Annotated in this window: 189 protein-coding genes, 2 tRNA genes and 3 riboswitches; of the genes, 88 read left to right on the forward strand and 103 right to left on the reverse strand. The window is 60.6% G+C overall.

What is annotated here, in order from left to right; translation table 11 throughout:
• The first annotated feature begins 269 nt into the window (after positions 1-269).
• The 4 genes from lhpI to J2045_RS15425 all read left to right on the forward strand — a co-directional run bounded on the left by lhpI (position 270) and on the right by J2045_RS15425 (position 5,686).
• Positions 270-1,223, forward strand: coding sequence for a bifunctional Delta(1)-pyrroline-2-carboxylate/Delta(1)-piperideine-2-carboxylate reductase (gene lhpI / locus J2045_RS15410; RefSeq protein ID WP_307374319.1), 954 nt, complete (start codon positions 270-272; stop codon positions 1,221-1,223).
• Positions 1,220-3,691, forward strand: coding sequence for an ATP-dependent helicase HrpB (gene hrpB, locus J2045_RS15415; protein ID WP_307374321.1), 2,472 nt, complete (start codon positions 1,220-1,222; stop codon positions 3,689-3,691). The genes lhpI and hrpB overlap by 4 nt, the downstream gene beginning before the upstream one ends.
• Before the next feature lie 25 nt (positions 3,692-3,716).
• The gene (locus J2045_RS15420; protein ID WP_307374324.1) at positions 3,717-5,018 is read left to right on the forward strand and encodes an ActS/PrrB/RegB family redox-sensitive histidine kinase; all 1,302 of its coding nucleotides are present in this window, start codon (positions 3,717-3,719) and stop codon (positions 5,016-5,018) included.
• A 71-nt stretch (positions 5,019-5,089) separates the two neighbouring features.
• Positions 5,090-5,686 (forward strand): ActR/PrrA/RegA family redox response regulator transcription factor, encoded by a 597-nt coding sequence (locus J2045_RS15425; protein ID WP_307374327.1) that lies wholly within the window; start codon positions 5,090-5,092, stop codon positions 5,684-5,686.
• A 1-nt stretch (position 5,687) separates the two neighbouring features.
• Here J2045_RS15425 and J2045_RS15430 read toward each other — a convergent pair whose 3' ends face one another.
• Positions 5,688-6,170 carry an MmcB family DNA repair protein gene (locus tag J2045_RS15430; RefSeq protein WP_307374330.1) on the reverse strand — a complete coding sequence of 161 codons (483 nt, stop codon included), beginning with the start codon at positions 6,168-6,170 and terminating at the stop codon, positions 5,688-5,690.
• A gap of 176 nt (positions 6,171-6,346) precedes the next feature.
• Here J2045_RS15430 and J2045_RS15435 point away from each other — a divergent pair, with 176 nt between their 5' ends.
• The gene (locus tag J2045_RS15435; protein ID WP_307374332.1) at positions 6,347-7,012 is read left to right on the forward strand and encodes a L,D-transpeptidase; all 666 of its coding nucleotides are present in this window, start codon (positions 6,347-6,349) and stop codon (positions 7,010-7,012) included.
• An 82-nt stretch (positions 7,013-7,094) separates the two neighbouring features.
• Here J2045_RS15435 and J2045_RS15440 read toward each other — a convergent pair whose 3' ends face one another.
• The 6 genes from J2045_RS15440 to hslV form a co-directional block, all read right to left on the reverse strand.
• Positions 7,095-9,266 (reverse strand): malate synthase G, encoded by a 2,172-nt coding sequence (locus tag J2045_RS15440; protein ID WP_307374335.1) that lies wholly within the window; start codon positions 9,264-9,266, stop codon positions 7,095-7,097.
• A 103-nt stretch (positions 9,267-9,369) separates the two neighbouring features.
• Complete coding sequence (locus tag J2045_RS15445; protein ID WP_307374338.1) at positions 9,370-11,373, reverse strand: hydantoinase/oxoprolinase N-terminal domain-containing protein; 2,004 nt, start codon at positions 11,371-11,373, stop codon at positions 9,370-9,372.
• Between the two features lie 98 nt (positions 11,374-11,471).
• On the reverse strand, positions 11,472-12,875 hold the full coding sequence (locus J2045_RS15450) for a cytochrome P450 (protein WP_307374340.1): 1,404 nt from the start codon (positions 12,873-12,875) through the stop codon (positions 11,472-11,474).
• Positions 12,876-12,914: 39 nt separating this feature from the next.
• A complete protein-coding gene (locus J2045_RS15455; protein WP_307374633.1) occupies positions 12,915-13,799 on the reverse strand; it encodes a DUF1402 family protein in 885 nt (294 codons plus the stop codon).
• Between the two features lie 231 nt (positions 13,800-14,030).
• Positions 14,031-15,338, reverse strand: coding sequence for an ATP-dependent protease ATPase subunit HslU (gene hslU, locus J2045_RS15460; RefSeq protein ID WP_307374343.1), 1,308 nt, complete (start codon positions 15,336-15,338; stop codon positions 14,031-14,033).
• Between the two features lie 68 nt (positions 15,339-15,406).
• Complete coding sequence (hslV, locus tag J2045_RS15465; protein ID WP_307374346.1) at positions 15,407-15,934, reverse strand: ATP-dependent protease subunit HslV; 528 nt, start codon at positions 15,932-15,934, stop codon at positions 15,407-15,409.
• A gap of 200 nt (positions 15,935-16,134) precedes the next feature.
• Here hslV and hisB point away from each other — a divergent pair, with 200 nt between their 5' ends.
• From hisB to coaA, 6 genes are all read left to right on the forward strand, one after another.
• Positions 16,135-16,731, forward strand: a complete 597-nt coding sequence (hisB, locus tag J2045_RS15470; RefSeq protein ID WP_307374348.1) for an imidazoleglycerol-phosphate dehydratase HisB — start codon at positions 16,135-16,137, stop codon at positions 16,729-16,731.
• An 86-nt stretch (positions 16,732-16,817) separates the two neighbouring features.
• Positions 16,818-17,468 carry an imidazole glycerol phosphate synthase subunit HisH gene (hisH, locus tag J2045_RS15475; RefSeq protein ID WP_307374350.1) on the forward strand — a complete coding sequence of 217 codons (651 nt, stop codon included), beginning with the start codon at positions 16,818-16,820 and terminating at the stop codon, positions 17,466-17,468.
• A 17-nt stretch (positions 17,469-17,485) separates the two neighbouring features.
• Entirely contained in the window at positions 17,486-18,220 is a 735-nt protein-coding gene (gene hisA / locus J2045_RS15480) for a 1-(5-phosphoribosyl)-5-[(5-phosphoribosylamino)methylideneamino]imidazole-4-carboxamide isomerase (RefSeq protein WP_307374352.1), read from the forward strand.
• 10 nt (positions 18,221-18,230) lie between these two features.
• Positions 18,231-19,007 (forward strand): imidazole glycerol phosphate synthase subunit HisF, encoded by a 777-nt coding sequence (gene hisF, locus J2045_RS15485; RefSeq protein WP_307374353.1) that lies wholly within the window; start codon positions 18,231-18,233, stop codon positions 19,005-19,007.
• Positions 19,008-19,023: 16 nt separating this feature from the next.
• Complete coding sequence (locus J2045_RS15490; RefSeq protein ID WP_307374354.1) at positions 19,024-19,347, forward strand: phosphoribosyl-ATP diphosphatase; 324 nt, start codon at positions 19,024-19,026, stop codon at positions 19,345-19,347.
• Positions 19,344-20,339, forward strand: a complete 996-nt coding sequence (gene coaA / locus J2045_RS15495) for a type I pantothenate kinase (protein ID WP_307374355.1) — start codon at positions 19,344-19,346, stop codon at positions 20,337-20,339. The genes J2045_RS15490 and coaA overlap by 4 nt, the downstream gene beginning before the upstream one ends.
• Positions 20,340-20,354: 15 nt before the next feature.
• Here the strand turns inward: coaA and J2045_RS15500 are convergent, their stop codons facing one another.
• From J2045_RS15500 to J2045_RS15510, 3 genes are all read right to left on the reverse strand, one after another.
• On the reverse strand, positions 20,355-20,984 hold the full coding sequence (locus J2045_RS15500; RefSeq protein WP_307374356.1) for an alpha-ketoglutarate-dependent dioxygenase AlkB family protein: 630 nt from the start codon (positions 20,982-20,984) through the stop codon (positions 20,355-20,357).
• A gap of 2 nt (positions 20,985-20,986) precedes the next feature.
• Complete coding sequence (gene arfB, locus J2045_RS15505; RefSeq protein WP_307374357.1) at positions 20,987-21,421, reverse strand: alternative ribosome rescue aminoacyl-tRNA hydrolase ArfB; 435 nt, start codon at positions 21,419-21,421, stop codon at positions 20,987-20,989.
• A 115-nt stretch (positions 21,422-21,536) separates the two neighbouring features.
• Entirely contained in the window at positions 21,537-23,147 is a 1,611-nt protein-coding gene (locus J2045_RS15510; RefSeq protein ID WP_307374358.1) for a phosphoenolpyruvate carboxykinase, read from the reverse strand.
• A 340-nt stretch (positions 23,148-23,487) separates the two neighbouring features.
• Between J2045_RS15510 and J2045_RS15515 the strand changes: the two genes are divergently transcribed.
• The 12 genes from J2045_RS15515 (at position 23,488) to trxA (J2045_RS15570) (ending at position 41,063) form a co-directional block, all read left to right on the forward strand.
• Positions 23,488-24,213: a response regulator transcription factor gene (locus J2045_RS15515; protein WP_205911279.1), complete on the forward strand. Its 726-nt coding sequence runs from the start codon at positions 23,488-23,490 to the stop codon at positions 24,211-24,213.
• A gap of 95 nt (positions 24,214-24,308) precedes the next feature.
• On the forward strand, positions 24,309-26,063 hold the full coding sequence (locus tag J2045_RS15520) for a sensor histidine kinase (protein ID WP_370873151.1): 1,755 nt from the start codon (positions 24,309-24,311) through the stop codon (positions 26,061-26,063).
• Positions 26,060-26,521: an HPr kinase/phosphorylase gene (locus J2045_RS15525; RefSeq protein WP_307374360.1), complete on the forward strand. Its 462-nt coding sequence runs from the start codon at positions 26,060-26,062 to the stop codon at positions 26,519-26,521. The genes J2045_RS15520 and J2045_RS15525 overlap by 4 nt, the downstream gene beginning before the upstream one ends.
• Before the next feature lie 114 nt (positions 26,522-26,635).
• Entirely contained in the window at positions 26,636-27,037 is a 402-nt protein-coding gene (locus J2045_RS15530) for a PTS sugar transporter subunit IIA (RefSeq protein ID WP_166602033.1), read from the forward strand.
• Between the two features lie 4 nt (positions 27,038-27,041).
• Positions 27,042-27,320, forward strand: a complete 279-nt coding sequence (locus J2045_RS15535) for an HPr family phosphocarrier protein (RefSeq protein WP_166602032.1) — start codon at positions 27,042-27,044, stop codon at positions 27,318-27,320.
• A 160-nt stretch (positions 27,321-27,480) separates the two neighbouring features.
• Positions 27,481-28,878 (forward strand): adenosylhomocysteinase, encoded by a 1,398-nt coding sequence (ahcY, locus tag J2045_RS15540; protein ID WP_307374368.1) that lies wholly within the window; start codon positions 27,481-27,483, stop codon positions 28,876-28,878.
• A gap of 240 nt (positions 28,879-29,118) precedes the next feature.
• Positions 29,119-31,662 (forward strand): PAS domain-containing sensor histidine kinase, encoded by a 2,544-nt coding sequence (locus J2045_RS15545; RefSeq protein WP_307374371.1) that lies wholly within the window; start codon positions 29,119-29,121, stop codon positions 31,660-31,662.
• Positions 31,659-33,188 carry a tRNA (adenosine(37)-N6)-threonylcarbamoyltransferase complex ATPase subunit type 1 TsaE gene (gene tsaE, locus J2045_RS15550; RefSeq protein ID WP_307374373.1) on the forward strand — a complete coding sequence of 510 codons (1,530 nt, stop codon included), beginning with the start codon at positions 31,659-31,661 and terminating at the stop codon, positions 33,186-33,188. Before J2045_RS15545 ends, tsaE begins: the two co-directional genes overlap by 4 nt.
• A gap of 4 nt (positions 33,189-33,192) precedes the next feature.
• Positions 33,193-33,927 (forward strand): nucleotidyltransferase family protein, encoded by a 735-nt coding sequence (locus tag J2045_RS15555; protein ID WP_307374375.1) that lies wholly within the window; start codon positions 33,193-33,195, stop codon positions 33,925-33,927.
• A gap of 1 nt (position 33,928) precedes the next feature.
• Entirely contained in the window at positions 33,929-37,117 is a 3,189-nt protein-coding gene (gene addB / locus J2045_RS15560; protein WP_307374377.1) for a double-strand break repair protein AddB, read from the forward strand.
• Positions 37,110-40,667, forward strand: coding sequence for a double-strand break repair helicase AddA (gene addA, locus J2045_RS15565; RefSeq protein ID WP_307374379.1), 3,558 nt, complete (start codon positions 37,110-37,112; stop codon positions 40,665-40,667). Before addB ends, addA begins: the two co-directional genes overlap by 8 nt.
• Positions 40,668-40,742: 75 nt before the next feature.
• The gene (gene trxA, locus J2045_RS15570; protein ID WP_006724193.1) at positions 40,743-41,063 is read left to right on the forward strand and encodes a thioredoxin; all 321 of its coding nucleotides are present in this window, start codon (positions 40,743-40,745) and stop codon (positions 41,061-41,063) included.
• A 52-nt stretch (positions 41,064-41,115) separates the two neighbouring features.
• Here the strand turns inward: trxA (J2045_RS15570) and J2045_RS15575 are convergent, their stop codons facing one another.
• The 8 genes from J2045_RS15575 to J2045_RS15610 all read right to left on the reverse strand — a co-directional run bounded on the left by J2045_RS15575 (position 41,116) and on the right by J2045_RS15610 (position 48,965).
• Positions 41,116-42,456 (reverse strand): bifunctional folylpolyglutamate synthase/dihydrofolate synthase, encoded by a 1,341-nt coding sequence (locus tag J2045_RS15575; RefSeq protein WP_307374384.1) that lies wholly within the window; start codon positions 42,454-42,456, stop codon positions 41,116-41,118.
• Positions 42,457-42,497: 41 nt separating this feature from the next.
• Positions 42,498-43,406, reverse strand: a complete 909-nt coding sequence (gene accD, locus J2045_RS15580) for an acetyl-CoA carboxylase, carboxyltransferase subunit beta (protein WP_307374386.1) — start codon at positions 43,404-43,406, stop codon at positions 42,498-42,500.
• 38 nt (positions 43,407-43,444) lie between these two features.
• Complete coding sequence (gene trpA, locus J2045_RS15585) at positions 43,445-44,284, reverse strand: tryptophan synthase subunit alpha (protein WP_307374388.1); 840 nt, start codon at positions 44,282-44,284, stop codon at positions 43,445-43,447.
• A gap of 2 nt (positions 44,285-44,286) precedes the next feature.
• Positions 44,287-45,507, reverse strand: coding sequence for a tryptophan synthase subunit beta (gene trpB / locus J2045_RS15590; protein WP_307374391.1), 1,221 nt, complete (start codon positions 45,505-45,507; stop codon positions 44,287-44,289).
• A complete protein-coding gene (locus J2045_RS15595) occupies positions 45,504-46,178 on the reverse strand; it encodes a phosphoribosylanthranilate isomerase (protein WP_307374393.1) in 675 nt (224 codons plus the stop codon). Before J2045_RS15595 ends, trpB begins: the two co-directional genes overlap by 4 nt.
• A gap of 72 nt (positions 46,179-46,250) precedes the next feature.
• Positions 46,251-47,009 carry a M48 family metallopeptidase gene (locus J2045_RS15600; protein WP_307374395.1) on the reverse strand — a complete coding sequence of 253 codons (759 nt, stop codon included), beginning with the start codon at positions 47,007-47,009 and terminating at the stop codon, positions 46,251-46,253.
• 97 nt (positions 47,010-47,106) lie between these two features.
• On the reverse strand, positions 47,107-47,538 hold the full coding sequence (locus J2045_RS15605) for a DUF2852 domain-containing protein (protein WP_307374398.1): 432 nt from the start codon (positions 47,536-47,538) through the stop codon (positions 47,107-47,109).
• A 143-nt stretch (positions 47,539-47,681) separates the two neighbouring features.
• The gene (locus J2045_RS15610; protein WP_307374400.1) at positions 47,682-48,965 is read right to left on the reverse strand and encodes a polyhydroxyalkanoate depolymerase; all 1,284 of its coding nucleotides are present in this window, start codon (positions 48,963-48,965) and stop codon (positions 47,682-47,684) included.
• Positions 48,966-49,239: 274 nt separating this feature from the next.
• On the opposite strand from J2045_RS15610, the gene J2045_RS15615 reads away from it, so the two are divergent.
• Entirely contained in the window at positions 49,240-49,830 is a 591-nt protein-coding gene (locus tag J2045_RS15615) for a nitroreductase family protein (protein ID WP_307374402.1), read from the forward strand.
• A gap of 118 nt (positions 49,831-49,948) precedes the next feature.
• Here the strand turns inward: J2045_RS15615 and gyrB are convergent, their stop codons facing one another.
• From gyrB to J2045_RS15640, 5 genes are all read right to left on the reverse strand, one after another.
• Positions 49,949-52,384 (reverse strand): DNA topoisomerase (ATP-hydrolyzing) subunit B, encoded by a 2,436-nt coding sequence (gyrB, locus tag J2045_RS15620; RefSeq protein WP_307374404.1) that lies wholly within the window; start codon positions 52,382-52,384, stop codon positions 49,949-49,951.
• 141 nt (positions 52,385-52,525) lie between these two features.
• Positions 52,526-52,891, reverse strand: a complete 366-nt coding sequence (locus J2045_RS15625; protein ID WP_166602017.1) for a helix-turn-helix domain-containing protein — start codon at positions 52,889-52,891, stop codon at positions 52,526-52,528.
• Positions 52,888-53,445, reverse strand: a complete 558-nt coding sequence (locus J2045_RS15630; RefSeq protein ID WP_307374406.1) for a Smr/MutS family protein — start codon at positions 53,443-53,445, stop codon at positions 52,888-52,890. Before J2045_RS15630 ends, J2045_RS15625 begins: the two co-directional genes overlap by 4 nt.
• Positions 53,446-54,564 (reverse strand): murein transglycosylase A, encoded by a 1,119-nt coding sequence (gene mltA / locus J2045_RS15635; RefSeq protein WP_307374408.1) that lies wholly within the window; start codon positions 54,562-54,564, stop codon positions 53,446-53,448. It lies immediately after the preceding gene.
• Positions 54,561-55,256, reverse strand: a complete 696-nt coding sequence (locus J2045_RS15640; protein ID WP_307374410.1) for a Tim44/TimA family putative adaptor protein — start codon at positions 55,254-55,256, stop codon at positions 54,561-54,563. Before J2045_RS15640 ends, mltA begins: the two co-directional genes overlap by 4 nt.
• Before the next feature lie 148 nt (positions 55,257-55,404).
• Here J2045_RS15640 and J2045_RS15645 point away from each other — a divergent pair, with 148 nt between their 5' ends.
• A complete protein-coding gene (locus J2045_RS15645) occupies positions 55,405-55,893 on the forward strand; it encodes an FxsA family protein (RefSeq protein WP_307374412.1) in 489 nt (162 codons plus the stop codon).
• Positions 55,894-55,980: 87 nt separating this feature from the next.
• Positions 55,981-56,457, forward strand: a complete 477-nt coding sequence (gene secB / locus J2045_RS15650; protein WP_166602012.1) for a protein-export chaperone SecB — start codon at positions 55,981-55,983, stop codon at positions 56,455-56,457.
• Positions 56,458-56,509: 52 nt separating this feature from the next.
• Here the strand turns inward: secB and dnaQ are convergent, their stop codons facing one another.
• From dnaQ to J2045_RS15675, 5 genes are read right to left on the reverse strand one after another with little or no spacing between them, the layout of a single operon-like run.
• A complete protein-coding gene (dnaQ, locus tag J2045_RS15655; RefSeq protein ID WP_307374415.1) occupies positions 56,510-57,211 on the reverse strand; it encodes a DNA polymerase III subunit epsilon in 702 nt (233 codons plus the stop codon).
• Entirely contained in the window at positions 57,204-57,809 is a 606-nt protein-coding gene (coaE, locus tag J2045_RS15660; RefSeq protein ID WP_307374417.1) for a dephospho-CoA kinase, read from the reverse strand. Before coaE ends, dnaQ begins: the two co-directional genes overlap by 8 nt.
• Positions 57,806-58,666, reverse strand: a complete 861-nt coding sequence (locus J2045_RS15665; protein WP_307374420.1) for a shikimate dehydrogenase — start codon at positions 58,664-58,666, stop codon at positions 57,806-57,808. The genes coaE and J2045_RS15665 overlap by 4 nt, the downstream gene beginning before the upstream one ends.
• Positions 58,659-59,258, reverse strand: coding sequence for a Maf family nucleotide pyrophosphatase (locus tag J2045_RS15670; protein ID WP_307374635.1), 600 nt, complete (start codon positions 59,256-59,258; stop codon positions 58,659-58,661). The genes J2045_RS15665 and J2045_RS15670 overlap by 8 nt, the downstream gene beginning before the upstream one ends.
• Positions 59,259-59,291: 33 nt before the next feature.
• Entirely contained in the window at positions 59,292-60,113 is an 822-nt protein-coding gene (locus tag J2045_RS15675; RefSeq protein ID WP_307374422.1) for a pyruvate, water dikinase regulatory protein, read from the reverse strand.
• A 406-nt stretch (positions 60,114-60,519) separates the two neighbouring features.
• On the opposite strand from J2045_RS15675, the gene hemE reads away from it, so the two are divergent.
• The 8 genes from hemE to J2045_RS15715 all read left to right on the forward strand — a co-directional run bounded on the left by hemE (position 60,520) and on the right by J2045_RS15715 (position 69,171).
• Positions 60,520-61,551, forward strand: coding sequence for a uroporphyrinogen decarboxylase (gene hemE / locus J2045_RS15680; RefSeq protein WP_307374424.1), 1,032 nt, complete (start codon positions 60,520-60,522; stop codon positions 61,549-61,551).
• A 4-nt stretch (positions 61,552-61,555) separates the two neighbouring features.
• Positions 61,556-62,092: a protoporphyrinogen oxidase HemJ gene (hemJ, locus tag J2045_RS15685; RefSeq protein ID WP_307374427.1), complete on the forward strand. Its 537-nt coding sequence runs from the start codon at positions 61,556-61,558 to the stop codon at positions 62,090-62,092.
• 192 nt (positions 62,093-62,284) lie between these two features.
• A complete protein-coding gene (rho, locus tag J2045_RS15690; RefSeq protein WP_185808999.1) occupies positions 62,285-63,550 on the forward strand; it encodes a transcription termination factor Rho in 1,266 nt (421 codons plus the stop codon).
• 48 nt (positions 63,551-63,598) lie between these two features.
• Positions 63,599-64,927 (forward strand): tRNA uridine-5-carboxymethylaminomethyl(34) synthesis GTPase MnmE, encoded by a 1,329-nt coding sequence (gene mnmE / locus J2045_RS15695; protein WP_307374430.1) that lies wholly within the window; start codon positions 63,599-63,601, stop codon positions 64,925-64,927.
• A gap of 27 nt (positions 64,928-64,954) precedes the next feature.
• Positions 64,955-66,826 carry a tRNA uridine-5-carboxymethylaminomethyl(34) synthesis enzyme MnmG gene (mnmG, locus tag J2045_RS15700; protein WP_307374432.1) on the forward strand — a complete coding sequence of 624 codons (1,872 nt, stop codon included), beginning with the start codon at positions 64,955-64,957 and terminating at the stop codon, positions 66,824-66,826.
• A gap of 5 nt (positions 66,827-66,831) precedes the next feature.
• Positions 66,832-67,458, forward strand: coding sequence for a 16S rRNA (guanine(527)-N(7))-methyltransferase RsmG (gene rsmG, locus J2045_RS15705; protein WP_307374637.1), 627 nt, complete (start codon positions 66,832-66,834; stop codon positions 67,456-67,458).
• Positions 67,459-67,473: 15 nt separating this feature from the next.
• Complete coding sequence (locus J2045_RS15710; protein WP_307374434.1) at positions 67,474-68,268, forward strand: ParA family protein; 795 nt, start codon at positions 67,474-67,476, stop codon at positions 68,266-68,268.
• Between the two features lie 21 nt (positions 68,269-68,289).
• Positions 68,290-69,171, forward strand: a complete 882-nt coding sequence (locus J2045_RS15715) for a ParB/RepB/Spo0J family partition protein (RefSeq protein WP_307374438.1) — start codon at positions 68,290-68,292, stop codon at positions 69,169-69,171.
• Here the strand turns inward: J2045_RS15715 and holA are convergent.
• From holA to leuS, 3 genes are read right to left on the reverse strand one after another with little or no spacing between them, the layout of a single operon-like run.
• Positions 69,168-70,214: a DNA polymerase III subunit delta gene (holA, locus tag J2045_RS15720; protein ID WP_307374441.1), complete on the reverse strand. Its 1,047-nt coding sequence runs from the start codon at positions 70,212-70,214 to the stop codon at positions 69,168-69,170. The genes J2045_RS15715 and holA overlap by 4 nt on opposite strands.
• Positions 70,215-70,222: 8 nt before the next feature.
• Positions 70,223-70,738 (reverse strand): hypothetical protein, encoded by a 516-nt coding sequence (locus tag J2045_RS15725; RefSeq protein ID WP_307374442.1) that lies wholly within the window; start codon positions 70,736-70,738, stop codon positions 70,223-70,225.
• A complete protein-coding gene (gene leuS, locus J2045_RS15730) occupies positions 70,728-73,349 on the reverse strand; it encodes a leucine--tRNA ligase (protein ID WP_307374444.1) in 2,622 nt (873 codons plus the stop codon). Before leuS ends, J2045_RS15725 begins: the two co-directional genes overlap by 11 nt.
• 193 nt (positions 73,350-73,542) lie before the next feature.
• Here leuS and J2045_RS15735 point away from each other — a divergent pair, with 193 nt between their 5' ends.
• Entirely contained in the window at positions 73,543-74,202 is a 660-nt protein-coding gene (locus J2045_RS15735; RefSeq protein WP_307374446.1) for a YggS family pyridoxal phosphate-dependent enzyme, read from the forward strand.
• Positions 74,203-74,312: 110 nt separating this feature from the next.
• On the forward strand, positions 74,313-76,250 hold the full coding sequence (locus J2045_RS15740) for a propionyl-CoA synthetase (protein WP_307374448.1): 1,938 nt from the start codon (positions 74,313-74,315) through the stop codon (positions 76,248-76,250).
• A gap of 70 nt (positions 76,251-76,320) precedes the next feature.
• Here the strand turns inward: J2045_RS15740 and J2045_RS15745 are convergent, their stop codons facing one another.
• Positions 76,321-77,022: a DUF1013 domain-containing protein gene (locus tag J2045_RS15745; protein WP_102021187.1), complete on the reverse strand. Its 702-nt coding sequence runs from the start codon at positions 77,020-77,022 to the stop codon at positions 76,321-76,323.
• A gap of 233 nt (positions 77,023-77,255) precedes the next feature.
• On the opposite strand from J2045_RS15745, the gene acs reads away from it, so the two are divergent.
• Entirely contained in the window at positions 77,256-79,208 is a 1,953-nt protein-coding gene (gene acs / locus J2045_RS15750; RefSeq protein WP_307374451.1) for an acetate--CoA ligase, read from the forward strand.
• A 44-nt stretch (positions 79,209-79,252) separates the two neighbouring features.
• Here the strand turns inward: acs and J2045_RS15755 are convergent, their stop codons facing one another.
• The 3 genes from J2045_RS15755 to J2045_RS15765 form a co-directional block, all read right to left on the reverse strand.
• The gene (locus J2045_RS15755) at positions 79,253-79,522 is read right to left on the reverse strand and encodes an excalibur calcium-binding domain-containing protein (protein WP_307374453.1); all 270 of its coding nucleotides are present in this window, start codon (positions 79,520-79,522) and stop codon (positions 79,253-79,255) included.
• A gap of 63 nt (positions 79,523-79,585) precedes the next feature.
• Positions 79,586-80,077 (reverse strand): thermonuclease family protein, encoded by a 492-nt coding sequence (locus tag J2045_RS15760; RefSeq protein WP_307374455.1) that lies wholly within the window; start codon positions 80,075-80,077, stop codon positions 79,586-79,588.
• Between the two features lie 9 nt (positions 80,078-80,086).
• Entirely contained in the window at positions 80,087-80,293 is a 207-nt protein-coding gene (locus J2045_RS15765) for a DUF1674 domain-containing protein (protein ID WP_307374457.1), read from the reverse strand.
• 126 nt (positions 80,294-80,419) lie between these two features.
• Between J2045_RS15765 and htpX the strand changes: the two genes are divergently transcribed.
• From htpX to purH, 4 genes are all read left to right on the forward strand, one after another.
• Entirely contained in the window at positions 80,420-81,382 is a 963-nt protein-coding gene (gene htpX / locus J2045_RS15770; RefSeq protein WP_307374459.1) for a zinc metalloprotease HtpX, read from the forward strand.
• Positions 81,373-82,764, forward strand: a complete 1,392-nt coding sequence (locus J2045_RS15775) for an RsmB/NOP family class I SAM-dependent RNA methyltransferase (RefSeq protein ID WP_307374461.1) — start codon at positions 81,373-81,375, stop codon at positions 82,762-82,764. Before htpX ends, J2045_RS15775 begins: the two co-directional genes overlap by 10 nt.
• 193 nt (positions 82,765-82,957) lie before the next feature.
• Positions 82,958-84,634 carry a heparinase II/III family protein gene (locus J2045_RS15780; protein WP_307374463.1) on the forward strand — a complete coding sequence of 559 codons (1,677 nt, stop codon included), beginning with the start codon at positions 82,958-82,960 and terminating at the stop codon, positions 84,632-84,634.
• A 102-nt stretch (positions 84,635-84,736) separates the two neighbouring features.
• The gene (gene purH / locus J2045_RS15785) at positions 84,737-86,353 is read left to right on the forward strand and encodes a bifunctional phosphoribosylaminoimidazolecarboxamide formyltransferase/IMP cyclohydrolase (RefSeq protein WP_307374465.1); all 1,617 of its coding nucleotides are present in this window, start codon (positions 84,737-84,739) and stop codon (positions 86,351-86,353) included.
• A 75-nt stretch (positions 86,354-86,428) separates the two neighbouring features.
• Here the strand turns inward: purH and J2045_RS15790 are convergent, their stop codons facing one another.
• Together J2045_RS15790 and J2045_RS15795 are read right to left on the reverse strand one after the other, a co-directional pair.
• Entirely contained in the window at positions 86,429-87,748 is a 1,320-nt protein-coding gene (locus J2045_RS15790; RefSeq protein WP_307374639.1) for an MFS transporter, read from the reverse strand.
• 98 nt (positions 87,749-87,846) lie between these two features.
• Positions 87,847-92,634: an NAD-glutamate dehydrogenase gene (locus J2045_RS15795; protein ID WP_307374467.1), complete on the reverse strand. Its 4,788-nt coding sequence runs from the start codon at positions 92,632-92,634 to the stop codon at positions 87,847-87,849.
• Positions 92,635-92,821: 187 nt separating this feature from the next.
• Between J2045_RS15795 and pdxY the strand changes: the two genes are divergently transcribed.
• On the forward strand, positions 92,822-93,706 hold the full coding sequence (gene pdxY / locus J2045_RS15800) for a pyridoxal kinase PdxY (RefSeq protein WP_166601986.1): 885 nt from the start codon (positions 92,822-92,824) through the stop codon (positions 93,704-93,706).
• A 67-nt stretch (positions 93,707-93,773) separates the two neighbouring features.
• Complete coding sequence (locus tag J2045_RS15805) at positions 93,774-94,436, forward strand: carbonic anhydrase (RefSeq protein WP_307374470.1); 663 nt, start codon at positions 93,774-93,776, stop codon at positions 94,434-94,436.
• 66 nt (positions 94,437-94,502) lie between these two features.
• Here J2045_RS15805 and J2045_RS15810 read toward each other — a convergent pair whose 3' ends face one another.
• Together J2045_RS15810 and J2045_RS15815 are read right to left on the reverse strand one after the other, a co-directional pair.
• Positions 94,503-95,324: a lytic murein transglycosylase gene (locus tag J2045_RS15810; protein WP_307374472.1), complete on the reverse strand. Its 822-nt coding sequence runs from the start codon at positions 95,322-95,324 to the stop codon at positions 94,503-94,505.
• Between the two features lie 182 nt (positions 95,325-95,506).
• Positions 95,507-96,538, reverse strand: coding sequence for an aspartate-semialdehyde dehydrogenase (locus J2045_RS15815; protein ID WP_307374474.1), 1,032 nt, complete (start codon positions 96,536-96,538; stop codon positions 95,507-95,509).
• Between the two features lie 413 nt (positions 96,539-96,951).
• Here J2045_RS15815 and J2045_RS15820 point away from each other — a divergent pair, with 413 nt between their 5' ends.
• Entirely contained in the window at positions 96,952-97,503 is a 552-nt protein-coding gene (locus J2045_RS15820) for a GNAT family N-acetyltransferase (RefSeq protein ID WP_307374476.1), read from the forward strand.
• Positions 97,504-97,509: 6 nt separating this feature from the next.
• On the opposite strand, the gene J2045_RS15825 is transcribed toward J2045_RS15820, so the two are convergent.
• Together J2045_RS15825 and J2045_RS15830 are read right to left on the reverse strand one after the other, a co-directional pair.
• Positions 97,510-97,908: a DUF2794 domain-containing protein gene (locus J2045_RS15825; protein WP_166601981.1), complete on the reverse strand. Its 399-nt coding sequence runs from the start codon at positions 97,906-97,908 to the stop codon at positions 97,510-97,512.
• 104 nt (positions 97,909-98,012) lie between these two features.
• Positions 98,013-98,969 (reverse strand): LysR family transcriptional regulator, encoded by a 957-nt coding sequence (locus J2045_RS15830; RefSeq protein ID WP_307374479.1) that lies wholly within the window; start codon positions 98,967-98,969, stop codon positions 98,013-98,015.
• Between the two features lie 153 nt (positions 98,970-99,122).
• Here J2045_RS15830 and chvE point away from each other — a divergent pair, with 153 nt between their 5' ends.
• The 9 genes from chvE to J2045_RS15875 all read left to right on the forward strand — a co-directional run bounded on the left by chvE (position 99,123) and on the right by J2045_RS15875 (position 109,885).
• Positions 99,123-100,193 carry a multiple monosaccharide ABC transporter substrate-binding protein gene (gene chvE / locus J2045_RS15835; RefSeq protein WP_307374481.1) on the forward strand — a complete coding sequence of 357 codons (1,071 nt, stop codon included), beginning with the start codon at positions 99,123-99,125 and terminating at the stop codon, positions 100,191-100,193.
• Positions 100,194-100,313: 120 nt separating this feature from the next.
• Positions 100,314-101,849: a multiple monosaccharide ABC transporter ATP-binding protein gene (gene mmsA, locus J2045_RS15840; RefSeq protein ID WP_307374482.1), complete on the forward strand. Its 1,536-nt coding sequence runs from the start codon at positions 100,314-100,316 to the stop codon at positions 101,847-101,849.
• Positions 101,849-103,060, forward strand: a complete 1,212-nt coding sequence (gene mmsB, locus J2045_RS15845) for a multiple monosaccharide ABC transporter permease (protein ID WP_166601978.1) — start codon at positions 101,849-101,851, stop codon at positions 103,058-103,060. Before mmsA ends, mmsB begins: the two co-directional genes overlap by 1 nt.
• Positions 103,061-103,070: 10 nt before the next feature.
• Positions 103,071-104,036, forward strand: coding sequence for an AraD1 family protein (gene araD1 / locus J2045_RS15850; RefSeq protein ID WP_307374484.1), 966 nt, complete (start codon positions 103,071-103,073; stop codon positions 104,034-104,036).
• Positions 104,037-104,084: 48 nt separating this feature from the next.
• The gene (araD, locus tag J2045_RS15855; RefSeq protein WP_307374486.1) at positions 104,085-105,830 is read left to right on the forward strand and encodes an L-arabinonate dehydratase; all 1,746 of its coding nucleotides are present in this window, start codon (positions 104,085-104,087) and stop codon (positions 105,828-105,830) included.
• 11 nt (positions 105,831-105,841) lie between these two features.
• Entirely contained in the window at positions 105,842-106,771 is a 930-nt protein-coding gene (locus J2045_RS15860) for a Gfo/Idh/MocA family protein (protein WP_307374488.1), read from the forward strand.
• 21 nt (positions 106,772-106,792) lie between these two features.
• Positions 106,793-108,307, forward strand: coding sequence for an aldehyde dehydrogenase (NADP(+)) (locus J2045_RS15865; protein ID WP_307374489.1), 1,515 nt, complete (start codon positions 106,793-106,795; stop codon positions 108,305-108,307).
• A 9-nt stretch (positions 108,308-108,316) separates the two neighbouring features.
• The gene (locus J2045_RS15870) at positions 108,317-109,249 is read left to right on the forward strand and encodes a 2-dehydro-3-deoxygalactonokinase (protein WP_307374491.1); all 933 of its coding nucleotides are present in this window, start codon (positions 108,317-108,319) and stop codon (positions 109,247-109,249) included.
• A 3-nt stretch (positions 109,250-109,252) separates the two neighbouring features.
• Entirely contained in the window at positions 109,253-109,885 is a 633-nt protein-coding gene (locus J2045_RS15875) for a 2-dehydro-3-deoxy-6-phosphogalactonate aldolase (RefSeq protein ID WP_307374493.1), read from the forward strand.
• A 272-nt stretch (positions 109,886-110,157) separates the two neighbouring features.
• Here J2045_RS15875 and J2045_RS15880 read toward each other — a convergent pair whose 3' ends face one another.
• The gene (locus tag J2045_RS15880) at positions 110,158-110,871 is read right to left on the reverse strand and encodes a DUF1223 domain-containing protein (protein ID WP_307374641.1); all 714 of its coding nucleotides are present in this window, start codon (positions 110,869-110,871) and stop codon (positions 110,158-110,160) included.
• Between the two features lie 234 nt (positions 110,872-111,105).
• Positions 111,106-113,799, reverse strand: coding sequence for an aconitate hydratase AcnA (gene acnA, locus J2045_RS15885; RefSeq protein WP_307374495.1), 2,694 nt, complete (start codon positions 113,797-113,799; stop codon positions 111,106-111,108).
• Between the two features lie 273 nt (positions 113,800-114,072).
• On the opposite strand from acnA, the gene ccmA reads away from it, so the two are divergent.
• The 5 genes from ccmA to J2045_RS15910 are packed head-to-tail and all read left to right on the forward strand — an operon-like array spanning position 114,073 to position 116,963.
• Positions 114,073-114,720 (forward strand): heme ABC exporter ATP-binding protein CcmA, encoded by a 648-nt coding sequence (gene ccmA / locus J2045_RS15890; protein WP_307374643.1) that lies wholly within the window; start codon positions 114,073-114,075, stop codon positions 114,718-114,720.
• Positions 114,717-115,376 carry a heme exporter protein CcmB gene (gene ccmB / locus J2045_RS15895; protein WP_307374497.1) on the forward strand — a complete coding sequence of 220 codons (660 nt, stop codon included), beginning with the start codon at positions 114,717-114,719 and terminating at the stop codon, positions 115,374-115,376. The genes ccmA and ccmB overlap by 4 nt, the downstream gene beginning before the upstream one ends.
• Positions 115,377-115,435: 59 nt before the next feature.
• Positions 115,436-116,203, forward strand: coding sequence for a heme ABC transporter permease (locus J2045_RS15900; protein ID WP_307374499.1), 768 nt, complete (start codon positions 115,436-115,438; stop codon positions 116,201-116,203).
• A complete protein-coding gene (ccmD, locus tag J2045_RS15905; RefSeq protein WP_307374501.1) occupies positions 116,200-116,373 on the forward strand; it encodes a heme exporter protein CcmD in 174 nt (57 codons plus the stop codon). Before J2045_RS15900 ends, ccmD begins: the two co-directional genes overlap by 4 nt.
• Positions 116,373-116,963, forward strand: a complete 591-nt coding sequence (locus tag J2045_RS15910) for a DsbE family thiol:disulfide interchange protein (protein WP_307374645.1) — start codon at positions 116,373-116,375, stop codon at positions 116,961-116,963. Before ccmD ends, J2045_RS15910 begins: the two co-directional genes overlap by 1 nt.
• 10 nt (positions 116,964-116,973) lie before the next feature.
• Here the strand turns inward: J2045_RS15910 and J2045_RS15915 are convergent, their stop codons facing one another.
• The 11 genes from J2045_RS15915 to J2045_RS15965 all read right to left on the reverse strand — a co-directional run bounded on the left by J2045_RS15915 (position 116,974) and on the right by J2045_RS15965 (position 127,589).
• Positions 116,974-117,555 carry a DUF2585 domain-containing protein gene (locus J2045_RS15915; RefSeq protein ID WP_307374646.1) on the reverse strand — a complete coding sequence of 194 codons (582 nt, stop codon included), beginning with the start codon at positions 117,553-117,555 and terminating at the stop codon, positions 116,974-116,976.
• A 5-nt stretch (positions 117,556-117,560) separates the two neighbouring features.
• Positions 117,561-118,202, reverse strand: a complete 642-nt coding sequence (locus J2045_RS15920) for a septation protein A (RefSeq protein WP_298462941.1) — start codon at positions 118,200-118,202, stop codon at positions 117,561-117,563.
• Between the two features lie 27 nt (positions 118,203-118,229).
• Positions 118,230-119,546 carry a signal recognition particle-docking protein FtsY gene (gene ftsY / locus J2045_RS15925; protein WP_307374504.1) on the reverse strand — a complete coding sequence of 439 codons (1,317 nt, stop codon included), beginning with the start codon at positions 119,544-119,546 and terminating at the stop codon, positions 118,230-118,232.
• A gap of 19 nt (positions 119,547-119,565) precedes the next feature.
• Complete coding sequence (gene mtaB, locus J2045_RS15930; protein ID WP_370873147.1) at positions 119,566-120,858, reverse strand: tRNA (N(6)-L-threonylcarbamoyladenosine(37)-C(2))-methylthiotransferase MtaB; 1,293 nt, start codon at positions 120,856-120,858, stop codon at positions 119,566-119,568.
• Entirely contained in the window at positions 120,855-121,763 is a 909-nt protein-coding gene (dapF, locus tag J2045_RS15935; protein ID WP_307374506.1) for a diaminopimelate epimerase, read from the reverse strand. Before dapF ends, mtaB begins: the two co-directional genes overlap by 4 nt.
• 87 nt (positions 121,764-121,850) lie before the next feature.
• Complete coding sequence (locus J2045_RS15940; protein WP_307374508.1) at positions 121,851-122,456, reverse strand: thiamine phosphate synthase; 606 nt, start codon at positions 122,454-122,456, stop codon at positions 121,851-121,853.
• Entirely contained in the window at positions 122,453-123,229 is a 777-nt protein-coding gene (locus J2045_RS15945; protein WP_307374510.1) for a thiazole synthase, read from the reverse strand. Before J2045_RS15945 ends, J2045_RS15940 begins: the two co-directional genes overlap by 4 nt.
• Before the next feature lies 1 nt (position 123,230).
• Complete coding sequence (gene thiS / locus J2045_RS15950; RefSeq protein ID WP_307374511.1) at positions 123,231-123,428, reverse strand: sulfur carrier protein ThiS; 198 nt, start codon at positions 123,426-123,428, stop codon at positions 123,231-123,233.
• Positions 123,425-124,408: a glycine oxidase ThiO gene (thiO, locus tag J2045_RS15955; protein ID WP_307374513.1), complete on the reverse strand. Its 984-nt coding sequence runs from the start codon at positions 124,406-124,408 to the stop codon at positions 123,425-123,427. The genes thiS and thiO overlap by 4 nt, the downstream gene beginning before the upstream one ends.
• Positions 124,405-126,243: a phosphomethylpyrimidine synthase ThiC gene (thiC, locus tag J2045_RS15960; protein WP_307374515.1), complete on the reverse strand. Its 1,839-nt coding sequence runs from the start codon at positions 126,241-126,243 to the stop codon at positions 124,405-124,407. Before thiC ends, thiO begins: the two co-directional genes overlap by 4 nt.
• Before the next feature lie 92 nt (positions 126,244-126,335).
• Positions 126,336-126,456: riboswitch (TPP riboswitch) on the reverse strand.
• A gap of 47 nt (positions 126,457-126,503) precedes the next feature.
• On the reverse strand, positions 126,504-127,589 hold the full coding sequence (locus tag J2045_RS15965) for an MBL fold metallo-hydrolase (protein WP_307374518.1): 1,086 nt from the start codon (positions 127,587-127,589) through the stop codon (positions 126,504-126,506).
• Between the two features lie 307 nt (positions 127,590-127,896).
• Here J2045_RS15965 and ffh point away from each other — a divergent pair, with 307 nt between their 5' ends.
• From ffh to trmD, 5 genes are all read left to right on the forward strand, one after another.
• Complete coding sequence (gene ffh / locus J2045_RS15970; protein WP_307374520.1) at positions 127,897-129,468, forward strand: signal recognition particle protein; 1,572 nt, start codon at positions 127,897-127,899, stop codon at positions 129,466-129,468.
• A gap of 10 nt (positions 129,469-129,478) precedes the next feature.
• Positions 129,479-129,799, forward strand: a complete 321-nt coding sequence (locus tag J2045_RS15975; protein WP_307374522.1) for a chorismate mutase — start codon at positions 129,479-129,481, stop codon at positions 129,797-129,799.
• 67 nt (positions 129,800-129,866) lie between these two features.
• Entirely contained in the window at positions 129,867-130,241 is a 375-nt protein-coding gene (gene rpsP / locus J2045_RS15980) for a 30S ribosomal protein S16 (RefSeq protein WP_102021147.1), read from the forward strand.
• Positions 130,242-130,364: 123 nt separating this feature from the next.
• A complete protein-coding gene (gene rimM, locus J2045_RS15985; RefSeq protein ID WP_307374525.1) occupies positions 130,365-130,943 on the forward strand; it encodes a ribosome maturation factor RimM in 579 nt (192 codons plus the stop codon).
• A 7-nt stretch (positions 130,944-130,950) separates the two neighbouring features.
• Positions 130,951-131,643 carry a tRNA (guanosine(37)-N1)-methyltransferase TrmD gene (gene trmD / locus J2045_RS15990; protein ID WP_307374527.1) on the forward strand — a complete coding sequence of 231 codons (693 nt, stop codon included), beginning with the start codon at positions 130,951-130,953 and terminating at the stop codon, positions 131,641-131,643.
• Here trmD and J2045_RS15995 read toward each other — a convergent pair.
• The gene (locus J2045_RS15995; RefSeq protein ID WP_307374529.1) at positions 131,625-132,371 is read right to left on the reverse strand and encodes a sulfite exporter TauE/SafE family protein; all 747 of its coding nucleotides are present in this window, start codon (positions 132,369-132,371) and stop codon (positions 131,625-131,627) included. The genes trmD and J2045_RS15995 overlap by 19 nt on opposite strands.
• A gap of 277 nt (positions 132,372-132,648) precedes the next feature.
• Between J2045_RS15995 and rplS the strand changes: the two genes are divergently transcribed.
• Positions 132,649-133,179 carry a 50S ribosomal protein L19 gene (rplS, locus tag J2045_RS16000; RefSeq protein WP_307374531.1) on the forward strand — a complete coding sequence of 177 codons (531 nt, stop codon included), beginning with the start codon at positions 132,649-132,651 and terminating at the stop codon, positions 133,177-133,179.
• 66 nt (positions 133,180-133,245) lie between these two features.
• Here the strand turns inward: rplS and J2045_RS16005 are convergent, their stop codons facing one another.
• Together J2045_RS16005 and leuC are read right to left on the reverse strand one after the other, a co-directional pair.
• Positions 133,246-134,076: a DMT family transporter gene (locus J2045_RS16005; protein WP_307374533.1), complete on the reverse strand. Its 831-nt coding sequence runs from the start codon at positions 134,074-134,076 to the stop codon at positions 133,246-133,248.
• A gap of 185 nt (positions 134,077-134,261) precedes the next feature.
• A complete protein-coding gene (gene leuC, locus J2045_RS16010; protein ID WP_307374536.1) occupies positions 134,262-135,671 on the reverse strand; it encodes a 3-isopropylmalate dehydratase large subunit in 1,410 nt (469 codons plus the stop codon).
• Positions 135,672-136,001: 330 nt separating this feature from the next.
• Here leuC and ppk2 point away from each other — a divergent pair, with 330 nt between their 5' ends.
• A complete protein-coding gene (gene ppk2, locus J2045_RS16015) occupies positions 136,002-136,895 on the forward strand; it encodes a polyphosphate kinase 2 (protein WP_166601690.1) in 894 nt (297 codons plus the stop codon).
• 9 nt (positions 136,896-136,904) lie between these two features.
• On the opposite strand, the gene J2045_RS16020 is transcribed toward ppk2, so the two are convergent.
• Both J2045_RS16020 and J2045_RS16025 read right to left on the reverse strand, forming a co-directional pair.
• Positions 136,905-137,726, reverse strand: a complete 822-nt coding sequence (locus J2045_RS16020) for an amino acid ABC transporter permease (RefSeq protein ID WP_307374537.1) — start codon at positions 137,724-137,726, stop codon at positions 136,905-136,907.
• 37 nt (positions 137,727-137,763) lie between these two features.
• The gene (locus tag J2045_RS16025; protein ID WP_307374538.1) at positions 137,764-138,561 is read right to left on the reverse strand and encodes a basic amino acid ABC transporter substrate-binding protein; all 798 of its coding nucleotides are present in this window, start codon (positions 138,559-138,561) and stop codon (positions 137,764-137,766) included.
• 225 nt (positions 138,562-138,786) lie between these two features.
• On the opposite strand from J2045_RS16025, the gene J2045_RS16030 reads away from it, so the two are divergent.
• Positions 138,787-139,293, forward strand: coding sequence for a nuclear transport factor 2 family protein (locus J2045_RS16030; protein WP_307374539.1), 507 nt, complete (start codon positions 138,787-138,789; stop codon positions 139,291-139,293).
• 69 nt (positions 139,294-139,362) lie between these two features.
• Here J2045_RS16030 and J2045_RS16035 read toward each other — a convergent pair whose 3' ends face one another.
• Complete coding sequence (locus J2045_RS16035) at positions 139,363-140,193, reverse strand: aldo/keto reductase (RefSeq protein WP_307374541.1); 831 nt, start codon at positions 140,191-140,193, stop codon at positions 139,363-139,365.
• 153 nt (positions 140,194-140,346) lie between these two features.
• Entirely contained in the window at positions 140,347-140,904 is a 558-nt protein-coding gene (locus tag J2045_RS16040) for a L,D-transpeptidase family protein (protein WP_307374542.1), read from the reverse strand.
• Positions 140,905-141,029: 125 nt separating this feature from the next.
• On the opposite strand from J2045_RS16040, the gene J2045_RS16045 reads away from it, so the two are divergent.
• Complete coding sequence (locus J2045_RS16045) at positions 141,030-141,713, forward strand: response regulator transcription factor (RefSeq protein ID WP_102021136.1); 684 nt, start codon at positions 141,030-141,032, stop codon at positions 141,711-141,713.
• Between the two features lie 124 nt (positions 141,714-141,837).
• On the forward strand, positions 141,838-142,293 hold the full coding sequence (locus J2045_RS16050) for a cyclic nucleotide-binding domain-containing protein (protein WP_307374546.1): 456 nt from the start codon (positions 141,838-141,840) through the stop codon (positions 142,291-142,293).
• A 22-nt stretch (positions 142,294-142,315) separates the two neighbouring features.
• Here the strand turns inward: J2045_RS16050 and J2045_RS16055 are convergent, their stop codons facing one another.
• From J2045_RS16055 to tesB, 6 genes are all read right to left on the reverse strand, one after another.
• Positions 142,316-143,122, reverse strand: coding sequence for an exodeoxyribonuclease III (locus J2045_RS16055; protein ID WP_307374548.1), 807 nt, complete (start codon positions 143,120-143,122; stop codon positions 142,316-142,318).
• A 119-nt stretch (positions 143,123-143,241) separates the two neighbouring features.
• The gene (locus J2045_RS16060) at positions 143,242-143,895 is read right to left on the reverse strand and encodes an outer membrane lipoprotein carrier protein LolA (RefSeq protein ID WP_307374549.1); all 654 of its coding nucleotides are present in this window, start codon (positions 143,893-143,895) and stop codon (positions 143,242-143,244) included.
• Between the two features lie 122 nt (positions 143,896-144,017).
• Complete coding sequence (locus J2045_RS16065; protein WP_307374551.1) at positions 144,018-146,663, reverse strand: FtsK/SpoIIIE family DNA translocase; 2,646 nt, start codon at positions 146,661-146,663, stop codon at positions 144,018-144,020.
• 207 nt (positions 146,664-146,870) lie between these two features.
• Positions 146,871-148,304 carry an ammonium transporter gene (locus J2045_RS16070; protein WP_307374553.1) on the reverse strand — a complete coding sequence of 478 codons (1,434 nt, stop codon included), beginning with the start codon at positions 148,302-148,304 and terminating at the stop codon, positions 146,871-146,873.
• A gap of 27 nt (positions 148,305-148,331) precedes the next feature.
• Positions 148,332-148,682, reverse strand: coding sequence for a P-II family nitrogen regulator (locus tag J2045_RS16075; protein ID WP_076396987.1), 351 nt, complete (start codon positions 148,680-148,682; stop codon positions 148,332-148,334).
• A 215-nt stretch (positions 148,683-148,897) separates the two neighbouring features.
• A complete protein-coding gene (gene tesB / locus J2045_RS16080; RefSeq protein ID WP_307374555.1) occupies positions 148,898-149,782 on the reverse strand; it encodes an acyl-CoA thioesterase II in 885 nt (294 codons plus the stop codon).
• A gap of 53 nt (positions 149,783-149,835) precedes the next feature.
• On the opposite strand from tesB, the gene J2045_RS16085 reads away from it, so the two are divergent.
• Entirely contained in the window at positions 149,836-151,080 is a 1,245-nt protein-coding gene (locus J2045_RS16085) for a ubiquinone biosynthesis hydroxylase (protein WP_307374650.1), read from the forward strand.
• A gap of 48 nt (positions 151,081-151,128) precedes the next feature.
• On the opposite strand, the gene J2045_RS16090 is transcribed toward J2045_RS16085, so the two are convergent.
• The 4 genes from J2045_RS16090 to J2045_RS16105 form a co-directional block, all read right to left on the reverse strand.
• Complete coding sequence (locus J2045_RS16090; protein WP_307374556.1) at positions 151,129-151,326, reverse strand: Trm112 family protein; 198 nt, start codon at positions 151,324-151,326, stop codon at positions 151,129-151,131.
• Positions 151,327-151,330: 4 nt separating this feature from the next.
• Positions 151,331-152,008, reverse strand: coding sequence for an LON peptidase substrate-binding domain-containing protein (locus tag J2045_RS16095; RefSeq protein ID WP_307374558.1), 678 nt, complete (start codon positions 152,006-152,008; stop codon positions 151,331-151,333).
• Positions 152,009-152,095: 87 nt separating this feature from the next.
• Positions 152,096-153,073: a thioredoxin gene (trxA, locus tag J2045_RS16100; RefSeq protein WP_307374560.1), complete on the reverse strand. Its 978-nt coding sequence runs from the start codon at positions 153,071-153,073 to the stop codon at positions 152,096-152,098.
• A 66-nt stretch (positions 153,074-153,139) separates the two neighbouring features.
• On the reverse strand, positions 153,140-153,643 hold the full coding sequence (locus J2045_RS16105; protein ID WP_307374561.1) for a prolyl-tRNA synthetase associated domain-containing protein: 504 nt from the start codon (positions 153,641-153,643) through the stop codon (positions 153,140-153,142).
• A 274-nt stretch (positions 153,644-153,917) separates the two neighbouring features.
• Here J2045_RS16105 and J2045_RS16110 point away from each other — a divergent pair.
• Positions 153,918-153,992: transfer RNA gene (locus J2045_RS16110), tRNA-Gly, on the forward strand.
• Positions 153,993-154,100: 108 nt separating this feature from the next.
• Here J2045_RS16110 and J2045_RS16115 read toward each other — a convergent pair.
• From J2045_RS16115 to J2045_RS16135, 5 genes are all read right to left on the reverse strand, one after another.
• The gene (locus J2045_RS16115) at positions 154,101-155,111 is read right to left on the reverse strand and encodes an aldose epimerase family protein (RefSeq protein ID WP_307374563.1); all 1,011 of its coding nucleotides are present in this window, start codon (positions 155,109-155,111) and stop codon (positions 154,101-154,103) included.
• Between the two features lie 34 nt (positions 155,112-155,145).
• On the reverse strand, positions 155,146-156,330 hold the full coding sequence (locus tag J2045_RS16120) for a vWA domain-containing protein (protein ID WP_166601672.1): 1,185 nt from the start codon (positions 156,328-156,330) through the stop codon (positions 155,146-155,148).
• 101 nt (positions 156,331-156,431) lie between these two features.
• Positions 156,432-157,361, reverse strand: a complete 930-nt coding sequence (gene metA, locus J2045_RS16125) for a homoserine O-acetyltransferase MetA (protein WP_307374565.1) — start codon at positions 157,359-157,361, stop codon at positions 156,432-156,434.
• Between the two features lie 93 nt (positions 157,362-157,454).
• A riboswitch (SAM riboswitch) is annotated at positions 157,455-157,532 on the reverse strand.
• A gap of 54 nt (positions 157,533-157,586) precedes the next feature.
• Entirely contained in the window at positions 157,587-158,012 is a 426-nt protein-coding gene (locus tag J2045_RS16130; RefSeq protein WP_307374567.1) for an NUDIX hydrolase, read from the reverse strand.
• On the reverse strand, positions 158,012-158,851 hold the full coding sequence (locus J2045_RS16135) for an AAA family ATPase (RefSeq protein WP_307374569.1): 840 nt from the start codon (positions 158,849-158,851) through the stop codon (positions 158,012-158,014). The genes J2045_RS16130 and J2045_RS16135 overlap by 1 nt, the downstream gene beginning before the upstream one ends.
• Before the next feature lie 363 nt (positions 158,852-159,214).
• On the opposite strand from J2045_RS16135, the gene J2045_RS16140 reads away from it, so the two are divergent.
• The 3 genes from J2045_RS16140 (at position 159,215) to J2045_RS16150 (ending at position 162,211) form a co-directional block, all read left to right on the forward strand.
• Positions 159,215-159,496 carry a cold-shock protein gene (locus J2045_RS16140; protein ID WP_166601668.1) on the forward strand — a complete coding sequence of 94 codons (282 nt, stop codon included), beginning with the start codon at positions 159,215-159,217 and terminating at the stop codon, positions 159,494-159,496.
• A 224-nt stretch (positions 159,497-159,720) separates the two neighbouring features.
• Positions 159,721-160,374 (forward strand): thiamine diphosphokinase, encoded by a 654-nt coding sequence (locus J2045_RS16145; protein ID WP_307374571.1) that lies wholly within the window; start codon positions 159,721-159,723, stop codon positions 160,372-160,374.
• Between the two features lie 4 nt (positions 160,375-160,378).
• Positions 160,379-162,211 carry an ABC-F family ATP-binding cassette domain-containing protein gene (locus J2045_RS16150; protein ID WP_307374574.1) on the forward strand — a complete coding sequence of 611 codons (1,833 nt, stop codon included), beginning with the start codon at positions 160,379-160,381 and terminating at the stop codon, positions 162,209-162,211.
• A 19-nt stretch (positions 162,212-162,230) separates the two neighbouring features.
• On the opposite strand, the gene J2045_RS16155 is transcribed toward J2045_RS16150, so the two are convergent.
• Positions 162,231-164,009: an ABC transporter ATP-binding protein/permease gene (locus J2045_RS16155; RefSeq protein ID WP_307374576.1), complete on the reverse strand. Its 1,779-nt coding sequence runs from the start codon at positions 164,007-164,009 to the stop codon at positions 162,231-162,233.
• 125 nt (positions 164,010-164,134) lie between these two features.
• Positions 164,135-164,251, forward strand: a riboswitch (TPP riboswitch).
• 94 nt (positions 164,252-164,345) lie between these two features.
• Between J2045_RS16155 and thiB the strand changes: the two genes are divergently transcribed.
• From thiB to J2045_RS16185, 6 genes are all read left to right on the forward strand, one after another.
• Positions 164,346-165,317: a thiamine ABC transporter substrate binding subunit gene (thiB, locus tag J2045_RS16160; protein ID WP_307374653.1), complete on the forward strand. Its 972-nt coding sequence runs from the start codon at positions 164,346-164,348 to the stop codon at positions 165,315-165,317.
• Positions 165,318-165,323: 6 nt separating this feature from the next.
• Complete coding sequence (locus J2045_RS16165; RefSeq protein ID WP_307374577.1) at positions 165,324-166,982, forward strand: thiamine/thiamine pyrophosphate ABC transporter permease ThiP; 1,659 nt, start codon at positions 165,324-165,326, stop codon at positions 166,980-166,982.
• Positions 166,972-167,715: a thiamine ABC transporter ATP-binding protein gene (locus tag J2045_RS16170; RefSeq protein ID WP_307374579.1), complete on the forward strand. Its 744-nt coding sequence runs from the start codon at positions 166,972-166,974 to the stop codon at positions 167,713-167,715. The genes J2045_RS16165 and J2045_RS16170 overlap by 11 nt, the downstream gene beginning before the upstream one ends.
• A 227-nt stretch (positions 167,716-167,942) precedes the next feature.
• A complete protein-coding gene (locus tag J2045_RS16175; RefSeq protein WP_307374655.1) occupies positions 167,943-169,442 on the forward strand; it encodes a M48 family metalloprotease in 1,500 nt (499 codons plus the stop codon).
• Between the two features lie 124 nt (positions 169,443-169,566).
• Entirely contained in the window at positions 169,567-169,968 is a 402-nt protein-coding gene (locus J2045_RS16180) for a MarR family winged helix-turn-helix transcriptional regulator (RefSeq protein WP_307374581.1), read from the forward strand.
• The gene (locus J2045_RS16185) at positions 169,965-170,588 is read left to right on the forward strand and encodes a cysteine hydrolase family protein (RefSeq protein ID WP_307374583.1); all 624 of its coding nucleotides are present in this window, start codon (positions 169,965-169,967) and stop codon (positions 170,586-170,588) included. Before J2045_RS16180 ends, J2045_RS16185 begins: the two co-directional genes overlap by 4 nt.
• Positions 170,589-170,692: 104 nt before the next feature.
• Here J2045_RS16185 and J2045_RS16190 read toward each other — a convergent pair whose 3' ends face one another.
• On the reverse strand, positions 170,693-171,565 hold the full coding sequence (locus tag J2045_RS16190) for an RNA polymerase factor sigma-32 (RefSeq protein WP_307374585.1): 873 nt from the start codon (positions 171,563-171,565) through the stop codon (positions 170,693-170,695).
• 316 nt (positions 171,566-171,881) lie between these two features.
• On the reverse strand, positions 171,882-172,994 hold the full coding sequence (leuB, locus tag J2045_RS16195; RefSeq protein WP_166601659.1) for a 3-isopropylmalate dehydrogenase: 1,113 nt from the start codon (positions 172,992-172,994) through the stop codon (positions 171,882-171,884).
• A 175-nt stretch (positions 172,995-173,169) separates the two neighbouring features.
• On the opposite strand from leuB, the gene J2045_RS16200 reads away from it, so the two are divergent.
• On the forward strand, positions 173,170-174,108 hold the full coding sequence (locus tag J2045_RS16200) for a pyridoxal-phosphate dependent enzyme (RefSeq protein ID WP_307374588.1): 939 nt from the start codon (positions 173,170-173,172) through the stop codon (positions 174,106-174,108).
• 58 nt (positions 174,109-174,166) lie between these two features.
• Here the strand turns inward: J2045_RS16200 and leuD are convergent, their stop codons facing one another.
• Together leuD and J2045_RS16210 are read right to left on the reverse strand one after the other, a co-directional pair.
• Complete coding sequence (gene leuD / locus J2045_RS16205) at positions 174,167-174,772, reverse strand: 3-isopropylmalate dehydratase small subunit (protein ID WP_166601657.1); 606 nt, start codon at positions 174,770-174,772, stop codon at positions 174,167-174,169.
• Positions 174,773-174,942: 170 nt separating this feature from the next.
• Positions 174,943-175,173 (reverse strand): hypothetical protein, encoded by a 231-nt coding sequence (locus J2045_RS16210; RefSeq protein ID WP_307374590.1) that lies wholly within the window; start codon positions 175,171-175,173, stop codon positions 174,943-174,945.
• 111 nt (positions 175,174-175,284) lie between these two features.
• Here J2045_RS16210 and J2045_RS16215 point away from each other — a divergent pair, with 111 nt between their 5' ends.
• Positions 175,285-176,208, forward strand: a complete 924-nt coding sequence (locus tag J2045_RS16215) for an HpcH/HpaI aldolase/citrate lyase family protein (RefSeq protein ID WP_307374592.1) — start codon at positions 175,285-175,287, stop codon at positions 176,206-176,208.
• Complete coding sequence (locus tag J2045_RS16220) at positions 176,205-176,411, forward strand: DUF1737 domain-containing protein (RefSeq protein ID WP_307374594.1); 207 nt, start codon at positions 176,205-176,207, stop codon at positions 176,409-176,411. The genes J2045_RS16215 and J2045_RS16220 overlap by 4 nt, the downstream gene beginning before the upstream one ends.
• Before the next feature lie 149 nt (positions 176,412-176,560).
• Here the strand turns inward: J2045_RS16220 and bfr are convergent, their stop codons facing one another.
• The 5 genes from bfr to J2045_RS16245 all read right to left on the reverse strand — a co-directional run bounded on the left by bfr (position 176,561) and on the right by J2045_RS16245 (position 183,497).
• Positions 176,561-177,046, reverse strand: coding sequence for a bacterioferritin (gene bfr, locus J2045_RS16225; protein ID WP_166601653.1), 486 nt, complete (start codon positions 177,044-177,046; stop codon positions 176,561-176,563).
• A gap of 234 nt (positions 177,047-177,280) precedes the next feature.
• Positions 177,281-177,604, reverse strand: a complete 324-nt coding sequence (locus tag J2045_RS16230; RefSeq protein WP_166601708.1) for a (2Fe-2S)-binding protein — start codon at positions 177,602-177,604, stop codon at positions 177,281-177,283.
• A gap of 116 nt (positions 177,605-177,720) precedes the next feature.
• A complete protein-coding gene (locus tag J2045_RS16235; RefSeq protein ID WP_307374597.1) occupies positions 177,721-181,083 on the reverse strand; it encodes an error-prone DNA polymerase in 3,363 nt (1,120 codons plus the stop codon).
• 10 nt (positions 181,084-181,093) lie between these two features.
• A complete protein-coding gene (locus J2045_RS16240; RefSeq protein WP_307374657.1) occupies positions 181,094-182,674 on the reverse strand; it encodes a Y-family DNA polymerase in 1,581 nt (526 codons plus the stop codon).
• Positions 182,562-183,497 carry a hypothetical protein gene (locus J2045_RS16245; RefSeq protein ID WP_307374599.1) on the reverse strand — a complete coding sequence of 312 codons (936 nt, stop codon included), beginning with the start codon at positions 183,495-183,497 and terminating at the stop codon, positions 182,562-182,564. Before J2045_RS16245 ends, J2045_RS16240 begins: the two co-directional genes overlap by 113 nt.
• Positions 183,498-183,656: 159 nt before the next feature.
• On the opposite strand from J2045_RS16245, the gene J2045_RS16250 reads away from it, so the two are divergent.
• Positions 183,657-184,097, forward strand: a complete 441-nt coding sequence (locus J2045_RS16250) for a metallopeptidase family protein (RefSeq protein ID WP_307374601.1) — start codon at positions 183,657-183,659, stop codon at positions 184,095-184,097.
• Between the two features lie 113 nt (positions 184,098-184,210).
• Positions 184,211-184,960 carry an SDR family oxidoreductase gene (locus tag J2045_RS16255; RefSeq protein ID WP_307374604.1) on the forward strand — a complete coding sequence of 250 codons (750 nt, stop codon included), beginning with the start codon at positions 184,211-184,213 and terminating at the stop codon, positions 184,958-184,960.
• Between the two features lie 33 nt (positions 184,961-184,993).
• On the opposite strand, the gene ftrA is transcribed toward J2045_RS16255, so the two are convergent.
• Positions 184,994-186,061 carry a transcriptional regulator FtrA gene (gene ftrA, locus J2045_RS16260; protein ID WP_307374606.1) on the reverse strand — a complete coding sequence of 356 codons (1,068 nt, stop codon included), beginning with the start codon at positions 186,059-186,061 and terminating at the stop codon, positions 184,994-184,996.
• A 96-nt stretch (positions 186,062-186,157) separates the two neighbouring features.
• Here ftrA and J2045_RS16265 point away from each other — a divergent pair, with 96 nt between their 5' ends.
• Positions 186,158-186,556, forward strand: coding sequence for a rhodanese-like domain-containing protein (locus J2045_RS16265; RefSeq protein ID WP_307374608.1), 399 nt, complete (start codon positions 186,158-186,160; stop codon positions 186,554-186,556).
• Positions 186,557-186,574: 18 nt separating this feature from the next.
• On the opposite strand, the gene J2045_RS16270 is transcribed toward J2045_RS16265, so the two are convergent.
• From J2045_RS16270 to obgE, 10 genes are all read right to left on the reverse strand, one after another.
• Positions 186,575-187,108, reverse strand: a complete 534-nt coding sequence (locus tag J2045_RS16270; RefSeq protein WP_307374610.1) for an RNA pyrophosphohydrolase — start codon at positions 187,106-187,108, stop codon at positions 186,575-186,577.
• Positions 187,109-187,115: 7 nt separating this feature from the next.
• Positions 187,116-188,303, reverse strand: coding sequence for a divergent polysaccharide deacetylase family protein (locus tag J2045_RS16275; protein WP_307374612.1), 1,188 nt, complete (start codon positions 188,301-188,303; stop codon positions 187,116-187,118).
• 84 nt (positions 188,304-188,387) lie between these two features.
• On the reverse strand, positions 188,388-189,707 hold the full coding sequence (locus J2045_RS16280) for a S41 family peptidase (protein ID WP_166601644.1): 1,320 nt from the start codon (positions 189,705-189,707) through the stop codon (positions 188,388-188,390).
• Positions 189,697-191,109: a murein hydrolase activator EnvC family protein gene (locus tag J2045_RS16285; protein ID WP_307374659.1), complete on the reverse strand. Its 1,413-nt coding sequence runs from the start codon at positions 191,107-191,109 to the stop codon at positions 189,697-189,699. The genes J2045_RS16280 and J2045_RS16285 overlap by 11 nt, the downstream gene beginning before the upstream one ends.
• A 147-nt stretch (positions 191,110-191,256) precedes the next feature.
• Positions 191,257-191,739: a 23S rRNA (pseudouridine(1915)-N(3))-methyltransferase RlmH gene (rlmH, locus tag J2045_RS16290; protein WP_006724334.1), complete on the reverse strand. Its 483-nt coding sequence runs from the start codon at positions 191,737-191,739 to the stop codon at positions 191,257-191,259.
• Positions 191,740-191,842: 103 nt separating this feature from the next.
• Positions 191,843-192,253: a ribosome silencing factor gene (gene rsfS / locus J2045_RS16295; protein ID WP_245408013.1), complete on the reverse strand. Its 411-nt coding sequence runs from the start codon at positions 192,251-192,253 to the stop codon at positions 191,843-191,845.
• Between the two features lie 131 nt (positions 192,254-192,384).
• Positions 192,385-192,975: a nicotinate-nucleotide adenylyltransferase gene (locus J2045_RS16300; RefSeq protein ID WP_307374661.1), complete on the reverse strand. Its 591-nt coding sequence runs from the start codon at positions 192,973-192,975 to the stop codon at positions 192,385-192,387.
• 37 nt (positions 192,976-193,012) lie between these two features.
• On the reverse strand, positions 193,013-194,296 hold the full coding sequence (locus J2045_RS16305; protein WP_307374616.1) for a glutamate-5-semialdehyde dehydrogenase: 1,284 nt from the start codon (positions 194,294-194,296) through the stop codon (positions 193,013-193,015).
• Positions 194,289-195,464, reverse strand: a complete 1,176-nt coding sequence (proB, locus tag J2045_RS16310) for a glutamate 5-kinase (RefSeq protein WP_307374618.1) — start codon at positions 195,462-195,464, stop codon at positions 194,289-194,291. Before proB ends, J2045_RS16305 begins: the two co-directional genes overlap by 8 nt.
• Positions 195,464-196,552, reverse strand: coding sequence for a GTPase ObgE (obgE, locus tag J2045_RS16315; RefSeq protein WP_307374620.1), 1,089 nt, complete (start codon positions 196,550-196,552; stop codon positions 195,464-195,466). Before obgE ends, proB begins: the two co-directional genes overlap by 1 nt.
• An 87-nt stretch (positions 196,553-196,639) precedes the next feature.
• On the opposite strand from obgE, the gene J2045_RS16320 reads away from it, so the two are divergent.
• Positions 196,640-197,503, forward strand: coding sequence for an endonuclease/exonuclease/phosphatase family protein (locus tag J2045_RS16320; protein ID WP_307374622.1), 864 nt, complete (start codon positions 196,640-196,642; stop codon positions 197,501-197,503).
• A 33-nt stretch (positions 197,504-197,536) separates the two neighbouring features.
• Here the strand turns inward: J2045_RS16320 and J2045_RS16325 are convergent, their stop codons facing one another.
• The 4 genes from J2045_RS16325 to rplU all read right to left on the reverse strand — a co-directional run bounded on the left by J2045_RS16325 (position 197,537) and on the right by rplU (position 199,503).
• Positions 197,537-198,124, reverse strand: a complete 588-nt coding sequence (locus J2045_RS16325; protein ID WP_307374624.1) for a GNAT family N-acetyltransferase — start codon at positions 198,122-198,124, stop codon at positions 197,537-197,539.
• Positions 198,121-198,759: a GNAT family N-acetyltransferase gene (locus tag J2045_RS16330; RefSeq protein ID WP_102021091.1), complete on the reverse strand. Its 639-nt coding sequence runs from the start codon at positions 198,757-198,759 to the stop codon at positions 198,121-198,123. Before J2045_RS16330 ends, J2045_RS16325 begins: the two co-directional genes overlap by 4 nt.
• Positions 198,760-198,885: 126 nt before the next feature.
• The gene (gene rpmA / locus J2045_RS16335) at positions 198,886-199,155 is read right to left on the reverse strand and encodes a 50S ribosomal protein L27 (protein WP_102021090.1); all 270 of its coding nucleotides are present in this window, start codon (positions 199,153-199,155) and stop codon (positions 198,886-198,888) included.
• A gap of 33 nt (positions 199,156-199,188) precedes the next feature.
• Positions 199,189-199,503 carry a 50S ribosomal protein L21 gene (rplU, locus tag J2045_RS16340; RefSeq protein WP_076396955.1) on the reverse strand — a complete coding sequence of 105 codons (315 nt, stop codon included), beginning with the start codon at positions 199,501-199,503 and terminating at the stop codon, positions 199,189-199,191.
• Positions 199,504-199,778: 275 nt separating this feature from the next.
• Between rplU and J2045_RS16345 the strand changes: the two genes are divergently transcribed.
• Positions 199,779-199,868 (forward strand) — tRNA-Ser (locus J2045_RS16345).
• A 145-nt stretch (positions 199,869-200,013) separates the two neighbouring features.
• On the opposite strand, the gene J2045_RS16350 is transcribed toward J2045_RS16345, so the two are convergent.
• Together J2045_RS16350 and J2045_RS16355 are read right to left on the reverse strand one after the other, a co-directional pair.
• A complete protein-coding gene (locus J2045_RS16350) occupies positions 200,014-200,610 on the reverse strand; it encodes a PIN domain-containing protein (RefSeq protein ID WP_307374627.1) in 597 nt (198 codons plus the stop codon).
• The gene (locus tag J2045_RS16355; RefSeq protein ID WP_307374629.1) at positions 200,607-201,071 is read right to left on the reverse strand and encodes a helix-turn-helix domain-containing protein; all 465 of its coding nucleotides are present in this window, start codon (positions 201,069-201,071) and stop codon (positions 200,607-200,609) included. Before J2045_RS16355 ends, J2045_RS16350 begins: the two co-directional genes overlap by 4 nt.
• Positions 201,072-201,337: 266 nt before the next feature.
• On the opposite strand from J2045_RS16355, the gene J2045_RS16360 reads away from it, so the two are divergent.
• Positions 201,338-202,330: a site-specific integrase gene (locus tag J2045_RS16360; RefSeq protein ID WP_307374631.1), complete on the forward strand. Its 993-nt coding sequence runs from the start codon at positions 201,338-201,340 to the stop codon at positions 202,328-202,330.
• Positions 202,331-202,982 lie beyond the last annotated feature (652 nt).

The raw sequence follows: 202,982 nt of genomic DNA on the forward strand, positions 1-202,982 counted from the left end.
CCGCCTCTCGTTCGGTGAAGCGGCTTATACGGCCACTCCCGCAAACCGTCAACAGCCACTCTTCACAAAACTGAAAAAAATCGACAAGATGTTGATAATAAATAGTTTTTTCCTTTGCGCAGAGGCCATCGGTCGCAAACGACACCATTAGTGCGTGTCCGGACGCACGAGAGCGGCGGCCGTTTGCAGCCTTGTCACTTGCCCGCATTCGCTTGCAAGCCAGGCGCTCCTTGATAGTGTCGGACTGTCATCAAGGAGTGCCCTTCCGCATGCTTATTCTCGACCCAACCCAGACCAGACATTGCCTCGACTGGGACGCCCTCATCGGGGCTCTCGCCGCCATGTTCCAAGGCGGCTGCATCATGCCCGTGCGCCATCATCACACTGTCGGCGTTCCCGGAGAAGCGGATGCGACACTCCTGCTCATGCCGGCATGGCAGCCGGGCGAGTATATCGGGGTCAAGCTCGTCTCGGTCTTTCCGGACAATCACCTGCGCTCCCTGCCGGCAATCCATGGCAGCTATCTTCTGTCATCCGGGCGTACCGGAGAATTGCTGGCGCTGATCGATGGCGGGGAGCTGACGGCGCGGCGCACGGCGGCGGCGTCCGCGCTGGCTGCGCGTCATCTCGCCCGTGACGACGCGTCGACCTTGCTCGTGGTTGGCACCGGACGTCTCTCCATCAACCTGATCGAAGCGCACAGCCGCGTTCGGCCGATCAACAATGTCCTGATCTGGGGACGGGACAGGGACAAGGCCGTGCAGGCGGCTGAAGAGGCCAGCGCCCTCGGCTACCCGGTAAACGTCGCCGATGACCTTGAAGGCGCCGCCCGTCAGGCAGACATCATCTCCTGTGCCACCCTGTCGCGCACGCCGCTGATACGAGGGGCGTGGCTGAAGCCGGGCAGCCATCTCGATCTGATCGGCGCCTTTACCAAGGACATGCGTGAAAGCGACGACGAAGCCGTTCGGCGCGCGCGCGTCTTCGTCGACACGCGCGCGGGCGCCTTCGCGGAAGCCGGAGATATCCTGCAGCCGATCGCCTCGGGTGTCATTGGCGCGGACCATGTCGTGGCCGAACTGGCCGAACTGGTCAGCGGGGCCGCGGGACGGCGGAGCCGGGAAGAAGTCACCCTGTTCAAGTCTGTCGGCGCAGCGCTTGAAGATCTCGCGGGTGCCATTCTCGCCTATCAGACCGCCCATTCGGACGCGGCGGCTTCGTGACGCCCGTGCAGCTCCCACAATTGCCAATCGCCGAGCGCCTCCCGGCGCTTGCAGAGGCGCTTGAGATCAACAACTGCGCCGTCCTCTCCGCCCCCCCGGGCGCCGGCAAGACCACACTCGTTCCTCTCTATCTCCTCGATCAGACGTGGCGGGGAGACGGACGCATCCTTCTGCTCGAACCCAGACGACTTGCCGCGAGAGCCGCAGCATCCCGCATGGCGGACCTCCTGGGCGAAGCCGTGGGGAAGACAGTCGGCTATCGGATGCGGCTCGACAACCGCGTCAGCAGCGCGACACGCATCGAGGTGGTGACCGAAGGCGTCTTCGTGCGGATGATCCTCGGCGATCCCGAGCTAAAGGGCATCGCGGCGGTGCTCTTCGACGAGTTTCACGAACGCTCGCTGGATGCCGATCTCGGTCTTGCGCTTGCACTCGATGCGCAATCGGCTCTTCGGCCGGACATCAGGATCATCGTCATGTCGGCGACGCTCGACGTCGAGCGTATCGCGTCGTTGCTGTCCGGCCCACCAGTCATCGTCAGCGAGGGACGGAGTTTCCCTGTCGAGATCCGCCACCAGGATCGGCCAACTGACCAGCGGATCGAAGATGCCGTCACCGCGACCGTGCTACGGACGCTTGCAGAAGAAGAGGGCTCGGTGCTCGCTTTCCTGCCGGGACAGGCCGAGATCCGGCGTGTGGCGGAGCGCCTGCAGGAGAAAGTTGCCAGCAACATTCTGATTGCTCCTCTCTATGGCATGCTGAGCCAGCCGGAGCAGGATGCGGCGATCCGCCCTGCACCGCCGGGGACGCGAAAGGTGGTGCTGTCGACCTCGATCGCCGAAACCTCGATCACCATTGATGGAGTGCGCGTGGTAATCGACAGCGGATTGCAGCGGCTTCCGGTCTACGAAGCCTCGACGGGGATCACGCGGCTCGAGACCGTCCGCGTGTCGAGGGCATCTGCGGATCAGCGCGCCGGACGCGCCGGCAGGACGGAACCCGGAATGGCGATCCGGCTCTGGCATGCAGGCCAGACAGCAGCGCTCGCGGCCTTCACACCGCCCGAAATCCTGGCGAGCGACCTTTCCGGACTGGCGCTGGACATGGCTCACTGGGGCGTCGCAGATCCGCGCCAGCTGCTCTTGCTCGACATGCCACCCGACGTGGCGCTGAAGGAGGCACGGCAACTCCTTATCGGGCTCGGTGCGCTCGATGAGAATCTGCAGCTGACTGCCAAGGGGCGGCGGATGCGCGATTTCGGGCTGCCGCCGCGGCTTGCAGCCATGGTGCTCGGCGCCTCCGAGCACGGCGAAGCCAAGGCTGCCGCGGAACTGGCAGTCCTTCTGACCGAACAGGGGCTGGGCGGCAACAATCTTGATCTCGACGAACGGTTGCGACAGTTCCAGCGGGACAGGGGAGAACGGGCACGCAATGCCCGCAACCTGGCCCAGAGACTGGCTTCCGGTCTCTCAAGCCCAAACGGGGACACCGGTGGGTCGCCGGTCTCTGCCGGCGCCTTGCTGGTCCATGCCTTTCCGGACCGAGTGGCGCGGCAGCGTGGCGGGCGTGGACGTTTCGTGATGGCGAACGGACGAGGCGCGGAGATTGCAGCCACCGAGCGGCTGGCCGGTGGAGAGCTTCTGGTGATTGCCGACCTCACCGGCAAGGCGGCCCAAGCCCGCGTGCTTGCCGCAGCAGAAATCACCCGTGAGGACATCGAGCGTATTCTTCCAGGTGCAATCAGCACAGCTGACGAGAGCGGCTTCGATACGGGCAGTCGTCAGGTTCGTGCCCGGCGGACGACCCGGATGGGTGCGATTGTCTTCGACGAGCAGCCCTTGCCGAGGCCAAAAGGGGCAGAGGCCGCCCTTGCACTCGCGGAAGGCGTGCGCCTTCTCGGCTTGTCTGCCCTCCCCTTTTCCAAGGCGGCCGGCCAGCTGCGACAGAGGCTTGGTTTCCTCTACAGGAGCCTTGGGGATCCATGGCCGGATACCAGCGACGAAGGGCTCGCCGCGCGGCTCGACGACTGGTTCGTTCCGTTTCAGTCCGGTGTCACGAGCTTTCAGGAGATCACGGCGAGCAGTCTCCATGAGGGGCTGATGGCGCTCATGCCACCAGGATCGCAGCGGGACCTCGACAGACTGGTTCCGACCCATTTCATGGCGCCCACCGGCCAGGCCCATCCGATCCGCTATGACGGCGACGAGCCGGTATTGCAGATCCGGGTGCAGGAACTGTTCGGCTTGAAGACCCATCCGACGATCGGCGGCGGCAAATTGCCACTGTTGCTGGAGTTGACGTCGCCGGCGCATCGACCGATTCAGACGACGCGGGATCTTCCGGGCTTCTGGGGCGGGTCCTGGAAGGATGTACGCGCCGACATGCGGGGCCGCTATCCGAAGCATCCATGGCCGGAAGATCCTGCTTCGGCAGATCCGACGACGCGGGCGAAACCCCGCAGCACCTGACAGCAAGGCAAGGAAGGCGAAGACAATGACCATGGATCTGGCAGCCAAATTCGGTCCGAGCAGCCGGCGGCTGCGTCTGGAGACCTTGGTTAAGTTGCGCTGGGTGGCGGTCGCCGGCCAGTTGCTGACGATCCTGATCGTGGCGATGTGGTTCGAGTTTCCTCTGCCACTGATGACCTGCCTCGGCCTGATCGCGGCCCTGGCCGCTGCCAATTCTCTGCTCTCCGTTGCATTTCCACCGACCTATCGGCTGGAGCCGGCCGCTGCCTTTGCCGTCCTTTCCCTCGATCTGTTTCAGATGGGCGCTCTGCTCTTCATTACTGGAGGTCTGAACAATCCCTTCGCACCGTTGATCTGCATTCCCGTCATCATCTCGTTTGCGTCGCAGCCGAGCCGTCATTCGATCGCCCTGTTCGTGACAGCATTGGCCTTCATCACGTTTCTCGCCTTCACGCCCTATCCCCTGCCGTGGTTCGAAGGGCGCACACTTGAGGTTCACCCCCTGCTCCAGGTCGGCATGTGGAGCTCGATCGTCTCGATGATGGCGTTTGCCGCCTTCTATGCCTACCGCGTCTCCCAGGAGGCGAGCCTGCTTGCGGATGCACTGACGGCCACCGAGCTCATCCTGCAGCGGGAGAAACACCTGCACCAGCTAGATGGTCTTGCGGCTGCGGCTGCGCACGAACTCGGGACACCACTCGCGACCATCAGCGTCGTGGCGAAGGAAATGGAGCGGGACCTCGGCAATGATGAGCGTTACCGTGAGGACGTGCAGTTGCTGCGCAGCCAGAGCGAGCGGTGCCGGGATATTCTTCGCCGTCTGACATCGCTCGCTACGGAAGGGGAAGCCCATATGCGCGAGCTGCCCTTGTCGTCGATGATCGAAGAGGTCATCGCGCCGCATCGAGAACTCGGTGTGACCGTGGAACTCACGGAGCTCTCGGAGCGCGCACTCGAACCAGTCGGAACCCGCAACCCGGCGATCCTCTACGGGCTCGGGAACCTGCTCGAAAACGCCGTGGACTATGCCCGATCGAAAGTGACCGTCAGCGTCGAACACACGACAGTCGATGTGACGGTGACCATCGAGGATGACGGTGCCGGTTTCTCGGCCGGGGTCTTGCAAAGAATTGGCGAGCCCTATGTAACCAGTAGGCAGAACGATGCGCGCGCAGGCGGCCTCGGGCTTGGATTGTTCATTGCGAAAACGCTTCTCGAGAGATCGGGCGCCAGCCTCCGATTCGAGAATCGCAGTCCGGAAGGATCAGGTGCCCGTGTCGTGGTGAACTGGCCGCGCGAGTATATGGAATTGGACACGTCCTTATGACTTTACCTGTATGGGCTTCACCAGCATAAGGTCGGAACCGGACTTTCTCGAACAGTCTCAGGGAATAGAAGATGGTAGAAGCAGCATCACAGGTCGCGAAATCCGCCGGCAGCGTCCAGCGGGCGGGCGACCACGATCTCGGATCAGACCCGTCCCTGCTGATCGTCGATGACGATGCCCCCTTTCTCCGTCGCCTCGCCCGCGCGATGGAAAGCCGCGGATTTGTCGTCGAGCTCGCCGGCTCCGTGGCAGAAGGCATTGCCAAGGCCAAGGAGGCGCCACCGAGCTATGCCGTGGTCGATCTCAGGCTCGGCGATGGTACAGGCCTCGATGTGATCGAAGCGATCCGCGAGCGGCGAACCGATACACGCATCATCGTGCTGACCGGCTATGGCAACATCGCGACAGCCGTCACGGCGGTAAAGCTGGGCGCGCTCGACTATCTGGCGAAGCCGGCGGACGCGGACGATGTGTATCTTGCCCTGACCCAGAGACCTGGCGAGAAGGCGGAAATCCCCGAAAACCCGATGTCCGCAGACCGAATTCGATGGGAACATATCCAGCGCGTGTACGAGAGTTGCGAACGGAATGTCTCCGAGACCGCGCGGCGCCTCAACATGCATCGCCGAACACTGCAGCGAATCCTGGCAAAGCGGGCGCCGAAGTGATTCAGGTCCCGTGAACTTGGACCGCCCATTCGGCGGTCATCAACCTTTGTGCGGCGGCCCTCGAGAAATCAAGCGTCACCGCTTTGCGGGTCGCCGGCGCAAGGCGGTGTTCAGGGGCGTCACGGAGCAAGTGCCCCGAATAGCCGTCCGACAGAAGCAAACCGCAGTCCTCCGGAAAGATCTCCAGTGGAACGCCAGGGTGGGTCGCGAAGAAGAGCCGGTCGCAGTAGCGGCGATAATCCGGCCATTTCCGATCGACCCTGAAATCCTCGATCGAGGACTTGATCTCAACAATCCAGATCTCCCCTTTCTCGGACAGGGCAATCAGGTCTGCACGGCGACCGTTGGCGAGGGTCAGTTCGGGTAAAACTGCAAAGCGCATGTCCGACAAAAGAATCTGGACGCCACGACGAATCATCATCGCGCGATCAGACTGTCGCCCGTCGATTAACGGATTATTCACCGCGATGGACACTAAGGTCATGGAAAACTCCCGTCCGCACAACCGCGCCTGTTGCAAAAAAGCAATGCAGAGTCATTTTGCATCGCCGAAGACGTTCGGCTGTAGTGCGGCACTTGCGTTGCCGAGGTTAATTCAAAATAAACCATAATCAAGGATGGTCACGAGACCATCTTCCAGCCATCACCCATGAGCTCCCAATGCGCTTCCGCAATATATTGACCGCGCTCGGCCTGGTTATGTCCATCGGCCTCGCGGGCTGTACGACAACGACTGGTGAAAACGCCGAAGTGGCCGAGACCACCAAGGTACAGATCTTCAGCGATTCCTATGGAAAGACCACCGATGCAGGATATGCCCTGCCGGCGATCCCGATCCAGAAGGTCGACAAGAAGTTCCATCGACAGATTGTAGACTACGCGACCAAGGAAAAGCCGGGCACGATTGTCGTGAATACGCGCGAACGCTTCCTTTATTATGTTCTGCCACGCGGCAAGGCCGTTCGCTATGGCATCGGCGTCGGCAAGCAGGGATTTGCGTGGGAAGGCGAAGCCTACATTGCCTGGAAACAGGCTTGGCCGACATGGCACCCGCCGAAGGAAATGGCCGAGCGCAAGCCGGAAGTGGCCAAGTATGTCGAGAATGGCATGGGCCCCGGTCTTTCCAATCCGCTCGGCGCCCGCGCCATGTACCTCTTCAACGAGAAGGGGCAGGATACGTTGTTCCGTCTGCACGGTACGCCGGAGTGGGCTTCGATCGGAACGGCCGCATCATCCGGATGTATCCGCATGATGAACCAGGACGTGATTGACCTCTATAATCGCGTCAAACCAGGTCGCAACTCCAAGGTCGTCGTTCAGCAGTAAGCTGCCGAGATAGACAGTCAGAAAAAGACCCGCCGGAGTGATCCGGCGGGTCTTTTCAATTCATGCATCCTTTGGCGGACGATCAAGCGGCAGATTTCGCCTTGAGCTCGATGCGGCGACGGTGAAGCACCGGTTCCGTGTAACCGTTGGGCTGCTCCCTGCCCTTGAGGACCAGATCGAGAGCCGCCTGGAAGGCAACCGAGCCATCATAGTCCTTGGCCATCGGAAGGTAAGCCGCATCACCGGCATTCTGTCCGTCAACGACGACGGCCATCCGCTTCAGCGTTTCGACGACCAGCTCTTCCGTCACTATGCCATGGTGCAGCCAGTTGGCCATGTGCTGGGCGGAGATGCGCAAGGTCGCGCGGTCTTCCATGAGCCCGACATTGTTGATGTCCGGAACCTTGGAGCATCCGACACCCTGATCCACCCAACGCACGACATAGCCGAGGATGCCCTGCGCATTGTTGTCGAGCTCGCGCTGGATCTCCTCCGGCGTCCAGTTCGGTCGGGGTGCGACCGGTACGGAGAGGATGTCGGCGAGTTTCGCCCGCGGGCGGGATTTCAAGCCCTGCTGGACCTCGGCGACGTTCACGCTGTGATAGTGTGTGGCATGCAGGGTCGCGGCAGTCGGCGAGGGAACCCAGGCGGTGTTGGCACCGGCCTTTGGGTGCGCGATCTTCTGCTCGAGCATGGCCGCCATCAGGTCCGGCATGGCCCACATGCCCTTGCCGATCTGCGCGTGACCCGACAGGCCGCATTCCAAGCCGATATCGACGTTCCAGTTCTCGTAGGCGGCGATCCAGGCCGCCTGCTTCATGTCACCCTTCCGGATCATTGGTCCGGCTTCCATCGAAGTATGGATCTCGTCGCCAGTTCGATCGAGGAAGCCCGTATTGATGAACACGACGCGTTCGCGGGCGGCGCGGATGCATTCCTTGAGGTTGACCGTGGTGCGGCGCTCCTCGTCCATGATCCCCATCTTGATCGTATTGGGCCCCATGCCGACAAGCGCTTCGACGCGTGAAAAGATCTCGCAGGCGAAAGCGACCTCTTCCGGGCCATGCATCTTGGGCTTTACGACATACATGGAGCCGGCGCGGGAGTTCTTGCGGCGGCCGTTCGGGCCGATGTCGTGCAGTGCAATCAAGGCGGTGATGGCGGCATCCATGATGCCTTCCGGCACCTCGTGCCCATCCTTGTCGGTGATTGCGGGATTGGTCATGAGATGGCCGACATTGCGGATGAGCATCAGTGACCGCCCCGGCAATGTCACGTTGCTGCCATCAGGGCCAGTCAGCGACACATCCTCACTCAGGGCACGGGTAAAGGTTTTGCCGCCCTTCGAGACGTCCTCTGTCAGGTCACCCTTCATCAGGCCGAGCCAGTTGGAATAGACGACGACCTTGTCTTCGGCATCGACAGCGGCAACCGAATCCTCGCAGTCCATGATGGTGGTGAGCGCCGATTCCAGGCGGCAGTCATTGATGCCTGCGGGATCGCTCTTGCCGATGACACCCGCCTTGTCGACAAGGATTTCAACATGGAGGCCGTTCTTGTGCAGGAAGATGCTGGATGGGGCAGCACCTTCCCCGCGATATCCGGTAAACTGGGCCGGGTTCGAAAGGCCGGTGATACCACCATCGTCGAGGCGGACTGAGAGCCCGCCGTTTTCGACCGAGAGTGCCGTGACCTTTTCCCAGCCACCCGCCGCAAGTGGCACCGAGCGATCGAGGAAGCCGCGCACCCAGGCAATGACCTTGCCTCCACGAACAGGGTTGTAACCCCTCCCCTTCTCCGCGCCGTCGCTTTCGGGGATTGCATCCGTCCCGTAGAGGGCGTCGTACAGGGACCCCCAGCGGGCATTGGCTGCATTGAGGGCGTAGCGCGCGTTCATCACGGGGACGACGAGCTGCGGACCAGCAATGGTCGAGATTTCCGGGTCGACATCTGCCGTCGCGATCTTGAAATCGGGGCCTTCAGGCAGAAGATAGCCGATCTCGCGCAGGAAGGTCTCATAGGCGGTCATGTCCGAGGGAGCGCCATTCTTCCGGTACCAGGCGTCGATATCTGCCTGGAGGGCATCCCGCTTGGCGAGCAGCGCACGGTTCTTGGGCGCAAGTTCATGGATGATCTTCGACAGGCCAGCGAAGAAGACATCGGCCTCTACCTGCGTTCCCGGGATCGCCTGGTTCACGATGAAATCGTGCAGGCGCATGTCGATCGAAAGGCCATGGGTTTCAATAGATGTCATGACGTCACTCCTCGCACTGATGTCGCTCTGGGTTACAGCATCGCTGAAACGCATTAGCAGTCAATCTTGCATAAATACGAAATATTATTTCCAAAATAGAAAGTCAGCTTCGGGCCGTCCTCGGTCGACCCGTTGCCGTAGCGGTAATGCGCGCCTCCACGAGCTTCCTTCGCCCCTCGATCTCAGGAGCATCATGCACCTCCGTGACGAGGAGAACGAGATCGACAGCGCCACTCGCCTCGGCCCGTTGTCGTGCAAGTGCGCTCGCACGAAAACGGGCGACTTCCAGTGCCCTGTTCTCATCCGTGACGCGCTCACTGTCGCCACCTCCGGTGACTATGAAAAGGCATTCCTCTGGCGAACTGACAGTAACCGTCACGCTGCTTCGGACCTGGCCAACCACCGCACCAACGGCATTGGCCACGTCAGCATCCCTTGGCACGGCGAAGTCGGAAGCCAGCATCTCAGCGATCGCCGGGTAATAGACACCCGCCGAGGCGCCAAGTCCGATCAGCGGCCGATCGAGCGTCAGGTTGAAACGAGCTATGCCCACCTGGCGCTTGAGAGCACGATCGACCAGCACGGATCTGGCCGGATCAATGTCGGCGAGCCCATCTTCCGCCAGAGCCGCGGACAGAATGACTTCGGCAGACTGGCGCGTCAGGCGATCAACGATCAGTTGGGCGAGTAGCTCGGGCGTCGCGGCAATCGGCTGGCCCGACCCATCCTTCTGGCGGATCGCCAACATCATGCCGAGTGCTGCCGCCTGGCGGTCCCACTGGCCCTGACGTCCCAGGACATGCATTGCGTCCGATGGGGTCAGCCCGCAGATATGGACCAGGCCCCGGGCGACCAGACGATCGAGGGTTGCCTTCTGCTGGGTAAAGCTGATCAGCTGGTCGAGCGGCAGAGGTATGGCCCCGATCTTCTGGAAAAGGGCTGCTTCCTGTGGCTGGAGACCCGCCGCGAGATGATCCGGGACACCGGTGCGGACTGCGAAGCGCCCGTCGTGGCGTCCGAGATGCGGTGCGCGCAGTTGACGCTCGAGGACACTTGCTATCGCACTGCCATGCAGCGCGGCGGCCAGACTGAGCGGAACCAGGCGTCGAGGTCCCAGCAGGATCTTTGCCGCAAGGCCACGATCGTCGAAATGGACTTCCGAGTCACCGCCGAGGCCGAAGGTACGCATGGCGACCGCTTCCACCATGGTGCGGTAGCCGCCGACAACCGCTCCGTCCTGGTCCAGACGCGGCTGCCCCGCCTCCATGACGGCGACGTCCGTGGTTGTTCCGCCGATGTCGGAGACGACGGCATCATCCAGCCCTGTCAGATGCCGGGCGCCGACGAGGCTTGCCGCCGGACCAGACAGAATCGTCTCGATTGGTCGCAGGCGGGCCTCCGCGGCCGAAATCAAGGCGCCGTCGCCCCGAACCACCATTAGCGGCGCATGCACGCCCCGCTCCTGCAGGTATCGTTCCGCAGAACCGATCAGGCGGTCGATCATCGCAACAAGACGGGCATTCAGAAGCGTGGTCAGGGCACGGCGAGGGCCGCCAAGCTTGGAAGAAAGTTCATGGCTGCAGGTAACGGGCAGGCCAGAATGCTGGCGGATGATGTCGCGCGCACGCTGCTCGTGAGCCGGGTTGCGGACCGCGAAATAGCCGGCGATCGCGAAGGAAGAGACATTGGCCGCGAGCTCGGGCAGTGCCGCTTCCAGCGCCGCCTGGTCGAAAGGTGTCTCGTTGCCATGGACATCGTGTCCACCGGCGATGAAGAGGACCGGATCGTTGCCGAGCGCCTCGCCCAGGCCATCGCGCTTCAGATCTTCAGGGCCGAAACCGATCATGATCAGGCCGGCGCGGCCGCCCTGCCCTTCCACCAGCGCGTTCGTCGCAAGCGTCGTCGACAGCGAGACCAGGCCAATGGCCGAGGGATCGATCGTCGATTCGGACAGGACACTTTCGAGCGCGCCGGAGATACCGATCGACAGGTCGTGACGGGTGGTGAGCGACTTCGCTTTGGCGATGATCCCATGCGTCTCGCTGTAGATCACGGCGTCCGTATAGGTGCCGCCGGTATCGATGCCCAGCATGTAATCGGATGTCACGCAGTCTTCCCCATAATGCCCGCCGGTCTGGCGCCGCATCCCTTATGGCACAGGCCTTACTCCGATTTCCAGCGAGGGAGCGGCAGGAAGACGCCGCTTTACGGCTTGCGAGGGGTGACACGCATCGGAAGACCGCCAGCCGGCTGGGTGGTGAGCTTCTGCACGGGCCATGGTTTCGTTTGCGGCGTCGTTTCGAACCGATACTTCTGCATCAGAACGGCAAGCGCAATCACCGCTTCCTGCAGGGCAAAGGTCGCGCCAATGCAGACGCGCGGTCCAGCACCAAATGGCAGATACTGGAAACGGCCGATCTTTTCCCGCTCGCCGGGCAAGAAGCGTGAGGGATCGAAGATCCGCGGCTTGTCCCAGTAGAGTTCATGGCGATGGAGGGTCCAGGGCATGACCAGCACGGTGGTGCCCTTGGCGATTTCCACCACCTCGCCATTCGGGGCCGTGTAACGATCATCGGCAATCGCATCGCGGTTGATCGACGGGGCCGGTGGATAGAGCCGCATGGCTTCCTCGAAGGCCGCGCGCACATGCGGCATGCGGTCGAGCCATTCGACGGGATCGGCGCCCGAGGCAATCACCTCGTCGATCTCCCGCTCCATGGAATCCCGGACATCCGGACAATGCGCCACACAATAGAGCGTCCAGGCCAGCGCGCGGGCCGTGGTCTCGTGACCGGCGCCGATGAAGGTGAGGATATTGTCCTCGATTTCCTCCGAGGTCAGGCCTTCCGGTCCCTCGAGTTCCAACAGGAGGGTGAGGAAATCATCAGGCGCCTTTTCTCGCTCAGCCTGAATGATGGCTCGGCGATGGTCCATCGTCCGACGCACGAGTTCGCGAAACTTGCGCAGCACGCCGAGACCGCGAATGCGGGTCAGGCGCGGTATCCATTTTGGCGCGCGCAGCAGATCAAGCGGATCGATGCGGCCCATGCTGTGCAAGAGGTCATCAACATCCCTGGCGAAGTCACCCTGCTCGGAGATGATGCCACCGGAGAACAGGGTTTCGGAGAGGATCGCATAGGTGAGCTCCGTCATATCGACGGCTATATCGCGGACGGTGCCTTCTGCGCCCGCCTCATAACGTTCAAGAAAGAGTTCACTTTGTTCGCGCATCTGGCGGGCGAAGCCGCGGGCATGGCGGGGCGTAAAGACGGGCGCCATGGCCTTGCGCGAGCGTTTCCAGACGGGACCTTCGGCGGTCAGCAGCCCATCGCGCAGAATAGGTCTAAGGACAAGCTGTCGGATCTCCGACATCTCGTAATTCGCCGCATTGTCGACGAGCACGTGCCGGATCAGGCCGGGATCATTGGCGATGATGGTGGTCTGACCGAAGAAGCGGGTCACGATCCAAGGCCAAGTATAGGAAGGCTGCCCCCAGAGCTCGAGGGGATTGCGCAGGACTGTCCGGATGATTTCGAGGCGACTTGGCGGGACGGTGCGCGGCACCGGGGCTGGGGGCTCAAAGGTCGATCTTCGGAGACTGCCGTCCATGTCATGCTCCCTTTGGAGCGCAAAAGCCCCCTACAAGAGTTAGAGCAGGGACTCCAACTCTTCCAGCCGATCATTGATCAACCAGCCGTAATAGTTCTCTTCCGGCCAATTCGCCGCACCGCTCGCGCGTCTGGCGGCCAAGGCCCGCGCACGTTCCTGCGAATTGCCGATGTTGAACAGCGTTGCGGTAAGGCCCGGATTTCCGGAAATGTCGACATCGGCGATCTCCCGATAATCGTCGATCGACTTGCGGATCACGGCCGCCATGAAGGCGAGCGAGATATCCGGATCCATGATCGCCTTGTAAACGCCGGCCGCATCATTTTCATCGAGCTTGGGGTAACCCGACTTCTCGTACACGAGATCCGAGAGCATCAGCGCAGTCAGCGGATTGATCTGGCCCAGACCAAATGTCTGACCGGCATAGAAGGGCTGGAAGAAGACGGCGCTGAACCGGTTGTTGGGATAGGACACTCCCCCCACCGTTTCGCCGCGGAAACGGTTCTGCCAGACGTCTTCCCGGCACGTCCAGAGACGATAGGAATCCGAATAACCGTTGCATTCGGCAAACTCGGACCGGCCGACGAAATCAGCGATGCTCTCGTCCTTGTAACCAAAGCGGAAGCTGTTTCCGGCGTAGGAGGCCGCCTTTACATAATAGCTCTGCAGACTGTCATAGGCATCGACATTGTAGGTGTGCTCACCAACGATAGCCCCGACCATATGAATAGGCGCAATGCCATAAGCGGCTGCGGTCTTCTTGATCTTGCCGACGAGCGCCGAATCGGTGCGCAAAAGGTCTCGGACCTTCTCGTACTTCAGATCAAAGCTGGTCTTGCCGGCCTTAGTGCGCCGTACCGAAGCGCCGGGGATTGCCGGCTGTTCGACATTGCGATTTCCGGACGGCACCTTCGTGTCCGCCATAACCGTTTCGGGCACAAGCACAAGCAGCGTGACGGCGACGATAAGATTTCTGGCAATGTTCAGCACGATGGGCGTCCCCTGGACAATTTGTCCGTGAACGGATTGGCGACGCAGGACGACCGTCATCCGACAGGGGCACTCCTTACATAAGCCTCACCTGCATTGTCGATATGGGCCGCTTTCACTTTCCCGATATGCTGCGGGCGAAAGCGACCCATAGATGCACAAAGATCACAGGATATAGCGGCTCAAATCCGTGTTGGAGGCGAGATCACCGACATGTTCCTGAACGTAGGCCGAATCGATCATCACGGCAGAGCCGCTCCGATCGGGCGCATGGAACGAGATTTCGTCCAGAACTCGCTCCATGACAGTCTGCAGACGACGGGCACCGATATTCTCGACCGTCTCGTTGAGCTGGACCGCCACATCGGCAAGCGCATCGATCGCGTCCTCGGTGAAGTCGAGGTTGAGTTCCTCGGTCGCCATCAGCGCCTTGTACTGGCGGATCAAGCTCGCTTCGGTCTCCGTGAGGATGCGGCGGAAATCTTCCTTGGTCAGCGGCTTTAGCTCGACCCGGATCGGCAGGCGACCCTGGAGTTCCGGCAGCAGGTCCGAAGGCTTGGAGACATGAAAGGCGCCGGAAGCAATGAAGAGGATGTGGTCCGTCTTCACCGGTCCATACTTGGTCGCAACCGTCGTGCCTTCGACGAGTGGTAACAAGTCGCGCTGCACGCCTTCGCGCGAAACGCCGGCGCCCATTGCGCCCTCGCGGGCAGCGATCTTGTCGATTTCGTCCAGGAAGACGATGCCGTCGTTCTCGACCGACCGCAGCGCTTCGCGCTGGATCACTTCATTGTCGATCAGCTTGTCCGACTCGTCACGGATCAGGTCGTTGTACGATGCCTTGACCGTCGTCCTGACCTTCTTCGTGCGGTTGCCCATGGCCTTGCCGAACATTTCCGACAGGTTGAGGATGCCGATATTGGCACCCGGCATGCCGGGGACTTCGAAACCGGGCGCACCGGAACCACTGTCAGCGACCTCGATGTCGATTTCCTTGTCGTCCAGTTCACCACCGCGCAACTTCTTACGGAAGCTGTCGCGTGTGGCCGGCGATGCGGTTGCACCCACCAGAGCGTCGAGCACGCGTTCCTCGGCGAGCGCATGGGCCTTGGCCTGCACTTCCAGGCGCTTTTTCTCACGGACAAGCCCGATACCGATCTCGACCAGGTCGCGGATGATCTGCTCGACGTCACGGCCGACATAACCGACTTCGGTGAACTTGGTCGCCTCGACCTTGATGAAGGGCGCACCGGCGAGCTTGGCGAGGCGGCGGGAGATTTCCGTCTTGCCGACACCGGTTGGTCCGATCATCAGGATGTTCTTCGGCATGACTTCGTCGCGAAGGTCTTCCGAGAGCTGCTGGCGGCGCCAGCGGTTGCGCAGCGCAATCGCGACGGCACGCTTGGCGTCATGCTGGCCGATGATATGGCGGTCGAGCTCGGAAACGATCTCGCGCGGAGAAAAATTGGTCATTCAGCTTGCTCCTCACGATGCCGCGGAGCCGCGCATCGTCTCTTGGTGTGGAATACAATCGGCAGCCGTCAGTCGGCGTCGAGGGTTTCGACCACCATGTTGTTGTTGGTATAAACGCAGATCTCGCCGGCGATGGTCAGCGCACGTGTTGCGATATCCTCGGCAGAGCGATCGGTATCCATCAGTGCGCGGGCAGCCGCATAGGCATAGTTGCCGCCGGAGCCAATCGCGATTGTGCCGTGCTCGGGCTCAAGCACGTCACCATTGCCGGTGATTGCGAGCGTGATCGACTTGTCGGCGACCAGCATCATGGCTTCGAGATTGCGCAAATACTTGTCGGTGCGCCAGTCCTTGGCGAGCTCGACGGCGGCGCGCATCAGCTGGCCAGGATATTGCTCGAGCTTCTTTTCGAGACGATCGAGCAGCGTGAAGGCGTCGGCGGTCGCGCCGGCGAAGCCTGCGATCACATCGCCGCCCTTGCCGATGCGGCGGACCTTGCGGGCATTGCCCTTCATCACGGTCTGGCCGAGGCTGACCTGTCCGTCACCGGCCATCACCACCTTGCCGTCTTTGCGTACGGTAATAATCGTTGTCATCAGTCACCTGTCACCCGCCTTGCGGGCCTTGCGGAACGGGCTTTGGGGCCCGGGTTTGTCGGTTCCTATGTAAGTGGGCTTTCAACGATTGCAATCTGCGGCAAAAGCTCTGACGCCGCCTTGCGGCAGCGCAATGTAACTTCTGGATATTTCACCGCCCTGCTGTTATGGGAGGGCCGAGATCCTCATGGAGCAGCCAAATGGCAGAGCGTAAAGGCGAAGTTTCCCGCAAGACCAACGAAACCTCGGTCTCGGTTTCCGTCCATATCGACGGCACCGGCACGGGCAAAATTTCGACAGGCGTGGGCTTCTTCGACCATATGCTCGACCAGCTCTGCCGCCACTCGCTGATCGACATGGATATCAATGTGAAGGGCGACCTGCATATCGACGACCACCACACCGTCGAGGATACGGGTATTGCGCTCGGCCAGGCGATTTCCAAGGCGCTCGGCGATCGCAAGGGCATCACCCGCTATGCCTCGATCGATCTTGCCATGGACGAGACGATGACCAAGGCGGCAATCGACGTCTCCGGCCGTCCGTTCCTGGTCTGGAACGTCAATTTCAGCGCGCCGAAGATCGGCACCTTCGACACCGAACTGGTGCGCGAATTCTTCCAGGCTCTCGCGCAGAACGCCGGGATCACGCTGCATGTGCTGAACCATTACGGCGCGAACAACCATCATATCGCCGAGACCTGCTTCAAGGCGGTCGCGCGCGCGCTTCGCACGGCAACCGAAGTCGATCCGCGACAGGCAAATCGTATCCCCTCCACCAAGGGCACCCTGGTTTAAGGGGCATCTTCCCCACAGGGGAAACTGCCACCTTGCTCCGGTTCGGACGTTGAAGCCGAATCGTCGAGCAGAAAGGACTGGACAACATGCGTGTAGCTATCATCGATTACGGATCGGGCAATCTGCGCTCGGCAACCAAGGCCTTTGAACGGGCCGCCCGCGAGGCCGGCCTTAACGCCGAGATCGAACTCACCGACAAGGCGGACCGGGTCGCGACCGCCGACCGGATCGTTCTTCCGGGTGTCGGCGCCTATGCCGACTGCCGCAGCGGACTCGATGCGGTCCCCGGCATGCATGACGCCATCGCTGACATTGTCGAGAAGAAGGGACGCCCCTTTTTCGGCATCTGCGTCGGCATGCAGCTGATGTCGTCGCGTGGACTTGAGAAGACCGTCACCGATGGTTTCGGGTGGATCGAAGGCGATGTCGTCGAGATGACGCCGTCGGATCCTTCCCTCAAGATCCCGCAGATCGGCTGGAACACGCTGACGCTAAACCGTCCTCATCCGCTGTTTTCGGGTATTCCGACGGGACCGGACGGGCTGCACGCCTATTTCGTCCATTCCTATCATCTGGCTGCGCGCAAGCCCGAGGATGTGATCGCAACAACAGACTATGGTGGCGCGATGACGGCCTTTGTCGGGCGCGACAACATGGTGGGTGCGCAATTCCATCCCGAGAAGAGCCAGGCGCTCGGCCTGAAGCTCATCGCCAATTTCCTGACCTGGACGCCCTGACGGGCACGGATACTCCCATGATCCTTTTTCCCGCTATCGACCTCAAGGATGGCCAGTGCGTTCGCCTCAAGCTAGGCGATATGGACCAGGCCACCGTCTATAACCCCGATCCTGCCGCACAGGCGCGCGCCTTCGAAGACCAGGGCTTCGAATGGCTGCATGTCGTCGACTTGAACGGTGCCTTCGCCGGTGAAAGCGTCAACGGCGCTGCCGTCGATGCGATCCTGAAGGCGACGAAGAACCCGGTACAGCTTGGCGGCGGTATCCGCACGCTGGACCATATCGAGAGCTGGCTGTCGCGCGGGCTATCGCGCGTCATCCTCGGTACGGTTGCCGTCCGTGATCCCGCTCTCGTCATCGAAGCCTGCAAGCGCTTCCCCGGCAAGGTCGCCGTCGGCATCGACGCGAAGGGCGGCAAGGTTGCTGTCGAAGGCTGGGCGGAAGCCTCCGAACTCGGCGTGATCGAGCTCGCCCAGCGCTTTGAAGGCGCTGGTGTCGCCGCGATCATCTATACCGACATCGACCGCGACGGGATCCTGACCGGGATCAACTGGGCATCGACGCTGGAACTGGCCCAAGCCGTTTCGATACCCGTGATTGCGTCGGGCGGTCTTGCCTCGATCGAAGACATCAAGCGCATGCTTGAGCCGGATGCGAAGAAGCTTGAAGGTGCGATTTCCGGTCGCGCGCTTTATGATGGGCGTATCGACCCCGCAGAGGCGCTCGCCCTGATCAAGGCTGCGAGAGGCTGAGGACAAGACCATGACACTCAAGGCCCGCGTGATCCCCTGCCTCGACGTCAAGGACGGCCGCGTCGTCAAGGGCGTCAACTTCGTCGATCTCATCGATGCCGGTGACCCAGTCGAGGCGGCCAAGGCCTACGACGCTGCCGGCGCCGACGAGCTGTGCTTCCTTGACATCACCGCATCCTCGGACAATCGCGACACGATCTTCGACGTGGTCGCCCAGACGGCCGACCATTGTTTCATGCCGTTGACGGTCGGCGGTGGTGTTCGCGCCGTGGCCGATATCCGCAAACTGCTGCTGTGCGGCGCCGACAAGGTGTCGATCAATTCGGCAGCGGTGAAGAACCCCGATTTCGTCGCGGAAGCCGCCGACAAGTTCGGGAACCAGTGCATCGTCGTCTCGATCGATGCGAAGAAGGTTTCAGCCGTCGGCGAAACGGATCGCTGGGAGATCTTCACCCATGGCGGACGCCAGCCGACCGGCATCGATGCGGTCGAATTCGCGGTGAAGATGGTCGAACGCGGCGCCGGCGAACTGCTTGTGACTTCGATGGACCGCGACGGCACCAAGAGCGGCTATGACATCGGCCTCACCCGTACCATCGGCGACAGTGTCCGCGTACCCGTCATTGCCTCCGGCGGTGTCGGCAATCTCGATGATCTGGTCGCCGGAATCCGTGATGGGCATGCGACCGCGGTTCTCGCTGCCTCGATCTTCCACTTCGGCACCTATTCGATTGCAGAGGCCAAGGCCCATATGGCCGCAGCCGGCATCGCCATGCGTCTCGACTGACGCGGAAAGGCTTGTCATGAGCAATTTCACCCTGGCCGATCTGGAAGCCATTGTCGCGAGCCGTGCTCAGGCGGATCCGAGCCAGTCCTGGACGGCGAAACTCGTCGCAGGCGGGCAGACCAAGGCGGCCAAGAAGCTGGGCGAAGAGGCAATCGAGGCTGTCATGGCTGCGGTGAAAGACGACCGCGAAAACCTAATCTACGAGAGCGCGGACCTGCTCTATCATCTGATGGTCGTATTGAAAATTGCGGACATCCCTTTACAAACAGTGATGCAGGAACTTGAGCGTCGGACCGCTCAGACGGGCCTGAATGAGAAGGCCAGTCGGCAGGATCCATGACGATAGCTATGCGGGACCCCGAAACGCCAGACGTCCTCGACCATTTCCAGGCGAACGGCTATTCCCCCTACCTGTTCTTCGACAGCGAGGAATGGGCTCATTTCCGCGCCGATACGCCGCTGACACTGACGGCCGACGAAGTGCACCGGCTGCGCTCGATCGACGACCCGATCGATCTCGATGAAGTCAGGCGCATCTATCTTTCGTTGTCGCGCCTCCTGTCGTCGCATGTCGAGTCTTCGCAACTCTTGTTCGAGCAGCGCAACCGTTTTTTGAGCATGTCGGATGTCTTCAAGACCCCGTTCGTGATCGGCATTGCCGGCTCTGTGGCCGTCGGCAAGTCGACGACGGCGCGTATCCTGAAGGAACTGCTCGCCCGCTGGCCCTCGAGCCCCAAGGTCGATCTCGTGACGACCGACGGCTTCCTGTACCCGAATGCGCATCTGGTGAAGAACGGCATCCTGAACCGGAAGGGTTTCCCAGAAAGCTACGACATCGGCGCGCTTCTGCGCTTCCTGTCGGCGATCAAGGCGGGGCTGCCGAACGTCAAGGCGCCCAGCTATTCGCACCTGACCTATGACGTGTTGCCAAACGAGCACCGGGTGATCGACAGGCCTGATATCCTGATCTTCGAAGGGATCAATGTCTTGCAGTCGCGCAACCTGCCGGCCGACGGCAAGATTGTGCCGATGGTCTCGGACTTCTTCGACTTCTCGATCTATATCGACGCCGACGAGAACGCGATCCATCGCTGGTATGTCGATCGCTTCATGAAGCTACGGCAGACGGCGTTCCGTGATCCGAGCTCCTACTTCCATCGCTATGCGACGATCAGCGAGGACGAGGCCAAGGAGATCGCCGAAGGGCTCTGGGCGAATATCAACCTTAAGAATCTCAGGGAAAACATTCTGCCGACCCGCCCGCGTGCCGATCTGATCCTGCGCAAGGGTGATAATCACCTCGTTGAGACGGTGGCGCTCAGAAAATTGTAGGCGATAGATCGTCGGCTATGGATTGACGCGGCGGAGCGTCAGGTTGATGCGTCCGCCGGATTTCAAAAGGGTCGAGGTCCCGGGATAGATGCGGTCCACCCCGTGGAAGCACAAACGACCTTCGCCGCCGAGAAGGAAGACATCGCCGCTTTCCAGTTTCAGGGATTTGGTACGATCGGTCCGCGCCAACCCTCCGATCCTGAACAGGCAGGTATCTCCGAGAGAGATGGATAGCACAGGGGCCGAGAAGTCGGTTTCGTCGCGATCCTGGTGCAGGCCCATCTTAGCGTCATCGGTATAGAAATTGACGAGGCATGCTTCGGGATCTCTAGGATGGCCCGATAGCTCCCGCCAGAGATCGAGCAGTACTTCGGGGATATCGGGCCAGGGCTTGCCGGTGACCGGATGGGTCGGCTGATAGCGATAGCCGCGCTCCTTGTCGGTGACCCAGCCAAGCGGCCCGCAATTGGTCATGCGCACAGACATCGGACGGCCAGAGCCGGGCATCACGGGCACATAGAGCGGCGCCTCGGCCACCACGCCCCGGATTATTTCTACGAGGTTCTCCTGCTCCGCACGCGACAGGCGGCCCGGCAGATAGCGAAGACCGGATTGGAGGCTGATTTCGGCTGTCGCTGCGGCCATGGTCATTCTCCCATCGGCTTGCCGCGCATCTTCTTCACATCAGAGCGGCCGGACTTAGCCTTGAGGCGCCGTTCAATCGAGCCCTTGGTCGGCTTGGTCTTCTTGCGGGGCGGCGGCGGCGGCTTGGCGGCTTCGATCAGCAGCTCCTTGAGGCGCTCGCGCGCATCCTCGCGATTGCGATCCTGGCTGCGGAAGCGGCTCGCCTCAATCATCAGCACGCCTTCCTTCGACAGGCGCTTGCCGGCGAGCTTCGCGGCGTTCTGCTTGACTCGGTCGTTCAGCGATGGCGATCCCAGCAGGTTAAAGAAGAGCTGGACCGCGGTTGAGACCTTGTTGACGTTCTGCCCACCGGGGCCACCAGCCAGAACAAACTGCTCCGTCAGCTCCCAGCCGGCGATCGTGATGCGGTTGTTGATCTCGAGGGGTTCGCTTGCCATGTCGTCGGTCTCTTTCTCGGCTTCCATATCGGCCGCAAAGACTGCAAAGGCAAGCCGGAAGCAGAAGAGGCCCGGCAAACATGCCGAGCCTCTTCGTAGTCGTCAAATCAACACATCACTCGGCAGCGAGGCGAATGCCGGGGGCCGCGTCGCGTACCTTGCCGTCGACATGGGCTTCGAACTTGGCGAAGTTGTCGATGAACATGCCGACCAGCTTCTTGGCCTGGGCGTCGTAGGCGGCACCATCGGCCCAGGTCGAACGCGGATCGAGGATCTTCGTGTCGACGTCGGCGACAGCGACCGGAACGGCGAAGCCGAAGTTCGTATCGGTGCGCATGTCGACCTTCTTCAGCTCGCCGGTCAGAGCAGCCGTCAGAAGTGCGCGCGTTGCCTTGATCGGCATGCGGTTGCCGGTGCCGTAGGCGCCGCCGGTCCAGCCGGTATTGACCAGCCAGCAATCGACCTTGTGGCGGGCGATCAGATCACGCAGCAGGTTGCCGTATTCGGTCGGATGGCGTGGCATGAAAGGTGCGCCGAAGCAGGTCGAGAAGGTCGCTTCCGGTTCGGTCACGCCTTTTTCCGTGCCGGCGACCTTGGCTGTGTAGCCGGAGAGGAAGTGGTACATGGCCTGTTCCGGCGTCAGCTTGGCGATCGGCGGGAGCACACCGAAGGCATCCGCCGTCAGCATGATGATCGTCTTCGGATGCGGGGCGATACCGGTCTCCGATGCATTCGGAATGAAATGCAGCGGGTAGGCGCAACGGGTGTTTTCCGTTAGCGAACCATCGTTGAAGTCGGGAACGCGGGCCTCGTCGAGCACGACGTTTTCAAGCACTGTGCCGAAACGCTTGGTGGTGGCGAAAATTTCCGGTTCGGCTTCGGCAGAAAGACGGATGGTCTTGGCATAGCAGCCACCTTCGAAGTTGAAGATGCCGTTTTCGCCCCAACCGTGTTCGTCGTCGCCGATCAGGGTGCGATTCGGATCCGCCGACAGTGTGGTCTTGCCCGTGCCGGAAAGGCCGAAGAAGACTGCGGCGTCGCCATCGGGGCCGACATTGGCAGAGCAATGCATCGGCATGACGCCCTTCGACGGCAGCAGGTAGTTGAGGACGGTGAAGACCGACTTCTTCATCTCGCCGGCATAGGACGTGCCGCCGATCAGGACGATGCCCTTGGTCAGGTCGCAGGCGATGACAGTTTCGGTGCGGCAACCGTGGCGCGCCGGATCGGCGCGGAAGCTCGGCAGATCGATGATCGTCAGCTTGGCCACAAAACCTTCGAGGGCCGCGCGCTCAGGGCGGATCAGCAGATTGCGGATGAAGAGCGAATGCCAGGCGAATTCGGTCACGACGCGGGTCGGAAGCGCGTTGTCGGCATCGGCACCGCCGATCAGGTCCTGAACGAAGAGATCCTTGCCTGCAGCATGAGCCAGCATGTCCTGATGCAGCACGGCGAAATGCTCCGGCGACATCGGCTTGTTGTTGTCCCACCAGATCTGCCCGTCGGTCTTCGCATCGCGAACGACGAACTTGTCCTTGGCAGAGCGACCCGTGTGCTGGCCGGTCAGCGCACGCAATGCGCCGTCAGCCGTCAGTTCGGCCTCTCCCCGGCGGATGGCTTCCTCATAAAGGGCAGCCTCCAGGAGATTGTAGCGAACGCTGGCGGCCTTTCCCAAGCCGATTTCCGCGATCCCCGCAGCCGGGTTCCTCACGCCGAATTCCTCCATGGTGCGCCTTCCTCTCACATGGGCCTGAACCTTGAATGAGGGAAAACTAAACGGTGAAGGCTTGAAACGCAAGGTGTCTCGCCAAAAAATATAATGATATCAATTATTTAATCGATTTAAAACGGAAAATGACTATTTTAAATCGTTTAGTTCTGCTTCCATTCCGCCGTTCTCGCACACTGCTTGCGACAGAAATCTGCGGTTGAACCGCGAATGACGAAGCGCTCCCCTTCCCCTCTGCCACAATTTGTTCCACCTTTATCCCCATATCGCACTGCCATGGAACCAGAGCTGGGCTGGACGAACCAGGAGCAGCGCAACGATGACGGAGACGTACACTATGCAGACGATCGCCCTCGTGGATGACGACCGCAACATTCTGACTTCGGTTTCGATTGCACTCGAAGCAGAAGGCTACAAGGTCGAAACCTACACCGATGGCGCCTCGGCTCTCGACGGTCTTCTCGCCCGTCCGCCGCAGCTGGCCATCTTCGACATCAAGATGCCGCGTATGGACGGCATGGAGCTCCTGCGCCGCCTGCGTCAGAAATCCGACATTCCGGTGATCTTCCTTACCTCCAAGGACGAGGAGATCGACGAACTCTTTGGCCTGAAGATGGGCGCCGACGACTTTATCACCAAGCCGTTTTCGCAGCGCCTGCTGGTCGAGCGTGTAAAGGCGATCCTTCGTCGGTCGGCGAGCCGTGAAACGCTGGCGGCCGGTGGCGGCCCTGCCAAGGGAAGCGCAGAGCAACAGGCCCGCACGCTGGAGCGTGGCCAGCTCGTCATGGACCAGGAGCGTCATACCTGCACCTGGAAGGGCGATCCGGTGACACTGACCGTGACTGAATTCCTCATCCTGCAATCGCTGGCGCAGCGCCCCGGCGTTGTGAAGAGCCGTGATGCGCTGATGGATGCGGCCTATGACGAGCAGGTCTATGTCGACGACCGCACGATCGACAGCCACATCAAGCGGTTGCGCAAGAAGTTCAAGATGGTCGATACCGACTTCGACATGATTGAAACCCTTTACGGTGTGGGTTACCGGTTCCGCGAAGCAGCGTGAGATCCGGACTTCCCGGCGGCCGGTAGCGATGGCCCGTCGCACAGGAGAGAAGGGCGAAAGGCAGAGGTTTGAGTCAGCAGGTTGACCAGGGACAGATGGAGGAGCCGGAACCCGGCTCCGAACAGCGACGGCTGTTCTCCCATCCGTTCACCCTGATCCGCCGGATCTTTGGTCACGCGCTCTTCTCCAGCCTCACGCGCCGGATCGTCTTCTTCAACCTCGCGGCGCTGATCGTACTCGTCGGCGGGATCATGTATCTCAACCAGTTTCGCGAAGGCCTGATCGACGCCCGCGTCGAAAGCCTTCTGACCCAGGGGGAGATCATCGCGGCGGCTGTCTCCGCTTCTGCTTCTGTGGACACCAACTCGATCACCATCGACCCTGAGAAACTTCTCGAACTTCAGGCCGGGCAAAGCATCACTCCGGTCCCAAATGACGAGGACCTGGAATTTCCGATCAATCCGGAACGGGTCGCGCCGGTACTGCGCCGACTGATCTCGCCGACACGCATCCGGGCCCGCCTTTTCGACGCGGATGCCAATCTTCTGCTCGATTCGCGGCACCTCTATTCTCGTGGCCAGGTGCTGCGCTTCGACCTGCCTCCCGTGGACAATGACTCCTCCAGCTTCACGGACTGGATTACGCGGATGTTCAATACCATCCTCCAGCCCGGCAACCTGCCGATCTATCGTGAGGCGCCGGGTGGCGACGGCTCTATCTATCCGGAGGTGATGAACGCCCTGACCGGCGTGCGCGGTGCCGTGGTGCGGGTGACCGATCAAGGAGAGCTGATCGTGTCCGTCGCGGTGCCGGTGCAGCGGTCACGAGCGGTGCTCGGCGTCCTCCTGCTTTCCACACAAGCCGGTGATATCGACAAGATCGTGCATGCCGAGCGTCTGGCGATCCTGCGTGTGTTCGGGGTCGCCACGCTCGTCAACATCGTCGTTTCGCTGCTGCTCTCTTCAACCATCGCCAATCCCTTGCGCCGTCTGTCAGCGGCAGCCATCCGCGTCCGAAGAGGCGCAAAGGAGCGTGAGGAAATCCCAGATTTCTCGATCCGGCAGGACGAGATCGGCAATCTGTCTATCGCCTTGCGGGAAATGACCACCGCACTCTACGACCGCATTGACGCCATCGAGAGCTTCGCCGCAGACGTGAGCCACGAGCTCAAGAACCCTTTGACATCCCTTCGCTCGGCCGTGGAAACACTACCCCTTGCCAAGACCGACCAATCGCGGCAACGGCTGATGGATATCATCCAGCACGACGTCAGACGGCTGGACCGCCTGATCAGCGACATCTCCGACGCCTCACGCCTTGACGCCGAACTGGCACGCTCCGATGCGAAACCGGTCGATCTGCAGATTCTTCTCTCTAGCCTTGTCGATATCTCGCGCGAGATCCGAAGCGGCAAGAAGGCCGTGCAGATCGACTGCGTCGTCGATCAAAAGGCTGGGTCGAAACAGGGTTTCACCGTTCAGGGGCACGATCTGCGGCTCGGCCAGATCGTCACCAACCTGATCGAGAACGCTCGATCCTTCGTGCCCGAGGATGGTGGACGGATCGTCGTGAAGCTCACCCGAAACCGTAGTCGATGCCAGATCCAGGTTGAGGACAACGGGCCGGGCATTCAGGCAGAGACCATCGACCGCATCTTCGAACGTTTCTATACAGACCGTCCGGAAGGCGAAAGCTTCGGCCAGAATTCCGGGCTCGGCCTGTCCATCAGCCGTCAGATTGCCGAAGCTCACGGCGGCACGCTCCGCGCGGAGAACGTGATCGATCCGGCAAGTGGTCGGGTCAACGGCGCTCGCTTCGTGCTTTCACTGCCCGTCGAGATGGCATCGTGAAGGCGATCGAACACAATATTCACGCCACCGCAATTTCCGTCGGCGGAACCGGATTGGTGTTTGTGGGGCCATCGGGCAGCGGCAAGTCCGGACTTGCCTTCGATTGCCTTGCCGAAGCACGCCTGCTCGGACTCGCGGCCGGCCTTGTCGGAGACGATCGGCTTGTCATCTCTGCTGCGGATGGCAGGGTGGTCGCCCGGGGCCCGCTTCCGATACTGGGTATGATTGAGCTGCGATATAGTGGCATTGTTTCCATAGCGCATGTCTCGGAAGCCGAACTGAAATATGCAGTTCGCACGGTGGCTGCCAACGAAAGTGAGCGTCTTCCTGCGAATGATGAGCACCATACATTGGCGGACGGGATCGAACTTCCCTTGATTCGGGTCCCACCCTGGAGCCGTTTTCCCCTCAGTCTGATTCTCGCGCGAACTGGCCTCCTCGACCAGATCGGACGATAGAAACGCTGTTTTGGCTTGCGCTTCGCGTTCTGATCGACAAGATGGCGAGCCACTGATGGACGAACCGCCGATGGTGAGCTATCTGGCGAGTGTTGCGCTAAGGGGCAGTAGAGAATGATCGGACTTGTGCTTGTCACACATGGCAAGCTGGCTGAAGAGTTTCACCACGCGGTGGAGCATGTCGTAGGCCCACAGAAATTCATCGAGACCGTTTCGATCGGGCCCGAAGATGACATGGACCAGCGCCGGCAGGACATTCTCGATGCAGTGTTGCGCGCGGATGACGGCCATGGCGTTATCATCCTGACCGACATGTTTGGTGGAACGCCGTCCAATCTTGCAATCTCCGTCATGAACACCGGTCGCATCGAAGTCATCGCAGGTGTCAACCTGCCGATGCTGATCAAGCTCGCCGGCGTTCGGGGCGATAACAACATGGACCGTGCCCTCGTGGAGGCATCGGAAGCCGGCAGGAAGTATATCAACGTCGCAAGTCGCGTGTTGAGCGGGAAGTGAAGGCATGACGGACGTCATTTCCCGTGATCTCCTGATCATCAACAAACGTGGCCTGCATGCCCGTGCATCCGCAAAATTCGTGCAAACCGTGGGCGGATTCGATGCAGCTGTCAGCGTCTCGAAAGACGGAACCACCGTCGGCGGGACCTCGATCATGGGTCTGATGATGCTGGCCGCGAGCCCGGGTTGCTCGATCAGCGTCACTGCCACGGGAAAGCAGGCCGAAGACGTCATGCAGGCTCTGGTCTCGCTGGTCGCCGATCGTTTCGGTGAGGAGATGTAAAGCATCGCGACATAAAGACATAAAGACTTCTTTATGTCAGATTGCGTTATTTGCACTTCCCTGCTAGGAAGATGCGAGCCTCGCAGACAGATCTGCGGGAGAGCCAGCCATTCGTCCGTCCGGAAGGACAGGACGGGCCCTGATCCAGCCGGAGAAACCCATGAGCAAACATGACTACGTCATCGCCGATATCGGTCTTGCCGATTTCGGCCGCAAGGAAATCAGCATCGCGGAAACCGAAATGCCGGGCCTGATGTCCTGCCGCGAAGAGTTCGGGGCGACCAAGCCGCTCAAGGGCGCCCGGATTACCGGCTCGCTGCACATGACGATCCAGACCGCCGTCCTCATTGAGACACTGGTCGCTCTCGGCGCCGACGTGCGCTGGGCATCCTGCAACATCTTCTCAACCCAGGATCACGCCGCTGCCGCCATCGCTGCCGCCGGCATTCCTGTGTTTGCAGTCAAGGGCGAGTCTCTTACCGAATACTGGGACTACACCGACAAGATCTTCCAGTGGGCTGACGGTGGCCTGTCCAACATGATCCTCGACGACGGCGGCGACGCGACAATGTACATCCTGCTCGGCGCCCGCGCCGAGGCGGGTGAAGACGTTCTTTCCAATCCACAGTCGGAAGAAGAAGAAATCCTGGTCGCGCAGATCAAGAAGCGCCTTGCCGCCTCTCCGGGCTGGTTCACCAAGCAGCGCGATGCGATCAAGGGCGTCACCGAAGAAACCACCACCGGCGTTCACCGTCTCTATGAACTCGCCAAGAAGGGTCTCCTCCCCTTCCCGGCCATCAACGTCAACGACTCGGTCACCAAGTCGAAGTTCGACAACAAGTATGGCTGCAAGGAATCGCTCGTTGACGGCATTCGCCGCGGTACCGACGTGATGATGGCCGGCAAGGTTGCCGTCGTCTGCGGCTACGGCGACGTCGGCAAGGGTTCGGCGGCCTCGCTGCGTGGCGCCGGCGCCCGCGTCAAGGTGACGGAAGTTGACCCGATCTGCGCCCTCCAGGCCGCCATGGACGGCTTTGAAGTGGTCACGCTCGAAGACGTCGTCTCCTCGGCCGACATCTTCATCACCACCACCGGCAACAAGGACGTCATCCGCATCGAGCATATGCGCGAGATGAAGGACATGGCGATCGTCGGCAACATCGGCCACTTCGACAACGAGATCCAGGTCGCCTCCCTGAAGAACCTGCGTTGGACGAACATCAAGCCGCAGGTGGACATGATCGAGTTCCCGAAGGGCAACCGCATGATCCTGCTCTCGGAAGGCCGCCTGCTGAACCTCGGCAACGCAACCGGCCATCCGTCCTTCGTCATGTCGGCCTCGTTCACCAACCAGGTCCTCGGCCAGATCGAGCTCTTTGCGAAGAACGATGAATACAAGCCGGGCGTCTACGTCCTGCCGAAGCACCTCGACGAAAAGGTCGCCCGCCTGCACCTTGAAAAGCTCGGCGTGAAGCTGACGCAGCTTTCGGACGAACAGGCTGCCTATATCGGTGTCACGACACAGGGTCCTTTCAAGTCGGAACACTACCGCTATTAAAAAATAGCTGGATAATATCTACATCTAGTGGGCGGCGCCTTGACAAAGGCGCCGCTTTCTTTTTTGGGCCCCGGCCTTCCCGACCCTTTCCATCGGCGGTATTGTTTTGGGACTTGATTCGTGAACTGCACGAGCGGTCCGCGAATACGGATGTCTTGTCGACGATGCGGCACATAATAAGACGGAGACAGACCGAGAATGTCGGTACATCAACGCGCCCCGCGTCAGCGGGATTCGGCTATGACGGCCGGTGTTTCCACCCTCTGGCGGGCAAATCTGGATCTCAAGGCGAATATGCTCCGGAACACGGCGAGGCGCTCGGCCGTCACAGCCATGCGCCGGGTGCTGGCCTGCGGCTCCGCGCTGGCCGGGCTGATCGTTCCAGGCTACGCGTATGCGCAAGCTACCGGCGGGGCTGCGAGGAATTTCGACAGCGTTGACGTTGCGAGCTACGCCGTCTTGCTTGGAACAGTCTCTGCCGCATTGATCTTTGCGATCGTCCTGATGAGACAGCGAAACCGGCTGGATCTCGAGGTCCGCGAGCTTCGCTCCGCCTATTCCGATAGCCAGCAGAAGATTTCGCGCTACCAGACCCTGATCGCCGACAAGAACCGGCGCACGGTGATCTGGGATGGTCACAACGGAAGGGCGGAATTCCTCGGCCAGCTTCCCGTCGAAACAGGATCTCCGCAGCAGGACTCCGATTTTCTGGCATTTGGCCGCTGGCTCAAGCCGCATTCGGCTAGCGAAGTAGAACGGGCGATCGAAGGACTCAGACTGAACGCCAAATCCTTTGATCTGGTGGTGGAAACCCAGCGCGGGGAGGTTCTTGAGGTTCAGGGAAATCTCTATGGCGGTCGTGCCTATGCGCATTTCGTTGCGCTGGACAATCTGCGTGCAGAACTCGCCGAACTGAAGATCGAGCGCAATCGTCTGCGCAGCTCGATCGCGACGTTTGAATCCCTTCTCGATTCGATCGAGCAGCCGGTCTGGCAGCGCGATGGCGAAGGACGTCTGATCTGGGTGAACCAGGCCTATTGCGAAGCCGTGGAAGCAAGCTCGCCAGCGCAAGCCGTGCAGGAGAGCCGGGAAATTCTCGGCACCCTCACCCGCGAGAAAATCAAAGCATCTGCAACGCCGGAATCGCCCTACCATGATACCGTGTCGACTGCCGTGCGGGGAGCCCGTACCTTCTTCGACGTCGTCGACGTGCGCGGTCCTGCTGGCTCCTGCGGCATGGCGATCGACGTCTCGTCTGCCGAGACGCTCCGCGAGGAGCTGACACGAACCCTGAAGAGTCACGCAGACACGCTGGACCACCTCGCAACCCCCGTCGCGATTTTCGATGCGGACCGGAGACTACAGTTCTACAATCAGGCCTTCATGCAGCTCTGGGGCCTGGAGGCCCGTTTCCTCGAAAGCCGTCCCGATCACGCAGAACTGCTCGACCGGCTGCGTGCAGCACACAAGCTGCCGGAACAATTGAGCTGGAAGGCATGGAAGGACAATTGCCTCTCCGTCTATAGGGCGCTGGAAACCCAAACCGATCTTTGGCATCTGCCGAACGGCCAGACGCTGCGCGTGATTGCATCCGCACATCCGCAGGGTGGCGCGACATGGGTCTTCGAGAATCTGACGGAACAATTCAATCTGGAGACGCGCTACAACACGCTGGTCCAGGTCCAGGGGGAAACCATCGACCATCTTTCGGAAGGCGTGGCTGTCTTCGGGCCTGACGGCCGTATCCAGCTGTCGAATCCCGCTTTCCGGGCACTCTGGGGTATCACCGAGGCGCAGGCCGCAGTTGGTACGCATATCCGCCTGCTCGACGCGGCTTGTGCGCCCTCTTACGACAAGCCGGATGGCTGGAAGGCCTTCGGCAAGTTGATCACCAGCTTTGAGGACGAGCGTCCGTCCAGTCAGGGCACGCTTGAGCTCTATTCCGGTCTTGTTCTCGACTATGCGGTCACGCCGCTGCCGAATGCGCAGACCATGCTGACATTCGTCAACATGACCGATAGCGTTCGGGCGGAACGAGCCCTCAAGGAAAAGAACGAGGCACTCCAGAAGGCCGACGAGCTCAAGAACGATTTCGTCCAGCACGTTTCCTATGAACTTCGCTCACCATTGACCAACATCATCGGTTTCACCGATCTTCTCAAGACGCCGACGATCGGACCGCTCAATGAGCGTCAGGCCGAGTATATCGACCATATCTCAACATCGTCCTCCGTCCTTCTGACCATCGTCAATGACATCCTCGACCTGGCTACGGTCGATGCCGGCATCATGCAGCTGGACTATTCAGAGATCGACCTCAGCGATCTCCTGGATGACGTATCGATGCAGATGACCGATCGACTGCAGGAAGGTGGGGTCACGCTGGAGATCGCGGCGCCTGCGCAACTCGGCCATCTGGTCGCCGATCGGCAACGGTTGAAGCAGATTCTCATCAAGATCCTCACCAATGCCGTCAACTTCGCGCCCGAAGGTTCCGTCGTCTCGATGAAGTGCTGGCGCGAAGCGACCGACCTTGTGTTCTCGGTATCCGACAGTGGCTGCGGGATGAGCCCGGACCTCGTCTCCTCGGCCTTCGACCGCTTCTCGACGAGCGCCAAGGGCGGAAAGCGCAGCGGACCGGGTCTCGGATTGTCGATCGTTCAGAGCTTCGTCAACCTCCACCATGGGGACGTGAAGATCGACAGCGAGCCGGGGCGTGGAACCACGGTTCATTGCCGCATTCCCTCTGCCAGTCTACCGCAGATGATCGCCGCCGCCGAATGAGCGCAGAGCCGACCCCGCTTGCCATTGATCTCGCCGACGATCGCGCCACCGCGTTGTTCGGCGAGGATCTGCTTCTTGCCCTTGAGGTCGGCGATTGCGTCGCGCTCCACGGCGATCTTGGTGCGGGCAAGTCCACACTGAGCCGCGCCCTGATCCGGGCGTTGGCCGAGGATCCGGGACTCGAAGTCCCGAGCCCGACCTTCACGCTGGTCCAGACCTACGACCTCAAGATCCCCGTTGCGCATTTCGACCTCTATCGGCTTTCCGATGAAAGCGAGCTCGATGAACTGGGTCTTGAGGAGGCGCTGGCGGACGGCATCTGCCTGATCGAATGGCCAGTTAAAGCCGGCCGGGCACTGCCCAAGAACCGGATCGATATCCATTTCGCCTTCGCTGCCGATGGCGGACGGACCGTCACCCTGCATGCGCCCGAGGCCAAGCTTGCGCGGCTGCGGCGCGTCACCGAGATCCGCCGCTTTCTGGACGGCCATGGCCATCAGGGCGCCCGCAGACGCCATCTGACAGGTGACGCCTCGAACCGCGCCTATGAGCATGTCTATCCGGCCGATGGAAGCGCCCGCCTTGTCCTGATGGATGCGCCGAAGCGGCCGAACGGTCCGCCGATCCGCGATGGCAAGCCTTATTCGCAGCTCGTGCATCTGGCCGAGGATGTGCGGCCCTTCGTGGCCATCGGACAGGCACTGCGCCAGCGCGGCTTTGCTGCTCCCGAAGTCCTGGCACAGGATCTCGACGCAGGTCTGCTGCTTCTCGAAGATCTCGGTGAAGACGGCGTTCTCGACGGAGAGGGAAAGCCGATCGCCGATCGCTACCGCGCCAGTGCTGCCTGCCTCGCCGCCATTCATGATACGCCTTTCGATCGGGAGATCGGTATTCCGGGCGGGCATAAACACGTCATTCCCGATTTCGATCGTGCGGCGATGAAGTTCGAGGTGGAGCTGCTTCTCGACTGGCATCTGCCCTGGAAACGCAAGGGGCAACAGGCGACAGCGGAAGAGCGGGCAAGCTATCTAGCCATCTGGGACCAGCTGATCGACGAGCTGGCGGGGGCCGACACGTCCATCGTGATGCGTGACTTTCATTCGCCCAACATCATCTGGCGCGAAGACCGCGAAGGGCATGACCGGGTCGGCCTTATCGATTTCCAGGATGCGATGATCGGCCCCTCGGCCTATGATCTCGTTTCGCTGGTCCAGGATGCGCGGGTGACGATCGAGCGGCCGCTGATGGATCAGTTGATGGCCGACTATCTTTCGGCACGCGCCAGGAAAGCGGATTTCAACGAGGCCGCATTCCTGAAAAGCTGGGCGATCGTGTCGGCGCAGCGAGCCTGCAAGCTGAACGGGCTCTGGGTGCGGCTGAAGGATCGCGACGGCAAGCCGGGCTATATGCGCCATCTTCCCCGCACACTCTGGCACCTGAGTGTTGCTTTCGAACATCCCGTGCTCGCCCCCTTGCGGAACTGGTGCATAGAGGCTGGAATCGAGTTTCCCGAATCACCGGCCTGAGCAAATGATCATCAAGCAAGCCATGGTGCTCGCGGCCGGCCTCGGCACGCGGATGCGCCCCATCACAGAGACCACGCCGAAACCGCTGGTCCGCATCGGGGATAAACCGATGATCGACTACGTGCTCGACGCGCTCGTCAACGCCGGCGTCGAGACCGTTGTCGTCAACGTGCATCACCATGCCGACCAGATGGAGGCTCACCTCGTCACGGAGACGCGGGCCAAGATCCGCATTTCCGACGAGCGCGAGCGGTTGATGGATTCGGGCGGTGGACTCGCAAAGGGTCTCAAGCTGCTCGACCCGGACCAGCCGGCGCTCGTCATGAATGCCGATCTCTTCTGGGTCGGGGAACGCGATGATGAGCCGAACAATCTTGTCCGGCTGGCGCAAAAGTTCGATCCCTCCCGAATGGACATGGCGATGCTCTGCGTCGAGCAGGAACGGACCACGGGCCATAACGGCAAGAACGATTTCTCGATGACGGATGACGGCAGGCTGACCCGCTATGCCTCCGGCGCACCAAACCCGGTCGTCTATGCCGGGGCCTTAGCGCTGATGCCGCGTCTCTTCGATGACGCGTCGGACGGCCCCTTCAATCTCAACATCTATTTCGATCGCGCAATTGCCGCAGGCCGGCTGTTCGGCACAGATCTCCATGGACAGTGGCTGACCGTCGGCACACCCGACGCGATCGCGCCTGCCGAAGCCGTGGTCGCCCGCTACGGCGGGGGCCGTTGAGATGGTGAGCAAGGCGCCGCGTCTGCTGACGATCCCTCCGGGCCGGCCCTTTCTCAGGACGCTGACGGAAGCGCTGCTCGACGGTCGTCTCGCCGAGGGTTTTCGCTACGACCCCGCCGATCCGCTTTCTCTGGCAGGGGTGACCCTCCTCGTCCCGACCCGGCGCGCAGCCCGCGTGTTGCGGTCCGAATTCGTCGATCTGCTCGGCGGCCGCGCGGCAATCCTCCCCGATATTCGCACGCTGGGTGAAACCGACGACGACAGCGGCTTTTTCGACCTCGATGCGCCGCAGCTGATGGATCTCGCCCCGCCGGTGAGCGGGACCGTCATGCTTCTGGAACTCGCCCGGCTGATCCTGGCCTGGCGCAACCAGTTGCCGGAGATCGTCCGGTCGATCCATTCGGACACGCCGCTGGTCGCACCCGCGAGCCCCGCCGACGCCGTTTGGCTCGCCCGAGCGCTGGTCGAACTGATCGAAGCAGCGGAAACCGAAGGCTGCGACTGGAAGGATCTCGAAAAGCTGCAATCGGCAGATTTCGGCTCCTGGTGGCAACTGACGCTGGAGTTCCTGACGATCGCAACGGAGTTCTGGCCGGCACGGCTGCAGGAACTGGTGCGGTCGTCTCCGGCGCGCCACCGCGACGCGGTGCTCCGGGCCGAGGCCGAGCGCTTCCGCAGGCAAGGTTCAGCTGGCCCCGTCATCGTTGCGGGCTCCACCGGCTCGATCCCGGCAGCGGCCGAACTGATTGCCGCGATTGCGGAACTCGACCGGGGTGTCGTGGTGCTGCCCGGGCTCGATCTTGAAATGCCGGATGAGGACTGGGCGAAGCTCAACGATCGCGAGATCTCGGTGATCCGTCCGAGCCCTGCCGTGCGCGGGCATCCGCAATATGGTCTTGCCCATCTCTTGCGGCATATGAAACTCGAACGCGCTGACGTGCAGGTGCTCGAAACCTCCGATCCGGCGCTCCAGGACCGGGCAGAGTTTCTGTCGCGGGCCATGGCACCCGCCGAGGCAACCGATGCCTGGAAGGCCTGGCGGCAGGACATCGCCGATGACTGTGTTCTGGCTGCGTTTCGCGATGTGGCGCTCATCGAGACGGCCAATGAACGCGAAGAAGCAACGGCAATTGCGATTGCGCTGCGGCTGGGGCTCGAAGAGGCGTCAGACAATCCCGAAAGCCGGGTGGCGCTGATAACGCCCGACCGCGCGCTGGCGCGGCGTGTCATGTCCGAGCTCGCGCGGTTCGGGATCGAGGCGGATGATTCGGCGGGCACGCCGATGACCGGCACCCAGGCCGCCATGCTAACCCAAGTGGTGGCCGAGGCCTGCCTGCGTCCGGGTGACCCTGTGGCGATCGTCTCGCTCATCAAGCATCCGCTGGCACGGTTCGGCTTCACCGCCGAAGATATGCGCAAGGCTGCCGACGCGCTCGAACGCATCGCGCTGCGTGGGGGCCTGAAAAGCCTCGACCTCGCCGAGATGGAACCACTTTTTGCCGAAGGGCTCGAGGCGCATCTGGCCGACCGCCACAAGCCGCAATGGCGCATCTCGATTGCGGCTGAAGAGATCGAGCTTGCTCGTCTGCTGGCGAGCCGGGTCACCTCAGCGGTCGAACCGCTCGTCTCGTCGATCATCCGGTCGACCGACGGGCGCGTGCTGTCGCAGAAGCTGACTGTCAGCGATTGGGCAGAGCGCACGGGCCGCGTGCTGGAAGCCGTCACGGTCGACGAGCGCGGTGACCTTGCCGGTCTCTGGGGCGATGCAGCAGGTGAGGCTCTGGCGCGGCTTCTCGCCGAAGTGCTGGAGACGGACGGGCAGATCGAGGCCGACGGCCCGCAATGGGTGGACATCCTGACGGCGCTTATGGCCGGCCAGGCGGTCAAGCCGCGCGCCATGCGGCATCCGCGCGTCTTCATCTTCGGAACGCTGGAAGCGCGCCTGCAGAATGTCGACATGATGGTGATCGGCGGCATGAACGAGGGGAGTTGGCCGAGCCAGACCAAGAACAATCCCTTCCTGTCGCGTGTCATGAAGACCGAAGTCGGGCTTGAGCCGCCGGAGCGGCAGATCGGCCAGGTGGCGCATGACTTCCAGATGGCCTGTGGCACGCGGAAACTGATTTTCTCGCGCTCGCTGCGACAAGGATCTGCGCCGACGGTTGCATCGCGCTGGCTCCAGCGTCTGATGGCTCTTGGTGGGCCCGTGCTGGAAGAGGAGATGCGAAAGCGCGGCCAGATCTATCGGCGATATGCCGACCTGATCGACCAGGGCGAAAACCAGGCTCCGGCGCAGCGCCCCGCGCCACGACCGCGCGCCGAGATACAACCCCGCGCCTTCAGCTTTTCCGAGGTCGGGCGCTTCCGGCGGGACCCCTATTCCATCTATGCGCGGCGCATCCTGCGTCTCGATCCTGTTGATGCCTTCAACCAGGATCCGGGGGCGGCCGAACGCGGGACGCTCTATCACCGCATCGTCGAGCGTTTCATCCGGGAGGATCATGACCCGGCGCGGCTGGACGCGCTCGATATCCTGCACCGGATCACCGACGAGGAGTTCCTGACGGAAGCCCTCCCGCTGCACATCGACATCGTCTGGCGTCAGCGCTTCTACAGCGTCGCGTCGGCTTTCCTCACCTGGGAGCGGGAGCGCAGACCGGAGATCAAGCGGTCGCTGACGGAAGTCAGGGGCAATGTGCTGCTCCGGCCCGTCGATATCACCATCAGCGGCATCGCCGACCGGATCGACATCCGGGGCGGCGGCTTTGCCGACATCATCGACTACAAGACGGGGCTCAATCCGAGCGCCAATCAGGCGCGCAGCCTGCTCGACCCGCAATTGGCCCTCGAAGCGGCAGCCCTAATCCAAGGTGCCTTCAAGCCGACCGGGGACGTCAAGCCGCTCAACCTGGTTTACGTGCGCCTACGGCCCGGGGACAGGTTCTCGGCGGACCAGGTGAACAACGAGATGGCGACACGGGGCGACAAGAAGAAGTCTGCGCTTGAGCTTGCCACGCAGTCCGTGGACGAGCTCGGCCGCTTCGTTCAGGCGCTGCAGAGCGGCGAGCGGGGTTACGTCTCCCGTCTGATCCCGGCCGAACAGAACGCCTATGGCGGCGAATACGACCATCTGGCGCGTGTCGCGGAATGGTCGACGGCGGAAGCCGAGGAAGGAGGCGGCGATGAATGATCAGCGCTTTGCTCTGGACGAGCTGCCGACCGGCAGCGATCCCGCAGCCTGGCTCGGCTGGACGACGCTTGCCCAGTCGCGCGCATCTCATCCCGGCCAGTCGGCCTGGGTGTCGGCCAATGCCGGCTCCGGCAAGACGCATGTGCTGACGCAGCGGGTGATCCGGCTGCTGCTCGCCGGCGCTCGCCCTTCGTCCATTCTCTGCCTGACCTATACCAAGGCCGCAGCGTCCGAAATGTCGAACCGCGTCTTCGAGCGGCTGGCAGAATGGGCAACGCTGGATGACCGGGAACTGGCCAAGCGGATTGCGGCGATCGAACAGAAGGAGCCGGATCGGGCGACGGTTGCGGCTGCACGGCGGCTCTTTGCCAAGGCGCTTGAAACGCCGGGCGGCCTGAAGATCCAGACCATCCACGCCTTCTGCGAAGCGCTGCTGCACCAGTTTCCGCTGGAAGCGAATGTCGCCGGGCATTTCAACGTGCTCGACGATCGGGCCGCCGTCACGGTTCTTGCCGAAGCGCGGCGATCGCTGCTGACGGCCACATCGACGGAGAATGATGCGGCACTCGCCGAAGCCTTCTCGCAGGTCTTGAGCATTGCCGATGAAAGCGGGCTCGAAGGCTTGATTGCCGATACCGTGGCCAACCGCCATGCTGTCAGAGATTTCCGGCAGCGGGCGGAACGGGCGGGTGGCCTTGATGCGACCCTGCGGAAGGGCCTGGGCATCGGGCCGATGGAGAGTGAGACCAGCCGCGCCGAGGATTACTGGCCGCTGGGCGGACTGTCCGGTGGCAATTTCAGCCGCTACATCCAGCTTGCCCTCGAAAAGGGCGGCGAGAAAGTGCGGGCTGTCGCAGAAGTGCTGGAACGGGCGCTGGTGGAGGCGGATCCCCTGGAGCGCGCGAAGCTTCTGGACCAGGCTTTCCTGACGGCGCAGGAGGCGCCAAAGGCCGACAGTTCTCTGATTGCAGCCGCGATGACCAAGGTCGCGCCGGATCTCAAGGATGCCGTGATTGCAGCCCGCGACCATGTGGTCGCCATGCGGGACAGGCTGCGGATTTTCCGGATGTATGAGGCGACGCGGTCGGCACTGACGCTGGCCGTGCGTCTCGACACCGACTACGAGGAACTGAAGAAGCGGCGCTCGCAGCTCGATTTCGAGGATCTGATCGTGCGCACCGCCCGGCTTCTGACGCGGGACGATGTCGGTGCCTGGGTGCATTACAAGCTGGACCAGGGCATCGACCATATCCTCGTCGACGAAGCGCAGGACACGAGCCCGGTGCAATGGGATGTCATTCGGTCGCTACGGGAAGACTTCTTTACAGGCTTGAGCGCCCGGCCCGGGATCCGCACCTTCTTTGCGGTGGGAGACGAGAAGCAGTCGATCTATTCCTTCCAGGGCGCACGCCCCGAGCAGTTCTCGCAGGAAGCGCGCCAGACCGAGCGGGCGGTCACGGAAAGCGGGCAGAACTTTAACACGGTGCGTCTGCCGCTCTCCTTCCGCTCGACGCAATCGGTCCTTGCGGCCGTCGACCAGGTCTTCAGCCTGCCGGAAAACAGCCGGGGCCTCAGCGCCGACGGGGACCCCGTCATCCACCAGTCGAGCCGCATCGGACATCCGGGCACCGTCGATGCCTGGGAGATGATCGCTGCCGAAAAGCAGGAGAAAGACGAGGACTGGACCGCCCCCTTCGACGCGACGCCGGAAAGCGCTCCGTCTGCGATCCTCGCGCGACGCGTGGCGCATCAGATCAGCCAGATCGTCGGACGCGAAACGATCATCGAGAAGGGCAACAAGCGGCTGATCCGCCCGGGCGACATCCTTGTGCTCGTCCGTAAACGTGATGGCTTCGTCAATGCGCTGACCCGTGCGCTGAAACGCCCCTACAACATTCCGGTCGCAGGTGCAGACCGCCTGAAGCTGACAAGCCATATTGCCGTTCAGGACATGCTGGCGCTTGGGCGCTTCCTGCTGCTGCCGGGAGACGATCTGTCTCTTGCTTCGCTGTTGAAGAGCCCGCTCTTCAACCATAGCGAAGACGATTTGATGCAGCTTGCTGCCGAGCGACCGGAAGCGCAGAGTCTCTGGACGAGACTCACTGAGCAGGCGCAGACGGACGCTGCGTGGAAGAAGACCTACGACCGCCTCACCCTGTTTCTCGACCAGGCGCGAGACCACTCCGTCCATGATTTCTATGCCCGCGTGCTCAGCGTCCATGGTGGTCGAAGGGCCTATCTCGGCCGCCTCGGCTCCGAGGTCAGCGACATCATCGACGAGTTCCTGACCTTCGCGCTCGCTTTCGAGACCAGCGGCCTGCCCGGGCTGCAGTCCTTCGTTTCGACGCTCGAGATGGAAGCGCCGGAGGTCAAGCGCGAACAGGACAAGGAACGCAACGAAGTCCGCATCATGACGGTGCATGCCTCGAAGGGTCTCGAAGCGCCGATCGTGTTCCTGATCGATGGCGGCTCGAAGCCCTTCAATTCGAACCATGTGGCAAAACTCCGGATCATCGGGACGGCTGAAGGCATGCCCTTCCCGATCTGGGTCCCGTCGAAGTCACTTGGCAATTCTGTCGCCGCTGCCGACATGGATCGGCGCAAGGATCAGGCCGAGGAGGAATATCGCCGGCTGCTCTATGTCGCGATGACGCGCGCTGCCGACCGTCTGATCGTCGGTGGTTATCGCGGCGTGCAGGACACGGGTGAGATCTGGCACAAGATGATCGCGCGGGCGCTCAGTGCCGACGAAACGCGCTGCAAACAGGTTGAATTCACCGGGCCGGATGGCAGCTGGGCCGGATTGCGCTGGTCGTTGGGCGAGGCAGAGCATGATCTGCCGGTGACCGAAGAGAGCGCCGAAAGCGAGGACAGCCACGGCCTACCGGCTACGCTCTGGAAGCCGCTGCCGCCGCCGGTCAGCCTGCCAAGACCGCTCAGCCCATCGGGTGCCGGCAGCATCGTCATCGACGAAGACGAGGATGCGTTGACGGCCTCTGCGCTGTTCTCGACGGCGGAAAAGGCGGATCTCGCTCTGCAGCGCGGGCGACTGATCCATCGGATGCTGCAGAACCTTCCGGGCTTTCCGGAGTCTGACCGCCGTGCAGCAGCCGAACGTTATGCGGAACGTGCCGCCCGGTTCTGGCCGGCAGAGCAGCGCCAGCGTCTGGTCTCCACCGTCATGGCCGTGCTGGAAGACGAGGCGCTCCACCCGCTGTTCGATGCCGGCAGTCGTGCCGAAGTTTCGGTCATGGGCACGATGCCGCTGAAGGGCGAGTTGCGTGCCGTCTCCGGCCGGATTGACCGCATGGCCGTGCTTGCCGACCGGGTGATCATCGCTGACTACAAGACCAACCGGAATCCACCATTGGAGGCCGCGCAAGCCCCCCTCTCCCATCGGGTGCAGCTCGCCATCTACCGCGAGATCCTGCAGCCGCTCTACCCCGGCCAACAGGTGGAATGCTGGCTGATCTACACCGAAAACGGCAGCCTCATCCGGCTCGATGACAGCCTTCTTCAGCGCTCTCTTGCCGACCTCGAAACATCATGAGATACCGCATATTGAAATTGCTGCCGTGCGGCATCACATATCTAGTCAATTCCGTATCTATGAAGGGAGAGCCCCATGGCTACCGTTAAAGTCGACAAGTCCAATTTCCAGGCCGAGGTGCTCAACGCTTCCGAACCGGTTGTCGTGGATTTCTGGGCCGAATGGTGCGGCCCGTGCAAGATGATTGCACCGAGCCTCGAAGAAATCTCCAACGAGCTCGCCGGCAAGGTGAAGATCGCCAAGCTCAACATCGATGAAAACCCGGAACTGGCTGCCCAGTTCGGCGTTCGATCGATCCCGACGCTTGCCGTCTTCAAGGGTGGCGAAGTGGCCGACATCAAGGTGGGTGCTGCCCCGAAGACTGCGCTGTCCAGCTGGATCGCCGGCGCGGCATAAGCCTCCCGCCATTGATGACCAAAGAAAAAGCCCGGTTTTCGCCGGGCTTTTTTCATGTCGGGATGGTGCCGTTTTCGGCGAGCACATTGCCCGCAAGATAGAGCGAGCCGCCGATCATGATGCGCGGCGGAATGCCGCCTTCGCTGCGCTCACGGATGGCATCGAGCGCCTGACCCAGTGAGCCCATCGGAAGAGCTTTCAAACCGGCTTCTGCTGCGGACTGGGCGAGCGCCACCGGATCAAGGCCAACGTCCGAGCCTAGGATCGGGACGGTGTAGACATTGTGGGCGATATCGACGAAGGCGCGGAAGAAGCCGATCGGGTCCTTGGTGTTGATCATGCCGATGACCAGATGCAGCGGCCGTGCCTGACGTTCTTCCATGGCCGCCATGGCTTCGGCGATCACCTCGCCCGCACCCGGATTGTGCCCGCCGTCGAGCCAGATTTCCGCACCTTGAGGCGCACGCTCCACCAGCCGGCCTTCGGTCAGCCTTTGCAGGCGTCCCGGCCATTCGACCGACAGCATGGCCCTTTCGGCGATCTCTTCCGTCACCGTATAGCCGGCTGCCTTTACGGCCCGGATGGCCGTAGCAGCGTTTCCAATCTGGTGGCGGCCAGGAAGCCGCGGGAGCGGCAGGTCCATCAGACCGAATTCATCCTGATAGACGAGGCGACCGAATTCTTCGTAGGCGAGGAAATCCTGGGCGAAGACGGCGAGCGGACAGCCGAGGCGCTCGGCGGTGCTGATCAGCACATCCTTGGCGCTGTCGAACTCCTGATGACCGATGACCACGGGAACGCCGCGCTTCATGATCCCGGCCTTTTCGGCGGCGATCAGCTCGACCCGGTCGCCGAGATAGGCCTGGTGATCGAGCGAAATTGGCTGGACGATGCAGACAGCCGGCTTCTCGACGACATTGGTGGCGTCGAAGCGTCCGCCGAGACCGACCTCCAGCACGACGACGTCGGCAGGCTGCTCGGAAAAGAGGATGAAGGTCACCGCCGTCAGGATCTCGAAGACGGTGATCGGCTTGCCACCATTGGCCTCGGCAACGCGGCGCAGGGCATCGGCAAACAGATCATCCTCAACGATCTGACCAGGGCCACCTTTCACGCCGATGCGATAGCGCTCGTGCCAGCGCACCAGATGCGGCGAGGTGTGGACGTGGACCGACAGTCCCTGGGCTTCGAGAAGCGCGCGGCAGAAGGCGGTGGCAGAGCCCTTGCCGTTGGTGCCGGCCACATGGATGACCGGCGGCAGCTTCAGATGGGGATTGCCCAGAACCTCGAGGAGGCGCCGGATACGGTCGAGCGAGAGATCATAGCCCTTGGGGTGCAGCCCCATGAGCTTTTCGATCTCGGCATCGGCCTGGCTGACGATGGGGTCTGTCATGACACTCGTTCCGCGAGCGCGGCCTCAAGGGGAAGCAAGGCTCAGGCCGAAGCCTTGGCGACCGGCTTCGCCACGTTGGCCGGAACCGCCGTGTCGTTTGCAGGGCGCTTGGTCATGATCTTCAGGACGCGCGCCAGCGTGTCCGGAATGTCGTGACGCTTGACGACCATGTCGACCATGCCGTGTTCCAGCAGGTATTCCGATGTCTGGAAGCCTTCGGGAAGCTTTTCGCGGATCGTCTGTTCGATGACGCGCTTGCCGGCGAAGCAGATCTCGGCACCCGGCTCTGCAATATGGAGATCGCCCAGCATCGCATAGGACGCCGTGACGCCGCCCGTGGTCGGGTTTGTCAGGACGACGATATAGGGCTGACCGGCTTCCTTCAGCATGTCGACGGCAACCGTCGTGCGCGGCAGCTGCATGAGGGAAAGAATACCTTCCTGCATGCGGGCGCCACCCGAAGCCGGGAACATGACCAGCGGGCACTTTTCCTTGATGGCACGCTCGAAGGCCTTCACGATCGCTTCGCCGGCGGCAATGCCGAGCGAGCCGCCCATGAAGTTGAATTCATGCACGACGGCGACGAGCTTCAGGCCCTGTACCGTGCCGACGCCAGCGACGATCGTGTCTTCCTGCTCGGTCTTGAGACGGCTGTCCTTGAGACGATCGGTGTATTTCTTGGAATCACGGAACTTCAGCGGATCCTGCGCCACCTTCGGCTGCTGCAGGGCCTCGTATTGGCCACCGTCGAAGAGATCGGCCAGACGCGCCTTGGCGGGCATCTTCATGTGATAGCCGGAGGCCGGGATCACCCACTTGTTCTCTTCCAGGTCCTTGTGGAAGACCATCTCGCCCGTTTCCGGGCACTTGATCCAGAGGTTTTCCGGAACTTCGCGGCGACCCAGCATGGAATTGATGCGCGGGCGCACATAGTTGGTGATCCAGTTCACGCGGCTTACTCCTGATGTTTCGAGCCCATATGGGGTGCTTATTCCGCGGCAGCAAGGCGCGCAGAGCGCACGCCGCTTGCCAGTCCGCGCACCAGCGTGGCGACGGCCTGAACCGTATCCGCCGTCGCCTGACCATCGGCTGTGAGATTGGTTGCAACCTGATTGACGATCGCGGTCCCGACCACGACGCCATCGGCATTGGCGCCGATCAGGCGGGCGTGCTCGGCGGTCTTGACGCCGAAGCCGACGCAGATCGGCAGGTCCGTATGCGCCTTGATGCGCTGGACAGCGCCGGCAACACGCGAGGGATCCGGCAGCGACGAACCGGTGATGCCGTTCATCGAGACGTAATAGACGAAGCCCGAGGTGTTCTTGAGAACGGTGGGCAAACGCTTGTCGTCGGTCGTCGGGGTTGCCAGGCGGATGAAGTTGATATCGCGGCTACGGGCCGGGATGCAGAGTTCGTCATCCATTTCCGGCGGCAGGTCGACGACGATCAGGCCGTCGATGCCGGCTGCGAGTGCATCGTCAAGGAAACGCTCGACGCCATAGACGTAGATCGGGTTGTAGTAACCCATCATGACGATCGGCGTTTCGTTGTCCGTCTTGCGGAATTCGCGCGCCAGATCGAGCGTACGCACGAGGGTCTGGCCGGCCTTCAGGGCCCGCTGGCCGGCAAGCTGGATCGCCGGGCCGTCAGCCATCGGATCCGAAAAGGGCATGCCGAGCTCGATGACGTCGGCGCCGGCTTCCGGCAGGGCCTTCATGATCGCGAGCGACGTGTCGTAGTCCGGATCGCCACCCATGAAATAGGTGACGAGAGCCGGGCGGCCTTCTGCCTTCAGGGCAGCGAAACGTTGGTCCATACGCGCAGTCATGATCAGAGCCCCATACCGAGAATCTTGCCGACAGTGAAGATGTCCTTGTCGCCGCGGCCGCAGAGGTTCATCACGATGATCTGGTCCTTGTCCATCTTCGGCGCGCGCTTGATGACTTCGGCGAGCGCGTGGCTCGGCTCGAGCGCCGGGATGATGCCCTCGGTGCGCGTCAGCAGCTGGAAGGCTTCAAGCGCCTCGTCGTCCTTGATCGGCACGTATTCGACGCGGCCCATGTCCTTCAGCCACGAGTGCTCAGGACCGATGCCGGGATAGTCGAGGCCGGCGGAGATCGAATGACCTTCCTTGATCTGGCCGTCGCCATCCTGCAGCAGATAGGTGCGGTTGCCATGCAGGACGCCGGGCGTGCCCGCGGTCAGCGAGGCGCAATGCTCCTCGCCTTCGAGACCCTTGCCACCGGCTTCGACGCCAACGATCCGGACGCTCTCGTCATCCAGGAACGGATGGAAGAGGCCGATTGCGTTCGAACCACCACCGACAGCGGCGATCAGCATGTCCGGCAGGCGGCCTTCGGCGGCGAGCATCTGCTCGCGCGTCTCGCGGCCGATCACCGACTGGAAGTCGCGGACCATTTCCGGATAGGGATGCGGGCCAGCCGCCGTGCCGATCATGTAATAGGTGTCGTCGACATTGGTGACCCAGTCGCGCAACGCCTCGTTCATGGCATCCTTCAGCGTGCCGTGGCCAGCGGTGACCGGCTTCACTTCGGCACCGAGGAGCTTCATGCGGAAGACGTTCGGCGCCTGGCGCTCGACGTCGGTCGCGCCCATGTAGACGACGCAGGGGATGCCGAAACGGGCCGCGACCGTGGCCGAGGCGACACCGTGCTGTCCGGCGCCGGTTTCGGCGATGATGCGCGTCTTGCCCATGCGCTTGGCGAGCAGGATCTGGCCGAGGCAGTTGTTGATCTTGTGCGAACCGGTGTGGTTGAGCTCGTCACGCTTGAAGTAAATCTTCGCGCCACCGAGTTCTTCCGTCAGCCGCTCGGCGAAATAGAGCGGGCTCGGACGACCCGTATAGTGGGTGTTGAGATGCGCCAGTTCCGCCTGGAATTCCGGATCCGTCTTTGCCTTTTCCCATTCCGCCTGCAGGTCGAGGATCAGCGGCATCAGCGTTTCGGCGACGAAGCGACCGCCGAAGATGCCGAAACGGCCGTCCTCATCGGGGCCTTCACGGAAGGAATTGGGTTTCGGTGACTGGTTCACTTGACACTCCCTGAAACCGGCTGTGCTCGACTTGCCTCGGCAACGGCCGCAAAAAACTCGTCCATCATCTGCAGATCCTTGACACCCGTCGCGGATTCGACGCCAGAGGAAACGTCAATCGCCCGCGCTCCGGTTTCCCGCAGGGCCTCTGCGATGTTGGCCTTGTTGAGGCCTCCGGAAAGCATGTAATCGACGCTGTCGTCAAGCGAACGCAGCAGACGCCAATCGAAGGTCACGCCATTGCCGCCGGGCAAATCGGAGCCCACAGGCGGTTTGGCATCGAAAAGAAAACGATCGGCAATACCGATATAGGGCTCGATGCGCCTGAGGTCATCGGCATCCCGGATGGAAAATGCCTTCATGATCGGAAGACCGGTCACGGCCTTGACCGTCAGCAGGCGTTCCGGGCTCTCATGACCATGGAACTGCAGGATATCGGGGCGCATCAAGGCGATGATCTCGTCGAGATCGTCATTGTCGGCATCGACGGTCACCGCGACACTTTTCACCTGACCGCGTACGCGATCGGCGAGTGTGCCAGCGATGTCAGGCTCGATGTTTCGCGGGCTCTTTTCGAAGAAGATGAAGCCGATATGGCTCGCGCCGCAGGCAGCCGCACGATCGACCGCCTCCGGCGTCTTCAGTCCGCAGATCTTGATATCGGGTCTCATGGCAGCGAAGTCGCACGAAATCAAAAAAGAGTCGAGCCAATTTGCGACAAAGGCTGAATGGTCGCCGCTTGCTCAGTCGAAGTCGATGGCATGCAGGGCCGAGCCATGCCGCTTCAGCCAGGCCTTGGCCTCTTCCATCTCCGGGCAGAGCTTGCGGCAGAGTGCCCAGAAGTCCGGGCCATGGTTCATCTCACGTAGGTGCGCAACTTCGTGGGCGGCGAGATAGTCAATGACAAGCGGCGGCGCCATGACGATGCGCCAGGAGAAGCTGAGCTTGCCATCCCAGGAACAGGAACCCCAGCGGCTGCGGGTGTCCTTGAGGGTCATGCTCTTGACCGGCTTGCCGACATTTTTGGCATGAAGCGCGACCAGACGCTCCAGATCGCGGCGCGCTTCCTTCTTCAGGAAGTCGGCGACACGCCTCGGCAAATGATCTTCAAGACCGCTGACGCTCAACACATGGCCAATCTCGCTGTCGATCGACTGGGTGAGACCTCGCAATTGTCCGGTATGGACGATGCGATGCGGAATACCGCGCAGCAGGATCTCGCCCCCGTCCTCAATGCTGCCGGCCGTCTTCTGGCGCTTGAGCTTGGTGCTGAGCCAACCCTGATGCCGATCGAGAAAGTCGTCGATATCCCGTTCACGCAGTCCCGGTGGAATGGTCATCTTCAGGGCACGACCACCCGGCTCGATCCGGAGCGTGATGCGGGTCGCACGGCTGTTCTTGCGAATGGTCAGCGGAACCGACCGCCCATCCACGGCAACCGCGCGCTCCAGCTGGATCGCCGGGGCTCTCTGGGGTGTCAGCTTTTTCAGCAGGGGAAACATGATGCGTGTTCTAGCCGATTCGTGGTGTCAGCTTGCAACAAAAAAAGGCCGGCGCAGATACGCCGACCTCGATCTCGTCCAGAAAAGCTCCGGCTCTTCAGTTGCCGGTGAAGCCCTGGGCCGGACCACCCTCGCCTGCCGTCTTCATCTGCTGACGGTCACGCATGAAGCGGTCGAACTCTTCCTGGTCCTTTGCCCGGCGCAGTTCGCGGGCATAGGCATCGAAATCGGCGCGCATCTCGTCGAGACGGCGGCGCTCTTCGTCCAGACGCTCGAGTTCTGCCTTGCGCCAGTCGTCAAAGGCGACATTGCCGGTCGATGCTGATGCGCCGTAGTTGTTGGTGCGGCACCAAGCAAAGGCGCTGTCGGCCTTCTGGTTGGCTTCCCGCTTGAAGTTCTGGAACTTCTCGCCGAACAGGATGTAGGCAAGCATGGCCAGACCGAGCGGCCAGAAGACCACAAAGCCCAACACCATCAGGGCGACGGTTGCCGGAGTCCAATCCGGCCGAAGCAGTGCTGACTGGTTCATCATCGATAACCTCGTTCACTCGAAGGGCGGAATGCCCTCCGATGGTTTCGATGTGGGAAATGGGAGCCTGCCCTTCAAGAAAGAAGCTGACCCAATCGGAGAACCGACTGAATCCGCTTCTTAAATTCCGAATGACGAAAATGTCAGAGGGACTTGCCACCCTTGATGACGCGCTTGACGGGCGTCGTGGCCTTGGCCTTCTTGCCATGGGTCTGGGCAAACTGGATGATGCGCGGCGCGATTTCTCGGCGGAAGCGCGAGCCGTTGAAGACGCCATAGTGGCCTACATCCGGCTGCATGTAGTGCAGGCGCATGTGTTCCGGAATGTTCGTGCAGATGGTCTGCGCCGCCTTCGTCTGGCCGAGGCCGGAGATGTCATCGTTCTCCCCTTCCACGGTAAGCAGCGCAACGTTGCGGATCGCCGTCGTATCGACACGCTTCCCGCGATGCATCATTTCGCCCTTCGGCAGCGAATGCTTGATGAAGACCGTATCGACCGTCTGCAGGTAGAACTCCGCCGTAAGATCCATGACAGCCAGATATTCGTCATAGAAGTCACGGTGCTTTTCGGCAGAGTCCCCGTCATTCTTGACGAGATGCATATAGAAGTCCTTGTGGGCAATCATGTGCCGGTCAAGGTTCATCGACATGAAGCCGGAGAGTTGCAGGAAGCCGGGATAGACCTGACGCATGAAACCAGGCTGCGGCCACGGGACCTGCATGATGACGTTGTCTCGGAACCACGAAAGCGGCTTGTCCTGCGCCAGCTGATTGACAGCTGTCGGATTGATACGCGTGTCGATCGGACCACCCATCAAAGTCATGGATGCCGGTGCGCACGTATCTCCGTCTGCTTCCATGACGGCAACAGCGGCCAGGACCGGCACCGAGGGCTGACAGACGGCAACAACATGAGTGTCGGGTCCGAGATGATGAAGCATCTCGATGACATAATCGATGTAATCATCAAGGTCGAAATCGCCCTCGGTGACAGGCACCATCCGGGCATCGATCCAGTCGCTGATGTAGATGTCGGCGCTCGGCAGCAGGGCCTCCACGGTGCCCCGCAAGAGGGTGGCATAGTGGCCGGACATCGGTGCGACGATCAGGATCCGTGGGCCTTTGTCAGTGCCGACAGGGAGATGCCGCTTGAAATGGATGAGATCACAGAAGGGCTTGCGCCATACGATTTCTTCCTCGACCGTGACGCTTTCACCATCCACCATGGTCCTTGGAAGGCCAAAATCCGGCTTACCATAACGGCGCGTGACCCGCTCGAACACTTCAAAGCTGGCTGAGAGGGAGCGGCCGACGACAGTGTGCGACCAGGGATTCAGCGGGTTCTTCCAGGCGAGGTTCATGGCATCGGCGGTCGCCCGGAAGGGTGCCATGACTGCGTGATTGAGTTCGTAGAGCTGATAGAACATTGGTTCTGTACCTTTGCATCAGACCATCGGCGGCCCGCGTTCATTCGCTACACTAACAGACTTTGTGCATCGCAAAAGCCCGGATTTTCCCTTGAATCAGGGTCGAGGCCTTGCATCTAGGTAACGATGATCGAAAAGACTTAAGGTTCTGTCCTCGTGAATCGGTTAATCAAGACCACACTGTTCACCCCAATTTGCGGCCCCTACCCTTTCCGAAACTAGCGTTTTGTTGTTTGTTCCATTTGCCATCCCAAGACATCATTGAAGGACTGTCATGACAGCGAGCAACCATCGCCAATCCGAATACAACGTTGATCCCCTGTTCCTCGATCGTTGGTCTCCCCGCGCTTTCGACGGGACTGCCATGCCCAAGGAAGATCTGCTGACCATTCTCGACGCAGCACACTGGGCACCCTCAGCCTTCAACAACCAGCCATGGCGCTTCGTCTATGCCATGAAGGGTACCCCTGAGTTCGATCGACTGCTCAACATCCTGATCGAGTTCAACCAGGGTTGGGCCGGGAACGCCTCCGCCCTGGTCTTCGTATTCTCCGATACGCTTAGCCGCAGTTCTGATGGATCTGCACCGAAACCTTTCCGCAGCCACAGCTTCGATGCAGGCGCGGCCTGGGGTCTCATGTCGCTGCAGGCGATCAAGTCGGGCTACTTCGCCCACGCCATGACCGGGCTCGACATGGAGCGGGCCTTGACGGATCTGAAGGCGCCAGAGGGCTATCACATCAACGCGGCGATCGCGATCGGCAAGCTTGGCGACAAGGATGTTCTGCCCGAAGGCCTACGTGGACGGGAAACACCGAGCCCCCGCAAGCCGCTCGCCGAGGTGATCTTCGAAGGCGGTTTCTGATCGGCTTCGTTCATGGTTTCACGTGAATCACGTTAACCATGAGCGGCCACATCCACGCTCGATAAAAAAGGGCCGCTTCCCCGGAAGCGGCCCTTTTTTGATTTCGGTATCCTTCGTCTCAGATGTCCAGGTTGGCTACGCTGAGTGCGTTTTCCTGGATGAACTCGCGGCGCGGCTCGACTTCGTCGCCCATGAGGCGCGAAAACAGGCCGTCAGCATCGGTCGCATCATTGACCTTAACCTGAAGCAGCGAACGAACATTCGGGTCGAGCGTCGTTTCCCACAACTGCTCGGCGTTCATTTCACCCAAGCCTTTGTATCGCTGCATCGACAGACCCTTGCGGCCTGTGGCGAAGATGGAATCCAACAGAGCGCGCGGTCCCGACATCTCGTTGCGTCCATCCTTGCGAGTGAGGACCGGCGGTTCAGAATAGATCTCGCGGAGACGTGCGGACATCTGGTCCATGTGCCGTGCATCGGCAGAGCCAATCAGTGCCACGTCGACAGACGCCACTTCCTTGACGCCGCGGACCATGCGCTCGAAACGCAGACCACCTTCGTCGGTGACGAAGCCCTGCCAGCCGCGTTCTGTATCTTCGGCGATCATATCGAGCCGGCTTGCGACCAGCGATGCCGTTGCCTCCGCCTGCTGGCGATTGCCGGTCAGTTCCGGATTGAGCGCACCCGCAATAGCGGCCTGTTCGATGACGTTCCTGTTGTAACGCGAATGGAGGCCGTCGATCAGCGAGCGGAGACGCAGTGCATCCTGGATGACATCGCGCAAATCCTGTCCGGCACGGACTTCGCCATTCGCGAGCGCAAGCGTGGCTTCTTCAAGACCCATCGTGATGAGGTAGTCTTCCAGCGCCTTCTCATCCTTCAGATACTGGACCGACTTCCCGCGCGAGACCTTATAAAGCGGCGGCTGGGCGATATAGAGATGGCCGCGCTCGATAAGTTCGGGCATCTGGCGGAAGAAGAAGGTGAGCAGCAGTGTGCGAATATGCGCTCCGTCCACGTCAGCATCGGTCATGATGATGATCTTGTGGTAGCGCAGCTTGTCAGCGTTGAACTCATCCTTGCCGATCGAAGTGCCGAGCGCGGTGATCAGCGTGCCGATTTCCTGGCTCGACAGCATCTTGTCGAAGCGCGCGCGCTCCACGTTCAAGATCTTACCGCGCAGCGGCAGGATCGCCTGGTTTTCGCGGGAACGCCCCTGCTTTGCCGAACCACCTGCTGAGTCACCCTCGACGAGGAAGAGTTCGGATTTGGCCGGATCGCGCTCGGAGCAGTCTGCCAGCTTGCCCGGCAGCGAGGCAATGTCGAGTGCTCCCTTGCGGCGCGTCAGTTCGCGGGCTTTGCGCGCCGCTTCACGCGCCACGGCAGCCTCAACCACCTTGCCGACGAGGATCTTCGCCTCGGTCGGGTGCTCCTCGAACCAGGTGCTCAACGCCTCGTTGACGAGATTTTCAACAACTGGGCGCACTTCGGAAGAAACGAGCTTGTCCTTGGTCTGGGACGAGAACTTCGGATCAGGAACCTTGACCGACAAGACGGCTGTGAGGCCTTCACGGCAGTCTTCACCTTGCAGCGTCACCTTCTCCTTCTTGGTAATGCCGGAGCTATCGGCATAGGAGGTGACCTGACGCGTCAGCGCGCCGCGAAAACCCGCCATGTGGGTGCCGCCGTCGCGCTGTGGAATGTTGTTGGTAAAGCAGAGGACGTTCTCGTGGTAGCTGTCGTTCCACCACATGGCGACTTCGACAGTGATGCCGTCCTTCTCGCCCTTGATGGCGACCGGCTTGTCGACAAGAGGCTTCTTCGATCGATCGAGGTAACGGACGAAAGCTTCCAGACCACCGTCGTAGAGCATTTCTTCCTGCCGAATATCAGACTTGCGCTTGTCGGTCAGCAGAATGCGGACACCGGAATTCAGGAAGGCGAGTTCGCGCAGGCGATGCTCAAGCGTTCCATAGTCGAAATCGACCTTGGTGAAGGTCTCGGTGCTCGGCAGGAAGGTCACTTCGGTGCCGGACCTGCCCTCGTACTCGCCGATCACCTTCAGCGGGCCATCCGCCACGCCATGAGTGAAGCTGATTTCATGTAGCTTGCCATTGCGGCGGATTCGGAGGTTGAGCTTCACCGAAAGCGCGTTGACGACGGAGACGCCGACCCCATGCAGACCGCCGGAGACCTTGTAGGAGTTCTGGTCGAACTTTCCGCCCGCATGCAGCTGGGTCATGATGACTTCGGCGGCGGAGACGCCTTCGCCGGTGTGAATGTCCGTCGGAATGCCGCGGCCATTGTCGGTGACGGTGACCGAGCCATCGGCATTCAGTGTGACCGTGACGATGTCTGCATGGCCGGCCAGGGCTTCGTCGATCGCGTTGTCTACGACTTCATAGACCATGTGATGAAGGCCCGAACCATCATCGGTATCACCGATATACATGCCGGGGCGCTTGCGGACCGCGTCCAGTCCCTTCAGAACCTTGATCGAGTCCGCGCCATATTCGGCAGGACCATCATTTTCCGCGATCGGCAAGTCGGTCATTCAGCAATCTTTCCAGTCAATTCTCAAAGGCCCTGCTGATTCGAATCAGCAGCTTCAAGTGGCCCAACTATAGGGGTTTTGGCCTGAGTTCCAAAGGCGAGGGCGTCGTTTCTCGTGGATAGAGAGGGCTTTTCAACCCCATCACGGCCGTTTTTTGGCCGTATCCAGAATATCCTGCATGTCTCGTATCACATCCGGAGAGAGCTGGCGAATCAGCCTGGCCAGATCATTGGCAAAGGCAGTGTATTCGGGCTTCATTCCGGAGGTATCTACGACCACTCGGGGATCGGAGCGACCCGCGGTCGAGAAGAGCTCCTCGGCTTCATCCCAGATGATGTTGAAGTAGCCGGCAACGCGCTGGAGAAAATCGAAATTCGGAAGGCCGCGTTTCCCATGCTCAAGCGCCGAGAGATAGGCTGGCGACACTCCGATCGCGGCGGCCATCTCCTTTTGCGACACGCCTTTTCGCTCTCTTAACTGGCGCAGCGCGTCACCGAACGGTGTCATCGACGATCCTGCCCGCGGCGGGACAGCCGCACATACAGGGCGCCTTCGCCGCCATGATGGCGGGCGGCGGGCTCATAAGATGAAATGAGGAAACGAAATTCGGGCATCGCGAACCAAAGAGGGACTGCGCGCTTGAGCGCACCTTCGCTGCCGAGCGAACTTCCCTTTCCGGTGATGACGAGAACATGCCGCAAACCGCGTTCATGGGCGCGGATCATGAAATCAAGCAGCATGCCATGAGCCTCGCTCTGGATCAGACCATGAAGATCGATCCTGGCTTCGAGCGAAAGATGACCCCGAGACAGCTTACGCTTCACGGGGCGTTCGAGTGGATGATGCAGATGCGATGTCGGCTTGCGATCGGTTTCTGTCACGGTGGAATTAGGCAGCGCTGCGCGGTTGAGTGCAGGCACGGCACTTTCCTCGATCGCGGCTTCAAACTGGTCTTCAAAGCTCAGCAGTTCTTCCATGCGGCCAGGCATGGGGCGGGTCGAACGCGCGACCTTCCCCCACAGAATTCGATCTTCCGGATTGAGCTTTGGTCCACCCGACACTCAGACAAACCTCTCTGCCGCCTGCTTCGGGATGAGTATATAGAAATCTGCGGCGCACCGCACCGCACCAGCCAACTCACCTGCCTCTGGACCGGAGCCCGTGAAGATATCGCCGCGGGCCGGTCCGACGATTGCGGAACCCGTATCGAGCGCCAGCATGGTCCTCGAGAAGTCTCGGCCACCATCCATGTGCGTAAGCCCGGGGGCATGGATGAAGAAGGGAAAACCGAAAGTGTGGATCTGGCGATCCACCGCCAGAGAGCGTCCCGCTAGCAGCGGGACCTTGGCGGCAGCAATCGGTCCACGCGCCGGATCCTCGACCTCCGCTTCGCGGAAGAAGATGTAGGATCTGTTGTGCCAGAGGATTTCGTCGACACGCTCGACATGTTCGGCCAGCCAGGCTCGGATCGACTGCATCGAGATTTCAGCTTCTGGAATTTCCCCAAGGTCGATCAACAGACGGCCGATGCCGGAAAAGGCATGTCCTGCCTTGGCAGCATAGGTGATTCGTCGCCGGCGGCCGTCCGGAAAGCGCAGTCTTGCTGCGCCTTGGACATGAGCGAAGAAGACATCCACCCTGGAACGCGCCCAGGCGATCTCAAGGCCCCTCCCCTCCAGCCAACCCTCATCAATCTGCCGACGGTCCGGATAGGGACGAAGTCCGTCGCCGGACTGCATAGCAAACACATAGGAGGGATCGAGATCCGGTGGCCGATTGGTGGCATCCACATCAACAAGATCATCGGGACGTCGGTAAAACGGGTGGCAGTAAACCGAGTCCGGTCGATCGCTGACTTCGACCTCTGGCTCGTAGAAGGCCGTGACGAGCCCCAATTCCTTCCCGCCGAGCTCAATCCGAAAGGGTTTAGTCTCCTTTTCGAAGAAAGCTCGTGCCTCCGCTTCTTCCGGAGGCGCGGTGGTTCCAGCGCTGTCGAGCAACGGGATGAGGTCATCCGACGTAAGCCCGGCAGCGCCCATCTTGTAGGGCTTCGCGGATTGCAGGTGATTCCTGCAATCGTTCATGGCGACCCAAAGAACTCTCGGGTCATCAAGGTTCCAGCCCGGCAGATCCGCAAAGCGGACTGGTACAAGGCGGAAGTTGGAACTTGCCTCGCTCATTGTTCCGCTTCGGTTGCGATCAGCTTCCAGTTCGGATCACGCGAGCGGACGTCTCGGGCAAAGGTCCAGACGTCGTTGACTTCCGACACGGCCTCGGAGTCGCCATCGATCATCGCGCCCGACTTGTCAAAGGTGGCCGTGATCAGCTGGCTGACTATTCGAACAGTTACCTGCTCCTCGTTATCCCGCGCCGACGCCTGCGTTATGTCGGCCTTCTCGATTCCGACAAAGGTAGACTTCACGGTTTCACCCCGGCTTTCCCGATCAGCAATTGCACTCTCGAAACCGTCGAATACGTCGCGCGACAGAAGACCCTTGAGGGTTTTCCGATCGCCGTCGGCATAGGCCATGACGATCATCTCGTAAGCGATCTTGGCGCCGTTGAGAAATTCCTTCGGACTGAAGCTCGGATCATGACGCAGAAGCTCCCGTAGCTGGTCATTCAGTGCCGTGCCAGCAGGCGTGTAGGAATCGACCGCCGCAAAGCGTTCCTCGCCGGTCGCCTCGTCGCGGCGCGGCAAGGTCACAACCTTACCGTCATCACGAGCTGGACCCTTCAGGTCGCGTTGCGCAAAGGGATCAAAGGGGGGCTTTTCATGGCCCGTGCGGCGTCCGAGCACGCTGCGGAGTTGAAAGAATATCAGCACCGCCGCCACCAGGAAGAACAATGTAACGAAATCGCTAGATCCCATGAATACCGCCAGGCTTGATTGAATTTGGTTTTTCGATCTCCCATATAGTCACCAGCGCCCAATCATTCAAATGGCGTGACGCATTCTTTGCAGCGAGTGTGCGCCGGCTCTTGTGATATCGAGATCACAAAGGCGTTTGGAGTTACCCATGCGCCTTCCCCTGGTGCTCATTCTTATTGCACCGCTCCTCGAAATAGCGAGCTTCATCATTGTCGGACGTGCGATCGGCGTGCTTGCGACGCTTGGGCTCGTTGTACTGTCAGCCATAATTGGGCTGGCATTGCTGCGGTTCCAGGGTGCCGGTATTCTGCGTCGATTGCAGACGGAAGCTCAACGGGGCGTGGACCCGGGACAAGAGCTCGTGCATGCCGCACTTTTGGTCGTTGCGGCCTTCCTGTTGATCGTGCCGGGCTTCTTCGGCGATATCGTCGGTCTCCTGCTCTTCATCCCGTTCGTCCGCAATATGGCCTGGCGCCTGATCAAGCCCAGGATCGTCGCGCAGAGCGGTTTTTCTCATGGCGGTTTCCAGCCGAGACGGTCAGTTGACCCCGACGTGGTGGATCTCGACGACAACGAGTTCCGACGCGAGCCGAACCCAAATTCACCTTGGCGGGATCCTCGGATCAGTGACAGCTGACGCGGTCCGAACCGGGATCGCCCAGGGTTGTAAGGTCTTGGTTCAAATGTTAGATGGCCAGAGCAGTTCATTTCGAGGAAACGCCCTATGGCCGACAATAATCAGGGAACGACTTCTCCGTCCCTCAACATTCTTGCCCAGTACATCAAGGATTTTTCGTTCGAGAATCCGGGTGCACCGCGGTCTCTGCAGGCACGTGACAAGGCGCCGGCCATCAACATCAATGTCAATGTCAACGCCAACCCGCTCTCCGACACCGACTTCGATGTCGTGCTGGCACTGAATGCGGAAGCCAAGGACGGCGACAAGGTGGTCTTTGTCACCGAGCTCGTCTATGGCGGCGTCTTCCGCATTTCCGGCTTTCCGCAGGAGCATATGCTTCCTGTCCTCTTTATCGAATGCCCGCGGCTTCTCTTCCCGTTCGCTCGTCAGATCGTCGCTGACGCGACGCGCAATGGCGGCTTCCCTCCGCTGATGATCGATCCGATCGACTTCGCCCAGATGTTTGCCCAGCGAGTGGCCGAAGAACAGTCCCGCGCAAAGGGACAGTCGGCGCCCAACTAAGATCGACATCTCATGCCACTGATATGGAAAGGGCCCTTCGCGGGCCCTTTTTTCATGTGCTGTATTTTGACCAGATCGCCTTGCCGCGGAGACGCATAACAAGCTTTGCATGTTCGTCGGTCTCGAAAGCAGTCAGGCGCGGAGCGAGGGAACGCGGCCGGTCGTAGCTGATCTCGATCACGTCGCTGACGTCGTTGGTCTGTTTCCGCCTGGTTTCCACGGATGTCAGGCCAAGCGCGGCCTGCCGTCCGCCCAGCATCTCAATATAGACTTCCGCCAGAAGTTCAGAATCGAGCAAGGCGCCATGCTTTGTTCGATGCGAGTTGTCGATCCCGTATCGCCGGCAAAGAGCGTCAAGCGAATTGGGGCCCATCGGGTGCTTCCGACGCGCCAGCGCCAGGGTATCGATGACCATATCCGACGGCACCGGTGGCAGGTTGAGCCGATCGAATTCCGCGTTGATGAAGCCCATGTCGAAACTTGCGTTATGCGCAATCCACTTTGCACCGTCGAAGAATTCCTGGAGCTCGGCAACGATATCGGCGAAGCTCGGCTTGCCCTTCAGGAAGTCGTCGGTGATCCCGTGGACCGCCAACGCGTCGGGATGAACCTTTCGATCCCCCGGATTGATGTAGACGTGAAAAGTGCGACCGGTCGGGAAATGGTTGAGCAGCTCGATGCCGCCGATTTCAATGACACGATCCGCCTTGTTGTCGAGCCCAGTCGTTTCCGTATCGAAAATGATCTCACGCATGATCGCCTCGTGCCAACTTTGCTCGCAGTTCTTCCAGAATCGTTTTGACCTGCTCCCGGGCCATGTCAATCCCCTGCCCTGTGTCGATCACGTAGTCCGCCCGCGCCCGCTTGTCGGCATCAGGGACCTGCCTCGACAGGATCAAGTCGAGCTTCTCCTTCGTCATTCCCGGTCTGGCCATGACACGTTGTCTTTGGACCTGTTCTGCGCAACTGACGACGACCACCTTGTCGACACGCGCCTCTGCCCCAGTCTCGAAGAGTAGTGGGATATCCAGGACAACGATCGGCTCGCCGCGTTTATGATGACGGGCGAGGAAGTCTGCCTCGCATGCCCGGACCAGCGGGTGAACGATGGACTCCAGGCGCTTGAAGTTAGCCGGATTCTTCGCCAGATTCTCCGAAAGCCGTTGCCGATCGACAACGCCCTTGACGATCACTTCCGGAAAAACCGCCTGGATGGGCGCAACAGCTTGTCCACGATAGAGATCGTGGACCACCTGATCGGCATCATTCACCGGGATACCTTGCTCCGCGAACAGTCCAGATGTGGTCGATTTTCCCATTCCGATCGACCCGGTGAGTCCGATCACGATCATGCGTGCGCCTCGATGTCCATGAGGACGACGTCTCGCAACTCCTCCGTCACATCTGGCAATATGCCGAACCACTTCTGGAATCCGGGTGCTGCCTGGTGCAACAGCATCCCAAGTCCGTCGACCGTCGAGAGACCTGCTTTCTCGGCCTGAAGAAGAAATGGTGTTTTCAGAGGCACATAGACGATGTCAGTCACGAGCCCATCGCTGCGCATCCTATCGAAGCGGAGAGCCGGCGCTTCAGTACCATCCATGCCGAGCGAACTTGTGTTGACGAACAGGCCGGCGTCCACGAGCAGTGCGTCCAGCGCGTCGAGCCCATGAGCCTCAAGAGGCTTGCCGAACCGGTCCACCAATTCACGTGCCCGCTCCACCGTCCGGTTGACGACATGGATCTCGCTCAGTCCGCGATCGCGAAGAGCCTGCAGAATGGCCCGGCTGGCTCCCCCGGCACCCAAGACCACGGCTGATCCAAGGCGGTCCCATCCCGGCCGGCGTGAATCGAGGCTTGCGACGAAACCCAAGCCATCCGTATTGGTTGCATGCAGCAGACCGTCTTCCAACCAGAGTGTATTGGCGGCGCCGAGTTCCTCTGCGACGGGATCAACCCTATCGGCGAGGCGGCAAGCCGCCTCCTTGTGCGGTATCGTGACATTGCCACCGCAATAGAAGCTATCCGGCTGTTTCAATAGGTCGATGAAAGCCGCAAAGTCCTCGGGAGCGACGGAAACCTTCTGATAGGAGCCAGTCAGTCCATACTTCTCAAGCCAGCAACCGTGGATGAGAGGGGACCGCGAATGCCTGATCGGGTAGCCGGCGACAAAGGCGCGTGGGGCGATTGTTTCACGTGAATCACGCATGGTTAACACCGCATTGACGCAGAGCCGAAAGAAGAGGCAGCAAAGGCAGGCCGAGAATGGTGAAGTAGTCGCCGTCAATGGCATCGAAGAGCTGGATACCCTCTCCTTCAAGCTGGTAGCAACCGACACTGCTCAGGAGTGCCTCCCCATTGCGCTGGACGTACCCGGTCAGAAAAAGATCGGAGAATTGACGCATCTGCATTCCTGCCCGGTCCACATGTTTCCAGAGAACATCCCCGTTCCGCACCAGGCAAATGGCGCTATTGAGTGAGTGCTCTTGCCCACGCAATATCTCAAGCGTCCGTTTCGCGTCTTCAGGTGTTTGCGCCTTGTGGAAGATCCGACTACCAAGCGACATCGTCTGATCGCAACCGACAACCACCGCCTCCGGCATCCTGGCTGAAACCTCCCGGGCCTTGGCAATCGCCAAGTGCAAAGCGATGGACACCGGATCCCTCTGATCGGCAGGCATGCGTTCCTCGATCACCCGCTCGTCCACCGATGCTGGGACGACCTGAAACACCAACCCTGCATTTTCCATCAGCTTGCGGCGCACGGTGCTGCCCGACGCCAATATCAGTGGTGAAGCCATCATCGAAACCTTTGTCATGAAAGTGAACCCGGCTTAACGTGCCTTGGGACGAAGGGCAACGATCGCCGCAGCTGTCTCTTCTATGGAGCGGCGGGTGACGTCTATCACCGGCCAGTTGTTTCGTGCGCAGAGGGAGCGCGCGTATTTGAGCTCTTCCGTGATCGAAGCACGGTCGACATATTCACTCCGGTCGTATCCTGCGGTCGCACCCAGGACGCGATTTTCGCGCACTTGCGAAATCCGATCGGATGTTGCGATCAATCCGACGATCAGGGGGTGCGCGGCCTTGAGCAGAGCCTCGGGCAACGGGACACCCGGAACAATGGGAAGATTGGCGGTCTTTATGCCCCTGTTGGCGAGGTAAATGCTGGTGGGCGTCTTCGAGGTTCGGCTGATGCCGATGATGACTACGTCAGCATGATCGTAGTCTTCAGGCGCCTGGCCATCATCATGGTCCATTGTGAAGTTCAGCGCTTCGATCCGTGCAAAATACTCCGCGTTCAGCACATGCTGTGCACCGACTCGCCCGCGCGAGGGTGCGCCGAGATAGGTCTGAAACTTGTCGATGATCGGTGCGAGAACGTTGACGCATGGCAATCCGAGTTCGTGGCATCCCGTCTCGATCAGGGCCGCAAGATCCTGGTCAACGATGGTGTAGAGCACGATGCCCGGTTCCCGATCGATCGCGTCTATCAGTGCCTTGATCTGCTTTTTGCTGCGGATGAGGGGATAGACGTGTTCAATCGCGTTTGAACCACGGAACTGTGCTGCCGCAGCTCGGCCTGCAGAGATCAGAGTCTCTCCAGTCGAGTCAGAAATCAGATGGAGATGGAAGAAGTTTTTCCGGTTCTCCACGATCTTCTCCATGCCCTGTTGATTGTCCGGGATAAACAGACCTAACGGCGGGAGGTTGGCGACGGCAAGAGGAAAAGTGCCGATTTATCCACAATTGAACCCTGGTTGGGTCCGAATTTCGCTGCTCTGTGAATTGCGGTAATTCATGCAATCTCTTCCAAGAGGATCGACTCTTCATCCACAGACACTGTGGCAAGTGATGGCCCATTGAAACCATTGAAACAAATGATTAATTTCGACTTATCCCCATAATCCCATAAGCGTGAGCGGAGTCAGTGTTCGAGTGCGGTTGATGAGGCGCAGATTGGGAACAAGGTGTGGGGTTGCATTAATCCTTGATAGTCAGAGACTCTTAGAAATAGAAGAAGATTCAATATCTCTTTTCTTTATTGAAAGGGCTTGAGCCTTGAGCACGCCGAACCGTAAAGTCCTGAACGTTCTCAAGGGTGAGACGGTCACTCCGCCTCCAATCTGGCTGATGCGACAGGCAGGTCGCTATCTGCCGGAGTATCGGGAAACTCGGCAGAAGGCGGGCAGTTTTCTCGATCTCTGTTATTCGCCGGAGTTTGCGACAGAGGTGACGTTGCAGCCCATCAGGCGTTATGGCTTCGACGCAGCGATCCTGTTCTCCGACATTCTCGTGATACCCGACGCTCTGCACCGGAATGTCACGTTTACCGAAGGTCACGGACCCCAGATGGATCCGATCGACGAGGCTGGAATTCTGACCTTGTCAGACGCTGGCGTGATGGAACACCTGAAGCCGGTGTTCGAGACAGTCACTCGTCTGCGCAGGGAATTGCCTCAGGAGACGACGCTTCTCGGTTTCTGTGGGGCACCCTGGACCGTTGCGACTTACATGATTGCCGGCCATGGGACGCCTGATCAGGCTCCGGCCAGACTTTTCGCCTATCGACATCCGCAGGCGTTTCGAAGGCTTCTCGATGTTCTTGCCGATATTTCGGCTGAGTATCTCGTGGCGCAGATCGACGCTGGCGCTGATGCTGTCCAGATCTTCGACTCCTGGGCAGGTGTTCTCGGCGAGGCTGAGTTCGAAGCCTATGCAGTTGAGCCGGTACGGCGCATCATCGAATCGGTCAAGTCGCGTCGACCGCATGCCAGGGTCATCGCGTTTGCAAAGGGCGCTGGGATCTTGCTGAAGCAGTACCGCCGAAAGACAGGTGCTGACGCGATCGGTCTAGACTGGTCAGTGCCTCTGAGTTTTGCCGTGGAGCTGCAGAAGGATGGTCCGGTACAGGGCAATCTCGATCCGATGCGGGTTGTAGCAGGCGGTTCCGCCCTGAGTGAGGGAATTGATGCCATTCTCCAGGCACTTGGCCATGGTCCATTGATCTTCAATCTTGGACACGGAATCACGCCTCAGGCGAATCCTGCTCATGTGACGGATCTGGTCACCCAGGTGCGTAGTTTCCGGTGAGATGATGGAAAGACAAATTGACGTCAACCCGGGTGCCAGAGCAGCGCGGAAAGCGGCGATGGCCCTTGGCTTCTTTGCGGTGATCGGTGGCGGTATCATGCTTGCAGGACCCGACCAGGCATATCCCTGGATCAAGGCGCTGCATGTCATTGCCATCATTTCCTGGATGGCCGGCCTGCTCTACCTTCCGCGCCTTTTCATCTACCATTGTGATTGTGATCCGGCGTCGGAGCAGGCGCAGACCTTTGCCGTGATGGAGGCTCGGTTGATGCGCGTGATCATGAATCCGGCCATGGTGGTATCCTGGATCCTTGGGCTCTATCTCGCCTGGCAGGTGTTCGCCTTCCAGGGCGGATGGCTACACGCCAAGATCCTCGCAGTGGTCGTGCTGTCTGGCGTCCATGGATATTTCTCCAAGGCGGTCAAGGCGTTCGGGCGTGGGGATTACATCCGGACACCGCGCTACTGGCGAATGATGAACGAAGCGCCGACCTTGCTGATGATCGTGATCGTCGTGCTTGCCGTCGTGAAACCCTTTTAAGATTTTCGAGAGATCGCTTTATTTTCGCAAGCGAGGGCTTTTCGCTTGCGGTCGAATCCACGAGTCGCTATTTTCGCGCCACCTCCTCTATTGGCTTGCGTAATATTCAGTCATTTGCGGCCTTCGCGATCGTACCGAATTCCACCAGCTCGCCGCTCCCCTTCAAAATTCTATCTGACGTGGTCCCTCTTCATGGCTGAAATGAAGCTACAAGAACTCAAAAGCAAATCGCCGACCGATCTCCTGACCTTTGCCGAATCGCTCGAAGTCGAGAACGCGAGCACCATGCGCAAGCAGGAGCTGATGTTTGCGATCCTGAAGATGCTGGCGAGCCAGGACGTCGAGATCATCGGTGAGGGTGTCGTGGAAGTCCTGCAGGACGGCTTCGGTTTCCTGCGCTCTGCAAACGCGAATTATCTGCCAGGCCCGGACGATATCTATATTTCGCCCTCCCAGATTCGACGGTTCTCCTTGAAGACCGGAGACACGGTTGAGGGTCCGATTCGTGGTCCGAAGGAAGGCGAGCGCTATTTCGCGCTTCTGAAGGTCAACACGATCAATTTCGAGGATCCCGAGAAGATCCGTCACAAGGTTCATTTCGACAACCTGACGCCGCTCTATCCCAATGAGCGCTTCAAGATGGAACTCGATGTTCCCACGTCGAAAGATCTGTCTGCCCGTGTCATCGACTTGGTCGCACCACTCGGCAAGGGTCAGCGCGGACTGATCGTCGCGCCGCCGCGTACAGGTAAGACTGTACTCCTACAGAATATCGCCCATTCCATTACGGCAAATCACCCGGAATGTTATCTGATCGTGCTTCTGATTGACGAACGTCCTGAAGAAGTCACGGACATGCAGCGTTCCGTTCGTGGTGAAGTCGTATCGTCGACCTTCGACGAACCGGCTGTTCGTCACGTGCAGGTCGCCGAGATGGTGATCGAGAAGGCAAAGCGTCTGGTGGAACATGGCCGCGACGTGGTTATTCTGCTCGATTCGATCACGCGTCTCGGTCGTGCCTACAACACCGTTGTTCCCTCTTCGGGCAAGGTTCTGACCGGTGGTGTCGACGCCAATGCGCTGCAGCGTCCGAAACGCTTCTTTGGTGCCGCACGTAACATCGAAGAAGGTGGCTCGCTCACCATCATCGCGACAGCCTTGATCGATACGGGCAGCCGTATGGATGAAGTCATCTTCGAAGAGTTCAAGGGCACCGGCAACTCCGAAATCGTGCTGGACCGGAAGGTTGCGGATAAGCGCATCTTCCCGGCGATGGACATCCTGAAGTCCGGTACACGTAAGGAAGATTTGCTCGTGCCACGGCAGGACCTCCAGAAGATCTTCGTCCTGCGCCGCATTCTTGCTCCGATGGGCACCACGGATGCGATCGAATTCTTGATCGACAAACTGAAGCAAACCAAGAATAACGGCGATTTCTTCGACTCCATGAACACCTGACGGGTTCCGGCTGTGGCCGGGGCTCCTTAGGCAGCGCGGAGGAGCGATGTGACGAGTACTCCATCCGATACCATCTTTGCGCTTGCTTCGGGCGGCCTACCTTCAGGTGTTGCCGTTATCAGGATCAGCGGCCCTGTCTGCCGTGCCATTGTGGAAACGATGGCAGGCGGATTGCCACAAACACGTGTGGCTACCTTACGTTCTATCCGGTCCGTAGATGGACAGGTGCTCGACCAGGGACTTGTTTTGTTTTTTGCGGGCCCCCACTCCTTCACAGGTGAAGATTGTGCCGAGTTCCAGCTTCATGGAGGACGCGCTGTCGTCAATGCAGTTCTCCATTGCTTAGCCGGATTCCCTCAGTCACGGCTGGCGGAAGCTGGTGAATTCTCGAAACGTGCTTTCGCCAACGGCAAGATGGACCTCGTAGAGGTCGAAGGTCTTGCAGATCTTCTGGCGGCTGAAACGGAGATGCAGCGCCGGTTGGCCAGCGAGCAAGCTGGTGGTCGACTTTCCGCTGTCTACGAGGGTTGGAGGGAGAAGCTGATCGTGGCTCGTTCCATGCTCGAGGCGGAATTGGATTTCAGTGACGAAGGTGATATTCCCGGGTCCGTTTCCGATCGGGTTTGGGTTGGCGTCTCGGAACTGAAAGAAGAAGTCGATCGGGTACTTGATGACCTTCGGGCAGGCGAGATCATTCGTGATGGCTTCAAGGTGGCGCTCGCCGGGCGTCCGAATGTCGGCAAATCGAGCCTGATGAATGCGCTGGCCGGCCGTGATGTCGCTATAGTCACACCGATCGCCGGCACAACGCGTGATGTGGTGCATTGCGAACTGGACATCTGCGGATACAAGTTCGATCTCTACGATACAGCAGGCGTCCGTGAAACAGGCGACCTTGTCGAGCAAGAGGGTATCCGTCGCGCACTTCGCACGGTCGAGGGTGCCGACCTTGTCCTCGAGCTCATCGACCTCTCTCAGGCGCCGGACCAGGTGTCACAGCTCATTGGTCCAGCGACAAGGATAGGCACCAAAGTCGATCTCGTTGAACCGGAAGCGGCTTCCCTGCACGGTTGTGATTTTGTCGTGTCCACGGTGGATGAACGTGGGTTGGATGAGTTGAGAGATTACCTACTGGACTGCGTCAAGAAGCGTACTGACGTCAGTAGTCTTGCAATTCCAAGTCGTTTGAGGCATGCACAGCGCCTGCGCTCCGCTTCTGGTTTCCTCGGCTCTGCCCTTCAGGGTGAGTTCAAGCCTCTGGAATTACGCGCAGAGGACTTGCGCCTGGCATCTGTCGAGCTGGCGCGCGTCACGGGTCGTATCGATACCGAAATGCTTTTGGGCAAAATTTTCTCCGAATTCTGTGTCGGCAAGTGATTCACGTGAAACAGGGTGGATAGAAACATGTCTGGGACGTTTTTTGACGTCATCGTTGTTGGCGGTGGCCACGCAGGTACGGAAGCTGCCGCTGCTGCGGCCCGTATGGGCGCGCAAACCGCTCTTGTAACCCACCGTACAGACACTATCGGCGTGATGTCTTGCAACCCGGCGATTGGGGGCCTGGGTAAGGGGCATCTCGTTCGCGAGATCGATGCTCTCGATGGATTGATGGGCAGGGCGGCAGACGATGGTGGCATTCAGTTCCGTATGCTCAATCGCAAAAAGGGCCCAGCCGTCTGGGGTCCCCGCACACAAGCGGATCGGAACCTATACAAAAATGCCGTTCAACGGTACCTGAAAGATATACCCAACCTCAGCATCGTTGAAGGCGGTGTAACCGGTCTCATTCGAGTCGGTAGCGAAATTAATGGTATACGCCTCCAGGATGGTTCGCAGCTGATCGCGAGAGCCGTGGTTCTGACTACGGGTACGTTTCTAAACGGTCTCATCCATATTGGTGATCGGCAGATCCCTGCGGGACGGGTCGGCGAAGCCCCTGCCCTTGGTCTTAGCGGAGATCTTAGTGCCCTTGGACTGACTTTGGGGCGATTGAAGACGGGGACGCCTGCGCGCCTAGATCGCGGGAGTATCCGTTGGGACGCCTTGGAGAAGCAAGAAGCGGATGTTGATCCAATACCTTTCTCATTCATGACGGATCGGATCACCACGCCCCAGATTGCCTGCGCAATCACGCGGACGACCTCAAAGACCCACGAGATCATTCGAGAGAATATTCATCGTTCCGCCATGTATTCGGGGAAGATCGAAGGAGTGGGCCCACGTTACTGCCCCTCAATCGAGGACAAGATCAATCGTTTCGGTGACCGTGACGGGCATCAGATCTTTCTTGAGCCGGAAGGGTTGGATGACGACACAGTCTATCCAAATGGTATCTCCACGTCGCTTCCGGAGGAGGTTCAGGAAGCCTTCATACGATCGATCCCTGGCCTCGAAGACGTTCGCATCCTGCAAGCCGGTTATGCGATCGAATACGATTATGTTGATCCCCAGCAACTGGACTTGACGCTCAGCGTCAAGACGACGAGGGGACTGTACCTTGCCGGTCAAATCAATGGCACAACCGGATACGAGGAAGCTGGTGCGCAGGGGCTGGTCGCCGGTTTGAATGCAGCGCTCTTTGCCGCTGGCTCGGTGCCGACAGTCTTCAGCCGGACCGAGTCCTATATCGGGGTGATGATCGACGATCTGACGTCTCGCGGTGTCGCAGAACCCTATCGGATGTTCACCTCGCGCGCCGAGTATCGGTTGTCTCTCCGGGCCGATAACGCTGACATGAGATTGACTCCTCTTGGTATCAGGCTGGGGTGTGTTGGCTCTGAGCGTCGGGCCAAATTTCTTGATTATCAGCAGCAGCGCCTTGATCTGTTTGAGGCGCTGGGTAGCTTGGTTTGTTCGCCAAACGAAATGGCTGCTGCGGGAGTTTCGGTCAACCAGGACGGCCGTCGGAGGTCGGCGCGCGAGATCCTGGCTTATCCAGACGTTTCCTGGTCCGACGTTGTGAAGGTATGGCCTGATCTTGCGTCATGTGATGAGAAAATCTCCGATGCCGTTTCGATTGATTGCCTCTATGAGATCTACCTGGAACGGCAGAGTGCTGACATCCAGAGTGTTCGTGCAGAGGAAGAGCGTGCGATCCCCGTGGATTTCGACTATTCGTCGTTGTCCGGTTTATCCAACGAGTTGAAGGGGAAACTCAGCGCACTTCGGCCACACAATGTGGCGCAGGCATCGGGGATTGAGGGGATGACGCCGGCTGCCGTCGCGCTGCTGGTTGGTCACCTTCGTAAGACAACGAATTCGAGGTTGGCGTCTTGATGAGAATGCTCTCTACCACATCGCCTGGAATTACTGTTTCACGTGAAACGCAGGAACGACTAGAAAAATTCGCAAATCTGTTTCTGAAATGGTCGGCGAAGATAAATCTCGTCGCGCCATCGACAACGGAACAGCTATGGTCGCGCCACATCTCGGATTCATTACAACTCCGAAACATCTCACCCTTGCCTGGCCGCTGGATCGACCTCGGCAGTGGCGGCGGTTTTCCGGGGATAATCATGGCGATCGTCCTGGCAGAGACCGAGGATGGCTGGGTTGACCTTGTGGAGAGCAATCACAAAAAGTGCAGCTTCCTGCGTATGGCCATCACCGAGACTGGGGGACGAGGATCCGTTCATCCACTGCGGATCGAAGACGCCGCTAAAAATCTGCCGGCACCCGATTGCATATCCGCCCGCGCACTGGCGGAGCTCGATCTTCTGTTCGATTACGCCCGTCCATGGGCTGAGAAGAATGACAAGCTCAAAATGCTCTTCCATAAAGGGCGGGATTACCAAACAGAGATCGATAAAGCGCGTGGTCGCTGGGACTTCGATCTGATAAAACACCAAAGCGTGGTCGAGGAAGATTCCGTGATCCTGGAGATCACCTCGCTGACACGCAGGGTTTAACGCTTCGGGTGCCAAATGAGTCTCGAAAAGAACCGTATCATTACCATCGCCAATCAGAAGGGCGGTGTGGGAAAGACCACGACGGCCATCAATCTCGCTACAGCCCTTGCGGCGATCGGCGAGAAGGTGTTGATTGTCGATCTCGACCCCCAGGGTAATGCCAGCACCGGACTTGGTATTGATCGGCGCGATCGACATCTGTCGTCCTACGATGTCTTGATCGGCTCTCATTCGATCACCGAGACGGCGCTGGAAACTGCGGTACCGAACCTGTCCATCGTCCCCTCGACGATGGACCTGCTTGGGTTCGAAATGGAAATTTCACAACAGGCTGACCGGGTGTTCCGTCTGCGCAAGGCGCTCAATCTCGATGACGCGCGGGCCTACAGCTACGTGTTGTTGGACTGCCCCCCCTCCTTCAACCTTCTGACGATGAATGCGATGGCCGCCGCACATTCGGTTCTCGTACCGCTGCAGTGTGAATTTTTCGCGTTGGAGGGGCTCAGTCAGTTGCTCGAGACCATCAATCAGGTCCGGCAGACCGTCAATCCGACACTCGATATCCAAGGGATCGTCCTGACGATGTTTGACTCGCGCAACAATCTGGCGCAGCAGGTGGTAAGCGACGTTCGTGAACATCTCGGCGAGAAGGTTTACGCGACCCTCATACCACGGAATGTCCGAGTTTCTGAGGCGCCATCCTATGGTAAGCCGGCTATTCTTTATGATCTCAAATGCGCGGGTAGCCAGGCCTATCTGCAATTGGCCTCAGAGGTCATTCAGCGTGAACGGCAGCGAAAAGCAGCCTAATCTTCGTACAAGGGTGTGAGTATGAGCGAAGACGTATCGAAACGACGCCTCGGACGTGGTCTGGCGGCTTTGATCGGAGAGATGGATCAGCCCGTTCCGGCCGGGGAAGCGCGTTCGAGCGTCAATCCGGATCGTACTGTACCGATCGAGTTCGTTGCCCGCAGCCCGAAGAACCCGCGTCGCTATTTCGATGAGGCGGAGCTTCAGGATCTCGCTGGTTCAATTCGCCAGCACGGCATCGTGCAGCCGGTTGTGGTTCGAACAATCGGTGCTGATCGATATGAGATCATCGCCGGTGAACGGCGCTGGCGCGCTGCGCAACTGGCCGGCCTGGTGCAGATCCCTGTCATTGTCCGGGACGTCGATGATCGCACAGCGCTGGAACTGGCTATCGTTGAAAACGTGCAGCGAGCTGATCTCAATCCTCTTGAAGAGGCTCTGGGTTATGAGCAGCTGATCGCAGAGCACGGATATACACAGAATGACCTCGGTGAAATCATCGGGAAAAGCCGCAGCCATGTTGCCAACAGCCTGCGCCTGCTGAAGTTGCCGGACCCCGTTCGCGACATGCTGGCGGATGGCAGTCTTTCGGCTGGTCATGCCCGCGCCTTGGTCTCGACACCGGACCCTGTGACACTTGCTAAGACAATTGCGCAGAAGGGTCTGTCGGTTCGCGATGCCGAAAAGCTGGCGCAGAACCATATCAAGGCACAAAGTTCTCCTGCGCCTGCGGAAATCCGCGATGTAAAAGATTCAGATACGGTTGCCCTTGAGCGGAGCCTCTCCGACCGGCTCGGCCTGTCCGTATCCATAACACACAAAGGTGGCGGCGGTCAGCTGAGGATCAATTACAAGACCTTGGACCAGTTGGAAGAGATTTGCCGCCTGCTCGAGGCTCGTTAGGCACTGCGATTTCGCCGGGCGGACTGCAAGGTTGTTGCAAGCAGTGTTTGGATGGCAGTGTTGTCTTCCAGCGCTGCATTCTGGCGGGTTTGAAGGATCGCCGCATTCAGCCTCGCGGTCTCGCGCGCGATGTCCGAACTGTTCCAGTTCCGTAACGCTTTCTCGATGATGGGTTTGCGTTTGAAATGGATCCCACGCCCGAGCGTCTGCATGACCTGCCCCGCCTGTTGCTGTCGTTCCTCCATCTCCAGACGCATGGTTTCCAGAAGTTGCAGCTGCTTCATTGTTCCCTGGAGCACAAGGAAGACTGCCGTCTTGGATGCAATGACTTTCTGTATGGCATGGAGGAAGCCATCGGGATCACCACCCAGAACGGCATCCACGACTTCATCGGTAGAGACGGCACTGGCGTCGCCCACGATATCCAACACGTGCTGGTCATCGACCAGTTGATCCTTGAGGCAGTAGAGGATCAGCTTCTGTATCTCGTTGCGGGACGCGATTCGATCACCACCGATGGACTCCAGCAGCAGCTCTCGCGCCGCTGGCGTGATCCTCAAGTTGCTTGCGGCCATTTCTGCATCGATGAGGGCACTTAAAGCCCGGGCATCGTCCTGATAGCAGGGGATGCAGGCGATGCTGCGCTCGGATTCGGCGACCTTGCGGAGAGCGGAGCCCTTTTTCAGGTCGCCGGCCTCGATCAGCACATAGCTTCCTTCTGGTGCATGTGTCGCGAGATGGGATAGACCGTCGACCAGTTGTTTTTCATTGGCCGCGCCACGGATCCAGATCAGTTTCTCTCCACCGAACAAACCGAAGGCGTTCACCTCATCGATAAGGCGCCCAGGGTCTGCCTGGATATCGCCGATGTCCAGGCGGATCAGTGCAAAACCATCGCTGAGATCGACACCGGTCGTCTTTGCTATCTGCGCTGCACGTTCTGCCACGAGACCACGGTCTGGCCCGTAGATGACGAAGAGCCGATAATGTCGGGCAGACTTTTGAAGAAATCCTTCAAACTCGTGAGACTTGATCTCCGCCATGATCGCCTTCAGCGACCAAGCGCCATGGAAAGGTCCGCATAGATGAGTTCGGCCAATTCGCGTGCTGCACGATCCTCGGCGTCCCGTACGGCGCGCAGCTTTGCGAACTCCTGTCTTGGATAGTCGAACAATGCGACCGTCTGCCGACGTCCCGTTTTCAGCACGGTGTCGTCCGATATCCGCTTCAGCGTGTAGCTGCCGGTTGCAACGGCACGGCCGGAATTCGGCGTGTCCGCCCCCTTTTCCAGAAGCACGCCCGACACCGAACTGCTCACGGTGAGGTCAACCCGGTACTCCGGTGTCTTGGTTTCGTCTCCACCGCTTGTCAGGAAAATCAGGCGGTTACGGGTTTCCAGGCCGACGCGGTCAGTCGCCTCGGAATAGGCAATCGCCGCGAGCGCGCCGCGTGTCTCACCATTCGTGTCCTGATACAGGGGACGTGCCTGGCAACCTGCCAGAAGAAGCGCGGCTCCGATCAGAAGCGAGCGCCGAAGCACCGTGGATGGCTTGAGTTCAGAGGACAATATTCACGATCCTTAGCGGGACGACGATGATCTTCTTCGGAGCCTGGCCGTTGAGAGCGGCCTTCACGGCGTCGAGAGCCAAAACAGCTTCCTTTACGGCATTCTGGTCTGCGTCGCGTGCGATTGTCAATTCCGCACGCTTCTTGCCGTTGATCTGAACGGGCAAAACGACCTCGTTCTCTGCGACCAGTGTCTCCTCGAATTGCGGCCAGTCGGCCTTGGCAACGAGGCCGCCATTGCCCAGGACCGACCAGCATTCTTCCGCCAGATGCGGGGTCATGGGTGCAATCAGTTGGACAAGGATCTCAGCCGCATTGCGCACTGCTGCCACGTATGTTGCATCGCCCTGCCCGGCTGCAACATTTGCCAAAGGCCCTGCAAGACTGTTGACCAATTCGTAGATACGGGCAATCGCCTTGTTGAAGGCGAGCTTGTCGAGGTCCGCCTGAACAGCCTTCAAAGTCCTGTGAGCGATCTGGGAAACCGCGAGACCATCGCCCTCCTGAGCCGGAACCGGCTTCACAGACTTCAGCCTCTCCGCTGCTTCGGAAACCAGGCGCCAGACGCGCTGGACAAAGCGATGGGCGCCTTCGACACCGGATTCCGACCAGATGACGTCACGATCCGGAGGGGAGTCGGACAGCACGAAGAAGCGCGCTGTATCCGCGCCGTAGGAGCCGATGATGTCATCGGGATCGACGACATTCTTCTTAGACTTCGACATCTTCTCGATCGAGCCGATCCTGGCTTCCTGGCCATTGCTCAGGAGGAAAGCCCGACGGGCGCCGTCGGTCTCCTCGATCCTGAGATCGACAGGGGCAACCCATTCGCGCGTCAGACCTTCGCCGATGCTATAGGTCTCATGGACGACCATGCCCTGGGTGAACAGACCCTTGAAGGGCTCCTTCAGGTCAAGATGACCGGTTTCGCGCATGGCGCGCGTGAAGAAGCGCGAATAGAGAAGATGCAGGATCGCATGCTCGATGCCGCCGATATATTGGTCGACGGGCAGCCAGTGATTGGCAACGGCCGGATCCGTCGGATTGTCTTCCCAGGGTGCGGTGAAGCGGGCGAAATACCAGCTCGAGTCGACGAAGGTATCCATCGTATCCGTCTCGCGACGGGCGTCCTTGCCGCAGCACGGGCAGGCAACGTGGCGCCAGGTCGGATGACGGTCGAGCGGATTGCCCGGCTTGTCGAAGCTGACGTCGTCAGGCAGCTTCACCGGCAGATCCTTCTTCGGCACGGGCACGACGCCGCAATCGTCGCAGTGAATGACCGGGATCGGGCAGCCCCAATAGCGCTGGCGGGAAATGCCCCAGTCGCGCAGGCGGAAGTTGACCTTGCGTTCGCCTTGCGGCGCGCCATTCAGCTGTTCCGAGGACAGGCGCTTGGCCACTTCCTCAAAGGCTTCCGTCGTGGTCATGCCATCCAGGAAGCGCGAATTGATCATCACGCCGTCATCGGTAAACGCGGTATCGCCGATCTCAAAGGTTGCGGCGTCGCTGTCCTTCGGCATGACGACCGGAACCACCGGCAAGTCATACTTGCGGGCGAAATCCAGGTCGCGCTGGTCGCCGGAGGGGCAGCCGAAGATGGCGCCCGTGCCGTATTCCATCAGGACGAAGTTCGCGACATAGACCGGCAGTTCCCAGCTCGGATCGAGCGGGTGCTTCACACGGATACCGGTATCGATGCCCCTCTTCTCGGCGGTTTCGAGGGCCGCGAGCGACGTGCCGGCATGACGGCATTCCTGGCAGAAAGCGTCAACGGCTTCGTCACGGGCTGCCGCTTCTTTCGCCATCGGATGATTAGCGGCGATCGCTAAGAACGACGCACCGAACAGGGTATCGGGCCGCGTCGTGTAGACGGTCACCTCGCCGGCTTCGCTGCCGGACGCCACTTCCCAACGTACAGCCATGCCTTCAGAACGGCCGATCCAGTTCTTCTGCATCAGCCGAACCTTTTCCGGCCACTGGTCGAGCTCATCGAGCGCGTCGAGCAGATCCTGGCTGAAATCGGTGATCTTGAAGAACCACTGCGTCAGTTCGCGCTGTTCGACCAGTGCACCCGAGCGCCAGCCGCGACCGTCGATGACCTGCTCGTTGGCGAGCACCGTCATATCCTCGGGGTCCCAGTTGACCTTGGAGTTCTTGCGATAGACCAGGCCCTTTTCCAGGAAATCCAGGAAGAGGTGCTGCTGACGGTGGTAGTAGTCGACGTCACAGGTCGCAAATTCGCGCGACCAGTCGAGCGACAGGCCCATTGACTTCAGCTGACCACGCATGGTGGCAATGTTTTCATAGGTCCAGGCCTTGGGGTGGACCTTGTTTTTCATCGCGGCGTTCTCCGCCGGCATGCCGAAGGCGTCCCAGCCCATCGGGTGCAGAACGTTGTAGCCGCGGGCACGCTTGTAACGAGCCACAACGTCGCCCATCGCATAGTTGCGGACATGGCCCATATGGATGCGTCCCGACGGATAGGGGAACATCTCGAGGACGTAGTATTTCTCGCGCGGATCAGCATTGTCCGTCTCGAAGACTTTGTCTTCGGACCATTTCACCTGCCAACGGGGCTCGGCGTCGCGCGGATTGTAACGTTCGGTAGCCATGGATTGCATTTCCGGGAATAGCATCAAAAAGAGAGGGCCGACCTTCATCATGAAACCGGCCAAGCGTCAAGTTTTTGAGGCATTCGCGCGGGCTTTCCGCGCCTACGCTTGCCATCGTCTAAGGCTGCGATTAACCCCTTGCAGAAAGTTCTGGTGACGCCAGATATCGAGCAGATCAAAACGAGGGTTTGGCATGTCAGTTGAAGAGCGGCTTCAGGACGTTCGGGACAAAATCGCGAAGGCAGCTGAAGAAGCAGGTCGTGAGCCGGATTCGGTTTCGCTCGTTGCTGTGTCGAAAACCTTCGATGCAGAGCATATCAGGCCGACGATCGAAGCGGGACAGCGCGTGTTCGGTGAAAACCGGGTGCAGGAAGCGCAGGGCAAATGGCCAGCCTTGAAGGCCGAAACACCTACCATCGAATTGCATCTCATCGGCCCCCTTCAGTCGAACAAGGCCGCCGATGCCGTGGCGTTTTTTGATGTCGTCGAGACTGTCGATCGCGAGAAAATCGCGCATGCACTTGCAGAGGAAGTGAAACAGCAGGGGCGCAGCATTCGCTTCTACATTCAGGTCAACACGGGGCTTGAACCGCAGAAGGCCGGGATCGCGCCCGACGATGTGGCAGCGTTCGTCGCGCTCTGCCGGGATGAACTGGGAATGCAGATCGAGGGGCTCATGTGCATCCCGCCGGTCGATGAAAACCCGGGCCCGCATTTTGCATTGCTTGCAAAGCTTGCCGGCGAAAACGGTCTCGAGAAGTTGTCGATGGGCATGTCGGGTGATTTCGAGACCGCCATCGGCTTCGGGGCAACCAGTGTGCGTGTCGGTTCGGCGATTTTTGGCACACGTTAAGTCGCCTTAGACCTTCGGCATAGCGCTTTGGTCTCTCTTCCCTCCTCTCTTCGTCGATCCTAACATGACGGCAAAGGCGAAAGCCGAAGCGTTGTCATGGGAGGATCGACATGCGCGACAGTTATCAGGACATCTATGATTCCTGGAGGGCCAACCCGGAGGGCTTTTGGGGCGGCGTGGCGGAGGAGATCCATTGGTACAAAGCGCCGGAGGTCGTCTTCGATCCTTCACAAGGCAGCTACGGTCGCTGGTTTTCCGGTGGTGAGACCAATACCTGCTTCAACTGCATCGACCGCCACATTGAGACAGGACGCGGGGCGGAGACCGCGGTCATCTATGATAGTCCGATGACCGGGCAGACGGCCCGCTATAGCTATGATGACGTGTTGATCGAGGTCTCGGCGATTGCCGCCGTGCTGCGCAATCATGGCGTCGGCAAGGGTGATCGCGTCATCATCTATATGCCGATGATCCCCGAAGCCGTCTTCTCCATGCTCGCATGCGCGCGCATCGGTGCCGTGCATTCCGTGGTCTTTGGCGGATTTGCGGCGCACGAGCTTGCCACGCGTATCGATGATTCCGGGGCCAAGGTCGTGATCGGCGCGAGCTGCGGTCTGGAGCCGGGGCGTATCGTTCCCTACAAGCCACTGCTCGACCAGGCGATTGACATGGCCAAGGTCAAACCCGATTTCTGCCTTATCCTGCAGCGTGACCAATATCATGCGCCGTTGCGCTATGAGCACGGCGATGTGGATCTCGCCCAGGCGATCGAGCAGGAAAAGGTCAACGGGACCAAAGTCGATTGCGTGCCAGTGGCGGCAACCGATCCGCTCTATATCCTCTACACATCCGGGACGACGGGCCAACCCAAAGGCGTTGTGCGCGACAATGGCGGTCACATGGTCGCCCTCAACTGGACCATGAAGAATGTCTATGGCGTCAAGCCGGGTGAGGTCTTCTGGGCGGCATCGGATATCGGTTGGGTTGTCGGGCATTCCTACATCGTCTATGGCCCGCTGCTGGCTGGCAACGCGACAGTCATCTTCGAAGGCAAGCCCGTGGGTACACCGGACGCTGGCACCTTCTGGCGCGTGGTGAGCGATCATGACGTCAAAGTGCTGTTCACTGCTCCGACGGCATTCCGCGCGATCCGTCGCGACGATCCCGAAGGCGACCATGTCGCCCGCTATGACCTATCCGGGTTGCGCGCCCTGTTTCTTGCAGGCGAGCGGGCGGACCCGGAAACCCTGAAATGGGCGGAGCGGATCCTCAAAATTCCTGTTATCGATCATTGGTGGCAGACGGAGACCGGCTGGGCCATCGCCGCCAACCCGGCGGGTCTTGGACTGCTTCCCGTGAAACACGGATCACCGACCAAGGCTATGCCCGGCTATGCGCTCGATGTTCTCGATGATGCCGGCCATCCGGTGGCCCCTGGCACGCTCGGCAATATCGTTGCAAAGCTGCCCCTACCCCCGGGTTGCCTGGTTACCTTCTGGAATGCCGACGAACGTTTCCGGACCTCGTGCCTCGAAGAATTCCCCGGCTACTACAAGACGGCTGATGCCGGAGTGATCGACGAGGACGGTTATGTCTTCGTTATGGCCCGCACCGACGACATCATCAATTGCGCGGGCCACCGCCTCTCGACCGGCGGGATGGAAGAAGTCTGCGCCATGCATCCCGATGTGGCCGAATGCGCTGTCATCGGTATCGCCGACGACCTCAAGGGCCAGATCCCCTGCGGCTTCCTCGTGTTGAAGAAAAACGTCCACCGCGACCATGCCCTGATCTCCAAGGAAGTCGTTCAGCTGGTGCGGGACGAGATCGGCCCGGTGGCTGCCTTCAAGATGGTGTTGATGGTAGATCGTCTGCCGAAAACGCGTTCAGGCAAGATCCTGCGTGGCACCATGCAGAAGATCGCCGATGGTCTGCCCTGGAAGATGCCGGCGACCATCGACGATCCCGCGATCCTCGACGAGATCACCTCCGTCTTGCAAGCGCATGGTCAGGTTCCTGCCGTCGCGAAGACAGCTGTGATCGTGTGACCTGAATTCGAGACAATAAAAAACCCCGGCTGCCATGGGCGGCCGGGGCTGAATTCGTCGATCAGGCAGCTCAGTACTGATCGTCTTCGTCGTCGTTGCGACGGTCGGACTTCAGCGACTGGAGCTTGGCGAAGACGGCGTTTGCGTCAATTTCCTTCTCTTCCTCGCGCTCATAGCTGAAACCGACATTCTCGGTTTCGCTTGCAGACTGCAAGGTCGCGCCGAGTTCGGCAGCGGTCGGCAGCGGACGGCCCTTGGAGGCCTTTTCGACTTCCAGGTCGAGGTCGATCTGGCTGCAGAGGCCGAGCGTCACAGGATCCATTGGCGTCAGATTGGCAGAATTCCAGTGGGTGCGGTCACGGATCTGCTCGATCGTCGACTTGGTGGTGCCGACGAGACGGGAAATCTGGGCGTCCTTCAGTTCAGCATGGTTGCGAACCAGCCAGAGAATGGCATTCGGGCGATCCTGGCGCTTCGAAACCGGGGTGTAACGCGGGCCGCGGCGCTTCGAGTCCGGCACGCGAACCTTCGGCTCGGAGATCTTGAGCTTGTAGTTCACGTCCTTTTCGGCGCGGGCGATCTCGTCACGCGAGAGCTGGCCGGTCGCGATCGGGTCCAGACCCTTGATGCCCTGCGCTGCTTCGCCGTCCGCAATCGCCTTCACCTCAAGCGGGTGCAGTTTGCAGAACTGCGCGATCTGGTCGAATGACAGCGCGGTATTGTCGACGAGCCATACAGCGGTCGCCTTCGGCATGAGCAGTGTCTGGGCCATGGATACAATCCTTCTGAGGGTCCGCGCCGGTTGTCGCGAGCCGTGGGTTTAAACCACTATTTCCGGGAATTCGGCGTCCTTATAGCGATTATGTAACGAAATTGCAATTCGCGAAGTCACGAATGACCTTTGTCTAATTGCTGGCCATTTTTCACCTGCTATGAATGTCGGCGATAGGCCGGGGAGGACGGTCCTGGTCGCCAGTAGTGGCCCGTCAACATGAGGAGGAATTCATGTCAGCCAAAACCTATCCGGTGCTGAAATCGGCAAAAGTCCGCGCCCTTATCGACGATGACAAGTACCAGAAATGGTATCAGGAGAGCATCGAAGACCCAGAGAAGTTCTGGGGAAAGCATGGCAAGCGTATCGACTGGTTCAAGCCTTATACGAAGGTCAAGAACACCTCCTTCAAGGGCAAGGTCCCGGTGAAGTGGTTTGAGGATGGTCTGACTAACGTCTCCTACAACTGCATCGACCGTCACCTGAAGACGCATGGCGAACGCACCGCCATCATCTGGGAAGGTGACAATCCCTATATCGACAAGAAGATCACCTATAACGAGCTTTACGAGCATGTTTGCCGCATGGCGAACGTCCTGAAAAAGCACGGCGTCAAGAAGGGTGACCGCGTCACCATCTACATGCCGATGATTCCGGAAGCGACCTATGCGATGCTGGCTTGCGCCCGTATCGGCGCCATCCATTCGGTTGTTTTTGGAGGCTTCTCGCCGGAAGCGCTCGCCGGTCGTATCGTCGACTGTGAGTCGACCTTTGTGATCACTTGCGACGAAGGCGTGCGCGGCGGAAAGCCGGTGCCCCTCAAGGAAAACACTGACATCGCGATCGATATCGCCGCCAAGCAATATGTCATCGTCAACAAGGTTCTGGTCGTGCGCCGCACCGGCGGCAAGATCGGCTGGGCACCGGGCCGCGACATCTGGCATCACCAGGAAGTGCATACGGTCAAGGCCGAATGCCCGCCGGTGAAGATGAAGGCGGAAGATCCGCTGTTCATCCTCTACACCTCTGGCTCGACCGGCAAACCGAAGGGCGTCATGCACACGACGGGCGGCTATCTTGTCTATGCCTCGATGACGCATGAATATGTCTTCGACTATCACGATGGTGACATCTACTGGTGCACGGCCGATGTCGGCTGGGTCACCGGCCATTCCTACATCGTCTATGGCCCGCTTTCGAACTGCGCGACGACGCTGATGTTTGAAGGCGTTCCCAACTTCCCTGACCAGGGACGGTTCTGGGAAGTAATCGAGAAGCACAAGGTCAACATCTTCTACACGGCGCCGACAGCCATCCGCTCGCTGATGGGCGCCGGCGACGACTTCGTGAAGCGTTCGGACCGCTCGTCGCTGCGCCTTCTCGGTTCGGTCGGTGAGCCGATCAATCCGGAAGCGTGGGAATGGTATTACAACGTCGTCGGCGAGCAGAAGTCACCCGTCGTTGATACCTGGTGGCAGACGGAAACGGGTGGCATCATGATCACACCGCTGCCCGGTGCCACGGCCCTGAAGCCAGGTTCCGCGACCAAGCCATTTTTTGGTGTGAAGCCAGAACTGGTGGATAACGAAGGAAATGTCCTCGAAGGTGCCACCGACGGCAATCTCTGCATCACCGACAGTTGGCCAGGCCAGGCGCGTTCCGTTTACGGCGACCACGACCGCTACGTGCAGACCTACTTTTCGACTTATAAGGGCAAGTATTTCACCGGTGATGGCTGCCGCCGTGATGAAGATGGATACTACTGGATCACCGGGCGTGTCGACGACGTGCTCAACGTCTCGGGTCACCGTCTTGGGACTGCGGAAGTCGAATCGGCCCTCGTATCGCACCATCTCGTGTCCGAAGCTGCGGTGGTGGGTTATCCGCATTCCATCAAGGGGCAGGGCATATACTGCTACGTCACTCTGATGTCTGGCCACGAAGGCAATGATGCGCTCCGGGCCGATCTGGTGAAACATGTCCGTACGGAAATCGGACCAATCGCGACGCCGGACAAGATCCAGTTCGCACCAGGCCTTCCGAAGACACGCTCGGGCAAGATCATGCGCCGCATCCTGCGCAAGATCGCCGAAGATGATTTCGGCGCGCTGGGGGATACCTCAACACTGGCCGATCCCGCTGTTGTCGACGACCTGATCGCCAATCGCCAGAACAAGATCGCCTAAAATCAAAAGATTCCACCGGGAGCCAACCCAGGCTCCCGGTGCCCTCAACATCCAATGGAGCGGCGGATTTCATTCACCTGCTGCTGCGTGGAGCAGACATTCTCGCAGGGGATGCCGTCATTGTCGGCGTCGGCCATGCGGTAGCCGTTGCACCACAGGACGACTGCTTCCTCACAACTGGACACTTGTTTGCAGGTGCGTGCCGCCATCTGTGTTTCTGTTGCTTGCGCTGCAATTGTCTGGGCCTGAAACAATGCGGGCACCAAAAGCAGACAAAATACACAACGATTCAGGGCGTTTTGATCACGGGTCATGGGGTGAAAAGCAGCTCCGCACTTGGGCTGTCCAGAAACCGCTCTCAACCTGGAGACGTGTGTTCAGTCTGGGCAGACTGGACGCGCCTTCCGTTTCCCCTGGTAGGGCTCTGCAAGACCCCGCTGTAGCAGTTCTTCCGCCAGATCGGTGCCGTTCTCCGTCATCAGCGTCGCAACGACCCTGCCGAAATACTTGTCACCGCTGATGGCGGTCAGCGTGACGGTATGATGGTCCATCATCATTGCCAGAAGAGCTTGTTTTGCTTCCTGCGCCGACTGGCGGAAGGCGGCACAACTCGAATTGATTTCGGCCGAATCGATGCCTCGCAAGCGAACATAGGTGCGTATCCGCTGGTTCGGCCAAGGCTTGGCATCGACGAGAACCGTGTCTCCATCAATGACGCGAACGACATCGGCCTGCACGGGCCCAAACATATCGGCAGCCAGCGCTGGGACGGAAAACCCCAGAGATAAACTCAGCAATCCGATCTCAAGCAGCTTGTTCTGGAACATGGTAGGAACATATTCCACAAACAGGCGCCCATCAATAGGCAATTATTCCTTTCAGAAATCGATAGCGCGTCCCTTGATCTCCCAGTCACCAAACCGCGCGGGATCCGCGCCACCGCGCCCGCCGACTTCAGGTGGCATGTTGTGGCTTGTTTCCCGGCGTCGACGTTCTTCTGCCTCGGCAAGCGCTCGTTTTGCAGCCGGGCTCAATTCTCGCGGCTGTTCGCCAGGGGAGACTTCGGCTTCACGATCTTCTGACATTATATCGACCTCTGCTGGGACGGCATTTCATGTCCAAACATTGAAATTGGGATGCCCGCTTTTTAAATCAACATGCAGAAACGGCAATAGATCAGCCGTCTCGCCGTTGCCGGAGGAGCAAGACCCATGAATACCATGCGTACCGCAATGCTGCTCGCCTTCATGACTGCCCTTTTCATGGGCGTCGGCTTCATGATCGGCGGTCGTAGCGGCATGATGATCGCCTTCGTCATCGCGGCGGGCATGAACTTCTTCTCCTATTGGAATTCCGACAAGATGGTGCTTCGGGCCTATCGGGCCCAACAGGTCGATGAACGAACAGCGCCGGAGTTCTATGGAATGGTGCGAGACCTAGCCCGCAATGCAGGCCTGCCTATGCCCAAGGTCTATGTCTTCGACAGCCCGCAGCCGAATGCATTTGCCACTGGGCGTAATCCAGAGAATGCGGCTGTTGCCGCTTCGACAGGCCTGCTGCAGCGTTTGACGCCGGAGGAAGTCGCTGGTGTCATGGCGCATGAACTGGCGCATATCGAGAATCGCGACACCCTTACCATGACCATCACCGCGACCCTCGCCGGTGCGATTTCGATGCTGTCGAACTTCGCTTTCCTATTCTCGAGCGGTCGTGACAATCGCAACAATCCCTTTGGTTTCATCGGTGTGATCATCGCCATGATCGTGGCGCCACTTGCGGCCATGCTGGTCCAGATGGCGATCAGCCGGACACGCGAATACGCGGCTGACCGTCGTGGCGCCGAGATCTGTGGCCAGCCGCGCTGGCTGGCTTCTGCGCTTCAGAAGATCGCCGGCGATGCCGCGCAGATCGAGAACCAGGAAGCCGAGCGCAATCCTGCAACAGCACACATGTTCATCATCAATCCCTTGAATGGCCAGAGGATGGACAATCTCTTCTCGACGCATCCCAATACCCGGAACCGCATCGAGGCGCTTTTGGCGATGACCGATATCTCGGTCGGGGGATCGACGCCGCCGTCCCCCCCTGTTAAGGCAACGCGCATTGCGCGTTCCGTTCCGACCACGGGTTGGGGACGCGGCAAAGCCGAACCACCCAAGGGACCATGGTCTTGAACGACACACCGACTGGCAAGCCGAAGAAGAAGATAAGGGATGGCAACAAGGGGCATCGCGGACCCTCGTCTCGGCCGGTTTTGAAACCAGGACTGGAGGCCCGTCTCGCTGCGAGCCGACTTCTTGCTGCCGTCGTCGACCGTAAGACATCACTCGATGGAATGCTTGATCCCGAACATGGGAACCCGGCGTTCCTCGCGCTTAATGACGCTGACAGAGGTCTCGTCAAGGCGATCCTTCAGAGCGCCCTGCGCCACCTGCCGCGTATTGAAGCGATCATCGGCCAGTTGCTGGACACACCCTTGCCGGAGGGTGCCCGGTCTCTCCATCACCTGTTGGTCGTTGCTGCCGCGCAGATGCTTTATCTCGATGTTCCGGATCATTCGGCCGTGGATCTCGCAGTGGAGCAGGCTAGCAGTGACCCGCGGAGTCGGCGCTTTTCCAAGCTTGTAAATGCTGTCCTCAGGCGAATCGGGCGCGAGAAGGCATCACTTCTCACCGCCGTCGAAGAAATCCCCTGCATGCCGGACTGGTTCATGCGACGCCTTTCTGAGGTGTATGGTGAGGAGCATGCCTTGGCGATCGCAAGCTCGCAGCTCGCTCCACCGACAATCGACCTGACAGTCAAGCAGGATCCTGCTGCATGGGCGGAGAAGCTGGGTGGTCAGCTCATGCCCAATGGTACCGTCCGCCTGGATCGCTTCCGTGGCTCGGTGACCGCTCTCGATGGTTTCGATGACGGTTCCTGGTGGGTGCAGGATGTGGCCGCCGCCATCCCGGCCAAACTGTTTGGGGACCTGACTGGAAAACGCGTTGCTGATCTCTGCGCCGCACCCGGCGGCAAAACGGCTCAGTTGGTGCTTGCCGGCGGCAACGTCTTGGCCGTCGAGCAATCAGCGTCGCGGCTGAAGCGCCTCGAAGCCAACCTGGCGCGTCTGCGGTTGTCCGCCGAAACCCTTTGTGTAAACCTCCTTGAGATCAGCGATCGCGGCGTCTTCGATGCGATTCTGCTGGATGCTCCCTGCTCGTCCACCGGTACCACGCGCCGCCATCCCGACGTGCTTTGGACGAAGGACGCGGCTGACATCGCCAAGCTCGCGGCCTTGCAGGAGAAGCTCCTGCGTCATGCGGTGACCTTGCTCAAGCCCGGTGGTCGACTCGTGTTTTCCAACTGTTCCATCGATCCTTCCGAGGGCGAGAACCTGGTCGATCGTGTTCTCATGGATGATCGGAGCTTAAAACTTGAGCTGGTGCAGCCGGCCGACTGGCCGGGCCTCGAGGAGGCCATCACTGCCAGGGGCGAGTTTCGCACAACACCCGCCATGCTTGCTGAGCAGGGTGGTGTCGACGGCTTCTACGCCTGTGTCATTGCTAAAATTTAACTAATATCTGAATAAAGCTGTTGGGAAGTCTGCGCGGATGCCATCGGTGGCTCTGCGGGGGCCACGCCTGACGCTATGAGCTACAATTTCGCGCCGTCGGATGATCGGTGCCGGGAAGTCCGAATCTCCGGCTCGCAATCTGTCGGGATCACGGAAATAGCCGGATCATCATGATTCGGTGACAGGGACCAGTATGCGAATCAATGATCGTGGCAGATTGATTACGCTTCATGTTGCCGAAGGCTGGCGACGGTTGCGGCAGGCGGCTGCGATAGTGGCACCGGGTGTTCTCCAGCCAGGTCGTTTCCGGGTGAGCCGGGTGGTTGTTGCACCGACGGATCTGAGGGCGGTCGATTCCTTCGTGGCGGAGGAAATACTCAACGGTCGATACCCTCTTGCCGGTCGCATTCTCGATACCGAGGGCCAATCCCCGTTTGACAGGGAGCTCCCCTCCATGCAGTTCGCGCGGCGACTGCATGGCTTCGGCTGGTTGCGGCATATTCGCGCCGACAAGAGTGCCGCAGCCTGCAACAACGCGCGCTGGATCACGGACCAATGGATTGCCCTTCATGGGGGCCGCACGAGCGGTATCGCCTGGGACAATGAAGTCGTCTCCCGTCGTATCATCAGCTGGCTTTCGCATTCACCAGTGGTGCTCCAGGATGCAGATGCAGGCTTCTATCGTCGTTTCACAGGATCTCTCGGCCAGCAGGTGCGTTATCTTCAGCGACGCGTGGACTCGCTGCCCGACGGCCTGCCCCGACTGAAGGCACGGATTGCGATCGCCATGGCATCGATCGCTGCGGAAGCACGCCCCGCAGTCGTGCGTCGTGCGGGTCGGCTTCTCGACCGGGAGCTTGAGCGGCAGGTCCTGCCTGACGGCAGCCATGTCTCGCGTAACCCCCAGGCGTCAGTCGATCTGCTCTTCGATCTTTTGCCGCTGCGGCAGAGCTACATCAATCTCGGTCATGACGTGCCATCGAAGCTGATACCAGTCATTGATCGGATGTATCCCGCCGTGCGGTTCTTCCGGCATAGCAGCGGCGATCTTGCATTGTTCAACGGGTCCAGTTCATCACTGGCAACCGATCTGATGAGCGTTCTCCGATACGACGAAACGGCCGGCCAGCCTTTCAAAGCCTTGCCACATGGTGGCTATCAGAGGCTGTCCGGTGGCGATACGATCATTCTCGTCGATGCCGGCAAGCCGCTTTCAACGCGCCTTTCGGCGACTGCGCATGCGGGCTGCCTGTCGTTTGAACTGTCCTCGGGGCGCAATCGGTTCATCGTCAATAGTGGGTCGCCTCGGTTTGCAGGCGAGCGGCTCCGTCAGCTGGCGCGAACGACTGCTGCACATTCGACGGTGTGTATCGGCGACGTCTCTTCCGCCCAGATTGCACGATCCTCGCATCTCGGCCCGGTGATGCTGTCCGGTCCCTCGAAGATCGTGATCGACCGTCAGACGGGGCCGGATGGGAGTGATCGCCTGTCGGCACGTCACGACGGCTATGTCAGGCGTTTCGGTGTGATGCATGAACGCGAGATTCGCATCAACGAGCAGGGTACGAAGATTGCCGGACGTGACAGGCTCCTGTTGCCCGATGGGTTGCCGACACCGAACCTGCCCAATGCCGAGGTGATAGCGCGCTTTCACATTCATCCGTCTATTGCAGTGGAACGCGCCGATGATCGCCGGGTCCGGCTCGTCGCTCCCGATGGTGAAAGCTGGACCTTCTCAATACCGGTTGGTCAACTGATGCTCGGCGAGGACGTGTTCTTTGCAGATGTCTCGGGCATTCGGCCCTCGCAGCAGCTGGAAATCCAGTTCGACGGGCCGGAAATCCGCTGGTTTCTCGCTCATCACTCGTGAGACCTGCGATCTTGCGGTTTCATCAGGGATGAACCTGTGCTAGGCGGCGGCATCGCGCCCGCTGCCGCTTTTCCGGGCGCCTCGCCAGCTCGGAGTGAACCCATGGCCGTCGTATCCAAGAAGATTCCCGCCCCTGACCTCGTCCGCGTCCGCACCGCGCTTCTTTCGGTGTCCGACAAGTCCGGTATCGTCGAGTTCGCCCTGGCACTGCACCAACGCGGCGTACGCCTGCTGTCGACCGGCGGCACACACAAAACTCTGGCCGCGGCAGGCCTTCCGGTCATCGACGTTTCCGAAATCACAGGCTTTCCCGAGATCATGGATGGACGCGTCAAGACGTTGCATCCCCGCGTGCACGGTGGCCTTCTTTCTATCCGTGACGACGCTGACCATGTCGAGGCAATGAAACTCCATGGGATCGAGGCGATCGACCTCTCGGTCATCAACCTCTATCCGTTCGAGCAGGTGAGAGCTGCGGGGGGCGACTACCCGACCACGGTCGAGAACATCGATATTGGCGGCCCTGCCATGATCCGTGCCTCTGCCAAGAACCACGCCTATGTCGCCGTCGTTACCGATGCGGCGGATTATCCTGAGGTTGTTGCCGCTCTCGCTGACAACGACGGGCAAACGACATATGCGCTGCGTCAACGTCTGGCGGCCAAGGCCTATGCTCGGACCGCAGCCTATGACGCTGCCATTTCCAACTGGTTCGCCGAAGCGCTTGAGATTGACATTCCGTCCTACCGGGTTGTCGGGGGCACGCTGAAGGAGAAGATGCGCTACGGCGAGAACCCGCATCAGAGCGCAGGTTTCTACGTGACGGGTGACAATCGTCCGGGAGTTGCGACAGCCACCCTTCTGCAGGGCAAGCAGCTCTCCTACAACAACATCAACGATACCGATGCCGCCTTTGAGCTGGTGGCCGAGTTCCCGCCGGAAAATGGTCCGGCCTGCGCGATCATCAAGCACGCCAACCCCTGCGGCGTCGCGACCGGATCGAGCTTGGCCGCGGCCTACAGGCGAGCACTGGCCTGTGACAGCGTCTCGGCTTTCGGCGGCATCATTGCGCTCAATCAGCTGCTCGATGCCGAGACGGCCCAGGAAATCGTCAAGCTCTTCACCGAGGTGATCATTGCGCCGCAGGTGAGCGATGAAGCCAGGGCGATCATCGCTGCGAAACCCAATCTGCGTCTTCTGACGACGGGTGCCCTGCCCGATCCGCGTTCTGCCGGTATCATGGCCAAGACAGTTTCGGGCGGCCTGCTGGTGCAGAGCCGCGACAATGTCATGGTCGAGGATCTCGACCTCAAGGTCGTGACGAAGCGAGCTCCCACCGCGACGGAACTGGAGGACATGAAATTTGCGTTCAAGATCGCCAAGCATGTGAAGTCGAATGCGGTCATTTATGCGAAGGATGGTCAGACCGCAGGTATCGGCGCTGGCCAGATGAGCCGCGTCGATTCCGCTCGGATCGCTGCTCTGAAGGCTGAGGATGCGGCCAAGGCTCTGGGGCTTGCGGCCCCACTTACCAAGGGGGCCGCCGTGGCGTCGGAGGCATTCTATCCGTTCGCAGACGGTTTGCTGGCTGCTATTGCTGCCGGTGCAACGGCGGTCATTCAGCCAGGTGGCTCGATGCGGGATGACGAGGTTATCGCGGCTGCCGACGAGCATGGCGTTGCCATGGTCTTCACCGGTGTGCGCCACTTCCGCCACTGACCACTTCTATCCTCAAGGCAATGGCAAACGGCTGGCGGAGTAATCCGCCGGCCGTTTTCGTGGAGAGGCACCGGCTCAATCGTCTCTTGCGGGATAGGTCGTCCTCCACAGCAGCACCAGGCCACCAATGAGGAAGACAAGCAGTGTCGCCATTCCGGCACGTGCAGAGCCGGACCAAGCCGTGACAACCGAGAAGGAGAGTGTGGCGAGGAAGCTGGTGGCACGACCAGACAGAGAGTAGATCCCGAAATAGCGGCCTGCTTCGTGGAGTTCCACGCTGCGCGCCAGATAAGATCTCGATGACGCCTGGACCGGCCCGAAGGACATGCCGATCAACAGGCCATACAGGACATAGGCCTTCTCCGCTGGCGTTGCAAACAGGCCATCGGTGCCGGTGACCGGTAGCTGGATAAGCCCAAAGAGGGTGAAGTCGGTGCCGGTCGAGATGATGCCGAACGTCGCAACGATCAGCATGCTGAGACTCACCAGCACCACCACCTTCGAGCCAAGCGCTCTGTCCACGCGTCCCGCCACCAGGCAACCGAAGATCGCCACGACGTTCAGGATGATGCCGTAGATGCCGATCTCCATCGTCGACCATCCGAACATTGCAGCCGCAAACACGCCGCCCAACACGAGAAGGCCATTCACGCCATCCTGATAGACCATTCGGGCAATCAGAAAGCGCAGGATGTTCGTCCTGTGGCGGAGTTCGCGAAGAGTCGATCTGATCTCCCGCAATCCGGAGCGGATCGCGGAAGCCAATGGCTTGCCCTTTGCAGCGTCTGGCGTGAAGAGAAACATCGGAAGTATGAAGAGCAGATACCAGACGGCAGAGATCGGACCCGTGATCCTGGCGTCCTCGCCTGCAGCAGGATCCAGCCCGAAGAGCGGCTCCATGCCGATCAGTGTCTTGCCGGTCGATGGGTTGCCAGCGAGGAAAAGGACGACGAAGATCAGCACAATGATGCCGCCCATGTAGCCCATGCCCCATGCGATGTTGGAGACGCGGCCCACATCCTCCTGGCTGACCAGGCGCGGCATCATGGAATCGTTGAAGACGATCGAAAATTCGGCGGCCACACTGGCGAGGATCATCAACAGCATGATGAACGCGACAGATGATCCGGGCGCAGCCGTCCAGAGCATCGCCAGACATACAATCTTGATCAGGGCAAAGAAGGCGATCCAGGGTTTGCGGGCGCCGGATTCATCTGCAATCGACCCCAGGATGGGCGCTAGAATGGCGATCAGCACGCCCGAGATGGTTGCGGCATTGCTCCAGGCCGTCTGCGCGCTGACCGGGTCCTCGGTCATGCGCGATACAAAATACGGTCCGAAGATGAATGTCGTCACGACGGTGAAAAAGGGTTGTGCCGCCCAGTCGAAAAACATCCAGCCACGGACACCCCTGTCTATGGGACCGTGGCTGGACTTTGCATCTGTTCTTGTCGTCACGTGCACCCTCGCAGGCTTTCAGGCCCGGGACAGTGTCACCTCACGTGGTCTTGTGCAAGATCACCGAGCAGGCCGGCGGCCACCGCCAGTTTCGATATGCTTGGTTCACCGCTGTCGACAATGGACGCCAGTTCCTTGCCAATGCGATCCACGCGGGCCTTGTCCGTTGCCAGCCATGCCTGGACTGGCTCTGTTTCTTGACCGTGGCTCGTCAGAGCGGCGCAGACGATTTCTCGACGTGCCTGTCCTATGCGGTCGAGGCTGCGGGTCAGGGCTAGGCTGTCGTAGTGGTCGGAGGTTTGGATCCTGCCTGCATTGTCGATGAGTCGACCGATACGGAACGCTTCAGACACGGAGAAGAAACCGCGCATGGCATTGGCAAAATTCGAACTCGTTTTCTCGGCGATCTGCAGGATCTCCGGAAGAAGCTGCATGATCTGAAGGTTGACCACCTCCGACGCGAGGCCTGCCGGCACGCCCGCCTGCGTCAATGTCGCGATCTGATCGTCGTAATGGTCGCGCAGCAGGGAGGGCAGGGCCTTCCGGAAGACGGGCGTTGCCGTGGCAACGGCGGCATTCAGTTGCACCACTGCGTCGCTGATGCTGCCCTTGGCAAGGCCGGTGTCAATCAGGAGCCTGGTCATCTGCCTGTAGACCCCCGAAACCATGGCATATAGCTGGTTCTGCGTCTGGCCCGGGATCTTGGCGTCGAGCGCGTCGATCTTACCCCACAATACCGTCAGATCCAGTGCGTCCCGCGTTACGAGCGCGGCCTTTACCACCTCGTTGGCTGCTGCACCGGTTGCATCACAAACAGAGACGACAAATCCTGGACCGCCGCGGTTGATCGCATGGTTGGCGAGCACTGTGGCGACAATCTCTCGCCGCAGCCGATGTCCTGCGATATCCGTGGCAAATGTCTTGCGCATCGCCGCCGGGAAGTAGTTGAACAGCGTCGCTTCGCAATAGGGATCGTCGGGGAGATCAGACTCGATCAATTGATCGAAGAGAACGATCTTCGCGTAAGAGAGTAAAACGCCGATCTCTGGTCGCGTTAACGCTTTGCCAGAGACGTAGCGTTCCGCAACGGCAGCAGCATCAGGAAGCGTCTCTACCTTGCGATTGAGACGTCCCAAGCCTTCAAGGTAATCCATGAGCCGGCTCAGTTCCTCGCGATTGCCCGCCTCCTTACCTTCGGTCAACGATATCGCCAGCGACTGAAGATAGTTGTTGCGCAGCACCAGCTCTGCAACTTCATCTGTCATTTCCGCGAGCAGGACGTTCCGTTTCTCGCGAGGCAGGCGGCCCTCTTGCATCGCAGGGCTGAGCGCAATCTTGATGTTCACCTCCACGTCCGAGGAGTTCACGCCAGCCGAGTTGTCGATCGCGTCCGAATTGCACCGACCGCCGTTCAATGCATAGGCGATGCGGCCCTTCTGGGTGACGCCGAGATTGGCACCTTCACCGATTACCCGGGCACGGACATCAGTGGCATCAATGCGGATTGCGTCGTTGGCGCGGTCGCCGACCTCCGCATCGGTTTCGGACGCTGCCTTGATGTAGGTGCCGATACCGCCGAACCACAGAAGATCGACCGGCGCCTTAAGGATGGCGGTCATGATGTCCATTGGCGTCGCCGAGGAGGTTTCGAGCCCGATCGCAGCCGCGGCTTCCGGCGTAAGGGTCACGGATTTTTCGTTGCGCGAAATGATCATCGCCCCGGGCGACAGTGTGGACCTGTCGTAGTCCTGCCAGCTTGAGCGCGGCAGGTTGAACATGCGCTTGCGCTCGGCGAAGGATCTGGCCGGATCGGGATTTGGATCAATGAAGATGTCGCGGTGATCAAAGCCAGCGATCAGCTTGATCTTTTCAGAAAGCAGCATCCCGTTGCCGAATACGTCACCGGACATGTCTCCGACGCCCGCCACGGTGAAGGGCGTCGTCTGGATATCGGTATCGACCTCGCGGAAGTGGCGCTTGACTGTCTCCCATGCGCCGCGTGCGGTGATACCCATCTTCTTGTGGTCGTAACCAGCCGAACCGCCCGATGCGAAGGCGTCGTCCAGCCAGAAGCCCGCGGCTTGTGCAAGCCCGTTTGCCGTATCGGAAAAGGTCGCGGTTCCCTTGTCGGCGGCGACGACGAAATAGGGATCGTCGCCATCCGGACGCAACGTATCTGCCGGTGGCGAAACCTCTCCGCCGACGATGTTGTCAGTGATCGAGAGCAGCGTCCGGATGTAGGTCTTGTAGGCCTCTGTTCCGGCGGCCAGCCAGGCCTCCCTGTTGTTCTGAGGCGGCAGGAGTTTCGGGAAGAAGCCACCCTTGGCGCCGACCGGAACAATGACGGCGTTTTTCACCTGCTGTGCCTTGACCAGCCCCAGCACTTCAGTGCGGTAGTCCTGGGCACGATCAGACCAGCGCAAACCTCCGCGGGCGACCTTGCCGAAGCGAAGGTGCACACCCTCCACCTCGACACCATAAACGAAAATCTCTCGGAACGGTCGCGGCTCCGGTAGGCCGTCCAGCTTGTGAGGGTCGAACTTGAATGCAAGCATTGGTCGGTCGCTTTGCATGTAACCCTTCTGGAAGAAGTTGGTGCGCAGCGTGGCCTCGATCGCATTGATGTAGCGACGCAGGATGCGATCCTCGTCGAGACTCTTGACGTCCGACAGGTGGTTTTCCAGTGATTGCAGGAGTTCCGCCTGACGGCTATTTCTAGGCTTCTCGGCGAGCGAAGGATCGAAACGGTTACGAAACAGAGCTGCCAGATCCGAAGCGATTGTCGGGTGTTTTGTCAGTGTTTCCGACATGTATGACAGCGAATATACGGTCCCCGCCTGGCGTAGATATGCGGCATAGGCCCTGAGCAAAGAGGCCTCGCGAGCGTTGATGCCGGCGGCAAGGATCAGCCGATTGAAAGTGTCGTTGTCCACCGCGCCGGTGAACGCAGCCAGGAAGGCTTCCTCAACCTGTGCCGCATGCTGCCCGATTTCAAAGGATACACCTTCGGGTGCCTGCAGTTCCATGTCGTGCAGGACCACGGAGCGCTGCTCCTTTCCGGACGGTCCGACGCCGATGTCGAAGGTACGTTCGCTGATGACGCTGAAGCCTAGGTTTTCGAGCAGCGGTACGCGGCGGGACAGGGGAAGATGGTCGCCCGCATGGAAAATTTTCAGGTAGAGCAGTGCGCCGTGTTCGGCCGCTACCTGATGGAACTCCAGCGACAGGGGCGCTCCTGCGAGGCAAGCCTTGATATGTTTCAGGTCGCTGACCGCTTCCTCCGGCGTGAACGCTTCCTGGAAGGCCTGGCCGACATCAAGCGCTGGTGCATCGGCGCCCGCGAGCGCGGCAAAACGGTCGCTCCAGCGGGCGGTGATCTCGCGAACCGCGTCTTCGAGCGTCGCCTGCGGGATCTGGGGCGTGGCGCCTTCGCGCCGTCCGATGATGATGTGGACGCGAGCCACCCCGCCTTCCGGAAATGCCGGGTAGAATGCGGATACGTGCCCTTTGTAGACGGTCTGGAAATAGAGGCCGATCTTCTCGCGAACCATCGAGTTGTAGTCTTCGCGCGGAACATAGACGATCAGCGAAACGAAACGATCGAAGTGATCGATGCGTGGGAGAACGCGGACCCGCGGACGCTCCGAGAGATCGTTGATCTGCTCACAGAACTTCGCCAGCAGATCCGGCGTAATCTGGAACAGGTCGTCGCGGGGGTAGTTTTCGAGCGTGTTCTGCAGCATTCGCCCCGAATGGCTGCGTGGGTCAAAGTCGAAGTGGGAGACGACCTTTTCCACTTTTGCTCGCAGAAGCGGGATCTGGTTGACCGAGCGGGTGTAGGCCGTTGCGGTGAAGAGACCGACAATGCGCAGTTCGCCGACCACCTTGCCGCCCGGCCCGAACCGCTTGATACCCACGTAGTCCATGTAGGCGCGCCGGTGGACCACCGATTTTACATTTGCCTTGGTAACGATGAGGAAATCGGGGCCCTGCAGGAATGCAAGGATTTCCGGCGTCGTGGTGACCTGGTTCTGGCCCTGGCGCAGAACCAGTACATCCGGATCTGAAAGGATGCCGAGACCACTGCCTTTTCCGCGTTCGACGGTCGCGTCCGCGCCTTCGCCGGAATAGACGTATTCGCGCATCCCTAGGAAGGTGAAATTGTTGTTGCGGAGCCATTCGAGGAACGCGACTGCCTCGTCACGCTCGGGCTCGCTCCGTCCTGCTGTCAGATCGCGCAACTCCGAAAGCGTCTTTTCCAGAAGGTTGAGCATTGGCTTCCAGTCGTTGGCGGCCATTTTGACCTGGCTCAACACATGCTTAAGGCGCTGTATGAGGTCGGCTGACTGCTCCGCGGAAAGCGATGCCAGATGGAGCTGGATATAGCTTACCTTGATTGCGCCTTCGGGGTCGGAATCCGGATTGGACAGGGAGATATCACCACGTGGTGTCACAGCCAGGATAGGATGGACCGCCATATAGATGTCCCGGTAGTGGCTGGTCACCTCTGCCATCAGCGAATCGTAGAGGAAGGACTTGTTGTGATCGACGATGGACAGCACGCTGACGGGCAAGCCGCCCGGCTCCACGCCATCGATCGGTTCGATGCGTATATGAGGCGTTTCGCGGTCCCATCCGGCAATGTCCTGGGCTGCCTTTATGGCCGAGCGCGCCAGCATTTCCGGTTTGTAGCGGTCAAGGTCGTCATTGCTGGCGCGACCGAAGATGACCTGGGGAGGAGCGAATGCGCCGCCCAGCTTGCGGGCGACCCCCTCAGCATTCTCAAGCAATTGATCCCGCTTTGTGTTGCCAGTCCTGCCCATTTTCCCCTCCGTAGCTCGCGCGTTTCGCGTAATGTTCCCGCAAATGGTTTGCGAAAGTATGTATGGGATAGAGATATGAAAAAATCAGGCAAAAATATGCGGCTCATTTCACCAAATTCCGGAAATTTTCACCTAAAATCGTCTCATCACAGAGTGAATACCGGTCCTGAGAACGGAATGGCATAAAATGCACGGAAGAACAGAGGGTGCCGTTATCGTCATCTCCAGTCATGTGGTTCGCGGATCGGTCGGCAACCGGGCTGCCGTCTTCGCTCTTGAGACCCTCGGCCGACCTGTCTGGGCGCTGCCGACCGTCGTCCTGCCCTGGCATCCCGGTCATGGTCCGGCGACCCGTCTGCAGTTTCCCGACGACGACTTCGATCGGGTGATCGATGATCTTGTCAATGCGCCCTGGCTCGGAGAAGTATCGGCAATTTTGTCGGGGTATTTCGGTAGCCCCCGGCAGCCCGCTGCCATCAAGCGGCTCGTGACGGCAGCCCGCCAGCAGAATCCCGGACTTGTTTATCTCTGTGATCCGGTGATGGGAGATCTTGGCGGACTTTACGTTCCCGTCGAGACGGCAGCGGCCATTCGTGATTGCCTGATGCCGATCGCGGACATTGCAACGCCCAACCGATATGAATTGCAATGGATGGTCGGCGGTGAACTGGCCAGCAACCAGGCGATCATCGACGCTGCGCTGTCGCTCGGGCCGAAGCGGATGCTGGTTACGTCGGCGGTGCCGATGATGGCCGGCGGGACGGGCAATCTTCTGCTCAGTGGCCGATCTGCCCTGCTTGCGGAGCATCGACTGATCGAAAATCCACCGAACGGCCTCGGTGACCTTCTCGCTGCTGTATTCCTGGCTCGGCTGCTGGACGGGATGGATGAAGAGAAGGCGCTGCAATCGGCAACTGCCAGCGTCTTCGAAATTCTGGCTCGAACCGCAAAGCGTGGAGCAGACGAGCTTGCCCTCGAAAGTGATGCCTCAAGCCTGTCAACGCCGATGGCAATGGTGCAGATGCGTCGTCTCCTGCATCCCTCTCAGCGAAAACCCTCTCGCCCTGAATGAAGCCAGGCAGACATCCGCTGCTCGCCACGGTGTTGCCACGGTGGATCACGCATTGTAATCGGTAGCCATGACCCAATTTCCTCCCGCCCTCCTCAACGGCTACCGCAATTTCATGGGTGGCCGGTATAGTGACCAGCGCGAACGCTATCGGGTGCTCGCCGAGCAGGGCCAGAAGCCCAACACCCTGGTTGTTGCCTGTTGCGATTCACGCGCCGCACCGGAGATGATTTTCGATTCTATTCCAGGCGAGCTCTTCGTGGTGCGCAATGTCGCAAACATGGTGCCCCCCTATGAGCCAGATGGGCAGTACCACTCCACTTCGGCGGCACTCGAATTCGCGGTTCAGGCGCTTAGGGTCCAGGACATCATCGTAATGGGGCACGGGCGTTGCGGCGGGATCCGAGCCGCATTGGATCCGAACGCCGAGCCGCTCTCGCCGGGCGATTTTATTGGCAAATGGATGAACCTGGTGGCACCGGCGGCCGAGCAGATCCAGGGCAATTCCGACATGACCCCGGCGGAACGCCAGACGGCGCTCGAGCGAATTTCTATTCGCAATTCGATTGCGAACTTGCGGACTTTTCCCTGCGTGAAGATTCTCGAAGAACGCGGAAAGTTGCGCATTCACGGCGCCTGGTTCGACATCAGCAACGGCGAGTTGTGGCTGATGAACCCGATATCCCAAGACTTCGTTCGGCTGGATGTCGACGCTGCCGTCTCGCTCGCCTGAACTGACACATATTCTGGGTCACGGAAGCCAGCGGCGGCCCGTGATCAACCGCCGCCTAGGCGTTTGTTACTCTGCGTCGATCCGTGCCGCAATATGGGCAATCGCCTGCTGGTAGACGGTTGCAGCGTTCCAGCCCTGAATGGCGACGAAGTTCGGTTCACCCTGCTGATACCCCGCACCTGGCTGCCAGCCATGTCCCCTCAAAAAGTTTGCTGTCGAGGAGAGTGCATCTGCACGTGAGCGCACCATGTCGATATGGCCGTCACCATCGCCATCCGCACCATAGAGAACCACGTTGCGGGGAAGGAATTGCGTCTGGCCGATTTCGCCATGGGCTGCGCCCTTGGCGTTGACGTCGAGATTGCCCGCCTGAACGAGTTCCAGGGCAGCATAGAGCTGATTGGTGAAGAACTCGCTCCGGCGGCAGTCGAAGGCAAGCGTTGCGACGGCAGAGAGGGTGTGTTCCTTGCCGAGGAAGGAACCAAACCCGGTTTCCATGCCCCAGATTGCGATCAGCGGGCCGGCGGGTACTCCGTAACGCTTCTCCAGTCTGGCGAACAGCGCGGCGTTGTTCTTCTTCATCGTCTTGCCGCGGTTGATGATCGTCTCGCCACCGCGCTTCTGCATGAATTGATCGAAGGAAAGCTTGAAGCTCTTCTGCCCACGGTCAGCGCTGATGGTGCTGCGGCTGTAGCTCACCGTCGAAAACACCTTGTCGAGCATGCGGGGACTAAACCCCTGACCGGCTGCCTGCTGCTTGAACGCAGCGGCCCATTGCTCGAAGCCCTCAGACGTATTGCTGCAGGTGGCCGCGGTTGCAGAGCCTGCGCCGACCAAGACGGCGGCTACGGACATCAGGACCGCCGACAAAGTGGATGTCAGTCGCATTCATGCCTCATTACGGACTGTTGAAAAGGATCGAATCGGCCGCACCATGCCAGCGAAACATCAGGATGTCATCCACCCAGCGCTAATGTAGGGCTGGCCGTCTTTCAAAACGGATCACATTTGCCTGAAGCGCGGGAGGATGGCTTTCCGGCCCAAGCCGGAAAGCCCTTGTTGACAGAATATCAGGCCGCTGCACGCGGCTTGATCAGGCCGCGATTGACCAGAAGCTCGGCGATCTGGATGGCGTTCAGAGCAGCGCCCTTACGCAGGTTGTCGGAGACAACCCACATGTTCAGGCCGTTTTCGACGGTGGCATCTTCACGGATGCGCGAGATGTAGGTCGCGTCTTCGCCGGCGCATTCGAGCGGGGTGATGTAGCCGCCGTTCTCATGCTTATCGATGACCAGGCAACCCGGGGCGTCGCGCAGGATGTCACGGGCCTGATCGGCGGTGATTTCGTTTTCGAACTCGATGTTGACCGATTCCGAGTGGCCGATGAAGACCGGTACGCGCACGGCCGTGCAGGTTACCTTGATCTTCGGATCGAGCATCTTCTTGGTTTCGGCCAGTACCTTCCACTCTTCCTTCGTGTAGCCATCTTCCATGAAGCTATCGATGTGCGGAATGACGTTGAAGGCGATGCGCTTGGTGAACTTCTTGGATTCGACCGGGTCGGCCACGAAGACAGCGCGGGTCTGGGTGAAGAGTTCGTCCATGCCTTCCTTGCCGGCGCCCGAAACGGACTGGTAGGTCGAGACCACGACGCGCTTGATCTTCGCGAAATCATGCAGCGGCTTCAGAGCCACGACCAGCTGGGCAGTCGAGCAATTCGGGTTGGCGATGATGTTCTTTTTCTTGAACCCGGCAATGGCGTCCGGATTGACCTCTGGCACGATCAGCGGCACTTCGGAATCGTAGCGCCAGGCTGAGGAGTTATCGATGACGACGCAGCCCTGCGCGCCAATCTTCGGCGACCACTTCTGGGAGATCGTGCCGCCGGCCGACATCAGGCAAATGTCGGTGTCGGAAAAATCGTAATTGTCGAGGTTGGAAACCTTCAGAACCTTGTCACCGAAGGAGACTTCGGTGCCCTGCGAACGGGCCGAGGCGAGCGCCACGACTTCCGATGCCGGAAATCCGCGTTCGGAAAGGATGTTCAGCATTTCGCGACCGACATTGCCGGTGGCGCCTACGACTGCAATCTTGAAACCCATGTCTATGCTCTCTTTCTGTCTCTCCGCGGATGGTGAGGGGGAAGCTCGCGACAGAACGCAACCTTCCTTGTCCCCGGCCGTGCCGGGGAGAGAGCGGTGGCCGAAGACGTCAGACGGTTTTCGTCGTCGTTTTGGCCTTGGTCGTGGATGCAAGAGAATGGCATGCGCCGCCGGCAGCAGCGCGCTGCAGGAGGTGGAAGACCGCAATGGGTTGCCCGAAAGCGTGCATGGACCGAATTCCTCTTCGCGGCGAGGGATTACAAGGTTTTTGCCGTGAGTCAAGCCGAGTGTCGGCTGGCCGCATCGAAAAGGCGCGATAGGCACTCCGTCGGCGTCTTCGTGTCACCGTGACACTGGACTGCTTGTCTCTCATTTGCGCGCGTGGAACAAGGAGATGATCTGGAGCCTTCCGAATGAGCCTTGATATACGCGACCTGACCCATGATGACCTTCCGGCCGTCACGACGATCTATGCCGATGCGGTTGCAAATGGGACGGCCAGCTACGAACTCTTGCCCCCCGACCTTCGAGAGATGTCATCGCGGTTTGAGGCCATTGTGCACAGGGGCTATCCCTATATCGCGGCTGTCGATGAGAGTGGCTGGCTCATGGGCTATGCCTATGTATCGGCATTTCGAACCCGGCCTGCCTATCGCTGGCTGGTCGAAGATTCGATCTATATCCATCCATTGGCGCGCGGTCGCGGGGTCGGAAAGGCCTTGCTGTTCGAGCTCCTCAAACGATCGGAGCACCTGGGATTTCGTCAGATGGTCGGGGTGATCGGTGGGGCAAGCGAAGCATCGATTGCCGTGCACCGCAGTTGCGGCTTCGTGTTAGCGGGGCGGCTGAGCGGCACCGGCTTCAAGCACGGGCTCTGGCTTGACACCGTCTTCATGCAGAAGTCGCTTGGCGAGGGCAATTCCACGCAACCCGATCTTCTGGCCTATCCCGGCACTTTGACCTGAAGACGTTCAGTCCAGACTCTTCAACGTCTTGTCAAAAACCTTGAGGACCTGTCGCAGATCGTGCCCACGTTTCAGAATACGGCCATCTGTCGCGATCACGGCAAATGCGCCCTGCTTGGCAGCGAGCTTCGGGTTCTTTTCTATTCGGTAAAGCGGATACTCGCCGGCGCGTTTGAAGACCGAGAAAACCGCTCTATCCTTCAGATGGTCAATCGCATAGTCGCGCCATTCGCCCTCACCGACCATCCGACCGTAGATCCATAGTATCGCATCCAGTTCGCGACGATGGAACGTGACTGGAAGGGGATCGAGGGATTGCCGATAAATGCCCAGATCGACCACACCGCTGGTCGCTTTCTCAGCACCGTCGTCTTCGTGGCGCTGCCCTTCCGGCTGCTCTGTCATCAATGCTCCACGAGCTCCGATTCATGACGGACGAATGACAGTGTGCCTGACATGCCCGAAATTGCAAGCTTATCGGGCATTGGGCCTAGGCTCATCCAGCGGCTTCATCGGCCTCGGCTCAAGAAGTGACCAAGCAGCAGTTCGCGCAGGCGGGTTGCAATGGGTGACAGCCGCTTTCCGCCGAGAGTGATCAGATGATAGGGTGTGACCACGATCGGCGTGTCCAGCCGCAGCGTGGTGAGGTTGCCGATGGGCGTCTGACGGCAGAGGAGGTCCGAGACTTCCCGCGACATCGGCGCAATCGCGTTCGATGAAGCGAGCATGGCGATCATCACAAGCAGCGACGTCGTATTGACGATATTGCGTGGAATCGGTGCGCCTTCATCGATGAATACGTTCTCCACGGCCTGCCGCAGCGGGGTGCCGGGGGCCTGCATCACCCATGGGAAATGCGCCATGTCGGAAATGTTGAGCCGATCGACATTGACCAGCGGATGGCTTCGATGGACGACGATTTCCACCTCTTCCATTGTGGCGCCTTCGACAGTGAACTGCCGTGCATCTATCCCCGCGGGAATTCGCCCAAGCACAAAATCGTACTGGCCGGATAGGAGGTCGCGGATCATCTCGCCGCTTGGTGCTACATCGACGTGGATGTCGACGGTCGACGCTTCTGCCTTCAGTGCTCGGATGGCCGGCACGACGTGACCGACCGCTCCTCCGGTGACAGCGCCGATCCGCACTGTACCCGTGAGGCCGCGCTGGATGGCCTCGACCTCGCGCGCAGCCTCGCGCATTTCTTCCAGAACGTTCTGCGCCCGGCGAGCCAGCGCGCTGCCAACCGCTGTCGGTTCCATGCCCTTCGGCGTGCGCAGGAAGATCGGCGATCCAACATAGCGCTCGATTTCACCCAGCATCCGCGATGCTGCCGGTTGTGTTAGGGCAAGTTCTTGAGCTGCAAGGCTTAATTGACCCAATTCAGCGATCGAACGGATCAGGCTCAGGTGCTTCGGTTGCAATCGGTGAATATGAATCTCGGCCATAAACAACATATCAACCATGGTATGCACAAAGTCAAAATATTCATTTGATCGGTATATGGAGCACGATAAGACTCGCCCTGGAGCTGGGGGCTGCTGCGTCAGCCGCTCGTTCTTGTTTCAGCGGGTGCCAGGAGGAGCTTGGCCTCGCACGGTATGACCAGGGAGGTTACCATGAAGAAACTTGGCGCCCTGATTGCGTCTTTCGCAATCGGCATCGCATCATTCGCGCCCGCGTCCTTCGCACAGGACAAGGGTATGGTCGGCATTTCCATGCCGACGAAGACGTCGACCCGCTGGATCTCCGACGGCGAGACCATGGAAAAGCTGTTCAAGGACGCCGGCTATACCCCGGACCTGCAGTTCGCTGACGACGACATTCCGAACCAGCTCGCCCAGATCGAAAACATGGTCACCAAGGGTGCCAAGGTTCTCGTCATCGGCGCCATCGACGGCACGACGCTTTCCGACATCCTGCAGAAGGCTGCAGACGCTGGCGTGAAGGTCATCGCTTATGACCGTCTGATCCGCGACTCGGGCAACGTTGACTACTACGCCACCTTCGACAACTTCCAGGTTGGCGTTCTCCAGGCAACCAGCCTCGTAGACGGCCTCAAGGCCAAGTTCCCGGACACCAAGCCGTGGAACGTCGAGCTCTTCGGCGGTTCGCCTGATGACAACAACGCCTTCTTCTTCTACGACGGCGCAATGTCGGTTCTGCAGCCCCTGATCGACAGCGGCGACATCGTCGTCAAGTCGGGCCAGATGGGCATGGACCAGGTTGGTACGCTGCGTTGGGACGGCACTGTCGCCCAGGCTCGTATGGAAAACCTGCTCTCCTCGACCTACACCGAAGACAAGCTGCACGGCGCTCTTTCGCCGTATGACGGTCTCTCGATCGGTATCCTGTCCGCTCTGAAGGGCGTTGGTTACGGTTCGGGCGACATGGTCATGCCGGTTGTTACCGGTCAGGACGCCGAGCTTCCTTCGATCAAGTCGATGCTTGCCGACGAGCAGTACTCGACCGTGTTCAAGGACACCCGCGAACTCGCCAAGGTCGCTGTTTCCATGGTTGACGCCATCATGGGCGGCAAGGCTCCGGAGATCAACGACGAGAAGACCTACAACAACGGTGTGAAGGTCGTTCCGTCCTACCTGCTGAAGCCGGTCGCTCTCGACAAGGCCAACGCCAAGGACGTTCTCGTCGGCGCCGGCTACTACACCGCCGACCAGATCGACAACTGATCCTTCGGATCGCATCCGGGTCCGCGACATGTCGCGGACCCATTTTCTATACGCATTGAGGGAGCTTGCGCCTTCGGCTAGATCTTTGGAGATCGCTGAACGAGCGCTGGAATTCTGCACATGGACAACATTATTCTCGAGATGCGTGGCATCACGAAGACATTCCCCGGCGTCAAGGCGCTGGACAATGTCAGCTTCAAGGTGCGCGAGGGCGAGATCCACGCACTGGTCGGCGAAAACGGTGCCGGCAAGTCTACGCTGATGAAGGTCCTGAGCGGTGTCTATCCCGCGGGAACCTATGACGGTGACATATATTATGACGGCGAAGTTCGTCGCTTTGGCCGCATTTCCGACAGCGAAGAGCTCGGCATCATCATCATTCACCAGGAGCTGGCGCTGGTGCCGCTCCTGTCGATTGCCGAGAACATCTTCCTCGGCAATGAAATCGCCCAGAACGGCGTGATCCACTGGCCCCAGACATTTGCGCGGACGAAAGAGCTGCTGGCAAAGGTCGGCCTGAAGGATGCGCCGTCGACGCGCATTACCGACATCGGTGTCGGCAAGCAGCAGCTCGTCGAAATCGCCAAGGCCTTGTCGAAGAAGGTTCGCCTGCTCATCCTTGACGAGCCGACCGCTTCGCTGAACGAGACGGATTCGGACGCTCTGCTGACGCTGCTCATGGAATTCCGCAAGCAGGGGATGACGTCGATCATCATCTCCCACAAGCTGAACGAAATTCGCAAGGTTGCCGACCAGATCACCATCCTGCGCGATGGTGGCACGGTTGAGACGCTTGACTGTCACACGCAGGAAATCACGGAAGACCGGATCATCAAGGGCATGGTCGGCCGTGACATGGAAGACCGCTACCCGAAGCGCGACCCCAAGATCGGCGACATGCTGCTCGAGGTGAAGAACTGGAACGTCTTCCACCAGAACCACCGCGATCGTCAGTTCCTGCACGATGTCGCCTTCAATGTTCGCGCCGGCGAAGTCGTCGGTATCGCGGGCCTGATGGGTGCCGGGCGAACCGAGACGGCGATGAGCATTTTCGGCAAGTCCTGGGGACACAAGATCACGGGCGACGTGCTGATGCACGGCAAGCCGGTCGATGTGTCTACGATTCCGAAGGCGATCGAGGCCGGTCTCGCCTATGTGACGGAAGACCGGAAACATCTCGGTCTCGTCCTGCAGAACAACATCAAGGAAAACACCACGCTCGCCAATCTCAATGGCGTGTCCAGTGGCACGGTCATCGACGATCGCAAGGAAGCCAAGGTCGCCGCCGATTATCGGCAGAAGCTGCGCATCCGCTCGCATTCGATCTATCAGGAGGCGGTCAACCTGTCGGGTGGCAACCAGCAGAAGGTTGTTCTGTCGAAGTGGCTGTTCACTGACCCCGAAATCCTGATCCTCGACGAGCCGACCCGCGGCATCGACGTGGGCGCGAAATTCGAAATCTACACCATCATCAACCAGCTTGCCGCCGAAGGTAAGGGCATTCTGATGATCTCGTCGGAAATGCCCGAACTGCTCGGCACCTGCGATCGCATCTACGTCATGAACGAAGGACGCATCGTCGCGGAATTGTCCAAGGAAGAAGCAAGCCAAGAGTCCATCATGCGTGCCATCATGCGCTCTGGGGAGAAACACTAATGGCCATAGACACAAGAACCGAAACCCCCAAGGTCTCCGTGGGCGACTACCTGCGCAACAACATCCGCGAATACGGACTGCTGCTCGCACTCGTTGTCATCATGTTGCTGTTCCAGGTCCTGACCGACGGCGTGCTCTTCCGTCCGGTCAACATCACCAACCTGGTGCTGCAGAACTCGTTCATCGTCATCATGGCGCTGGGCATGTTGCTGATCATCGTGGCGGGTCACATCGACCTTTCGGTCGGGTCGATCGTCGCTTTTATCGGCGGCATTTCGGCGATCATGCTGGTCAAATGGGGCTGGCATTTCTCGTTGGTGGTTCCGCTGTGTCTGGTCATTGGCGGTCTCATGGGTGCGGCTCAAGGCTACTGGGTCGCCTACCAGAAAATCCCCTCCTTCATCGTTACACTGGCCGGGATGCTGGTCTTCCGCGGCCTGACCTATGTCGTGCTTGACGGTCGCCCGATCGGTCCGTTCCCGAAGGAATTCACGCTGCTGTCGACGGGTTTCATCCCGGACTTCCTGTCTTTCACCGATCCCGCGACGAGCCTGATCAAGAACTATGTGGCACTGATCGTCATCCTGGCACTGGTCGCGCTTTCCATCTATTCCGGCATGAAGAACCGCCGCCTGAATGAAGAACACGGCACCGAGAACGAGCCTTTTGTGTTCTTCGCGATGCAGATGGGCATCATCAGCGTCGTGGCCATCTTCCTCGGCTATCAGCTCGCCACCTATCGCGGCCTGCCGAACGTGCTCGTCGTCATGGGCGTCCTGATCGCGCTCTACTCCTTCGTTACCACCCGTACGACCATCGGTCGTCGCATCTATGCGCTGGGCGGTAACGAGAAGGCTGCGAAGCTTTCGGGCATCAACACCGAGAAGCTGGTCTTCCTCACCTTCGTCAACATGGGTGTGCTCGCAGCGCTTGCCGGCATGATCATCGCGGCGCGCCTGAATTCGGCAACGCCAAAGGCGGGTGTGGGCTTCGAACTCGACGTCATCGCGGCCTGCTTCATCGGCGGTGCCTCGGCTTCGGGCGGCGTTGGCAAGATCACCGGTGCAGTCATCGGCGCCTTCATCATGGGCGTCATGAACAATGGCATGTCGATCATGGGTATCGGCATCGACTACCAGCAGCTCATCAAGGGCCTCGTGCTTTTGGCTGCTGTCTTCTTCGACGTCTACAACAAGAACAAAGCGGTCTAAGGATAGGCTTATGTTTCTCTCGCAATTGAAGGCTGGCGGCATCATTTGCCGCCAGGGTGAGGCTGCGCGCCTTGTCCCAGGATTTGAAACGACCTACGACCTCGCCAAAGCGGCGATTGCCGCGGGCACCACGGTCGCAGCCCTGATCGAAAAGCAGGGTGCGGGCGACAGCGTCGACCTCTTGGCTCTTGCGGCCGAGGGCAAGCTCGACTGCCCGGTCCGCCACCCGGATCCGGCTCACATGTATCTCACCGGGACCGGTCTGACGCATACGGGTTCGGCCTCTGCCCGCGACAACATGCATGCCGATACGGCCGGCATGAGCGACTCGATGAAGATGTTCCGCATGGGTCTGGAAGGCGGCAAGCCGAAGCCCGGCGAAACCGGCGTCCAGCCTGAGTGGTTCTATAAGGGCAACGGCTTCAACGCGGTGGCACCGGGCGAAGACCTCGTCTCGCCCTCCTTCGCGCTTGATGGTGGTGAAGAGCCTGAGATGGCCGGCTATTACATCATCGGCGAGGATGGAACCGCGCATCGTCTCGGTTTCTCGGTCGCCAACGAGTTCTCCGACCACGTGACGGAGAAGATCAACTACTTGTTCCTTGCCCATTCGAAGCTGCGCCCGGCCTCCTTCGGTCCGGAGCTGCGCGTCGGCGCCCTGCCAGACCACGTCGAAGGCACGTCGCGCATCATTCGTGGCGGCAAGACTGTGTGGGAAAAGCCGTTCCTCTCGGGTGAGGCAAACATGTCCCACACGATCGCGAACCTGGAATACCACCACTTCAAATACGCGCTGTTCTGCCAGCCAGGCGATCTCCACGTGCATATGTATGGCACGGCGACGCTTTCGGTGGCTGATGGATTCGTTACCGAGGAAGGTGACGTGTTCGAAATCGTGTCCCCGCAATTCGGCCTCCCGCTGCGCAACCGCCTGGCAAAGGCTGCAGCCGAGACCGTCAAGGTGAAGATGCTCTGAGCGGATCGGTCAACGACCCGCCCATTTCCCAGAGACAGGACGAAAGCCATGAGCAAGTTCAAACCGGCGGCCTGGCCGCGCCAACTGAGATCCCAGCACTGGTATGGCGGTACATCCCGCGACACGATCTATCATCGTGGCTGGATGAAGAACCAGGGCCACCCGCATGACCTGTTCGACGGGCGCCCCGTCATCGGCATCCTGAATACCTGGTCCGACCTCACCCCTTGCAACGGCCATCTGCGTGAACTGGCCGAAAAGGTGAAGGCCGGCGTCTGGGAAGCCGGCGGTTTCCCGGTCGAAATCCCGGTATTTTCCGCGTCGGAAAACACCTTCCGCCCGACGGCCATGATGTATCGCAACCTGGCGGCGCTGGCCGTTGAGGAGACCATGCGTGCTCAGCCCATCGATGGTGCGGTGCTGCTTGTCGGCTGTGACAAGACCACCCCGTCGCTGGTGATGGCGGCGGCCTCCACCGACATCCCCTCGATCGTCGTGACGGGCGGTCCGATGCTGAACGGCTATTTCCGCGGCGAGCGCGTCGGCTCCGGCACGCATCTCTGGAAGTTCTCCGAAGCTGTTAAGGCTGGTGAGATGACACAGGAAGAATTCGTCGAAGCCGAAGCCTCCATGTCCCGCTCCAGCGGTACCTGCAACACCATGGGCACCGCCTCGACCATGGCGTCGATGGTCGAAGCCCTCGGCATGGCGCTTTCGGGCAATGCCGCGATCCCGGCCGTCGACAGCCGCCGCAAGGTAATGGCCCAGTTGTCGGGTCGCCGGATTGTGCAGATGGTCAAGGACGACCTGAAGCCCTCCGACATCATGACCAAGGACGCCTTCGAGAACGCGATCCGCGTCAATGGTGCGATCGGTGGCTCGACCAATGCGGTCGTGCACATCCTCGCCATGGCCGGCCGCGTCGGCGTCGATCTCACCCTTGATGACTGGGATCGCCTCGGCCGCGATATTCCGACGATCGTCAACCTGATGCCATCCGGCAAGTACCTGATGGAGGAGTTCTTCTATGCCGGTGGCCTGCCGGTCGTCATCAAGATGCTCGGCGAAGCCGGCAAGCTTCACAAGGATGCGCTGACCGTCTCTGGCGAAAGCATCTGGGACGAGGTCAAGGATGTCCGCAACTGGAACGACGACGTCATCCTCCCGGTCGACAAGGCGCTGACCCAGCAGGGTGGTATCGTCGTTCTGCGCGGCAACCTGGCGCCGAAGGGCTGCGTCCTGAAGCCATCGGCTGCCTCTGCGCATCTGATGAAGCATCGTGGCCGCGCGGTGGTCTTCGAAGACATCGACGACTACAAGGCGAAGATAAACGACGAAGCGCTCGATATCGACGAGACCTGCGTCATGGTCCTGAAATACTGTGGTCCGCGCGGTTATCCGGGCATGGCCGAAGTCGGCAATATGGGTCTGCCGCCGAAGGTTCTGCGCAAGGGCATCACCGACATGGTCCGCATCTCCGATGCCCGCATGTCCGGCACGGCCTATGGTACGGTTCTCCTGCACACCTCGCCGGAAGCCGCGCGCGGCGGACCGCTCGCGATCGTCAAGAACGGCGACTTCATCGAAGTCGACGTCGAAGCCCGTCGCGTGCACCTCGATATCTCCGACGAGGAAATGCAGCGTCGTCTGGCCGAATGGCGTCCGCCGGTCGAGCCGCCGGCAAGCGGTTATGCGAAACTCTTCCACGATCACGTCGAGGGTGCCGATACCGGTGCTGACTTCGACTTCCTGAAGGGCTGCCGCGGTTCGCCGGTCGGCAAGGATGCACACTGAGGAGCCGGATCATGGCAGATCGTATCCCGCTCGCGCTTGTCGGCATCGGCAAGATTGCCCGCGACCAGCATATCCCGTCGATCGCTGGTGGTGACGACTTTGTCGTTGCCGCCGGCGTCAGCCGTCACGGCAAGGTCGAGGGTGCCGAGAACTTCACCGACTTCAATGCATTCCTGGCTGCACGGCCGGATATCAAGGTCGTGTCGCTCTGCACGCCGCCGGAAGTACGGTTCGACATGGCAAAGGCCGCGATTGCAGCCGGTCGCCATGTGCTGATGGAAAAGCCGCCGGCAACCACGCTCGGCGAGGCAGAGGCGCTTTCGGAGCTTGCGGCCAAGGCCGGCGTTACGCTGTTTGCCACCTGGCATTCCCGCTTTGCGCTTGGTGTCGAGCCTGCTCGCCAGTGGCTCTCGGACAAGGTCATTCAGTCGGTTTCGATCGTCTGGAAGGAAGACGTCCGTCGCTGGCATCCGGGTCAGGCCTGGATCTGGGAGCCGGGCGGCTTCGGCGTTTTCGATCCCGGGATCAACGCGCTGTCCATTCTGACCGAGATCATTCCCGGCCACATCATGGTCGAGACGTCGGTTCTTGAGTTCCCGGAAAACAAGAAGCAGCCGATCGCCGCTTCAATCGCCATGCGGACCGTCGAAGGAGCGCCTGTGACGGCCGAATTCGACTGGCGACAGGAAGGCCCGCAGACGTGGGACATCACAGTCCAGACGAATGCCGGCGAGTTGCGTCTTTCAAAGGGCGGTTCGGAACTCTATATCGGGGGTAACGAACAGGCGTCCGGGCCGGACCGCGAATATGCGGGCATCTACGAACGCTTCGCCAAGCTTATCCGCTCCCACCAGAGCGACACAGACTATCAGCCGCTGCGCATCGTGGCGGATTCCTTCCTTTGCGGGGAACGAAAAGTCGTCGCTCACTTTGAAGACTGAGATGAAAAGGAGGCCCTTCCCATGGCCTATACACCGACTGGAAAACACCTGATCGCCGGCACCTGGATTGCCAGCACGGATACCTTCGCCTCGTCGCCTGCCACGGGCTCCTCCCACACCTTCTCCAAGGGCACCCCTGCCCTGGTCGATCAAGCGGTGAAGGCTGCCGAAGAGGCCTTCGAGACCTATGCCTATTCGACCCGCGAAGAGCGCGCTGCTTTCCTCGAGGCGATTGCCGAAGAGATTGATGCGCGCGGTGACGCCATCACGGAGATCGGCTCCCAGGAAACCGGCCTGCCGGAAGCCCGCCTGATTGGCGAACGTGGCCGTACGGTCGGCCAGCTCCGTCTCTTTGCGGCCCATATCCGCAAGGGCGATTACCTTGATCGTCGTCATGACGAGGCCCTGCCCGACCGCAAGCCATTGCCGCGTGCGGACCTGAAGATGGTCCAGCGTCCGATCGGTCCCGTTGCCGTCTTCGGTGCCTCGAACTTCCCGCTCGCCTTCTCGACAGCTGGTGGAGACACGGCGGCAGCACTTGCTGCCGGCTGCCCGGTCGTGGTGAAGGCCCATGATGCCCATCCGGGCACGGGCGAAATCGTTGCCTCGGCCATTGACGCTGCGATCAAGCGCACGGGTGTTCATCCGGGCGTGTTCTCGCTCGTGCATGGCGGCAGCCGTGACGTCGGTCAGGCGCTTGTCCAGCATCCGCTGATCAAGGCTGTCGGTTTCACCGGCTCGCTCGGTGGTGGTCGCGCGCTTTTCGATCTCTGCGCCCAGCGCCCCGAGCCCATCCCGTTCTTCGGCGAGCTCGGCTCCGTCAACCCGATGTTCATGCTGCCCAAGGCCGTCGCCACCCGTGGCGAAACGATTGCCAAGGGCTGGGTTGGTTCGCTCACTATGGGCGCCGGCCAGTTCTGCACCAATCCGGGCATTGTGGTCCTCTTGAAGGGCGCAGATGCCGACAAGTATGTCGAGACCGCAACAGAAGCGCTCTCGGCCGTCGGCCCGCAGACCATGCTGACCAACGGTATCGCCGATGCCTATCGCAAGGGTGCGACGCGGATCGCTGGTACTGAAGGTGTCCGTTCGCTGCTGACCTCCACCTGCGACCTGCGCAATGCGACCCCCTATCTCTTCCAGACGACTGCGAAGGACTGGCTCGACAACCATGTGCTCGGCGAGGAAGTCTTCGGTCCGCTCGGCCTGATCGTCATCGCGGACAGCGAAGACGAAATGGTCGCGATGGCCCGCAGTCTTTCAGGTCAGCTGACAGCGTCGATCCACGTCGCCGACGGCGACGAGCCGGTCGCGAAGCGGCTGATGCCGATCCTGGAGCGCAAGGCAGGCCGCGTGCTGGCCAACGGCTTCCCGACCGGCGTCGAAGTGGCCGATTCCATGGTTCATGGCGGCCCCTACCCGGCTTCCACGAACTTTGGCGCCACCTCGGTCGGTACGCTGTCGATCCGTCGTTTCCTGCGGCCGGTCTGCTTCCAGGACATCCCGGCGGCGCTGTTGCCGATCGATCTCGCCTGAGGACCTGCTGTGACTGCATCACCGTTTGCCGCGCTCGTCGACTGGGGCACCAGCAATCTCCGTATCTGGCTCGTCGACAGCCAGGGCACGGTCATCGGTGAGAGACAATCCGCTGAGGGCATGGGCAGCCTTGATAAGGCTGCCTATCCCGCCGTTCTGGAAGGCCATCTGACAGCCCTTGGTGCGACATCCGACCTGCCGGTCGTGATTGCCGGAATGGCTGGCGCGCGGACCGGCTGGCGGGAAGCGCCTTATGTCGAGACACCGGCCCCACTGGTCGGCCTATTCCAGCATGCCGTCCAGCCTGAGGGCGTGAGCCGGCCCGTCTACATCCTCCCGGGCGTGTGCCAGCGCGAGGGTGGTGCCTATGACGTGATGCGCGGCGAGGAAACACAGCTTGCCGGCGCCCTGGAGCAGGGGCTGGACAACGCCCTGTTTTGCCTTCCGGGAACGCATTCCAAATGGGCACTGGTCGAAGATGGGCAAGTTCGCCGTTTCTCGACGGTGATGACCGGCGAACTGTTCAATCTCATTAGCCGGCAATCGATCTTGCGTCTTTCGGTGCCGGAAGACGGTGATGCGGAAGCCGATCCCGAGATCTTTGATGCGGCAGTCGCACAGGCGCTTGAGCCCGGATTTGCTCTGACTTCCGTGCTGTTTTCGATCCGCGCCGAGGGATTGCTGGCCCAGCCAGGCACCAAGGTCAATCCGGCCGCGCGTTTGTCGGGTCTTCTGATCGGGGCCGAGATTGCAGCGATCCGGGACGATCTGAAACGCCACGGGAAGGCCTATCTGATTGGAACAGGCAAGCTGACGCGTCTTTATGCCCGTGCCATCACCAAGGCCGGCGGTGAGCCTGTCATGCTTGATGGCGGCCTGCTCGTGCGCCGGGGCTTGCTCGCTTCGGCCCTTGCGCTTTTCGACCACGAATTCAAGGACTGAATGATGACCGCATCCGTTGCCTGGCCCGCGCTTCGCCGCAACCTCGTCGCCATCCTGCGCGGCATCAAGCCGACCGAGATCGAGGCGACCGTCGACGCTCTCGTCGAGGCTGGCTTCGAAGCGATCGAAGTTCCGCTGAACTCCCCCGATCCCTTCGTCTCGATCGAGAAGGCCCGCAAGCGGGCGCCTGCAAACGTTCTGATCGGTGCCGGCACGGTTCTTGAGGTGGCGGAGGTCGATCGTCTCCATGATGTCGGCGGAAACCTGCTGGTGACCCCCAATGTCGAACCTGACGTGATCCGTCGCGCCGTGGCTCATGGCATGGTGGCGATGCCGGGCGTGTTCACCCCGACCGAAGCGCTGCTTGCTGCCAAATCTGGTGCTGCGGCCCTCAAATTCTTCCCGGCCAGCGTTCTTGGACCGGGCGGTATTTCGGCGATCAAGGCGATTCTGCCGGCCCATCTGCCAATTGGTGCCGTCGGCGGCGTGTCGGACGCCAATTTTGCAGACTACTGGAAAGTCGGCGTACGTGCCTTTGGCCTGGGCTCCAGCCTCTATAAGCCGGGCGACGACGCAAAGGTCATCGGCGAGCGTGCGATCAGGAGCGTCGAAGCCTACGACGCGTTGCAGGGATAAGTCTGAGCGTGTCATGAATCCAAAAGACCTGTCCGGCTTGCTGGGCAGGTCTTTTTGGTTTTATGGGACCGTTGTTTGCTTGTGACAAGAATCACGCTTCAAATCAGATTAATGCGCCTCTGCCGCAATTTGAACATACACCCGCCGTTTTTTGCGATAAAGTATAACTAACTTGGTTGGCGCGATGCGCCAAACGGTCCGGTCTGGCGCATTGACCCCTTACCCCCAGCCCCCCAATGCTTCCGGGCCGGACCACACCAGGCTTTCTTTCTTTATAACGAAGCAGGCTTGGACATCATCACCGTCGCTCCGACGATGTGAGACGGGTTTCCATTCTGATCTGCTGCCTGCAATAGAACTGCGCAGCCGTCACTTTTGTCGTCGCCCATGCGCTTGGCGGGTAGAGTGATATCAAGTGGCTTGCCATCCCACATCCCGACCGTCTGTACGTCCGTCACACTGTGCCAATAGTCGAGTTTCTGCCCGACATTTTCACCCTTAAGCACTTCGACCGTCTGGCGCTGGCGAAAATAGACCACCACAACATTCGCCTTGCCTTCACCAGCCCCCACCGAAATGGACAGCTGGTCGTCATGGCGTGACGCTCTCACAGGAACCGCCAAGCCGTCGCCTTCGCTTTGCATCCTCTCAAGCCGACCATCGATCTCGGCAGCGTCGGTGCCCTTTAGGTGTTCACGACCGTTCAGGACCGCCTGAGGCGTATAGACCCCGCTGCGGCCAAAGGACTTGGAGTAGGCGTATTGCCGCTGGGTGTTCTCCGGGGATGCAAGTGTATCCGCCCAACCCAGATAGTTCCAATAGTCCACGTGGTAGGAGAGTGCCACGACATCGCCCTGGCGGACCAACTGTTCAAAGGCACGGTCTGCCGGCGGACAGGAACGGCAGCCCTGTGACGTGAAGAGCTCGACCACGCCCTTCGGGGCGACAAACTGATCGGAGTGGGCCAGCGACGGCATGAAAACCATAACCACAATGGCGAGGGTGGTTGCCCATCCCCTTACATGTCTCGAAATGATCCTGCGTTGCTCTTTTCGCATGCTGCTGACTGATGCCTTCACCTGAGTGCAGAACTGATAACGCCAGAAGCGTCAGGCGGAAAGTCACGATGGGGTGAAACTTTCATGATGGCATGCTCTTGGTCGAACAAAAAAAGCCGCCGGTTAACCCGGCGGCTGCTGTTCATTATGGTCGATTAGCAATCAGGCGGCGAGGTCGCGCAGAACAGTCTGCAGGATGCCGCCGTTGTTCATGTAGGTGACTTCATCCAGCGTATCGATGCGGCAAAGCAGCGGTACGTCCTTCACGGTGCCATCGGAATAGGTGATCTTGGCGATCTTCTTCTCGCGTGGCTTGATATCGCCTTCGAGACCTTCGATCGTGACGATCTCGTCGCCCTTGAGGTTCAGCGAAGCCCAGGTGGTGCCTTCCTCGAATGTGAAGGGCACGACGCCCATGCCGACGAGGTTCGAGCGGTGGATACGCTCGAAGGACTGCGCCACGACTGCCTTGACGCCGAGGAGATTGGTGCCCTTGGCGGCCCAGTCACGCGACGACCCGTTGCCATATTCGACGCCGGCGAAGATGACGAGCGGAACGCCCTCTTCCTTGTACATCATGGCCGCATCGTAGATCGACAGCTCTTCCTTGGACGGATAGTGGACCGTGTAGCCACCTTCCTTGCCGTTCGGGCCGAGCATGTGGTTGCGGATGCGGATGTTGGCGAAGGTGCCGCGCATCATGACTTCATGATTGCCACGGCGCGTGCCGTACTGGTTGAAGTCAGCCACAGCGACGCCGTTGTCGGTCAGGTAGGCACCTGCCGGAGACGCTGCCTTGATCGAACCGGCCGGAGAAATGTGGTCGGTTGTGATCTTGTCGCCGAAGAGACCAAGGACGCGGGCGCCGTTGATGTTCTTCAGGCCTGAGCCTGTCTTGCCCATGCCAACGAAGTAAGGCGGGTTCTGGACATAGGTCGACTTGTCGTCCCAGGCATAGGTCTGACCGGCGGGGACCTGAACGGCCTGCCAGTTTTCGTCGCCCTTGAAGACGTCGGCATATTTCGATTCGTAGAGTTCGCGCGTGACGTATTTCAGGATGAATTCCTGGATCTCGTGCGAGGTCGGCCAGATGTCCTTGAGGAACACCGGGTTGCCGTTCTGGTCTTCACCCAGCGGCTCCGTGGTCAGGTCCTTCTGGACGGTGCCGGCAAGCGCGTAGGCGACGACCAGCGGCGGCGATGCCAGGTAGTTTGCCTGTACGTCCGGCGAGATGCGGCCTTCGAAGTTGCGGTTGCCCGAGAGCACGCCGGCCGTGATCAGGCCCTTGTCGTTGATCGTCTTCGAGATCGGTGCCGGCAGCGGGCCGGAGTTGCCGATGCAGGTGGTGCAGCCGAAGCCGACCAGGTTGAAGCCCAGCGCGTCGAGCGAGACCTGCAGGCCAGACTTAGCCAGATATTCGCCGACAACCTGCGATCCCGGTGCCAGAGAGGTCTTGACCCACGGCTTGGACTTCAGGCCCTTGGCAACGGCGTTGCGGGCGAGAAGGCCGGCCGCAATCAGCACGCTCGGGTTCGAGGTGTTGGTGCAGGACGTAATGGCGGCAATCGCGACGTCGCCATGGCCGATGTCATAGTCGGTGCCTTCAACCGCGTAGCGGTTGGTCAGCTGGCCTGGCTTCTTGTAGTCGTTTTCCAGCGCCGTTGCGAAGTTCGGAGCGATGGTTTCGAGCGGCAGACGGCCTTCCGGACGCTTCGGGCCGGCCATGGACGGGACAACGTCGCCGAGATCGAGTTCGAGCGTGTCGGTGAAGACGAGGTCCGAGCCGTCGCTGTCGCGCCACATGCCCTGAACCTTCGAATAGGCTTCGACGAGGGCGATACGGTCCTTGGTGCGACCAGACATGGTCAGGTAGTTGATTGTTTCGCCATCAACCGGGAAGAAGCCGCAGGTCGCGCCGTATTCCGGGCCCATGTTGCCGATGGTCGCGCGGTCTGCGAGCGACATCGAATCAAGGCCGGGGCCGAAGAATTCGACGAACTTGGAGACAACGCCCTTCTTGCGCAGCATCTGCACGACGGTCAGGACGAGGTCGGTCGCGGTCACGCCTTCCTTCACCTTGCCGGTGAGCTTGAAGCCGATGACTTCAGGCAGCAGCATGGAGACCGGCTGGCCGAGCATGGCGGCTTCGGCTTCGATACCACCCACGCCCCAGCCGAGAACGCCGAGACCGTTGATCATCGTGGTGTGGCTGTCCGTGCCGACGCAGGTGTCCGGGTAGGCGGTGGTTTCGCCGTCCTCATCCTTGGTCCAGACGGTCTGGCCGAGGTATTCCAGATTGACCTGGTGACAGATGCCGGTGCCCGGGGGAACGACGCGGAAGTTCTTGAATGCCTGCTGGCCCCACTTCAGGAAGCGGTAGCGCTCGCCGTTGCGCTCGTATTCGAGCTCGACGTTGCGGGCAAAAGCTGTCGGTGTGCCGAATTCGTCGACGATAACCGAGTGGTCGATGACGAGGTCGACGGGAACCAGCGGGTTGATCTTTTCCGGATCACCACCGAGATTGACCATGGCGTCGCGCATGGCGGCGAGGTCGACGACGGCTGGAACGCCGGTGAAGTCCTGCATTAGCACGCGGGCCGGGCGATAGGCGATTTCTGCCTCGGTCAGGCCCTTGTTGACGAGCCAGGCGGCAACGGCTTCGATGTCTGCCTTGGTGACGGAACGGCCGTCTTCATTGCGCAGCAGGTTCTCGAGGAGCACCTTCATCGAGTAGGGCAGCTTCGATACACCGGCAAGGCCGTTCGCTTCGGCCTTCGGAATGCTGTAGTAGACGTAGTCCTTGCCGTCGACGGTCAGGACCGACCGGCAATTGAAACTGTCAAGAGATTTTGCCACGGATAGAAACCCCGCTTGAAACTGATAGCCAACACAATCGTGCGGACGCCCATGCACTTCATGCACATCAGGATGCGGGTACGACCATTTCCGCTGTCCGCCCGTGAAACCGCTCCTCGCGGTGTTCAAGTTCGGCACAAGGATGAACTTCACGCCGGCCGCTGGCGTGGTTGCAGGTCTTATAGATAATTTCTAAGAAAGGCGCCAGACCGACGAAGGGCGAAATCGGATTTTTTTATGAGGCAGGCCTCATCCTGCCAGAAGGCGACCATGATCAGGCTTGAAGCCGAAAATCTCTCAGCGCGCCGTGGCGAGGATCTGATTTTCGTTAATGTTTCCTTTACGTTGACTGCTGGAGAGGCGCTGGTTCTGACGGGCCGGAACGGCTCTGGTAAGTCGACGCTCTTGCGCGTCATTGCCGGCTTGCTTCGTCCGGAAACGGGCCGTGCGGTCTGCCTTTCGGGCGCGGATTCAGAGATCCGGCCGGCTGGAGAATTCAGCCACTATCTCGGTCATCGCAACGGGATGAAGCGGGAGCTGACGGTCGCCGAGAATCTTTCGTTCTGGAAGTCGTTTCTCGGCGATATCGATGGCGGGCAGAGCCTGGATGTTGAGGAGGCTGCGGCGGCCGTCGAGCTCACCGGCATTACCCACCTGCCCTATGGTTACCTCTCCGCCGGACAGCAGCGCCGATTCGCCATGGCGCGGCTCCTCGTCGCCTATCGGCCCATCTGGATACTGGACGAGCCGACCGCCGCTCTCGATCGGCGAGCAGATGCCATGTTTGAAGGCCTTGTGCAGCGCCACCGCCAAGCGGGCGGCATCGTCCTTGCAGCGACGCATCAGCCCCTCGGTCTCGACGGCGCTCACAGTCTTGAGATGCTTGGCTTTGACGGTGTCGACATGGAGTATTCCGCATGATGGCTCTGTTCCTGCGAGACATGAAACTTTCCGTTCGCGCCGGCGGCGGTGCGCTCATTGGCGTCCTGTTCTTCACCACCGTCGTTGCCGTCATACCCTTTGGCGTTGGGCCGGATCTCAATCTCTTGTCGCGTATCGGCCCGGCTATCGTCTGGATCGGGGCGCTGCTGTCTGCCCTGCTCGGGCTCGACCGTCTGTTTCAGGCGGAACGCGACGACGGCTCACTCGATGTTCTCCTGATGCAGGAAACACCACTGGTTTTGACGGTGCTTGTCAAATGTCTCGCCCATTGGGTGGCGACTGGACTTCCGCTCGTCATTGCCTCTCCGTTGCTCGGTCTCTTCATGAACATGGACGAAGTCGCCATCGGCGCCGTGATGCTGACGCTTCTGGTGGGATCGCCGGCGATCACCTTTATCGGTGCTGCGGGTGCTGCGGTTGCGGTGGCCCTGCCCCGTGGCGGTTTGCTGGTCTCCATCCTCGTGCTTCCGCTCGCAGTTCCGATCCTGATCTTCGGTGTCAGCGCCTCCTATGCGGCGGTCGAAGATCCCGCCCCGTTCCTGCCGCCGTTCATGTTCCTGTCGGCCATCACACTTCTCTTTGCCGTGATCGGACCCGTTGGTGCGGCGGCTGCGCTGCGCAGTTCGGCTGACTGAGATATTCCAGCTTGACCAGGATCAATTGCAGGCGGGATTGAGACAGGATAGAACGGGTTATGACCGACAATAGCCTCGCCGTGACCAAGATCATCGACCTCGCCAACCCGACGCGATTCCTCGCTTTTGTCGAGAGAGCCCTGCCGTGGTTCAGTGGAGTGACCGTGCTGCTTTTCGTTGTGGGGCTCTATCTCGGCTTCACGTCGGAGACGGATTACCAGCAGGGCGACACGGTGCGCATCATGTATGTGCATGTGCCTGCCGCCTGGCTCTCGATGATGTGTTATTCCGTGATGGCCATTTCCGCGATCGGTACGCTGGTCTGGCGTCATCCGCTGGCGGATGTCAGCCACAAGGCCGCAGCACCGCTTGGTGCTGCCTTCACCCTCATCGCGCTCGTCACCGGCTCCCTCTGGGGCAAGCCGATGTGGGGTACGTGGTGGGTCTGGGATGCGCGCCTTACCTCGGTCTTCGTGCTGTTCCTGATGTATCTCGGCCTGATAGCGCTCAATCGCGCCATGGATGACCCGTCCAAGGCCGCACGTGTCAGTGCCGTTTTGATCCTCGTCGGTTTCGTCAACATCCCGATCATCAAGTTCTCGGTTGACTGGTGGAACACGCTGCATCAGCCGGCAAGTGTCATGCGGCTCGACGGGCCGACGATCCATCCCGAGTTCCTCTGGCCACTGCTGGTCATGGCGTTCGCCTTCACCCTTCTTTTCTTCACGCTCCACCTGATGGCGATGCGCAACGAGATCTGGCGTCGGCGCGTCGGTGCCCAGCGTCGCATGGCGGCTCGCCAGGCTGGTCGGGAGCATCAGGCATGACACACGCCTTCTATGTGATCGGTTCCTATCTGCTGACGGCGGGGATCTGTCTTGGCCTGACCGTCTGGATCTATCTCGACGGCCGGGCGCGCCAGAACGAACTCAAGGCGCTGGAAACGCAGGGCATTCGCCGGCGTTCGACAGCATCGTCGCAGGACACAAAGGCATGATGGAGAATGGCGATAGCAATACTGCGTCCGCCGCCAAAGGGCGTGGGCGCTTTGTCATCGCAGCCCTGCCGCTCGTCCTGTTTGCTGGCCTCGCGACCGTCTTCATGACCCAGCTGCAATCGGGTCGGGATGTCTCCGAGATCCCGTCGGCGCTGATCGGCACCAAGGCGCCGATGCTCGATCTGATTGCCCTTGATGGATCCGAGCGTCCGGCACTGACGACTACAGCCATCTCGGGCAAGCTGACGCTGGTCAATGTGTTTGCCTCGTGGTGCGTGCCCTGCCGCCAGGAACACCCGATGCTTCTGGAGCTGTCCAAGGATCCTCGCGTCAATATCGTCGGGATCAACTACAAGGACCGGAACGAGAACGCGCTCAGGTTCCTGGGCGAACTCGGTAACCCGTACGCGGCCATCGGCGTTGATCCGAATGGCAAGGCCGCGATCGACTGGGGTGTCTATGGTATTCCGGAGAGCTATCTCGTCGGTCCTGATGGCACGATCCTCTACAAGAAGGTCGGCCCCTTCGATGCGGAAAGTTTCCAGACGCAGCTGATGCCGGCGATCGAAAAGGCGCTCGGCAAAGGCTGATCCGTCCCGGTCAGAGCGCACCCTGCCAGGTCTTTACAGCCTCGATTGGCCAGACGAGCATCAAGACATTGAGGGTCAGATTGTCCCGGATGACGAATGCCGTCAGAACCTCGAAGCCGAGTGCGATCACGACGGTCAGCCACAGGGGCACGCGGGCTGCGAAGAAGAAGCCGGCGATCATCGCCACCATGTCCATGCCGGAATTCAGGATGCTGTCGCCTGTGTAGCCGATCGCCATGGTCGCTGTCCGGTAGCGGTCGATCACCATTGGCGAGTTTTCCAGGATCTCCCAGGCTGCTTCGATCAGGGCGGCCAGCGAAAGCTTTGCGGTGATCGGCTGCTTGCGCATCACCAGCCAACCCAGACCATAGAACAGGAAGCCGTGGATGATGTGCGACGGCGTGTACCAGTCAAACAGATGCTGCGAATTGCCGGGTGTGTTCACGCCGGCTTCGAAGAGCTTCACATAGCCGCATTCGCAGATCCAGAGGCGCCCCATCAGATATTGAGAGACAACCTGAACCAGGATGATGACGGAGGTCACCACCAGCCAGAAACGCGTCGTCGAGTTCCCGCCCGCCTGGCCGGTCATGTCGCTCATTGCTGTTCCTTGTCTTCCAGGGAGTGCTTCATGAGCAGCGGCATCTGCGCCAGCGTGAAGAGGATCGTGATCGGCATGGTGCCCCAGACCTTGAAGCTGACCCAGACATCATCCGAGAAGTTCCGCCAGACGACCTCGTTCAACACCGCGAGGAAAAGGAAGAAGATGCCCCAGCGGAATGTCAGCTTGCGCCAGCCTTCCGCGTCGAGCTGGAAGGCGGCGTTGAAGACGTAGCCCAGCAGCGAGGTGCCGAAGGCGAGCCCGCCGAGCAGAACCACGCCGAAGAGCGTGTTGACGATCGTCGGCTTCATCTTGATGAAGGTTTCGTCCTGCAGCCAGATCGACAACCCGCCGAAGACCAGAACGACGATGCCCGAGACGAAGGGCATGACCGGCAGGTGCTTGAAGACGATCTTCGAAATGATCAGCGAGATGACCGTTGCGACCATGAAAAGGGCGGTCGCGATCAGGAGCGGTCCGCCGATTGCGGTGAGCTCCGGAAATGTTTTCGCCAGCCATTCGCCGCGCAGGTTGCCGAAGAAGAAGATCAGCAGCGGCCCGAGTTCGAGCGCCATCTTCAACACGGGGTTCTGTTTTTCGGCCTGGGAGGCCTGGGTATCGGTGGATGTGTCCGACATGATGTCGTTTCCTAACGTTTCCGGCGCTCAGCGCGCTATGCCGGCGATGGCGCTGGCGAAATCTTCGGCCTCGAAGGGTTCGAGGTCGTCGATGCCTTCGCCGACGCCGATGAAATAGACGGGCAGCTTATGCTTGGCCGCGATGGCAACCAGGATGCCGCCGCGTGCCGTGCCGTCGAGTTTGGTCATGATCAGGCCGTTGACGCCCGCGACGTTGCGGAAGATCTCGACCTGCTGCAGGGCATTCTGGCCCGTCGTCGCATCGAGTGTCTGCAGCACTGTATGCGGCGCGTCCGGATCGAGCTTGCCGAGAACGCGGACGATCTTTTCAAGCTCCGCCATCAGTTCCGCCTTGTTCTGCAGGCGGCCGGCAGTGTCGATGATCAGGACGTCGGCCTTGTCGGCCTTGGCTTTTTCGAAGGCTTCATACGCCAGACCTGCAGCATCGGCGCCGAGCTTGGTGCCGAGGAAGGTCGAACCGGTACGGTCGGCCCAGATCTTCAGCTGTTCGATGGCCGCCGCACGGAAGGTATCGCCGGCCGCCAGCATCACCTTCAGTCCCGAGCCCGACAGCTTTGCGGCCAGCTTGCCGATGGTCGTCGTCTTGCCGGTGCCGTTGACGCCAACGACGAGAATGACATGCGGCTTGTGGCTGAGATCAAGGGCCAGCGGCTTGGCGACCGGCTTCAGCACCTTGACGATTTCGGTCGCCATGATCTTGGTGACGTCTTCGCCGGTCACATCCTTGCCGTAACGCTCGGAGGCCAGTGTGTCCGTGACGCGCAGGGCGGTTTCGACGCCGAGGTCGGCCTGGATCAACAGGTCTTCCAGTTCCTCCAGCGTCTCGTCATCCAGCTTGCGCTTGGTGAAGAGCGCGGTGATCTGGCTCGTCAGCTGCGAGGAGGTACGGAACAGACCCGCCTTCAGGCGCTGGAACCAGCTCAGTTTCTCTGCCGGGGCAGGGGCTTCGGGTTCTGGCGCCCTGGTCTCAGCGGTGGCGAAACCCTTGGGCAGGACGGGGACAACGGGCTCAGATGCAAGATCCGAGACGGCCGCGGCTTCAATTTCTGCTTCCGGCTTGTCGGTTTCCGCCTCGAGCAAGTCTAGCGGCACCATGGAGAGATCTTCAGGCGACAGATCGTCCGACGGTCCGCCGGCCGTTTCCATTTCCTCGGCGAGAACCGGGTTCTCGGCCACGGCTAAATCTTCGTCGCGACCCTTCGGCTCGCTTTCCGCCGAAATCGCAGCCTTTTCCTCGGCCGTCAGCTCCGCCGGCGCTGCAGGCGTTTCTGCCGGCTTCTCCTTGCCGAAGGTGAAGACTTTCTTGATGAAGCCGAGGGCCATGGTCACTCTAATCCGTCTGTCAGGCAGCCGCGTCAGCCGCTGCCGATGCAATCGTCAGATGGCGGCCGGTGTGGCCGCCGATCGAGACCTCGATGAGGCTGCCGGGTTTCATGCCGGGCGCTGCAACGAGGGTGAAGTCTTCCGTATGCGCCATTTCATTGCGCTCGACCAGCAGCTTCTGCCGGGTCCCGACGCGTGAGGCCAGATGCACAGCCTGCAATCTTTCAGCCACCGCGCGAAGGTCTGCCGCCCGTGCCTTGACGAGTGCCCGATCAAGCTGCGGCATCCGAGCCGCCGGCGTGCCGGGGCGGGGGCTATAGGGAAAGACATGCAGATGCGCGATTCCGATCTCTTCGGCCAGGAGCGCCGAGTTTGCCGCCATCTCCTCGCTCTCCGTCGGAAAACCGGCGATCATGTCGGCGCCAAAGGCAAAGCCGGGGCGCAGGCGCCGGACCTGCTCGGCAAAGGCAATCGCATCGGCGCGCGAATGCCGGCGCTTCATACGCTTCAGGATCAGGTCGTCGCCATGCTGCAGCGACAGATGCAGATGCGGCATGAAACGCGGCTCGTCGGCGATCAGGTCGAAGAGATGGCTGTCCGCCTCGATGCTGTCGATCGAGGAGAGGCGAAGCCGCAGGATCTCCGGCACCTGCTTCAGCAGTGTCTTGGCGAGAAGGCCGAGCGTTGGATTTCCCGGCAGGTCCGCGCCATAGCTCGTCGCATCCACCCCGGTCAGCACCACCTCGCGGTAACCGTTTTCGACGAGTTTGCGCGCCTGTTCGACGACGGCGCCCATCGGCACGGAGCGCGAATTGCCACGACCATAGGGGATGATGCAGAAGGTGCAGCGGTGATCGCAGCCATTCTGAACTTGGAGGAAACCGCGCACATGGCCGTCGATATGGGCGACCATCTGCGGTGCCGTCTCGGTCACGCTCATGATGTCGTTGACGGCCACCTTCTCTTCCGCCGAGACGCCGAAATCCGGCAGGCGGCGATAGTGCTCGGCCTTAAGCTTTTCCTCGTTGCCAAGGACAGCGTCGACCTCGGGCATGGCAGCGAAGTTTTGCGCTTCGGTCTGAGCCGCGCAACCGGTGACGATGATGCGGGCTTCGGGATTTTCCCGGCGCGCGCGGCGGATCGCCTGGCGGGCCTGTCGTACGGCCTCGGAGGTGACCGCACAGGTGTTGACGAGGATTGCGTTGTCGAGCCCGGCCTTGGCGGCCTCCGCCTTCATGACCTCGGATTCGTAGGTGTTCAGGCGACAGCCGAAGGTGATGACCTCGACAGAACCCTTTTGCAAAGACGTCACGGGGTGGCGGCCTCTGCATCGGCGCTTACATCGCGCTGCCAGCTGCCGGTCACCGGATCAACCGTGCCGGACCATTCCCATTCGGCGGGGCCGGTCATGACGACCTTGTCGTCGGGGCGCCAGTCGATGGTCAGCGTGCCGCGATTGGGGCTCGACGCCACCGTGATCGTCACCTTACGCTCGGTGCGACCGGTTCGAGCAGCGGACACGCCAGCCGCACAGGCGGCAGAGCCGCAGGCGAGCGTCAGGCCGGCGCCGCGTTCCCAGGTGCGCGTGATCATTGATGTCTTCGAGGTGACCTGGGCCAGCGTGATATTCGCCTTTTCCGGGAAGATCGGGTGGTTTTCCAGGAGCGGGCCAAAGCGTTCCAGATCATAGGTCATCGGATCGCGATCAACCCAGAACACAGCATGCGGATTGCCCATCGACATGGCCGAGGGCGAATGCAGGATCGGCGCGTCGATCGGGCCAATCTGCAGCTCGATGCGACTGGTGTCGTGGAATTCTTCCGAGAGCGGGATCTTGTCCCAGGCAAAGACGGGCTTGCCCATGTCGACGGAGATCGTGCCGTCAGGATGCTCGACGGCATTCAGGATGCCGGCGACGGTCTGAAAGGTGAAGCTCTTGCGGCCGGTCTCGCTGGCGAGCGCCTGCACCACGCAGCGCGTGCCGTTGCCGCAGGCTTGCGCCTTCGAGCCATCGCAATTCAAGATGTCGATATAGGCGTCGGTGCCGTCAACTCTCGGATCATGGATGGCCATGATCTGGTCGAAGGCGGTCGCGGGGTCGGCGGCGAGCGCTATGGCGGCAGCCGGCGTCACCCGGTCGGTGCGACCGCGCATGTCGATGACCAGGATCTTGTTGCCAAGCCCGTTCATAACAGCGAATTCGACCCGATCCGACATCGTCACTCCATACAACTGCACTTTCAGCCTATATGGCGGAAATACAGCCGAATTACCAGTGGAGCGACCAAAACCGCACGACCATGGTCAACGCCAGTGCTCGGTCGCCGCAAGCCATTCCCGGGTTCGCCCCTCGGGATCGGCATGCAAGGTAATGTCCGTCACGACAGCCGCGCTGTCTGCCCCTGCTCCAAAGACACCGGGTAGACGGTCAGGGCGAAGCCCGCCAATGGCGACCAGGGGCAGGGGGCCGATCTTTTCCTTCCACACCGTCAGTCGTTCCAGGCCCTGCGGCGCCCAGGGCATTTTTTTCAGGATCGTTGGATAGACGGGGCCTAGGGCGATATAGTCAGGCTTGGCGGCCAGCGCCGTTTCGAGTTCGGCATCATCGTGCGTCGAGAGGCCAAGCTTCAGGCCTGCGCTGCGGATCGCTGCGAGATCCGCGGTTGCCAAATCCTCCTGGCCGAGATGGACGGAGTCGCAGGCCTCGTCGATGCCGATCTGCCAGTGGTCGTTGACGATGAGCTGGCAGCCATGATCGGCACAGCATTGCCGGGCGCGGCGGATGTGCTGGCGAAGCACGATTTCCTCGGCGTCTTTCATCCGCAGCTGCACCAGCTTGACGCCCAGCGGCACCAGCCGCTCGATCCAGTCGGCACTGTCGACGATGAGGTAGAAGGGATCGAGCTTCATGCGAAGACCCCCTTTCCGATGACGGGGGTGGATGGCACGGCCATGTCGCGCGGTTCCAGCATGCCGGCCTGATGGGCGATATGCCCTGCCTCGATCGCCTTGGCAAAGGCCTCGGCCATCTCGGCCGGATCACCGGCCGAGGCAACAGCGGTGTTGAGCAGCACGGCGTCGTAGCCGAGTTCCATCACCGCCGTGGCATGGGACGGGCGCCCGATGCCGGCATCGACGATCAGCGGTACGTCGGGGAATTCCGCCCGCATGGATTTGAGTGCCGGCAGATTCTGCGGCCCCATGGCGCTGCCGATCGGTGCGCACCAGGGCATCAGCACCCGGCATCCGGCGGCGAGCAGCTTCTCCCCGACCACCAGATCATCGGTGGTGTAGGGGAAGACCTCGAAGCCCTCGGTAACAAGGATCTTCGCCGCTTCCACCAGTTCGAAAACATCCGGCTGCAGTGTATCGTGATGACCGATCACCTCGAGCTTGATCCAGTTTGTGCCAAAGACCTCGCGCGCCATCTTTGCCGTCAGCACCGCTTCGCGGGCGCTGTGGCAGCCGGCGGTGTTGGGCAGAATCTCAACGCCGAGGTCGCGGATCAGCTGGAAGAAGGCCCCGCCCGCCTTGCCGCCTGCGGTTTCCCGGCGCAGCGAGACGGTGACGATTTCGGTCTTCGATCGCCGCACCGCCTCCGCCAGGATCGCGGGCGAGGGGTAGCGGGCGGTGCCGAGCAGGAGGTGCGAAGTGACGGTCTTGCCGTAGAGTTCCAGGGCCATATCAGCCTCCCTGCATGGGCGAAAGAATCTCGATCCGGTCGCCCTCCTTCAAGGGATGGGCGGCGCGCTCCTCGCGGTGAACAAGGTCGCCATTGACGGCGGTTGCCAGCCACTCGCCTTCGTAGTCGAGCTTTGCGAGCAGGTCGGCGAGGTTGCCGGCATCGAGCTCCAGGGCTTCTCCGTTGACGGTGAGCTTCATGCGCTCCTCCTTCTCTCAGATGCGTGCGTGGTCGTCAGCCTCTCTGCCGCCTCACGCGCCAGTGCTGGAGCCAACAGAAAGCCGTGGCGGTGCATGCCTGCCACCGCCAGGCCTTCGGAGGTTTCAATGAGGCGGGGCACATTGTCTGGGAAAGCCGGGCGGATGCCGGTGCCGGTTTCCACGATGCGCGCCTCGGCAAAGGCGGGGTGCAGCGCATAGGCGGCGTTCAGCAGTTCCATCATCGAACGCGCCGTGATCGGCCCGTCATCCTCAGTCTCAATCATGGTCGCGCCCAGCATGAACAGCCCGTTGCCGCGCGGCACGATGTAGAGAGGGTGGCGGGGATGCAGAAGGCGGACGGGGCGTGAGAGCGTGACATCACCCGTCTCCAGATAGAGCATCTCGCCGCGCACACCCCGCAGCCCTTCGATCTCGCCGATCGCCTGTGGTCCCCGGCAATCGATCACCCTCGCATAGCCTCCCGCATCACCCGCCTCCTCTCCGAAGCGGAAGGAGACGCCGAGCTGCCGCGCCGCCCGATAAAGACCCCGCAAGGCCTGGCGCGGATTAAGATGCGCCTCCTCTGAAAAGAAGAGGCCGCTGCCGAAACGTCCAGCGAGATCCGGCTCAAGCTCTGCGATCTCGTCCTCTCCCACCCAGCGATGGCCGCGCGTGCGGGTCGCAAAACGCTTGAGGTCGGCGAGATCGCGGGGATTGGCCAGCACCAGTGTGCCCCGGCGCTGGACGAGACCGGGAACGGCCTCGTCCCACCAGTCGGCAGCCAAGAGACCTGATGTCAGGACGATCTCTTCCGCCGCCTCCCGCTCGCAATAGGGGGCAAGCATGCCGCCCGCCCGGTGGGAGGCGCCAAGCCCGATATCGGCCCGGCGCTCCACGACCTCGACAGGGATACCCCTGCGCGCCAGTTCCAGCGCCGTCGCCAGCCCTGCGACACCGGCGCCTTTCACCAGGACGGTCATGACCGCTCTCCTATTTCGAGTGCTGCGATCTCGTCTGCGGTCATGTAGAGATCGCCGCCTGCGCGGTATTTCTCCGCCATGGCGCTCAGGCCCTCCTTCTGTGCCTCGGCGCGGATGTCATGCGAGATGCGCATCGAGCAGAATTTCGGGCCGCACATCGAGCAGAAATGCGCCACCTTGTGCGCCTCCTTCGGCAGGGTCTCGTCATGCATGGAGCGCGCCGTTTCGGGGTCGAGAGACAGATTGAACTGGTCCTCCCAGCGGAATTCGAAGCGGGCGCGGGACAGCGCATCGTCGCGCAGCTGTGCTGCCGGATGACCCTTGGCGAGATCGGCGGCGTGCGCCGCGATCTTGTAGGTGATGACACCGGTCTTGACGTCGTCGCGGTCCGGAAGGCCCAGATGCTCCTTCGGCGTGACGTAGCAGAGCATGGCCGTGCCGAACCAGCCGATCATCGCCGCCCCGATGCCGGAGGTGATGTGGTCGTAACCGGGGGCGATGTCCGTCGTCAGCGGCCCCAGCGTATAGAAGGGCGCTTCGCCACAGGTCTTCAGCTGCTTGTCCATATTCTCCTTGATCTTGTGCATGGGAACATGGCCGGGCCCCTCGATCATCACCTGGCAGTCCTTGCCCCAAGCGATCTGCGTCAGTTCGCCCAGCGTCTCCAGTTCGGCAAACTGGGCGGCATCATTGGCATCGGCAATCGAGCCCGGGCGCAGTCCATCGCCCAGCGAGAAGGAGACATCGTAGGCGCGGCAGATGTCGCAGATTTCCTCGAAATGCTCGTAGAGGAAGCTCTCCCTGTGATGATGCAGACACCACTTGGCCATGATCGAACCGCCGCGCGAAACGATGCCGGTGACGCGGTTGACGGTGAGCGGGATGTACTGCAGCCGCACGCCGGCATGGATGGTGAAATAGTCGACGCCCTGCTCGGCCTGCTCGATCAGGGTGTCGCGATAGACCTCCCAGGTCAGGTCTTCGGCGATGCCGCCGACCTTTTCCAGCGCCTGGTAGAGCGGCACGGTGCCGATCGGCACGGGTGAATTGCGGATGATCCAGTCACGGATGTTGTGAATGTTGCGGCCGGTTGAGAGATCCATGACCGTATCGGCGCCCCAGCGGATCGCCCAGACCATCTTCTCGACTTCCTCGGCCATGGAGGAGGTCACGGCCGAATTGCCGATATTGGCGTTGATCTTCACCAGGAAATTCCGGCCAATGATCATTGGCTCCAGTTCCGGATGGTTGATGTTGGCGGGGATGATCGCCCGTCCCAGCGCGATCTCCTGGCGGACGAATTCCGGCGTCACGTGATCCGGGATCGCAGCGCCAAAGCTTTCGCCATCGCGGACAAGCGCTTGCCCAACAGCCTTGCGGCCAAGGTTTTCGCGGATCGCCACATATTCCATTTCCGGCGTGATGATACCGGCGCGGGCATAGGCAAGCTGCGTCACGGCCTTGCCGCCCGTGGCACGAAGCGGCTGATGTTTCACGGGAAACGCTGGCGTCAGCTTGTCGGCAGAGACGAAGCCGTTGTCCTCGGGCTTTACATCGCGGCCGTCATAGGCCTCGACATCGCCGCGCTGTTTGAGCCAATCGAGACGGTGCCGGGCAAGCCCCTGGTCGATGGCGATAGTCGCCTGCGGGTCGGTATAGGGACCCGAGGCGTCATAGACATTCACAGGCGGTTCGCCGGAGGTCGGGTGCAGCGCGATCTGGCGCAGCGGCACGCGGATATCCGGGTGTATGTCCCCTGCTAAGAAGATCTTGGTCGAGGCGGGAAGCGGCCCTGTTGTGACGTCGGGCCTGTTGAAATGCGGGGCAATGTTCATCGTGGAGCTCCAAGTGTTCAGGTTGGAGACCCAGTCATGTCAGCCGGAATGATGAAAAGACGCCACGGGATTCGGGTTTCCGAATCGTCGTTTTTGCAGCGCTCGCACCGTCCCTACGCCAGTATGAACTGGATCAGGTTCAACGGGTCACCGCGCTGCCATCTCGGCGTAGCGATATCTCAGCCCCTTGTCGGGACACCCCTGGTGAATGCGTGAAGTGTGGTCAAAAGCGTGGGCCGTGTCAACGAGCCCTTTGGCTCTCAAGCGTTTGTGAGAGGCACCTCGAACTGCTGACCGGGGCGCAGGCCCTTGAAGCGCTCATTACCGATACCGGCCGCAGACATGGCCGTCACAAGCGCCTTCGGCGGATCGTCGATGCCTTCATTGGTCAGCTGGAAGGTGCCGAAATGGTGGCCGATTCCGAAGGCCGCCCCGCTCAAGCGGAAGCCTTCGATCGCTTCCTCCGGGTTCTGGTGCTGCGCCTTCATGAACCAGCGCGGCTCATAAGCGCCGATCGGCATGATGGCGAGCCTGATGTCGCGGTGTTTTTCGCGCAGTTCGCGGTAGTGTTTGCCCTCGGCATAGCCGGTGTCACCGATATGGTAGATCTTGCCGCCAGGGGTCTCGATGACAAAGGCGGCCCAGAGCGCCATGCGCCTGTCGCCCATGCCGCGCGCCGACCAGTGATGGCAGGGCTCGCAATGGATGGTGACACCATTGTTGGCCTCGATGCTATCGCCCCAGTCCATCACGCTTGCCTCAATGTCCGGCACATCGCTGCGGATAATCGTGTCATTGCCGAGCGGCGTGACGAGGCGCGGCCTGTCGCGCTCGATGAGGCTTTTCAGGGTTGCGATGTCCAGATGGTCGTAGTGGTTGTGCGTCACGATCACCACGTCGATTTTCGGCAGGTCGTCGAAGGCGACGCCGGGCGGATTGTTGCGTTTAGGCCCGGCAAACGAGACGGGGCTCGCGCGTTCAGACCAGACGGGGTCGGTCAGGATGTTCAAGCCCGCCGTCTGAATGAGCAGCGTCGCATGGCCAACCATGGTCACGACAAGCCGGCTTCCCTCGACACGTGGCTCGGGTTTCGTCGTGACGAAATCCGCTGCCGCCACCGCCTTCGGCCAGTCAATCTTGCCGCCGCCAAATTGCCAGCGGAGCAGATCTGTGAAGCCACGCGGCTCTTCACCACCTGGATTGAAGAAGATCTTGCCGTCGAAATGATCCGAGAGGGGACCGGAATAGTAGCGGTTGCCGGCCTGTGCTTCACGCATGCCGAGGCCTCCGAGTGTGGCGGCAACGAGCCCGAAGCCCGACCATTTGAGAAAGCTGCGTCTGTTCATGGCTCACCCATATGTGGTTTCGTCAATTCTACGGCAATAGCGCTGATGTAGATCGCTGAACGGGGCCGAATCCCTGAAAATCGGGGCTTCGCTTGACTTCCAGGCTGTTTTCCTGTTTATCCGGCGCAATCTGCGACGAGACAAGCACTCCGAGCCGCCGACCGGGACCCGTAAAGGTATAAAGAGATCCCGGAGGTCAACACCCGACAGCGCGTTGCGCCCTCGGGTGCTTTTTGGCTTTGCGTCTTGTTTTCCGCGTGGAGAAGACCGAGGTTTCGGGTGTCCGAAACCATGCAAGGAAGAGCCGATGTTTGAAAACCTCCAGGACCGTCTTGGTTCCATTCTGAATGGACTGACCGGCCGTGGCGCCCTGTCCGAGGCGGATGTCTCGGCAGCGATGCGCGAGGTCCGTCGTGCGCTTCTCGAAGCCGACGTCGCGCTTGAAGTCGTCAAGGGCTTCACCGACCGTGTTCGTGAAAAGGCCGTTGGCGCCGCCGTCCTGAAGTCGATCAAGCCCGGCCAGATGGTCGTCAAGATCGTCCATGACGAGCTGGTCGAAATGCTGGGCACCGATGGCGTCGGCGTCGACCTGATGGCTGCCGCCCCTGTCGTGATCATGATGGTCGGCCTTCAGGGCTCGGGTAAAACCACCACGACCGGCAAGATTGCCAAGCGCCTGACGGATCGCGAGAAGAAGAAGGTCCTGATGGCCTCCCTCGACACGCGTCGACCGGCCGCCCAGGAGCAGCTTCGCCAGCTCGGCGTCCAGACCGGCATCGACACTTTGCCTGTGATCGCTGGCCAGTCGCCGACCGATATCGCATCCCGTGCTGTGCAAGCCGCAAAGCTCGGCGGCCATGACGTCGTCATTCTCGATACCGCCGGCCGCACGCATATCGACGAGCCGCTGATGATCGAGATGGCCGAGATCAAGGCCCGCTCGAAGCCGCATGAAATCCTGCTGGTCGCCGATGCGCTGACCGGTCAGGACGCCGTCAATCTCGCCCGCAATTTCGACGAGCGCGTCGGCATCACCGGTCTCGTGCTGACCCGTATGGACGGCGACGGACGCGGCGGTGCAGCCCTTTCGATGCGTGCCGTCACCGGCAAGCCAATCAAGCTGATCGGTGTCGGCGAAAAGATGACGGAGCTCGACGAGTTCCATCCGCGCCGTATCGCAGACCGCATCCTCGGCATGGGCGACATCGTCTCGCTGGTCGAGAAGGCCGCCGAGAACATCGACGCGGAAAAAGCCCGCGCCATGGCCGAGAAGATGGCCAAGGGCAAGTTCGACCTCAATGACCTGGCCGAGCAGATCAAGCAGATGCAGGCCATGGGCGGCATGGGCGGGATCATGGGCATGATGCCGGGCATGGCCGGCATGAAGGACAAGATTTCGGCCGCCGGCCTGGACGACAAGGTCTTCAAACGCCAGCTCGCGATCATCTCTTCGATGACCAAGGCCGAGCGCGCCAATCCTGATCTGCTCAAGCATTCCCGCAAGAAGCGCATCGCGGCCGGCTCCGGCACCGACGCCTCCGACATCAACAAGCTTTTGAAGATGCATCGCCAGATGGCCGACATGATGAAGGCCATGGGCGGCAAGAAGGGCGGCGGCATGATGAAGCAGATGATGGGCGGCCTTGCCTCGAAGATGGGTCTTGGCGGTATGGGTGGCGGCATGGGCATGCCTGACCTGTCGAAGATGGATCCGAAGCAGCTCGAGGCACTCGCCAAGCAGGCGGAAGCCGCCGGCATCAAGCCGGGTGGTCTGCCCGGTCTGGGCGCCGGTGGCCTGCCGGGTCTCGGTGGTCCGAAGCTCCCCGGTCTCGGCGGCGGCGGTTTCCCGGGCCTTCCCGGCCTGCCGAAGAAGAAGTGAGGAGGGGCCTGTGATCGATCCGTCCGTCAAGGAACAGCTCGCCGGCTATCGCCAGTCGATCGACAACATCGATGCGGCGTTGGTCCACATGCTGGCGGAACGCTTCCGCTGCACCAAGGCCGTCGGCGTGCTGAAGGCCACCCACGAATTGCCGCCGGCGGACCCGGCGCGCGAGGAATACCAGATCACCCGCCTGCGCCGTCTGGCACAGGATGCCAATCTGGATCCGGATTTCGCCGAGAAGTTCCTGAACTTCATCATCACCGAAGTCATCCGGCATCATGAAGCCATTGCCGCCGAACATGGCGGTGCAACCGAAAAGACCGCCTGACGGCGGCCTCAACAAGAAAAACAGGCATGCCCCGGCAGCCCGCATCGAAAACCTAAGGAGTAATACAATGTCCCTCAAGATTCGTCTCGCCCGCGGTGGTTCCAAGAAGCGCCCGTACTACCAGATCGTTGTTGCTGACGCCCGCGCACCGCGCGACGGCCGTTTCCTTGACAAGGTCGGTTCCTGGAACCCGATGCTCGGCAAGGACAACGAAAAGCGCGTCGAGCTGAACGTTGAAGCCATCAAGGCATGGGTTGCCAAGGGCGCCCAGCCGACCGACCGCGTCCTGCGTTTCATGGCTGAAGCCGGTCTCGCCGAGCGCGCTGCCCGCGTAAACCCGGACAAGGCAAAGCCGGGCAAGAAGGCCCAGGAACGCGCCGCCGAGAAGGCACAGAAGGCAGCCGACGCTGCTGCAGCTGCTTCGGAAGCCGCCGCAGAATAATCGGCATCAAGCCGTTTTCAGCGGGCGGTGGGTCACCCCACCGCCCGTTTTTGCGTTTTCTTTCCCCGTCGTTCCGCCTAAAAGGAATGTCGAACCGATGCCTCTGCAGGACCGTTCTCACCCATGAGCAAGCTTGAAAACCCGATACTGATGGCCGTTATCGGCGCTGCCCAGGGGCTGCGCGGCGAAGTGCGGGTGAAGACATTCACCGAAGATCCGCTTGGCCTCGGCGACTATGGCGTGCTTTACAGTGCCGACGGTCGCAAATTCGAGATCCTGGAGATCCGTGACGGTAAGACCGTCGCCATCGTGCGCTTTCGCGGCATCAATGACCGCAACGCTGCCGAGGTGCTGAACGGAACCGAACTCTTCGTCGATCGCGACGCTCTGCCGGATGATGATCTTGATGAGGACGAGTTCTACTATGCCGATCTCGAAGGCCTCGAGGTCTATGACGCCGAGAACAATCACTACGGTGCCGTAACTGCCGTGTATGACTTCGGCGCCGGTGATCTCCTCGAACTCAAGGGGCCGGGCAAGCGCCCCGTGCTCATTCCGTTTTCCGAAGCTGCAGTGCTCGAAATCGATCTCGAAGGCGGCCGGCTTCTGGTCGATCCGATTGCCGCTGGTCTGAAGGATGACGGCGAAGAAAAGCCCTATGGCAATGCCGGCGGCAAGCCCCGCCCGAACAATGGTCGCTGAGCGCCCCATGCCCTTCAAGGCCTCCATTCTGACGCTCTATCCGGACATGTTTCCGGGGCATCTTGGTTTGGCACTTGCGGGCCGCGCGCTGGAGCGCGGCGACTGGTCGATCGAAGCGGTCCAAATTCGGGATTTTGCCGAGGACAAGCACCGCAGTGTCGACGATACGCCGTCTGGCGGTGGCGCCGGTATGGTGCTGCGCCCCAATGTCCTGGCCCGGGCCATCGACTCTATAGCTGACGATGGACGCCCGCGCCTGTTGATGAGCCCACGTGGCCGGCCGCTCACCCAGGAGCGGGTTCGCGCATTGGCGGAAGGCGAGGGCGTGGTGATTGTCTGCGGTCGCTTCGAAGGCGTCGACCAACGGGTGATCGATGCGCGCCAGCTCGAAGAGGTTTCCATCGGCGACTATATTCTTTCCGGCGGGGAGCCTGCAGCACTCACAGTGCTCGATGCCGTGGTACGTATTCTCCCGGGGGTCATGGGAAACCAGCTCTCCGGCGTGCATGAGAGCTTCGAGGGCGGATTGCTCGAACACCCGCAATATACCCGCCCGCAGGTCTTCGAGGGGCGGGAAATACCCGAGGTGCTCACCTCAGGCAATCATGCGGCGATCGAGAAATGGCGCCATGCGCAGGCGGTTGCGCTTACGCGCGAACGTCGTCCCGACCTTCTGCCCACTCAGCCGGTGAAGAAGTAATAGACGGCGAGCGCCAGCCCTGCCGCTACGACGACCCAGCGCAGGATCGCCTGCGGCACCTTCTTCGCAACCGCCACGCCCGCGTAGCCCCCGGCTGCCACCGCCGGGATCATGATGACGGCATGCAGCCAGGAAATCGCGCCTGCCCCGACGAAGACGAGGATTGCGACAGCGGCAATCACGATCGACAGGAAGTTTTTGAGCGCATTGAGGCGGTGATAATCTCCACCGCTTGCGAGCCCCAGCGATGCCAGCATCATGATGCCCATTCCGGCACCGAAGAAGCCGCCATAAAAGGAGGTCGCACCCTGCAGCGTCAGGCCGAGCGGGGTGGCAGGATGGCTTTCTCCCTTGGTCTTTGGCCGGAGCTTCGGGCCCGCCGCAAAGATCAGGGTCGCGCCGAGCAGCAGCCATGGCACCATGGCGCGAAACGCCGGGTTGGACAGCGAGATCAGGAAGAGTGCGCCGCCGAGCGCGCCGACAGCCGAGACGCCTGCGAGGATCCAGGCACTCCGACCCATGGCCTTCAGCTCCTTGCCATAGGCCAGTGTCGAGGTGATGTAGCCGGGAAACTGGATGACCGATGAGGTCGCGTTGGCACTGATCGGCGGCAGGCCGGCAAGCGTCAGAGCGCCGAAGGTCAGGAAGGTTCCGCCGCCCGCAATCGCGTTGACCGCCCCTGACAGGAAGCCTGCGCCAAACAGCAGAAGTATCAGTGCAATCGACATGAGAACCATCTCCTCCAGAACGAGGGACCGTGATAGGAGGAGACATCCTGCGCCGCAAGGCTTCCCAAGGGATCGGGCATGCAAAAATTCACCGCCCCAGGGGTGACAAGCGGGCCGTCTTGGTGTATTGGCCGCCTCGGAAATGGGCGTTTCGCCCGTCTGCCACAACAAAGAACTGCGAATTCGCTCCGGCCCTAAGGGGTCAATATCCTCAGGCATCGTTCCAAGGGATCATCGTCGAGCGCTCTGGCTGATTCAGAAGAAACCGAGGTTAGACATGAACATCATTCAGCAGCTGGAAGCCGAACAGGCCGCCAAGATCGAAGCCAAGCGCAAGCTTCCGGAATTCTCCCCGGGCGACACGCTGCGCGTCAACGTCACCGTCAAGGAAGGCAACCGTACCCGCGTACAGGCCTATGAAGGCGTTTGCATCGCTCGTTCGGGCGCAGGCATCAACGAAAGCTTCACGGTTCGCAAGATCTCCTACGGCGAAGGCGTCGAGCGCGTATTCCCGGTCTACTCGCCGCTCGTCGAAAGCGTCGAAATCGTTCGCCGCGGTAAGGTCCGTCGCGCCAAGCTGTACTACCTGCGCGATCGTCGCGGTAAGTCTGCTCGTATCGTCGAGAACACCGGCACCCGCGCCCGCAAGCTGAACGACGCCGAGCGCGCCGCCGTTGCCGAAGAAAAGGCACGTCTGGAAGCCGAGAAGGTCGCAGCAGCACAGGCTCTGGCCGCCGAAAAGGCAGCAGCTGAAGCCGCTGAAAAGGCCGCTGCCGCTGAAGCCGCTGCTGCCGCTTCTGCCGAATAAGCAGACACCAGAACGCATTGATGAAAGGCTCCGGGTTCCGGAGCCTTTTTTCGTTTGAGCTTTGGGTTAGAGACTGACGCTGATTGCGCCGCCGGCAACGATCAGGCAGGCGAGAAGCCTGCGGACGGTCAGAGGTTCGCCCAGCAGAAGGGCTCCGATCAGCACTGCGAAGACGACGCTCGTCTCGCGTACCGCAGTCACGAGGCCTGCCGGTGCGTAGGCGTAGGCCACCACGACTAGGCCATAGGCGAGCATGGCTACCACGCCGCCACCGACTGCCTTCCAGGTCACGGGTGACTTCAGGTCGACGACGAGGCCGCGGCGGGTGATCATGAAGGTGATCGTGATCATCATGCCGAACAGGAAGAGAACCCAGAGCGCGTAAGTCACGGGTTGTTCGACCATCTTTACGCCGCGCGAATCGACCGTCGAATAGCAGGCGATGATCAGGCCCGTCGTCAGGGCGAACAGGATCGACGAGGTTGCTGCCCTCGTCTTGCCGAGCGACAGGCTCATGATCCCGGTCGCAATCAGGAGGACGCCGAGCGTTTGCCAGGTGCCGAGGATCTCTCCGAAGAAGAGGAAGCCGCCGAGTGTTACCAGCAGCGGCACGGTGCCACGCACGATCGGGTAGACCTGGCCGAGTTCCCCATGGCGATAGGCGGCGACGAGAAACAGGCTGTAGCCCACCTGCAGGCCTGCCGACAGCAGGATATAGGGCCATGCGCCTGGTCCGGGGAGCGGCAGCATGAACAGGAAGGGCAGGCAGATGACGCTGCCGGCGAGGCTCATGACGGTGATCGACCAGAGACGATCCGCACCGGTTCGAAGAAAGGCATTCCAGCTCGCGTGCAGGATAGCAGCAAGGAGCGCGAGGCAGACGGCAACGGTGCTCACGACCGCTGCCTGCGGGTCGAGGGTGTGAAATCAGGGATGTTCATGGGGGACCTTTAAGGCGGCATATGACAGTTTTGCGACACCGTGACGATAGTCGCTTCGGTCATGTTTGCAACCGGCCAGACAAAATGAAACCGCCCGCTTGTGCAGCGGGCGGCTGATGTCACGTCAAGTCTGGCTGCGGCTTAGTTGAAGTCGCGGATATCGACGAAGTGACCGGCAACGGCGGCTGCGGCTGCCATGGCAGGCGACACCAGATGGGTGCGGCCCTTGAAGCCCTGGCGTCCCTCGAAGTTGCGGTTCGAGGTCGAGGCGCAACGCTCGCCCGGCTTCAGGCGGTCGTCGTTCATGGCGAGGCACATCGAGCAGCCCGGCTCGCGCCAGTCGAAGCCTGCGGCCTTGAAGATCTTGTCGAGGCCTTCCGCTTCTGCCTGTTCCTTCACGAGGCCAGAGCCCGGGACGATCATGGCCGATACGGTGGAAGCCACCGTCTTGCCTTCGACGACCTTGGCCACTTCGCGCAGGTCCTCGATACGACCGTTGGTGCAGGAGCCGATGAAGACGCGGTCGACGGCGATGTCGGTGATCTTGGTGCCTGGCTTCAGACCCATATAGTCGAGCGCGCGCCACTTGGAGGTGCGCTTCGTTTCATCCTGAATGTCATCGGGGTTCGGGACGACGCCTTCGATCGAGACGACGTCCTCCGGCGAGGAGCCCCAGGAGACGATCGGCGGCAGGTTGGCAGCGTCGAGTACGACGACGCGGTCGAAATGCGCACCTTCATCGGACTTCAGCGTCTTCCAGTAGGAAATCGCCTGCTCCAGCGCTTCGCCCTTCGGCGCGCGCGGCTTGTCCTTGATGTATTCGAAGGTCTTTTCATCCGGTGCGATGAGGCCAGCGCGGGCACCGCCTTCGATCGTCATGTTGCAGACGGTCATACGGCCTTCCATCGAGAGCGCCTCGATCGCTTCACCGGCGAACTCGATGACGTGGCCGGTGCCACCTGCCGTGCCGATCTCGCCGATGATCGCGAGGATGATGTCCTTTGCTGTCACGCCTTCGGGCAACTTCCCGTCGACGCGCACCAGCATGTTCTTTGCCTTCTGCTGGATCAGCGTCTGGGTGGCGAGCACATGCTCGACTTCAGACGTGCCGATACCATGGGCCAGCGCGCCGAAGGCACCATGCGTCGAGGTGTGGCTGTCGCCGCAGACAATGGTCATGCCCGGCAGGGTGAAGCCCTGTTCCGGGCCGACGATGTGCACGATGCCCTGGCGCTTGTCGGATGCGGAGTAGTATTCGACGCCGAATTCGGCAGCATTGGTGGCGAGCGCCTCAACCTGGATGCGGCTTTCCTCGTTCTTGATGCCGAGATGGCGGTCCGGCGAAGTCGGAACGTTATGGTCGACCACGGCCAGCGTCTTCTGCGGTGCGCGAACCTTGCGGCCGGCCATGCGCAGCCCTTCGAAGGCCTGCGGAGACGTCACTTCATGGACGAGGTGACGGTCGATGTAGAGAAGACAGGTACCGTCGTCCTGGCGATCAACGACGTGGTCGTCCCAGATCTTGTCGTAAAGGGTGCGAGGTGAGCTCATGGCTAAGTTCCGTCCAGACTGAGGAAAGGATTTTTGAGTGTTCAGGATGCATCGACGCCGACCGTGCGGCGCAAGGCGCTCAGCCGCGGAGGCTCGCGAGTGCCCCTTGAACGCGCGCGAAGAAGCGTGCCGGCAGGCGCTTGTGGTCCTGCAGCACAATAAACTGGTTCGCGAGGCATCCGAATTTCGATCCCATGAGCGGCGTCATACCAGTTTTCGCAATTGTCGGCAATTGCTTCGCGTGCCCCGTTACACGCACTTGTCATGAAGCAGTCGTGCAAGCATGCTTGATCTTCGTCAGGACCCGATCGCCTTGCTGGAACCCGCGCCATGAACGAAGATATCCATCGCATCAAGACCGAAATTCTCGACAGTTTCGACGAGGAACTGGAGCAGCAGCTGGACGAGGAGCGCCTCGATCAACTGGTTGCCGACGGCATGGCGGAACAGACGATCGACCGGCGCGTCTATTTTCGCGAGCTCTTCCGCCTGCAGCACGAACTGGTGCGACTGCAGGACTGGGTGCAATACAAGAAGCTTAAGATGGTCGTGCTCTTCGAGGGCCGCGATTCGGCCGGCAAGGGTGGCGCGATCAAGCGCGTCACGCAGCGGCTCAATCCACGCGTCTGCCGCGTCGTGGCGCTGCCCGCACCCACAGAGCGCGAACGCAGCCAGTGGTATTTCCAGCGTTACGTGCAGCATCTGCCGACGGCTGGCGAAATGGTGCTGTTCGACCGCTCCTGGTACAACAGGGCGGGCGTCGAGCGGGTCATGGGTTTTTGTAGCCCGGATGAACTCGAAGAGTTCTTCCGGTCGGTCCCGGAATTCGAGCGCATGCTGGTCCGCTCCGGTGTGATCCTCGTGAAATACTGGTTCTCGATCACCGACGAGGAGCAGGAATTCCGCTTCCGTATGCGGATCAACGATCCCCTGAAGCAGTGGAAGCTGTCACCTATGGATCTTGAAAGCCGTGTTCACTGGGAGGCTTACACGCGCGCCAAGGAAGAGATGCTTGACCGGACCCACATCCCCGAAGCCCCGTGGTGGGTGGTCCAGGCCGTCGACAAGAAGAAGGCGAGGCTCAACATGATCGCCCATCTTCTGTCTCAGGTTCCCTACGAGAATGTGCCGAAAGAGACTGTCGAGCTCCCGGCTCGCGTCCGCAACGCCGATTACATTCGTCATCCGGTGCCAGCCGAAATGTATGTTCCCGAGCGCTACTGATATCGTCAATCATTCGCGCGTGCGGGCGCGCATGCGCTTCTCGAATCCTCTCAAGAGGATCGACAGCCCGATGGTCAGCACCAAATAGACATAGGCCACGATCGAATAGGTCTCGAAAAACCGGAAGGACCCGGAGGCGTAAACCTTACCCATCTGGGTGATGTCGGCGACACCGAGCACCGAGACCAGCGAACTGTCCTTTACCATTGCCACGAAGTCGTTTGAAAGCGGCGGAAAGATCACGCGGATGGCTTGCGGGAAGACCACCAGACGAAAACGCTGGCTGCGACTGAGGCCGAGCGCCTTGGCGGCCTCGATCTGACCCTTGTCGATCGACTGGATGCCGGCGCGGAAAATTTCGGCGATGAAGGCCGAATAGCCGATCATCAGGGCAATGATAGCCCGCCACATCAGCGAAAAGTCCCTGACGACCATCGGGTCCGTCAGCCCGATCGAGATCAGCGGTGCCGTGACAAGATTGTAGAGAGCGACAATAGCAGGCGCTCCGACGAAGGCGATGTAGAAGAGCAGCACCAGGATCGGGATACCCCGCACCACCTCCACGTAAAAGCGCGCCATCTGTCGCAGGAATGTGCTGTCCGACATGCCGAGGAGAGCAATCAGCAGGCCGAGTGCCGTGGCCAGCAAAAAGCCGATCAGAGTAACGAACACAGTAACACCGAGGCCCGTGACCACGGTGTTGAAGACCTGAGCATAGAGGTCGCTTACAAAGATGACGATGCCGAGCGTGACCGCCAGCATGACGAAGGCGACCAGCCACCATGGGCGGTCGCCTTTTTGTTCACCCTGAGGCAGGGTCTGAAATGCCATCAGTCACCCGCCTTCAGGTCGCAGGGACGGAAGGGTTTCATTCGCCCATCTTGTAGTCGAGGAACCACTTCTTGTTCAGCGCTTCGATCGTGCCATCGGCTTTCATCGAGGCGATGGCCGCATTCACCGGGGCCACGAGATCAGAGCCCTTGGTGAAGATGAAGCCGAAGTCTTCCGAACCGAGCGGACCGCCGATGAGCTTCAGGCCGCCGTTCGAGGAATCGACATAGCCCTTCCCGGCCGTGCTGTCCGTCAGGACCACGTCGACATCACCCGTCTTCAGCGCCTGGACGGTCGCGCCGAAGGTTTCAAACAGCTTGATGCGTGGGTTCTGCTCGTTGCCGTCGAGGATCTCGTATACGGCAGTGTAGAAGGGCGTGGTGCCCGGCTGTGCACCGACGAGACCATCCTTGAATTCGCTGAAGCTCTTGCCATCGGTGAAGCGGGTTTCATCGCCACGGACCAGCATGAACTGCTCGGAACGCATATAGGGCTCGGAGAAATCCACCTTTTCCTTGCGGTCTTCCTTGATGGTGATGCCGGTCATGCCGATGTTGAACTGACCATCCGAGACAGCCTGGATCATCGCGTCCCAGGAGGTGTTCTGGTATTCCACCTTGAAATTCAGACGCTTGGCGATCTCGTTCATCGCGTCATATTCCCAGCCGATCTGCTGGCCCGATTTGGGGTCCACGAATTGCAGCGGCGGATAGGCGTTTTCCGTTACGACAACGACGGATTTTCCGCCGAGATCCGGCAGGTCGCTCGCATGCGCGGCGAAAGGAACAAGGGCAAGGGCGGACAGACCGGCAAGAACGGCGCGGCGGAACAGCATGGAAATCTCCCGAATTGTGGCAGCGCAGAGTGTCACATCTTGTTCCATGCTGGCAAGGACTGCCAACGCGACGACGAACACCTGACGCAACTTGTTCTAGCAGTGCCGGTGGGGTGGGTGGTTCTGTTTTTCAGACCTTAACTGGAAAAACTGCCTTCTGGCGGCGCCCTCCAGCAAACGATATCCCTTCGGGCAATTTTCCTCGCTGTTCCAAGGGATAAGTTCATGCTCAAGCGATCCGCAGTTCTGGCCATCAGCCTAGGCTTGTTCACGCCTTTGACCTACCCCGCTATGGTCTCTGCCCAGGAGGCTGTCGTCGCCGCGGTCGACAAGGAAGCCTTGTTCACAAGTGCCGATCCGAAGCTGCATGCCAACAAGCAGGTCGTCTATCACATCATGCGCGACCTCTTGGAAGCCGGGCATTGGGACAAGGCCGATCAGTTCCTGACCGAGCGCTACCTCCAGCACAATCCGAACGTCCCTTCGGGTCGTGATACCGTCGTCGGGTTTTTCACTCAGGTCCTGAAGGTCGAAAAGAAGCCGATCCCCGAGAAACTGTCGACACCAGTGGCATTCGTCACCGCCGAGGGCGACCTGGTCACGGTTGCCATCGTTCGGGAGGAGAAGGACCCGAAGGATCCTTCCAAGACCTATACCACCACCTGGTACGACACCTGGCGCATCGTCGACGGAAAGGCCGACGAGCACTGGGATTCGGCAATCAAGGAATAAAGTAAAAGCGGGCCACCCTCGTTTCCGCAGGTGGCCCGCACAATTCTGATCAGTCGTGTCTCACGTGAATCAGAAGGTTGCCGTCTTCGGATCCGGTCCGATGCGAGCGCCCGCGTCATCCAGTCCGTTCAGTCTGTCCAGATCCTCCGCCGACAGCTTGAAGTCGAAAACCTTGAAGTTCTCGACGATGCGCGACGGCGTGACCGACTTCGGGATGACCACAAGGCCATTCTCGATATGCCAGCGAATGATCACTTGAGCTGGTGTGCGGCCAAGTTTCTGGGCAATCTCTGCGATGACAGGATGGCCAAGCAGCTTGCCCTGGCCAAGGGGGCTCCAGGACTGCGTGGCGATCTTGTGCTTCTCGTGGAAGGCGCGGGTTTCGCGCTGCTGGAAGTCAGGGTGAAGCTCGATCTGGTTGATGACAGGCACGACGCCGGTCTCGGCCACGATCTTTTCGATATGCTCCGGATAGAAGTTCGACACGCCGATCGACTTCGCCCGACCTTCCTCTTTCAGCGATACAAGGGCCTTCCAGGTGTCGACGAAGAGGCCACGATGCGCTGACGGCCAGTGGATGAGATAAAGGTCGACGTAATCAGTGCCGAGGCGCTTGAGGCTCGCTTCGAAAGCCTTCAGCGTCTGCTCGTAACCTTGATCCGTGTTCCACAGCTTGGTGGTCAGAAAGATGTCGGAGCGCGGAAGGCCGGACTGGCGGATGCCTTCTCCCACCCCCTGCTCGTTTTCATAGACGGCCGCCGTGTCGACATGCCGATAGCCGGCGTCGAGTGCTGCCTTGACCGCCGGTGCCGCCTCATTGTCGGGCGTTTGCCACACACCAAGGCCAACCTGCGGGATGCGGGTGCCATCATGCAGCGAAAGGTAAAGCTGATCTGTCATATTGAAATCTCCAGGTCGGGGATGGTCAACGCAATGGATGCGGAAGGAAAATGGAGCGGTAAAATCCGGGCTCCGATGCCGGCCGCCTTTCCTAACTAGTCCGATCCGGCCGCGATAAAAGAGGCATGCGGTCCAATTCGCCTGAACGGGATATCAGAGAACCTGAAGGATCGTCCTGCGGTCAAGATGCGGCAGGAGGCGGCACATGTCCCGGTGGCGAATGGCTACGCATCCCTCCGTCGGCGTGAAGCCCGGTCTTGCAATGTGGAAGAAGATCGCCGATCCGCAGCCCCTCTTTCGCATGCGCATGTTCCAGTCCATCACGACGCAGATGTCATAGAGTTCGTCCACGCGCTCGATACGTTCGTGGCTTGCCGTGAAGGGCGCGCGAACCGGGCGATTGTAGTTTGGGTGACCATTGGCGTCGCACCAGAGCATGTCGCTGCGGGTGCGCAGCAGCCGGAGCTGGCTTTGTGGCGGCTTGATGCGATCACCTCGGTGATAGGCATAGAGGAGGGGCATGCTGGCAATCGGCGTTGCGCCATCACCCTCGCGCTTGCGGCTCGTCCTGCCGCTTCGGCCGATGGCCGCGGGAATGCTGAGGGTACCCGCTTGTAGAATAGCCCGGCGTTGGTCGCGCGGAGCCGAGCGGACCACAATACGGGCCAAAGTCTTTCGTTGCTGTCGCGAAACCTTCGGTCTCTTGGTCACGACTTTTTGCCTTGTTCGTGATTATTGTTGTACGCTGAGCTCTTCAACTGCTGCAACAACGACTTACATGCCGTGCAAGAGGGCAGCAAGGCCTTCGCCGATGGACCATTCTGGAAGGATGACGGATGACGACGCGGACCATTCTGCTCGTGGATGACGACGATGATCTGAGGCAGATCCTGGTCGAGCAGCTCTCGCTTTACGAAGAGTTCTCGCTGCTTCAGGAAAGTAACGCCACCCGCGCCATGCAGACGGCCAAGACTGCGCAGGTCGATCTGATGATCATGGACGTTGGTCTGCCGGACATGGACGGTCGTGAAGCCGTGAAGCTGCTGCGCAAGGGCGGGTTCAAGTCACCGGTGATCATGCTCACCGGGCATGACACGGATTCCGATACGATCCTCGGCCTTGAGGCAGGTGCCAACGATTACGTCACCAAACCCTTCCGCTTCGCCGTTCTGCTGGCCCGCATCCGGGCGCAGCTACGCCAATACGAGCAGAGCGAAGATGCGACCTTCGGCGTCGGTCCCTATCTGTTCAAGCCGAGCCAGAAGCTGCTGACCACCGACGATGGCAAGAAGATCAGGCTGACGGAGAAGGAATCGGCGATCATCCGATACCTCTACCGCGCTGGCCAGAAAGTGGTCACGCGAGACGTGCTGCTTGAGGAGGTCTGGGGTTACAATTCTGGAGTAACCACCCACACGCTCGAAACCCATGTCTATCGTCTTCGTCAGAAGATCGAGCGCGATCCGTCAAATGCAGAGATTCTGGTGACGGAAAACGGCGGCTACAAGATCGTTCCCTGATTGGGATCAGGATGCATCATGCCGGGGATGAGGATGACCGACGGGTCGTCACTCTCCCCGTTTTGCGTTATGCACTGTCGACGCTGCGATCGAAATCGCCAACCGCCTGCAGAGGATGAACGCCATGGCACTCAGCGACGACATCGAGCTATTGTCGGAATTGCCGCTCTTCTCTGGGCTGGACACGGATCAGATCCGACTGATCGCCTTCGGAGCAGAGCATCGACAGGTCGCCGCAGGCCAGGCGCTCTTCAGAGAAAAGGCGCCGGCCGAATGCGCCTATGTGATCGCGCGCGGCGAAATCGAGCTCTACGTGATCGGCCGGGATGGCAAACCTCATCTCGAGACGCGTGTCGGGCCGGGCGTGATGCTGTCTGAGCTCGCACTGGTGACCATGGTGGAGCGTAAATACACCGCGGTTGCTGCGCAGGATGTCGAAGTCATCCGTATCACGCGCGCGCTTTTTCACCGGCTGCTTGAGGAATATCCGCAGATGGCCCGCCAGGTCGAGGGCAGGATCAAGCAGTCCCTGACCGCATTGATCGAAGGGTCTGAAGCCCTGGCGCCGCGCTTCAAATAAATAGCTTGCTGTCTATCGCCTGCTATGCGGCCTTGAAGTGTGCTGTCACTGGCACATGGTCGGAAGGTTGGGTCCAGCCGCGCGCTTCTTTCATCACGTCAATGCCTGTGAGCAGCGGTGCCAGATCCGAAGAGGACCAGACATGGTCGAGGCGCCGGCCGCGATCGGCTGCCGCCCAATCCTTGGCGCGGTAGCTCCACCACGTGTAGAGCTTCTCAGAGGCCGGCACCTGCTGGCGCATCAGGTCCACCCACTTGCCCTGTCGCATGATGTCGAGCAGTCCTTCGGTTTCCACTGGCGTGTGACTGACGATCTTCAGCATCTGCTTGTGCGACCAGACGTCGTGTTCCAGCGGCGCAATATTGAGATCGCCGACCAGAATGGAGCCGGTGTTCGGCTCCGCCTCGGCGGAGAGCAGCTTCATCTCTTCGATGAAATCGAGCTTGTGGCCGAATTTGGGGTTCAAGTCGCGGTTCGGTTCGTCTCCACCTGCCGGAACATAGAAATTGTGCAGGCGGATCCGACGGCCGGCCCATTCGAAGACAGCCGAGATGTGGCGGCTGTCGCCGACACCGCAATAGTCCTGGCGATGATCCTCGGTGAGCGGCATCTTGGAGCAGATCGCCACCCCGTGATAGCCTTTCTGGCCATGGATCACGATGTGGGAATAACCAAGAGCCGCAATTGCTTCGGCGGGGAACTGGTCATTCTGGCATTTGATCTCCTGCAGGCACAGGATGTCCGGGTTTACCCGTTTCAGAAAATCCTCGACGATCGGCAGGCGTAGGCGCACCGAGTTGATATTCCAGGTGGTGATCGCGAGGCTCATGGGCGCTACCTTGTTGTCCGTCCCCGCGTCTTTATGGGATTTGCTGCGCCCTGAACAGAAAAAGGCGGCGAACCTTGTGGGTCTCGCCACCTTCTCCACAATCAGGCATCTGAGGAAGTTCAGCCGCGCTTCTGTCCATGCACTTCCGCATAGGGAATTTCGAAAACACTCGGGTCAAACTGTAGGCCGCTCTGTACATTGAAGATCATCACCGAAGTGTCCTTCTTCTGCATGTCGGTGATCGTCCACTGGCGCAACTCGTAGGACTTGGGATCGAACATCAGGGTGATGGTCGAGTCGCCGAAGATCGTTCGGTCGCCGAGCACAATCGTTGTCAGATCGGCCTCCTGCTTCACGTCGCGGACCATCTGGTTGCCAAGATCGATGCGTTCAGCAAGCAAGAGGCTGAGCGGCGTCTTGTTGAGGGGGTAGAGGTCCCAGGTCTTCAGCTTTGTATTGCCGATGACCACGTTCTTGCCGTCGGAAATCACGCGCATCGGCGAGGGTTTTTCGTAGTTGAAGCGCAGTTTGCCCGGGCGTTCAATAAAGAACTTGCCGCCGGTCTGCTCGCCGCGCGGACCGAACTGGACGAATTCGCCCATCATCGTCTTCACGCTCGAGAAGTGGTCAGCGATCTGCTGGGCTGCGCTCGGCGCAGCGAAGACGGGGAACGGCAGGGCGGCGCATGCCATGAATGCGGCCGTTCCCAGCACGAACTTGCGACGGCTGGCCATCACCGGCATGCGTGCGTCGCGTTCAGTTTTGTCGGTCATGCGGTACTCCTTCATATGCTCATGGTTTCGCCGAAAAAGGCGGCGGCTTCATGGCCATGATTGCCAGTGCCGCTGTGGCAACTCGTCCGGGGCCTGTTGTTCCACGGCGAGCTGAACCGATCTCACTCTTCCGTGGGAACAAGGATCTCGCGCTTCCCGGCGTGATTGGCCGGACCGATGATGCCTTCCTTCTCCATCCGCTCGATCAGCGAGGCGGCACGGTTGTAACCAATGCCGAGGCGCCGCTGAACATAGGAGGTCGATGCCTTGCCGTCGCGCAGAACAATGGCCACGGCCTGGTCGTAGGGGTCGTCCGATTCGCCGAGATTGCCGGTCCCGATCGGACCACCGCCGTCTTCGCCATCTTCATCGTCATCTATGGTGATGGCTTCCAGATATTGCGGAGATCCTTGCGTTTTCAGGTAGGCGACGATCTCTTCCACTTCATGGTCTGAGACGAAGGGCCCGTGGACGCGCTGGATGCGGCCGCCACCGGCCATATAGAGCATGTCGCCCATGCCAAGCAGCTGCTCTGCGCCCTGTTCGCCGAGGATGGTGCGGCTGTCGATCTTCGAGGTGACCTGGAACGAGATTCGGGTCGGGAAGTTCGCCTTGATGGTGCCTGTGATGACATCGACCGACGGGCGCTGGGTTGCCATGATGACATGGATGCCAGCTGCGCGCGCCATCTGGGCGAGGCGTTGTACGGCGCCTTCGATTTCTTTACCTGCGACCATCATCAGGTCGGCCATCTCGTCGATGATCACGACGATATACGGCAGGGGCTGCAGGTCGAATTCTTCCGTCTCGTAAATCGCCTCACCGCTTTGCCGGTCGAAACCGGTCTGCACGGTCCGGGTCAGGATCTCGCCCTTCTCCAGTGCCTGGGCGACACGGGTATTGAAGCCATCAATGTTGCGGACGCCGATCTTCGACATCTTCTTGTAGCGCTCTTCCATCTCGCGGACGGTCCATTTCAGCGCCACCACGGCCTTTTTCGGATCGGTCACGACCGGAGACAGGAGATGCGGGATGCCGTCATAGACGGAGAGTTCCAGCATCTTCGGGTCGATCATGATCAGCCGGCACTGTTCCGGTGTCATCTTGTAGAGCAGCGAGAGGATCATCGTGTTGATGGCGACCGACTTGCCCGAGCCGGTTGTCCCGGCCACGAGCAGATGCGGCATCTTGGCGAGGTCGGCGATCACAGGTTCGCCGCCGATTGTCTTGCCCAGTGCCATGGCGAGCTTCGCCTTGTTGCCATCGAAGTCGCGTGAGCCGATCAGTTCGCGGAGATAGACGGTTTCGCGTGTCTGGTTCGGGAGTTCGATACCTATGGCGTTTCGACCAGGAACAACCGCAACACGTGCGGCTATCGCGCTCATGGAGCGTGCGATATCATCGGCGAGGCCAATGACACGGGAGGACTTGATGCCGGGTGCCGGTTCCAGCTCGTAAAGCGTGACCACAGGGCCGGGACGGACATGGATGATCTCGCCTTTCACGCCGAAATCGTCGAGAACGCCTTCCAGCAGGCGAGCATTGTGTTCAAGGGCTTCAGCAGACAGTGTCGCATCTCTCGCGATCGCGCGTGGTTCGGCAAGAAGATGTACGGATGGCAGCTGGAAGCCTTCCGGGCGCAGAAGTGTGCCTTGCGCATCCCGCTCGACGCGCGGCCCCGGCTTTGGACGAGCAGCGGGTGCCACGACCCGCGGCGAGGTTCCTGGAGCCCGTGCAGATGCTGCCCGCACGCCGTCATCCGGCAAGATCCCGACAGGGCGCGGCATGTCGTCCAGGTCGAAATCCTCGTCGTCGAAGTTGCTGGCCGACATCGGTGGCGGAGAGACGATGGAGCGACTGGCCGGACGGGCTGGGGCCGCATCAAGCGATGGCTCGACGCGCGCATTCAACGGCATTGCCTTCGCCCGGACAGGCTCGTTCAAGGTGCCGAATTCGTCATCATTGAAATCATAGGGTTGCTCGAAGTCGCGATCGCGGCGCTCGCTCGCTTTGAGTCCGAAGAGCCTGCGGATCCGGGCACGCGTGGTGTACCAGTTGTGAGTGGCAGCACCGATGAGCAGAGCGATCGGGCCCTCCCTCTCATCTTCTTCCTCGTCATCGTCGAAGATCGGCTCCTTCGGCTGACGTCGCAATACAGGCGCAACCGGCGCGTCGTCCTCTACCACTTCCGTGGGTCTGCCTAGAATGCCTGCGGCAAACAGCATCAGCCATGTGGCAGGCAATGCCAGAATGCTGCCGAGCGCCATGGCGAATGTCGAGGTCGGATAGGCTCCGATGAACAATGCGGGGAAACGCAGGATGAGATCGCCGAGCACGCCACCGGTGCCGCTGGGGAGCGGCCATGTGTTGGGGGGTGGGAAGCAGCCCACGGCCGCAGCAGCGATCAGAGCGCCTGTGAACCAGGCGCCGACACGCGCGGGGATGCGGCTGAGCCGGCGTCCGCCGATGAGTGCGAAGGACCAGGCGAGAACCGGCAAGAGGGCCAGTAGGCTGCCGATGCCAAAAAACTGCATCATCAGGTCGGCAAAGACCGCGCCTGGCAATCCGAGTATGTTGGTGGGTGGATTCTCGGTCGCATAGGATAGGCTTGGGTCGGAGACATTCCAGGTGGCCAGTGCTGCGACTGCCAGAACCAGAAGCAGAAAGAGCGCGAAACCGGTCAGCGCGAGAAACTGCCGAAACAGGAACGCGGACAATGCGGAGCGGGTGGAATGCTCCTGCAGTGCTGCGGAATGGCCTCTGTTCATGGGTTGTCTGTCCGTCCTGTTGCCGGTGATGCCTTCGGACCCCCGGTTTGAGCCGGGATCGCCATCCGGAACCCTACAGGACGGAGGGTTAATGGCGCATTAACCATGCCCGTCGGTGTTGTCCCGTCATTCCGGAAAACAGAAAAACGCCCGGGTAATGAGACCCGGGCGCTTTCACATTTCAAATAGTCGAGATCGCGGTTGATCTCAATTGTGGTAGGCGGCTTCGCCGTGCGAGGCAAGGTCGAGACCTTCGCGTTCGGCTTCGACCGGAACGCGCAGGCCGACAACCATGTCGACGATCTTGAAGAGGATGATCGAGATGATACCGCACCACAGAACGGTGACGACAACAGCCTTCAGCTGGTTGAAGACCTGGGTCGCCGTGCCGGCATAGGTGGCTGCGAAGTCGGCCGTCGAATAGTCAACGATGCCTGCACCGCCAAGGGCGGGGTTTACGAACACGCCGGTCAGAAGGGCGCCGATGATGCCGCCGACACCGTGGATGCCGAAGACGTCAGCCGTGTCGTCGTAGCCGAACTTGTTCTTCACCGTCGAGCAGAAGAAGTAGCAGATCGGAGAAACGATGAGACCCATGACGATCGCGCCCATCGGGCCAGCGAAGCCGGCGGCCGGGGTGACGACGACGAGGCCTGCGATCGCACCCGAGACGGCGCCGAGCATCGATGCCTTGCCACGCGAGAAGGTTTCCACCAGGGCCCAGGAGAGGATCGCGGCGGCGGTTGCGAGGAAGGTGTTGATCATGGCGAGTGCGGCATAACCATTGGCTTCCAGGTTGGAGCCGGCGTTGAAGCCGAACCAGCCAACCCAGAGAAGGCCAGCGCCAATCAGCGTCATGGTCATCGAGTGCGGAGCCATCATGTCCTTGCCGTAGCCGGTGCGCTTGCCGACCATGATCGCGCCGATCAGACCGGCGATACCTGCATTGATGTGAACGACAGTGCCGCCTGCGAAGTCGATCGCGCCGAAGCCGAAGATGAGGCCGGTCGGATCAGCGTAGGCGCTCGGGCCGCCCCAGAACCAGACCATGTGGGCGATCGGGAAGTAGACGAAGGTGAGCCAGAGAGCCGAGAACAGGATCACGGCCGAGAACTTCACGCGCTCGGCGAAGGCGCCGACGATGAGGGCCGGGGTGATCGCTGCGAACGTCATCTGGAAGCAGACGAAGACGAGTTCCGGAATGGCAACGCCCTTGGTGAAGCTTTCCGCCATGGTCGAGACGTCGACGCCGGACAGGAACATCTTCGAGAAGCCGCCGACGAAGGAGTTGAGGCTGCCGCCGTTGGTGAAGGCGAGCGAATAGCCGTAGATGACCCAGAGGATCATGGCCATGGCAGCGATCGTGGTGACCTGCATCAGGACCGACAGCATGTTCTTGGCGCGGACGAGACCACCGTAGAACAGGCCGAGACCCGGGATGGTCATCAGCAGAACCAGGACGACTGAGACCAGCATCCAGGTAGTGTCGCCTTTGTCGACGGTCATGGCGGGCGCCGCGGCAGCTGCCGCTTCGGCTGCAGCCGGAGCCGCTTCCTGCGCAAAGGCGACAACCGGCGCCAGCAGTGCTGCGGACGCGGCGCCAAGGCGCACGAGATTGGAATTAAGCTTGGCAAATGACATCAGTAACAACTCCCCTTACAGCCGTTCTTACAGCGCTTCGGTATTGGTTTCGCCGGTGCGGATGCGCACGGCCTGATCGATCGCGTAGACGAAGATCTTGCCGTCGCCGATCTGGCCGGTCTTGGCAGCGGAAGCGATGGCTTCAACGGCCTTGTCGGCAAGTTCGGACGAGACGGCGATCTCGATCTTCAGTTTCGGCAGAAAGCTGACGGCGTATTCGGTGCCGCGGTAGATTTCGGTGTGCCCCTTCTGGCGACCATAGCCCTTGACCTCGGTCACGGTCAGGCCCTGGATCCCCACAGCCGTCAAGGCCTCGCGTACCTCGTCCAGCTTGAACGGCTTGATGATAGCCATCACAATCTTCATCTGGTTTCCCATCCTTTGCTTGTCCTCGGCTCGGAGCCGACTCTCCTTGCCGCCGGCAGGAACATTCGCGCAGCGACTGAAGATAGACATTCAAAAGGCGTGCCAGATTCGGAATTCTCTATAAGTTATTGAAATGTAAAGGATCTGCAAAGCCTAACTAATAAACAGGCAGATGAATGCGCATTGAGCGCATAAATATTGTGCAGAAAGCGGAAAATGGCCTAAAATTAGTCATTTGCCCGTTTGCGGATCAGACCCTCCTGGGCAACTGAGGCGATCAGCCGACCATCACGGGTGAAAATGCTGCCCCGGGTCATGCCGCGGGCGCCTGCCGCGCTCGGACTGTCCTGGGTGTAGAGAAGCCAGTCATCCAGTCGGCAGGGGCGGTGGAACCACATGGCATGATCAAGGCTTGCCACCTGCAGCTCGGGATCGAAGATCGACGTGCCATGGGCGTAAAGGGATGTGTCGAGCAAGGTCATGTCCGAGAGATAGGCAAGGATGGCTGCCTGGTAATGTCGGTCGTCCGGCACGAGACCCGAAGCGCGGACCCAGATATGGGCTTCCGGTTCCAGCTTTTCGCGGGACAGATAGTGGGTCAGCGAGGTAGGGCGAATCTCGATCGGGCGTTCGCGGCCCCAGTATTTCTTCACCGTGTCCGGTGCCTGCGCGAGGAAGGCAGCGCGGAATTCCGCCTCGCCCATCAGCGTCTCGGGCGCGGGTACATCCGGGATCTTGATCTGGTGGTCGAAGCCGGTCTCTTCCACCTGAAAGGACGCAGACATCGAGAAGATCGCCTTGCCGTGTTGAATGGCCACCACGCGCCGGGTGGTGAAGGACGAGCCGTCCCGGATGCGCTCGACCTGGTAGACGATCGGGATCGAGGGGTCGCCCGGGCGCATGAAATAGGCATGCAGGGAATGGACGATACGATCCGGATCGACGCAGCGTTGCGCCGCCATCAGTGCCTGTGCGATGACGAGCCCGCCGAAGACGCGCTGCCAGCCGTTTTGCGGACTGCTGCCGCGAAACAGGTTTTCCTCCAGCTTCTCCAGATCGAGACGCTCGATCAGGTCCTGCATCGGTCTGGTCTGTCCTGATGGCTGCGACATAATGCATTGCTCCGCTTATAGGCACCCGTTCAAGGCTGATCTATATAGGTGACATCAGGTCTACAAGAACAAAGGATTTCGCCATGCTGGATGTGTTGGTCGTCGGCGGTGGCTATGTGGGGCTTTCTGCTGCCGTCGCTATCAAGCAGGCCGCGCCGCATCTCGCGGTCGAAGTCGTTGAGGCTGCCCCGGAGGATGCCTGGAAGAGAGATCCTCGTGCCTCCGCCATCATTGCAGCTGCTACCAAGATGCTTGACGTCTTTGGTCTTTGGGGTCGCATCGAGCCGGATGCGCAGCCGATCACACGGATGATCGTGACGGACTCGAAGACCTCAGATCCCGTGCGCCCTGTGTTCCTCACCTTCGATGGTGCGGTCGAGGACGGCCGCCCGTTTGCACACATGATTCCGAACGTCAGTATGGTTGCTGCGCTGCGCGACGCCTGCGCGGATCGGGGAATTGTCATCCGTCATGGCCTGCGCGCAACAGGGTTCCGCGATACCGGACCAAGCGCCGAACTCACCCTGTCCGACGGCAGCGTTATCCAGGCGCGCCTCGTGGTTGCCTGCGACGGAGTGCGCTCCAGGTTGCGCGATCTTGCCGGCATCAGGACCGTCACCTGGCAATATGGCCAATCGGGAATCGTCACTACCGTTGAGCATGAGCGACCGCATGATGGTGTCGCGGAGGAACATTTTCTTCCGGCCGGGCCGTTCGCGATCCTGCCGCTCAAAGGCAACCGATCTTCGCTCGTCTGGACGGAGCGGACCGAGGACGCTGACCGGCTCGTCGCCTCCGACGGTCTCGTGTTCGAAGCCGAACTCGAACGTCGTTTCGGTCACAAGCTCGGCACGATCCGTGCGACGCCCGATCGTCGCGCCTTCCCGCTCGGCCTGACACTGGCGCGTGCCTTCATCGCGCCGAGACTGGCGCTCGCCGGCGATGCCGCGCATGGCATCCATCCTATTTCCGGCCAGGGTCTCAATCTTGGTTTCAAGGATGTTGCAGCGCTGGCCGAAACAGTGGTCGAGGCAGATCGCCTCGGTCTCGACATCGGTTCAGTCAACGTACTCGACCGCTATCAGGTCTGGCGGCGCTTCGACACGTTCCGCATGGGGGTCACGACCGACGTGCTAAATCGCTTGTTCTCCAACGACGTGACGCCAATCCGTGTGTTGCGTGATCTCGGGCTCGGCGTTGTCGATCGCATCCCGGGCTTGAAGAGCTATTTCATCCGCGAGGCCGCTGGTGCGTCGGGCCACAACCGTCCGCGTCTGCTCGGCGGGCAAAACATCTGAAGGCGACCGTGACGCCGATTGCCAATCCTTGCACTGGCAATCGGCAGCTTAGGTCGAACTATCCAGCTTGCGTGCCTCGGACACCAGCATGATCGGGATCCCGTCCCGTATCGGATAGGCGAGCCGCGCCTTTTCCGAGATGAGCTCGCTCTTCTCGCGATCCCATTTCAGCGTTCCCTGCGTAAGCGGGCATACGAGAAGCTCCAGCATCTTCGGATCCACAAGACTGGTCTGATTGTCGGCCATGGGCTTACTGAAGCATGGTGTCTGCATCACCGAAGGTGCGAGCCAATACGATTTCGGTGATGGCGATCAGCGTCTCGGCGCGCGTCTTCAGATCCGGTGCTTCCAGCAAGGCCTGCTTTTCAGGTGGCCCGAAGGGCGACATCATGGAGAGTGAGTTGACCAGGGTCAGATTCGATGCGCGCTCGACGCTTTCCCAGTCGGCTTCCAGCTTGTTGGCCTCCAGATAGGCCTTGAAGGCTGCGAGGAGGCCCGTGCGGTCAACCTGGCCTTCATCTTCCGCACTCGTCAGATCGGCGACGAACGGTGCGATGTGGAAGCTCCGGAACGGTTTTGAGGTGTGGACTTCGTCCATCAGACGGAAACGGCAGACACCAGCCAGCGACACGATGCAGCGCCCGTCACCGGTTTCGGTGAATGATGTAATGCGTCCCAAGCAACCGACGGGAGCCAGTTGCGGCCGCTCCGGCAAGATGTTCGCCTGTACCTCCGACAAGGCAGGCTGAATCATTCCGATCAGTCTGTTGCCCGAGAGTGCCGCATCGAGCATTGCGAGATAGCGCGGCTCGAAGATGTTCAGGGGAAGCTGTCCACCGGGCAACAACAACACGCCGGAGATGGGGAAGACCGGAACCGTTTCCGGAAGGTCTTCCGCTGTCAGATATCGGGCATTTCCCACTTGCATCGAAGCACATCCTGTCCGGATGACATCCGGCGTTCGTTCTTGCTTCTATCTGGGTCGCGCCAGCCAAAACTCAAGGCCGGGGACAGCTCACGAAAAGAGGATTGAGGACAGTTTGCGACGTGCCATGACAGTCGCAGGGTCCTTCGGCCCCCAAACCTCGAAAAATTGCAGCAACTGCCTGCGTGCGCCGTCATCGTCGAAGGTGCGGTCACGCTTCATGATCAGCAACAGATGCTCAGCCGCTTCTTCGCGGCGGCCTTCAACGTTGCGGATCTTGGCGAGCTTCAAACGTGCCTCGTGATCGTCGGGATTGAGCGACAGTGTGTGCTCGAGCGCCACCGGGTCGCCGAGCTTGCGGGCCTCGTCGATCTGGTCGAGCCGCTTGAGCATCGCCTGGATCTCGGGGGCCTTTGCGAGCTCCTCGGGAAGTTGTGACAGGAGTTCGCGCGCGCGCTGGTGCTGGTTGGCGCCGATCATGCATTCGGCGAGACCGGCAAGGGCCTGTGTATTGTCCGGGTCTGCCTGCAGGATGGCTGCAAAAAGTTGCGCGGCGCCATCAATGTCGCCACCGGCAAGAAGGCCGGACGCTTCTTCAAGCACCGCAGCGATCTCGGCTGCCTGATCGGCGCCAGCCGGGCCGGCCACCTTGTCTATGAAGGCCTTGACCTGGCTTTCCGGCAGGGCGCCCATGAAACCGTCGGCGGGACGCCCGTTGACGAACGCCACGACGGCGGGGATCGACTGGATGCCGAGCTGTCCGGCCACCGACGGATGATCATCGATGTTCATCTTGACCAGCTTGACCCGGCCACCTGCTTCCTTGACCACCTTTTCGATCACCGGGGTCAGCTGTTTGCACGGGCCGCACCAAGGTGCCCAGAAATCGACGAGAACCGGCTGATTGCGCGATTCGTCCATGACGTCGCGGGCGAAGTTGGCGGTCGTCGTGTCCTTGATGAGTTCGCCTGTCGGGGCGGCCGCGCCTGCCGGTGTCCCGCCAAACTGGGCATTGGCTGTCATGGTCTGGCTGCCGTAGCCGCCATAAGGGTTGCCGTAGTCACTCATCTCGTGCATCTCCCGCCTGTGTGGCGACCTCTCGAAGGGCGCCGTCCTTGCCGATAAGATCGTATGTCAGGCCGTGACTTTCAAGACAAGCGGCGTGTGCCCGGTCGCCTGCATGAAGCGGATCAGATCGTCACGGCCGATCGATGTCGTCGCTTCATTGGACAGCGGATGGCAGTTGATCACGTCGTGCTCCATCAGATCCCGGTCGAGGATGAAGGTGACATTGTGGCTGGTGTCGTTGATCGCGCCGAAGGCGGTCACGGACCCCGGTGCCACGCCGAGATACTCCATGAGTTTCTCCGGCTTGCCGAAGGAGACCTTGCTGGCGGCATCGATGATCGTATGGACGGTCTTCAGGTCGACGGAGGCGTTCTCTTCGACCGTCAGCAGGAAGAAATTATCCTTCTTGTCCTTGACGAAGAGGTTCTTCGTATGGCCGCCGGGGATTTCGTCACGCAGAGACACGGATTCCGCCACAGTGAAGACAGCCGGATGGGTCTTCGTCTTGTGGGCGATCTCCAGTTCGTCCAGGAAGCGGAAAAGATCGTCTGCAGTTTTCGGCGTCGTCATGGGGCCTCGCTTGAAAAGTCCGGGTCTTGAGCCCGTCATCTAACCGGTTTCCCTCAGAGGCATAGGCCCAAGACCGACATCCTGCAATCTTTCGTGTCGCCAAAAAACCCGTAAAAGCTGAGCTTTGTCAGCCTCTTGGGGTGCTCACGAATTTTTTTCGCACTGATCCGTCATTTCCCTGTTGCATTTGAAAATCGGTTGGGCCATATAGCCCCCGTCGCCGCAAGACGGACGGCCCACGATCCAGACACTACCCCAGGATCGCGGTTTATGAGCGGGTGTAGCTCAGGGGTAGAGCACAACCTTGCCAAGGTTGGGGTCGAGCGTTCGAATCGCTTCACCCGCTCCATTCTTCTCTGGAAAGTATGATGATTGATGTTGCGCGGTTTTGCCGCCGTCGATTGTCTCCGGTTTGGTGCCGACTGCAGACATATCCGCAGCCGGCTGTCCCTGCATGTCAGTGTTTCGAGAACACGTAGTCCGTTTCCTGGCGCAGCACTTCGCCCGGGCGCAGGACCGCATCGGGAAAGTTCGGCTTGTTGATCGCATCCGGCCAAATCTGTGTTTCCATGCAAAAGCCGGAAAATGCACCGTAGCGGCGCCCCTCGAGACCTGGCACGGCGGGCCCCACCTTGCCACCGGCGTAGAACTGCACGCCCGGCTCCGTCGTCAGGATCTCCATGGTCACGCCTGAATTGACGCTGCGGGCGAGGGCAACACTGCGCTTGGCCACACGGCTGCTCGACAGACAGAAATTGTGATCGTAGCCCATCTGCCCGCCATCCACCTCAAGCCGAATCGGGCGCATCTCGCGAAAATCGAAGGCGGTGTTTTCCACCGGGCGAATCTCTCCCGTCGGGATCAGCCTCTCGTCCACCGGGGTATAGTGATCGGCTGCGATCATCATGTCATGGCCGAGAATATCGGTCCGGCCATCCAGGTTGAAATAAGCGTGGTGGCAGACGTTGGCGATCGTCGGCCTGTCCGTCACGGTCTCGTAGAGTGCCGAAAAGACGCCGCCTTCCTTGACGGCGAAGGTGGCGCGGGTCCGGGTCGTGCCCGGATATCCGGCGCGCCCATCCGGATCTGCGATCTCCATCACGACATGGCTTGCGCCATGTTCTAGGATCGTCCAGTTCCGACGTCCCATGCCGTCCGAGCCGCCATGAAGGTGGGTCACGCCCTTTTCATTCAGTTCCAGCTGGTAGTCCACGCCATCCAAGGAGAAGCGCCCATTGCCGATCCGGTTGGCGCAGCGGCCTGGGGTGGCGCCGAAATAGGGTGAGTGCTGGAGATAACTCGGAAGGTCCTCGAAGCCGAGCACCAGCGGAGCGTCATGATCCACAAGCCGTAGATCCTGGAGTACCGCCCCGAAGGTTATGACGGAGGCTGTCAAGCCGCCGCCTGTCAGCACTACCTTTTCGACCGCGTCACCCGCCGGCATCACGCCGAACACTTTTTTTGTCATCGTCTGCGTCCTCGCCTCGTCTTGTCTTTTCGGATCAGCGTGCCAGCTCGCGTGCCGCCTGTTCCAACCCGCCGAGTGTCAGCGGAAACATGCGGTTGCCGAGCAAGTGCCGAATCAGTCCCACCGACATCGTATAATCCCATCGCGGCTCCGGCAGGGGATTGATCCACAGATGCCGGCGGAAATGGTCCGTCAGCTTCGCGAGCCATGCTGCGCCACTTTCGGTGTTCCAGTGTTCGACCGAACCTCCGGGATGGGTGATTTCGTAGGGGCTCATTGCCGCGTCGCCGACAAAGATCAGGCGATAGTCCGGACCATAGGTGCGGATCAGGTCGAGTGTCGGGATCGTGTCGGAATGGCGGCGCATATTGTCCTTCCAGACGCGCTCGTAGGGGCAATTGTGGAAGTAGAAGTATTCCATGTGCCGGAATTCCGAGCGAGCGGCGGAGAATAGTTCCTCGACCCCACGCACGTGATCATCCATCGAACCGCCAATGTCGAAGAACATCAGCAGCTTTACCGCATTGCGCCGCTCTGGCCTTGTTCTGACGTCGAGATAGCCGTGCTCTGCCGTCGATCTCACCGTGCCATCGAGATCGAATTCCTCTGCCGCTCCATGACGCACGAAGCGGCGCAACCGCTTCAGGGCCACCTTGATGTTGCGTGTCCCCAGTTCCACCCGGTCATCCAGATTGCGGAACTCGCGCTGGTCCCAGACCTTCACGGCGCGGCGGTGCCGGCTTTCCTCCTGGCCAATGCGCACGCCTTCGGGATTGTAGCCATAGGCACCAAAAGGTGAGGTGCCTGCCGTCCCGATCCATTTGTTGCCACCCTGGTGGCGTTCCTTCTGTTCGGCGAGGCGCTCTTTCAGCGTTTCCATCAGTCTGTCGAAACCGCCCAGGGATTCGATCAGCGCCTTGTCCTCGTCAGACAGGTGCTTTTCCGCCAGGCGGCGCAGCCAGGCCTGCGGGATTGGCACTGCCTCGGTGCCCTCGGCTGCCGCCACGTCGAAAACGCCACCGAAGATTTCGGAAAAGACCCGGTCGAACCGGTCGATGAAACGTTCGTCCTTCACCAGCGTGGTCCGGGCCAGATAATAGAAACCTTCCGGGTCAAAGGTGACGAGACCTGCCTCCAGCCCTTCCAGCAGGGCGAGATACTCGCGCAGCGTGACGGGCAGCTTTTCATCTCTCAGGCGAAGGAAGAAGGGCAGGAACATCGGTCGGTATCGGTTGGACGCGGGACAGAAGAGGCCATCCTGTCACAAGGGCCGCCTTCTGTCCCGCCAAAATCAGCCCATATCCGCGCTGGCGGTTGCTCTCAGCCGCCGAAGTCCTTGCCGATCTCGGCGAGGTCATAGGGTGTCATCTGGTAGATCTCGTTGATCCAGTTGCCGAACAGCAAATGCGCATGGCCCCGCCAGCGGTTGAGCGGGGCCAGCGTGTCGTCGTTGTGCGGAAAATAGTTGTGCGGCAGCTTGATCGGAACGCCTGCACTCTTGTCGCGGAAATACTCGTCGCCGAGCGACGTCGAGTCATATTCGATATGATTGAACATGTAGAGGCGATTGGCCCGCGCCTCCTGCACGAGGCAGACGCCCATTTCGTCGGATTCCAGCAGGATGTTCAGGTTCTCGACCTTCTCGATGTCCTTACGGCGCACTTCCGTCCAGCGCGAGACCGGCACCTGGAAATCATCCGAGAAGCCGTTCAGATAGATTGAGGATGGCGCGAGGTTCTTGTGGCGATAGACCCCGAATGCCTTTTCCTTCAGCGCGTGTTTCGGTACCCCGTGGAAGTGGTGGATCGCGGCCATGCCGCCCCAGCACACATTCATCGTCGAATGCACGTTGGTCTCCGTCCAGTTCAGGATTTGCTCCAGTTCCGGCCAGTAGGTGACGTCCTCGAAGGGCAGTTGCTCGACCGGAGCGCCGGTGATGATGAAGCCGTCGAACTTACGGTGCTTCACCTCGTCCCAGGTCTGGTAGAATGAAAGGAGGTGTTCCTCCGGCGTATTCTTCGCCTTGTGGCCGCCGACGCGGACCAGGGTGAGTTCGACCTGCAGGGGCGAAGCGCCAATCAAGCGGGCGAATTGCACCTCGGTCTTGATCTTGTTCGGCATGAGGTTGAGCAGGCCGATCTGCAAGGGGCGAATGTCCTGACGGACCGCCATGGTCTCGGTCATCACGCGCACACCCTCATGCACGAGCGTTTCAAAGGCGGGTAGCGTATCGGGGATCCTGATCGGCATCTCTTACTCTCGACTTTCCTTGTCACGGCGGCATGAGGCCACGGAAACAAAAATACCGGCAGCTTCAATATCGCCACCGGTCCTCGGAAAGTCGTCGAACTCGCCTCGGCCCTTTAGCGACTTATTTTACGTGGCTGCAAGCCGGCCGGCCAAATCACCACGGAACAGGCGTTTATTTACGCCTGTCGGGCTCGCGAATCAATGGGGTCCCTTGTTGCTCTTGTCCTATCCAAACGTGTCTAGTTCGTCCGCCATTCCCATGCCGAGGTTGCGTTTGGCGACCGCGATGGGGAGCCAGTGGAGGTGGAACCGTATCGGAGCACTTCCGTCGTGCGGCGACTGTTCCCAGTGGACCCACTCCTCAGGGTATTCACCGACGAGATCCGTCCGGAAATAGTGGCGTTGGTGCGTGATCCGCTCGTTCCCCCTGTCGAAGCTGTAGCGGTGTGAGAGGATCTGTCTGAGATCGCGCCCCGTTGCCAATCCTGTTTCCTCGTAGAATTCGCGGGCGGCAGCCTGCAGCAGGTCCTCTCCATGCTCCACCGTCCCGCCCGGGATCTGCAGCGCAATCTCGGGAAAGTCCGGCTCGTCGAATACCAGAACTCGCCCCCGCCAAACGCCGTAGATCAGGACTTTGACCACGGGGGCCATCACCGCTCCCGCCGCGCCATGAAGGCGAGCCGTTCGAAGAGGTGCACGTCTTGCTCGTTCTTCAAGAGCGCGCCGTGCAGCTTCGGCAGGGCGTTCCTGGCATCGCCACGCAAATCGGCCGGATCGACATCCTCGGCGACCAGGAGCCTGATCCAGTCCAGTGCTTCCGAGGTTGATGGCTTCTTCTTTAGCCCAGGGGTTTCGCGGATCTCGTAGAATTGGCTGAGCGCATTGCCAAGCAGCGTCTTCCTGATGCCGGGGTAGTGGACCTCGACGATCTTCTCCAGTGTCTCGACATCGGGAAAGCGGATGTAGTGGAAGAAACAGCGGCGTAGGAATGCGTCCGGCAGTTCCTTCTCGTTGTTCGAGGTGATGATGACGATCGGTCGCACCCTGGCCGTGACGGTCTCGCCCGTCTCATAGACATGGAACTCCATCCGGTCGAGTTCCTGCAGCAGGTCATTGGGAAATTCGATGTCGGCCTTATCAATCTCGTCGATCAGCAGCACGCATTTCTTCGCTGCCGAAAAGGCCTGCCAGAGCTTGCCCTTGCGGATGTAGTTGTTGACGTCATGGACACGGGCGTCGCCCAGTTGGCTATCGCGCAGCCGCGAGACGGCGTCATACTCGTAGAGACCCTGCTGCGCCTTGGTTGTCGACTTGACGTTCCATTCCAGCATCTCGATGCCGAGTGCTGCGGCCACCTGCCGGGCGAGTTCCGTTTTGCCGGTGCCGGGTTCGCCCTTTACCAGCAGCGGCCGCTCCAACCGGATCGCGGCATTGACCGCGATCATCAGATCCTTGTCGGCCACGTAGTCGGCGGTACCTTGAAACTGCATGATGTCAGAGCCTCGTTTGTCCTCGGCTGCAACCTAGTGAGGCCCTTCACGCGGTGCAAGCACATGCACGGCCTTCGCCGCGCACGGCAGATAATGCTTGTCTTTTGGCTGTGATCTGACAGGCTGTTTTGCACGAATGCTGATGCGTGTCCGTCTGCAAGCGCCAGATTCCGCCAGGACGGAATACCGGGTGCCGGGCATCACCGAATTTCTCCACGACCCGACTTTCTCTCGCCGGACCATCCCATCCGGCTGCCATAGCCCGCCCACCGGCAGGCTCCCATCGACTGACAGGATTTCGTTCCGCGCGATTTGGCGCGGGCTGCCTGTCACGACCGCAGTCTTTGCGCTGCAGGAGTATCTATGACCAAACACCGCTATTCCATCGGCGATCTGGTGGTTCTGAAGGACGGCCCTGTCCGTCTCGCCCGCAGTGGGGGTGCCTGCAAGGTACTGGCCACCCTGCCGGAGACTGGTGGAAGCCGCCAGTACCGTGTCCGGTTCGAAAGCGAGAGCTTCGACCGGTGTATCGCCGAAACTGACATCGACCCCAGCCGCAGCTCGGCATCCGCTCGGGCACCGGCTCCTGCAAGCAAGGAAAACACATCATGGCTAAAGGCCAGCAGCGTTCGAACCGCGAAGTAAGAAAGCCGAAACAGGAAAAGTCGAAGCCCGCTGCGGCTCCGGTCTCGAGTTTCACCTCCCAGATCAAGAATGCCGAGGCGGCTTCGCCCAAGAAGCGCTGAGACCGATCGGCCCGGATTGCCTCCCATAAGCCAGTCCGGGCCGCGTTTCTCGCCCGCCCGTAGGCGTGGTCTTTGCCGCATTCGCCTTTCCCTTTTGAGGCAAGATGCGCTAAGGGCTGGCGCATGACTTCGACCTCTTTCACCCTGCTGCTTGGCGGCAGCCTGACAGTCACCGATCGCCTGCGGGCATTGACGCATGGTAGCCGCGTGATCGCGGCTGACAGCGGCATGCACCATGCGTCGAGCCTCGGTGTGACGCCGGAGCTCTGGGTCGGCGATTTCGACAGCAGCGATGCTGCCCTAATTGCGCGTTTCCCGACCGTCGAACGACGTACATACCCGGCCGCCAAGGCCGTCACCGACGGAGAAATCGCGGTGGCAGAGGCCATTGCGCGCGGTGCCACGCGGCTGATACTCGTCGGCGCGCTCGGCGGCGAGCGCTCTGATCACGCTCTGCAGCATTATCTCAATGCGCTTGGTCTGGTTGATGACGGCTACGAGGTGGTGCTGACCTCCGGTGTGGAAGAGGCCTATCCTTTTTCCGAAGAGAGCGAACTGGCGCTCGAACTGCCGAAGGGCGCTCTCTTCTCTGTCCTCGGTTTCACGGCGCTGGAGGGGCTGACGATCCTCAACGCACGCTATCCGCTCCAGGATTTCCGATTGCCCTTCGGTTCCTCCCGCACGATATCCAATGTCGCCGAGGGGCCGATCTCGGTCTCACTTTCCCATGGTCGGGCCATACTGCTCGCCCGCCCCTATGACCTTTCCGGAGCCTGATGCCTTGGCGCCTCCCATTCTGAAACTCGACGACATTCAACTCTCCTTCGGCGGCACGCCGCTGCTCGCGGGCGCCGGTCTTCAGGTTGAACCTGGCGACCGGATCTGCCTTGTCGGGCGAAACGGCTCAGGCAAGTCGACGCTCATGAAGATCGCAGCCGGGCTGGTCGAAGCGCAATCCGGAGAGGTTTTTCGGCATCCTTCGTCGACGATCCGCTACCTGGAGCAGGCCCCCGATTTTGTCGGCTACACCACGGTACAGGCCTATGCCGAGGCAGGCCTTGGACCGGGTGACGATCCCTACCGGGTAACCTATCTCCTGGAGCATCTCGGCCTGACCGGTCAGGAGGACCCGACCCGGCTTTCGGGCGGTGAAGCCCGCCGTGCGGCACTTGCCCGCGTGTTGGCGCCCGAGCCCGATATCCTGATGCTCGACGAGCCGACCAACCATCTCGACCTGCCGACGATCGAGTGGCTGGAAGGCGAATTGTCGAAAAGCCGCAGCGCGCTCGTCCTGATTTCCCACGACCGTCGTTTCCTCGAAAAGATCTCGACCGCCACCGTCTGGCTGGATCGCGGCCTGTCGCGCCGGCTGAACCGGGGCTTTGCTCATTTCGAGGAATGGCGCGACCAGGTGCTGCAGGAAGAGGAAGTCGAGCAGCACAAGCTCGGCCGCCAGATCGAACGCGAAGAACACTGGTTGCGCTATGGTGTCACCGCGCGCCGCAAGCGCAACATGCGCCGCCTCGGCAATCTTCAGGCACTGCGCGCCAACTACCGGGGCCACAAGGGGCCGCAAGGCACTATCCAGGCATCGGCGACTGAGGGCAAGGAAAGCGGCAAACTCGTCATCGAGGCCGACAAGATCACCAAGACCTATGGCGATCGCGCCATCGTCGCGCCCTTCTCGATTCGCGTTCACCGAGGCGACTGCATCGGTCTGATCGGCCCGAACGGTGCCGGCAAGACGACGCTTCTGAAGATGCTGACGGGGCAGCTGGAACCGGACGAGGGTGTGGTCAAGCTCGGCACAAATCTGGAGATTGCCGTTCTCGACCAGAAGCGCGAGGACCTGAACCCGGATGATACGCTTGCCCATTACCTGACCGACGGCCGTGGTGACAACCTTCTGGTCAGTGGCGAACAGAAGCATGTGACCGGCTACATGAAGGACTTTCTGTTCCAGCCGGAACAGGCCCGCACGCCGATCCGCAACCTCTCGGGCGGCGAGCGCGCGCGCCTGATGCTGGCGCGCATCATGGCCAAGCCCTCGAACCTCCTGATCCTCGACGAACCGACCAACGACCTCGACATCGAGACGCTCGACCTCTTGCAGGAAATCGTCGCCGGCTATTCCGGAACCGTGATCCTGGTCAGCCACGACCGTGACTTTCTCGACCGCACCGTCACCTCGACCATCGCGCCGGCCAATCCGGACGCACCCGACGGTCGCTGGATCGAATATGCCGGCGGCTATTCCGATATGCTGGCCCAGCGCAAGGGCGTGGAAGACGAGCGCAAGCGGATAGAAAAGGCAGAGAAGGCGAAGGCCCAAGAAGCCTCGGGCGGCAAGCCCGCCGAGGCAGGATCGAAGGGCAAGGGTAAACTCTCCTTCAAGCAGAAGTTCGCGCTCGAAAACCTGCCGAAGGACATGGAAAAGGCCGAGAAGGAGATCGCTGCCCGCGAAGCCAAGATGGCCGATCCCAACCTCTTCAGCAAGGACCCCCAGACCTTCAACAAGCTCGCCGCCGAGATGGAAAAGCTGCGCGCCGATATCACGCGCATGGAAGAGGAATGGCTGGAGCTTGAAATGCTGCGAGAGGAATTGGAGGGCTGAGGCTCTCCAATCTCAGCCATCAGGCCTGAGCGTGTCCTGACTTTTCCAGATGAACCGCCCTCGCCCCCGTCGCATCGGCGAAGGCGTGGGATCGGCCGAGATAGATGAGCGTCGTTTCGGCGAAATCCGTCGCCAAAATTTTCGTGAGCCGGCTTTCGGTTTCCGGCTCCAGTCCTTCCAGAATATCCTGCATCACCAGCCAGCGGGGCTTGCGGATGAGGATATTGGCGAAAGCCAGCGCCATCTGCTGGTCCTTGTCGAGGATCCTCTCCCAGCGTCCCTTTTCATCAAGACGGCGGGCAAACTCGCCAAGCCCGACCGTCTGGAGAGCCGAGACGAGAGCCGCATCATCGACAGCGGCAGAGAGCGACGGATAGGTCAGAAGGCTGCGCAAACGGCCTTCGGGCAGATAACTTGTCTGCGGCACGAAGACGAGTTCATCCTCAGGCAGCAGGATGCGGCCCTCGCCATAAGGCCAGAGCTCGGCCATGGCGTGGAAGAGCAGCTTGCGGTTGACGCCCTGGTCGCCATTGACCATCACGCGGTCGCCGGCGGAAATCACCACATCCCTTTCCTTGAGATGGAAGGCGCTTTCGCAGGCATCGCCGTTGACGCGGACGCAGATTTCGAGACCGTCCAGCCTGAGCGTGCCATCTTCGCTGCGCGCCAGCGTCAGCCGGCCCGTGCCGCCCTCGTTTTCGTTCATGGTGGTCAGCGCCGCTCTCAGCACAGTGACCCGCATCAGGGCCGCGCGCCAGTCGGCGATCTGGCCGAAATTGTCGACATACCAGCGCAATGCCGAGTAGACCTGAGTGAAGGCCGCGGCGGCCATCATCAGGCCGCCAAAGGAGATGGTCCCGGCAAAATAGGCGGGAGAAGCAATCAGGATTGGTACGATGATCGCGAGCCACCCGAAACCGGCCGTCACCCAGGTGAGATTGGTGAGCGCCAATGCCAGATGGCGGATCGACATCAGCACCCCATCAAGCGAATCATGGATATGCTGCCGCTCGGTCGCCTCGCCGCGCGTGACGGCGATCGCCTCGAGGTTCTCGTTGGCGCGCATCAGCGAAAAGCGCAGATCCGCCTCGCGGGCGTAGCGATCGGCATTCAGCCGCGACAGCTTGCGCCCCACCAGCTGGCTGAGCAGCGACGCGGCGAGCGCATAAATGAGCGCACCCCAGACCATGTAGCCCGGGATTTGAAAGCTCCAGTCGCCAATCTTGAAGGTGAATTCGCTGGACAGACCCCAGAGGACCCCGATGAAGCTGACGAGCAGGATCGTGGCATTGAACAGGCCGATCGACAGCGACGTCGTCATCTCCGCCAGCTTGCGCGCGTCTTCATGCAGCCGCTGGTCCGGATTGACCCCAAGCGCACTCGAAACCGAAAGCCGGTAGGCCCGCGCGCCATTCAACCATTGATCCACGACGTCACACGACAGGCCCTCGCGCATGTGCAGCGCCGTCATCTGGTTCAGCCAGGCCTGCACAACATTCAGGACCAGCAGCACGCCGGCAATGATCGCGAAGTTGCGCAGCTCGGTCAGAAAAGCCGGCAGGTCGCGGCGTTCGAGCGCGTTGTAGAAGGGTGCGTTCCAGTGATTGAGCTGGACGGTGCCATAGACGGTGGCGAGGATCACCACAACAAGCGCAAAGGCAAAGCCGAGAATGCGGTTGCGGGCATCGGATTTCCAGAAACTGTCCAGCGCCATGGCCAACTGACGGCTGAAACTGGCCTCGACCTCGGCAACGACGCGGTCCGTTTCGTTTCTGCCCTTCGACTGCAAGCCTGCCATGCGCACCGCTTCTCACATATCCCGATACCTTTGTAACACAGGCAAAGTGTCAATTTCCTCATGGCTGTGACGATGCGGTGAATTGTCCCCACCTTGCGCTCGGCAAAGCGGCGCGCTATCTCAGGATTGCTCTAACGGGGTGCCTTTCGATCCTAGCCGATCGGAATGCTGAGAGGCAGTGATGCCAACCCGCGGAACCTGATCCGGTTAACACCGGCGGAGGGATTAGACGCGTCGATCGCAAAGCGCCCTATCCCGACTGCAATGATGATGAAGGAGGAGGGCGCCATGCGACCCACAACTGTTTCCATGTTTATCGGCGGCGCTGCAGCCGCCATGATCGGCTTCGTCTCGCCGGCTCTGGCCGAAGCCAAGACCCTGACCGTCTACACCTATGAGAGCTTCGTCTCGGAATGGGGTCCCGGCCCCAAGGTCAAGGAAGCCTTCGAGAAGACCTGCGCCTGCACCGTCAACTTCGTCGGCGTCGCCGATGGCGTGGCGCTGCTGACCCGTCTCAAGCTCGAAGGCGAGACCTCGAAAGCCGACGTCGTTCTCGGGCTGGACACCAATCTCGTCGAGGAAGCCAAGCAGACCGGTCTCTTCGAAGCGCATGGCGTTGATGCCTCGGCTGTGAAAGTGCCGGGCGGCTTCAGCGACACTGTCTTCCTGCCGTATGACTACGGCCACTTCGCCGTGATCTATGACACCGAGACGATCAAGATCCCGCCGACAAGCCTGAAGGACCTGGTCGAGGGCGATCCTGCCCAGAAGATCGTCATCCAGGACCCGCGCACCTCGACGCCGGGTCTCGGCCTGCTGCTCTGGGTCAAGTCGGTCTATGGCGACAAGGCACCGGAAGCCTGGGCCAAGCTCAAGGACCGCGTCCTGACCGTGACGCCCGGCTGGTCGGAAGCCTATGGCCTGTTCACCAAGGGCGAAGCGCCGATGGTGCTCTCCTACACCACCTCGCCGGCCTACCACATGGTCGCCGAAGAAACCGACCGCTATCAGGCGGCCGAATTCTCCGAAGGGCATTACATCCAGATCGAGGTCGCAGGCCTCCTGAAGAACGCGCCGGAAAAGGAGCTCGCCCGCCAGTTCCTCGCCTTCATGCTGCAGCCCGGTTTCCAGGACACGATCCCGACCAACAACTGGATGATGCCGGTCGCCGCCACGTCCGAGCCCCTGCCGGAGGCTTTCGGCAAGCTCGTCCAGCCAAAGACCACATTCCTGATGAGCCCGGCCGAGGTCGCTGCCAACCGTCAGGTCTGGATCGACGAGTGGCTGAAGGCCATGACGCTGAAGTAGCTCTGGATGAGCCGACCGCTTCACCAGTCGAGACGAGAAAGGCTACCCGCGCTCGCGGGTGGCCTCTTCGTGCTGGTCGTCGTGGTGGCTTTCGTCGGGCTCGCGATTGCTGCTCTGCTCACGGGGCGGCTTTCGGGCGGGCTTTTTTCGGCATTTGCCGATCCGGTGGTGCGCTCGGTTCTGTCCTTCACGCTCTGGCAGGCGTTTCTCTCGACGTTCATCTCCGTCGGCCTGGCGCTGCCGATCGCCGGCGCGCTTGCCCGCCAACCGGATTTTCCGGGTCGCAACTGGCTGGTTCGCCTCATGGCCATACCCATGGGCCTGCCCGTGCTGATCGGTGCACTTGGCCTCATCGGCATCTTCGGGCGCAATGGTATCGTCAACGACGTCCTGATGGGACTGGGGCTTGACCAGCCCGTTTCTATCTATGGGCTGACAGGTATCCTTGTCGCGCACGTTTTCTTCAATCTGCCCCTGGCGACCCGGCTGCTGCTTTCGGCGCTTGAGCGGGTTCCAGCTGAATACTGGCGTATGGCCGCGAGCCTTGGTTTCTCGCCGCTTTCCACCTTCCGCTTCATCGAATGGCCGGCGCTCGCCCGGGTCATCCCGGGTGTGGCGGGTCTCGTCTTCATGCTGTGTGCGACGAGTTTCACGCTCGTCCTGGTGTTTGGCGGAGGTCCCGCAGCGACAACGATAGAGGTCGCGATTTATCAAGCGCTGCGCTTTGACTTCAATCCGGAGCGTGCCGTCTCACTGGCATTGCTGCAGATCACCGTCACCGGCGCTTTGCTCGCGTTTCTGAGCCTGCTGCCTGCCGCCACTGATACAGGAGCCACCAGTGGACGTCGATTTCCGCGATACGACGGCCGCCGCCCACTGGTGCGACTTGCTGATGGACTGCTGTTGCTCGCGGTCGCTCTCTTTCTGATTCTGCCGCTTGGGCAGGTCGTCGTGTCGGGACTTCAGGCCGATCTCGGTCGGCTCTTTTTACAGCCCAGCTTTCAGGTGGCGGCGGTCACCAGCCTCTGCGTGGCACTCGCCGCTGGCCTCGTCGCGACAATGCTCGCCTATGGGGTGGTTGCGGCCCAAGGACAGCTCGCTACAGCCCGGTCGCATACCTTTCGCAGCCGGGTTTTCGGCGTTGCCCTCGCTTCCGTCTCATCGCTGGTGCTTCTTGTTCCGACCAGCGTGCTCGCAACAGGCTGGTTTCTGGCGGTCAGGCCCCGCGGTGATGTTGCCGCCTTTGCGCCCTTCGTCGTTGCCGGGATCAATGCACTGATGGCGCTTCCCTTTGCGGTGCGTGTCCTGGGGCCTGCTCATGCCGAGCATCGCGCGCGCACGGCCCAGCTTGCCGAAAGCCTTGGGCTTTCCGTCGTCCAACGCCTGCGGTTCATTGACTGGCCCGTGCTGAAGCGGCCTGTGCTGACGGCGCTCGCCTTCACCATGGCCTTGTCGCTCGGCGATCTGGGAGCGGTCGCCCTGTTCGGCTCGGAAAACATCTCGACGCTTCCTGCTCTCATCTATGCCAGAATGGGCAGTTATCGCAGCGATGATGCGGATGGGCTCGCTCTCATCCTCGGCGCGATCTGTCTGGTGCTCGCCCTTCTCGGCGCGCCCGGCAGACGCCCAACGCCAGGAGACCGGGAGATGCGCGATGCATCCTGATGCTTCAGCCACCATCGAGCTCCAAGATGCACGGCTCATCCTCGGCAGCCGTCGGTTTCATTTCGACTGTGGGTTCGAACGCGGCCGGATCACGGCGATCGTCGGGCCTTCCGGGTCAGGCAAGTCGACACTGCTGAACCTCGTTTCAGGCTTCGAGCGGCCGGAAAGCGGCGGTGTGCTGATCGACGGTGTGGACGTAACCGAACGAGCACCCGCCGAGCGACCTGTCTCCCTCATCTTCCAGGACAACAACCTGTTTTCGCATCTCGACCTGTTCACCAATATCGGGCTCGGCATCCATCCGGCGATGAGGCTTTCGGCTGCTGACCGCAAGGCCATTTCCGATGCCCTCGTCAGGGTGGGGCTTCCTGGCTATGAACGTCGCCTTCCGGGTTCCCTCTCGGGTGGCGAGCGGCAACGAGCTGCCTTTGCGCGGGCCCTTGTGCGCCACCGCCCCGTACTTCTGCTCGATGAGCCCTTCGCTGCGCTGGATCCTGGATTGCGCGCGGCGATGGTCGAGCTGCTCGCGGATCTGCATGCCGAAACCCGTGCGACCATCCTGCTTGTCACCCATGATCCTCGCGACGTCGTCAGACTGGCGGACCGGGTTGTTTTCATCGAAGACGGTAGGGTGCTTGTCGCTGCGGAGAAGGGCCTGTTCCTTGAGCGGCGCGACCTTACGGTCGTGCGTGACTTCCTGGGCGAAACAGTGCTTCCGGAGCAATCGCCTTAATTTGGTCGTCCGCGCCTGCCATGCGCCTTGAGAATAGTTGTTCCTCGGGTAAGACCCTTGGTCATTCCTGATGACGTGACTATGTTCTAGTGCATGTGATGGTTTCGCATTATGGAATGGCGGGGATCATGTGGTCGCCGCGATTTGCGTGGATGCTGGACCCGGGACCATGGTCATCGGGCACAGGGTGAAGGGGCAGGATGCAGTTTTTGAGCTGGAACAGCGCGATGGCTGCCGAAGCGGATCGGCGGCGCCGGCCCGTCAGGCTCAATGCGAGCGTTGCCGTCGTGGTCGCTGCCGGGCTCGTGCTCTCTTCCTGCCAGTCGCTGTTTGAACAGGCTTACGAGCCGTCTGTAGCGCCATCGCGCAATCCGCAGATCGTTGATGAGGTCCAGAAGGGCGATCCCCGGGCCCAGATGGGCGCCCGCGAGCATCCCCGCATCGTCGCGTCCTATGGCGGGGAGTATTCCGACGCCAAGACCGAACGCCTTGTCGCCCGCATTGCTGGTGCCCTGACAGCTGTCTCTGAGAACCCCAACCAGTCCTACCGCATCACGATCCTCAATTCGCCTGCCATCAACGCCTTTGCGCTGCCAGGCGGCTATCTGTACGTCACACGCGGGTTGCTTGCTCTTGCCAATGACGCCTCGGAAGTGGCAGCCGTACTCAGCCACGAAATGGCCCACGTGACCGCCAATCATGGTATCGAGCGCCAGCGCCGCGAAGAGGCGGAGGTGATTGCCAGCCGTGTCGTGGCAGAAGTTCTGTCCAGCGATCTCGCCGGCAAGCAGGCGCTCGCCCGCGGCAAGCTGAGGCTGGCCGCCTTCTCGCGCCAGCAGGAACTGCAGGCCGACGTTATCGGTGTACGCACCCTGGGCGAGGCCGGCTATGATCCTTATGCTGCAGCCCGCTTCCTCGATTCCATGGCGCGATACAGCCAGTTCACCTCGGTCGATCCAGCTGCCGACCAGAGCCTCGACTTCCTTTCGAGCCACCCCAATGCGCCGCAGCGCGTCGAGCTGGCCAAGCGGCATGCCCGCGCCTTCGGTCCGGAGGGCACGCATGGCGAGACCGGACGCGATTATTACCTTAATGGCATCGACGGCCTGCTCTATGGTGATAGTCCGCAGGAAGGTTTCGTGCGCGGGCAGACTTTCCTGCATGGGCAGCTCGGCATTCGCTTTGACGTCCCCCCGGGCTTCCAGATCGACAACAAGGTCGAGGCGGTTCTTGCCACGGGCCCTGGTGATGTGGCCATCCGTTTCGACGGCGTCGCCGACAACCAGAAGATCAGCCTGCCAAACTATATTTCCAGTGGTTGGGTGACCGGGCTGCTGCCCGACACAATCCGGACCATCACCGTCAATGGGCTGGAAGCGGCTACTGCGCGGGCCTCGGCTGACCGCTGGGACTTCGATATAACCGTCATTCGGATCGGGCCACAGATTTTCCGGTTTCTGACCGCCGTGCCGAAGGGCAGCCCGGCTCTGGAAACGACTGCCGCACAGTTGCGCGCCTCCTTCCGCCGCATCACGCCTCAGGAAGCGGCATCGCTCAAACCCCTGCGCGTTCGCGTCGTCACGGTCGGTTCCGGTGACACAGTTGGAACGCTGTCTGCGCGGATGATGGGCACCGACCGCAAGCTCGAACTGTTTCGCCTGATCAATGCGCTGGGGCCAACCTCGACGGTTACGGCCGGCATGCGGGTAAAGATCATCTCCGAGTGACGAAGTCGCGCTGTGGCTGCTTTGGCGGCTTTTAATTTGACAATATAGATGTCGTAATGACTTCATTAGTGTCATGGATAAATGCGAGCAACTTTATCGTCTCATCTGGATGTCGCGCCCGCTCATGCAGGCTGCGGAGGCGTGTGTCGAGCGAGGGTTGGACGGCACGGGGCTGACTGTTCGGATGCGGGCGGTTCTCGAGATCCTTCACGCTCATGGAAGCGCCAGCGTTCCTGAAATTGCGATGAAGCTTGAGATCAAACGACAGTATGTACAGCTAATGGTCAACGAAACGCTTGCGGAAGGTCTCACCGTCGGTCGCCCGAACCCGCGTCACAAACGATCCACGATGATCGCCCTTACTGCCAAGGGCCATAGCCTGATCGAAGACGTCGTGAGGCGTGAAAAACAGCTGGTGGAACAGCTCGGCGCCGAGATTGATGCGAGCGATATCGAGACGGCACTTCAGGTGGTCGTGATGCTGCTTGAGAAGCTGAAAGCTAACGGGGAGGAGCAAGCGAAGTGATAGGCCAGCTTCTCACCATAGCCGCCCTTTCCGGGCTTGTGTGGCTTGCGAACGGGATCAGAAAGATCGGTGCCGTCAGTCGCGGCATGCCCATTGGCAGCCGTCCCGGGACGGCCTTGCTCCTGATTGATCTGCAGTCCGTGTTCTGGGACGAAGGTCCCTATGAGGACACAGCGAAGGCGGACGCCCTGACAGCGATTCTCGCCGAAGTGGCGACTGCGAAGGCCGAAGCTCTTCCGATCATCGCGGTGCGCCAGGAGTGGTCCATCCCGTCGACGAAGGTCATCGCGCGCCTGACAATGAGGGGGCAGGCTATTCAGGGAACGCCGGGAATCCAGATCGCGGAGCCTTTTGAAGGGCTTGCCGAACACGTCCTTGTCAAGAGGGTTCAGGACGCATTCGAGGCGGGCGAGTTGGATGGGCTTCTGGAAAGGCTCGACGTGGGTAAGCTTCGAATTGTCGGGCTGGATTTGCGCTATTGCGTCGCGAAGACCGCCCTTGCGGCCCGTCAGAGGGGGTATGCAGTCGAAGTGGTCACCCGGGCAACCCTGTGCGTCAATCAAACTGCTGGTGACGAAACCCGCGGGATACTCTCTTCAAACGCTGTCATTCTGAGATAGGGCGCGCCCAGCGTCTCTTCCTGGATCAGGCTCGTCAGGCATTGACGTTCAGACGAAAAAGCCGGCATCTCCGCCGGCTTTTCATATTGATCTGTGATTGCCGCTCACATTGCCATTTCAAGGCGTGCTGCCCTTGGCGCCTTATCCGTGAGGGCGACTTTCAGTTTTTCCAAGGCCCTCGTTTCGATCTGGCGGACGCGTTCCTTGGATATGCCGAGTTCGATGCCAAGTTCCTCCAGCGTCGCGCCATCCTCGGTCAGCCGACGAGCCTTGATGATCCGGCTTTCCCGCTCGTTGAGACGGTTCATCGCGTCCTTCAACCAGCCGTTCCAGCGTTCTCCGTCAATGATCGAGGTCACCTGCTCGTCCGGCAGCGCTTCGTTGCTCTCCAGCATATCCAACTGCTCGGTGCCTTCGCCATTGCGGCCTCCGACGGGGGTCTGCAACGAGGCGTCGTTGCCGGACAGTCGTGCATCCATGGACTGAACGTCGGCAAGGCTTACGCCGAGCGCAGATGCGATTTCCTGATGGATGGCCTGGTCCGACAGGCGGTTGTCGCCCTGAGCGAGCTTGGCGCGCAGGCGGCGCAGGTTGAAGAACAATGCCTTCTGGCTGGAACTCGTACCGCCCCGCACGATCGACCAGTTGCGCAGGATGTAGTCCTGCATCGAGGCACGGATCCACCAGCCTGCATAGGTCGAAAACCGCACTTCGCGACCGGGGTCGAAGCGGGCGGCGGCCTCGAGGAGACCGATGTAACCTTCCTGAATCAGATCATTCAGCGGCAGCCCGAAGCCACGGAATTTCGAGGCCATGGCAATCACCAGGCGCATATGCGCCTGTGCAATCCGATTGCGGGCGCCCTGGTCGTCATGCTCCTTCCAGCGAATGGCGAGGTCTAGTTCTTCTTCGCGTTCCAGATAGGGTTGTGACATGGCATACTTGATGATGTGTCTGTCAGCGGATGTGGCTTTCATCGAACATCTCCATGGTCTCTCGGGACCGCTGGCCTGTTGCAGGCCCTCGTGCCGGCATTGTCACCTGAACGGCTGAGCCTCGGTCAGGTTCCAACGATGTCGGTCACGGCGGTGGTTGCGTGGTTCTCATCTGCTTGTCTGACCACTATTACGCGCGTGGTGCGACATCGGATTGCTGACGCGGGTGCGACCTTCTGTCAGGGTGCAGCTATCACGCGGAAGTGAGCATTTCCGTGGCTGAAATCGCTGATGCGGTAAAACGCAAAGCGGCGCGGGTTGCCCCGCGCCGCCTGTCTGGAAAGGTAGTAGGTTAGGATCAGGCCGACAGTGCCTTGAACTCTGCAAGGATGGCATCGCCCATCTCGACCGTGCCCACCTGGCGGCAGCCATCTGCCATAATGTCGCCGGTGCGGATGCCTTGGTCGAGGACATTGGCGATCGCCTTTTCCAGGCGGTCCGCTTCGGTGACCATATTGAAGGAATAGCGCAGGCACATGGCAAAGGATGCGATCATCGCGATCGGATTGGCGATGCCCTTGCCGGCGATATCCGGTGCCGAACCGTGGACGGGTTCGTAAAGCGCCTTGCGCTTGCCGGTCTTCGCGTCCGGCGCGCCGAGCGAAGCCGAGGGCAACATGCCGAGCGAACCGGTCAGCATGGCAGCCACATCCGACAGCATGTCGCCGAACAGGTTGTCGGTGACGATCACGTCGAACTGCTTCGGTGCCCGCACGAGCTGCATGCCGCCGGCATCGGCCAGCATGTGGTCGAGCTTGACGTCGGAGAACTTCTCCTTGTGGGTGGCCGTGACCACCTGGTTCCACAAAACACCCGACTTCATCACATTGCGCTTTTCCATCGAGCAGACGCGGTTGCCGCGGGTACGGGCAAGCTCGAAGGCAACGGCGGAAATGCGCTCGATCTCATAGGTGTCGTAAACCTGGGTATCGATGGCGCGCTTCTGGCCATTGCCAAGATCGGTGATCGTCTTCGGCTCGCCGAAATATACGCCACCGGTCAGCTCGCGCACGATCAGGATGTCGAGGCCTTCGACCAGTTCGGGCTTGAGCGACGACGCGTTGGCAAGTGCCGGATAGCAGATGGCGGGACGCAGGTTGGCGAAGAGTTCAAGATCCTTGCGCAGGCGCAGAAGGCCGGCTTCCGGGCGCACTTCGTAGGGTACGTCATCCCACTTCGGGCCACCGACGGCGCCGAACAGGACCGCGTCAGCAGAGAGGGCCTTCGCCATGTCTTCTTCCGAAATCGCCGCTCCATGCGCATCATAGGCGGAGCCGCCGACGAGACCTTCGTCGGTGACGAAGCCGGCGCCTTGCGCCTCGTTCATGTATGCGATGATCTTGCGGACCTCGGCCATGGCCTCGGGGCCGATGCCGTCGCCGGGCAGCAGGAGAAGATTGCGAGCCGTCATGGAAACCCTCCACTCGATAAAGAAGTCGCGGCTTCTTACCCCTGGGTACCGGGCTTTTCAAGCGAGATAGGCCTGAAACGGTACGGTTCGGGGTATGCCATGCTCGGGATTTCTTCGTTGACCGCGTGCCGGCTGTGGGTCCAAGAGTGGCGCTTCTGCCAATCGGATCATACCCATGCCACTCTCTCCGTTGCATATTGAAACGCCTTTGCTGCGTACCGCCTCCGACTATAGTGCGACTGGCCTGCCGCTCTGGCTGAAGCTCGACGCACTCCAGCCGTCGGGAAGTTTCAAGCTGCGCGGCGTCGGATTGCTCTGCCAGCATGCGGTGGCGAAGGGGGCGAAGGAGATCTTCTGCGCCTCGGGCGGAAATGCCGGTATCGCTGCGGCTGTGGCAGGGCGTGCGCTAGGCGTCCCCGTGACCATCGTTGTGCCCGAAACCACCCCTGCCGAAGTGCGTGTCCGGATTGCCGCAACAGGTGCTAATGTGCGTGTGTACGGATCTGTGTTCGACGAAGCCAATGCCCATGCCGTTTCGCTTGCTACCGAACGCAAGGCGGCTTACGTGCATCCCTATGATCATCCTCTCCTCTGGGAGGGGCATGCTACTCTGATTGACGAAGTCGTGAAGGCCGGTGCCGAATTCGACTGCGTGGTCACCAGCGTCGGTGGTGGCGGGCTGCTCGCCGGTATCGTCGAGGGGCTTCGGCGTAACGGACTTCGCGAAATCCCGGTCATCGCGGTTGAGACGGAGGGGGCCGCCTCCTTGAATGCCGCAGTCGTCGCCAAGGAGCGCGTGACGCTTCCGGCGATCACCTCGATCGCCAATTCACTCGGGGCGCGGCAGGTCGCACAGCATGTCTTCGACCTTTTGGCTGTGCATCGGATTGAGAGCGTGACGGTCACCGACGCCCAAGCCGTTGCTGCCTGCCTGAAATTCGCCGATGGTTACCGCGTATTGGTGGAGCCGGCTTGCGGTGCTGCTCTTGCGGTTGCGGACGTGCATGCCGGCTTGCTCTCCCGCTTCAAGGCACCCTTGATCGAGGTCTGTGGCGGCATCGGTGTTACGCTTGCCATGCTTGAGACATGGAGAAGCCGGTTCCTCCAGGAGTGAACGCAATAAAAAAGCCGGGACACTGCCCGGCTTTTTCATTGCGTCATTGTCTTCCTGCTCACGCCCAAGGCCGCTGGGCGGCGTTTGCGGTTTCGAATGTCGAGATGCTGGACGCCTTTTCCAGCGTCAGTCCGATGTCGTCGAGGCCGTTCAGCAGGCAGTGGCGCTTGAACGCGTCGATCTCGAACGCGATCTTGCCGCCATCCGGACCGGTGATTTCCTGGGCTTCCAGGTCGACGGTCAGCACGGCATTCGAACCGCGGCTGGCATCGTCCATCAGCTTGTCCAGGTTTTCCTGGCTGACGATGATCGGCAGGATGCCGTTCTTGAAGCAGTTGTTGTAGAAGATGTCGGCGAAGGACGTGGAGATCACGCACCGGATGCCGAAGTCCAGGAGAGCCCACGGAGCATGTTCGCGGGAGGAGCCGCAGCCAAAATTGTCGCCGGCGACCAGGATCTGTGCGTTGCGATAGGCAGGCTTGTTCAGAACGAAATCGGAGTTTTCCGAACCATCTTCCTTGTAGCGCGCTTCGGCGAACAGGCCGGTGCCGAGACCGGTGCGCTTGATGGTCTTCAGGTAATCCTTGGGGATGATCATGTCCGTGTCGACATTGACGACCGGAAGCGGTGCCGCGACACCGGTGAGCTTTACGAACTTGTCCATCAGTCTGCCTTCGATCTGGCTAATGCGCGTTTGATGCCCCGCCCATAGAGCAAATCCGCAGAAAGTTGAAGGAGAATCTTATCAGATGCTTGCCGTAGCACGGCGCCCCGCAGAGACGTGTGCTAGCACCCGGGCTGTTCGGGCACTTGGTGTCGGCCAAACCTGCAGGATCACAGGTCGATGATCGTGCCTTTGCCGTCGTTCCAGACGCGTGGGTCATCGCGACGTTTCGCACGTGCATACACCGGTGCCCGCTTGGTCTTGCCCATCAGGATACGGGCACCGAGCGTCACGGTCAGGAGTGCGCCGACCACAAGCGTCAATGAAACTGCAAATGCGGCAGCGAGGCCGACAAAAGCGAGGCCTGCAAGGGCAATGACGGCGGAGCGAAGTGACTGCATGATCGGTATCCTTTCTCACATGCAAAGGTGGTCCTCTTTCTGCGGCAATGCAAGGGGCTTTCACCGAATTGTCATCTTGCGCCGCCGGAGAAACCTTGCCAAAACTCGGGCATGACGTCAGCTCCGACTTCCTTTCGCGACAGACACCCTTCCCGGCTCCGGCGTTCCGTACTGACGGTGCCGGCCGTCAACGAGAGGGCGCTGGCAAAGGCCGCCATGATGGACTGCGACGCCATCATCTTTGACCTTGAGGATTCCGTTGCACTCGACAGGAAAGCCGAAGGGCGGAGAAACCTCCTGAATTTCCTCAGGGAACATGATTTCGGCCACCCCGAGCGGATCATCCGGGTCAACGGTGCAGAGACCCTGTTTTTCCGCGATGATATGGAACTCGTGCTGTCAGTGGGCGTCGACGCCGTGCTTCTTCCCAAGGTCGAGGAACCGGGGGAAGTCCAGGCGGTGGCTGATCTGATCGCCGATGCCGATGCGGCGGAACGTCTCAGGATCTGGGCGATGATCGAGACCCCTCGTGGCGTCCTCAATGCGCCCGCAATCGCATCCACCGGACGTACGAGCGATAGTCGGCTCGACGCTCTTGTCGTCGGTCTCAACGACCTGCGAAAGGCAACCGGAATACCGGCTGAACCGGGACGCACCTATCTTGTGCCCTATCTGATGCAGGTGGTGCTGGCCGCACGTGCCTATGGTCTTGATGTGATCGACAGCGTCTCGAACGATTTTCGTCAACTCGATGCGTTTCGTGCCGAATGTGCCCAAGGGCGGGCCATGGGCTTCGATGGCAAGATGCTGATCCATCCTGCACAGATCGATGCGGCCAATGACCAATTCGGCCCCTCCGAGGCCGCCATTGCCGAGGCTCGTTTCATTGTGGGCAGCTTTGCCGACCCGTCTCATGCGGGGCTCAATGTCGTCAACATTGATGGCCGCATGATCGAACGGCTGCACGCCGAGGAGGCCGCGAGGCTCCTGGCGAAGGTCGCTCTGATCGAAGCTAGAAAGGAAAAGAATTCATGAAAGTTTATCGCTTCATCACCGGTCCCGATGATGCCAGTTTCTGCCACCGGGTCACCGACGCGCTCAATAAAGGTTGGGAACTGCATGGGGCGCCAAGCCTCAGCTTCAATGTCGCTGAGAACAAGATGTTTTGCGGTCAGGCTTTGGTGAAGACCGTTCATGGCAAGGATTATGATCCTTCCATGAAGCTCGGAGAGCAGTGAAATCGCCTAGTCGCAGGGCGGATGGGGTCGTCCGTGCTTTTCCTGTGCGGCACCCATCGACCCGATGAGCGGCCCGTAGGGCCGTTCGGGCCTGACCAAAACAAGAAAAGCCCCGTGCGGGGCTTTTCAGGTCGTGGTGACGGATCGCGTCATTCAGCCGAGTCGGCAGAATCCGCATTCAGCTGGCCGTATTTCTCTTCGCCGATCTTGGAGAGAAGCTCGAGTTGGGTCTCCAGGAAGTCGATGTGACCTTCCTCGTCGATCAGCAGTTGTTCGAAGATCTTCATCGAGACGTAGTCGCCGGCCTGATAACAGATGTCACGCGAAGCCTTGTATGACGTGCGGGCATCATATTCGCCAGCCAGATCGGCTTCCAGCACTTCCTTGACGTTCTGACCGATGCGCAGCGGCGCCACGGTCTGCAGGTTCGGGTGGCCTTCGAGGAAAATGATCCGGTCGATGATCTTGTCGGCGTGCTGCATTTCTTCGATCGACTCGGCTCGCTCCTTCTTGGCAAGCTTCGTGTAGCCCCAGTCGTTTAGCAGGCGGTAGTGCAGCCAGTACTGATTGACTGCGCCGAGCTCGAGAAACAGCGCCTCGTTGAGCCGTTCAATGACCTTCGGATCACCCTTCATTATTTTTCGTCCCTTGTAAGAATTGAATGATGCAACTCTAGCCTCGGTGCCGTGGTCTGTCGAGAGTTTTTTAGAAAGGTTCTAACTTTATCGTGGCGCGTGACATATCGGTGATATCAAGTAGCGGTGTTGCAGATATAGGGGATTCAGCGGTGTCGAGGATGTGCGAACGACCGAAATTTATGGGGCAGGCGATGGCCTGCCGCAGGATCCGAATGTTTGGTTTGGATTGGTTCAGACTGCGGCGCGGCGCGCGGCAGCCATGGTCTGGCGGCGCTCAGCAAGCACGGCCTTTTGTTCTTCATGGAACTGCTTCAGGCGTTCCATGAAGTTGATGACCTTGGTTTCCTCGGTCTTGCGCGCAGCATGATATTCTTCGGTGGTGCGGATGATCAGATCGACCACATTGGGGAAGCAGCCGCAGCAGCGTCCGCGTTTGCCCATAGCATGGTACACCTTGCCGGGCACGATCAACTGCCAACAGTCATCATCGAGCATCTCGGTGATGACCGCTCTGATGTCCTTGTCGGTAATGTAATTGCAGCTGCAGACCAGCATGGCCGGGGCACTCGTCAAACATGACATTCACTGTCGTCTTTCTCGTAAACCCGATGCGCTTTGTCAAGAAAAATCGCAGACATGGAGGCAGATGTCATTGCAGCTTCTTGTCGCTTTCAATGGAAGTTGCGGCCTTTCGGCATCAATTCGGCCATGGCGCTGCGGCGGGGATGGCCAGGTGGTGGAGGCGCCGGTTGTGGTGTGGGTTTGACTTTCTCCCGCACGGCCTGACGCTGATCCAGACCAGGGCGACGAACCTCGTCGGCATGGGCAAGTGTATCGAACGCCTTGAGATCGTCCAGCAGCAGGCCGAGCCGAGAGCTGGCATCGACCAGATGATCGGCAACGACATGGATGACGCCATGTGCCTTCTGCAACCTTCCGCGCAGCGCGACCAACCGGGCACCCATCACGACAGATCGATAGCGCTCGAAGACCTTCGGCCAGACGATGACATTCGTCGTGCCCGTTTCGTCCTCGATTGTCATGAAGATCACGCCCTTGGCCGAGCCAGGACGCTGACGCACGAGCACCAGTCCGGCAATCTCTACCTTTGCACCGTGCGCAAGCGCTTCCAGATCGGCGGCGGAACGCAAGCCGCGCTGACGCATGGCCTCCCGGAGAAAGGAGACGGGATGAGCCTTCAGCGAGAAGGTAAGCGTGCGATAATCGCTCAGCACCTCCTCGCCCGGGCTCATGCGGGGCAGGACCATTTCGGCCTCCAGCTGCAAATCTTCCTGTGGGACGACTTCAAAGAGCGGGAGGATCTCGACGGCGGCGTCATCATCGAGTGCCTGTGCAGCCCAGAGCGCGTCCCGGCGGGAGAGGCCGAGTGACGAGAAGCAGTCCGCATCGGCGAGTTTCTCGATCAGCTTTCGTGGAAGTCGGGTGCGCAGCCAGAGATCGCGAACGGAATCATAGCCGGTTCCCCGCCGTTCGATGAGAAGATCGACGGCGTCCTTCGTCATCCCCCTGATCTGGCGAAAGCCAAGGCGCACCGCCTTATTCGACCGGATGACGCCTGCCATCGACCGATGACGGGTGGCGATGCGTGCCGGATCGAAGGCAGTCTCCGTATCGTCCTCTCCTTCAAGCATGCAGTCCCAATCCGAATGGTTCACGTCTGCGGGGCGGATGTCCACGCCATGCTCGCGGGCATCACGGATCAGCTGGGCCGGAGCGTAGAAACCCATCGGTTGTGAGTTGAGGATCGCGGTGCAGAAGATGTCCGGATAAAAGGCCTTGAACCAGCAGGAGACATAGACGAGCAGCGCGAAAGAGGCAGCGTGGCTCTCGGGGAAACCATATTCGCCAAAGCCCTCGATCTGACTGAAACAGCGGGCGGCGAAATCTGGATCGTAGCCGCGCCGGACCATGCCCTCCACCATGCGTTTCTGGAAGCTCGAGACCTGGCCGGTGCGGCGGAAGGTTGCCATGGCACGGCGCAGACGGTCGGCTTCCGCCGGGGTGAATTCGGCGGCGGTGATGGCGATCTGCATCGCCTGCTCCTGGAAAAGGGGGACGCCCAGTGTGCGCTCCAGCACGGTCCGCAGTTCCTCGCTCGGATAGTCGATCGACCGGCCGGCCAGCAGGTCTTCACGCCGCTTCAGATAGGGATGAACCATGTTGCCCTGAATTGGGCCGGGGCGGACGATCGCCACCTCGATGACGAGATCGTAGAATTTTCGGGGCTTCAAACGCGGCAACATGCTCATCTGGGCCCGGCTTTCGATCTGAAAGACGCCGATCGTGTCAGCGCGGCAGATCATGTCGTATACTTCCGGGCGCTGGTCTTCATTGACCGAGGCGAGACTTTCCCGACGACCGTAATGGGTGGAGAGCAGGTCAAAAGCCTTTGCGAGACAGGTGAGCATGCCGAGCGCGAGCACATCGATCTTGAGAATCTTGAGCGTGTCGAGGTCGTCCTTGTCCCATTCGACCATGTAGCGACCATCGGCCGTGTTCATGATCGGCACGACCTCATCCAGCCGGTCGCGGGTGATGACGAAGCCGCCGACATGTTGTGACAGATGCCGGGGAAAACCCTGCAGGGCCTGCGCATAGGACAAAACGCGGCGCGTGGTTGGATCCCGCAGGTCAAGCCCTGCCGCCTTCGCCTGCTCCTCGGTGAAATCGCTGGTCCACCAGCCCCAGATCGAGCCGGCAAGAGCCGACTGCACATCCTGCGAAAGGCCGAAGGCCTTTGCCACTTCGCGACCTGCAGAGCGGGCGCGGTAACTGATGACGGCGGCAGTCAGGGCTGCATGTTCGCGGCCATAGGTGTCGTAGATGAACCGGATCACCTCCTCGCGCTTCTCGTGTTCGAAGTCGACATCAATATCCGGTGGTTCGTCGCGTTCAGTCGAGATGAAGCGGTCGAAAAGCAGGGTTGTCTTTTGCGGATCGACTTCGGTGATGCCGAGGCAGAAGCAGACTGCGGAATTGGCAGCCGAGCCGCGCCCCTGGCAGAGAATGCCGACTTGCCGCGCGTGGCAGACGATCCGATAGACTGTGAGAAAATACGGCTCGTAGCGCTTTTCCGCGATCAGCTTCAGTTCATAATCCAGAAGGCCCAAGACTTTGTGGGGAATGCCGTCCGGATAACGCTTATGAGCGCCTTTATAGGTCAGCCGGCGGAGCGCGAGTGCCGGTGGATCTCCGTCGAAGATCTCTTCGGGATATTGATGCGACAGTTCGTCCAGTGAAAAATGAAGTCGGCTAAAGAAACGGACATTGTTATCGAGTGAGTCCGGCCAGGCGCGCAAGAGACGCGCTATTTCCGTCGGGCTCTTCAGGTGCCTCTCGGCATGGGCATGGAGGCGAAAGCCGGCATTAGCAATCGGGACATGCTCGCGTATGGCAATTGTCACGTCGGCGAGCGGCTTGCGCTCCGGCGCATGGTAAACTGCGTCATTGGTTGCGATCAGCGGCAGATCGAGGTGGCCGGCAATCAGAGCAAGCTCACCGAAGGATTTGTGGTCGAGGCCGTCGTAACGGGGAACGAGTGCGAGATAAAGCCGATCCTCCAGCCTTGGCCGAATGCGGTCGAGGTTGGCCTCATAGGCCGCGGCATCGGCTTTTTCGGGCATGGTTGGCGGCATGGCGACAAAAAGCAGGTCTTCCGACCAGTCGAGGAGATCGGCCTCATAGAGGGTGCATATGCCTTTTTTCGATCGAAGATTGCCGGCACTGAGCATCCGGCAGAGATGGCCCCAGCCGCGCCGATTCATCGGATAGGCGAGAAGCTCCGGCGTGTCGTCGGCAAAGAGGAGACGAGCGCCAGGGCGGAATTCGAGACCGTTCGACTTGGCAGAGGCATGCAGGCGTACGACGCCGGCAACCGTGTTGCGGTCTGCAAGTCCGATACCGGACAGGCCGAGCGCAAGCGCCTGCTCCGCCAGCTCTTCGGCATGGGAGGCTCCGTCGAGAAAGGAGAAGTTGCTGCGCAGGCCGATCTCGAAAAAGGGTTGGTCCTTCACGCTGCTTCCCTTACGCAAAGAAACCCTGGAGGAACCAGCTCGGGCGGATCGTGCGGCGCTCGTACAGGCCCTCCCGGTAGAGCCAGAATCGCTGGCCGGTCGTATCCTCGATACGGAAATAGTCCCGTGGTGGGGCATCCTCGCCATCCTCCCACCACTCCGGGGCGAGACGTTCCGGGCCCTCCGCACGGGTGATGCGACGTTGTACGCGCCGCCAGCGGAAGCTTGCCGGCGGGCCATCGGGTACGGTGGACATGACCTCGACTTCTTCGGCGTGGGCGAGCAGGCGCAAGGGACGAAGACCCCGCACAGGCGGCCCCGGCATGCCAGTGGTACCCGACGTCCGGTCTAACGCTTGCAGGCCGTCGGCAAGGGGGGAATGCATGGCTGCGCGTTCCGGCCAGTGGCTGGCGAGGGAGACAGGCAGGCGCAGCGCCCGTTGACCCAGGCGGGCGGCTACTTGATCCAGGAAGCGGGTCATATCTTCCCCATGGCCGTCTTCGCCGGCCAGAGCCGGTTGGCAGATGTCGAAGGCCTCGCTCAAGAGAACGTTGAGGCGGACGAGTTCGAAGCCGTAGCCGGCGTCAAGATCATCCCGAAGCACAGCGAGCCGTTCCTCGAAAAGGGCCCGAATGCGCGCGGGATCACGCAAGGGTGCGGAGGCGCTGACTTCGATGCGGAAGACGCGGCCGTCAACGCGAAACACCAGAAGCTCGAAGAGGCGTCCTCCCTCACCGCGTGCTTCGAGGGATGTCTTCAGGCCGGCTGCCAGGCGGCCGGCAAGATCGAGCACATGCTCTTCGGCCATGATGGGCTCTGCGAGGCGACGCTCGGCGGAGAGAAGTGGCAGGTGCCGTCGGGGGGAGATCGGTTCACCCTCGCGGCCGAGCGCCTGGTCGAGGCGGAGCATGGGCGCTGTCCCGAAGCGGCGAGTGATCGGCGACCTGGGGGCGGCCAGCAGGTCTGTTACCGTCTTAAGGCCGATCCGGGCGAGATCCATCACCGTCTGGGGTTCAAGGCGTAACGACGCTAGTGGCAGGGGGGCGAGTGCTGCGGCCGCCTCGGAGGGGGCAACGCGCTGCGGCCCGCCAAAGCGGCTGCAGGCGCGGGCCAACCCTGGCGTCGGGCCGACCGCAATATTGACGGCGAGACCGAAGGCGGTGAGCCGTCGATCGACATCCTGGATCAGTCCCTCCTCGCCACCAAAGAGATGGGCGCAGCCAGTGATATCCAGCATCAGGCCGTCCAGGCCGTCCATCGCGACCAGCGGCGTGTAGCGATCGCACCAGTCTGCAACCGCGTCGAGCAGGGCCCTGTCGGCTGCCGGATCGGCCTCAACCACGTCGAGCTTCGCACAGATGGCCCGGGCCTCCGCCAGGCCTTGGCCAATCCGCAGGCCAAAATTCTCTGCGGCCTCATCCAGGGCAGTGATGCGCAGGGCGTTTGAAACCCGGTCGGCACAGGCAAGGGGCGGGCGTTCAGGATGCGCGGTCGAACCGGGGGGCAAACGCCAGGACAGACCCCAGCGCCGCCGGGCGATGCGGTCGGTCGGAAGTTTTGGAAAGAAGAGCGACAGAATGCGGCGATCCAAACCCAGGTGACCGGGAAGGAGCGAAGGGGTGAAGGCGGCGGTCATCGGAATTCCACTCCAGAAAAAGTTCAGGTGATCCCGGGATTCGGGATTTTTCAGCCACAATGCGAAAGACGGGGGCTCCGATGCTGCCGCCCAGCAGGGATCCGTCGGCGAGGTGCCGCGCCGCCGCCGGCGCGGGTTTGACAGACAGACGGAGAAGGGCGCTTGAAGCCTCTTCCTCGCCCGCCTGGCGGAGAATCAGCAGTCTGCCACCCGTTGCGCGCGCCTTGAGGCTCAGGCGCCGGCTCTCCGTGAGGCCGAATTTCTTCGGATTGCCGTGTATTTCCAGAAGCACGGTCGAAAAGGCGCGCGACGCAAGTGCCGCCTCGGCAAGCCACAACGCATCCTCGATGCGGCGAGGCAGTGCGTGGACCAGTCCGGCCTTAACCATGCCGAAGTCGATCAGTCCGGGCGCATAGGCGAGGCCTGCTTCCCGTACGACATGGGCATCGGCGACGAAGAGCAGGCGCTTCCCTGTTGCGCCTTCGCTCTTGCCGGCCATCAGCGCCAGCGCCAGGCCGAAACCCGTCACGGCACCGGCTTGCTGAAGTCGCTCGCCGCGTAGTTCGACCATGATGCCTGCAGTCAGCAGATCCCCCTGCAATGAATCGAAAAGTGTTGTCGCATCGAGCTTCGGTTGCCGGGAAGCGCCTTCGCTCCCGCTCTCCGCAGGTTCCGAGGTCGCCGTCATGCGTGCGGCGTGGTCCGGCTTGCCTTCGATACGGGCAACGGCCTGTCGCAAGGCAAAAAGCGTCTCACGCGCCTGAGGGCTCTCGCCCATGACGATCTCTCCTGATTGTTTGTTCTCTATTTGTTCCTATGGATTCCAGAGCTGCCCGAAAGAGTCAACCGGATTCAAATGAGAATTTATTCCTTGATTGAATTCACTCTCGAAATGGCGCGGCAAAACGCCTATATGTTCGGCAAGTAAGGAGTATCCATGGCCCGCATAGACCAGAGCGAGGATTGGCGCGAACGGCATGCCCCGACGATCAGCACTTTTGAGTCGCTGGCGATCGAGGCCTATGGCCATCTGCCGCAAGAATTCCGCGACCTGAGCAAGGATCTCATCATCGAGATCTCCGACTTCCCGACGGATGAAGTGTTCGAGGACATGGCGCTCGAGACGCCCTTCGACCTGCTCGGCCTGTTTGAGGGGCGCGGCATCTCCGAACGTTTCACCATGGAAACGGGCACGATGCCGAACCGGATCATTCTCTATCGCCGTCCGATCCTCGACTATTGGGCGGAGAATGACGAGACGCTGGGCGATATCATCACCCATGTCCTGATCCACGAGATCGGCCATCATTTCGGCCTGTCCGACGACGACATGGAGCGGATCGAGGAAAGCGCCGAGGATGCGGCGGCCGAGCGCTAATTCCGACCTTGTTTCCTTCATCGCCGAACAATCCATGCTCATTCCGCAAGAAACGGGTGGGCCCACCATGTCTGTGTTGACTATGACCGGCCTCTCAACAATGGAGGTCCAGCATGAAAAGTCTTCACGGCAAGGTTGCCATCATTACAGGCGCATCATCCGGCATTGGACGGGCAACGGCACGTCTTTTTGCCGAGCATGGGGCTTGTGTCGTTCTGAACGCCCGCGGGGCTGAAGCACTCGAAAACGTGGCTCGCGAGATCCGAGAGGCTGACGGACAAGTTGTCGCCGTTGCCGGAGACGTGATGCTTGCGGAGACACATGAGCGACTGGTGGAAACGGCCCTTGGTAATTTCGGCCGCCTCGACATGGCAATCAACAATGCCGGCACGGTGGGAAAGATCCAACCTCTCGCAAGTCTTGATCCGGAAAGCTGGCATGAGGTTCTCAATGGAAACCTGACTTCCGCTTTCCTGGCCGCTCGGGCGCAGATCCCGGCCATGCAGAAGAGTGGTGGCGGGTCACTCGTCTTCGTTTCCAGTTTTGTTGGGACGAGTGTCGGCCTACCTGGCATGGCCGCTTATGGAGCGGCCAAGGCCGGCTTAATGGGGCTGGTGAAAGGGATTACTGCCGATTATGCGGCAGAGGGGATCCGGACCAATGCCCTGCTCCCCGGCGGAACCGACACGGCCATGGCCGGGGATCAGGCTCAGAAGGACTGGGCTGCCTCGCTGCATGCGCTCAAGCGGATCGCGCAGCCCGAAGAAATCGCAGCGGCAGCTCTCTTCCTCGCAGGACCCATGGGCAGTTTCGTCGCCGGTTCCGCACTCTATGCCGATGGCGGTAATGCGGCGGTGAAGTAGGCAAATATCCTGTACTCCCCCACGGTAATTCTATCAGCCTGCATGACCGAAGCGGGCACGATAGGCCGTGGGGCTTGTTGCAAGACGGGTGCGGAAGTGATGGCGCAGGGTGGCCGGGGTTCCGAAGCCGGCAGCGGCGGCAATGTCGTCGAGAGAGAGCCGGCTTTCACGTTCCAGCAGGTCGCAGGCGTGGCGCAGGCGCTCGGTCAAAAGCCATTCGCCTGGGGCTGTGCCGGTCAGCGCCTTGAACTTGCGCTGAAAGCTGCGGTTGCTCATGCCAGCACGGGCGGCGAGCTCATCGAGCGTCAGATCGCGGCCGAGATTCTGGCGCAACCAGTCGACCAGTGGACCAAGCCTTTCACCTTCGCGCGCTTCTGGCACCGGTTTGACGATGAACTGTGCCTGGCCGCCCTCGCGGTGAGGCGGCACGACCAGGCGACGCGCAACGCTATTGGCAGCCTCAGCACCGAAATCGCGGCGGATGACATGCAGGCAGAGATCGATGCCGGCGGCACTGCCGGCTGCCGTCAGCAACTGGCCTTCATCGACATAGAGCACATCGGGATCGAGGCGGATGTCGGGATAGCGGGTCGCAATCGCCTCGGCATAACGCCAATGGGTGGTGGCGCGCCTGCCAGAGAGAAGGCCGGTGGCGGCCAACACCGCGACACCGGAGCAGAGCGACATCAGGCGGGCGCCCCTTAAATGGGCCGTCACAAGCGCGTCGAGCAAGGTTTGCGGAACCGGCGTATCGATGCCGCGCCAGCCGGGCACGATGATCAGATCGGCCTCTTTCAGGAGCTCCAGGCCGCCAAGCGCGGTGACGCTCAGGCCGCCTGCGGCGCGCAGCGGGCCCGGCTCGACGGCGGCGGTCGCATGGCGATACCAGTGCATGCCCAGTTCCGGACGGGCGAGGCCGAAGACCTCTACCGCCACGCCGAATTCGAAGGTGCAGAGACCGTCATAGGCCAGTGTGACGACGCGTGGTCCGGTAAGTGTGGATGCGGCGAAGGGTGACGGCGGTTTTCCGGCCCCTGCGGATGCTACAGATGAGGCGACGGGGGCATTGTCTGGCGCGATCGCAGCGTCTGCATTCGTCATTGGCGAGATTTTTACGGCTATTGGCATCTAGGCCAGTTTCGCCGATTGCGGTGAAAAGGCAAGGTCTGGTCATCGAGGGACCTGAAGGAGACCATCATGCCCAGCACTGTTACTGAAATCCCCGCTGCCGATCCGGCCCTGATTGCCGCCCATTATGCAGCGCGACTTTCCTTTGAAACCGACTGTTGGGATGTCCATCATGCGCTGACGACGGGTGTGGTCGATTTCGTGCTTCTCGACGTACGGGGGCCGAAGCTGTTTGAAGCAACGCATGTGCCAGGTGCGATCAACCTGCCACATGGCAAGATGACCGAGCGGAAGATCGCGGAATGGCCCGAGGATACGCTGTTTGTGGTCTATTGTGCCGGGCCGCATTGCAACGGCACCGATCGGGCAGCGTTTCGGCTTGCCCGTCTCGGACGCAAGGTCAAGGTGATGATCGGCGGCATGACCGGCTGGGCGGATGAGGGGTTCGAGATCGCCAGCGGCGCTTGAACCGGCTCGAGGGATTGCTCACCCCGCCAGGTGGGCGAATTCGGCGACGACCTCTTCGTAGACGCGACGCTTGAAAGGGACGATCAGGCCGGGCAGATTCTGCATCGGCTTCCAGGCCCAGGCGTCGAATTCCGGTTCGTGACCACCCGGGGGCGGGTTGATTGCGATCTCGCTCTCGTCGCCCTCGAAGCGGAAGGCGAACCAGCGTTGGGTTTGGCCGCGGAACTTGCCCTTTAGCCCGATCCCGATCAATTCGGCGGGCAGGTCGTAGTTGATCCAGCGGCTTGCCTCGGCAAGAAGCGAAACCGTCTTTATGCCGGTTTCCTCGTAGAGTTCGCGGATGGCGGCCGGCAATGGGTCTTCGCCCGGATCGATCCCGCCCTGCGGCATCTGCCAGAGCTGCGGCGAACCGTCATATTCGGAGTTGCCTTCCGGAATGCGTCTGCCCGACCAGACAAGGCCCTCCCGGTTCAGCACCATGATGCCCACACAGGGGCGATAGGGCAGGTCTTCGGCCTTCACCTTGGGCTTCGTCGATTGGGGCTCGGTCATGATGTCCTCAGGGTCTGTTGTCGTTGGCGAGCGCGGAGACGCCGACAAATTCGATGCCACGGGCAACCGCTTCATTACGCCATTCGGCGACGGCTGCAATCGTTTCGTCGAAGGCAGCGCCGACGCCGATCGCCTGGCCATTCCGCCTTGCGATCCGTTCCAGCTCGTCCAGTTTTCCCAGGATCGCCTGGCGATCAACCTGTGCGTCGATCATCACGTCGGCATAGGCATGCGGAAAGCCGATCGCCTTGGCAAAATCACCCGAGAGCGAGCGGGCTGTCGAGCCGTCGTCGAGGAACATCAGGCCGCGCTTGCCGATATCCCGCATGACAGGATCCATCGCCTTGTCGTCGGAGAGGAAGCGGGCGCCCATGTAGTTCATGATGCCGGTATAGTTGGTGATCTGCGCCATGGCCAGATGCAGGTTGGCGATGTTGGTCGCAGCTGCCTTTTCGGACAGAAGTGTGCCGCGTCCGGGATCATTCGCGGGATAGTCGAAGGGTTCCATCGGCACCTGGAGGACGATTTCGTGACCCTTGCGGCGTGCCTCCTGCATCCAGCGCTGCAGGCTGTTGCCGGTCGCGGCAAAGGCAAGCGTGATGTCCTCGGGCAGGTCGCGGATCGCCGTCTGGCTGCCGGTCTGGCTGAGGCCGATGCCGCCGATGACGATTGCGATACGTGTTCCGCGTGCGCCCGACCAGGGTCTGGCGTAAAAATCGATGGGACGTAGACCGGAGGCGGAGACCGCCGGAAGCTCGCCCGCGTCCGTCAACTCGATCAGGTCTTCGTTGGGTTGGCCGGCAAGCCGCGGATCCTGGGTGGAGCTCGCGCCGATGACGACCGGACCCTGACGGGCATTGGGGCTGAAGGTGGTGACGACATTGCCGTCTGCTGTGGTGGTGCGACGGATAACGGCGCCGTCGTTCGGGCCACTCTTTGCGATACCGGCGGGTCCATCCGTCGGTTCGCGGCTCTCTGTAGCTTCGGAAACCGCAACCATATCCGGCGCTGGTGGTGCGGGTGTGAGGTTGATTGGCGGCTCCGTGCGCAGCGCCGTCGGAGCAAGCGCTGTCCAGACCGAGAGGCCCGCTAGCGAGGCAATGGCAAGCGCAGATGTCACCGTGGACGGACCGAGGCGTCTCCTGCCTCGATTCTTGTCCTTTCGCTCCTGACCGAGCGGTGCATGAAGATCCATGCGAAACTTCCAGTGATGCCGGTTGCCCAGATACGAAGAGGCCGCCCGCGCATCATGGATACGCGGGCGGCCGGTTCAATTGCCTTACTGCAGCGACGCCTTTTGCGGGTCAGCCGGGAAGGCCGCATCGGTCTTCACGCCACGCAGCAGGTCGAGAGCATAGTTCAGTTGCACATCGTCCTTCGGTTCCGGCGGGACATAGGCGACCGAGCCAGAACCTTCCTCGTCTTCGTTCTGACCCTTGATATGTCCCGGAAGGGCGGATTCACCCTCAGTGCGGACCTTGCCCTGGAGTTCTTCCGGCAATGGCTGTTCGACCTTGATATCAGGCTCGATGCCTGTTCCCTGGATCGAATTGCCTGATGGCGTGTAATAGAGCGCGGTCGTCAGGCGTAGCGCACCCTTGTCGCCCATCGGGATGATGGTCTGCACGGAGCCCTTGCCGAAGGATCGGGTGCCGAGAACAGTTGCACGCTTCAGGTCCTGCAGGGCGCCTGCGACGATTTCCGATGCGGATGCCGAACCACCGTTGATCAGGACGACCACCGGCTTTCCATCGGCAAGATCGCCGGCGGTGGCGTTGAAACGCCGGGTATCCTGCGGATCGCGCGAGCGGGTCGAGACCACTTCGCCACGCTCCAGGAAGGCGTCCGAAACGTAGATCGCCTGATCGAGCAAGCCACCGGGATTGAGGCGAAGGTCCAGAACATAGCCCTTCAGCTTGTCTTCCGGCACTTCCTTCTTGATCTTCTCGATCGCGGCTTCCAGATCGTCATAAGTCTTCTCAGTGAAGGAAATGACGCGCAGATAACCAACGTCGCCTTCGACACGCGACTTGACGGCCCTGATCGGGATGATTTCGCGGACCACCGTGATGTCCAGCGGCTTGTCTGCACCTTCACGCAGGATCGTCAGCTTGATCGGTGTGTTGACCGCACCGCGCATCTTCTCGACGGCTTCCTCAAGCTTCAGGCCGCGAACCGACTCACCGTTGATCTCGGAGATGAAGTCGCCGGCCAGGATGCCGGCCTTGGCGCCGGGTGTATCGTCGATCGGCGTGATGACCTTGACGAGTTCTTCTTCCATGGTGACTTCGATACCGATGCCGCCGAATTCGCCGCGTGTCTGGGTCTGCATGTCCGCCGCGTCCTTGGCGTTCATATAAACCGAATGCGGATCGAGCGAGGTAAGCATGCCGTTGATGGCGCTTTCGACCAGCTTGTTCTCGTCCGGCGGCGTCACATACTGAGCGCGAATACGCTCGAAGACGTCGCCGAAGATCGACAATTCCTTGTAGGTGGAAGCACCTGCCGCCTGGGCCGGGACACCTGCGGAATAGATGACGCTCATCGCGGTTGCGCCCATCAGTGCGCCGACGAGAAGAAGAGAGACCCTACGTATCATTCTGTGCCTTTCCAGAATCGCCTCCAGCCCACCAGGGACGGGAATCAACCGGTTTACCGTCTTTCCGAAGTTCAATGTAAAGAGTTGGACGATCGGTTTCCAGCGCCAATGCAGTCGCGCTCGCCACTCTTTTCTCACCCATGGTCGCCAGAGGCTCGCCGGACAGCACGAACTTGCCCTGACTGGTGCTGATACGGTCCATGCCCGATAGCACCATGTGATAGCCGTCGCCCGTGTTCAGAATGATCATCTGCCCGTAGCTTCGGAAATTTCCAGCAAACACCACCCATGCATCCGCCGGTGCGGTTACGAGCGCGCCGGGCTGTGAGGCAATAACGACGCCCTGAGCCCGGTGGCCTGTTCCGTCCGGATCACCGAACTGCCGCAGGGTTTCGCCGGCAACCGGCAATTCCAGTTTCTGCTTCAGATCAGAGAAAGGATATGCTGGCGCAATGCGGTTTTTATCGGGCAGTCCAGACTGGGCGAGCTCAAGGGCGCGGGCCCGTTGCTCCTCGCTCATCTGGCTTCTTTTCAGCTCTTCCGCCCTCGCCAACTCGGCCGCCTGCCGGACCGAGGTGATCTCGTTTTCCAGCGAACGGATCAGCGCTTCCATCGTCGACGCTCGCTCGGCAAGCGCCTCTGATTGCTTGCGTTCGGCCTGAAGCTGGAGGGAGTTGGTGCGGGCGAGCCTCTCGTTTTCCGCCACCAGCAAGTCCATCCGCCGCTCTTCTTCCTGACGGTTGGCAATGGCGGCAACCATGCCATCCATTTCCTTTTTCCCGGCGTCGCGGAGCGCGATCAACTCTTCGAGATCAGCGGCCAGCTTGTCCGTCTCGTGGCGGATCCCGGGCACGACGGCGCCAAGCAGGATCGCCGTGCGCACGGAGCCCAAGGCGTCCTCGGGGCTGACCAGCAGAGCCGGCGGCGGGTTTCGTCCCATGCGCTGGAGGGCTGCCAGAACCTCAGCCAGCATCGACCGACGTTCGCGGAACGAGGCACGGATATTGTCCTCACGCAGGCCGATGTCGGCCAGGCGCTTCTCGCCTTCGCTGATCTGCTTCTCGATATCCTTGCGCCGCTGGGCAGACTCGATCAGGGCCGTCTTCAGGCTCTCCGAGGTCTTCTCGAGATCGTCGATGCTTTTCTGCAGTTCTGTCGTCTTTTCTTCCGACAGCTTCATGCTGGACGCGATGGCCTGCAGTTCGGCGCTCACCTGATCGCGTTTGGAGCGCAGTTCCAGCGCCGGGTCGGGTGCTGGCTCCGCGACGACACGGTCGCCCGTCTGCGCCACGGTTGTCGGCAGCGATCCCGTTGTCGTGCCAGAGGCTGGTGCCGGGGTCTGCTGGGCTCGGGTTGAAATCGGCGAAGCCGAAGCCAGGAGGCTTCCCAGAAGGCAAGCCATCGCCAGGCCGGCCTTGTGGCGGCGGCCTTCAATGACGGCTGCTGTATCTCTGGCGACAATGGGCAAGGGCTCTATCCGGTTCGGCCGCGAAAATACGCTGATTTGCGGCCAAGGCAAAGCATTGCCTCGCCGATCGGTCTCGGTGCATCAAACGCGGTGATAGGGGTGTCCCGTCAGGATGGTCACGGCCCGATAGAGTTGCTCGGCGATCAGGATGCGCACGAGCTGGTGCGGCCAGGTGAGCTTGCCGAGATTGAGGACGAGGCGGGCACGATCTCTAAGGTCGGGATCAATACCATCGGCACCGCCGATGACGAATGCCATGTCGCGCTGGCCGTTATCGGCTGCGTCACCGACGAATTTTGCGAATTCGGCACTGTCGAAGGCCTTGCCGCGCTCGTCGAGGACCACGATGAGCGCGCCGTCGGGGATTTGGCGGGAAAGCTCTTGGGCTTCCTCGCGCTTTCTGGTGTCGGCATTGCCGGCGCGGCTTTCGTTCAGCTCCACGGAGCGTGTGAATTCCAGGCCGCATTGCGGTCCGGCCTTGGCGAAGCGGTCCAGATAACGGGACGCGAGTTCCTTCTCTGGTCCGGCTTTCAGCCGGCCAACGGCATAGATGCCAATTTTCATGCGGGCAGTCCCAGTTTCAGGTCACAAAACCATCTCTATCGGCAGGAAGAGTCCCGCCGTGTCAATCCGGCTTCGGGACCGTCTGACGGACGGCCGGCCGTTTTCAGTGCAGGCGATCCTCGATCTCCGGCGCTGCCCACATCCTTTCCAGGTTGTAGAATTCGCGGATTTCAGGTCGAAACACATGCACGATGATGTCTCCTGTGTCGATCAGGACCCAATCGCCGGTCTCCAGGCCTTCGACGCGGGCGGAGCCCATGCCTTCGTCCTTGAGGTCAGAGATGAGATGTTCGCTGATCGCCGAGACATGCCTGTTCGAGCGTCCGGATACGACCACCATGTAGTCGCCCAGCGCCGATTTTCCGGCAATGTCGATGGAGACGATGTCTTCTGCCTTCGAGTCCTCGAGGCTTGCGAGGACCAGCTCAAGCGCACGGGCTGCAGCATCGGCGCCACGTTCCATGCTCTTCGGGATAGCGCGGGAAGCGCGTCCCTTGGTGTGTACTGTTGTCAGAGTTCGTCCTTTCCTTGGCAAAACAGAACAGCACGTCTGCGATTCTCCTAACTGGGATCGCAGACAAAAGGTGGCACTGATCCGTTAATCTTTCAAGGCATGGTGGAAAATGTCAGCCTTGATCGTCTGTCTCATGGTTTGTGCGCAGCCGCCCTGATGGCAGAGGAACTCAGCGTCGAGCGCGGCCCGTGAATGAAGGTCCATGCCGGTGCCCGCTTCTGCCACAGCACTCCCGCATCCTCCTCATCGATCCGGGCATAATCGAACGTCCGCGCCATCTTCGACGAGAGGTAGGCGAGGGTCGATCCTGGCCGGTCGATGACCGCAACCGGAAAGGTGCTCGCGATCTTCTGCCAGCGTTGCCAGCGGTGGAAACCGGCGAGGTTGTCGGCACCCATGATCCAGATGAAATGCACATGCGGATTGCGGGCGCGGATGAATTCCAGCGTCTTTGCGGTGTAACTCGTTCCGAGCGTTTTCTCGAAGGCGGTGACCTTGATTCGTGGATCTACGGCAAGCGTCTCGCAGGCGGCCAGGCGCTCAGCGAGCGGTGCCAGTTCCTTCTGGCTCTTCAGCGGGTTGCCCGGTGTTACCAACCACCAGAGCTGGTCAAGACCGAGACGCCGCAAGGCGATCTCGGCCACGAGCAGGTGCCCCTGGTGTGGTGGATTGAAGGAGCCTCCGAAGAGACCGATGACCATGCCGCGTTCGGCATGCGGCATGACCGTATGGCGATGGGCGAGTGCCGTTTCCGCCACGTCAGGGACGGACCTGGCCGTTGCCGCGAACGCGGTACTTGAACGACGTCAGCTGCTCGACGCCGACCGGGCCGCGGGCATGCATCTTGCCGGTGGCAATGCCGATCTCGCCGCCCATGCCGAACTCGCCACCGTCTGCAAATTGCGTCGAGGCATTGTGCAAAAGGATGGCTGAATCGATCTCATTGAAGAAGCGCTCGACCACTGCAGGATCTTCGGCGATCACCGCTTCCGTGTGGTTCGACGAATAGCGGGCTATATGATCAATCGCGCCACCGATGCCATCGACCACAGCAACGGAGATGATCGCGTCGAGATATTCGGTGCGCCAGTCCTCTTCGGTCGCGGCCTTAAGGCCTGGAATGATGCGCAGCACTGTTGCCGATGCGCGGACTTCGCAACCGGCTTCCGTCAGCGCTTCGATCAGCGGCTGCAGATGGGTTGCGATTGCCGCACTGTCGACCAGCAGGGTTTCGGCAGAGCCGCAAATCCCGGTCCGCCGCATCTTGGCGTTGACGACAATCTTCTTTGCCATATCGAGATCGGCCGAGCCATCGACATAGACGTGACACAGGCCCTCCAGATGGGCGAAGACCGGCACGCGGGCTTCCTGTTGGACGCGCGCAACGAGGCTCTTGCCGCCACGCGGAACGATCACGTCGACCGATCCCTCGAGCCCGGAAAGAAGCGCACCCACGGCGGCCCTATCGGTGGTCGGCACGAGCTGGATCGCATCGGCAGGCAGGCCTGCCGCAACGAGGCCCTTGACCAGGCAGGCATGAATGAGACGCGAAGAATTGGCCGAATCCGAGCCACCGCGCAGAATGACGGCGTTGCCGGCCTTGAGGCACAGCGCACCGGCATCAGCCGTCACGTTCGGTCGGCTCTCATAGATGACGCCGATGACACCAAGCGGCGTGCGGACGCGCTCGATATGCAGCCCGTTGGGGCGATCCCATTCGGCGATGATCGATCCGACGGGATCCTGCAATTCAGCAATCTCGCGCATCGACTGGGCGATGGCTGCGACGCGGGCGGAATTCAGGGTCAGGCGGTCGATAAAGGAGGCCGCCACGCCTGCCTCTGCTGCATTCTTGAGGTCGATCGCATTGGCGGCGAGGATGTCTGCCTCGGCGGATACAAGCGCATCGGCCATGGCCAAGAGCGCCTTGTTCTTGGCTTCGGTCGAGGCGATCGCCAGGGGGCGGGCAGCCGCGCGGGCGCGTCGACCGATATCCAGCATCAGGCCTTCGACGGAATTCTGGTTCGACACGGTATCAAGCATGGGCTGCATCCTTCCGGTCTGCGGCTGCGGCATCCCGCTGTCCGAGTTCGGTCATCACGAGGTCGTCTCGGTGGATCATGGCGGCGCGACCGGCATAGCCGAGGATCTTCTCGATTTCGTTGGATTTGCGACCACAGATCCGGCGCGCTTCGTCTGCGTCGTAACCCGCGAGGCCACGGGCAATCTCGCGCCCCTCGGTCGTGACGATGGAAACGGTATCGCCGCGATGGAAGGCACCCGAAACCGAGCGGACGCCGGCCGGCAACAGGCTTTTGCCGGAGCGCAGTGCGCCTTCGGCTCCATTGTCGACCTGAAGGGTGCCCGCCGGCTGCAATTGACCGGCGATCCAGGTCTTGCGTGCCGTGACAGGCGATTTGGACGCGGCGAACCAGGAATGGCGAGCGCCATTCTCTATGCCTGCGAGCGGGTTCATGGTCTTGCCGGACGCGATGATCATGGCGCAGCCGGCGCTGGTTGCGATCTTGCCGGCATCGATCTTGGTGCGCATGCCGCCACGGGACAGTTCGGAGGCAGCGCCGCCAGCCATGGCTTCGATCGCGGGCGTGATTTCCTCAATCGTGTCGAGGAACTTCGCTTCTGGATCGAGATGCGGGGGCGCCGTGTAGAGACCGTCGATATCGGAGAGCAGCACGAGAAGGTCGGCACCCGCCATCGTGGCGACGCGGGCGGCCAGACGATCGTTGTCGCCGTAGCGGATTTCCGTCGTTGCGACCGTATCGTTCTCGTTGATGATCGGCACGGCGCCGATCTTCAGCAGCTGGTTGAGGGTGGCGCGCGCATTCAGATAGCGACGGCGCTCTTCGGTATCGCCGAGCGTCAGCAGGACCTGGCCGGCGACGATCTGATGGCGTGAGAGGCTTTCCGACCAGTGGCGGGCAAGTGCGATCTGGCCGACGGCAGCACAGGCCTGGCTTTCTTCGAGCTTCAAGGCGCCCGAGGGCATGTCGAGGACCGTGCGACCGAGCGCGATGGCGCCCGAGGAGACGACCAGCACATCCGTGCCGCGTGCCTTCAGGGCCGCGATGTCATCCGAGATGGCGTCGAGCCAATCCTTCCTGATGCCGGAACCGCGATCGACCAGAAGGGCAGAGCCGATCTTGATGACGACCCGCTTGACGCGGGAGAGCGAGCGGAGCCGGGTGGACATCAGTCGTCGCCTTCTTCGTCCAGGCCGGCTTCAAGATTGCCGTCGTCGTCACGATTGCGGCGGTTCTTTTCGCGTTTCTCGGGAAGCGACCGGTTGCCCTGTGCCGCAACGATCACGTCACGGAGAGCGCGCAAGGCATCCGTCATGCCCTTGCTGGTGATGGCGGAGAGCAGGAGCGGCGTCTGACCGCAGGCCTTTTTCAGCTCCGCCGCCTTCTTCTTCAGTTCGGCTTCGTCGAGCACGTCGATCTGCGACAGCGCGACGATCTCCGGCTTGTCTTCAAGGCCGCCGCCATAGGCGTCGAGTTCGTGGCGCACGGTCTTGTAGGCCTTGCCGACCTGTTCTTCCTGGGCAGAAACCAGGTGAAGCAGAACGCGGGTACGCTCGACATGGCCGAGGAAGCGATCGCCGATGCCTACACCTTCATGCGCGCCTTCGATCAGGCCGGGGATATCGGCCAGGATGAATTCGCGCTCGTCGATGGTCGCGACACCAAGGTTCGGATGCAGCGTGGTGAATGGATAGTTGGCAATCTTCGGTCGGGCGCGGGTGACCGAGGCCAGGAAGGTCGACTTGCCGGCATTGGGAAGACCGACGAGACCGGCATCGGCGATCAGCTTCAGCCGAAGCCAGACGGTCTTGTCCTCGCCTTCGAGGCCCGGATTGGCCCAGTCGGGCGCCTGGTTGGTCGCGGTCTTGAAATGGGCGTTGCCGAAGCCGCCATTGCCGCCCTTGGCAATCCGGAAGCGCTGGCCCTCGACCGTCATGTCGACGATCAGGGTTTCGTTGTCTTCCTCGAAGATCTGCGTGCCGACGGGAACCTTCAGCGTCACGTCTTCGCCATTTGCGCCGGTGCGGTTGCGGCCCATGCCGTGGGTGCCGGTCTTGGCCTTGAAATGTTGCTGGAAACGGAAGTCGATGAGCGTATTGAGGCCGTTGACCGCCTCCACCCAGACATCGCCGCCGCGACCGCCGTCGCCACCGTCAGGACCGCCGAACTCGATGAATTTTTCGCGCCGAAACGAGACAGCACCGGCGCCGCCGTCGCCCGAGCGAATATATACCTTAGCTTCGTCGAGAAATTTCATCTTGCTGCCGTCAATTCTTCTGTCAGGTTCTGCGCGGAGAGTTGCGGCCATCGATATAGCCGCTTGACGCGGAGGTCAAAGAGTATCGTGAAGTTCGTAAGCTACAACATCCAGTATGGTTTCGGCCAGGACGGGCGTTTCGACCCTGATCGCATCGCCGACAGCATCCGCGACGCGGACGTCATCGCCCTTCAGGAAGTCACGCGCGGTTATAGCCGGAACGACTATACCGATCTGGTCGAGACCTTTTCGGCACTCTTTCCCACCTATTTTGCCGCATTTGGTCCGGCCTGCGATGTGTTGGTCGATCACGCGATGATCGATGGTCGGCTTCGCGAGCGCCGTTTCCAGTTCGGCAACATGGTGCTGTCGCGCTATCCGATCCGCGCCAGCCGCAACCTGCTTTTGCCGCGCAACCGGACATTCGACAAGCTCAACCTCCAGCGGGGCGCGCTGGAAACGGTCATCGAGGCTCCGGGCGGCGCGCTGCGGGTCTATTCGGTTCATCTCGATCACATCTCGCCGGACGAGCGGCTTGCACAAATCGCCTTCCTCAAGGATCGCGTTCAACTCTACGCCGAGGAAGGTGGAGCCTTGACCGGGGTCAACGAATTCGGCCTGCCGGATCCGCCGCTGCCGGCGGAGTTCCTGATCATGGGCGACTTCAACATGGAACCGGAAGGTGCGGAGTATATCTCCATGGTCGGCCGGAACGACGCCTATTACGGACGCACGCCCCGCGCGGGCTACCCCACCGATGCTGAGGCGCATCTGAAGTCTCGCCCGACGGACGGCTATAGCTGGATCAGCGACGATGGATCGCGGCGCATGCATCTCGATTACTGCTTCATCAGTGGCGGCCTCACTGGGCGTCTCAAGGCCTGTCATGTGGACAATTCCGCAAGCGGGTCAGACCATTTTCCGGTCTGGGTAGAGCTCGCGGAGGCATGAACTCCGGGCGGCGGGCGCCCGGAGTATTGTCGGCTATGATTTGCGGTGGCGGTTGGCGAAGTCCGCTTGCGACAGCCGGGATTCGACGAGCGGCACCATGGTGTTGCGCGCCTTGGAGAAGACATCCCGGACGCCCGTGATCTGGAACCCTCTTGCCTCGAGCAGTCGCAGCGAAGCCGGGTTGTCGGCGAAAGCGCCACCCAGGATTTCGGCCTGTGGCATGCGCATCAAGAAGCGATCCAGGGCGGCATCAACCGCCTCCGACATCAGGCCCTTGCCCCAATAGAAGCGGTTCAGCCAGTAGCCGATGTGCCAGAGGCCATGGCGGACCTCCAGGGAAGCCACGCCGACATGGACACCATCGAGCGTGATGGCGAAATGCCAGTCGGGCTTCATCGCCGAGGTCACCATGTTCAGCCAGTCACGGCCGTCCTCCTGGTCGTAGGGAACCGGCACGCGCGTCAACATCCGGGCGACGGCGAAGTCGCTGAGCGATGTGACGATCGCATCGGCGTCCTGCATCCGATGTGGACGCAGGACAAGGCGTGCCGTTTCGATGACCGGGCAGGGGCCGGGCATGGATGGCGCAACCGTTGGTCTTTCTGCCAGCATCGCGCTCATCGCATTTCCCCCCAGCTCTTCAGGGACAGCCAGGTCTTGCGATCGAGCCTGTACCACTCGACGGGGACCGGGCCGCCCATGGCAAGGTTGCCGACCATGCCGGTACCCTGGAACTGGAAGCCGGACTTCTGAATGACGCGCCGGGAGGCGATGTTGGTCACCCGGCAGCGCGCATCGATGCGGCTCACCCATTCCCGGGTGCGAAACGCCATGTCGATCAGTGCATGGGCTGCTTCGGTGGCATAACCCCTGTTCCAGTAGGGTTCGCCCAGCCAGTAACCCATTTCCAGAATGGTATCGTCGGCCGGGTTGGGCTCCAGCGCGCAGCAACCGAGGAACTCGCCATTGTCCGCTTTTGTGATGGCATAGACGCACTTGCCAATCTCGCCGATATTCGTGCGTCGCACGAAGTCGGCCGCGTCTTTCGCCGTGTAAGGATGCGGCATGCGGGCCACCATGGTGGCGATTGCGGCGTTGTTGGCGAGATGGGCAAGGGCGTCGATGTCTTCGATGTGGGGTGCGCGCAGGACGAGCCGTTGCGACAACAAGACAGGGCAATCACTCCTCGGCCGATCAGGCCTTGGTTGTTCTTCGGGTGACCGTGATTGGTCATCCCTCAACATCAGACTTTGCATGGTTCAGTCTCCTGTGTTGGACAAGAAAAAAGGGGAGATGGCGCCCCATCTCCCCTTTTTTCTAAACTGAACCTGATGCGGCCAGCCGGGTCGATGAGACGCCGGCTGTTTTAGAGCGCTACCGGCTTATTCCGCTGCTTCGGCTTTCGGCATGATCGACACGTATACGCGGCCATTGGCCTTCGTACGGTAGTCCACATTGCCCGCCGTGAGTGCAAAGAGGGTATGGTCCTTGCCCATGCCGACGTTTGCGCCCGGATGCCACTGGGTGCCGCGCTGACGCACGATGATGTTGCCCGGAATGACGACTTCGCCACCGAACTTCTTCACGCCGAGGCGCTTGGAATTGGAATCGCGACCGTTGCGCGAGGAACCGCCAGCTTTTTTGTGTGCCATTGGATTGCTCCTTTAAACCTAGTTATCAGCGTTTCAGGCTGCGACGATGTCGGTGATGCGCACCACGGTGTGGTGCTGACGATGGCCGCGCGAACGCTTGGAGTTCTGACGACGACGCTTCTTGAAGGCGATGACCTTCTTGCCACGCATCTGCTCGACAACTTCGGCCGTGACCTTGGCGCCGGCCACGAAGGGCGCGCCGATGGTCGCTGTTTCGCCTTCGCCGACGATCAGGATCTCGGTGAATTCGATGGTTGCACCAGCTTCGGCTTCCAGCTTTTCGATGGTCAGCACGTCGTTGGCGTTTACGCGGTACTGCTTACCGCCGGTCTTGATGACTGCGAACATTTTTTATCCTTTCATGTTCGTTCCGGCTCTCCCCTTGCGAGGGGCCGTCTTTTTGCCAGTCGGAGGAGCGGGATTTTTGATCCCACCGGTTGAGCTTCGCGGATCGCGAAGAACAAAAGGCGCAGTTTGCCCACGCTTTAAGTCGAGCGTCGCATACGTGAGGGCATTCGGGGTGTCAAGGCGAAAGCTGGAAAAAGCGTCATATTCGCTCTTGCGTGGGGGGTGAGTTGCCGCTATGAGACAGCCCGCGCCATCAAGCGCCGACCAATGTGACCGGAGAGGTGGCTGAGTGGTCGAAAGCACCGCACTCGAAATGCGGCATACTCGCAAGGGTATCGTGGGTTCGAATCCCACCCTCTCCGCCATTATGAACCTGGGTAGGAAGCTTTTCTCCGCAGTCGGCTGATTTCTCCAGACTTTGAATGCTGCTGCCGAAATTGGCTAGGGCCACACTCTCGGCACTATCTGCCTCGCCGGCTGCTTGATCGAGCACATCGAGATGCTCTTTAGTTAGGTTTCCCCGTTGCCATCAGTCGACATAAGAACTTTGAACGGTTCAAGAATTTTCGCGATTTGAGGCACTCCTGCCTTAGCCAAACTTTCGAGATATTCTTCGTAGACTAAGGGCGGTTTGCCGTAATGCGCGAAGTCGTTCTGCACCGCCTCGACAAAGTCCTCCGGCGAAAGATTGTATGCGTCAACCAGAAAATTGTCCGGGTGCTTGGTGTGGAGCCGGAACTGCGAGATCGCGTCCTCCGGGAAATCTTTTTGGTTGAACGTGACAATGACGTTTGCTCGCGTCTGGATGGCTGCTGCGAGAACGTGGCGATCATTTTCGTCGGGGAGCTGAAGTCCGGCAATCAATGGCTCGTAGCCCTGGACAAGGCAGTCCGGCACCGCTGCATTCATCAATTGTCTGGTGCGATTAAGGTCGCTCTCTTGGAGATCCGGTCGGTTCTTTATGAGGTTGCGAACCCATTCGTCATGCACCTCATCCGACCAGCGGGCTCGGAAAATTTTAGACTGTGCAACAAAAAGCACGAGGCTTCGCAGCCTCGCGCCATAAAACACGTTCGCATCTATGAACGCAGTGAAAGTCGATATCATTCAAGCCCAAGCCGTTTCGCTTCGTCGTTTAGATCAATTAGAGCCTGCTTCTGCTCGCGCCTGCATGCTCTTTCGTATTCGATCAGATCTGCAAATCTAACTCTACGATGGCTTCCAACTTTGCGATGCGGAAGCTTATTCGCTTCAAGTTGACGGATAAGATGAGGACGAGACACGTTTAGATAGTCCGCAGCCTGTTGGGTAGTAAGCTCGGCGTCGTGAGGGATAAGAGACATTGGCGTTCTATTCGCCATTGCCTCTAAAACCTCATATATAAGCGCTACAGCACGGGCTGGCAGCGGGACAATTATCTTCTTGTCCTCTTTGCCGTCTACCGTGATTTTCACGCCTTCATTTGCTTCAGCGACAGCCTTGAGTTTGTCGGCAGCCTTTCTTGCGATCACCGCTTCAGCCTCATCGGCGACAAACGGCTCACGCGTCTGGTCCATGAGTGCAAGCATTTCAATCTCCTTTGGCGTTCACGAAGGTGGTTAGCTTCGCGCAAATCATTGATAGCATCAGGTCGCGTTTCTGTCACCCGATAAACGAAATAAACGCAACGAATGAAATAAACGTAAAGCCGAAATGTTCCATTGTGTTGTGTCGCATGATTGGTGAGCGGCGCGACGCAATTTCGTTGCGTGAACAGCGCTACCGTGCCGGGATAATCCTTGGCACCCTTCCAGGGGCATCCTACGCGTGACCTTCAACATCGATTGGAGGTCACATGGCAACGATCCGGAAGCTCAGAGGACGCTGGCAAGCCCAGGTGCGTCGTCGTGGTATGAAGCCCCGCTGCAAGTCCTTTGACACCAAGCAGGAAGCCGAGAAGTGGGCGCGCGATTTGGAATCCCAGGTCGATCGTTTCGGCGCTGCTCCTGATACGAAGATCCTCGAAAGCACGACGCTCGGTCAGCTCCTGGAGCGCTACCAACGCGAGATTTCGCCTACCAAGCGTGGGTCCGTCCAAGAGCTCCAGCGGATCGATGTGCTGCGTCGTCATGATCTCTCCTACCGGACGCTGATCGGACTGAGCCAGCAGGACATCGCGTCGTTCCGTGATGGGCGGCTCCAGTCGGTAGCTCCATCTACCACCGTCCGGGAGCTTGCGATCCTGAGCCATGTCCTTGAGGTTGCGATCCGCGATTGGGGTCTCCCACTCGCGAGGAACGTGGTGAAGCTGGTTCGCCGTCCGGTGATCCGCAATGAGCGTAGCCGGAGACTGACGGGCGACGAAGAGCAACAGCTTCTCGATGGCTGCGGCGGCGGACAGACACCATACTTCAAGACGCTGCTGATTCTCGCCATCGAGACAGGGATGCGGCGAGGGGAGATCCTTGGGCTACGGTGGTCCGACATTTCGCACAATCGCCGAGTGATCACCCTCGCTCTGACAAAGAACGGCTCCGGTCGCGAGGTGCCGTTGTCTCAGAGAGCATTCGAGGCGCTGATGGATTGGAGGGATCGTGCGCCGGTAGATCAATCTACCGTCTTCCCCATGACGCCAGGAGCGTTGGAACAGGCATGGCGTCGGTTGCTCATCAGGTCTGGGATCAAGTCGCTGCGCTTTCACGACTTGCGTCACGAGGGCGTCAGCCGTCTTTTTGAGCGGGGTCTGAACATCATCGAGGTGAGCAGTATCTCCGGACACAAAGAGCTCCGGATGCTGAAGCGCTACACGCATCTCAGCGCTGACGATCTCGTTGTCCGCCTAGGGTAGATCCATCTACGTCAATACCGTCGCCTTGCGCTATGTTTACATAGACCTTGCCTGAGCACTAACTCTGTCAAGGTCGCAGGACAAAACGGTCAAAAATGTATATCTTAGGTTGCATTCTATCTTGCATCCAAACTCAAAAACCCTGCGGATGGCGCCCAACCTTGACATGATGTTTACATTATCTTGCGGAAATCGCTCATTTTGAGCGTTTTTGGTATCGATGTAAACGTTGTGAAACGCGCTTGGGTTGCATCGGGGCTTGGTCGTCCCGTTCCTTGCCGGTCAATCTGCTCAGACTACCAATATTTGCGACCGGCGGACGGTTCAGCCGGCAATTAGACGCTGCCGATCCCTTGGGTGCCAGTGGAGAAAACATATCCGCTGCCGCGATAGGACATGGGCGTAGATCAATGTATATCCGTGTGCCCGCCCACGGGGATTACCGGGAACTGCTGAGATGTTCTGATAGCGGCCGAGCGCTACCACACGCCTCAGCTCTCCTTGGACGATCGATAGCAGAGCGTCCACCTCTCGTTCACGCCCGCCCGGTGCCGCGCTGTTGATTTCCACTGAGAGCTGACCCGGCGTTTCCACCGAGAATTGACCCGCCTTTAGGTATCGTTCGTGTTGTTGGTCTGGGTCAAGTTCCTGC

Origin of the sequence: Peteryoungia aggregata LMG 23059 (genome assembly GCF_030814435.1) — a bacterium.
GTDB lineage: Bacteria > Pseudomonadota > Alphaproteobacteria > Rhizobiales > Rhizobiaceae > Allorhizobium > Allorhizobium aggregatum.

Excerpts from the sequence above, each read along its gene's own strand:
- lhpI (WP_307374319.1), top strand. The coding sequence starts at position 270 with ATGCTTATTCTCGACCCAACCCAGACCAGACATTGCCTCGACTGGGAC.
- J2045_RS15420 (WP_307374324.1), top strand. The coding sequence starts at position 3,717 with ATGACCATGGATCTGGCAGCCAAATTCGGTCCGAGCAGCCGGCGGCTG.
- J2045_RS15425 (WP_307374327.1), top strand. The coding sequence starts at position 5,090 with ATGGTAGAAGCAGCATCACAGGTCGCGAAATCCGCCGGCAGCGTCCAG.
- J2045_RS15430 (WP_307374330.1), bottom strand. The coding sequence starts at position 6,170 with ATGACCTTAGTGTCCATCGCGGTGAATAATCCGTTAATCGACGGGCGA.
- J2045_RS15435 (WP_307374332.1), top strand. The coding sequence starts at position 6,347 with ATGCGCTTCCGCAATATATTGACCGCGCTCGGCCTGGTTATGTCCATC.
- J2045_RS15440 (WP_307374335.1), bottom strand. The coding sequence starts at position 9,266 with ATGACATCTATTGAAACCCATGGCCTTTCGATCGACATGCGCCTGCAC.
- J2045_RS15450 (WP_307374340.1), bottom strand. The coding sequence starts at position 12,875 with ATGGACGGCAGTCTCCGAAGATCGACCTTTGAGCCCCCAGCCCCGGTG.
- J2045_RS15455 (WP_307374633.1), bottom strand. The coding sequence starts at position 13,799 with ATGGCGGACACGAAGGTGCCGTCCGGAAATCGCAATGTCGAACAGCCG.
- hslU (WP_307374343.1), bottom strand. The coding sequence starts at position 15,338 with ATGACCAATTTTTCTCCGCGCGAGATCGTTTCCGAGCTCGACCGCCAT.
- hslV (WP_307374346.1), bottom strand. The coding sequence starts at position 15,934 with ATGACAACGATTATTACCGTACGCAAAGACGGCAAGGTGGTGATGGCC.
- hisB (WP_307374348.1), top strand. The coding sequence starts at position 16,135 with ATGGCAGAGCGTAAAGGCGAAGTTTCCCGCAAGACCAACGAAACCTCG.
- hisH (WP_307374350.1), top strand. The coding sequence starts at position 16,818 with ATGCGTGTAGCTATCATCGATTACGGATCGGGCAATCTGCGCTCGGCA.
- hisA (WP_307374352.1), top strand. The coding sequence starts at position 17,486 with ATGATCCTTTTTCCCGCTATCGACCTCAAGGATGGCCAGTGCGTTCGC.
- hisF (WP_307374353.1), top strand. The coding sequence starts at position 18,231 with ATGACACTCAAGGCCCGCGTGATCCCCTGCCTCGACGTCAAGGACGGC.
- J2045_RS15490 (WP_307374354.1), top strand. The coding sequence starts at position 19,024 with ATGAGCAATTTCACCCTGGCCGATCTGGAAGCCATTGTCGCGAGCCGT.
- coaA (WP_307374355.1), top strand. The coding sequence starts at position 19,344 with ATGACGATAGCTATGCGGGACCCCGAAACGCCAGACGTCCTCGACCAT.
- J2045_RS15500 (WP_307374356.1), bottom strand. The coding sequence starts at position 20,984 with ATGGCCGCAGCGACAGCCGAAATCAGCCTCCAATCCGGTCTTCGCTAT.
- arfB (WP_307374357.1), bottom strand. The coding sequence starts at position 21,421 with ATGGCAAGCGAACCCCTCGAGATCAACAACCGCATCACGATCGCCGGC.
- J2045_RS15510 (WP_307374358.1), bottom strand. The coding sequence starts at position 23,147 with ATGGAGGAATTCGGCGTGAGGAACCCGGCTGCGGGGATCGCGGAAATC.
- J2045_RS15515 (WP_205911279.1), top strand. The coding sequence starts at position 23,488 with ATGCAGACGATCGCCCTCGTGGATGACGACCGCAACATTCTGACTTCG.
- J2045_RS15520 (WP_370873151.1), top strand. The coding sequence starts at position 24,309 with ATGGAGGAGCCGGAACCCGGCTCCGAACAGCGACGGCTGTTCTCCCAT.
- J2045_RS15530 (WP_166602033.1), top strand. The coding sequence starts at position 26,636 with ATGATCGGACTTGTGCTTGTCACACATGGCAAGCTGGCTGAAGAGTTT.
- J2045_RS15535 (WP_166602032.1), top strand. The coding sequence starts at position 27,042 with ATGACGGACGTCATTTCCCGTGATCTCCTGATCATCAACAAACGTGGC.
- ahcY (WP_307374368.1), top strand. The coding sequence starts at position 27,481 with ATGAGCAAACATGACTACGTCATCGCCGATATCGGTCTTGCCGATTTC.
- J2045_RS15545 (WP_307374371.1), top strand. The coding sequence starts at position 29,119 with ATGACGGCCGGTGTTTCCACCCTCTGGCGGGCAAATCTGGATCTCAAG.
- tsaE (WP_307374373.1), top strand. The coding sequence starts at position 31,659 with ATGAGCGCAGAGCCGACCCCGCTTGCCATTGATCTCGCCGACGATCGC.
- J2045_RS15555 (WP_307374375.1), top strand. The coding sequence starts at position 33,193 with ATGATCATCAAGCAAGCCATGGTGCTCGCGGCCGGCCTCGGCACGCGG.
- addB (WP_307374377.1), top strand. The coding sequence starts at position 33,929 with ATGGTGAGCAAGGCGCCGCGTCTGCTGACGATCCCTCCGGGCCGGCCC.
- addA (WP_307374379.1), top strand. The coding sequence starts at position 37,110 with ATGAATGATCAGCGCTTTGCTCTGGACGAGCTGCCGACCGGCAGCGAT.
- trxA (WP_006724193.1), top strand. The coding sequence starts at position 40,743 with ATGGCTACCGTTAAAGTCGACAAGTCCAATTTCCAGGCCGAGGTGCTC.
- J2045_RS15575 (WP_307374384.1), bottom strand. The coding sequence starts at position 42,456 with ATGACAGACCCCATCGTCAGCCAGGCCGATGCCGAGATCGAAAAGCTC.
- trpA (WP_307374388.1), bottom strand. The coding sequence starts at position 44,284 with ATGACTGCGCGTATGGACCAACGTTTCGCTGCCCTGAAGGCAGAAGGC.
- J2045_RS15595 (WP_307374393.1), bottom strand. The coding sequence starts at position 46,178 with ATGAGACCCGATATCAAGATCTGCGGACTGAAGACGCCGGAGGCGGTC.
- J2045_RS15600 (WP_307374395.1), bottom strand. The coding sequence starts at position 47,009 with ATGTTTCCCCTGCTGAAAAAGCTGACACCCCAGAGAGCCCCGGCGATC.
- J2045_RS15605 (WP_307374398.1), bottom strand. The coding sequence starts at position 47,538 with ATGAACCAGTCAGCACTGCTTCGGCCGGATTGGACTCCGGCAACCGTC.
- J2045_RS15610 (WP_307374400.1), bottom strand. The coding sequence starts at position 48,965 with ATGTTCTATCAGCTCTACGAACTCAATCACGCAGTCATGGCACCCTTC.
- J2045_RS15615 (WP_307374402.1), top strand. The coding sequence starts at position 49,240 with ATGACAGCGAGCAACCATCGCCAATCCGAATACAACGTTGATCCCCTG.
- gyrB (WP_307374404.1), bottom strand. The coding sequence starts at position 52,384 with ATGACCGACTTGCCGATCGCGGAAAATGATGGTCCTGCCGAATATGGC.
- J2045_RS15625 (WP_166602017.1), bottom strand. The coding sequence starts at position 52,891 with ATGACACCGTTCGGTGACGCGCTGCGCCAGTTAAGAGAGCGAAAAGGC.
- mltA (WP_307374408.1), bottom strand. The coding sequence starts at position 54,564 with ATGAGCGAGGCAAGTTCCAACTTCCGCCTTGTACCAGTCCGCTTTGCG.
- J2045_RS15640 (WP_307374410.1), bottom strand. The coding sequence starts at position 55,256 with ATGGGATCTAGCGATTTCGTTACATTGTTCTTCCTGGTGGCGGCGGTG.
- J2045_RS15645 (WP_307374412.1), top strand. The coding sequence starts at position 55,405 with ATGCGCCTTCCCCTGGTGCTCATTCTTATTGCACCGCTCCTCGAAATA.
- secB (WP_166602012.1), top strand. The coding sequence starts at position 55,981 with ATGGCCGACAATAATCAGGGAACGACTTCTCCGTCCCTCAACATTCTT.
- dnaQ (WP_307374415.1), bottom strand. The coding sequence starts at position 57,211 with ATGCGTGAGATCATTTTCGATACGGAAACGACTGGGCTCGACAACAAG.
- coaE (WP_307374417.1), bottom strand. The coding sequence starts at position 57,809 with ATGATCGTGATCGGACTCACCGGGTCGATCGGAATGGGAAAATCGACC.
- J2045_RS15665 (WP_307374420.1), bottom strand. The coding sequence starts at position 58,666 with ATGCGTGATTCACGTGAAACAATCGCCCCACGCGCCTTTGTCGCCGGC.
- J2045_RS15670 (WP_307374635.1), bottom strand. The coding sequence starts at position 59,258 with ATGGCTTCACCACTGATATTGGCGTCGGGCAGCACCGTGCGCCGCAAG.
- hemJ (WP_307374427.1), top strand. The coding sequence starts at position 61,556 with ATGGAAAGACAAATTGACGTCAACCCGGGTGCCAGAGCAGCGCGGAAA.
- rho (WP_185808999.1), top strand. The coding sequence starts at position 62,285 with ATGGCTGAAATGAAGCTACAAGAACTCAAAAGCAAATCGCCGACCGAT.
- mnmG (WP_307374432.1), top strand. The coding sequence starts at position 64,955 with ATGTCTGGGACGTTTTTTGACGTCATCGTTGTTGGCGGTGGCCACGCA.
- rsmG (WP_307374637.1), top strand. The coding sequence starts at position 66,832 with ATGCTCTCTACCACATCGCCTGGAATTACTGTTTCACGTGAAACGCAG.
- J2045_RS15710 (WP_307374434.1), top strand. The coding sequence starts at position 67,474 with ATGAGTCTCGAAAAGAACCGTATCATTACCATCGCCAATCAGAAGGGC.
- J2045_RS15715 (WP_307374438.1), top strand. The coding sequence starts at position 68,290 with ATGAGCGAAGACGTATCGAAACGACGCCTCGGACGTGGTCTGGCGGCT.
- holA (WP_307374441.1), bottom strand. The coding sequence starts at position 70,214 with ATGGCGGAGATCAAGTCTCACGAGTTTGAAGGATTTCTTCAAAAGTCT.
- leuS (WP_307374444.1), bottom strand. The coding sequence starts at position 73,349 with ATGGCTACCGAACGTTACAATCCGCGCGACGCCGAGCCCCGTTGGCAG.
- J2045_RS15735 (WP_307374446.1), top strand. The coding sequence starts at position 73,543 with ATGTCAGTTGAAGAGCGGCTTCAGGACGTTCGGGACAAAATCGCGAAG.
- J2045_RS15740 (WP_307374448.1), top strand. The coding sequence starts at position 74,313 with ATGCGCGACAGTTATCAGGACATCTATGATTCCTGGAGGGCCAACCCG.
- J2045_RS15745 (WP_102021187.1), bottom strand. The coding sequence starts at position 77,022 with ATGGCCCAGACACTGCTCATGCCGAAGGCGACCGCTGTATGGCTCGTC.
- acs (WP_307374451.1), top strand. The coding sequence starts at position 77,256 with ATGTCAGCCAAAACCTATCCGGTGCTGAAATCGGCAAAAGTCCGCGCC.
- J2045_RS15755 (WP_307374453.1), bottom strand. The coding sequence starts at position 79,522 with ATGACCCGTGATCAAAACGCCCTGAATCGTTGTGTATTTTGTCTGCTT.
- J2045_RS15765 (WP_307374457.1), bottom strand. The coding sequence starts at position 80,293 with ATGTCAGAAGATCGTGAAGCCGAAGTCTCCCCTGGCGAACAGCCGCGA.
- htpX (WP_307374459.1), top strand. The coding sequence starts at position 80,420 with ATGAATACCATGCGTACCGCAATGCTGCTCGCCTTCATGACTGCCCTT.
- J2045_RS15775 (WP_307374461.1), top strand. The coding sequence starts at position 81,373 with ATGGTCTTGAACGACACACCGACTGGCAAGCCGAAGAAGAAGATAAGG.
- J2045_RS15780 (WP_307374463.1), top strand. The coding sequence starts at position 82,958 with ATGCGAATCAATGATCGTGGCAGATTGATTACGCTTCATGTTGCCGAA.
- purH (WP_307374465.1), top strand. The coding sequence starts at position 84,737 with ATGGCCGTCGTATCCAAGAAGATTCCCGCCCCTGACCTCGTCCGCGTC.
- J2045_RS15790 (WP_307374639.1), bottom strand. The coding sequence starts at position 87,748 with ATGTTTTTCGACTGGGCGGCACAACCCTTTTTCACCGTCGTGACGACA.
- J2045_RS15795 (WP_307374467.1), bottom strand. The coding sequence starts at position 92,634 with ATGGGCAGGACTGGCAACACAAAGCGGGATCAATTGCTTGAGAATGCT.
- pdxY (WP_166601986.1), top strand. The coding sequence starts at position 92,822 with ATGCACGGAAGAACAGAGGGTGCCGTTATCGTCATCTCCAGTCATGTG.
- J2045_RS15805 (WP_307374470.1), top strand. The coding sequence starts at position 93,774 with ATGACCCAATTTCCTCCCGCCCTCCTCAACGGCTACCGCAATTTCATG.
- J2045_RS15810 (WP_307374472.1), bottom strand. The coding sequence starts at position 95,324 with ATGCGACTGACATCCACTTTGTCGGCGGTCCTGATGTCCGTAGCCGCC.
- J2045_RS15815 (WP_307374474.1), bottom strand. The coding sequence starts at position 96,538 with ATGGGTTTCAAGATTGCAGTCGTAGGCGCCACCGGCAATGTCGGTCGC.
- J2045_RS15820 (WP_307374476.1), top strand. The coding sequence starts at position 96,952 with ATGAGCCTTGATATACGCGACCTGACCCATGATGACCTTCCGGCCGTC.
- J2045_RS15825 (WP_166601981.1), bottom strand. The coding sequence starts at position 97,908 with ATGACAGAGCAGCCGGAAGGGCAGCGCCACGAAGACGACGGTGCTGAG.
- J2045_RS15830 (WP_307374479.1), bottom strand. The coding sequence starts at position 98,969 with ATGGTTGATATGTTGTTTATGGCCGAGATTCATATTCACCGATTGCAA.
- chvE (WP_307374481.1), top strand. The coding sequence starts at position 99,123 with ATGAAGAAACTTGGCGCCCTGATTGCGTCTTTCGCAATCGGCATCGCA.
- mmsA (WP_307374482.1), top strand. The coding sequence starts at position 100,314 with ATGGACAACATTATTCTCGAGATGCGTGGCATCACGAAGACATTCCCC.
- mmsB (WP_166601978.1), top strand. The coding sequence starts at position 101,849 with ATGGCCATAGACACAAGAACCGAAACCCCCAAGGTCTCCGTGGGCGAC.
- araD1 (WP_307374484.1), top strand. The coding sequence starts at position 103,071 with ATGTTTCTCTCGCAATTGAAGGCTGGCGGCATCATTTGCCGCCAGGGT.
- araD (WP_307374486.1), top strand. The coding sequence starts at position 104,085 with ATGAGCAAGTTCAAACCGGCGGCCTGGCCGCGCCAACTGAGATCCCAG.
- J2045_RS15860 (WP_307374488.1), top strand. The coding sequence starts at position 105,842 with ATGGCAGATCGTATCCCGCTCGCGCTTGTCGGCATCGGCAAGATTGCC.
- J2045_RS15865 (WP_307374489.1), top strand. The coding sequence starts at position 106,793 with ATGGCCTATACACCGACTGGAAAACACCTGATCGCCGGCACCTGGATT.
- J2045_RS15875 (WP_307374493.1), top strand. The coding sequence starts at position 109,253 with ATGACCGCATCCGTTGCCTGGCCCGCGCTTCGCCGCAACCTCGTCGCC.
- J2045_RS15880 (WP_307374641.1), bottom strand. The coding sequence starts at position 110,871 with ATGGTTTTCATGCCGTCGCTGGCCCACTCCGATCAGTTTGTCGCCCCG.
- ccmB (WP_307374497.1), top strand. The coding sequence starts at position 114,717 with ATGATGGCTCTGTTCCTGCGAGACATGAAACTTTCCGTTCGCGCCGGC.
- J2045_RS15900 (WP_307374499.1), top strand. The coding sequence starts at position 115,436 with ATGACCGACAATAGCCTCGCCGTGACCAAGATCATCGACCTCGCCAAC.
- ccmD (WP_307374501.1), top strand. The coding sequence starts at position 116,200 with ATGACACACGCCTTCTATGTGATCGGTTCCTATCTGCTGACGGCGGGG.
- J2045_RS15910 (WP_307374645.1), top strand. The coding sequence starts at position 116,373 with ATGGAGAATGGCGATAGCAATACTGCGTCCGCCGCCAAAGGGCGTGGG.
- J2045_RS15915 (WP_307374646.1), bottom strand. The coding sequence starts at position 117,555 with ATGACCGGCCAGGCGGGCGGGAACTCGACGACGCGTTTCTGGCTGGTG.
- J2045_RS15920 (WP_298462941.1), bottom strand. The coding sequence starts at position 118,202 with ATGTCGGACACATCCACCGATACCCAGGCCTCCCAGGCCGAAAAACAG.
- ftsY (WP_307374504.1), bottom strand. The coding sequence starts at position 119,546 with ATGGCCCTCGGCTTCATCAAGAAAGTCTTCACCTTCGGCAAGGAGAAG.
- dapF (WP_307374506.1), bottom strand. The coding sequence starts at position 121,763 with ATGTCGGATCGGGTCGAATTCGCTGTTATGAACGGGCTTGGCAACAAG.
- J2045_RS15940 (WP_307374508.1), bottom strand. The coding sequence starts at position 122,456 with ATGAAGCTCGATCCCTTCTACCTCATCGTCGACAGTGCCGACTGGATC.
- J2045_RS15945 (WP_307374510.1), bottom strand. The coding sequence starts at position 123,229 with ATGGCCCTGGAACTCTACGGCAAGACCGTCACTTCGCACCTCCTGCTC.
- thiS (WP_307374511.1), bottom strand. The coding sequence starts at position 123,428 with ATGAAGCTCACCGTCAACGGAGAAGCCCTGGAGCTCGATGCCGGCAAC.
- thiO (WP_307374513.1), bottom strand. The coding sequence starts at position 124,408 with ATGACCGTCCTGGTGAAAGGCGCCGGTGTCGCAGGGCTGGCGACGGCG.
- thiC (WP_307374515.1), bottom strand. The coding sequence starts at position 126,243 with ATGAACATTGCCCCGCATTTCAACAGGCCCGACGTCACAACAGGGCCG.
- J2045_RS15965 (WP_307374518.1), bottom strand. The coding sequence starts at position 127,589 with ATGAACAGACGCAGCTTTCTCAAATGGTCGGGCTTCGGGCTCGTTGCC.
- ffh (WP_307374520.1), top strand. The coding sequence starts at position 127,897 with ATGTTTGAAAACCTCCAGGACCGTCTTGGTTCCATTCTGAATGGACTG.
- rpsP (WP_102021147.1), top strand. The coding sequence starts at position 129,867 with ATGTCCCTCAAGATTCGTCTCGCCCGCGGTGGTTCCAAGAAGCGCCCG.
- rimM (WP_307374525.1), top strand. The coding sequence starts at position 130,365 with ATGAGCAAGCTTGAAAACCCGATACTGATGGCCGTTATCGGCGCTGCC.
- trmD (WP_307374527.1), top strand. The coding sequence starts at position 130,951 with ATGCCCTTCAAGGCCTCCATTCTGACGCTCTATCCGGACATGTTTCCG.
- J2045_RS15995 (WP_307374529.1), bottom strand. The coding sequence starts at position 132,371 with ATGTCGATTGCACTGATACTTCTGCTGTTTGGCGCAGGCTTCCTGTCA.
- rplS (WP_307374531.1), top strand. The coding sequence starts at position 132,649 with ATGAACATCATTCAGCAGCTGGAAGCCGAACAGGCCGCCAAGATCGAA.
- leuC (WP_307374536.1), bottom strand. The coding sequence starts at position 135,671 with ATGAGCTCACCTCGCACCCTTTACGACAAGATCTGGGACGACCACGTC.
- ppk2 (WP_166601690.1), top strand. The coding sequence starts at position 136,002 with ATGAACGAAGATATCCATCGCATCAAGACCGAAATTCTCGACAGTTTC.
- J2045_RS16020 (WP_307374537.1), bottom strand. The coding sequence starts at position 137,726 with ATGGCATTTCAGACCCTGCCTCAGGGTGAACAAAAAGGCGACCGCCCA.
- J2045_RS16025 (WP_307374538.1), bottom strand. The coding sequence starts at position 138,561 with ATGCTGTTCCGCCGCGCCGTTCTTGCCGGTCTGTCCGCCCTTGCCCTT.
- J2045_RS16030 (WP_307374539.1), top strand. The coding sequence starts at position 138,787 with ATGCTCAAGCGATCCGCAGTTCTGGCCATCAGCCTAGGCTTGTTCACG.
- J2045_RS16035 (WP_307374541.1), bottom strand. The coding sequence starts at position 140,193 with ATGACAGATCAGCTTTACCTTTCGCTGCATGATGGCACCCGCATCCCG.
- J2045_RS16045 (WP_102021136.1), top strand. The coding sequence starts at position 141,030 with ATGACGACGCGGACCATTCTGCTCGTGGATGACGACGATGATCTGAGG.
- J2045_RS16050 (WP_307374546.1), top strand. The coding sequence starts at position 141,838 with ATGGCACTCAGCGACGACATCGAGCTATTGTCGGAATTGCCGCTCTTC.
- J2045_RS16055 (WP_307374548.1), bottom strand. The coding sequence starts at position 143,122 with ATGAGCCTCGCGATCACCACCTGGAATATCAACTCGGTGCGCCTACGC.
- J2045_RS16060 (WP_307374549.1), bottom strand. The coding sequence starts at position 143,895 with ATGACCGACAAAACTGAACGCGACGCACGCATGCCGGTGATGGCCAGC.
- J2045_RS16065 (WP_307374551.1), bottom strand. The coding sequence starts at position 146,663 with ATGAACAGAGGCCATTCCGCAGCACTGCAGGAGCATTCCACCCGCTCC.
- J2045_RS16070 (WP_307374553.1), bottom strand. The coding sequence starts at position 148,304 with ATGTCATTTGCCAAGCTTAATTCCAATCTCGTGCGCCTTGGCGCCGCG.
- J2045_RS16075 (WP_076396987.1), bottom strand. The coding sequence starts at position 148,682 with ATGGGAAACCAGATGAAGATTGTGATGGCTATCATCAAGCCGTTCAAG.
- tesB (WP_307374555.1), bottom strand. The coding sequence starts at position 149,782 with ATGTCGCAGCCATCAGGACAGACCAGACCGATGCAGGACCTGATCGAG.
- J2045_RS16090 (WP_307374556.1), bottom strand. The coding sequence starts at position 151,326 with ATGGCCGACAATCAGACCAGTCTTGTGGATCCGAAGATGCTGGAGCTT.
- J2045_RS16095 (WP_307374558.1), bottom strand. The coding sequence starts at position 152,008 with ATGCAAGTGGGAAATGCCCGATATCTGACAGCGGAAGACCTTCCGGAA.
- trxA (WP_307374560.1), bottom strand. The coding sequence starts at position 153,073 with ATGAGTGACTACGGCAACCCTTATGGCGGCTACGGCAGCCAGACCATG.
- J2045_RS16105 (WP_307374561.1), bottom strand. The coding sequence starts at position 153,643 with ATGACGACGCCGAAAACTGCAGACGATCTTTTCCGCTTCCTGGACGAA.
- J2045_RS16115 (WP_307374563.1), bottom strand. The coding sequence starts at position 155,111 with ATGACAAAAAAAGTGTTCGGCGTGATGCCGGCGGGTGACGCGGTCGAA.
- J2045_RS16120 (WP_166601672.1), bottom strand. The coding sequence starts at position 156,330 with ATGTTCCTGCCCTTCTTCCTTCGCCTGAGAGATGAAAAGCTGCCCGTC.
- metA (WP_307374565.1), bottom strand. The coding sequence starts at position 157,361 with ATGCCGATCAGGATCCCCGATACGCTACCCGCCTTTGAAACGCTCGTG.
- J2045_RS16130 (WP_307374567.1), bottom strand. The coding sequence starts at position 158,012 with ATGGCCCCCGTGGTCAAAGTCCTGATCTACGGCGTTTGGCGGGGGCGA.
- J2045_RS16135 (WP_307374569.1), bottom strand. The coding sequence starts at position 158,851 with ATGCAGTTTCAAGGTACCGCCGACTACGTGGCCGACAAGGATCTGATG.
- J2045_RS16140 (WP_166601668.1), top strand. The coding sequence starts at position 159,215 with ATGACCAAACACCGCTATTCCATCGGCGATCTGGTGGTTCTGAAGGAC.
- J2045_RS16145 (WP_307374571.1), top strand. The coding sequence starts at position 159,721 with ATGACTTCGACCTCTTTCACCCTGCTGCTTGGCGGCAGCCTGACAGTC.
- J2045_RS16155 (WP_307374576.1), bottom strand. The coding sequence starts at position 164,009 with ATGGCAGGCTTGCAGTCGAAGGGCAGAAACGAAACGGACCGCGTCGTT.
- thiB (WP_307374653.1), top strand. The coding sequence starts at position 164,346 with ATGATCGGCTTCGTCTCGCCGGCTCTGGCCGAAGCCAAGACCCTGACC.
- J2045_RS16165 (WP_307374577.1), top strand. The coding sequence starts at position 165,324 with ATGAGCCGACCGCTTCACCAGTCGAGACGAGAAAGGCTACCCGCGCTC.
- J2045_RS16170 (WP_307374579.1), top strand. The coding sequence starts at position 166,972 with ATGCATCCTGATGCTTCAGCCACCATCGAGCTCCAAGATGCACGGCTC.
- J2045_RS16175 (WP_307374655.1), top strand. The coding sequence starts at position 167,943 with ATGGCTGCCGAAGCGGATCGGCGGCGCCGGCCCGTCAGGCTCAATGCG.
- J2045_RS16180 (WP_307374581.1), top strand. The coding sequence starts at position 169,567 with ATGCAGGCTGCGGAGGCGTGTGTCGAGCGAGGGTTGGACGGCACGGGG.
- J2045_RS16190 (WP_307374585.1), bottom strand. The coding sequence starts at position 171,565 with ATGAAAGCCACATCCGCTGACAGACACATCATCAAGTATGCCATGTCA.
- leuB (WP_166601659.1), bottom strand. The coding sequence starts at position 172,994 with ATGACGGCTCGCAATCTTCTCCTGCTGCCCGGCGACGGCATCGGCCCC.
- J2045_RS16200 (WP_307374588.1), top strand. The coding sequence starts at position 173,170 with ATGCCACTCTCTCCGTTGCATATTGAAACGCCTTTGCTGCGTACCGCC.
- leuD (WP_166601657.1), bottom strand. The coding sequence starts at position 174,772 with ATGGACAAGTTCGTAAAGCTCACCGGTGTCGCGGCACCGCTTCCGGTC.
- J2045_RS16210 (WP_307374590.1), bottom strand. The coding sequence starts at position 175,173 with ATGCAGTCACTTCGCTCCGCCGTCATTGCCCTTGCAGGCCTCGCTTTT.
- J2045_RS16215 (WP_307374592.1), top strand. The coding sequence starts at position 175,285 with ATGACGTCAGCTCCGACTTCCTTTCGCGACAGACACCCTTCCCGGCTC.
- J2045_RS16220 (WP_307374594.1), top strand. The coding sequence starts at position 176,205 with ATGAAAGTTTATCGCTTCATCACCGGTCCCGATGATGCCAGTTTCTGC.
- bfr (WP_166601653.1), bottom strand. The coding sequence starts at position 177,046 with ATGAAGGGTGATCCGAAGGTCATTGAACGGCTCAACGAGGCGCTGTTT.
- J2045_RS16230 (WP_166601708.1), bottom strand. The coding sequence starts at position 177,604 with ATGCTGGTCTGCAGCTGCAATTACATTACCGACAAGGACATCAGAGCG.
- J2045_RS16245 (WP_307374599.1), bottom strand. The coding sequence starts at position 183,497 with ATGGGCGAGAGCCCTCAGGCGCGTGAGACGCTTTTTGCCTTGCGACAG.
- J2045_RS16250 (WP_307374601.1), top strand. The coding sequence starts at position 183,657 with ATGGCCCGCATAGACCAGAGCGAGGATTGGCGCGAACGGCATGCCCCG.
- J2045_RS16255 (WP_307374604.1), top strand. The coding sequence starts at position 184,211 with ATGAAAAGTCTTCACGGCAAGGTTGCCATCATTACAGGCGCATCATCC.
- ftrA (WP_307374606.1), bottom strand. The coding sequence starts at position 186,061 with ATGACGAATGCAGACGCTGCGATCGCGCCAGACAATGCCCCCGTCGCC.
- J2045_RS16265 (WP_307374608.1), top strand. The coding sequence starts at position 186,158 with ATGCCCAGCACTGTTACTGAAATCCCCGCTGCCGATCCGGCCCTGATT.
- J2045_RS16270 (WP_307374610.1), bottom strand. The coding sequence starts at position 187,108 with ATGACCGAGCCCCAATCGACGAAGCCCAAGGTGAAGGCCGAAGACCTG.
- J2045_RS16275 (WP_307374612.1), bottom strand. The coding sequence starts at position 188,303 with ATGGATCTTCATGCACCGCTCGGTCAGGAGCGAAAGGACAAGAATCGA.
- J2045_RS16280 (WP_166601644.1), bottom strand. The coding sequence starts at position 189,707 with ATGATACGTAGGGTCTCTCTTCTTCTCGTCGGCGCACTGATGGGCGCA.
- J2045_RS16285 (WP_307374659.1), bottom strand. The coding sequence starts at position 191,109 with ATGGCTTGCCTTCTGGGAAGCCTCCTGGCTTCGGCTTCGCCGATTTCA.
- rlmH (WP_006724334.1), bottom strand. The coding sequence starts at position 191,739 with ATGAAAATTGGCATCTATGCCGTTGGCCGGCTGAAAGCCGGACCAGAG.
- J2045_RS16300 (WP_307374661.1), bottom strand. The coding sequence starts at position 192,975 with ATGCCGCATGCCGAACGCGGCATGGTCATCGGTCTCTTCGGAGGCTCC.
- J2045_RS16305 (WP_307374616.1), bottom strand. The coding sequence starts at position 194,296 with ATGCTTGATACCGTGTCGAACCAGAATTCCGTCGAAGGCCTGATGCTG.
- proB (WP_307374618.1), bottom strand. The coding sequence starts at position 195,464 with ATGTCCACCCGGCTCCGCTCGCTCTCCCGCGTCAAGCGGGTCGTCATC.
- obgE (WP_307374620.1), bottom strand. The coding sequence starts at position 196,552 with ATGAAATTTCTCGACGAAGCTAAGGTATATATTCGCTCGGGCGACGGC.
- J2045_RS16325 (WP_307374624.1), bottom strand. The coding sequence starts at position 198,124 with ATGAGCGCGATGCTGGCAGAAAGACCAACGGTTGCGCCATCCATGCCC.
- J2045_RS16330 (WP_102021091.1), bottom strand. The coding sequence starts at position 198,759 with ATGCAAAGTCTGATGTTGAGGGATGACCAATCACGGTCACCCGAAGAA.
- rpmA (WP_102021090.1), bottom strand. The coding sequence starts at position 199,155 with ATGGCACACAAAAAAGCTGGCGGTTCCTCGCGCAACGGTCGCGATTCC.
- rplU (WP_076396955.1), bottom strand. The coding sequence starts at position 199,503 with ATGTTCGCAGTCATCAAGACCGGCGGTAAGCAGTACCGCGTAAACGCC.
- J2045_RS16350 (WP_307374627.1), bottom strand. The coding sequence starts at position 200,610 with ATGATATCGACTTTCACTGCGTTCATAGATGCGAACGTGTTTTATGGC.
- J2045_RS16355 (WP_307374629.1), bottom strand. The coding sequence starts at position 201,071 with ATGCTTGCACTCATGGACCAGACGCGTGAGCCGTTTGTCGCCGATGAG.
- J2045_RS16360 (WP_307374631.1), top strand. The coding sequence starts at position 201,338 with ATGGCAACGATCCGGAAGCTCAGAGGACGCTGGCAAGCCCAGGTGCGT.